Origin of the sequence: Pseudonocardia sp. ICBG1142 (genome assembly GCF_020496255.1) — a bacterium.
GTDB lineage: Bacteria > Actinomycetota > Actinomycetes > Mycobacteriales > Pseudonocardiaceae > Pseudonocardia.
The window spans coordinates 1-224,362 of sequence record NZ_JAHLJC010000030.1 but is presented as its reverse complement, the minus strand read 5'-3'; the positions used below and the strand labels follow the sequence as shown (position 1 = coordinate 224,362).

The 224,362-nt window shown below is 72.8% G+C and carries 226 protein-coding genes, 2 tRNA genes and 6 pseudogenes; 118 read left to right on the top strand and 116 right to left on the bottom strand.

Going from position 1 to position 224,362, the window contains the following annotated elements:
* Positions 1 to 203: 203 nt before the first annotated feature.
* Entirely contained in the window at positions 204 to 407 is a 204-nt protein-coding gene (locus tag KPL59_RS15120) for a cold-shock protein (RefSeq protein ID WP_020627638.1), read from the top strand.
* A gap of 77 nt (positions 408 to 484) precedes the next feature.
* Here the strand turns inward: KPL59_RS15120 and KPL59_RS15115 are convergent, their stop codons facing one another.
* The gene (locus KPL59_RS15115) at positions 485 to 979 is read right to left on the bottom strand and encodes a hypothetical protein (protein WP_226361180.1); all 495 of its coding nucleotides are present in this window, start codon (positions 977 to 979) and stop codon (positions 485 to 487) included.
* A gap of 6 nt (positions 980 to 985) precedes the next feature.
* Positions 986 to 1,285 carry a hypothetical protein gene (locus KPL59_RS15110; RefSeq protein WP_226361179.1) on the bottom strand — a complete coding sequence of 100 codons (300 nt, stop codon included), beginning with the start codon at positions 1,283 to 1,285 and terminating at the stop codon, positions 986 to 988.
* Positions 1,286 to 1,601: 316 nt separating this feature from the next.
* Between KPL59_RS15110 and KPL59_RS15105 the strand changes: the two genes are divergently transcribed.
* The 6 genes from KPL59_RS15105 to lon all read left to right on the top strand — a co-directional run bounded on the left by KPL59_RS15105 (position 1,602) and on the right by lon (position 8,028).
* Entirely contained in the window at positions 1,602 to 2,129 is a 528-nt protein-coding gene (locus tag KPL59_RS15105) for a bifunctional DNA primase/polymerase (RefSeq protein WP_226361178.1), read from the top strand.
* Between the two features lie 279 nt (positions 2,130 to 2,408).
* The gene (locus tag KPL59_RS15100) at positions 2,409 to 3,752 is read left to right on the top strand and encodes a DUF445 domain-containing protein (protein ID WP_226361177.1); all 1,344 of its coding nucleotides are present in this window, start codon (positions 2,409 to 2,411) and stop codon (positions 3,750 to 3,752) included.
* Positions 3,753 to 3,900: 148 nt separating this feature from the next.
* Complete coding sequence (locus KPL59_RS15095) at positions 3,901 to 4,365, top strand: helix-turn-helix domain-containing protein (protein WP_060713481.1); 465 nt, start codon at positions 3,901 to 3,903, stop codon at positions 4,363 to 4,365.
* 11 nt (positions 4,366 to 4,376) lie between these two features.
* Entirely contained in the window at positions 4,377 to 5,102 is a 726-nt protein-coding gene (locus KPL59_RS15090) for a hypothetical protein (protein WP_226353162.1), read from the top strand.
* A gap of 154 nt (positions 5,103 to 5,256) precedes the next feature.
* Positions 5,257 to 5,568 carry a DUF2516 family protein gene (locus KPL59_RS15085; RefSeq protein ID WP_374111630.1) on the top strand — a complete coding sequence of 104 codons (312 nt, stop codon included), beginning with the start codon at positions 5,257 to 5,259 and terminating at the stop codon, positions 5,566 to 5,568.
* Between the two features lie 117 nt (positions 5,569 to 5,685).
* Positions 5,686 to 8,028, top strand: coding sequence for an endopeptidase La (gene lon / locus KPL59_RS15080; protein WP_226361176.1), 2,343 nt, complete (start codon positions 5,686 to 5,688; stop codon positions 8,026 to 8,028).
* 155 nt (positions 8,029 to 8,183) lie between these two features.
* Here lon and KPL59_RS15075 read toward each other — a convergent pair whose 3' ends face one another.
* The 3 genes from KPL59_RS15075 to KPL59_RS15065 form a co-directional block, all read right to left on the bottom strand.
* Positions 8,184 to 9,101, bottom strand: coding sequence for a DUF559 domain-containing protein (locus KPL59_RS15075; protein WP_226361175.1), 918 nt, complete (start codon positions 9,099 to 9,101; stop codon positions 8,184 to 8,186).
* A gap of 265 nt (positions 9,102 to 9,366) precedes the next feature.
* Positions 9,367 to 10,239, bottom strand: a complete 873-nt coding sequence (gene purU / locus KPL59_RS15070; protein ID WP_020625755.1) for a formyltetrahydrofolate deformylase — start codon at positions 10,237 to 10,239, stop codon at positions 9,367 to 9,369.
* On the bottom strand, positions 10,239 to 10,736 hold the full coding sequence (locus KPL59_RS15065) for a DUF2505 domain-containing protein (protein WP_020625756.1): 498 nt from the start codon (positions 10,734 to 10,736) through the stop codon (positions 10,239 to 10,241). The genes purU and KPL59_RS15065 overlap by 1 nt, the downstream gene beginning before the upstream one ends.
* A 23-nt stretch (positions 10,737 to 10,759) precedes the next feature.
* Between KPL59_RS15065 and KPL59_RS15060 the strand changes: the two genes are divergently transcribed.
* The 3 genes from KPL59_RS15060 to KPL59_RS15050 all read left to right on the top strand — a co-directional run bounded on the left by KPL59_RS15060 (position 10,760) and on the right by KPL59_RS15050 (position 13,346).
* Positions 10,760 to 11,809, top strand: a complete 1,050-nt coding sequence (locus KPL59_RS15060) for a UDP-N-acetylmuramate dehydrogenase (RefSeq protein WP_226361174.1) — start codon at positions 10,760 to 10,762, stop codon at positions 11,807 to 11,809.
* 132 nt (positions 11,810 to 11,941) lie between these two features.
* The gene (locus KPL59_RS15055) at positions 11,942 to 13,150 is read left to right on the top strand and encodes an Ig-like domain-containing protein (protein ID WP_226361173.1); all 1,209 of its coding nucleotides are present in this window, start codon (positions 11,942 to 11,944) and stop codon (positions 13,148 to 13,150) included.
* A gap of 16 nt (positions 13,151 to 13,166) precedes the next feature.
* Positions 13,167 to 13,346, top strand: a complete 180-nt coding sequence (locus KPL59_RS15050) for a hypothetical protein (RefSeq protein WP_226361172.1) — start codon at positions 13,167 to 13,169, stop codon at positions 13,344 to 13,346.
* Here the strand turns inward: KPL59_RS15050 and KPL59_RS15045 are convergent.
* Positions 13,343 to 14,080 carry an SDR family NAD(P)-dependent oxidoreductase gene (locus tag KPL59_RS15045; protein WP_226361171.1) on the bottom strand — a complete coding sequence of 246 codons (738 nt, stop codon included), beginning with the start codon at positions 14,078 to 14,080 and terminating at the stop codon, positions 13,343 to 13,345. The genes KPL59_RS15050 and KPL59_RS15045 overlap by 4 nt on opposite strands.
* 17 nt (positions 14,081 to 14,097) lie before the next feature.
* On the bottom strand, positions 14,098 to 14,406 hold the full coding sequence (locus KPL59_RS15040) for a DUF2530 domain-containing protein (RefSeq protein ID WP_226361170.1): 309 nt from the start codon (positions 14,404 to 14,406) through the stop codon (positions 14,098 to 14,100).
* A 65-nt stretch (positions 14,407 to 14,471) separates the two neighbouring features.
* On the opposite strand from KPL59_RS15040, the gene KPL59_RS15035 reads away from it, so the two are divergent.
* On the top strand, positions 14,472 to 15,905 hold the full coding sequence (locus KPL59_RS15035) for an NCS2 family permease (protein ID WP_020625824.1): 1,434 nt from the start codon (positions 14,472 to 14,474) through the stop codon (positions 15,903 to 15,905).
* 168 nt (positions 15,906 to 16,073) lie between these two features.
* Here KPL59_RS15035 and KPL59_RS15030 read toward each other — a convergent pair whose 3' ends face one another.
* From KPL59_RS15030 to KPL59_RS15000, 7 genes are all read right to left on the bottom strand, one after another.
* Positions 16,074 to 16,979: a family 16 glycosylhydrolase gene (locus KPL59_RS15030; RefSeq protein WP_226361169.1), complete on the bottom strand. Its 906-nt coding sequence runs from the start codon at positions 16,977 to 16,979 to the stop codon at positions 16,074 to 16,076.
* Between the two features lie 213 nt (positions 16,980 to 17,192).
* The gene (locus tag KPL59_RS36555) at positions 17,193 to 18,743 is read right to left on the bottom strand and encodes a glycoside hydrolase family 16 protein (protein ID WP_305080551.1); all 1,551 of its coding nucleotides are present in this window, start codon (positions 18,741 to 18,743) and stop codon (positions 17,193 to 17,195) included.
* 24 nt (positions 18,744 to 18,767) lie between these two features.
* Positions 18,768 to 19,334 (bottom strand): hypothetical protein, encoded by a 567-nt coding sequence (locus KPL59_RS15020; protein WP_226361168.1) that lies wholly within the window; start codon positions 19,332 to 19,334, stop codon positions 18,768 to 18,770.
* A gap of 4 nt (positions 19,335 to 19,338) precedes the next feature.
* A complete protein-coding gene (locus KPL59_RS15015; RefSeq protein WP_226361167.1) occupies positions 19,339 to 20,490 on the bottom strand; it encodes a hypothetical protein in 1,152 nt (383 codons plus the stop codon).
* 3 nt (positions 20,491 to 20,493) lie between these two features.
* Entirely contained in the window at positions 20,494 to 21,009 is a 516-nt protein-coding gene (locus KPL59_RS15010; RefSeq protein WP_226358876.1) for a hypothetical protein, read from the bottom strand.
* Positions 21,006 to 22,385 (bottom strand): hypothetical protein, encoded by a 1,380-nt coding sequence (locus KPL59_RS35730; RefSeq protein WP_255677113.1) that lies wholly within the window; start codon positions 22,383 to 22,385, stop codon positions 21,006 to 21,008. The genes KPL59_RS15010 and KPL59_RS35730 overlap by 4 nt, the downstream gene beginning before the upstream one ends.
* A gap of 144 nt (positions 22,386 to 22,529) precedes the next feature.
* Positions 22,530 to 24,017, bottom strand: coding sequence for a glutamate--cysteine ligase (locus KPL59_RS15000; RefSeq protein ID WP_075334137.1), 1,488 nt, complete (start codon positions 24,015 to 24,017; stop codon positions 22,530 to 22,532).
* Positions 24,018 to 24,184: 167 nt separating this feature from the next.
* On the opposite strand from KPL59_RS15000, the gene KPL59_RS14995 reads away from it, so the two are divergent.
* Positions 24,185 to 25,009, top strand: a complete 825-nt coding sequence (locus KPL59_RS14995) for an RNA methyltransferase (protein WP_226361166.1) — start codon at positions 24,185 to 24,187, stop codon at positions 25,007 to 25,009.
* Positions 25,010 to 25,867: 858 nt separating this feature from the next.
* On the opposite strand, the pseudogene sepH reads toward KPL59_RS14995, so the two are convergent.
* The 3 genes and pseudogenes from sepH to KPL59_RS14980 form a co-directional block, all read right to left on the bottom strand.
* A pseudogene (gene sepH / locus KPL59_RS37710) lies at positions 25,868 to 26,713 on the bottom strand (septation protein SepH); the annotation flags it as partial.
* Between the two features lie 317 nt (positions 26,714 to 27,030).
* Positions 27,031 to 28,164, bottom strand: coding sequence for a phosphoserine transaminase (gene serC, locus KPL59_RS14985; protein ID WP_226361165.1), 1,134 nt, complete (start codon positions 28,162 to 28,164; stop codon positions 27,031 to 27,033).
* Positions 28,165 to 28,217: 53 nt separating this feature from the next.
* Positions 28,218 to 29,177, bottom strand: coding sequence for a GlxA family transcriptional regulator (locus KPL59_RS14980; RefSeq protein ID WP_226361164.1), 960 nt, complete (start codon positions 29,175 to 29,177; stop codon positions 28,218 to 28,220).
* A 71-nt stretch (positions 29,178 to 29,248) separates the two neighbouring features.
* On the opposite strand from KPL59_RS14980, the gene KPL59_RS14975 reads away from it, so the two are divergent.
* Both KPL59_RS14975 and KPL59_RS14970 read left to right on the top strand, forming a co-directional pair.
* Entirely contained in the window at positions 29,249 to 30,535 is a 1,287-nt protein-coding gene (locus tag KPL59_RS14975; protein ID WP_226361163.1) for an MFS transporter, read from the top strand.
* Between the two features lie 86 nt (positions 30,536 to 30,621).
* A complete protein-coding gene (locus KPL59_RS14970) occupies positions 30,622 to 31,533 on the top strand; it encodes a hypothetical protein (protein ID WP_226358870.1) in 912 nt (303 codons plus the stop codon).
* 39 nt (positions 31,534 to 31,572) lie between these two features.
* Here KPL59_RS14970 and KPL59_RS14965 read toward each other — a convergent pair whose 3' ends face one another.
* A complete protein-coding gene (locus KPL59_RS14965; RefSeq protein WP_226361162.1) occupies positions 31,573 to 32,712 on the bottom strand; it encodes a citrate synthase 2 in 1,140 nt (379 codons plus the stop codon).
* A 163-nt stretch (positions 32,713 to 32,875) separates the two neighbouring features.
* Positions 32,876 to 33,373 carry a hypothetical protein gene (locus KPL59_RS14960; protein ID WP_226361161.1) on the bottom strand — a complete coding sequence of 166 codons (498 nt, stop codon included), beginning with the start codon at positions 33,371 to 33,373 and terminating at the stop codon, positions 32,876 to 32,878.
* A 209-nt stretch (positions 33,374 to 33,582) separates the two neighbouring features.
* Between KPL59_RS14960 and pdxH the strand changes: the two genes are divergently transcribed.
* From pdxH to KPL59_RS14940, 4 genes are all read left to right on the top strand, one after another.
* Entirely contained in the window at positions 33,583 to 34,236 is a 654-nt protein-coding gene (gene pdxH / locus KPL59_RS14955; protein ID WP_020626955.1) for a pyridoxamine 5'-phosphate oxidase, read from the top strand.
* Positions 34,237 to 34,285: 49 nt separating this feature from the next.
* Entirely contained in the window at positions 34,286 to 35,680 is a 1,395-nt protein-coding gene (locus tag KPL59_RS14950; RefSeq protein ID WP_226361160.1) for an MFS transporter, read from the top strand.
* Positions 35,681 to 35,769: 89 nt separating this feature from the next.
* Complete coding sequence (locus KPL59_RS14945; RefSeq protein WP_060713456.1) at positions 35,770 to 37,080, top strand: citrate synthase; 1,311 nt, start codon at positions 35,770 to 35,772, stop codon at positions 37,078 to 37,080.
* Between the two features lie 132 nt (positions 37,081 to 37,212).
* A complete protein-coding gene (locus KPL59_RS14940; protein ID WP_226361159.1) occupies positions 37,213 to 38,604 on the top strand; it encodes a deoxyribodipyrimidine photo-lyase in 1,392 nt (463 codons plus the stop codon).
* Here the strand turns inward: KPL59_RS14940 and KPL59_RS14935 are convergent.
* Together KPL59_RS14935 and KPL59_RS14930 are read right to left on the bottom strand one after the other, a co-directional pair.
* Complete coding sequence (locus KPL59_RS14935) at positions 38,585 to 39,757, bottom strand: ABC transporter permease (RefSeq protein WP_226361158.1); 1,173 nt, start codon at positions 39,755 to 39,757, stop codon at positions 38,585 to 38,587. The genes KPL59_RS14940 and KPL59_RS14935 overlap by 20 nt on opposite strands.
* Complete coding sequence (locus KPL59_RS14930) at positions 39,754 to 40,698, bottom strand: ABC transporter ATP-binding protein (RefSeq protein ID WP_226361157.1); 945 nt, start codon at positions 40,696 to 40,698, stop codon at positions 39,754 to 39,756. Before KPL59_RS14930 ends, KPL59_RS14935 begins: the two co-directional genes overlap by 4 nt.
* Before the next feature lie 204 nt (positions 40,699 to 40,902).
* Between KPL59_RS14930 and KPL59_RS14925 the strand changes: the two genes are divergently transcribed.
* Entirely contained in the window at positions 40,903 to 41,973 is a 1,071-nt protein-coding gene (locus KPL59_RS14925; RefSeq protein ID WP_226361156.1) for an MFS transporter, read from the top strand.
* Between the two features lie 56 nt (positions 41,974 to 42,029).
* Here the strand turns inward: KPL59_RS14925 and KPL59_RS14920 are convergent, their stop codons facing one another.
* From KPL59_RS14920 to KPL59_RS14910, 3 genes are all read right to left on the bottom strand, one after another.
* Positions 42,030 to 43,130, bottom strand: coding sequence for a gamma-glutamylcyclotransferase (locus KPL59_RS14920; RefSeq protein WP_226361155.1), 1,101 nt, complete (start codon positions 43,128 to 43,130; stop codon positions 42,030 to 42,032).
* A 31-nt stretch (positions 43,131 to 43,161) separates the two neighbouring features.
* The gene (locus KPL59_RS14915; protein ID WP_226361154.1) at positions 43,162 to 43,389 is read right to left on the bottom strand and encodes a hypothetical protein; all 228 of its coding nucleotides are present in this window, start codon (positions 43,387 to 43,389) and stop codon (positions 43,162 to 43,164) included.
* Positions 43,390 to 43,474: 85 nt separating this feature from the next.
* Positions 43,475 to 45,286, bottom strand: a complete 1,812-nt coding sequence (locus KPL59_RS14910; protein WP_226361153.1) for a helix-turn-helix domain-containing protein — start codon at positions 45,284 to 45,286, stop codon at positions 43,475 to 43,477.
* A gap of 461 nt (positions 45,287 to 45,747) precedes the next feature.
* On the opposite strand from KPL59_RS14910, the gene KPL59_RS14905 reads away from it, so the two are divergent.
* From KPL59_RS14905 to KPL59_RS14875, 7 genes are all read left to right on the top strand, one after another.
* A complete protein-coding gene (locus KPL59_RS14905; RefSeq protein ID WP_043276429.1) occupies positions 45,748 to 47,385 on the top strand; it encodes a methane monooxygenase in 1,638 nt (545 codons plus the stop codon).
* Positions 47,386 to 47,591: 206 nt separating this feature from the next.
* The gene (locus KPL59_RS14900) at positions 47,592 to 48,650 is read left to right on the top strand and encodes a 2Fe-2S iron-sulfur cluster binding domain-containing protein (RefSeq protein ID WP_226361152.1); all 1,059 of its coding nucleotides are present in this window, start codon (positions 47,592 to 47,594) and stop codon (positions 48,648 to 48,650) included.
* Entirely contained in the window at positions 48,647 to 49,855 is a 1,209-nt protein-coding gene (locus KPL59_RS14895) for a toluene hydroxylase (RefSeq protein WP_226361151.1), read from the top strand. Before KPL59_RS14900 ends, KPL59_RS14895 begins: the two co-directional genes overlap by 4 nt.
* Complete coding sequence (gene mimD / locus KPL59_RS14890) at positions 49,852 to 50,211, top strand: propane 2-monooxygenase effector subunit MimD (RefSeq protein ID WP_020622163.1); 360 nt, start codon at positions 49,852 to 49,854, stop codon at positions 50,209 to 50,211. The genes KPL59_RS14895 and mimD overlap by 4 nt, the downstream gene beginning before the upstream one ends.
* A gap of 177 nt (positions 50,212 to 50,388) precedes the next feature.
* On the top strand, positions 50,389 to 52,077 hold the full coding sequence (gene groL / locus KPL59_RS14885) for a chaperonin GroEL (protein WP_226361150.1): 1,689 nt from the start codon (positions 50,389 to 50,391) through the stop codon (positions 52,075 to 52,077).
* A 92-nt stretch (positions 52,078 to 52,169) separates the two neighbouring features.
* A complete protein-coding gene (locus KPL59_RS14880; protein ID WP_226361149.1) occupies positions 52,170 to 53,324 on the top strand; it encodes an amidohydrolase family protein in 1,155 nt (384 codons plus the stop codon).
* A gap of 64 nt (positions 53,325 to 53,388) precedes the next feature.
* Entirely contained in the window at positions 53,389 to 54,402 is a 1,014-nt protein-coding gene (locus KPL59_RS14875) for an ABC transporter substrate-binding protein (protein ID WP_226361148.1), read from the top strand.
* A gap of 98 nt (positions 54,403 to 54,500) precedes the next feature.
* Here the strand turns inward: KPL59_RS14875 and KPL59_RS14870 are convergent, their stop codons facing one another.
* The 4 genes from KPL59_RS14870 to KPL59_RS14855 all read right to left on the bottom strand — a co-directional run bounded on the left by KPL59_RS14870 (position 54,501) and on the right by KPL59_RS14855 (position 58,377).
* Positions 54,501 to 55,646, bottom strand: a complete 1,146-nt coding sequence (locus KPL59_RS14870; protein ID WP_226361147.1) for an MFS transporter — start codon at positions 55,644 to 55,646, stop codon at positions 54,501 to 54,503.
* A gap of 209 nt (positions 55,647 to 55,855) precedes the next feature.
* Complete coding sequence (locus KPL59_RS14865) at positions 55,856 to 56,494, bottom strand: MBL fold metallo-hydrolase (protein ID WP_226351307.1); 639 nt, start codon at positions 56,492 to 56,494, stop codon at positions 55,856 to 55,858.
* Positions 56,494 to 57,582, bottom strand: a complete 1,089-nt coding sequence (locus KPL59_RS14860; RefSeq protein ID WP_226361146.1) for an S-(hydroxymethyl)mycothiol dehydrogenase — start codon at positions 57,580 to 57,582, stop codon at positions 56,494 to 56,496. Before KPL59_RS14860 ends, KPL59_RS14865 begins: the two co-directional genes overlap by 1 nt.
* 183 nt (positions 57,583 to 57,765) lie before the next feature.
* Positions 57,766 to 58,377: a hypothetical protein gene (locus KPL59_RS14855; RefSeq protein WP_226361145.1), complete on the bottom strand. Its 612-nt coding sequence runs from the start codon at positions 58,375 to 58,377 to the stop codon at positions 57,766 to 57,768.
* Between the two features lie 139 nt (positions 58,378 to 58,516).
* On the opposite strand from KPL59_RS14855, the gene KPL59_RS14850 reads away from it, so the two are divergent.
* A complete protein-coding gene (locus tag KPL59_RS14850) occupies positions 58,517 to 59,686 on the top strand; it encodes a fumarylacetoacetate hydrolase family protein (RefSeq protein WP_226361144.1) in 1,170 nt (389 codons plus the stop codon).
* Between the two features lie 5 nt (positions 59,687 to 59,691).
* Here the strand turns inward: KPL59_RS14850 and KPL59_RS14845 are convergent, their stop codons facing one another.
* Positions 59,692 to 59,898 (bottom strand): hypothetical protein, encoded by a 207-nt coding sequence (locus KPL59_RS14845; RefSeq protein WP_226361143.1) that lies wholly within the window; start codon positions 59,896 to 59,898, stop codon positions 59,692 to 59,694.
* Positions 59,899 to 60,072: 174 nt separating this feature from the next.
* Between KPL59_RS14845 and KPL59_RS14840 the strand changes: the two genes are divergently transcribed.
* Positions 60,073 to 61,296, top strand: coding sequence for an ISAs1 family transposase (locus KPL59_RS14840; RefSeq protein ID WP_226351754.1), 1,224 nt, complete (start codon positions 60,073 to 60,075; stop codon positions 61,294 to 61,296).
* Here KPL59_RS14840 and KPL59_RS14835 read toward each other — a convergent pair.
* Positions 61,293 to 61,523, bottom strand: a complete 231-nt coding sequence (locus KPL59_RS14835; RefSeq protein ID WP_226361142.1) for a thioesterase family protein — start codon at positions 61,521 to 61,523, stop codon at positions 61,293 to 61,295. The two genes, KPL59_RS14840 and KPL59_RS14835, sit on opposite strands and share 4 nt — an antisense overlap.
* A 29-nt stretch (positions 61,524 to 61,552) precedes the next feature.
* The gene (locus KPL59_RS14830; protein ID WP_226361141.1) at positions 61,553 to 62,335 is read right to left on the bottom strand and encodes a MerR family transcriptional regulator; all 783 of its coding nucleotides are present in this window, start codon (positions 62,333 to 62,335) and stop codon (positions 61,553 to 61,555) included.
* Positions 62,336 to 62,511: 176 nt separating this feature from the next.
* On the opposite strand from KPL59_RS14830, the gene KPL59_RS14825 reads away from it, so the two are divergent.
* From KPL59_RS14825 to KPL59_RS14805, 5 genes are all read left to right on the top strand, one after another.
* Positions 62,512 to 63,732 (top strand): acetyl-CoA C-acetyltransferase, encoded by a 1,221-nt coding sequence (locus KPL59_RS14825; RefSeq protein WP_226361140.1) that lies wholly within the window; start codon positions 62,512 to 62,514, stop codon positions 63,730 to 63,732.
* Between the two features lie 32 nt (positions 63,733 to 63,764).
* On the top strand, positions 63,765 to 65,942 hold the full coding sequence (locus KPL59_RS14820; RefSeq protein WP_226361139.1) for a 3-hydroxyacyl-CoA dehydrogenase NAD-binding domain-containing protein: 2,178 nt from the start codon (positions 63,765 to 63,767) through the stop codon (positions 65,940 to 65,942).
* Between the two features lie 175 nt (positions 65,943 to 66,117).
* Positions 66,118 to 66,750: a DedA family protein gene (locus tag KPL59_RS14815; RefSeq protein WP_226361138.1), complete on the top strand. Its 633-nt coding sequence runs from the start codon at positions 66,118 to 66,120 to the stop codon at positions 66,748 to 66,750.
* A 165-nt stretch (positions 66,751 to 66,915) separates the two neighbouring features.
* On the top strand, positions 66,916 to 67,776 hold the full coding sequence (locus tag KPL59_RS14810; RefSeq protein WP_075308604.1) for an ATP-binding cassette domain-containing protein: 861 nt from the start codon (positions 66,916 to 66,918) through the stop codon (positions 67,774 to 67,776).
* The gene (locus KPL59_RS14805; RefSeq protein WP_226361137.1) at positions 67,773 to 68,489 is read left to right on the top strand and encodes a hypothetical protein; all 717 of its coding nucleotides are present in this window, start codon (positions 67,773 to 67,775) and stop codon (positions 68,487 to 68,489) included. The genes KPL59_RS14810 and KPL59_RS14805 overlap by 4 nt, the downstream gene beginning before the upstream one ends.
* 82 nt (positions 68,490 to 68,571) lie before the next feature.
* On the opposite strand, the gene KPL59_RS14800 is transcribed toward KPL59_RS14805, so the two are convergent.
* On the bottom strand, positions 68,572 to 69,255 hold the full coding sequence (locus KPL59_RS14800; RefSeq protein ID WP_043280316.1) for a TetR/AcrR family transcriptional regulator: 684 nt from the start codon (positions 69,253 to 69,255) through the stop codon (positions 68,572 to 68,574).
* Between the two features lie 93 nt (positions 69,256 to 69,348).
* Here KPL59_RS14800 and KPL59_RS14795 point away from each other — a divergent pair, with 93 nt between their 5' ends.
* Positions 69,349 to 69,969, top strand: a complete 621-nt coding sequence (locus KPL59_RS14795) for a hypothetical protein (RefSeq protein ID WP_226361136.1) — start codon at positions 69,349 to 69,351, stop codon at positions 69,967 to 69,969.
* Between the two features lie 91 nt (positions 69,970 to 70,060).
* Here KPL59_RS14795 and KPL59_RS14790 read toward each other — a convergent pair whose 3' ends face one another.
* Entirely contained in the window at positions 70,061 to 70,597 is a 537-nt protein-coding gene (locus KPL59_RS14790; RefSeq protein WP_226361135.1) for an SRPBCC family protein, read from the bottom strand.
* Positions 70,594 to 70,920 carry a helix-turn-helix transcriptional regulator gene (locus KPL59_RS14785; protein ID WP_226361134.1) on the bottom strand — a complete coding sequence of 109 codons (327 nt, stop codon included), beginning with the start codon at positions 70,918 to 70,920 and terminating at the stop codon, positions 70,594 to 70,596. Before KPL59_RS14785 ends, KPL59_RS14790 begins: the two co-directional genes overlap by 4 nt.
* A gap of 123 nt (positions 70,921 to 71,043) precedes the next feature.
* On the opposite strand from KPL59_RS14785, the gene KPL59_RS14780 reads away from it, so the two are divergent.
* The 4 genes from KPL59_RS14780 to KPL59_RS14765 are packed head-to-tail and all read left to right on the top strand — an operon-like array spanning position 71,044 to position 73,039.
* Positions 71,044 to 71,403 (top strand): GntR family transcriptional regulator, encoded by a 360-nt coding sequence (locus KPL59_RS14780; RefSeq protein ID WP_043280317.1) that lies wholly within the window; start codon positions 71,044 to 71,046, stop codon positions 71,401 to 71,403.
* On the top strand, positions 71,400 to 72,293 hold the full coding sequence (locus KPL59_RS14775; RefSeq protein ID WP_226361133.1) for an ABC transporter ATP-binding protein: 894 nt from the start codon (positions 71,400 to 71,402) through the stop codon (positions 72,291 to 72,293). The genes KPL59_RS14780 and KPL59_RS14775 overlap by 4 nt, the downstream gene beginning before the upstream one ends.
* Positions 72,290 to 72,769 carry a hypothetical protein gene (locus KPL59_RS14770; RefSeq protein WP_226361132.1) on the top strand — a complete coding sequence of 160 codons (480 nt, stop codon included), beginning with the start codon at positions 72,290 to 72,292 and terminating at the stop codon, positions 72,767 to 72,769. The genes KPL59_RS14775 and KPL59_RS14770 overlap by 4 nt, the downstream gene beginning before the upstream one ends.
* A gap of 6 nt (positions 72,770 to 72,775) precedes the next feature.
* Positions 72,776 to 73,039 (top strand): hypothetical protein, encoded by a 264-nt coding sequence (locus KPL59_RS14765; protein WP_226361131.1) that lies wholly within the window; start codon positions 72,776 to 72,778, stop codon positions 73,037 to 73,039.
* Positions 73,040 to 73,094: 55 nt separating this feature from the next.
* Here the strand turns inward: KPL59_RS14765 and KPL59_RS14760 are convergent, their stop codons facing one another.
* Together KPL59_RS14760 and KPL59_RS14755 are read right to left on the bottom strand one after the other, a co-directional pair.
* The gene (locus KPL59_RS14760) at positions 73,095 to 73,652 is read right to left on the bottom strand and encodes a hypothetical protein (RefSeq protein ID WP_226361130.1); all 558 of its coding nucleotides are present in this window, start codon (positions 73,650 to 73,652) and stop codon (positions 73,095 to 73,097) included.
* Positions 73,649 to 74,662, bottom strand: coding sequence for an NAD(P)-dependent alcohol dehydrogenase (locus KPL59_RS14755; protein ID WP_226361129.1), 1,014 nt, complete (start codon positions 74,660 to 74,662; stop codon positions 73,649 to 73,651). The genes KPL59_RS14760 and KPL59_RS14755 overlap by 4 nt, the downstream gene beginning before the upstream one ends.
* Before the next feature lie 195 nt (positions 74,663 to 74,857).
* Here KPL59_RS14755 and KPL59_RS14750 point away from each other — a divergent pair, with 195 nt between their 5' ends.
* Positions 74,858 to 75,292, top strand: coding sequence for a VOC family protein (locus tag KPL59_RS14750; RefSeq protein WP_020625876.1), 435 nt, complete (start codon positions 74,858 to 74,860; stop codon positions 75,290 to 75,292).
* Here KPL59_RS14750 and KPL59_RS14745 read toward each other — a convergent pair whose 3' ends face one another.
* Entirely contained in the window at positions 75,293 to 76,486 is a 1,194-nt protein-coding gene (locus tag KPL59_RS14745; RefSeq protein ID WP_226361128.1) for a class I SAM-dependent methyltransferase, read from the bottom strand.
* Between the two features lie 491 nt (positions 76,487 to 76,977).
* A complete protein-coding gene (locus KPL59_RS36925; RefSeq protein ID WP_226362140.1) occupies positions 76,978 to 77,343 on the bottom strand; it encodes a hypothetical protein in 366 nt (121 codons plus the stop codon).
* Positions 77,344 to 78,082: 739 nt separating this feature from the next.
* Between KPL59_RS36925 and KPL59_RS36920 the strand changes: the two genes are divergently transcribed.
* Genes KPL59_RS36920 through KPL59_RS14720 form a run of 3 tightly spaced genes read left to right on the top strand, consistent with a single transcriptional unit; the run spans position 78,083 to position 80,064 of the window.
* The gene (locus KPL59_RS36920) at positions 78,083 to 78,841 is read left to right on the top strand and encodes a glycoside hydrolase family 16 protein (protein ID WP_226362083.1); all 759 of its coding nucleotides are present in this window, start codon (positions 78,083 to 78,085) and stop codon (positions 78,839 to 78,841) included.
* A 39-nt stretch (positions 78,842 to 78,880) separates the two neighbouring features.
* Complete coding sequence (locus tag KPL59_RS14725; protein ID WP_075308592.1) at positions 78,881 to 79,210, top strand: hypothetical protein; 330 nt, start codon at positions 78,881 to 78,883, stop codon at positions 79,208 to 79,210.
* Positions 79,204 to 80,064 carry an HTTM domain-containing protein gene (locus KPL59_RS14720; RefSeq protein ID WP_226361127.1) on the top strand — a complete coding sequence of 287 codons (861 nt, stop codon included), beginning with the start codon at positions 79,204 to 79,206 and terminating at the stop codon, positions 80,062 to 80,064. The genes KPL59_RS14725 and KPL59_RS14720 overlap by 7 nt, the downstream gene beginning before the upstream one ends.
* On the opposite strand, the gene KPL59_RS14715 is transcribed toward KPL59_RS14720, so the two are convergent.
* Together KPL59_RS14715 and KPL59_RS14710 are read right to left on the bottom strand one after the other, a co-directional pair.
* Positions 80,051 to 80,407, bottom strand: a complete 357-nt coding sequence (locus KPL59_RS14715; protein WP_020624570.1) for a tetratricopeptide repeat protein — start codon at positions 80,405 to 80,407, stop codon at positions 80,051 to 80,053. The two genes, KPL59_RS14720 and KPL59_RS14715, sit on opposite strands and share 14 nt — an antisense overlap.
* A gap of 74 nt (positions 80,408 to 80,481) precedes the next feature.
* The gene (locus tag KPL59_RS14710) at positions 80,482 to 81,309 is read right to left on the bottom strand and encodes an NmrA family NAD(P)-binding protein (protein ID WP_226361126.1); all 828 of its coding nucleotides are present in this window, start codon (positions 81,307 to 81,309) and stop codon (positions 80,482 to 80,484) included.
* 95 nt (positions 81,310 to 81,404) lie between these two features.
* Between KPL59_RS14710 and KPL59_RS14705 the strand changes: the two genes are divergently transcribed.
* Both KPL59_RS14705 and KPL59_RS14700 read left to right on the top strand, forming a co-directional pair.
* Positions 81,405 to 81,782, top strand: coding sequence for a helix-turn-helix domain-containing protein (locus KPL59_RS14705; protein ID WP_226359026.1), 378 nt, complete (start codon positions 81,405 to 81,407; stop codon positions 81,780 to 81,782).
* Positions 81,783 to 81,918: 136 nt separating this feature from the next.
* Positions 81,919 to 83,313 carry a glycosyltransferase family 2 protein gene (locus KPL59_RS14700; protein WP_226361125.1) on the top strand — a complete coding sequence of 465 codons (1,395 nt, stop codon included), beginning with the start codon at positions 81,919 to 81,921 and terminating at the stop codon, positions 83,311 to 83,313.
* A gap of 3 nt (positions 83,314 to 83,316) precedes the next feature.
* Here KPL59_RS14700 and KPL59_RS14695 read toward each other — a convergent pair whose 3' ends face one another.
* Together KPL59_RS14695 and KPL59_RS14690 are read right to left on the bottom strand one after the other, a co-directional pair.
* Positions 83,317 to 84,462: an acyl-CoA dehydrogenase family protein gene (locus tag KPL59_RS14695; RefSeq protein WP_075308564.1), complete on the bottom strand. Its 1,146-nt coding sequence runs from the start codon at positions 84,460 to 84,462 to the stop codon at positions 83,317 to 83,319.
* Positions 84,462 to 85,190, bottom strand: a complete 729-nt coding sequence (locus KPL59_RS14690) for a GntR family transcriptional regulator (protein WP_170917028.1) — start codon at positions 85,188 to 85,190, stop codon at positions 84,462 to 84,464. The genes KPL59_RS14695 and KPL59_RS14690 overlap by 1 nt, the downstream gene beginning before the upstream one ends.
* A gap of 59 nt (positions 85,191 to 85,249) precedes the next feature.
* On the opposite strand from KPL59_RS14690, the gene KPL59_RS14685 reads away from it, so the two are divergent.
* Positions 85,250 to 86,788, top strand: coding sequence for a long-chain-fatty-acid--CoA ligase (locus tag KPL59_RS14685; protein ID WP_226350773.1), 1,539 nt, complete (start codon positions 85,250 to 85,252; stop codon positions 86,786 to 86,788).
* A 49-nt stretch (positions 86,789 to 86,837) separates the two neighbouring features.
* A complete protein-coding gene (locus KPL59_RS14680; protein WP_226361124.1) occupies positions 86,838 to 87,254 on the top strand; it encodes a hypothetical protein in 417 nt (138 codons plus the stop codon).
* Here KPL59_RS14680 and KPL59_RS14675 read toward each other — a convergent pair.
* Positions 87,239 to 87,526, bottom strand: a complete 288-nt coding sequence (locus KPL59_RS14675) for a DUF1540 domain-containing protein (protein ID WP_043279421.1) — start codon at positions 87,524 to 87,526, stop codon at positions 87,239 to 87,241. The genes KPL59_RS14680 and KPL59_RS14675 overlap by 16 nt on opposite strands.
* A 349-nt stretch (positions 87,527 to 87,875) precedes the next feature.
* On the opposite strand from KPL59_RS14675, the gene KPL59_RS14670 reads away from it, so the two are divergent.
* A complete protein-coding gene (locus KPL59_RS14670) occupies positions 87,876 to 88,682 on the top strand; it encodes an SGNH/GDSL hydrolase family protein (RefSeq protein ID WP_020624910.1) in 807 nt (268 codons plus the stop codon).
* A 66-nt stretch (positions 88,683 to 88,748) separates the two neighbouring features.
* Here KPL59_RS14670 and bla read toward each other — a convergent pair whose 3' ends face one another.
* The gene (gene bla / locus KPL59_RS14665) at positions 88,749 to 89,660 is read right to left on the bottom strand and encodes a class A beta-lactamase (protein ID WP_226350775.1); all 912 of its coding nucleotides are present in this window, start codon (positions 89,658 to 89,660) and stop codon (positions 88,749 to 88,751) included.
* Positions 89,661 to 89,744: 84 nt separating this feature from the next.
* Between bla and KPL59_RS14655 the strand changes: the two genes are divergently transcribed.
* Together KPL59_RS14655 and KPL59_RS14650 are read left to right on the top strand one after the other, a co-directional pair.
* On the top strand, positions 89,745 to 90,614 hold the full coding sequence (locus KPL59_RS14655; protein WP_308187889.1) for a LysR family transcriptional regulator: 870 nt from the start codon (positions 89,745 to 89,747) through the stop codon (positions 90,612 to 90,614).
* Positions 90,611 to 91,510 (top strand): serine hydrolase, encoded by a 900-nt coding sequence (locus tag KPL59_RS14650; protein WP_226350776.1) that lies wholly within the window; start codon positions 90,611 to 90,613, stop codon positions 91,508 to 91,510. The genes KPL59_RS14655 and KPL59_RS14650 overlap by 4 nt, the downstream gene beginning before the upstream one ends.
* Before the next feature lie 9 nt (positions 91,511 to 91,519).
* Here the strand turns inward: KPL59_RS14650 and KPL59_RS14645 are convergent, their stop codons facing one another.
* The gene (locus KPL59_RS14645) at positions 91,520 to 92,800 is read right to left on the bottom strand and encodes an amidohydrolase (RefSeq protein ID WP_374111629.1); all 1,281 of its coding nucleotides are present in this window, start codon (positions 92,798 to 92,800) and stop codon (positions 91,520 to 91,522) included.
* A gap of 183 nt (positions 92,801 to 92,983) precedes the next feature.
* Here KPL59_RS14645 and KPL59_RS14640 point away from each other — a divergent pair, with 183 nt between their 5' ends.
* The 8 genes from KPL59_RS14640 (at position 92,984) to KPL59_RS14605 (ending at position 102,068) form a co-directional block, all read left to right on the top strand.
* A complete protein-coding gene (locus KPL59_RS14640) occupies positions 92,984 to 94,177 on the top strand; it encodes a hypothetical protein (RefSeq protein ID WP_226361123.1) in 1,194 nt (397 codons plus the stop codon).
* A 49-nt stretch (positions 94,178 to 94,226) separates the two neighbouring features.
* A complete protein-coding gene (locus tag KPL59_RS14635) occupies positions 94,227 to 96,008 on the top strand; it encodes a lipopolysaccharide biosynthesis protein (RefSeq protein WP_226350778.1) in 1,782 nt (593 codons plus the stop codon).
* A 126-nt stretch (positions 96,009 to 96,134) separates the two neighbouring features.
* A complete protein-coding gene (locus KPL59_RS14630; protein ID WP_226361122.1) occupies positions 96,135 to 96,986 on the top strand; it encodes a 3-hydroxybutyryl-CoA dehydrogenase in 852 nt (283 codons plus the stop codon).
* A gap of 142 nt (positions 96,987 to 97,128) precedes the next feature.
* Positions 97,129 to 99,288: a molybdopterin-dependent oxidoreductase gene (locus KPL59_RS14625; protein WP_226361121.1), complete on the top strand. Its 2,160-nt coding sequence runs from the start codon at positions 97,129 to 97,131 to the stop codon at positions 99,286 to 99,288.
* An 84-nt stretch (positions 99,289 to 99,372) separates the two neighbouring features.
* Positions 99,373 to 99,687 carry a ferredoxin gene (gene fdxA, locus KPL59_RS14620; RefSeq protein ID WP_060713408.1) on the top strand — a complete coding sequence of 105 codons (315 nt, stop codon included), beginning with the start codon at positions 99,373 to 99,375 and terminating at the stop codon, positions 99,685 to 99,687.
* Complete coding sequence (locus KPL59_RS14615; protein ID WP_226361120.1) at positions 99,684 to 100,658, top strand: NAD(P)/FAD-dependent oxidoreductase; 975 nt, start codon at positions 99,684 to 99,686, stop codon at positions 100,656 to 100,658. The genes fdxA and KPL59_RS14615 overlap by 4 nt, the downstream gene beginning before the upstream one ends.
* Positions 100,655 to 101,110, top strand: coding sequence for a CBS domain-containing protein (locus KPL59_RS14610; protein ID WP_226350781.1), 456 nt, complete (start codon positions 100,655 to 100,657; stop codon positions 101,108 to 101,110). The genes KPL59_RS14615 and KPL59_RS14610 overlap by 4 nt, the downstream gene beginning before the upstream one ends.
* A gap of 22 nt (positions 101,111 to 101,132) precedes the next feature.
* Complete coding sequence (locus KPL59_RS14605; protein ID WP_075308544.1) at positions 101,133 to 102,068, top strand: helix-turn-helix domain-containing protein; 936 nt, start codon at positions 101,133 to 101,135, stop codon at positions 102,066 to 102,068.
* Positions 102,069 to 102,106: 38 nt separating this feature from the next.
* Here the strand turns inward: KPL59_RS14605 and KPL59_RS14600 are convergent, their stop codons facing one another.
* On the bottom strand, positions 102,107 to 102,916 hold the full coding sequence (locus tag KPL59_RS14600; protein ID WP_020622147.1) for an alpha/beta fold hydrolase: 810 nt from the start codon (positions 102,914 to 102,916) through the stop codon (positions 102,107 to 102,109).
* Between the two features lie 61 nt (positions 102,917 to 102,977).
* Complete coding sequence (locus tag KPL59_RS14595; RefSeq protein WP_020622148.1) at positions 102,978 to 104,450, bottom strand: NAD(P)/FAD-dependent oxidoreductase; 1,473 nt, start codon at positions 104,448 to 104,450, stop codon at positions 102,978 to 102,980.
* Between the two features lie 139 nt (positions 104,451 to 104,589).
* Between KPL59_RS14595 and KPL59_RS14590 the strand changes: the two genes are divergently transcribed.
* Positions 104,590 to 106,311 (top strand): sigma-54-dependent Fis family transcriptional regulator, encoded by a 1,722-nt coding sequence (locus KPL59_RS14590; RefSeq protein ID WP_226361119.1) that lies wholly within the window; start codon positions 104,590 to 104,592, stop codon positions 106,309 to 106,311.
* A 12-nt stretch (positions 106,312 to 106,323) separates the two neighbouring features.
* On the opposite strand, the gene KPL59_RS14585 is transcribed toward KPL59_RS14590, so the two are convergent.
* Both KPL59_RS14585 and KPL59_RS35720 read right to left on the bottom strand, forming a co-directional pair.
* Positions 106,324 to 106,929 (bottom strand): alpha/beta fold hydrolase, encoded by a 606-nt coding sequence (locus tag KPL59_RS14585; RefSeq protein ID WP_255677091.1) that lies wholly within the window; start codon positions 106,927 to 106,929, stop codon positions 106,324 to 106,326.
* A 95-nt stretch (positions 106,930 to 107,024) separates the two neighbouring features.
* Positions 107,025 to 107,213 (bottom strand): annotated as a pseudogene (locus KPL59_RS35720) (alpha/beta fold hydrolase); the annotation flags it as partial.
* A gap of 38 nt (positions 107,214 to 107,251) precedes the next feature.
* On the opposite strand from KPL59_RS35720, the gene KPL59_RS14580 reads away from it, so the two are divergent.
* A complete protein-coding gene (locus KPL59_RS14580; RefSeq protein ID WP_226361118.1) occupies positions 107,252 to 107,620 on the top strand; it encodes a hypothetical protein in 369 nt (122 codons plus the stop codon).
* A 47-nt stretch (positions 107,621 to 107,667) separates the two neighbouring features.
* Here KPL59_RS14580 and KPL59_RS14575 read toward each other — a convergent pair whose 3' ends face one another.
* The gene (locus tag KPL59_RS14575; protein WP_226361117.1) at positions 107,668 to 108,741 is read right to left on the bottom strand and encodes a tartrate dehydrogenase; all 1,074 of its coding nucleotides are present in this window, start codon (positions 108,739 to 108,741) and stop codon (positions 107,668 to 107,670) included.
* A gap of 104 nt (positions 108,742 to 108,845) precedes the next feature.
* Between KPL59_RS14575 and KPL59_RS14570 the strand changes: the two genes are divergently transcribed.
* Positions 108,846 to 109,790 (top strand): LysR family transcriptional regulator, encoded by a 945-nt coding sequence (locus KPL59_RS14570; RefSeq protein ID WP_226361116.1) that lies wholly within the window; start codon positions 108,846 to 108,848, stop codon positions 109,788 to 109,790.
* On the opposite strand, the gene KPL59_RS14565 is transcribed toward KPL59_RS14570, so the two are convergent.
* The gene (locus KPL59_RS14565; protein ID WP_226361115.1) at positions 109,741 to 110,451 is read right to left on the bottom strand and encodes a TIGR02206 family membrane protein; all 711 of its coding nucleotides are present in this window, start codon (positions 110,449 to 110,451) and stop codon (positions 109,741 to 109,743) included. The two genes, KPL59_RS14570 and KPL59_RS14565, sit on opposite strands and share 50 nt — an antisense overlap.
* A gap of 44 nt (positions 110,452 to 110,495) precedes the next feature.
* Positions 110,496 to 111,467 carry a DUF808 domain-containing protein gene (locus KPL59_RS14560; RefSeq protein ID WP_226361114.1) on the bottom strand — a complete coding sequence of 324 codons (972 nt, stop codon included), beginning with the start codon at positions 111,465 to 111,467 and terminating at the stop codon, positions 110,496 to 110,498.
* Between the two features lie 134 nt (positions 111,468 to 111,601).
* Here KPL59_RS14560 and KPL59_RS14555 point away from each other — a divergent pair, with 134 nt between their 5' ends.
* Entirely contained in the window at positions 111,602 to 112,906 is a 1,305-nt protein-coding gene (locus tag KPL59_RS14555; protein ID WP_226361113.1) for a cytochrome P450, read from the top strand.
* Here KPL59_RS14555 and KPL59_RS14550 read toward each other — a convergent pair.
* From KPL59_RS14550 to KPL59_RS14535, 4 genes are all read right to left on the bottom strand, one after another.
* Positions 112,871 to 113,689, bottom strand: coding sequence for an ABC transporter permease (locus tag KPL59_RS14550; RefSeq protein ID WP_226361112.1), 819 nt, complete (start codon positions 113,687 to 113,689; stop codon positions 112,871 to 112,873). The two genes, KPL59_RS14555 and KPL59_RS14550, sit on opposite strands and share 36 nt — an antisense overlap.
* The gene (locus KPL59_RS14545) at positions 113,686 to 114,633 is read right to left on the bottom strand and encodes an ABC transporter ATP-binding protein (protein WP_226361111.1); all 948 of its coding nucleotides are present in this window, start codon (positions 114,631 to 114,633) and stop codon (positions 113,686 to 113,688) included. Before KPL59_RS14545 ends, KPL59_RS14550 begins: the two co-directional genes overlap by 4 nt.
* A gap of 40 nt (positions 114,634 to 114,673) precedes the next feature.
* A complete protein-coding gene (locus tag KPL59_RS14540) occupies positions 114,674 to 115,513 on the bottom strand; it encodes a DUF4097 family beta strand repeat-containing protein (RefSeq protein ID WP_226361110.1) in 840 nt (279 codons plus the stop codon).
* Positions 115,514 to 115,608: 95 nt separating this feature from the next.
* Positions 115,609 to 116,115 (bottom strand): hypothetical protein, encoded by a 507-nt coding sequence (locus tag KPL59_RS14535; protein ID WP_226353581.1) that lies wholly within the window; start codon positions 116,113 to 116,115, stop codon positions 115,609 to 115,611.
* A gap of 120 nt (positions 116,116 to 116,235) precedes the next feature.
* On the opposite strand from KPL59_RS14535, the gene KPL59_RS36915 reads away from it, so the two are divergent.
* The 3 genes from KPL59_RS36915 to KPL59_RS14520 all read left to right on the top strand — a co-directional run bounded on the left by KPL59_RS36915 (position 116,236) and on the right by KPL59_RS14520 (position 119,119).
* The gene (locus tag KPL59_RS36915) at positions 116,236 to 117,519 is read left to right on the top strand and encodes a cytochrome P450 (protein WP_226361109.1); all 1,284 of its coding nucleotides are present in this window, start codon (positions 116,236 to 116,238) and stop codon (positions 117,517 to 117,519) included.
* The gene (locus KPL59_RS14525; protein WP_226361108.1) at positions 117,500 to 118,747 is read left to right on the top strand and encodes a sorbosone dehydrogenase family protein; all 1,248 of its coding nucleotides are present in this window, start codon (positions 117,500 to 117,502) and stop codon (positions 118,745 to 118,747) included. The genes KPL59_RS36915 and KPL59_RS14525 overlap by 20 nt, the downstream gene beginning before the upstream one ends.
* Positions 118,748 to 118,831: 84 nt before the next feature.
* Positions 118,832 to 119,119 carry a hypothetical protein gene (locus tag KPL59_RS14520; RefSeq protein ID WP_226353579.1) on the top strand — a complete coding sequence of 96 codons (288 nt, stop codon included), beginning with the start codon at positions 118,832 to 118,834 and terminating at the stop codon, positions 119,117 to 119,119.
* 10 nt (positions 119,120 to 119,129) lie between these two features.
* On the opposite strand, the gene KPL59_RS14515 is transcribed toward KPL59_RS14520, so the two are convergent.
* From KPL59_RS14515 to KPL59_RS35710, 3 genes are all read right to left on the bottom strand, one after another.
* Positions 119,130 to 120,218, bottom strand: a complete 1,089-nt coding sequence (locus tag KPL59_RS14515; RefSeq protein WP_226361107.1) for an alpha/beta hydrolase fold domain-containing protein — start codon at positions 120,216 to 120,218, stop codon at positions 119,130 to 119,132.
* A 42-nt stretch (positions 120,219 to 120,260) separates the two neighbouring features.
* Entirely contained in the window at positions 120,261 to 121,136 is an 876-nt protein-coding gene (locus KPL59_RS14510) for a CHASE3 domain-containing protein (RefSeq protein ID WP_226361106.1), read from the bottom strand.
* Positions 121,137 to 121,220: 84 nt separating this feature from the next.
* A complete protein-coding gene (locus tag KPL59_RS35710) occupies positions 121,221 to 121,826 on the bottom strand; it encodes a TetR/AcrR family transcriptional regulator (protein WP_226361105.1) in 606 nt (201 codons plus the stop codon).
* A gap of 91 nt (positions 121,827 to 121,917) precedes the next feature.
* On the opposite strand from KPL59_RS35710, the gene KPL59_RS14500 reads away from it, so the two are divergent.
* Complete coding sequence (locus tag KPL59_RS14500) at positions 121,918 to 123,162, top strand: FAD-dependent monooxygenase (RefSeq protein ID WP_226361104.1); 1,245 nt, start codon at positions 121,918 to 121,920, stop codon at positions 123,160 to 123,162.
* A 6-nt stretch (positions 123,163 to 123,168) separates the two neighbouring features.
* On the opposite strand, the gene KPL59_RS14495 is transcribed toward KPL59_RS14500, so the two are convergent.
* Genes KPL59_RS14495 through KPL59_RS14485 form a run of 3 tightly spaced genes read right to left on the bottom strand, consistent with a single transcriptional unit; the run spans position 123,169 to position 125,874 of the window.
* Positions 123,169 to 124,188 (bottom strand): MerR family transcriptional regulator, encoded by a 1,020-nt coding sequence (locus KPL59_RS14495; RefSeq protein ID WP_226361103.1) that lies wholly within the window; start codon positions 124,186 to 124,188, stop codon positions 123,169 to 123,171.
* Entirely contained in the window at positions 124,182 to 124,835 is a 654-nt protein-coding gene (locus KPL59_RS14490; protein ID WP_226361102.1) for a HEAT repeat domain-containing protein, read from the bottom strand. Before KPL59_RS14490 ends, KPL59_RS14495 begins: the two co-directional genes overlap by 7 nt.
* A 34-nt stretch (positions 124,836 to 124,869) precedes the next feature.
* The gene (locus KPL59_RS14485) at positions 124,870 to 125,874 is read right to left on the bottom strand and encodes a YafY family protein (protein WP_226361101.1); all 1,005 of its coding nucleotides are present in this window, start codon (positions 125,872 to 125,874) and stop codon (positions 124,870 to 124,872) included.
* An 88-nt stretch (positions 125,875 to 125,962) separates the two neighbouring features.
* On the opposite strand from KPL59_RS14485, the gene KPL59_RS14480 reads away from it, so the two are divergent.
* Positions 125,963 to 126,358, top strand: a complete 396-nt coding sequence (locus tag KPL59_RS14480) for a RidA family protein (protein ID WP_226362081.1) — start codon at positions 125,963 to 125,965, stop codon at positions 126,356 to 126,358.
* A gap of 60 nt (positions 126,359 to 126,418) precedes the next feature.
* Here the strand turns inward: KPL59_RS14480 and KPL59_RS14475 are convergent, their stop codons facing one another.
* The 4 genes from KPL59_RS14475 to KPL59_RS14460 all read right to left on the bottom strand — a co-directional run bounded on the left by KPL59_RS14475 (position 126,419) and on the right by KPL59_RS14460 (position 130,730).
* Entirely contained in the window at positions 126,419 to 127,465 is a 1,047-nt protein-coding gene (locus KPL59_RS14475) for an alcohol dehydrogenase catalytic domain-containing protein (RefSeq protein ID WP_226361100.1), read from the bottom strand.
* 149 nt (positions 127,466 to 127,614) lie between these two features.
* A complete protein-coding gene (locus tag KPL59_RS36910) occupies positions 127,615 to 129,492 on the bottom strand; it encodes a helix-turn-helix domain-containing protein (RefSeq protein ID WP_226361099.1) in 1,878 nt (625 codons plus the stop codon).
* Between the two features lie 108 nt (positions 129,493 to 129,600).
* The gene (locus tag KPL59_RS14465) at positions 129,601 to 130,440 is read right to left on the bottom strand and encodes an SDR family NAD(P)-dependent oxidoreductase (protein WP_226361098.1); all 840 of its coding nucleotides are present in this window, start codon (positions 130,438 to 130,440) and stop codon (positions 129,601 to 129,603) included.
* A complete protein-coding gene (locus tag KPL59_RS14460) occupies positions 130,437 to 130,730 on the bottom strand; it encodes a nuclear transport factor 2 family protein (protein WP_020622167.1) in 294 nt (97 codons plus the stop codon). The genes KPL59_RS14465 and KPL59_RS14460 overlap by 4 nt, the downstream gene beginning before the upstream one ends.
* Before the next feature lie 185 nt (positions 130,731 to 130,915).
* Here KPL59_RS14460 and KPL59_RS14455 point away from each other — a divergent pair, with 185 nt between their 5' ends.
* Positions 130,916 to 131,743, top strand: a complete 828-nt coding sequence (locus KPL59_RS14455) for a MerR family transcriptional regulator (RefSeq protein WP_226352913.1) — start codon at positions 130,916 to 130,918, stop codon at positions 131,741 to 131,743.
* A 53-nt stretch (positions 131,744 to 131,796) separates the two neighbouring features.
* Here the strand turns inward: KPL59_RS14455 and KPL59_RS14450 are convergent, their stop codons facing one another.
* Positions 131,797 to 132,600: an alpha/beta fold hydrolase gene (locus KPL59_RS14450; protein WP_226352912.1), complete on the bottom strand. Its 804-nt coding sequence runs from the start codon at positions 132,598 to 132,600 to the stop codon at positions 131,797 to 131,799.
* Positions 132,601 to 132,731: 131 nt separating this feature from the next.
* Here KPL59_RS14450 and KPL59_RS14445 point away from each other — a divergent pair, with 131 nt between their 5' ends.
* Both KPL59_RS14445 and KPL59_RS14440 read left to right on the top strand, forming a co-directional pair.
* Positions 132,732 to 133,694 (top strand): YafY family protein, encoded by a 963-nt coding sequence (locus KPL59_RS14445; RefSeq protein ID WP_226352911.1) that lies wholly within the window; start codon positions 132,732 to 132,734, stop codon positions 133,692 to 133,694.
* Between the two features lie 84 nt (positions 133,695 to 133,778).
* Positions 133,779 to 134,123, top strand: a complete 345-nt coding sequence (locus KPL59_RS14440; protein ID WP_226352910.1) for a hypothetical protein — start codon at positions 133,779 to 133,781, stop codon at positions 134,121 to 134,123.
* Between the two features lie 40 nt (positions 134,124 to 134,163).
* Here KPL59_RS14440 and KPL59_RS14435 read toward each other — a convergent pair whose 3' ends face one another.
* Both KPL59_RS14435 and KPL59_RS14430 read right to left on the bottom strand, forming a co-directional pair.
* The gene (locus tag KPL59_RS14435) at positions 134,164 to 134,409 is read right to left on the bottom strand and encodes a hypothetical protein (protein WP_226361097.1); all 246 of its coding nucleotides are present in this window, start codon (positions 134,407 to 134,409) and stop codon (positions 134,164 to 134,166) included.
* Positions 134,410 to 134,474: 65 nt separating this feature from the next.
* On the bottom strand, positions 134,475 to 135,317 hold the full coding sequence (locus KPL59_RS14430) for a helix-turn-helix transcriptional regulator (protein WP_226361096.1): 843 nt from the start codon (positions 135,315 to 135,317) through the stop codon (positions 134,475 to 134,477).
* A gap of 304 nt (positions 135,318 to 135,621) precedes the next feature.
* On the opposite strand from KPL59_RS14430, the gene KPL59_RS14425 reads away from it, so the two are divergent.
* Positions 135,622 to 137,316 (top strand): AMP-binding protein, encoded by a 1,695-nt coding sequence (locus tag KPL59_RS14425; RefSeq protein ID WP_226352907.1) that lies wholly within the window; start codon positions 135,622 to 135,624, stop codon positions 137,314 to 137,316.
* A gap of 58 nt (positions 137,317 to 137,374) precedes the next feature.
* Here KPL59_RS14425 and KPL59_RS14420 read toward each other — a convergent pair whose 3' ends face one another.
* Positions 137,375 to 137,869, bottom strand: a complete 495-nt coding sequence (locus tag KPL59_RS14420; RefSeq protein ID WP_226352906.1) for a GbsR/MarR family transcriptional regulator — start codon at positions 137,867 to 137,869, stop codon at positions 137,375 to 137,377.
* A 72-nt stretch (positions 137,870 to 137,941) separates the two neighbouring features.
* On the opposite strand from KPL59_RS14420, the gene KPL59_RS14415 reads away from it, so the two are divergent.
* Complete coding sequence (locus KPL59_RS14415) at positions 137,942 to 138,838, top strand: ABC transporter ATP-binding protein (RefSeq protein ID WP_226361095.1); 897 nt, start codon at positions 137,942 to 137,944, stop codon at positions 138,836 to 138,838.
* Positions 138,835 to 140,388 (top strand): ABC transporter permease, encoded by a 1,554-nt coding sequence (locus tag KPL59_RS14410; protein WP_226352904.1) that lies wholly within the window; start codon positions 138,835 to 138,837, stop codon positions 140,386 to 140,388. The genes KPL59_RS14415 and KPL59_RS14410 overlap by 4 nt, the downstream gene beginning before the upstream one ends.
* Positions 140,389 to 140,458: 70 nt before the next feature.
* On the opposite strand, the gene KPL59_RS14405 is transcribed toward KPL59_RS14410, so the two are convergent.
* The 3 genes and pseudogenes from KPL59_RS14405 to KPL59_RS14395 form a co-directional block, all read right to left on the bottom strand.
* Complete coding sequence (locus tag KPL59_RS14405; protein WP_226361094.1) at positions 140,459 to 141,358, bottom strand: PDR/VanB family oxidoreductase; 900 nt, start codon at positions 141,356 to 141,358, stop codon at positions 140,459 to 140,461.
* Positions 141,359 to 141,491: 133 nt separating this feature from the next.
* Positions 141,492 to 142,394: pseudogene (locus KPL59_RS37705) on the bottom strand (Rieske 2Fe-2S domain-containing protein); the annotation flags it as partial.
* A gap of 190 nt (positions 142,395 to 142,584) precedes the next feature.
* A complete protein-coding gene (locus KPL59_RS14395) occupies positions 142,585 to 143,166 on the bottom strand; it encodes a TetR/AcrR family transcriptional regulator (RefSeq protein ID WP_226352902.1) in 582 nt (193 codons plus the stop codon).
* Positions 143,167 to 143,344: 178 nt separating this feature from the next.
* Between KPL59_RS14395 and KPL59_RS14390 the strand changes: the two genes are divergently transcribed.
* Together KPL59_RS14390 and KPL59_RS14385 are read left to right on the top strand one after the other, a co-directional pair.
* Positions 143,345 to 144,361, top strand: coding sequence for a phosphotransferase family protein (locus KPL59_RS14390; protein ID WP_226361093.1), 1,017 nt, complete (start codon positions 143,345 to 143,347; stop codon positions 144,359 to 144,361).
* 29 nt (positions 144,362 to 144,390) lie between these two features.
* Positions 144,391 to 145,362 carry a hypothetical protein gene (locus KPL59_RS14385; RefSeq protein ID WP_226361092.1) on the top strand — a complete coding sequence of 324 codons (972 nt, stop codon included), beginning with the start codon at positions 144,391 to 144,393 and terminating at the stop codon, positions 145,360 to 145,362.
* Positions 145,363 to 145,429: 67 nt separating this feature from the next.
* Here KPL59_RS14385 and KPL59_RS14380 read toward each other — a convergent pair whose 3' ends face one another.
* Positions 145,430 to 146,227, bottom strand: a complete 798-nt coding sequence (locus KPL59_RS14380) for an aminotransferase class IV (RefSeq protein ID WP_226361091.1) — start codon at positions 146,225 to 146,227, stop codon at positions 145,430 to 145,432.
* Positions 146,228 to 146,291: 64 nt separating this feature from the next.
* Here KPL59_RS14380 and KPL59_RS14375 point away from each other — a divergent pair, with 64 nt between their 5' ends.
* Positions 146,292 to 146,639: a MerR family transcriptional regulator gene (locus tag KPL59_RS14375; RefSeq protein WP_226361090.1), complete on the top strand. Its 348-nt coding sequence runs from the start codon at positions 146,292 to 146,294 to the stop codon at positions 146,637 to 146,639.
* A 1-nt stretch (position 146,640) separates the two neighbouring features.
* Here KPL59_RS14375 and KPL59_RS14370 read toward each other — a convergent pair whose 3' ends face one another.
* Positions 146,641 to 147,243, bottom strand: a complete 603-nt coding sequence (locus KPL59_RS14370; RefSeq protein ID WP_226361089.1) for a TetR/AcrR family transcriptional regulator — start codon at positions 147,241 to 147,243, stop codon at positions 146,641 to 146,643.
* Positions 147,244 to 147,421: 178 nt separating this feature from the next.
* On the opposite strand from KPL59_RS14370, the gene KPL59_RS14365 reads away from it, so the two are divergent.
* Positions 147,422 to 148,432 (top strand): CPBP family intramembrane glutamic endopeptidase, encoded by a 1,011-nt coding sequence (locus tag KPL59_RS14365; protein ID WP_226361088.1) that lies wholly within the window; start codon positions 147,422 to 147,424, stop codon positions 148,430 to 148,432.
* Positions 148,429 to 149,082: a hypothetical protein gene (locus KPL59_RS14360; protein WP_226352895.1), complete on the top strand. Its 654-nt coding sequence runs from the start codon at positions 148,429 to 148,431 to the stop codon at positions 149,080 to 149,082. Before KPL59_RS14365 ends, KPL59_RS14360 begins: the two co-directional genes overlap by 4 nt.
* A 122-nt stretch (positions 149,083 to 149,204) precedes the next feature.
* On the opposite strand, the gene KPL59_RS14355 is transcribed toward KPL59_RS14360, so the two are convergent.
* Complete coding sequence (locus tag KPL59_RS14355) at positions 149,205 to 149,561, bottom strand: hypothetical protein (RefSeq protein WP_226361087.1); 357 nt, start codon at positions 149,559 to 149,561, stop codon at positions 149,205 to 149,207.
* Positions 149,562 to 149,797: 236 nt separating this feature from the next.
* On the opposite strand from KPL59_RS14355, the gene KPL59_RS14350 reads away from it, so the two are divergent.
* Entirely contained in the window at positions 149,798 to 150,562 is a 765-nt protein-coding gene (locus KPL59_RS14350) for a transposase (protein ID WP_226359944.1), read from the top strand.
* 184 nt (positions 150,563 to 150,746) lie between these two features.
* Here the strand turns inward: KPL59_RS14350 and KPL59_RS14345 are convergent, their stop codons facing one another.
* The 3 genes from KPL59_RS14345 to KPL59_RS14335 all read right to left on the bottom strand — a co-directional run bounded on the left by KPL59_RS14345 (position 150,747) and on the right by KPL59_RS14335 (position 153,693).
* Positions 150,747 to 151,511: a transposase gene (locus tag KPL59_RS14345; RefSeq protein WP_226361086.1), complete on the bottom strand. Its 765-nt coding sequence runs from the start codon at positions 151,509 to 151,511 to the stop codon at positions 150,747 to 150,749.
* A 190-nt stretch (positions 151,512 to 151,701) separates the two neighbouring features.
* The gene (locus KPL59_RS14340) at positions 151,702 to 152,514 is read right to left on the bottom strand and encodes a serine/threonine-protein kinase (RefSeq protein WP_226361085.1); all 813 of its coding nucleotides are present in this window, start codon (positions 152,512 to 152,514) and stop codon (positions 151,702 to 151,704) included.
* A gap of 282 nt (positions 152,515 to 152,796) precedes the next feature.
* On the bottom strand, positions 152,797 to 153,693 hold the full coding sequence (locus tag KPL59_RS14335; protein ID WP_226361084.1) for a MurR/RpiR family transcriptional regulator: 897 nt from the start codon (positions 153,691 to 153,693) through the stop codon (positions 152,797 to 152,799).
* 127 nt (positions 153,694 to 153,820) lie between these two features.
* Between KPL59_RS14335 and KPL59_RS14330 the strand changes: the two genes are divergently transcribed.
* From KPL59_RS14330 to KPL59_RS36545, 3 genes are read left to right on the top strand one after another with little or no spacing between them, the layout of a single operon-like run.
* Positions 153,821 to 155,005 (top strand): cobalamin-independent methionine synthase II family protein, encoded by a 1,185-nt coding sequence (locus KPL59_RS14330; RefSeq protein WP_226361083.1) that lies wholly within the window; start codon positions 153,821 to 153,823, stop codon positions 155,003 to 155,005.
* Entirely contained in the window at positions 155,002 to 155,847 is an 846-nt protein-coding gene (locus tag KPL59_RS14325) for a YmdB family metallophosphoesterase (RefSeq protein WP_226361082.1), read from the top strand. The genes KPL59_RS14330 and KPL59_RS14325 overlap by 4 nt, the downstream gene beginning before the upstream one ends.
* A gap of 55 nt (positions 155,848 to 155,902) precedes the next feature.
* Positions 155,903 to 157,228, top strand: a complete 1,326-nt coding sequence (locus KPL59_RS36545) for an MFS transporter (protein WP_305080549.1) — start codon at positions 155,903 to 155,905, stop codon at positions 157,226 to 157,228.
* Positions 157,229 to 157,248: 20 nt separating this feature from the next.
* On the opposite strand, the gene KPL59_RS14315 is transcribed toward KPL59_RS36545, so the two are convergent.
* The 3 genes from KPL59_RS14315 to KPL59_RS14305 all read right to left on the bottom strand — a co-directional run bounded on the left by KPL59_RS14315 (position 157,249) and on the right by KPL59_RS14305 (position 159,634).
* Positions 157,249 to 158,064 (bottom strand): class I SAM-dependent methyltransferase, encoded by an 816-nt coding sequence (locus tag KPL59_RS14315; protein ID WP_226352890.1) that lies wholly within the window; start codon positions 158,062 to 158,064, stop codon positions 157,249 to 157,251.
* A 90-nt stretch (positions 158,065 to 158,154) separates the two neighbouring features.
* Entirely contained in the window at positions 158,155 to 158,919 is a 765-nt protein-coding gene (locus KPL59_RS14310; RefSeq protein WP_226359944.1) for a transposase, read from the bottom strand.
* A gap of 97 nt (positions 158,920 to 159,016) precedes the next feature.
* Positions 159,017 to 159,634: a trans-aconitate 2-methyltransferase gene (locus KPL59_RS14305; protein ID WP_226361081.1), complete on the bottom strand. Its 618-nt coding sequence runs from the start codon at positions 159,632 to 159,634 to the stop codon at positions 159,017 to 159,019.
* A gap of 344 nt (positions 159,635 to 159,978) precedes the next feature.
* Here KPL59_RS14305 and KPL59_RS14300 point away from each other — a divergent pair, with 344 nt between their 5' ends.
* The gene (locus KPL59_RS14300) at positions 159,979 to 160,743 is read left to right on the top strand and encodes a transposase (protein WP_226361080.1); all 765 of its coding nucleotides are present in this window, start codon (positions 159,979 to 159,981) and stop codon (positions 160,741 to 160,743) included.
* Positions 160,744 to 160,826: 83 nt separating this feature from the next.
* Here the strand turns inward: KPL59_RS14300 and KPL59_RS14295 are convergent, their stop codons facing one another.
* The 3 genes from KPL59_RS14295 to KPL59_RS14285 all read right to left on the bottom strand — a co-directional run bounded on the left by KPL59_RS14295 (position 160,827) and on the right by KPL59_RS14285 (position 164,021).
* Positions 160,827 to 161,438, bottom strand: a complete 612-nt coding sequence (locus KPL59_RS14295; RefSeq protein ID WP_226352888.1) for a stage II sporulation protein M — start codon at positions 161,436 to 161,438, stop codon at positions 160,827 to 160,829.
* 86 nt (positions 161,439 to 161,524) lie between these two features.
* A complete protein-coding gene (locus KPL59_RS14290; RefSeq protein WP_226352887.1) occupies positions 161,525 to 162,361 on the bottom strand; it encodes a mycofactocin-coupled SDR family oxidoreductase in 837 nt (278 codons plus the stop codon).
* A gap of 100 nt (positions 162,362 to 162,461) precedes the next feature.
* The gene (locus KPL59_RS14285) at positions 162,462 to 164,021 is read right to left on the bottom strand and encodes an alpha/beta hydrolase (RefSeq protein WP_226361079.1); all 1,560 of its coding nucleotides are present in this window, start codon (positions 164,019 to 164,021) and stop codon (positions 162,462 to 162,464) included.
* 136 nt (positions 164,022 to 164,157) lie between these two features.
* Here KPL59_RS14285 and KPL59_RS14280 point away from each other — a divergent pair, with 136 nt between their 5' ends.
* Genes KPL59_RS14280 through KPL59_RS14270 form a run of 3 tightly spaced genes read left to right on the top strand, consistent with a single transcriptional unit; the run spans position 164,158 to position 166,279 of the window.
* The gene (locus KPL59_RS14280) at positions 164,158 to 164,403 is read left to right on the top strand and encodes a hypothetical protein (protein WP_226361078.1); all 246 of its coding nucleotides are present in this window, start codon (positions 164,158 to 164,160) and stop codon (positions 164,401 to 164,403) included.
* Positions 164,404 to 164,426: 23 nt separating this feature from the next.
* Positions 164,427 to 165,665 (top strand): sensor histidine kinase, encoded by a 1,239-nt coding sequence (locus KPL59_RS14275; RefSeq protein ID WP_226361077.1) that lies wholly within the window; start codon positions 164,427 to 164,429, stop codon positions 165,663 to 165,665.
* Positions 165,666 to 165,676: 11 nt separating this feature from the next.
* On the top strand, positions 165,677 to 166,279 hold the full coding sequence (locus tag KPL59_RS14270) for a response regulator transcription factor (RefSeq protein ID WP_086002317.1): 603 nt from the start codon (positions 165,677 to 165,679) through the stop codon (positions 166,277 to 166,279).
* Between the two features lie 96 nt (positions 166,280 to 166,375).
* Here KPL59_RS14270 and KPL59_RS14265 read toward each other — a convergent pair.
* The 3 genes and pseudogenes from KPL59_RS14265 to KPL59_RS14255 form a co-directional block, all read right to left on the bottom strand.
* Positions 166,376 to 166,843: pseudogene (locus KPL59_RS14265) on the bottom strand (long-chain fatty acid--CoA ligase); the annotation flags it as partial.
* A gap of 14 nt (positions 166,844 to 166,857) precedes the next feature.
* Positions 166,858 to 168,099, bottom strand: coding sequence for a zinc ribbon domain-containing protein (locus tag KPL59_RS14260; RefSeq protein WP_226361076.1), 1,242 nt, complete (start codon positions 168,097 to 168,099; stop codon positions 166,858 to 166,860).
* 164 nt (positions 168,100 to 168,263) lie between these two features.
* Positions 168,264 to 168,881: an IS607 family transposase gene (locus tag KPL59_RS14255; protein ID WP_226362080.1), complete on the bottom strand. Its 618-nt coding sequence runs from the start codon at positions 168,879 to 168,881 to the stop codon at positions 168,264 to 168,266.
* Positions 168,882 to 169,134: 253 nt separating this feature from the next.
* Between KPL59_RS14255 and KPL59_RS14250 the strand changes: the two genes are divergently transcribed.
* Positions 169,135 to 169,899: a transposase gene (locus KPL59_RS14250; protein ID WP_226361075.1), complete on the top strand. Its 765-nt coding sequence runs from the start codon at positions 169,135 to 169,137 to the stop codon at positions 169,897 to 169,899.
* Here the strand turns inward: KPL59_RS14250 and KPL59_RS14245 are convergent.
* Both KPL59_RS14245 and KPL59_RS14240 read right to left on the bottom strand, forming a co-directional pair.
* Positions 169,884 to 171,005, bottom strand: a complete 1,122-nt coding sequence (locus KPL59_RS14245; protein WP_226361074.1) for an AMP-binding protein — start codon at positions 171,003 to 171,005, stop codon at positions 169,884 to 169,886. The two genes, KPL59_RS14250 and KPL59_RS14245, sit on opposite strands and share 16 nt — an antisense overlap.
* Positions 171,006 to 171,154: 149 nt before the next feature.
* Entirely contained in the window at positions 171,155 to 172,378 is a 1,224-nt protein-coding gene (locus KPL59_RS14240; protein WP_226352414.1) for a cytochrome P450, read from the bottom strand.
* A gap of 165 nt (positions 172,379 to 172,543) precedes the next feature.
* On the opposite strand from KPL59_RS14240, the gene KPL59_RS14235 reads away from it, so the two are divergent.
* Positions 172,544 to 174,187, top strand: a complete 1,644-nt coding sequence (locus KPL59_RS14235) for a fatty acid--CoA ligase (RefSeq protein ID WP_226352415.1) — start codon at positions 172,544 to 172,546, stop codon at positions 174,185 to 174,187.
* A gap of 48 nt (positions 174,188 to 174,235) precedes the next feature.
* Here the strand turns inward: KPL59_RS14235 and KPL59_RS36905 are convergent, their stop codons facing one another.
* From KPL59_RS36905 to KPL59_RS14215, 5 genes and pseudogenes are all read right to left on the bottom strand, one after another.
* Entirely contained in the window at positions 174,236 to 174,475 is a 240-nt protein-coding gene (locus KPL59_RS36905) for an aldehyde dehydrogenase family protein (protein WP_308187886.1), read from the bottom strand.
* A gap of 72 nt (positions 174,476 to 174,547) precedes the next feature.
* A pseudogene (locus KPL59_RS36900) lies at positions 174,548 to 174,977 on the bottom strand (aldehyde dehydrogenase family protein); the annotation flags it as partial.
* A gap of 4 nt (positions 174,978 to 174,981) precedes the next feature.
* Positions 174,982 to 176,079 carry an NAD(P)-dependent alcohol dehydrogenase gene (locus KPL59_RS14225; RefSeq protein WP_226361073.1) on the bottom strand — a complete coding sequence of 366 codons (1,098 nt, stop codon included), beginning with the start codon at positions 176,077 to 176,079 and terminating at the stop codon, positions 174,982 to 174,984.
* Positions 176,080 to 176,220: 141 nt separating this feature from the next.
* Positions 176,221 to 176,907, bottom strand: a complete 687-nt coding sequence (locus KPL59_RS14220; protein WP_226361072.1) for a TetR/AcrR family transcriptional regulator — start codon at positions 176,905 to 176,907, stop codon at positions 176,221 to 176,223.
* Between the two features lie 179 nt (positions 176,908 to 177,086).
* Positions 177,087 to 177,386, bottom strand: a complete 300-nt coding sequence (locus tag KPL59_RS14215) for a winged helix-turn-helix domain-containing protein (RefSeq protein WP_043278660.1) — start codon at positions 177,384 to 177,386, stop codon at positions 177,087 to 177,089.
* Between the two features lie 230 nt (positions 177,387 to 177,616).
* On the opposite strand from KPL59_RS14215, the gene KPL59_RS14210 reads away from it, so the two are divergent.
* From KPL59_RS14210 to KPL59_RS14200, 3 genes are all read left to right on the top strand, one after another.
* Positions 177,617 to 179,194, top strand: a complete 1,578-nt coding sequence (locus KPL59_RS14210; RefSeq protein ID WP_226361071.1) for a proton-conducting transporter membrane subunit — start codon at positions 177,617 to 177,619, stop codon at positions 179,192 to 179,194.
* 103 nt (positions 179,195 to 179,297) lie between these two features.
* Positions 179,298 to 181,916 carry a DUF2309 domain-containing protein gene (locus tag KPL59_RS14205; RefSeq protein ID WP_226361070.1) on the top strand — a complete coding sequence of 873 codons (2,619 nt, stop codon included), beginning with the start codon at positions 179,298 to 179,300 and terminating at the stop codon, positions 181,914 to 181,916.
* A gap of 466 nt (positions 181,917 to 182,382) precedes the next feature.
* Entirely contained in the window at positions 182,383 to 182,541 is a 159-nt protein-coding gene (locus tag KPL59_RS14200; protein WP_226361069.1) for a hypothetical protein, read from the top strand.
* A 60-nt stretch (positions 182,542 to 182,601) separates the two neighbouring features.
* On the opposite strand, the gene KPL59_RS14195 is transcribed toward KPL59_RS14200, so the two are convergent.
* The 3 genes from KPL59_RS14195 to KPL59_RS14185 form a co-directional block, all read right to left on the bottom strand.
* Entirely contained in the window at positions 182,602 to 183,060 is a 459-nt protein-coding gene (locus tag KPL59_RS14195) for an SRPBCC family protein (protein WP_226352422.1), read from the bottom strand.
* An 88-nt stretch (positions 183,061 to 183,148) separates the two neighbouring features.
* On the bottom strand, positions 183,149 to 184,126 hold the full coding sequence (locus tag KPL59_RS14190; RefSeq protein WP_226352423.1) for a zinc-binding dehydrogenase: 978 nt from the start codon (positions 184,124 to 184,126) through the stop codon (positions 183,149 to 183,151).
* Positions 184,127 to 184,195: 69 nt separating this feature from the next.
* Positions 184,196 to 185,023, bottom strand: coding sequence for an SDR family NAD(P)-dependent oxidoreductase (locus KPL59_RS14185; protein WP_226361068.1), 828 nt, complete (start codon positions 185,021 to 185,023; stop codon positions 184,196 to 184,198).
* A gap of 293 nt (positions 185,024 to 185,316) precedes the next feature.
* Between KPL59_RS14185 and KPL59_RS14180 the strand changes: the two genes are divergently transcribed.
* The gene (locus KPL59_RS14180; protein ID WP_226361067.1) at positions 185,317 to 186,003 is read left to right on the top strand and encodes a TetR/AcrR family transcriptional regulator; all 687 of its coding nucleotides are present in this window, start codon (positions 185,317 to 185,319) and stop codon (positions 186,001 to 186,003) included.
* A gap of 247 nt (positions 186,004 to 186,250) precedes the next feature.
* Here KPL59_RS14180 and KPL59_RS14175 read toward each other — a convergent pair whose 3' ends face one another.
* Entirely contained in the window at positions 186,251 to 187,267 is a 1,017-nt protein-coding gene (locus KPL59_RS14175) for an alpha/beta hydrolase (RefSeq protein WP_226352426.1), read from the bottom strand.
* Positions 187,268 to 187,285: 18 nt separating this feature from the next.
* Positions 187,286 to 188,257, bottom strand: coding sequence for a LysR family transcriptional regulator (locus tag KPL59_RS14170; RefSeq protein WP_226361066.1), 972 nt, complete (start codon positions 188,255 to 188,257; stop codon positions 187,286 to 187,288).
* 139 nt (positions 188,258 to 188,396) lie between these two features.
* Between KPL59_RS14170 and KPL59_RS14165 the strand changes: the two genes are divergently transcribed.
* From KPL59_RS14165 to KPL59_RS14135, 7 genes are all read left to right on the top strand, one after another.
* The gene (locus KPL59_RS14165; RefSeq protein ID WP_226361065.1) at positions 188,397 to 188,705 is read left to right on the top strand and encodes a hypothetical protein; all 309 of its coding nucleotides are present in this window, start codon (positions 188,397 to 188,399) and stop codon (positions 188,703 to 188,705) included.
* 92 nt (positions 188,706 to 188,797) lie between these two features.
* The gene (locus tag KPL59_RS14160) at positions 188,798 to 189,562 is read left to right on the top strand and encodes a transposase (protein ID WP_226361064.1); all 765 of its coding nucleotides are present in this window, start codon (positions 188,798 to 188,800) and stop codon (positions 189,560 to 189,562) included.
* A gap of 141 nt (positions 189,563 to 189,703) precedes the next feature.
* Positions 189,704 to 189,844: a hypothetical protein gene (locus KPL59_RS14155; RefSeq protein ID WP_226361063.1), complete on the top strand. Its 141-nt coding sequence runs from the start codon at positions 189,704 to 189,706 to the stop codon at positions 189,842 to 189,844.
* Between the two features lie 6 nt (positions 189,845 to 189,850).
* Complete coding sequence (locus KPL59_RS14150; RefSeq protein WP_226361062.1) at positions 189,851 to 190,561, top strand: transposase; 711 nt, start codon at positions 189,851 to 189,853, stop codon at positions 190,559 to 190,561.
* 136 nt (positions 190,562 to 190,697) lie between these two features.
* Entirely contained in the window at positions 190,698 to 191,501 is an 804-nt protein-coding gene (locus KPL59_RS14145; RefSeq protein ID WP_226361061.1) for an APC family permease, read from the top strand.
* Between the two features lie 185 nt (positions 191,502 to 191,686).
* Complete coding sequence (locus tag KPL59_RS14140; protein WP_226361060.1) at positions 191,687 to 192,484, top strand: ABC transporter ATP-binding protein; 798 nt, start codon at positions 191,687 to 191,689, stop codon at positions 192,482 to 192,484.
* Between the two features lie 4 nt (positions 192,485 to 192,488).
* Positions 192,489 to 193,895: an FtsX-like permease family protein gene (locus KPL59_RS14135; RefSeq protein WP_226361059.1), complete on the top strand. Its 1,407-nt coding sequence runs from the start codon at positions 192,489 to 192,491 to the stop codon at positions 193,893 to 193,895.
* A 53-nt stretch (positions 193,896 to 193,948) separates the two neighbouring features.
* On the opposite strand, the gene KPL59_RS14130 is transcribed toward KPL59_RS14135, so the two are convergent.
* Positions 193,949 to 194,021, bottom strand: a tRNA-Arg gene (locus KPL59_RS14130).
* A 382-nt stretch (positions 194,022 to 194,403) separates the two neighbouring features.
* Here KPL59_RS14130 and KPL59_RS14125 point away from each other — a divergent pair.
* Positions 194,404 to 195,732: an MFS transporter gene (locus tag KPL59_RS14125; protein WP_226361058.1), complete on the top strand. Its 1,329-nt coding sequence runs from the start codon at positions 194,404 to 194,406 to the stop codon at positions 195,730 to 195,732.
* Positions 195,733 to 195,736: 4 nt separating this feature from the next.
* Here the strand turns inward: KPL59_RS14125 and KPL59_RS14120 are convergent, their stop codons facing one another.
* Positions 195,737 to 196,303: a TetR/AcrR family transcriptional regulator gene (locus KPL59_RS14120; RefSeq protein WP_226358575.1), complete on the bottom strand. Its 567-nt coding sequence runs from the start codon at positions 196,301 to 196,303 to the stop codon at positions 195,737 to 195,739.
* Between the two features lie 115 nt (positions 196,304 to 196,418).
* Between KPL59_RS14120 and KPL59_RS14115 the strand changes: the two genes are divergently transcribed.
* Positions 196,419 to 197,573 carry a YbfB/YjiJ family MFS transporter gene (locus tag KPL59_RS14115; RefSeq protein WP_226361057.1) on the top strand — a complete coding sequence of 385 codons (1,155 nt, stop codon included), beginning with the start codon at positions 196,419 to 196,421 and terminating at the stop codon, positions 197,571 to 197,573.
* A gap of 58 nt (positions 197,574 to 197,631) precedes the next feature.
* Here KPL59_RS14115 and KPL59_RS14110 read toward each other — a convergent pair whose 3' ends face one another.
* The 5 genes from KPL59_RS14110 to KPL59_RS14090 form a co-directional block, all read right to left on the bottom strand.
* A complete protein-coding gene (locus tag KPL59_RS14110) occupies positions 197,632 to 197,778 on the bottom strand; it encodes a hypothetical protein (protein WP_020623819.1) in 147 nt (48 codons plus the stop codon).
* A 109-nt stretch (positions 197,779 to 197,887) separates the two neighbouring features.
* Entirely contained in the window at positions 197,888 to 198,436 is a 549-nt protein-coding gene (locus KPL59_RS14105; RefSeq protein WP_226361056.1) for a TetR/AcrR family transcriptional regulator, read from the bottom strand.
* 25 nt (positions 198,437 to 198,461) lie between these two features.
* Positions 198,462 to 199,556: an SDR family oxidoreductase gene (locus KPL59_RS14100; RefSeq protein ID WP_226361055.1), complete on the bottom strand. Its 1,095-nt coding sequence runs from the start codon at positions 199,554 to 199,556 to the stop codon at positions 198,462 to 198,464.
* A gap of 139 nt (positions 199,557 to 199,695) precedes the next feature.
* Positions 199,696 to 200,502, bottom strand: coding sequence for a polyphosphate kinase 2 (gene ppk2 / locus KPL59_RS14095; protein ID WP_226358579.1), 807 nt, complete (start codon positions 200,500 to 200,502; stop codon positions 199,696 to 199,698).
* A gap of 32 nt (positions 200,503 to 200,534) precedes the next feature.
* Positions 200,535 to 201,221 carry an SGNH/GDSL hydrolase family protein gene (locus KPL59_RS14090; RefSeq protein WP_075308440.1) on the bottom strand — a complete coding sequence of 229 codons (687 nt, stop codon included), beginning with the start codon at positions 201,219 to 201,221 and terminating at the stop codon, positions 200,535 to 200,537.
* Between the two features lie 73 nt (positions 201,222 to 201,294).
* On the opposite strand from KPL59_RS14090, the gene KPL59_RS14085 reads away from it, so the two are divergent.
* The 6 genes and pseudogenes from KPL59_RS14085 to KPL59_RS14060 all read left to right on the top strand — a co-directional run bounded on the left by KPL59_RS14085 (position 201,295) and on the right by KPL59_RS14060 (position 206,942).
* Entirely contained in the window at positions 201,295 to 202,152 is an 858-nt protein-coding gene (locus KPL59_RS14085) for an NAD(P)-dependent oxidoreductase (RefSeq protein WP_226361054.1), read from the top strand.
* Positions 202,153 to 202,229: 77 nt separating this feature from the next.
* Positions 202,230 to 202,925: a response regulator transcription factor gene (locus tag KPL59_RS14080; RefSeq protein WP_060713345.1), complete on the top strand. Its 696-nt coding sequence runs from the start codon at positions 202,230 to 202,232 to the stop codon at positions 202,923 to 202,925.
* Positions 202,922 to 204,379 carry a cell wall metabolism sensor histidine kinase WalK gene (locus KPL59_RS14075; protein WP_020623812.1) on the top strand — a complete coding sequence of 486 codons (1,458 nt, stop codon included), beginning with the start codon at positions 202,922 to 202,924 and terminating at the stop codon, positions 204,377 to 204,379. The genes KPL59_RS14080 and KPL59_RS14075 overlap by 4 nt, the downstream gene beginning before the upstream one ends.
* Positions 204,380 to 204,438: 59 nt before the next feature.
* Positions 204,439 to 205,761 carry a trypsin-like peptidase domain-containing protein gene (locus tag KPL59_RS36540; protein ID WP_305080548.1) on the top strand — a complete coding sequence of 441 codons (1,323 nt, stop codon included), beginning with the start codon at positions 204,439 to 204,441 and terminating at the stop codon, positions 205,759 to 205,761.
* Positions 205,755 to 206,225: a PDZ domain-containing protein gene (locus tag KPL59_RS35685; protein WP_308187885.1), complete on the top strand. Its 471-nt coding sequence runs from the start codon at positions 205,755 to 205,757 to the stop codon at positions 206,223 to 206,225. The genes KPL59_RS36540 and KPL59_RS35685 overlap by 7 nt, the downstream gene beginning before the upstream one ends.
* Before the next feature lie 223 nt (positions 206,226 to 206,448).
* Positions 206,449 to 206,942 (top strand): annotated as a pseudogene (locus tag KPL59_RS14060) (molybdenum cofactor biosynthesis protein B).
* Between the two features lie 72 nt (positions 206,943 to 207,014).
* On the opposite strand, the gene KPL59_RS14055 reads toward KPL59_RS14060, so the two are convergent.
* On the bottom strand, positions 207,015 to 207,434 hold the full coding sequence (locus tag KPL59_RS14055; protein WP_075332959.1) for an antitoxin: 420 nt from the start codon (positions 207,432 to 207,434) through the stop codon (positions 207,015 to 207,017).
* Positions 207,435 to 207,602: 168 nt separating this feature from the next.
* On the opposite strand from KPL59_RS14055, the gene KPL59_RS14050 reads away from it, so the two are divergent.
* Complete coding sequence (locus KPL59_RS14050) at positions 207,603 to 207,770, top strand: hypothetical protein (RefSeq protein ID WP_020625817.1); 168 nt, start codon at positions 207,603 to 207,605, stop codon at positions 207,768 to 207,770.
* Positions 207,771 to 207,788: 18 nt separating this feature from the next.
* On the opposite strand, the gene KPL59_RS14045 is transcribed toward KPL59_RS14050, so the two are convergent.
* Genes KPL59_RS14045 through KPL59_RS14035 form a run of 3 tightly spaced genes read right to left on the bottom strand, consistent with a single transcriptional unit; the run spans position 207,789 to position 210,950 of the window.
* The gene (locus KPL59_RS14045) at positions 207,789 to 209,153 is read right to left on the bottom strand and encodes a DNA-binding protein (RefSeq protein ID WP_226361053.1); all 1,365 of its coding nucleotides are present in this window, start codon (positions 209,151 to 209,153) and stop codon (positions 207,789 to 207,791) included.
* A complete protein-coding gene (locus KPL59_RS14040; protein WP_060713340.1) occupies positions 209,153 to 210,457 on the bottom strand; it encodes an acyl-CoA dehydrogenase family protein in 1,305 nt (434 codons plus the stop codon). Before KPL59_RS14040 ends, KPL59_RS14045 begins: the two co-directional genes overlap by 1 nt.
* A gap of 22 nt (positions 210,458 to 210,479) precedes the next feature.
* Complete coding sequence (locus KPL59_RS14035; protein WP_060713339.1) at positions 210,480 to 210,950, bottom strand: Rrf2 family transcriptional regulator; 471 nt, start codon at positions 210,948 to 210,950, stop codon at positions 210,480 to 210,482.
* A gap of 313 nt (positions 210,951 to 211,263) precedes the next feature.
* Between KPL59_RS14035 and KPL59_RS14030 the strand changes: the two genes are divergently transcribed.
* A complete protein-coding gene (locus KPL59_RS14030) occupies positions 211,264 to 212,574 on the top strand; it encodes an acyl-CoA dehydrogenase family protein (protein WP_226358586.1) in 1,311 nt (436 codons plus the stop codon).
* A gap of 62 nt (positions 212,575 to 212,636) precedes the next feature.
* Here KPL59_RS14030 and KPL59_RS14025 read toward each other — a convergent pair whose 3' ends face one another.
* The 3 genes from KPL59_RS14025 to KPL59_RS14015 all read right to left on the bottom strand — a co-directional run bounded on the left by KPL59_RS14025 (position 212,637) and on the right by KPL59_RS14015 (position 214,496).
* Complete coding sequence (locus tag KPL59_RS14025) at positions 212,637 to 213,287, bottom strand: SAF domain-containing protein (RefSeq protein ID WP_226358587.1); 651 nt, start codon at positions 213,285 to 213,287, stop codon at positions 212,637 to 212,639.
* Positions 213,288 to 213,387: 100 nt separating this feature from the next.
* Complete coding sequence (locus KPL59_RS14020; protein WP_226358588.1) at positions 213,388 to 213,741, bottom strand: FmdB family zinc ribbon protein; 354 nt, start codon at positions 213,739 to 213,741, stop codon at positions 213,388 to 213,390.
* 107 nt (positions 213,742 to 213,848) lie between these two features.
* Entirely contained in the window at positions 213,849 to 214,496 is a 648-nt protein-coding gene (locus KPL59_RS14015; protein ID WP_226358589.1) for a 5-formyltetrahydrofolate cyclo-ligase, read from the bottom strand.
* Positions 214,497 to 214,532: 36 nt separating this feature from the next.
* Here KPL59_RS14015 and KPL59_RS14010 point away from each other — a divergent pair, with 36 nt between their 5' ends.
* From KPL59_RS14010 to KPL59_RS13990, 5 genes are all read left to right on the top strand, one after another.
* Complete coding sequence (locus tag KPL59_RS14010; RefSeq protein WP_020627027.1) at positions 214,533 to 215,435, top strand: UTP--glucose-1-phosphate uridylyltransferase; 903 nt, start codon at positions 214,533 to 214,535, stop codon at positions 215,433 to 215,435.
* Positions 215,436 to 215,437: 2 nt separating this feature from the next.
* Positions 215,438 to 216,658 (top strand): gephyrin-like molybdotransferase Glp, encoded by a 1,221-nt coding sequence (gene glp, locus KPL59_RS14005; RefSeq protein WP_082375558.1) that lies wholly within the window; start codon positions 215,438 to 215,440, stop codon positions 216,656 to 216,658.
* Between the two features lie 5 nt (positions 216,659 to 216,663).
* Positions 216,664 to 217,329, top strand: a complete 666-nt coding sequence (locus KPL59_RS14000; RefSeq protein ID WP_075308419.1) for a GNAT family N-acetyltransferase — start codon at positions 216,664 to 216,666, stop codon at positions 217,327 to 217,329.
* Positions 217,330 to 217,531: 202 nt separating this feature from the next.
* Positions 217,532 to 218,785, top strand: coding sequence for a gephyrin-like molybdotransferase receptor GlpR (gene glpR / locus KPL59_RS36895; RefSeq protein ID WP_308187884.1), 1,254 nt, complete (start codon positions 217,532 to 217,534; stop codon positions 218,783 to 218,785).
* Positions 218,786 to 218,837: 52 nt separating this feature from the next.
* Positions 218,838 to 218,913, top strand: a tRNA-Ala gene (locus tag KPL59_RS13990).
* Between the two features lie 263 nt (positions 218,914 to 219,176).
* Here KPL59_RS13990 and KPL59_RS13985 read toward each other — a convergent pair.
* Positions 219,177 to 220,742 (bottom strand): MFS transporter, encoded by a 1,566-nt coding sequence (locus tag KPL59_RS13985; protein WP_226361052.1) that lies wholly within the window; start codon positions 220,740 to 220,742, stop codon positions 219,177 to 219,179.
* 140 nt (positions 220,743 to 220,882) lie between these two features.
* Here KPL59_RS13985 and KPL59_RS13980 point away from each other — a divergent pair, with 140 nt between their 5' ends.
* Positions 220,883 to 221,554 carry a TetR/AcrR family transcriptional regulator C-terminal domain-containing protein gene (locus tag KPL59_RS13980; RefSeq protein WP_226358591.1) on the top strand — a complete coding sequence of 224 codons (672 nt, stop codon included), beginning with the start codon at positions 220,883 to 220,885 and terminating at the stop codon, positions 221,552 to 221,554.
* A 226-nt stretch (positions 221,555 to 221,780) separates the two neighbouring features.
* Here the strand turns inward: KPL59_RS13980 and KPL59_RS13975 are convergent, their stop codons facing one another.
* A complete protein-coding gene (locus KPL59_RS13975) occupies positions 221,781 to 222,194 on the bottom strand; it encodes a helix-turn-helix domain-containing protein (protein WP_308187883.1) in 414 nt (137 codons plus the stop codon).
* A 105-nt stretch (positions 222,195 to 222,299) separates the two neighbouring features.
* On the opposite strand from KPL59_RS13975, the gene KPL59_RS13970 reads away from it, so the two are divergent.
* The 4 genes from KPL59_RS13970 to KPL59_RS13960 form a co-directional block, all read left to right on the top strand.
* A complete protein-coding gene (locus tag KPL59_RS13970) occupies positions 222,300 to 223,016 on the top strand; it encodes a DsbA family protein (RefSeq protein ID WP_226361051.1) in 717 nt (238 codons plus the stop codon).
* 50 nt (positions 223,017 to 223,066) lie between these two features.
* A complete protein-coding gene (locus tag KPL59_RS35680) occupies positions 223,067 to 223,402 on the top strand; it encodes an NAD(P)-binding oxidoreductase (protein ID WP_255677074.1) in 336 nt (111 codons plus the stop codon).
* Positions 223,369 to 223,731 (top strand): NAD(P)-binding oxidoreductase, encoded by a 363-nt coding sequence (locus KPL59_RS35675; protein WP_255677073.1) that lies wholly within the window; start codon positions 223,369 to 223,371, stop codon positions 223,729 to 223,731. Before KPL59_RS35680 ends, KPL59_RS35675 begins: the two co-directional genes overlap by 34 nt.
* Positions 223,732 to 223,869: 138 nt before the next feature.
* Positions 223,870 to 224,362: SDR family NAD(P)-dependent oxidoreductase (locus KPL59_RS13960; protein WP_226361050.1), on the top strand; the 493-nt coding region annotated here is incomplete at its 3' end.

Here is a 224,362-nt window from a genome sequence, read left to right as displayed (position 1 = left end):
GAGTGAGGACGGTCGACGTGTCACGGAGCCGTGGTAGCGTCCGCGGCGGTTGCAGTCGTTCTTCTCCGATCGCCGTCGAGCGTCCGTTGAAGTTGTGACGGTGGGCGTCGTCGATCGGTGCTGAGGTGCCGCGGCGGTGTCCACGCGACCTCCGGCTCTTGCTGTGAGGGCCGGAACCGCTCCATCTGAGAAGGACACACGCTATGCCGCAGGGCACCGTCAAGTGGTTCAACGCCGAGAAGGGCTTCGGCTTCATCGCCACCGACGACGAGGGACCGGACGTCTTCGTCCACTACTCCGCCATCGAGTCGAACGGATTCCGCACGCTGGAGGAGAACCAGCGCGTTGACTTCCAGGCCAGCCAGGGCAAGAAGGGCCCGCAGGCCGACTCGGTCCGCGTGATCTGACTTCTGCGCGGGCACGACCCGCGCAACGCGACGGCGCCGGCTCCCCTCGGGGACCGGCGCCGTCGTCGTTCCCGGGGTCAGCCGAAGGCCGGTCGCAGCCCCTCCCGTGCTCGCAGCGCCGCCGCGACGACCACCGCGGTCACGCCGAGCACCGCGACCACGGTCACCGGCACCGTCCCGGTCGCGGCGGACTCCACGGCGACCCAGACCAGCGCCCAGGCGGCTGTCGCCGCGTACGGCAGTGCCGCCGTCGTCCGCCGGGTCGCGACGCCCGCGCCCAGCACGCCGACCAGGAGCAGCGCCGCGGCCGTCACCGGGCCGAGTGGCACGCCCCAGTAGGTCAGCGTCACCGAGAACCCGGCCACGGTCGCCAGCGACACCCAGCCCGCGTAGAACGCGAGCGGCCCGTGCAGCAGTGCCCGGTCCGCCGTCCCCTCGGCCGGGAATGCGGCGAGCCGGCGCAGCACCACCGCGAGGGTCACGAGCAGCGCCACGATCAGCAGCTGTGCGGTCCCCAGGAACTCCTGGGAGAACACGACGATCCAGCCCGCGTTGAACACCGCCGTCGCCACGAACAGTCAACCGGTCGCCCGGTGCACCGTGCGCGACCGCTGCCCGGGCAGTGACTGGTACACCGCGTACACGAGCAGGACCAGGTAGATGAGGCCCCACACGGAGAACGCCACCGTCGCGGGGGTGATGAGTGAGGGGTAGCGGTCGCTGAGCACCCGCTGCGACTCCCCGAACGTCCCGCTGCCGCCGAGCGAGCCCGCCACCGCCTGCAGTACTGCCGCGGCGAGCACCGCCCAGGTCCGTGCCGTGTCCATCCCGGTGGCCGGGCCGGCCGTGCGGCCGGCCCTCGCCGTCGTCGACGCCATGTCGGTCCTCTCGATCTCGCAAATATCTCTATCGTAAAGATAATCGATGCACGAGGCATGTCGAGCGGTGCGACGACCGGCACCGCACCGGACGGCGTGGAGGTTGCCGCCGGTCGTCGGTCCGCTGCGCCCGGTCACCTGCCGTTCACCGGTGGTCGTGGCGTTGTGCGGTCGGCGTTCCCCGCTCGTCTCGCCGCTGCGCACCCTCGTCGCGTACCCCTCGCGAAGTCGTGCCCGGAGCCCGCATCCTGGTGTTGTACTTCACAGGTGAGCGGCACCGCAGGGGTTGTCGCACAAGCGGAAGGAAGTGACCTCCATGTCCTGGTGGGACAGCTACCGAGCCGTCTACGGCGCGGAGCTGCGAGCGGCCGCTCGCGAGTACGCCGACCACGGTTGGCCGCTCGTGCCGGGGCCGGGCGCGGAGGTCATGCTGGCGACGGGCGACGTGCTCGACGTGGTCGAGGTTCCCGCGGTCATCGGTCGCCAGGCCTGCCGGACGCTGCGTGAGGCCGGCGAGGTCGTGCCGGTCGCCGCGACGCCCGAGGACACCTGGTGGTTCCCGATGAGCCCGCGGCACGCGCTGCCCGCCGAGCTGAGCCTGCACGCCGACGTGGTGCTGCACACCGACGGCATCGGTGTCGTCGCCCCGCCGACCGAGCGTCCCGAGGGCTGGGTGCAGTGGCGCGTCGCTCCGGCGCGGGTCGGCTACCGGGTGCCGGAGGCCGCGGTCGTCGTCGAGGCGATCTGCGACGCGGTGCGCCGTCGTTCCGGCGAGCAGGTCCTCCCCGACGAGCACGAGGTCCGGGCCGAGCGGTCCGGCATGCCGGGCGCCCTGCGCCGCTGATCCACCCGCGCGGCCCGGACGGAACCGAGGATCCGGCCCGCGCGACCGCGTACCGCCCGCCCGGGCGTCTCGTCGCCGTCCCCGCTCGTCTGGAGTGCGGACGCCGACACCGGCCGGGTGGTGCGCAGCGGAGGCGGCGCCCGAGGGGGCACTTCTCCCTCGCCGAGCAGCCGCTCCACCGGCCACGGCCGGGTCCGGCGGGACATCGCCGGACCCGGCCGGGCCCCGCTCCGGGCGCCCCCGCCGCCCGATGTCGGTGTCCCCGGGCACTATGGGTGTGTGCAGACCTCCCGCGCGCCGGAGCGCCCGACCCCCGTCCCGCAGCGGGACCGCACCATCGGGACCGTTCCCGCCGTCCCCCTCGGTGGCTTCGGGCCCGGTGACGAGCAGAAGCGACGCGACCTGCGGCGGATGAAGGCCGTCGCCACCGGGTTCCTCCTCGGTGCGACGGTCGTGTTCTTCGTCGCGAAGTACTTCGAGGTCGTCCGCGGTGTCCCCGGGGCGGACTACGTCCGGGCCGCCGCCGAGGCCGGCATGGTCGGTGCGTTGGCCGACTGGTTCGCCGTGACGGCACTGTTCCGGCACCCGCTGCGGATCCCGATCCCGCACACCGCGATCATCCCGCGCAAGAAGGACACGATCGGCGACGCCCTCGGCGACTTCGTCGGGGAGAACTTCCTGTCCGAGTCCGTCGTCCGCGACAAGCTCGACCGGATCGGGGTCAGCGAGTCGGTCGGGCGCTGGATCGCCGAGCAGGGCAACGCCGACCGCGTCACCACCGAGCTGGCCACCGCCGCGCGGGCGGTCGTGACCGTGCTGCGCGACGAGGACGTGCAGAACGTCATCGAGACCGTCGCGGTGCGCAAGCTGATGGAGATCCCGGTCGGGCCGCCGATGGGCAAGGCGCTGGAGGGCGTCCTGGTCGACGGTGCCCACCGGAGGCTGGTCGACCTCGTCTGCGACCGCGCCTACGACTGGGTCGCCGACAACCAGGAGATGGTCCTGCGGGTCGTGCACGACCGTGCGCCTTCCTGGACCCCGCGCTTCGTCGACGACCTCGTCGCGGACAAGCTGTTCGCCGAGGTCCGCGGCTATGCCTGGGCCGTCAAGACCGACCCCGAGCACCCGCTGCGGCACGCCGTGGACCGGTATCTCGCCGAGTTCGCCCGCGACCTGCAGCACGACGAGACGACCATGGAGCGCGCCGAGCAGGTCAAGCGCCAGGTCGTCGAGCACCCCGAGGTGCAGCACTTCATCGGCCGCGCCTGGACGGTCGTGAAGGCCATGGTCCTCGACGCCGCGGACGACCCGTCGAACGAGCTGCGCCTGCGCGTGCGCGACGGCCTCATGGCCTTCGGGCGGAGGCTGGGTCGCGACGCCGAGCTGCGCGCGAAGCTCGACGGCTGGCTGGCCGACGCCGCGTCGTACGTCGTGCGGCACTACCGGCACCAGATCACCACGCTCATCACCGACACGGTCGCCCGCTGGGACGCGGAGGAGACCTCGCGCAAGATCGAGCTCCAGGTGGGCCGTGACCTGCAGTGGATCCGGATCAACGGCACCGTCGTCGGGGCGCTCGCCGGCCTGGTCATCCACGCCGTGGGGGAGCTCGTCATCGGGTGATCGGGCAGGTGTCCCCGCAGGACATCGCGCCGTCATGGACGTGGCGCACACCACGTGACCAGCGCTAGCACCCTGCTTGCAAGAGCTAGCAGGGCCGCGTACGGTCGATTCCGTCAGTGAAGAACGGATCGAGGCGGAGGTGAGACGGATGGCCACCGAGCGCAAGCCCGGAGACCGTGAGTCCGTCGAGCCCGCCGAGCGCGTCGCGCAGGCCGTCGAGAGCGTCGGTCAGACCGTGGGGCACGCGGTGGAGGACATCGGGTCCTACATCCGCGCCCAGCGCGAGGCCGCCCAGGTCTCGATGCGGCAGCTGGCCCGCACCGCGGGCGTCAGCAACCCGTACCTGAGCCAGGTCGAGCGGGGACTGCGCAAGCCGTCCGCCGAGATACTGCAGCAGATCGCCAAGGGGCTGCGCATCTCGGCCGAGGCGCTGTACGTCCGCGCCGGCATCCTCGAGGAGCGGCCCGCCGGTCAGGTGACCGACGCGGTGCTCACCGATCCGACCCTCAGCGAGCGGCAGAAACGCGTGCTGCTCGACGTCTACGAGTCGTTCCGCAGGGAGAACGGTCTCACCGCCGATCCCGACGACACGTCCACCGAATCCAGGAAGTGATCATCATGGCCGTGAACCTCCCCACCAGCGCCGACGTCCAGAAGCTGCGTGAGCAGACCGCCGAGCAGGCCGAGGTCGTCCGCACCCCGCTGCTCGCCGTCCTCGGTGCCGGCGACTACGCCTACAGCACCGTGACCAAGGCCGTCACCGACGCCCGCGAGACCGCCACCAAGCGCGCCGAGGAGGTCCAGACCCGCGTCCAGGAGCTCCCCGAGGAGCTCAAGGAGCTGCGCGGCAAGCTGTCCTCGGACAACATCCGCAAGCAGATCGAGGAGTTCCGCTCCGAGGTCGAGGGTGTCTACGTCGGCTTCGCCCAGCGCGGTGAGAAGGCCTGGGGTCGCATCCGCAAGCAGCCGCAGGTCAAGCAGGCCATCGCGACGGTCGAGGACCTGACCGAGAAGTTCGACACCCGCGTCGACGAGTTCGTGGACGAGACCCACGAGGTCGCCGTCAAGACCCTCGGCGCCGTCACCACGCAGACCCGCTCGGTCGGTGAGAAGGTCGCCCGCCGCGCCCAGACCGCCGCGGGCGAGGTCGCCGAGGCCGTCACCGAGGTCTCGAAGGAGGCCGCCGAGGCGATCGAGGAGGCCGGCGACGAGGTCGCGTCCACCACGCGTTCGACCGCGCGCCGCACCGCCGCCAAGACCGACCCGAAGACCGCCACCGGCGCGAAGGTCCCGGCCCGCAAGCCGACCACCCGCCGTGGCACCTCGAGCGCGTCCGCCGCGAAGAAGTGACACCCGCCGGGCCCCGCGCCCGGTGAGCACGCACCGCGCCCCCGGCCGATCCTCGATCGGCCGGGGGCGTCGTCGTGTGCGGGGCCGTGGATCGGGCCGCCCGGGATGCGGCGCCGGACGTGACCAGCGCCCGGGTTGTCCGTACTGTGGCCGCGTGCTGTCGCTGCCAAGTGCCCCCGATGAAGTGATCATCTTCGTGATCAAGTGGATCATGGTGGTGGTCGGCGGGTTCTCGTTCGGGCACGCGCTGAGGCAGCGCGCCGACGCCTTCACCGCGGCGGGCAAGCTCACCAAGAACGCCTGGCTGGGCATCACCGGCGTCGCGCTGCTGCTCCTGCTCGTCACGGGCGGCCCGATGTACGGCGGGGCCATGTTCTGGCTGGCCGCCACCGTCGCGACGCTGGTCTACCTGGTCGACGTCAAGCCCGCGGTGATGGAGGTCCAGGGCGGCGGACCGCGCTGGTGACCCACCCGGTCCTCGGGGTGCTCACGGCCGTCCCGGCCGGCCGAGGTCCGCGTTCGCCCTGAGCGGACACGACTCAACTCCGGGAAGCGGAGGGCCCTCCGCGTGGTTGTGCCGGGCATGAGTGACGTGCTGACGCTCCCGGTCCTGCCCCTCGACGACGCCGTGGTCCTGCCCGGCATGGTCGTCCCCGTCCGTCTCGACGACTCCGACACCCGTGCCGCGGTGGACGCGGCCACCGCCGCGGCCCAGGACCGCGACGACGGGAGACGGGTGCTCGTCGTCCCCCGCATCGACGGCCGCTACGGCGCCATCGGCGTCGTCGCCGTGCTCGAGCAGATCGGCAGGCTCCCCAACGGGGACCGGGCCGCCGTCGTGCGCGGTGAGCGGCGCGCCCGCATCGGGTCGGGGGTCTCCGGTCCGGGCGCGGCGCTCTGGGTCGAGGCCGAGCCGATCGAGGCCGGTGCGCCCACCGGCCGCACCCAGGAGCTCGCCCGCGAGTACAAGGCCCTGGTCGTCGGCATCCTGCAGCAGCGGGGCGCCTGGCAGGTGATCGACTCGGTCCAGCAGACCGACGACCCGGGCGCGCTCGCCGACCTCGCCGGGTGGGCCTCGTGGCTCGACGTCGCGCACAAGGCCGAGCTGCTCGCCGAGACCGACCTCGACGCCCGGCTGGAGAAGCTCCTGGAATGGACCAAGGAGCACGTCGCCGAGCAGGAGGTCAGCGAGAAGATCTCGAACGACGTCCGCGAGGGCATGGAGAAGCAGCAGCGCGAGTTCCTGCTGCGCCAGCAGCTCGCGGCGATCCGCAAGGAGCTCGGTGAGGACGACCCGGAGGGCTCCGACGACTACCGCGCCCGCGTGGAGGCCGCCGACCTGCCCGACGACGTCCGCAAGGCCGCGCTGACCGAGGTCGGCAAGCTGGAGCGCGCCTCGGACCAGAGCCCGGAGTCCGGCTGGATCCGGACCTGGCTCGACACCGTCCTCGACATCCCGTGGAGCACCACGACCGAGGACTCGTCGGACCTGGTGGAGGCGCGTCGCATCCTCGACGCCGACCACGCCGGCCTCGACGACGTGAAGGAACGCCTCGTCGAGTTCCTCGCCGTGCGCGCCCGTCGCGGACGCAAGGGGCTCGACACCATCGGCGGCCGCGGCTCGGGCGCGGTGCTCTCGCTGGTCGGCCCGCCCGGCGTCGGCAAGACGTCGCTGGGGGAGTCGGTCGCCCGCGCGCTCGGACGCAACTTCGTCCGCGTGGCGCTCGGCGGCGTGCGTGACGAGGCGGAGATCCGTGGCCACCGGCGCACCTACGTCGGCGCGCTGCCCGGCCGCATCGTCCGCGCGATCCGCGAGGCGGGCTCGATGAACCCGGTCGTGCTGCTCGACGAGATCGACAAGGTCGGCAGCGACTTCCGCGGTGACCCGACCGCGGCGCTGCTGGAGGTGCTCGACCCGGCACAGAACCACACCTTCCGCGACCACTACCTGGAGGTCGACCTCGACCTGTCGAACGTCCTGTTCCTGGCGACGGCGAACGACGCCTCCGCGATCCCCGGCCCGCTGGCCGACCGGATGGAGATCGTGACGCTCGACGGCTACACCGAGCCGGAGAAGGTCGCGATCGCCCGCGACCACCTACTGCCGCGTCAGATCGCGAAGGCCGGTCTGGACGACGGCGACGTGGAGTTCACCGACGTCGCGCTGTCGATGATCGCCGCCGAGTACACCCGGGAGGCCGGGGTCCGGCAGCTGGAGCGGGGCCTGGCGAAGGTGCTGCGCAAGGTGGCGGTGCAGCTGGACGCGTCGGACACGGCGCGCCCGGTGCACGTCGACGCCGATGCGCTCGTCACCTACCTCGGACGGCCGCGGTTCACCCCGGAGTCCGCCGAGCGGACCTCGGTGCCGGGCGTCGCGACCGGACTGGCGGTGACCGGCGCCGGTGGGGACGTGCTGTTCATCGAGGCCACCGCAATGGAGGGCGAACCGGGCCTGCAGATCACCGGGCAGCTGGGCGAGGTGATGACCGAGTCGGTCTCGATCGCCCTGTCCTACCTGCGCTCGCGCGGGCTGGCCGGTGACCTCGCGTCGCGCAAGCTGCACGTGCACGTCCCGGCCGGTGCGGTCCCGAAGGACGGCCCGTCCGCCGGCGTCACGATGACGACGGCGCTGGCCTCGCTCGCCTCCGGCAGGCCGGTCCGGTCGAGCGTGGGCATGACCGGCGAGGTGACGTTGCAGGGCAAGGTCCTGCCCATCGGCGGGGTGAAGCAGAAGCTGCTCGCCGCGCACCGGGCCGGGCTGACCGACGTGATCATCCCGAAGCGCAACGAGCCCGACCTGGACGACGTCCCGGAGTCGGTGCGCGCCGAGCTGCGGGTGCACCCGGTCGCCGACGTCGCCGAGGTGCTCCGGATCGCTCTGGAGCCGGCCCACGAGGCGGCGGAGGCCGAGCAGCCCGCGGCCTGACCCCCGTCCGACCGGCGGCGTGAGTCGCACGAACCGGCGCCCGTCCCGCACACGTGGGGCGGGCGCCGTCGTGTGCGCGCCCGCCCCGCGCCGCGCCGCGCCGCCCCGACCCGCTCCGCGCCCCAGCCGATCCGGGAACTGCGCCGAGATGCAGCTCAGCGGGAACTGTCGATCTCCACGGCCCGCTGAGCTGCATCTCGACGACTGTGGTCGAGCACCTGGCGCACCTCGGCGACGATCTCGTCGGGCCGTCGGTGCATGTCCAGGGCCGTGTAGCGCAGCACCCGCCACCCCGCCGCGACGAGACGGGTGTGCCGCCCGGCGTCGGCGCGGGCCGCCTCGGGCGTCGCGAAGTGACCGCCGCCGTCGTACTCGATGCCGAGCCGGTGGTCGGGGTAGGCCAGATCCAGCCACAGCGCCGTGCGCCGGGCGTCGTCGAGCACCGGGTGCTGGGGTACCGGCCGCGGCAGGCCACCCCGGACGAGGACCAGCCGGAGGCGGGTCTCCGGCGGGGAGCCTGCGCGGGGGTCGGCCCACACCAGCGCGTCGACCACGCGCCGGACACCACGGGCATGGGTGTGCCGGGCCGCGAGGTTCATCAGAACGTCCGGCGCGAACGACCCGCGGGACAACGCGTCGACGGCGACGACACCCTCGGTCGGGCCCGACCACCGGGCCAGGTCGAAGGCGGTACGCAGGCGGGTCGTGACGCGGACACCGCGGACGTCGGTGACCTCGTCGGGGTGCGGGACGTCGCGCCGGACCACGACGCCGTCGCGGGATCGGGGCCCGGCGCGCACCGCGGTCACCGCGACCTCGGCGGGCGCGGCCCGCGGCGCACAGGACGCGCCCAGGAGCTCGGCGGCGGAGTACCCGCAGAGCACCGCGTCCGGTCCGGCCCACAGGTACGCCGCCAGCGACCGCAGCCGCAGGTCGGCGTGGGCGTCGGCAGGGGCGTAGGTGTCCGGGAGCAGCCGGCGGAAGCGGGGCCCGCGCAGGAGGTCGGGCGTGACGAGACCCGCCGCCAGGGCCGCGGTCCCGCGGAACACCTCGGGCCATCCGGGGATCGTCATGCACCGATCGTGCTCCGGGCGCAGCGCCCGCCGGACCGGATCGGCCGGACTCCGTCGCCATCGCGAACCGAGGACGTACGCCGAGATGCAGCTCAGCGGGAATAGTGGATCTCCGCGGCCCGCTGAGCTGCATCTCGGCGCCGGTCCGCCACGCTCCGGCGGGCTGGGGCCCGGTCTGCCCCGCGCGGCCCGTGCAGCGCCTCGCGCCCTGCGCGGGACGAACCCGCGCACCGCGGTGGGCCGGGCGCGGCTCGGGCCTGCGACCTCAGCGGAAGACGACGGTCCGGTTGCCCTGGATCAGGACGCGGTCCTCCAGGTGCCACCGCAGCCCACGGGCCAGCACCAGGCGCTCGATGTCGCGGCCCCGGCGCACCATGTCGGCCGCGGTGTCCCCGTGGTCGACGCGGGCGACGTCCTGCTCGATGATCGGGCCTGCGTCGAGGTCGGCGGTCGCGTAGTGACAGGTCGCGCCGATCAGCTTCACCCCGCGCCGGTGGGCCTGGTGGTAGGGCCGCGCCCCGGCGAAGGACGGCAGGAAGCTGTGGTGGATGTTGATCGCCCGCCCGGCCCAGGCCTCGCACAGGTGCGCGGGCAGGACCTGCATGAAGCGGGCGAGCACGATCGCGTCGGGGTCGTCGGCGTCGACGAGCTTGCGGATCTCCTCGAACGCGGTGACCTTGCCCTGCTCGCGGGCCGGGTCGCCGGGGGCCGGGAACGGCACGTGGTGGAACGGCACCCCGTGCGCGGCGACGACCGGCTCCAGCGACGTGTGGTTGCCGATCACCCGGGTGATCTCCACCGGCAGCTCGTCGGCCCACACCCGGCCGAGGATGTCGTGCAGGCAGTGCTGGTCGCGGGTCACCAGGAGCACGGCGCGCTTGCGGACGCCGGTGTCGGAGATGCGGTGCTCGCCGCCCAGCTCGGCGGCGACCGGGGCGAACCGGGCGCGGAGCTCGTCGACGTCGAAGGGGACCGACGCGGCGTCGACGACCTGGCGGGTGCAGAACACCCCGGCCTCGACGTCGGCGTGGTAGGCGGCCTCGGTGATGGAGGCGCCCAGCTCGGCGAGGAAGGTCGAGATGCGCGCGACGATGCCGGTGCGGTCCGGGCAGGACAGGGTGATCACGTAGTGGGACATCAGGAGATCCGGGAGAGGGTGAACTGGGTCTCGGCGGCGAGCAGCTGTTCGATCTGCCCGGCGACCGCCTGCTCGATCCTCCCACCCACCAGCGGGACCTTCACCGTGACCTCGGCCCGGATCCGGACCTCGCTGCCCCCGTCGACGTCGGCGATCCGCATCACCGACCTGGCGGTGGCGGGGGTGCCGATGACCTGAACGGACCCGGTGCCGTCGTAGACGCCGGAGTCGCCGGCCCGCCACTGCTCGGTGCGGTCGATCTGCAGGTCCCCGCCGGGCACGAAGGAGGACACGATCGACGGCAGGTGCTCGCCGGGGATCCCGTGCCGCAGCGTGTAGCGGACGCCGTCGGGGGTGGTCTCGTACGCGGTCACCCCGGCCCCGGGACCGCCGATGTGGCGCAGCTGCTCCTCCAGCAGATCGCGGTCGACCATCGCCGCGTAGACCGTCGAGGACGGGTGCGCGGACGTTGCGCGGTAGTCGATCGTGCGCGGCATGGGCGAAGGCTACCGTTGCGGTCGTGAGTTCCTCCGCTGCGACGACGGTCGACCCGATGCTCAGCGCGCACACCACACTGCGCCTCGGCGGACCGGCCTCCCGCATCGTGCGCACCGAGGGCGCGGCCGAGGTGGTCGAGGCCGTGGCCGGCGCCGACCGGGCGGGGGAGCGGGTGCTGCTGGTGGGCGGCGGGTCGAACCTCGTCGTCGCCGACGCCGGGTTCGACGGCACCGCCGTGCTGGTCGCCGGGCAGGGGGTCCGCCACGAGCGCGACGGCGACCGGGTGCTGCTGACCGTCGAGGCGGGCGTCGACTGGGACGAGCTGGTGGCCGGCACCGTCGCCGACGGGCTCGGCGGGCTGGAGTGCCTGTCCGGGATTCCCGGGCGGACCGGCGCGACCCCGGTCCAGAACGTGGGCGCCTACGGCGTCGAGGTCGCCGACCTGCTCGTCGACGTCGACCTCTACGACCGGCGCACCGGGACCGTCCGCGAGCACGTGCCCGCCTCGGACCTGGGGCTCGCCTACCGCACCAGCATCCTCAAGGGCAGCGACGACGCGATCGTCCTGCGGGTGCGCTTCGCCCTGCAGGCCGACGGCCGCTCCGCCCCGATCCGCTACGGCGAGCTCGCCCGCACCCTCGGCGTCGATCCGGAGACGCGGACCGACCCGGCCGCCGTCCGCGAGGCGGTGCTCGCGCTGCGCCGCGGGAAGGGCATGGTCCTCGACGCCGACGACCACGACACCTGGTCGGCCGGCTCGTTCTTCACCAACCCGATCCTGCCCGTCGACCGCGCGCCGCAGGTCGACGGCCTGGCCGCCTGGCCCGCGGGGGAGGGCCGGGTCAAGCTCAGCGCCGCCGGGCTGATCCAGAACGCGGGATTCGGCCGCGGGCACGCCGGCCCCGGCGGCCGGGTGTCGCTGTCCACCCGGCACGTCCTGGCCCTGACCCACCGCGGCGGCGGGACGACGGCCGACCTGCTGGCCCTGGCCCGGGAGGTCCAGAGCGGCGTCGCCGAGCGGTTCGGCGTGACCCTGCACCCCGAACCGGTGCTGGTGAACTGCGCCGTCTGACACCCTCTGTGGTGCGGCGTCCGGTTCGTCTTACGCCGCACGGGGGAGTGCCGTCCTCCTGCCGGTCGGAGGCGCCGGATCCGGGCGTACGGTCGGTGTCCAACGCAGGAGATCGAGTACGCGGGGGAACGGTTGCGACGGGTACTGATCGTCGTGGTGGCGCTGATCGGCGCGCTGGGCATCGTCGGGGCGGTGGCCCTGGCGGCCTCGCCGCAGGACCCGGCGGCGCCGCAGGCCGCACCGCCCCCGGCCGGGCCGCAGGTGAGCTACCAGCCACCCGTGCGCAGCGCAGGCGGAGCGGGCACCGACACCTTCTCGGCGGCGGCGACGGCGAACCCGGCGCAGCCGGTGTCGGTCCGCACGGCGGGCGGCACGCTGGACGGGGTGTCGCTCACCGACCCGGACGGCGACGCCGTCGACGGCGCGCTGTCCCCGGACCGCACGACCTGGACCAGCAGCGGTGACCTGGACTTCGCCACCACCTACACCTGGCACGGTCGCGCCGTCGCCCCGGACGGCACGGCGACCCCGGTGCAGGGCACCGTCGCGACGCTGAAGCCCGTCCACACCGTGCGCGGCACCCTGAACATCGGCGACGACCGCACCGTCGGCATCGCCGCGCCGATCGAGATCCAGTTCGACCGGCACGTCGAGGACCGCGCCGCGATCGAGAAGGTCCTGAAGGTCACGACCTCGAAGCAGGTCGAGGGCGCGTGGGGCTGGCTGCCCGACGAGAACGGCGGCTCGCGCGTGCACTGGCGGCCGAAGGAGTACTGGCCGTCGGGCACGAAGGTCACCGTGGACGCGCCGCTCAAGGGCGTCGACTACGGCGGCGGCAGCTACGGCGCCGAGGACCTGAGCACATCGTTCACCATCGGCCGCGCCCAGATCGTCAAGGCCGACGCCCGCTCGTTCCGGATGATCGTGATCCGCGACGGCAAGCAGGTCGCGGACTACCCGGCGTCCTACGGCCTGGCCGACGACCCGAACCGCAACACCCGCTCGGGCATTCACGTCGTCACCGAGAAGTTCACCGACAAGCGGATGGTGTCCGCGCAGTACGGCTACGACGTCGTCGAGAAGTGGGCCGTCCGGATGAGCAACAACGGCGAGTTCATCCACGCCAACCCGGTGTCGGCCGCCGCGCAGGGCACCGCGAACGTCACCCACGGCTGCGTGAACCTGTCGATCGAGAACGCCAAGGCGTACTACGACACCGTCCTCTACGGCGACCCGGTCGAGGTCACCGGCACGCCGGTGCAGCTCTCCGCCCGCGACGGCGACCTCTGGGACTGGACGCTGTCCTGGGAGAAGTGGAAGGGGTTGTCGGCGCTGTCCTAGCGGGTACCCGCCGGGCATGAGCGTTCCCGACGACCGCGCCGCCAGCCGATCCACCCCGCTGCCGGAGGAGGAGGGCACCGAGCCCGACGCCGCGCAGATCCTGGGCGAGTCCGAGGAGCGGATCGCCGGCGCCGTCCGGGGCGAGAGCCCCGGCGACGACGCCGACGAGAACCGCCGGTCGGAGGAGACCCTCTAGCGACGGTGCCGCCGGGTGCCCGACGCCTGGTCGCGCGGCTTGAGCACGATCTGGTCCAGGTTGACGTGCGACGGCCGGGTCGCGGCGAAGACGATCGTGTCGGCGGCGTCGTCGGCGGTCAGCGGGGTCAGTCCCTCGTAGACCTTCGCCGCCTTCTCGGCGTCGCCGAGACGCACCTGCGAGAACTCCGTCTCCACCATGCCGGGGCAGATCTCGGTGATCCGGATCGGCTCGCCGAGCAGCTCCCCGCGCAGGGTGCGGTGCAGCATCGCCTGGGCGTGCTTGGCGCCGGTGTAGCCGGCGCCGTTGTCGTAGAAGTCCAGCGCGGCGATCGAGGTCACGGTGACGATGTGCCCGTCGCCCGAGGCCCGCAGCTTCGGCAGGAACGCCTGGGTGAGGCGCAGCGTGCCGGCGACGTTGGTCTCCCACATCCAGCGCCAGTCCTCCTCGTCGGCGTCCGCGACGGGCTCCAGGCCCTTGGCGCCGCCGGCGTTGTTGACCAGCAGCTTCGCCTCGGGCACCGCATCGGCGAACGCGCGGACGGACTCCCGGTCGGTGACGTCGAGGGGCAGCGCGGTGCCGTCGATCTCCTTCGCGATCTCCTCGCAGCGCTCCACCCGGCGGGCTCCCAGCACCACGTGGAAGCCCGTGGCCCCGAGTGTGCGGGCGGTGGCGGCGCCGATCCCGGAGGAGGCGCCGGTGACGACGGCGGTCGGACGGTCGTTCGCGGTCATGCCGTCGAGCCTATGACCTACCTCGGCTCGACGCCGCGCTGTGCCGACCTGTCCCCGCGCCGGGCCGCGGCCCGTTGCGCGGAGAACACCGCGGCCCCGAACAGGCCCACCCCGGTCCCGGCGACGCAGGTCCAGAACCAGGCGCCGGCACCGTTCGCGGGGTCGAACCCGGAGCCGGTGACCACCGCGACCACGGCGGCGACGCCCGCGCCGATCGCCCACAGCAGCATCCCGCCGAGGATCACCGGCGGGGACTCGTAGAAGCGCGCCGGCAAGGGCGGCGGGGGCGGTGGATCGCTCGCGCGCTCGCTCTCGTGGGCCGTCACGGGGCCGTAGCCTAAACGGTGTACGGACGGAACCCGCAGCGTTGCGCCGCGTCTAGGGTGTCGCCGTGATCGAGCGCCTGTTCCGCGTGTCCGAACGCGGCTCCACCGTCTCCCGCGAACTGCGCGGGGGACTCGTCACGTTCATGGCGATGGCCTACATCATCGTCCTGAACCCGCTGATCCTCGGCAGCGTCACGCCGGGAGACCCGTCGGCCAAGGCCGACGCGCTGGGCGGGATCCTCCCGGTCGCCCAGGTCGCCGCGGTGACCGCCCTGGTCGCAGGCGTGATGACGATCCTCTTCGGCGTGATCGCGAACTACCCGTTCGCGATCGCGACCGGCCTGGGGATCAACACCCTGCTGGCCGTGACCATCGCGCCGATGATGACCTGGCCCGAGGCGATGGGCCTGGTCGTCATCAACGGCATCATCATCGTGATCCTCGCCCTGACCGGCTTCCGGACGGCGGTGTTCAACGCCGTTCCCACCGAGCTCAAGACGGCGATCGCGGTCGGCATCGGCGCGTTCATCGCGCTGATCGGCCTGGTCGACTCCGGCTTCGTCCGCCGCCTGCCCGACGCGGCCAACACCACGGTCCCGGTCGGCCTGGGCACCGGCGGCTCCATCGCCTCGTGGCCGACGTTCGTGTTCGTCGTCGGGCTGATCATCGTCGGCGTGCTGGTCGCCCGCGGCGTGCGTGCGGGCATCCTGATCGGCGTCGTGGTCAACACCATCATCGCGATCGTCGTCGAGGCGATCGTCCGGGTCGGTCCCGGTGGCCCGACCAACCCCGGCGGCTGGTCGCTCGCCGTGCCCGCGATCCCGGACCGGATCGTCGGGCTGCCGGACCTGTCGCTCGTCGGCCAGGTCTCGCTCGGCGCCTTCACCCGGCTCGACATCATCACCGTCGTCCTGCTGATCTTCACCCTGGTGCTGGCGAACTTCTTCGACGCCATGGGCACGCTCACCGGCCTCGGTCGCCAGGCGGGCCTGACCGACTCCGACGACAAGCTCCCGAACGTCGGGAAGGCGCTGGTCGTCGAGGGTGCGGGCGCGGTCGCCGGTGGTGTGGGGTCCGCGTCGTCGAACACGATCTTCGTCGAGTCCGCGGCCGGTATCGCCGAGGGCGCGCGGACGGGACTGGCGAACGTCCTGACCGGTCTGTTGTTCCTGCTGGCGATGTTCTTCACGCCGCTGTACTCGATCGTCCCGGTCGAGGCCGCCGCCCCGGCGCTGGTCGTCGTCGGCGCGCTGATGTTCCGCCAGATCACCTCGGTCTCGCTCGACGACCTGCGCACCGCGATCCCGGTGTTCCTGACGATCACCGTCATGCCGTTCACCTACTCCATCGCCAACGGCATCGGCGCCGGGTTCGTCAGCTATGTCGCGCTCGCGGCGGCCACCGGGCGCGCGAAGCAGGTCCACCCCCTGATGTGGGTGGTGGCGGTGCTGTTCGTGGGGTACTTCGGCGTGGGACCGTTGCGGGAGCTGCTCGGCTAGAACTTTCCGCCCACCACTCTTGCTTACTTAGGCAAGGCTGCGCTAACTTACAGAAGTCGCTTCGTGGTGGGAGCGGCGCGTCAGTTCGGGACAGGAGAAGGCCCCGGACCCCACAGGGTCCGGGGCCTCCTTCTTTCCCCAGTCACACCCGTCCCGCCGCCGAGCGGGTCAGGGCGCGTAGATGCGGACCCAGTCGACCTGGAAGTCCAGCGTCTCCGGTGAGGTCGCGTCCGGCGCCGGGATCCAGTCGTCGCCGTAGGGGCCGATGTCCTGCTGCATCGCCAGGTGCATCGATCGCGGCGGGATCTGCTCCGGATCGGTGGTGCGGAAGACCTCGGCGCCGTCGATGTAGAACACGACCCGGTCGGGCAGCCACTCGACGGCGTAGGTGTGCCACTGCGTGAAGTCGCCGCGGATCGTCTTGCCGACCTGGCTGTTGTCCTCGCCGTAGTGGACGATCGTGTGCGTCTCGTTCCGCTCGGGCTTCGGGATCTCCATGAAGTTGAGCTCGCCGCCCTCGGGCCAGTCCTCGGCGTCCGGCCAGAGCAGCGCGACGTCGCCGTAGCCGACGCCGGGGTTCGTCTTCGCCCGGATCTCCCAGCGGCCGTACTGCTGGCCACCCCGCCAGGCCAGCCCGGCGGAGGTGCTCCCGCGGCTGGTGAGGACGAGCTCGCCTTCGCGGACCGCGATGTTCTCGGCCCGGTGCCGGCCGTTGCCCCCGGTGGTCTCGCCCGTGTACGGGCTCCAGCGCGTGCGGTCGAGCGCGGTGCCGTCGAACTCGTCGTGGTCGGTGAGGCGCCAGCCGTTGCGCACGGCCGCCTCGGTGTCCGAGCGCGACGCGGGGTCGAGCTCGCCGACCTCGGTGGGCCGCTCCTGGTCGTGCATCCCGCCCGGCGACGGCGGTGCCGCCGGTGCGGGGGTCGGGGAGGACGAGCCGGTGAGCAGGGACGGTTCCACGGCGACCGTGACGATCCCGGCCAGTACGGCCAGACCCGCCACGAGGCCGACGACCGCGGGCCAGCGGCGACGCGCCGGGGCCTCGGGGTCGTGCTCCTGCTCCGTCTGCTCCTGCACGACCCACTCCTTGATCGTCGACGGCGGGTCGGCGGCAGCCTAGGAGCGGTCGGCTGTGGGGGAGCTGAGAGGCCCGGGCCACCTCGCACCGTGCACCGGGCCGGGGCGCCCTGGCGTGGTGGCTGCATGATCGACCGTTGTGGAGCGGAGAGGTCGTCCTGTGCACCTCCGCACTCCCCAACCGGTGATCATGCTCGGGTGGAGGCCGCCCGGTCAGCCGGCCGAGCCCGGTGCCGTCCCGCCGTCGGTCGTCCCGCCGGGCGAACCCCCGTCGAGGGTGTACTGGCGCACCCAGTCGACCTGCATCTGCGTCTCCTTCCCCGAGCCGCCCTTGGGGAACCAGTCGAGCTGGATGCACAGGTGCATCGGCCCCGGCGGCTGCACCTTCTCCTCGGTGGTCTCGAACCACTTCTCGCCGTCGACGTAGGCAGTGATCCGGTCCGGCGTCCACTCCAGGGCCCAGTTGTGCCACTGCGTCGCGTCGACCTCGACGGAGCCCTCGACCTGGGAGTTGTCCGCGCCGTAGTGGAAGAACGCGTTGGTCTTCTGCCGCTGCGGGTCCATCATCTCCATGAAGTCGAGCTCGCCGCCCTCGGGCCAGTTCTCCGCGGTGGGCCAGAGCAGCAGCAGGGCGTTGTACGACGGGTCCCCGACCGGCGCGCGCACCCGGCCCTCCCAGCGTCCGTACTGCTGGGAGCCCTCCTTCCACGCCATGCCCGCGGTGTTGCCCTGGCTGTCCCCGGTGATCGTCAGGACGCCGTCCGCCACGCTCGCCGCGTCCGGGGTGCGGCGGCCGTTGCCCGCGTGCCCGGCGCCGTCGTAGATGCTCCAGCCCTCGGTACCGTTGTCGAACTCGTCGGCCCGGACGGGCTGCCCCCAGCCCAGCTTCGCCGCCGCCGTGGTGCCCTCTGCGCTCCCGGTGGCGGGTGCTGGGTCGGTGCCGCCGGTGCCGCCGGTGCCGCCGGTGCCGCCGGTGCCGCTGGGGCGGCAGGGCGGCGGTGTCCGGGAGCCGGCGGTACCGGATCCGCCGGTGAGGAGCCCGGCGGCCGCGTCGTCGCTCGTGCCGTAGGCGGTGGCGCCGGACTCGTCGGGGGCGGCGGTGGTGCCGCTGCCGGAATCGCGGCCCGTCCCGCTGTCGGAACCGGAGGAGGAGGCGGTACCGCCACCGCGCTCGGAGTCGTTGCCGCCGGAGCCGGAGCCGGAGCCGGAGCCGGAGCCGGAGCCGGAGCCGGAGCCGGTCGCATCGCCCGACCCGCCGGAACGGCCGCTGTCGTCGGAGCCGCCCGCTCCGCCGTCGCCCCCGCCGCCGCGACGGTCCGTCGAGCTGCCGTCGGAGCTGCCGTCGGAGTCGCCGGCGGAGTCGTCGGCGCTGCCGGACCCGTCGGATCCGCTGTCACGCTCGCCGCCACCGGAGCTGTCGGAACCGGAGCTGTCGGAACCGGAGCTGTCGGAACCGGAGCCGTCGGAACCCGAGCCGTCGGAACCCGAGCTGGAGTCCGAGCCGCCGGAACCCGAGCCGCTGGACCCGGACCCGCCGGAGCCCGACCCGGACCCCGTGCCGACGCACACCTCGCCACCGGCCCCCAGCTCCAGGTCCGGCCGCGGCGCACCGGCGGCGTCCTGCCCGGAGCTCGTCGACGGCGTCGCGGAGCCCCCGGGTTCCACCCCCACCAGCTCCCCGGCGGGCCCGAGCGCCAGCAGGACGACCGTGACCCCCTTGGCCAGCAGGGACTTGAGCAGCTGCTCCAGCTCGTCGGCGGTCATCGCCCACTCCAAGGTTCGGTCACGTCAGTCGTCCACATCGGGGGTGTCGGTGGTGATGGGGGTGTCGGCGGTGACCAGCCAGTGGCCCGCCGCGTCGAGTGCCAGGACCACTCGGGTGCGCCAGCGGCGGACCTCCGGTGCCGTGCCGGGCCCGGACGTCGTCGTGCGGACGGTCGCGACGAGCGCCGTGCGTCCGCGGGCCCAGTCGGTGGCGCCCTCGTCGAGGTCCTCGACCTCGGCGGTCCGGACCGAACCGAGTGGCGGCGGGTCGAGGACGGGCGCTCCGGCGGCGGCCGGGCTGCCGGGCAGCGCGTACGGGGTGCCGTCGAGGGTGGTGCCCCCGGCCGCGCCGGTACCGGAGCCGTGCGCGGCGACGAGGTAGGCGCGCGCCACCGCCCCGGGCGACGACGGCCGCGTCGCCGGCACGGCCGGCTCCGGTCCGCGGACGGGGCCGGGATCGCCGAGGGCGTCCCGGTCGGCCGAGGTCAGCACCGCCTGCGACGGCGGTCCGGGCAGCAACGCGGGCACCAGCAGGGCCAGGGGCACCGCGAGGACCGCGGCGAGCACGAGCAGCGGCAGGGAACGTCGCACGGGGTCACTCCGCGAAGCTGATGTGGATGTGGTCGTAGTGGCCGCCGGTCGCGTCGGCGGTGTCGTAGACCCCGCCGCCGGTGTAGCGACGGCCCCAGCCGGAGCCGTCGGCGCGCACCGAGGGGTCCCAGTAGCGGCCCTGCCAGATCAGGTACTTGACCTTCAGCGGGGCCGCGTTGCGTTCCAGCCAGTGCGCGATCGCCCAGCCCTCGTCGAGGTCGGCGCCCTTCGCGAACGCCCCGGCCTTCCCGGTGAACACGTCGCAGGCCTTGCCCTTCGGATGGTCCGACCGCGGGTTCTGCAGGTGCTCGTCCCAGCAGCCGACCGTCTCGATCGTCGGGCCGAACACCGCTTCGACGGCATCGAGGCCGTGCTTCGACGCGCCGGTGAGACAGCCGTCGGAGCGCACCGGGTCGGGTTCGTGGCACCCCGTCGCACCGCCGGTCCAGGCGGGCGCCGGCGCCGATGCGGCGTCCTTCGCCGGTGTCTTCGCCGCGGGTGCCTTCGCCGGGGCGGCCTTCTGCGGCGGTGGCGGGGACGACTCGCGGTCGTCGACGGCCGTCGTGCCGGAGTAGTCGGCGACGAAGCCGTGCACCGCGTCGAGGTAGCGCCGGATCGCCGACGCGCACGCCTGCGAGCAGTTTGCCTCCCCGGCCGCCGGCACCCCCGACCTCGACCCGGTGACCCGGCTGCAGCCCGCGATGTGGCAGACCAGCATCGCGTCGAGCACCGGGACGTCCTTCGGGGTCGTCGCGAGATACCCGGCGGCGGCTCGCAGCGTCGAGCAGAGCCACGGCACGACGACGCGCAGGTGCCCCTCCGGCTCGGTGAGCGCCGCGTCCGGCCAGGGTGCGCCGCCGGCCGCGACCCAGGTCCGTTCCGAGACCTGCAGCAGCCCGGCAGCGGTGCCGGTGCGCAGCTCCGGGTCCCAGCCCGACTCCGCCTGCACCTGGGCGACCACCCAGGCCGGCGGCAGCTCCGGGCAGCCCTGCGAGGTCAGCTCCGTGACCAGGTCGAGGTAGGGCCGCGCCGCCTCCGGCACCCGTGCCGCGTCGATGCCCGAGGTGACCGGCTCCGCGGCGGGGGCGGCCAGGACCTGACCCGCCGTCCCCAGCAGGAGTGCGACGACGACCGGCACGATCAGCAGCGCGCGCACGGCTCACCGGCCCGGCCCGGTCGGGAGGGCCAGTACCCCACGCATCGGTCGCAGCCCACCGACGCCGGCCGGGGTGAGCGGCCGGTCGAGCCGTCCGGACGTGGTCAGCGCGGTGACGACCCGGCCGATCGCGTCGGCGTAGCGGCGGACGGCGGCCGAGGGCCCGGGCCGGGTGAGGACCCCGGCCGCGTCCGACCACGGGTCCGCGGAGCGGGCCCAGCCCGGCACCGCGGGCAGCGCGACGACGGCTGCCCAGCCGGGCCCCGCGGCGTCGGCGTCGATGCCGTCGGGGTCGGCGGTGCCGGGGTGCAGGACGAGGACCGGTGAGTCCGGCCCGGGCGCCGGGGCGACGCGGGCTGCGGCAGCCAGCCCGGCCGCGGTGTCCCGGGTGACGACGACGTCGGGCAGCAGGTCCGGCCCGCACACGCGCCCCAGGTCACGGCCGTGCAGGGCCCGGGCGACGGTCGTCGTCCCGACCCCGCCGGCCAGGCCCCCGACGACGGGGACACGCCCGGTCACCGCACACCGCCGCGTGCGAGGTCGGCCGGCGACGGCCGTCGGGCCGGCTCGGCCGCGGGCCCCGCGTCGACGACGAGCCCGTCGTCGGTGAGCGCGACGGCCACCTCCAGCCGGACCCACCGCGCGGCCAGCCCGCGCCAGCCGCGCGCGGCCGGGGCGGGGGCCCCGGCGGGCGCCCCGATCGGGTCGTCGGGCTCGGGCTCCGGCGCGGCCGTCCCACGGGCGTCGACACGGCGGTAGGGCACGACCCGCACCCGGACGTCGACGACGGCCCGGTCGGCATCGGCGCGGACCCGGCCCGGCAGCACGAGGTCGGCCCGCTGACGCCCGGTCCCGGTCCAGCCGAGCAATCCGTCGGCCGCGGTGGCGGGCAGGTAGGCGGCGAGGACACGGGCGCGGCGGTCGACGTCGTCCTCGTCCCAGGACAGCAGGTCCGCGGCGAAGGCCCCGGCCAGCGCGGACGCCTCGGCGGGGTCGACGAGGGACTGCGGGGCGGCCCCGACGGGGGAGCCGGTGGCGGGCCGCACCCCGGCGTCGCGGGGATCCGGTCCGGCTGGGACCTGCGACGGGTCAGCGCGGCCGGGCGACGGGGCGGCGACACCGGGCGACGGGTCGGCAGGGCTGGGTGACGGGGCAGCGGGGCCGGGCGACTGCTCGGCAAGACCGGGCGACCGGTCGGCGGAGCTGAGTGACGGGTCGGGGGAACCGGCCGAGGGGGCGGCGGGGGCGGATGACGGGGCAGCAGCGGTGCCGGGCGCGGTCCCTGTCGTTGCGACCGAGGCTCCGGCGGGGCGGGCAGCCGGACCGTGCTCGGGGCCCGAGGGCGCCGGACCCGGCGCCGCGGTCGTCGTGGTGGGCGGCGTGCTGGGTGGCGTGGCGGTCGTCGTGGCGGGTGCCGGCGACGCGGCTCCGGACGCTGCACGATCCGCCCCGCCCTCGGCCGGGGACACCGCGGCGGGCGCCCAGGCTGCCCAGGCGGCAGCGACCTCGTCGGAGGCGGAGGCGGAGACAGGGGCGGGGGCCGAGGTAGCGGCGGCAGGGGGCGGCACCGGCGGGAAGCCGAAGGGATCGGTGACCGGCTCCGGCTCGGCGATCGGCTCCTGCGGCGGCCGCCGCGGCGTCCAGAGCGCCGGTCGCGCCGCCGCGGTCGCGGGACCCTCGGCGGGCAGCGCCGTCGCACCCGTCGTCGGCGCCGGGGGCATCCCGCTCGTCGACGGCGCCGGGAAGGCCTCCCGGGCCCGGGGCGGGACGGGCCGCGGCGCCGGTGCGGGAGCCGGGTCGTCGAGCCAGGGGTCGGGACCGTCGTCGAGGAGGTGCTCGTCGCGGGAGGTGCGGCCGAACAGCCGGAACGGGGACATCGTCGTCGCCCGGGTCATCGACGCCGGTCGGGCTGGTGCTGGATGGACATGTCCCTCCGTCCCGTACGCGCACCCGGGGCGGGTGTGCGGAGGGGGACGGTAGGAACGGGAGGGTGGTGAGCGGGCCCGGTCGCGGAGAATGCTTCGCGATGGCGAAGCCGATCAGTCGGGGATCTCCCAGGTGTGGACGGGTTGGTTGGCCGTCGAGTGCGCCAGGTAGCGCTCGAGCATGCCGCGCAGGGCGGTCATCCGGTCCGCGCCCCGCGCCTCCAGCGCGGCGACGGTGTCGATCTGCCACGACGACCCGGTCTGACGCGTGACGCAGCGCCGCTCCAGCACCGTCAGGTACCGGTCGCAGACCGCGCCGGAGACACCCCAGCGGGCGAGCCCCTCGTGCGCCAGGGGGAGCAGCTTGCGCAGGGCGAGCTCGTCGGGGAGCACCCAGCCGGTGCCGGGCCAGTACAGGGGAGCGTGCATGCCGTGCTTGGCCGCGGTCTGGAAGTTCTCCCGTGCCGCCTCGAACGACACCGCCCGCCACAGCTGCTGGTCGGCCTCGACCAGGGTGCGGAGCAGGCCGTAGAAGAACAGCGCGTTGGCGACCATGTCGACGGTCGTCGGCCCCGCGGGGAGCACCCGGTTCTCCAGCCGGACGTGCGGGGTGTCGCCCGTACTGTCGTAGATCGGCCGGTTCCAGCGCCAGATCGTGCCGTTGTGCAGGGTCAGCTCCGGCAGGTCCGGGAACCCCTTGTCGCGCATCTGCGTCGCCGGGTCCACGTCCGAGGTCAACGGCATCAGGGCCGGGAAGTAGCGGGCGTTCTCGGAGAACAGGTCCAGCACCGAGTCGATCCAGCGCTCGCCGAACCAGACCCGTGGCCGTACCCCCTGGTTGTGGAACTCGGGGGTCCGGACGTCGCAGGACTGCTCGAACAGCGGGATCCGGGTCTCCGACCACAGCTGAGACCCGAGCAGGAACGGCGAGTTCGACCCGAGCCCCAGCTGGACGCCGGCCAGACACTGCGCGGCGTTCCAGTAGCGCCCGAAGTTCGCGGGGGAGACCTGCAGGTGCAGCTGCATCGACGTGCAGGCCGCCTCGGGGATGATCGTGTCGAAGTCGGCGTTGACCCGCTCCTCCGGCGAGCAGCCGGCGATGTCGATCCGGATCGGCTCGCCGCGCGCGGTGAGCATCTGGTCGTTGAGCGCCTCGTAGCGGTCCTCGGGGGAGATCGCCTCGGCGGTCATGTGCCCCGGGTCCAGCGTCGGCAGGATCCCGATCATGACGAGCTGGGTGCGCAGGTCCCCGGCCTTCGCCCCGGCGCCCGCGAGCAGGTCGAGCAGCTCGTGCTCCAGCTGGCGCCACTGGTCGCCGGGCAGCGGGCGCGGCGGGAGGTTCAGCTCGAGGTTCCAGCGGCCGAGCTCGGTCTGCCACTCGCCGGAGTTGATCGTGTCCAGGACGTCGGTCCCGTTGAGCGACGGCGCCAGCTCCGGACCGACCAGGTTGAACTCGATCTCCACGCCGGTCATCGGCTCCGTGTCGGAGAACGGGTAGCTGCTGAGTAGGTCACCGAGAGTGTCCAGACAGCGCTGCACCTTGATCCGGTACCGCTGGCGGTCGCGCCGGCTGAACGTCGTCCGGTCGACCACCTGACCCATGCGCGAACCGACCTCCATCGAACGGGGAGCGCCTCCTCACCCGCACGGCGGAGGGCCGTGCCGAGGGAGGCGGCACTACACCGTGTCATATCGCCGGACCGGGCGGTACCGGCTGACCGGGCGACCAGACGCGGCGAACGGTCAGTGACGTGGGACGATCGGGCGTCGTGGCCATACTCACCACGGTCGAGCACCCCGACGACCCCCGTATCGACGATTACCGCGACCTCACGACCGCCGATCGGCGCCCAGATCGGCCCGGTGGGCGCGGGCTGGTGATAGCGGAGGGTGTCGTCGTCGTGCGTCGTCTGCTCGACTCTCCGTATCCGGTGCGGTCCCTGCTGGGGGTCCCGCGCCGCCTCGACGAGCTCTCCGACGAGCTCGCCGGCGTCGACGTGCCGGCCTACGCGACCGACGCCGACACGATGGCCCGCGCGGTCGGGTTCCATCTGAACCGGGGGGTGCTCGCCGTCGCCGACCGTGCTCCCGCGCCGTCCCTCGACGACGTGCTGGCCCGCGCCCGCACGCTGGCGGTCTGCGAGGGGGTGGGGGACCACGAGAACCTGGGGTCGCTGTTCCGCAACGCCGCCGCCCTCGGCGTCGACGCGATCCTGCTCGGCCCCGGCTGCTCGGACCCGCTCTACCGGCGCAGCGTCCGTGTCTCGATGGGGCACGTGCTGCGGGTCCCGTTCACGACCCTCGACGGCGCGTGGCCCGCCTCGCTGGACCGGCTGCGGGAGGCGGGGTTCACCGTCGCGGCACTCACCCCCGCCTCCGACGCCGAGCCCCTCGCCACGGCGGGCCTGGGCGGCCGGAAGGTCGCCCTGCTGCTGGGCGCGGAGGGACCCGGCCTCACTGACGAGGCCCTCGCCGCCGCCGACCGCCGTGTCCGGATCCCGATGGCGAGCGGCGTGGACTCGCTCAACGTCGCGACGGCCGCCGCCGTCGCCTTCCACGCCGTCGCCTTCCACGCCGTCACCGGCGGGGGTTGACCCCGGCCGCGTTCCCACACCGGATCCGGGCTCCCACACGGGACCGGATCCGGTGTGGGAGGCCGAAACCCGTGCGGGAAGGTGTCAGCGCTGGCCGCGGACGCCGAGCAGGACCTCGTCCCACGACGGCATGACGGGCTTGCCCTTCTTTGTCCGCCGCGATCCTGCGGTGGACGTGCGGCGCGGGGCCGCGCTCTCGGTGTCCTGTGCCGGAGCGGGGTCCGTCTCCTGCTCCGACGTGGCCGGGGTCTCGGTGGTGGCCGCGGCGGGGGCCTCGTTGCGCTCGTCGGCAGACCCGTCGTCCGTGGCGACCCCGCGGTCGTCGGTCCCGGGGCTCGCCGCCGTGGAGCTGGTGCCGGTGCCCGCGGGCTTCCCCGCGGACTGTGCCTCGGTGGACGGTACAGCGGTGGACGGCGCCGCAGCGGACGACCCTGCGGTGCTCGCCGCCGCCTCCGCGGTCGTGTCCTCGGGAGTGGCCGGCGCGGTGGCGGCCGGTGACGTGCCTGCCGGAGCCGGGGTGCCCGCGGCGCCGGCGTCCGACGCCGAGGCGGCCGCTCCCGTCGTCGTCGCCGAGGCGGTCGCGTCCGTCGAGTCGTGCGCGGGCCCGGTGGCCGACGAGCCCGTACCGATTGCGTCCGTGGCGGTGGCCGCCGGGGCCGGGACGACCGGGTCCACGCCGTCCGAGCCGGTCGGGCTCGCGTCGCCGGAGGTCGTGCCGCCCGGGGTCGTGCCGTCCGCGGACACACCGTCCGAGGCGGGTCCGCTCGACGCGGTGTCGGTCGCGCCGGCCGACCCGGTCCCGTCGGTGGTGTCGGTGCTGTTGGCGGCGTCGGTGCCCTCGACCTGTTCGACGCGCTTCGGAACCACGGGCGCCGCGGCGGCCGGGGCCCGGGTGTCGTCCGGGCGGGTGCCCACGGTGCGACCGGGTGTCTCGCCGCGGGTCCGGGGCGGCGGCGGGCTGGCCCGCCGCTGCTCGGGCGCGATCCCGCGCCCGGCCCAGGCCTCGGGCTGCTGCCCACCGGCCGCCGCGACGGCGCGCGCGGGAGCGGCGGTCGTCGGCGCCTCGGGGGCGTGGTCCTCGTCGCGGGCCATGTCGACCACAGACCCGAGCGGGCGCAGTGGACGTGCGGGCAGACCCTCGACGAGGTCGGAGGCGTGCTCGTCCAGCGCGACGACGGTGCCGCCGTGCGCACCGGGCTGGAACGCCCAGTGCGCCGCGTTGTCCGAGCGGCCGGTCTGCCAGGTCAGGACGACGACCCACTTGCCGTCCTCGCCCTTCCAGGAGTCCCAGCCGGCCCCGGCGTAATCCTGTCCGCGCAGGCCGAAGGTGTGCGCGACGGTCTCACCGAGCGTCCGTGAGTCGGGGCCGTCGGCGCGCTGAGGATGCGCACTCTGGGCCAGCTCGGCGGTCCGCGACCGCTCGAGCAGGACCGGATAGGCGAAGCGTTCGATCTTCTGGGTCGGGACGCCGGCCGCGGCTGCGACCTCGTCGACCGACGCGCCACCCCGGATGCGGGCCTGGATCTCCCGTGGGCGCAACTGGCTCTCCAACTCGATCGCGATCTGGCCGAGCCGGGTCACGTCACCCCGTGCCGCGGCCCGCAGCTGCTCGTCGGCCGGCACCGTGTAGCGCTCGCGGCGGCCCGGGTCTTCGAGGACGACCGAGCCGTCCCCGGTCACCCCCACGACCCGCAACGCGCGCATCGACCTGACCTCCTGCTGTCGTCCCCGTCCGGGTGACGGTAGATGGCGAGGGGTCCGTGCCGGGTGAGGCGCGCCGGGCGAGTTCTGCCTGGTCGACAACACCTACTCGCCCGGGGGACCACCGGACCTTTCTCACTGACCGTGCTCAGCGTCGCACAGTTCGTGACGCACGAGGGAATTGGGGCGAGTGTTGCGCGTGTGACTACAACGAGTTGCTATCGATCACGCAACGACGCTGCGTGGCGGCGCAGCCCCCACACACGACGACGGCCGCCCCCAGGTGGGGACGGCCGTCGCGGTTCGTCGACGAGCAGGTGTCAGGAACCCAGCCGCTCCACGACCCAGTCGATGCACGCGGTCAGCGCCGAGACGTCCGACGGCTCGACCGCCGGGAACATCCCGATCCGCAACTGGTTGCGGCCCAGCTTGCGGTACGGCTCGGTGTCCACGATCCCGTTCGCGCGCAGCGCCGTCGCCACCGCGGCGGCGTCGACGGCGTCGTCGAAGTCGATCGTGCCGACCACCAGGCTCCGGTGTGCCGGGTCGGTGACGAACGGCGTCGCGAAGCTGCTCTTGTCGGCCCAGGTGTAGAGCCGGTCGGAGGAGTCGCGGGTGCGCGCGACGCAGCCGTCGAGCCCGCCTCGGGCGTTCATCCAGCGGATCTGGTCCTCGAGCAGGAACAGCGTCGCCAGCGACGGCGTGTTGTAGGTCTGGTCCTTGCCGGAGTTGTCGACGGCGGTGGCCAGCGACAGGAACGGCGGGATCCAGCGGTCCGACGCGGCCAGCTCGGCGACCCGCTCCAGGGCCTTCGGGCTCATGATCGCGAGGAACAGGCCGCCGTCGGAGGCGAAACCCTTCTGCGGGGCGAAGTAGTAGACGTCGGACTGGGTGATGTCGACCGGCAGTCCGCCGGCGCCGGAGGTCGCGTCGATCAGCACGAGCTGATCGTCGGTGGTGCCCGTGGGCCGGTTGACCGGCACGGCGACGCCGGTCGAGGTCTCGTTGTGGGCCCAGGCGATGACGTCGACCGACGGGTCGCTGACCGGCTCCGGCGCGCTGCCCGGGGCGGCCTCGACGATCACCGGGTCGGCCAGGAAGGGCGCGCCGGTGGTGGTGTCGGCGAACTTCTGCGAGAACTCGCCGTAGGTCAGGTGCAGCGACCGCTCGCGGACCAGGCCGAACGCCGCCGCGTCCCAGAACGCGGTCGAGCCGCCGTTGCCGAGGACGACCTCGTAGCCGTCGGGCAGCGAGAACAGCTCGGCCAGGCCCGAGCGCACCCGTCCGACGAGCTCCTTCACCGGCTTCTGCCGGTGCGAGGTGCCCAACAGGGAGTCGCCGGTCGCGCCGAGGGCGGACAGCTGCTCGGGGCGCACCTTGGACGGACCGCATCCGAAGCGGCCGTCCTGCGGAAGGAGATCGCCGGGGATCTTCAGATCGGCAGGAGAGGTCACGGTCCCAGTGTCGCAGCAGTGCCCGTGGTGACGTGCGCCCAGTGCCGCGCGGATCACGCGCCGGCGGGTGCCCGGTGGGCGCGCCGGTACGCCAGCGGCGCCATCCCGATCTCGGCGTGCAACCGCTGCCGCAGCGCCGCGGTGGTGCCGAACCCGGCGCGCGCGGCGACCTGCTCGACGGGCAGGTCGGTGGTCTCCAGCAGGCGGCGCACCAGCTCCAGACGACGCGCGGCCAGCCAGCGGGCGGGGCTGGTGCCGGTCTCGGCGCGGAAGCGCCGGGTGAAGGTCCGCACGCTCATCGACGCCTGCGCCGCCAGCTCCTCGACCGGGAGCGGCCGGTCGAGGCGGTGCAGCGCCCACTCCCGGACGGCGTCGGTGGCCGGGCCGCCGGGGTCCGGTACGTGCGAGGCGACGAACTGGGCCTGCCCGCCCTCCCGCCACGGCGCGACGACGTTGCGCCGCGCGGTCGCGGTGGCCACCGCGGCGCCGTGGTCGCGCCGGACCAGGTGCAGGCACAGGTCGATGCCCGCGGCCACGCCCGCCGAGGTGAGGATGTCGCCGTCGTCGACGAACAGCACGTCGGGGTCCAGCTCCACCTGCGGGTACAGCGCGCGGAAGGCGTCCACGTGTGCCCAGTGGGTGGTGGCGCTGCGGCCGTCGAGCACGCCGGTGGCGGCCAGGGTGAACGCGCCGGTGCAGATCGCCACGACCCGTGCGCCGCGGTGCACGGCCCGGCGCACCAGATCGAGGACGGCCTCGCCCGGGTCGTCGGTGTTCGGGCCGCGCACGGCCGGCACCACCAGGGTGTCCGCGCGCTCCAGCACGTCGATCCCGTGTTCGGGCAGCACCCGGTACCCGGCGCTGGTGCGGACCGGGCCGCCGTCGACGGTGGCGACCCGCACGTCGTAGAGCGGGATGCCGTCCGCCGTGGTCGTGGTGCCGAGGATCCGTTCGGGGATGCCGAGCTCGAAGGCGATCACCCCGTCGACGGCGAGCACTCCGACCCGGTGCATGGCCGAATTCTTGCACATGTCGTCCGTCCGGCCACTGTTGTGCGCCGCACCGCCCCCGCACGATGACCCCCATGACGACGGCGCCCACGACGGCGGACACACGAGCACGCCGGGTGCACCCGGCCTGGTGGGCGGCGGGGGCGACGTTCCTCGCCCTGCTCGGCGCGGCCGGGTTCCGGTCGACCCCCGGGGTGCTGGTCGAGCCGCTGCACGCCGAGTTCGGCTGGGGCATCGGGTCCATCTCCTTCGCGCTCGCGGTGAACCTCGCCCTGTTCGGGGTGACCGCGCCGTTCGCGGCGGCGCTGATGGAGCGCTTCGGGGTGCGCCGCGTGGTCGCGACCGCGCTGGTCATGGTCGCGATCGGCGCCGGCGCGACCGTGTTCATGACGGCGGTCTGGCAGCTGGTGCTGCTGTGGGGCGTCGTCGTCGGGCTGGGCACCGGCTCGATGGCGATGGCGCTGGTCGCGACCGTGGTGAACCGTTGGTTCGTCGCCCGCCGCGGCCTCGTCTCCGGGGTCCTCACCGCCGCCACCGCCACCGGGCAGCTGGTGTTCCTGCCCCTGGTCGCGGCCGTCGTCGAGTCGGGCGGGTGGCGGCCCGCGGCGTTGATCACCGCCGGCGCGGCACTGGCCGTGGTGCCGGTGGTGTGGCTGTTCCTGAAGGACCGGCCCGCCGACGTCGGGGTCCTGCCCTACGGCGGCACCGAGGCCGACGTCGTCGCGCCGCAGCGCACGGGCGCCGCGCGGCTGGCGGTGCGGGCGCTGGCCGACGCCGCGCGCACCGGCACGTTCTGGCTGCTCGTCGGCGGGTTCTTCATCTGCGGCGCGACGACGGCGGGGCTGGTCCAGTCCCACTTCGTCCCGGCCGCGCACGACCACGGCATGCCCGCGACGACGGCGGCCTCCCTGCTCGCCCTGGTCGGCATCTTCGACCTGCTCGGGACGATCTTCTCCGGCTGGCTGACCGACCGGATCGACCCGCGGCTGCTGCTGGGCGCCTACTACGCGCTGCGCGGGCTGTCGCTGTTCCTGCTCCCGCCGCTGTTCGGGACCGACCTGAACGCCAGCATGCTCGCGTTCGTCGTGTTCTACGGCCTGGACTGGGTCGCGACCGTCCCGCCGACGATGGCGCTGGCCCGCGAGGCGTTCGGCGCCCGCTCGGCGGTGGTGTTCGGCTGGATCTTCGCCTCGCACCAGATCGGGGCGGCGTTCGCCGCGCTCGTCGCGGGTCTGGTCCGCGACGCCCTGGGCAGCTACGACATGGCCTGGTACGGCGGCGCCGTCCTCTGCGTCGTCGCGGCCGGGCTGTCGCTGGCGATCCGGCGCCACCGGGCCCCCGTGCCGTCGCCCGCGGGCTGATCACCATCTGCTCACGATCGTCCCGATCCGCCGCCGACGTGCCCTGTGTCCGGTACGACACGGGGAGTCGACGAGAGGGGCGAGTCGTGACCGAGAACCATCCCGGCCCGGGGGAGCCCGTGCCGCCGCAGCCGGGGATCGTGCCGCTGCGACCGTTGGACGCGGGGGAGATCGTGGGCGGGGTGTGGCGGTTCCTGCGCCGGACCCCGTGGACGGTCCTGCCCGGCCTGCTCTACGCCGTCGTCGTGCTCGGGACGCTGTGGCTGCTGCAGCCGGTCGGTGCACTGCAGCCGGCGAACCCGTTCGACCTGGTCGGGACCTTCCTGGAGGCGACGCTGTCCGGCCTGCCCTTCGGGCTCGTCGCGGCCGCCGTGGCGCCGCTCGTGCTCGCTGCGGTCCTCCCGGCGGTGGCCTCGGCGGTGTACGGCTCGCGGACCGGGATCGCCGCGGCCTGGGCACGGGGCCGCCCCCGGCTGCCCGCCCTCTACGGCGTCCAGCTGGCGCAGCTGGTGATCGGGCTCGTCCCGATCGCGGTCGGCGCCTTCGTCGCGCTGCCGCTGTGGCGTGCGGGCGGGGTGGCCGCGGCGGCCGGGCTGCTCCTCGTCGTCGTGGTCTACGCCGCGCAGACCTGGATCGCGATCCTGCTGTCCCTGGCGTCGCCCGCGGTCGTCGCCGAGGGCCTCGGTGCGCGGGACGCACTGTGGCGGTCGGTCGAGCTGGTCCGCGGTGCCTGGTGGCGCTGCTTCGGCGTGCTGATGCTGGTCGGGCTGACCGTGGCGGCGGCCGCGATCGTGGTGATGATCCCGGTGTTCGCGGTGACCTTCGCCCTGATGTTCACGGTGAGCCCGACGCTCGGGCTGGCCGTCACCGGGGTGGCCTACGTCCTGCTGCTGGGCCTGGTGCTCCCGGTCTCGGTCGCCGCGCCGGCGCTGCTGCACCACGACCAGCGGGGCCGCCGCTCCGGGGTGGTCGGCCCCCCACCGGGGGAACAGCCGTAGCGCGCTCGGCCACGGGAGTTCCCCCGGGGAAGGGGGGGATCAGCGGGCGGAGACCGAGTCCCAGCCCTCGACGTCCTGCGGCCTGCGCGGGCCCGGGCCGATGTACTGCGCGCTCGGGCGCACGAGCTTGCCCTCGCGCTTCTGCTCCATGACGTGCGCCGACCAGCCGGCGGTGCGGGCCGAGGTGAACATCGCGGGCATCATGTGCGGCGGGACCTCGGCGAAGTCGAGGATCACCGCCGCCCAGAACTCGACGTTGGTCTCGATCGGGCGGTCCGGGCGTCGCTCGCGCAGGATCGCCAGCGCGGTGCGCTCCAGCTCGGCGGCCACCTCGTAGCGCGGGGCGTTCAGCTCCTGGCAGGTGCGGCGCAGCACGCGGGCCCGCGGGTCCTCGGCCCGGTAGACCCGGTGCCCGAAGCCCATGAGCTTCTCCTTGCGGTCCAGCAGGCCCGTGACCAGCGCCCGGGCGTCGCCGGTGCGCTCGACCTCGTCGATCATCGGGAGCACCCGGGCCGGGGCGCCGCCGTGCAGCGGGCCGGACATGGCGCCGATCGCGCCGGACAGCGACGCGGCGGCGTCGGCACCGGTGGAGGCGATCACCCGGGCGGTGAAGGTCGAGGCGTTCATGCCGTGCTCGGCGGCGGACACCCAGTAGGCGTCGACGGCGGCGACGTGGCGCGGGTCGGGCTCGCCGCGCCAGCGGGTCATGAAGCGCTCGGTGATCGTGGAGCACTCGTCGATGCGCGACTGCGGCACCGCGGGCACGCCGATGCCGCGGGCGGACTGGGCGACGTAGGACAGCGCCATCACCGAGGCGCGGGCCAGGTTGTCGCGGGCCTCGGCGTCGTCGATGTCGAGCAGCGGACGGTAGCCCCAGTACGGGGCGAGCATCGCCAGTGCGGCCTGCACGTCGACCCGCACGTCACCGGTGTGCACCGGGATCGGGAACGGCTCCGCCGGCGGCAGGCTCTGCCCGAAGCGGCCGTCGACCAGCAGCGCCCAGACGTCGCCGAAGGTCACCGTGCCGGCGAGGTCCTCCAGGTCGACGCCGCGGTAGCGCAGCGAGCCGCCGTCCTTGTCGGGCTCGGCGATCTCGGTGCGGAACGCGACGTGGCCCTCCAGCCCGGACCTGAATCCGGGGGGCGGCGGGGGCACCTCGTGCGCGAGCGTCTCGGTCACCGGGTCTCCTTCGGCTCGGATGGTCGCCGCCACCCTGCTCCGAACGGCCGGGGCGGGGCAACGCGACCGGCCGGTGGTGTCGATCACGAACCGGACACCCGTTCGTGAACGGTGGCCGTGTGCGGGGCGGCGGGACGCCCCGCACACGGTCCGCGCGCCGGGGTCAGTCGGTGAAGTAGACGGGGACCCCGGTGACGATGTTCTGGCTCAGCGCCTTGACCGCGGTGGTGGCGATGATCTGGGTCCCCGCCTTGCCCCAGTGCACCGTCCCGTGACCGCTCTTGCCGCAGCCGAGTGACACCCAGTACTCCTTGCCGTCGCTCCACCGGAACCCGCGGGCCTTGACGCAGGCCTGGCCGGAGGAGAAGTTCGGGACCTCCCAGGACACCGTGATGTACGGCTTGCTCTGCCGGGCGATGTGTCCGCAGCTGCCGTTGTAGGTGCGGCTCCATTTTCCGCCGATCGGCGCGTAGGCGGCCCGGTCGATCTTGCCGCACGACACCGTGCGCACCGGCGCGGTCACCTCCCGCTCCGGCGCCGCCGCCGCGGCAGCCACCGTCCCCGTCCCCGTATCCGACGGAGCCGCCACCGGCGCGAGCGCCACGGCCCCGGTGAGCAGTACGGCCAGCGCCGTCGCGACCGGCGCGAACATCCTCGTCACACGCATCGTCTTCCCTCTCGTCATCCGAGCGGGGGTCGTCGTACGTACCCACCATCCCCCCGATCGGGTGGGTACGGATCGACTATTGATTGCGGGATGCAACGACGTCAACGGGTGATCCGGGCGGTCGGGGACCGAACGGCGGGTGCGCGGGAGGCGGGCGCGTGCCTACGGTCGTCGGCGGCACCGACCGTGAGTGAGGGGAACCGATGACGGACGCACCCGCGCTGGAGAGGATGCGGATCGACTACGCGAGCCGACCGCTCGACGTCGACGACCTGGCTCCGACCTGGTACGAACAGCTCACCGCGTGGCTGGAGCAGGCCCGTGAGGCCGGGCTGACCGAGCCGAACGCGATGGTGCTGGCGACTTCGGACCCGGACGGGCTGCCGTCGTCGCGCACCGTCCTGTGCAAGGGCCTCGACGCCGGCGGCATCGTCTTCTACACGAACTACACCTCCGCCAAGAGCCACGACCTCAACCGCACGCGCGTCGCCTCGGTCACCTTCCCCTGGTACGACCTCCAGCGTCAGGTGCAGCTCTCCGGCCGCGTCGAGCGCTGCTCCGAGGCCCAGTCCGACGCCTACTGGGCGCTGCGCCCGCGCGGGTCACAGCTGGGGGCGTGGGCGTCGGCGCAGTCGACGATCGTCGCCGGGCGCACGGTCCTCGACCAGGCGCTCGCCGGGGTCACCCGCCGCTTCGAGGGCGTCGAGGAGATCCCGCGACCGCCGCACTGGGGTGGCTGGCGGATCGTGCCGTGGCAGGTCGAGTTCTGGCAGGGCCGCGCCGACCGGATGCACGACCGGCTGCGGTTCGAGGTCGGCCGCGACGACTCCTGGTCGGTGCGCCGGCTCGCCCCCTAGGGGCAACCCGGAGGCATGATGTCGGGGCGTCCGTGTACACCTTGACATCGTGAGCACGCGCAACGATCCCGGTGAGGGGCCGACGCAGCCGGTGCCGGGCGCCGAACGGGACACCCCGACCCGCCCCGTCCCCTCGCCCGCGGACGAAGGGCCGACGGTCCGCACCCGCGCGTCGCGGCTGACCGGGCTGCTGCGGTCGACCTTCGCCGACACCACCCCGCTGCGCACGCCCGCCTACCGGCGGCTGTGGGCGGCCGGGATCGTGACGGTGATCGGCGCCCAGCTGTCGGTCGTCGCCGTGCCGATCCAGATCTTCCAGCTGACCGGGTCGTCGGCCTACGTCGGGCTGACCGGTCTGTTCGGCCTGGTCCCGCTCGTGATGTTCGGGCTGTGGGGTGGCGCGATCGCCGACGCCGTCGACCGGCGGGTCATGCTGCTGTTCACCGGGTCCGGCATCGCGCTGAGCTCGCTGGCGCTGTGGGTGGTCTCGGCCAGCGGGGCCGGGAACGTGTGGGTCGTGCTGGTGCTGTTCGCGTTCCAGTCGGCGATGCTCGCGATGAACCAACCCACCCGCAGCGCGGTCATCCCGCGGCTGCTGCCCGCCGAGCAGCTGCCCGCCGCGAACGCGCTGAACATGGCCGTCGTGCAGGTCGGCGCGGTGCTCGGGCCGCTCCTGGCCGGGGTGCTGATCCCGTTCATCGGGCTGTCGACCCTCTACCTGGTCGACGCGATCTTCCTGCTGGCGACGCTGTGGGCGACCTGGCGGCTGCCCGCGCTGCCGAGCTCCGCGCAGCGGGTGGACGGTGAGCGTCCGAAGGTGGGGCTGCGCGCGGTGGTCGACGGCTTCCGCTACGTCGGTACCCAGCGCATCCTGCTCGTCTCGTTCCTGGTCGACGTGATCGCGATGGGGCTGGGCATGCCCCGGGTGCTGTTCCCGCAGATGGCGGTGGACACCTTCGGCGGTACGGCCGACGGAGGTGTCCAGCAGGGCCTGCTGTACGCGGCGATCCCGATCGGGATGGTCGCCGGCGGCGTGCTGTCGGGCTGGTTGCAGAAGGTGCAGCGCCAAGGCGTCGCGGTCGTGGTCGCGGTGTGCGTCTGGGGCGGTGGGGTCCTGGTGTTCGGCCTGACCGGGTCGTTGTTCCTCGCGGTGCTCGCGCTGGCCGTCGCCGGCGCCGGCGACCTGGTCAGCTCGGTCTACCGGTCCTCGATGCTGCAGACCGTCGCGACCGACGAGATGCGCGGCCGGATGCAGGGCGTGTTCATCGTCGTCGTCGCGGGCGGGCCACGGCTGGCCGACATGTGGCACGGCTCGGCGGCGTCGTTGATCGGGCCCGGTGTCACCGCGACGCTCGGCGGCGCCGCGGTGATCGTGGGCGTGCTGCTGTGCGTCTGGCGCTTCCCGGAGTTCCTCCGCTACCGCGCGCCCCGCGACGGAGGGTGAGAATCGTCGCCGCGTTCTGCGGATTCGCCCCGGCGGGCTAGCGTGTGCCCGAGACCCGATTGATCCCCGCTGTGAGAGGGAACCTCCACATGTCCGACGAGACCGCCGCCAAGTCCGACACCGCCGTACTCCGGTATTCGGGCGGCGAGTTCGAGACCGCGGTGCACACCCCGACGGAGGGGTCACAGGCCGTCGACGTCAGCAAGCTGCTCGGCAAGACCGGCCTGGTCACCTTCGACCCGGGCTTCACCAGCACCGCGGCCTGCTCCTCGGCGATCACCTACATCGACGGTGACGCCGGCATCCTGCGCTACCGCGGCTACCCGATCGACCAGCTGGCAGGGAACTCCACGTTCCTCGAGGTCAGCTACCTGCTGATCTACGGCGAGCTGCCGAGCCAGCAGCAGCTCGACGCCTTCACCACCCGGATCAGCCGGCACACCCTGCTGCACGAGGACCTGAAGCGCTTCTTCGAGGGCTTCCCGCGGGACGCGCACCCGATGCCGGTGCTGTCGTCCGCGGTCAGCGCGCTGTCGACCTTCTACCAGGACTCGCTGGACCCGCACGACGAGGAGGCCGTCGAGCTCTCCACCGTCCGGCTCATGGCGAAGGTCTTCACGATCGCCGCCTACGCCTACAAGAAGTCCGTCGGGCAGCCGTTCCTGTACCCGGACAACTCACTCGGCCTCGTCGAGAACTTCCTGCGGATGACCTTCGGGTTCCCCGCCGAGCCCTACGAGCTGGACCCCGACATGGTCCGCGCGCTCGACACGCTGCTGATCCTGCACGCCGACCACGAGCAGAACTGCTCGACCTCGACGGTGCGTCTCGTCGGTTCCAGCCAGGCCAACCTGTTCGCCTCCATCTCCGCCGGCGTGAACGCGCTGTTCGGCCCGCTGCACGGCGGCGCCAACCAGGCGGTGCTGGAGATGCTGACCCGCATCAAGGACGTCGAGGGCGGCAACGTCGACGACTTCGTCAGCCGGGTCAAGAACAAGGAGCAGGGCGCGAAGCTGATGGGCTTCGGGCACCGGGTCTACAAGAACTACGACCCGCGCGCGAAGATCGTCAAGGAGCAGGCCGAGACGATCCTCAAGAAGCTCGGCGTCAACGACCCGCTGCTCGACATCGCGATGACGCTCGAGGAGAAGGCGCTGGCCGACGACTACTTCGTCGAGCGCAAGCTCTACCCGAACGTCGACTTCTACACCGGCGTCATCTACCGGGCGATGGGCTTCCCGGTGAAGATGTTCACCGTGCTGTTCGCGCTCGGCCGGCTCCCGGGCTGGATCGCGCACTGGCGCGAGATGATGAACGACCCGCAGAACAAGATCGGGCGTCCGCGCCAGCTCTACACCGGCTCCGCGGAGCGCCTCTACGTCCCGGTCGGCCAGCGCTGACCAGGTAGCAGCACCGCACCGGCCTCTCTGCACGAGCGGCCCGCTCGTGCGTTCCGGGGGCGGGAGTGCGACCGGGGGAGGGGGCGCGGTTCGGCGGGCGGGTGGGACGCGGCGGCGCTAGCGTCGACCGGCATGGCGCCCAGCACTGCCGTCGTCTGGTTCCGACGAGACCTCCGGGTCGCCGACCAGCCCACCTTCCTCGCGGCGGCCGACGCCGCCGACCGCGCGCTCGCGCTGTTCGTGCTGGACCCGGCACTGCTGAAACCCTCCGGAGCCGCGCGGGCGAACTTCCTCTACGGCTGCCTGCGCGAGCTCGACGAGGCCCTGGGCGGGAAGCTGCTCGTGGTGAAGGGGGACCCGGCGGACGTCGTCCCGCGGATCGCGACGGCCGTCGGCGCGCAGACCGTGCACGTCGCCGCGGACTACGGCCCCTACGGCCGCGAGCGCGACGAGCAGGTCGAGAAGGCACTCGCCGAGGACGGCGTCGAGCTCGTCCGGACCGGCTCGCCCTACGCCGTCGCGCCCGGCCGGGTGGAGAAGGGCACCGGCGGGCCGTTCAAGGTGTTCACCCCGTTCAGCCGGGCGTGGGTCGACCACGGCTGGCGCGCCCCGGCCGGGACCGACGCGTCGACGTGCACGTGGATGGACCCCGCCGACAAGAGCGGCGGACCCCGCGCGGTGCGGATCCCGGACGACGAGCCGGTCGAGGCCGAGCTGCCCGAGGCGGGGGAGGCCGCGGCGCTGGCCCGCTGGGCGGACTTCCTCGACGAGGGCGTGGCGGACTACGGGTCCGCCCGCGACCTGCCCGCCGAGCGCGGCACCTCGGGCATGTCGCCGTACCTCAAGTACGGCTGCGTCCACCCGCGCACGCTGCTCGCGGACCTGGCGAAGCAGAAGGGGGACTCGGTGAAGACCTACCGCACCGAGATCGCCTGGCGGGAGTTCTACGCCGACGTGCTGTACCGGCGCCCGGACTCCGCGCGCGAGAACTACGACAAGGCCTTCGACCACCTGCCGCTGCGCACCGGGAAGGCCGCCGACGCCGACTTCGAGCGCTGGTGCGAGGGCCGGACGGGCTTCCCGATCGTCGACGCCGGGATGCGCCAGCTGCGGGGCGAGGCGTGGATGCACAACCGGGTGCGGATGATCGTCGCGTCGTTCCTGGTCAAAGACCTGCACCTTCCGTGGTGGCGCGGCGCGCGGCACTTCATGTCGCTGCTCGTCGACGGCGACCTGGCCTCCAACCAGCACGGCTGGCAGTGGACGGCCGGGTCGGGGACGGACGCGTCGCCGTACTTCCGGATCTTCAACCCCATCACCCAGGGCGAGCGGTTCGACCCCGACGGGGACTACGTGCGCCGCTGGGTGCCCGAGCTCGCCGAGGTCGGGGGCAAGGCCGTGCACCAGCCGTGGAAGCTGCCCGGCGGCATCCCGGAGGGCTATCCGGAGCCGATGGTCGACCACAAGGCCGAGCGCCAGGACGCGCTTGCCCGCTACGACCAGGTCAAGGCCGCCCGGCCCTGAGCGCGTCCCGCCAGCGGACCCGGGCCCCGGTGCGCAGCACCGAGTTGCGGTACACCCGTGCCGACAGCAGCACCATCCCGGCGAGGGCGGCCAGCGCCAGCAGATAGGCGAGCACCGGCTCCCACCACGCGGTGACGCCGAGCGCGGTGCGCGCGGGCATGAGCGTCTGCGACAGGTACGGCACGAACGACAGCACCGTGGTGACGGGGTTGCGCGGGTCCACGGGCAGCACGGCGACGGCGAGCAGGAACGGCACGAGCAGCACGATGGCGATCGGCGCGGTCACCGACTGGAGCTCCTCCTGTCGGGACACCAGCGCGCCCGCCGCCGCGTAGAGCGTCGCGAACAGGAAGAACCCGACCAGGTACCAGGCCAGCGCGGACACCAGCGTCGGCAGCAGCAGCGCCGGGACCGCGAGCACGCCGGTGCCCACCGCGACGGCCGCGCCCACCCCGCCGAGGATCAGCAGCTGCAGCAGCCCGACCAGGCCGAGCCCGAGCACCTTCCCCGCGAGCAGCTGCCGCGCCGGGACGGTCGCGAGCAGCAGCTCGACCACGCGCCCGGCCTTCTCCTCGACCACCCCCTGTGCGACGGCCGCGCCGTAGGCGGTCACCGAGAAGAACAGCAGGAACGTCACCACGAACGCGGTGCCGATCCGCTGCCCGAGCTCGGTGTCGACCGGTTCGAGGGTGCGCACCCCGACCCCGGACAGCGTGCTCACCCGGTCCGGGTCGGCCCCCGCGGCGAGCAGTGACTCGCGCACGGCCTGCTGCTCCACCACGTCGGCGACCAGCGACCGCAGCCCGGGAGCGACGTCGTCGAGGCCCACGAGCTGGTAGGTCCCCGGTGCCCCGGTGAGCATCGCGTCGGCCTCGCCGGTGCGGACCATCGACTCCGCGGTGTCCCGGTTCCCGGCCTCGGTCACGCGCAGCGTGGTGCCCAGCCGGTCCGCGGTGCCCTGCAGCTCGCTGCGCAGCTCGCGGGCCGGCCCGTCCAGCACCAGCGACGACGACGAGCCCTGCGTCCCGGCGAACACGATCACCGCGCCGTAGCCGCCGAACACCAGCAGCATCAGCAGGATCCCGACGACGAACGTCCGCGACCGCAGCTGGGTGGTGATCTCGCGCCGCGCGACGAGCAGCACAGTCTTCATCGGGCGCGGTCCGTCGGGAGGGCGCCGTCCGTGGGAAGGGCGGGGTCCGCCGGGACGGCGCGGTCGCGCACGGCGTCGCGGTACAGCTCGGTCAGCGGCGGCCGGTACGGACCGAACGCGTGCACCGGCCCGGCGGCCAGCGCCGCGGCCAGCAGCGCCTGGTCGTCGGTGCCCGGCGCCAGCTCGACGCGGGTGCGGGCACCGTCGACGTCGAGGACCCGCACCCCGGGGAGGTCGTCGGCCCAGCCCGGTGGCGGGCCGGTGACGTCGTAGCGGTCGGCGGCACCGGCGCGTAGCCCGTCGACCGTGCCGATCGCCACCATCCGGCCCGCCGAGATGATGCCCACCCGGTCGCAGAGCCGCTCCACCAGCTCCAGCTGGTGGGAGGAGAACACCACCGGCACCCCGGCCGCGGCGCGCTCGCGCAGCACCGCCCCCAGGGTGTCGACGGCCGCCGGGTCCAGCCCGGAGAACGGCTCGTCGAGCACCAGCAGATCGGGGTCGTGCACCAGCGCGGCGCACAGCTGCACCCGTTGCTGGTTGCCCAGCGACAGCTTCTGCACCTCGTCGCCGCGGCGCCCGGCCAGCCCGACCCGCTCGGTCCAGGTCTCGGTGGCCGCCTGGGCCTCCGACCGTGACATCCCGTGCAGCCGGGCCAGGTAGACGAGCTGCTCGGCGACCCGCATCCGCGGGTAGAGACCGCGCTCCTCGGGCAGGTACCCGATCCGACGGCGTTCCGCGGGACCGAGCGGCGCGCCCTTCCAGGTGACCGCACCGGCGTCGGCGTCGAGGACGCCGAGCACGATCCGCATCGTCGTCGTCTTGCCCGCCCCGTTGCCGCCGACGAAGCCGAACACCTCGCCCGCACCGACCGTGAAGCTCACCTCGTCGAGGGCGGTGGCAGGGCCGAACCGCTTGGCGAGGCCGTCGATCGCCAGCACGTCGGCGACGCTACACGGAGCGGAGGTCGCGCACCGGTCTCGATCAGCGGGCGTGGGTGGCAGGTCCCCTTTCCGCTCTGTAGGCTCCGCACACCGCAATGGTGCTGGGATGAGGCTTATTCAGGGTGATCATGAAGTGCGGTGTTTCTCCAGGTCGGGACCGCAGCGAGGTAGCCCGCCAGGCGGCCCTGAATAAGCCTCCTGATGGGCGTCGCGACGTTCCTGATCGGCGTCATCCCGTCCTACGCGACGATCGGCTGGGCCGCCCCGGCGCTGCTGTTCCTGCTGCGGATCGTCCAGGGCTTCTCCACCGGCGGTGAGTACGGCGGCGCCGCCACCTTCATGGCGGAGTACGCGCCGGACCGCAAGCGCGGGTTCTGGGGCAGCTTCCTGGAGTTCGGCACCCTGGCCGGCTTCACGCTCGCGGTGCTGGTCGTCTTCGGCCTGGAGACCGCGATCGGCGAGCAGGCCATGCTCGACTACGGCTGGCGCATCCCGTTCATGATCGCCCTGCCGCTGGCGATGATCGGCCTCTACATCCGGACCAAGCTCGAGGACACCCCGGTGTTCCGTGACCTGGAGGCCGCCGGCGAGTCCGAGTCCGCCGCGACCGGCGCTCTCAAGGACCTCCTCGTCCGCTACTGGCAGCCGATCCTCGCGCTGTTCGGCCTGGTCATCGCGCTGAACGTCATCAACTACACGCTGCTGACCTACATGCCGACCTACCTGCAGACGACGCTGTCGATGGACTCGGCGAGCGCCGACACGGTCGCCGTGGTCGGCCAGGTCGTGATGATGCTGCTGATCCCCTTCGCGGGGGCGTTGTCGGACCGGATCGGCCGCAAACCGTGCTGGTGGATCTCGCTGGTCGGCATCTTCGTGCTGGCGATCCCGATGTACATGCTGATGGCGGTGAGCGTGCCGCTGGCGATCCTCGGGTTCACCGTGCTCGGGCTGATCTACCTGCTCCAGCTCGGGACGATCTCCGCGACGTTCCCGGCGATGTTCCCGACCCACGTCCGCTTCGCCGGCATGGCGATCTCCTACAACGTGGCGACGGCAGCGTTCGGCGGCACCGCGCCGCTGATCAACGAGTCGGCGATCGAGGGAACCGGCGACGTCCTGTTCCCGGCCTACTACATGATGGGCGCCTGCGTGATCGGCATGATCGCGCTCTACTTCGTCATCGAGACGAAGGGCGTATCGATCTCCGGCCGGGAGATCCCCGGGCTCGCCGAGCACCGCGCACGGCAGGCCGCGAAGACCGCTTCCTGAGCCGTAGCACCGGTCCACACCGGGCCCGTCCCCGTCGGGGACGGGCCCGGTCGGCGTCAGGGCAGGGACCAGCCGTGTGGCAGCGGCACGTGGCCGTCCCGCGCCGCGGTCCACACCCAGGCCCAGCACACGGTGCCGTCGTCGAGAACCACCCGGGATCGCGCGTACTCCGGGCCCTCGTAGGCGTCGAGCGCGGCCAGCGCGGTCTCCGGGTCGGCCAGCTCGACGACCCAGCCGGGCACCCCGTCGCCGGTGTCGAGGGTCAGCGCGGGGTACCCGCGGCCGGTGTCGGCGACCGCGCCGGTCGGCAGCACCACCGGCTGGGGCAGCACGTCAGAGGCGTGCCCGCGCAGCATCCCGAAGGCCCGGCGGCCGGGCATGAGGGTGCCGTAGACGAACACCCGAGACGGCCACTGCTCCGGCACGGGTACGCCGTCGACGGTCGTGGCGTCGAGACCGTCCGGGCCGGGTGCCCCGGACAGCGCGACGGCCCCGGCCTGGGCGAGGTCGGCGCAGCGGACGGGTGCCCCGTCGACGTGCAGCGGACGGCGGTCGGTGCGGGCGTCGCCGGTGGGGACCTCCGGGGCGAGGTAGGCCCACGGCCGGTCCAGCACCCCGGCGGCGTCGACGAGCGTGACCCGCCCGGTCGCGACCCGGGCCAGCCGGTAGCGCGGCGGGTCGGCGTCGCGGCCCTCGACGGCGTCGAGCGCGGCGAACTGCTCCGGCGCGACCAGCCACACGGTGTGCTCCTCGACCGCCCCGCCGACGGCGGCGAGGGTGGCCGGGCGCTGGTCGTCGACGACCCGGCGGCCGGCCGACCAGACCGCCGCCAGGCCCTCGGTGCGCACCCGCAGCACGACGGCCGGTCCGGTCAGCCCGTGGGCCTCGCGCATCCAGGAGATCTTCGACGGGCAGGCGTTCGAGCCGTAGGCCAGCAGCGGTACCCGCCCGGCCATCGGCGGCGCGTTCGCTCCGGCGAGCACGTCGTCGAGACAACGACCGTCGACCCGCCATCCCGAGGGCGTCGACGGGTCGGTCGTCAGGGGGTGGGTGCGGCCGTCGACGTGCAGGAACGAGCACGGCGGCCGAGCACCCGGATAGGGGTCCGCGGGGAACGCGGAGTCCGGCCAGGGTGCGGTGGTGTCCGTTCCCGTCATGGGCACGGACCGTAGATCAACAGCCCCGGGGTCAGCGGGAGGCGTCCGGGTACCGCCGTCGCAGCAGCGCCGTGGCCACGGCGGACAGCACCAGGACCGACAGCGCGGCCGCCACGACGATCACCACGGTCGAGGTGCCCGCGGGCAGCAGTGCGAACGGCCAGAGTACGGAGACCAGCACGATCAGGCCACCGCCCGCGCCGCGCAGCAGGGCCGGGGTGCCGTCGGGGAACACGAACAACCGTCGGAGTAGTGCCATGGACCGACGGTAGGGGCCGAACGGGGGTTGCCGCACCCCCGGACGGACCTCACCGCGCGCCCACGTCTGCCCTGCGCGACGGCCGCTACCGGGCCATCCCCGCACCCTCCGGCGTCGCGATGCCGTAGCCTCGGATCTTGCGGTAGATCGTCGCCCGGCTCATCCCGAGCCGGCGCGCCGCCTCGGCCTTGTTGCCGTCGGCGTCGAGCAGGGCGTCGACGATGGCGTCGCACTCGATCGACTCGAGCGGGGTCAGTACCCGCCGGGCCAGCACCCGTGTCTCCGGTGGCAGGTCCTCCAGCCGGATCACCCCGGTTCGGCGACGGCTCACGACCTTGCGCAGCACCTGGTAGAGCTGCTCGACGTTGCCCGGCCACCGGTGGCGCATGAGCACCCGCAGGGCCTCCGGCGCACAGGTCAGGTCGGCGCCCCGGGTCAGCCGGGCGAGCAGATAGGGAACCAGCTCGGCGACGTCCTCCACGTGGTGGCGCAGCGGCGGGACCTCGATGGTGCGCGGGAAGCAGTCCAGCAGCGACGCCAGCTCGGGCGAGTCGGTGGTCCGGGAGCTGCCGCGGGTCGCGACGACCCAGGCCCGCTCCGGGTCGGTCGACTCGCGGTGCGGCTCCAGCACGTCGGCGAGCGCCGCCGCGGCGGCCGGGGGCAGCCGGTCGACCTCGCGCAGCACCAGCGTCCCGCCGCCCCCGCCGAGCTCGTCGGTCACCTCGGAGAACCAGCGCGGGCCCACGTCGCCGGCGTCGAGCACGCGGACGTGCCCGGCGGGGGAGTGGAGGTGGTGGGTGGCGCGGGCCAGCGTGGTCCGGCCGGAGCCGGGCTCGCCCTGCAGCACCAGCCACTCGTTGGTGCGGAAGTGCCGGTCCACGGCCTGGGCGCACTTGGTCCACAGCGCCCCCGAGCCGACGGCGGTCGGTAGCGCGGTGGTGATCGTCGGCGTCGCGGCGCCGCGGCCGACGGTCTCGCGGTGGGTCAGGCTCACCTGCAGGATGCCGCCCGCCGAGCCCGCCTCGTTCCAGCTGGGCCGGCACTGCACGCGCGCGGTCGCCCCGCTCGGCAGGTCGACGACGAGCTGGCGGTTGCGCCCGGCCCGCAGCGCGTCGGTCGCCCCGGCCAGCAGCGGGGCCTGGTCCCCGGGGGCGATGAGCTCGCGGGCGCGGTCGTTCATCATCACGAGGTCGTCGCCGACGGCGAGCACCGCGGAGTCGCCCCCGCGTTGGACCGCGGTCAGGTAGTCGTGCAGCAGCGTCAGCTCGTGCCGCCCGGACGCGGCGAGCAACGCCTCCTCGATGCGGCGGGCCGTCGTCGCGGCGGTGGCGACCATCAGCGCGTTCGCCTCGGTCCGCCAGCAGGTCAGATCGATGACGCCCAGGATCTTGCCGGTGACCGGGTGCCGGATCGGAGCGCCGGCGCAGGCCAGGTCCTCCAGGTGCTCGACGAAGTGCTCGTGCCCGAACACCTCGGTCGGCCGCCTGCCCTCCAGCGCGGTGCCGATGCCGTTGGTGCCGACGTGCTGCTCGGCGTAGGAGAAACCGGGGACGAGCCACACCCGGTCCAGGTGCTGACGCAGCGCGGAGTCACCGGTCCGGCGGTCGAGGACGACACCGTCGGAGTCGCAGAGGATGAGGCTGACCGGCTCGGTGGCGAACTGGTCGCACAGCTCGGAGACGATCGGGGTGGCCGCCCGTACCAGCGGGCTGTCGGTCTCGCGGCCGACCTCGGGCAGGTCGATGGAGTCCGGCGCCACGTCGCTGTCCCGCGACCGGATCCAGGACGCCAGGATCGGTGGGCGGACCGCGTCCTCACGCATCTGCTCGTGGTGCAGGAACGCCTCGCGGGCCGCCGCGATCCGTTTGGCCGCGGTGCTGGTAGCGGTCCTGGACACGGATGTGGGCGCCGAGCCGGTGGCGGAGACGTCAGATCCGTCCCCGGGGTGTCGCGGGCGCGGCGTCGGCCGGCCCGCCCGGGTGGCGCCCTGCGCGCCGTCGGGCAGGGGTCTCACACACGGCCTCCTTGCCAGTGTCGAGCTCGGGACACGACCACCGGGGACCCGCGTGCGACAGCGGTGACCTGCCCGGATCCCGTGGCCACGGCGACGGTACGCGCCGTGAGAGCAAGATCACCACAGGTGGCGGGGCGGAAGAGTCTCATATTGAGACCTCGAATGCCTGCCGGACCATGTGTGATTCGCAGCACGGAGGACAGACGGCACCGGCGCCGCGGCATCCACCCACGTCACCGGGTCGTCCGGACTCCGCGTTCGACCACGACATCGGGCTACCCGCGCTCGCCCGCTGATCCGACCACAACCCACCACCGTGAGGAGACGACGTGAGTCGGCAGAGTTTGGCGAAGGCTCACCAGAAGATCCAGGAGCTTTCCTGGGAGCCGCAGTACCACGAGCCGTACATGAAGTACGGAACCGACTACACCTTCAAGAAGGCGGCGAAGAAGGACCCGCTCAAGCAGGTCCTGCGCTCGTACTTCCCGATGGAGGAGGAGAAGGACCACCGCGTCTACGGCGCCCAGGACGGTGCCATCCGCGGCAACATGTTCCGGCAGGTGCAGGAGCGCTGGCTGGAGTGGCAGAAGCTCTTCCTGTCGATCATCCCGTTGCCGGAGATCTCGGCGGCGCGCTCGATGCCGATGCTGTTCCACGTGGTTCCGAACCCGGAGCTGCACAACGGCCAGGCGATCCAGATGATCGACGAGGTTCGGCACAGCACGATCCAGCAGAACCTCAAGCGCCTGTACATGAACAACTACATCGACCCGGCGGGCTTCAACAACTCGCTGCGGAACTTCCAGTCGGACTACTGCGGCACGATCGGCCGCCAGTTCGCCGAGGGGTTCATCACCGGTGACGCCATCACCGCCGCGTCGATCTACCTGACCATCGTCGCGGAGACCGCGTTCACGAACACCCTGTTCGTGGCGATGCCGGCCGAGGCGGCCGCCAACGGCGACTACCTGCTGCCGACGGTGTTCCACTCGGTGCAGTCCGACGAGTCGCGGCACATCTCCAACGGCTACGCCACGCTCCTGATGGCGCTGTCGGACGAGGACAACCGTCAGCTGCTCGAGCGCGACCTGCGCTACGCGTGGTGGAACAACCACCGCGTCGTCGACGCCGCCATCGGCACCTTCATCGAGTACGGCACGAAGGACCGCCGCAAGGACCGCGAGTCCTACGCGGAGATGTGGCGCCGCTGGATCTACGACGACTACTACCGCAGCTACCTGCTGCCGCTCGAGAAGTACGGCCTGGTGATCCCGCACGACCTGGTCGAGGAGTCCTGGAACCAGATCTGGAACAAGGGCTACGTCCACGAGGTCGCGCAGTTCTTCGCCACCGGCTGGTGCGCCAACTACTGGCGCATCGACGGCATGACCGACACCGACTTCGAGTGGTTCGAGTACAAGTACCCGGGCTGGTACGACCGGTACGGCAAGTGGTGGGAGAACTACAACCGCCTCGCCAAGCCGAACGGTCACCACGCCATCGTGGCCGAGGACGTCGACTACGTGTACCCGCACCGCTGCTGGACCTGCATGGTCCCGTGTCTGGTGCGCGAGGACATGGTCGTCGACAAGGTGGACGGCCAGTGGCGCACGTACTGCCACGAGGTCTGCCGCTGGACCGACGCCGAGGCCTTCCGGCCCGTGTACCAGGGTCGCGAGACCCCGAACATGGGCAAGCTCGTGGGTCACCGCGAGTGGGAGACGCTCTACCACGGCTGGAACTGGGCCGACGTCATCCAGGACATGGGCTTCGTCCGTGACGACGGCAAGACGCTGACTGCTCAGCCGCACCTCGATCTCGACCCGAAGAAGATGTGGACGCTGGACCACATGCGGCGCATGCCGCACCTGGCCAGCCCCAACGTCATCCTCAACGAGATGAGCGACGCCGAGCGCGAGGCGTTCGTGGCGGACTACAACCGCCAGGGGCCGGGAGGCCGGCCCGCGCCCACCGACGCCTGAGCGCGGGTCAGGCGAGGGGAGAGGGTTCCCGTCACTCCATGACGGGGCTCTCTTCCCGCGGCCCGGCCGGGGGGTCGTCTTCCCCGGCCGGGTCACCCCGGGACCCCTGTCCGTCGGGCGGGGCCCGGGGCGACGCCTGCCCACGTCTGTCCGATTGGTCTTTTTTCTCACGCCCTTCGTCACGCCAAGAGAGGTGGTCTGCGCTCGTGGGAGACAAACACGTCGTGCGGTTCGAGCCCGTCGGCATCGAGATCGAGGTCGACGAGGACCAGAACATCCTCCGTGCCGCGGCCGAGCAGGGCGTCCAGCTCATGCACGGTTGCAAGGAGGGCCAGTGCTCGGCCTGCAAGTCCTTCGTCCTGGAGGGCGAGGACATCGAGTACGACAGCTACTCGACGTTCGCGCTGCCGGACTACGAGAAGGACGAGGGGCACACCCTGCTGTGCCGGGCACACGCCTACGAGGACCTGGTCATCGAGCTGACCAACTACGACGAGGAGATCATCCGCTCCGGCCTGCCCCTCACCAAGGGCGTGGTCGAGGTGGTGTCGGTCGAGGCCGTCACCCACGACATGCGGCACCTGACCGTCAAGCTGGTCGAGCCGTCGGAGATCAAGTTCTTCCCCGGGCAGTACATGGACCTCGTCTGCCCCGGGACCGAGGAGAGCCGCTCGTTCTCCATGGCCAACACCCCGAACCGGGACGGCACCTACGAGTTCGTCATCAAGGTCTACCCGGGCGGGCTGTTCGGGACCTGGCTCGACGAGAAGGCCGCCCCCGGTGACCGGCTCGACGTCGAGGCGCCCTTCGGCACCTTCACCCTCCGGCAGAACCGCAGCTCGCCGATCGTCTTCGTCGGCGGTGGCGCCGGGATGGCGCCGGTGCTGGGCCTGCTCCGGGCGATGGCCGAGGGCGGGGTCGAACGACGGGCCACCTTCTACTACGGCGCGCGCACCGCGGCCGATCTCTGCTTCGAGAAGGAGATCGCCGAACTGGCGCCCCAGCTCAACGGCTTCCGGTACGTCCCCGCCCTGTCCGACGTGGACGGCGGCGCGGACTGGGCCGGCGAGACCGGCCTGATCACGGAGGTGGTCAGGCGCAACGAATCCGATCTGAAGGGAGCGGATGCCTACGTCTGCGGTCCCCCGCCGATGGTCGACGCGGCGATCGCGACGCTGACCCAGCTGGGTGTGAGTGAGACCAACATCTTCTACGACAAGTTCACCACGACCGGTGAGCAAGAAGGCGAGGACGGACAGCAATGACTCAGTCCCCCACCACGCAGGACACGTCGTCCGGTTCGCAGCGCAGCGTTCCCAAGCCCGTCTTCACCGACGCGGAGGCCGGGGCGCGGGAGTTCCCCGACTCGAGCTCGAACGCGCGCCGCTACAACTACTACGCGCCCGCCAAGCGCAAGCAGACGCTGTACGAGGACACCACCGTCGAGGTCCAGCCGGACCCGCGGCACTACCTCGCCCAGGGCTGGATCTACGGCTTCGCCAACGGCGAGGGCGGCTACCCGCTGCACTGGACCAAGCTCAAGGCCTGGGGCGTCGACGAGCCGGAGCCGCAGCGCGGCGTCGGCACCGGCGGCCTGCACGTGAAGAACTGGCCGGCCCACGGCTGGCACGAGTTCCGCGACCCGAACGAGGAGTGGGAGCAGAGCCTCTTCCGGTACAACGCGAACGTCGTCCGCCAGCTCACCCAGAACATCGAGAACGCCCGGAACGCGAAGGCGTTCGAGCTGTGGAACCCGAACTGGGTGCGCTTCGTCGAGCGCAACGTCGGCGCCTGGATGCACATCGAGCGCATCCTCGGCCTCTACGTCTTCGCGTCCAACGAGCGGTCCGCGCCGACGAACATGCACAACACCGCGCTCGCCGCGAACTCCACCCGCAAGATCCGGTTCGCCCAGGACCTCGCGCTCTACAACCTGACGCTGTCCGAGGAGATCGACGGTTTCGACGGCACCGCCCACCTCGACGCGTGGGACAACGCGCCGGAGTGGCAGGGCGCCCGCAGGATGACCGAGGCCCTCACCGCGGTCCAGGACGACTGGGGCGAGGCGATCTTCGCGGCGAACTGCGTGTTCGAGCCCCTGGTCGGCGAGCTGTTCCGGTCGAACCTGGTCATGCAGTCCGCCGCCACCAACGGTGACTACGTGACCCCGACGGTCATGGGTGCCGGCGAGTTCGACTACGCCCAGCGCGACCTGCGCTGGTCGATCGCCTGCTTCGCGCCGCTCACCCAGGACCGCGAGTTCGCCGACCACAACCGGGAGCTCATGGGCGGCTGGCTCCGGACCTACGTGCCGCAGGCGCTGGAGGCCGCCCGGACCATGCAGCCGATGTGGTCCCAGTCGGACTCCAAGCCGCCGACGTTCGAGGACTCCCTCGACCGCGCCAAGAACCGGTTCGCCGGGATCTGCAGCGATCTCGGTCTCGACGTCCCCGAGGAGCTGAAGCAGTGACCAGCACGGACAGCCCGTTCAAGCAGGACAGCACCGCGTCGAACATGTGCGGATTCACGCTGATGAACAACCAGATCGGCGCGGTCATCGCGACGGTCCTGGACCGTCAGGACAACGTGACCGTGCAGCACCTGCCCTCGATGATCCGCGTCGACGGCACCGGCAAGTTCGAGCTCGACTACGAGGCGATGGACGAGGAGGCCGGCCAGGAGGAGGGCTGGTTCGACGCCGCCCAGTTCGAGGAGAACATGTCCACCCACTACGGGCGGATGGTCCACCTGGACGACAAGACGATCATGTTCGCCAATCCCGAGGACGCCGCCGAGTACATCGACTTCGACCTGAAGCCGGTGTAGGACCCGCTCCTCACCCGGATCGCACCGCCCGGGACGACGACCCGTCCCCGGCCCACCACGGTCGGCGACGGCCCGGGCGGTGCGTTCCACCCGCGCAGCGCGCCCCGACGGCGCCTCGGCTGCGCACGTTGATCCACACCCGCGCACCTGGACCGACTCTCTCCGGGAGGACCCACCATGGCCAAGGAACTCCGCTTCGGCGCCGAGGGCCGTCATCTGCTGCAGGCCGGCGTCGACCAGCTGGCCGAAGCCGTCAAGAGCACGCTGGGCCCCAAGGGCCGCAACGTCATCCTGGAGAAGATCACGGGCTCGCCCGAGGTCACGAACGACGGCGTCACCATCGCCCGCGAGATCCACCTGCGCGACCCCTTCGAGAACATGGGAGCCCAGCTGGTCAAGGAAGCGGCGGTCAAGACCAACGACACGGTCGGCGACGGCACCACGACCGCGACCGTCATCGCCCAGGCGATCGTCAAGCAAGGCATGAGCGCCATCGAGGGCGGTGGCAACCCGGTGCTGGTCAAGCGGGGCATCGACATCGCGGTCAACGCGCTCGTCGACCGCCTGCAGACGGTGTCGCACCCGGTCAGCACCGAGGAGGACTACGCCCGCGTCGCCTCCATCTCGGCCAACGACGACTACACGATCGGCGGGGTCGTCGCGAAGGCGCTGCACACCGTCGGCGACGACGGCGTCGTCACCGTCGACGACACCCCGCTGCCGGGCGTCTCGGTGGACTTCGTCGAGGACTTCGAGTTCGACAACGGCTACGTCTCGCCGTACATGGTGACCAACCCCGGCACGCTCGAGGCGATCGTCGACGACCCCTACATCCTCTTCACCGCGCACAAGATCAAGGACGTCCAGCAGATCATGCCGGTGCTGGACCGGATCATGCGCAACGACCGGCGCCCGCTCGTCATCGTCGCGGAGACGGTCGAGGGCACCGCCCTGCAGATGCTGGTCCACAACCACGTCAACGGGCACTTCCAGGCCGTCGCGATCAAGGCGCCCGGCTTCGGCGAGAAGCGCATCCACCTGCTGGAGGACATGGCCGCGCTCTGCGGCGGACAGGTGCACTCCAAGAGCTCCTCGTTCTCGCTCGAGCAGATCGACGTCGAGCACCTGGGGCGCGCCGTGCAGGTGCGGGTCACGAGCGAGGGCACCACGATCATCGGCGGTGGCGGGGACAAGCAGAAGCTGGAGTACCGGCTGTCGCAGCTGCGCGCCGAGCTGGCCCGCGCGACCATCGGCACCGACGAGGACTTCTTCTCCGACCGCATCGCCCGGCTGTCCGGGAAGGCCGCGATCATCTCGGTCGGGGCACCGACCAACGCCGAGGCCCGCGAGATCCGGCACCGCGTGGACGACTCGCTGCAGGCGACCCGGGCCGCGGTGGCCGAGGGCATCGTCGCCGGTGGCGGCGCGGCGCTGCTGCACGCCGAGCCCGCCCTCGACGAGCTGGACGTGACCGGGGACTACCGGATCGGCGCCGAGATCGTCCGGCAGGCGCTCACCGAGCCCGTGCACCTCATCGCCTCCAACGCGGGCTACGACGGCGACGAGGTGGTCAAGCAGGTCACCACCATGGGCGTCGACGAGGGCTTCGACGCCCTGGAGGGCCGCTACGGGGACATGGTCGAGATGGGCATCATCGACCCGCTGCGGGTCGTGCGCTCCGCCCTGCAGAACGGCGCCTCGGTCGCCGGGCTGATCCTCACCACCAACTCCCTGGTGGCCGAGGAGGTCACGCCCTGGAACAAGGCCCTCATGACCGAGTTCGGCCAGCTCGACGAGGGCATCCCGCAGCCCAGCCCGGACTCGAGCACGCCCCAGTCGATGGGGCTCGGCCCGTCGGTCGGGTAGGTACCGGCCAGCCCGGTCACAGGGAACCCAGGGGAGCGGCCCGGCACGCGCTGCGCGTGCCGGGCCGCTCCGCGACAGTGGAGGTGGTCGTCGTGGACCGGTGCTGCCCAGCGCCCCCGGGGCGTGGTGGTCTCCCGGCGGTCGTCGACGCCCAGGTGCACGGCTGGGACGGCAGGCCGCACAACCAGTCGGGCCCGGCGGGGGAGCAGTTCGTCGCCGACCTGCTGCACCGCCACCGGATGGTCGACCCCTCGCCGCGGCCGCTGTCGGCGGACGCGTTCGAGCTGGTCACGCCGCAGGCACTGGCTGCGCACGTGCTGTCCGCGGTGGACCGCGCGGTGCTGGTCCCTGCCGGGTTCGAGGACCTGTTCGTTCTCGGGTTCGCCGCGCCTGCCTGGCACGCCGAGCTTGCCGCCGAGCACCCCGGTCGGCTCGCGCTGGCCGGCGAGCTCGATCCCGCCGACCGGGCCCGTGCCCGTGGCATCGGCGCCCGGGTCGGTCGCGACGGTCTGCGCGCGCTGACCGTGCTGCCGGCCCGTCGTCCGGAGACCGCGCTGTCCCTGCGGGCACCGTGGCTGCGACGGACCCTGATCCGGGCGGAGCAGGCCGGCGCCGGGGTGGTCCACATCGGGGTCGCACCGACCGCGCGACCGTCGCGCGCGGCACCGGACTGGGCGCACGCGGGCGTCGTCGCCGAGGGGGAGGCGGCTCCGCGGCCCCGGTGGCCGGAGTGGGCCGAGCCGGTCCGCGCCGGGTCCGCCCTGCCGGTCCGGGTGCGCAGCGCGGGGCCGCTGCCGGCCGGGGCCGTCGACGTCACCGAGGTCGCCGCGCTGGCCACGGCCCTGCCCAAGATCCGGTTCGTGGTGGGCGCCGCCTGCGCCCCGACCGCGTCGCTGATCCGGCTGGCCCGCGTGCCCAACGTCTACGTGCTGCTCACCGACCTGCTGATCGCGTTGCGGCGACACCGGGTGTCTGCCGCGGAGGCGCTCGGCGAGCTGCTGGCCGCCTACGGCCCGGACCGGCTGATGTTCGGCAGCGGCTACCCGCTGGTGCGTCCGGCGCGGCTGATCCGCGACCTCATGACCTTCCGCTATCCCGACGAGCTGCGCGGACGGTTTCCCGAGCTCGACGACGACGTGCGCGCCGCCCTGCTCGGCGGTACCGCAGCGCGGGTGCACGGGTTCGACCTCGGCTGCGCCACGCCCCGCACCGGCCCGCGCCGCAGGGGCGCGCTGAGCCCCACCTGAATGCAGCACAGGCAAGCCTAAGTTCGTGGCCTAGCATTCCGCCGGACGAGCGGAAGGAACGGACATGGGACTGACCCGGCGACAGATGCTCCTGGGGACGCTGGCTGCGGCCAGTGGCGCCGCCCTGGCCGGGTGTGGCGGGGGCGGCAGGTCGGAGACCGGCACTGGTGCCGCGACGGGGAGCGCCGGATTCCCGGTGACGATCGAGGGCAAGCTCGGCGCGGCGACGATCCCACAGGCCCCGCAGCGTGTGGTGTCCGTGGGCTACACCGACCACGACGCGATCCTCGCGCTCGGGGTGGCGCCGGTGGCGGCCCGCTACTGGTACGGCGACGAGAAGGTCGTCGTGCAGCCGTGGGCCCAGGCGGCCGCGCAGGCGGTGGGCGCGGCACCGGCGGTCCTGAACATGTCCTCCATCGAGCCCGAGAAGATCGCAGCACAGCGCCCCGACCTGGTGATCGGCCTCTACTCCGACCTCGATGCCCAGAGCTATCCGGTGGTGAGCGCCGTCGCACCGACCGTCGGGCCACCGCGGGGGTTCGACGACTACGGCGCACCGTGGCAGGAGTACACCCGCGAGACCGGGCGGGCGCTGGGCAAGGAGGCCGAGGCCGAGAAGCTGGTCGCCGACCTGGAGGGCAGGTTCGTCGCCGCCCGCGACGCCGATCCACAGTGGAAGGGGCGCTCGGTCGTCGTCGCGAGCCGCAGCGCGGACAAGATCAGCGTGTTCTCCTCGCAGGACCCCCGCTCACGGTTCTTCACCGAGCTGGGGTTCACCGTGCCGCCGCGGATCGACCAGCTGGCCGCAGGCAAGTTCTACACCGAGTTCAGCTTCGAGCAGGCGAGCGAGCTCGACCACGACCTCATCGTCTGGGACCAGCTGTCGTTCACCCCCGGCGGCAAGGCGACGGTCGTCGGGGATCCGTTGCTGTCGCGGCTGCCCGCGATGCGCGACGGGCGCGCCGTGTTCCTGGAGGGGGCCACCGAGCTGGCCTTCGCCTGGCAGACCGTGCTCAGCCTCCCGTCCGTGCTCGACGCGGTCGTCCCCGAGCTGCAGCGGGCGATTCCGAAGGCCTGACCCGCTCCCGTCGGGGTGGGGCGTGCCCCGACCCCGGGGCCCGCCCTGCCGCGCGAGACTCCTGCCGGTGGCGTCGCTGCGGGGTCTCGTGGCGGTGGTCAGGCGCGACGACGGTGGACCGCCGGGGTGAGCACGAACAGCACCGCGGCCGTCGTGCCGAAGGCGGCGGCGAAGCCGAAGGGCTCGGCGATCGCGCCGAGCCCGGTCGCTCCCAGGCCGGTCCCGGCGTCGTAGGCGATGTTCCAGACGGCGCTGGCCGGGCCGTAGTGCAACGGCCCGGCGGCGGCGAACAGGGCGACCATGGCGTCGTTCTGCACGAGCCCGAACCCGGCGCCGACGGCGGCCGCCCCCGCCACCAGCAGGACCGACGCGAACGGAGCGGCGAGCACCCCGAGCAGCCCGACCGTGGCGCACGCGGTCCCGACCGGCAACAGGGCCCCGGGACGTCCGCTGCGGTCGGTGAGGGTGCCCGCGACGCCGCGGCCGAGCAGCGCCCCGAGCGCAGTGGCGAACAGCGCGGCGGGCACCGCGACCGTCGCCCCTGGCGCGACGAGCGGGGCGAAGGTGATCACGCCGCCCTGCGCGGTGGAGCAGCCCAGCATTGCGAGCACCGGCGCGGCGGGGAGTCGCCTGCGGGGCTCGCGGGGGTGCGGGACGGCGTCGTCGCGGCGGGGTGCGGGGGCCCGCCGGGGCCCGCGCACGAACGCCACCACCAGCGCCCCGGCGACCGGGGTGATCCCGGCGAGCAGGAACACCCCGGTGAACCCCAGCGCGTCGACGACCGCGACGCCCGCCGGCAGGAACAGCAGCTGGGGCAGGCCGACCGCGTAGCCGTAGCGCGCCGCCGCGCGACCGTGCGCGGACGGCTCGACCAGCTCCGCGACGAGCGCGCTCCCGGCGACCGTGGCCATCCCGAACCCGAGCCCACGGACGGCGGAGATCGCCAGCACCGGACCGAGGTCGGCGGTCAGCGCGAGCAACGGCGTCGGGAGGCCGAGCAGCAGCGACCCCACGACCAGCACCGGACGGTGCCCGACCCGGCGCAGCATCGCGTGCACCAGCAGCTGGGTGCCGACGGTGGCCGCCATCAGTACGCCCGTGCTCAGCCCCGCTCCGAACTCGCCGGAACCGCCCCGGGACACCCACAGCGGGACGACCGGCAGCAGCAGGGCGTACCCGCCGAACGCGAGCGCGGTCGAGGCGAGGAGCAGGCGGAACGGGAGCGACGACAGCGAGCGGGGCACGCCCCACCGTGTCAGACGCACGCGTCGCGGCGCGTCCCGCGCCCTGGCTCCGCGCTGTCCTCGGTCCGCGCTGTCCGCTCGACCGGTTGCCGAGATGCAGCTCAGCGGGGTCCGTGGCTCGTCCGAGCCCGCTGAGCTGCATCTCGGTGTAGGAACCGCTGCGGCCCGGCCCCGGGTGTGAGGGGCCGGGCCGCGGTGGGGGTGTCGGGTCAGGATCGGTTGCGGATCCATTCGTCGAGGTGGGGTGCTTCGTCTCCGATGGTGGTGGGGTCGCCGTGTCCGGTGCGGACGCGGGTGTCGGCGGGGAGGGTGAGCAGGGTGGTGCGGATGGATTCGATGATGGTGTCGAACGATGAGTAGGAGCGTCCGGTGGCGCCGGGTCCGCCGTGGAACAGGGTGTCGCCGGTGAACACGATGCCGAGTTCGGGTGCGTAGAGGCAGGACGAGCCGGGTGAGTGGCCGGGGGTCTGCAGGACGCGTAGGTCGATCCCGCCCGCGGTCAGGGTCTGCCCGTCGGACAGTTCCTGGTCGGGTGTGCGGTCGGGCCAGGTCATGTCCCACAGGACGTGTTCGGCGGGGTTGAGCAGGATCGGTGCGTCGAAGCGGTCGGCGAGGGTGGGTGCTTGGTTGATGTGGTCGTCGTGGGCGTGGGTGCACACGATCGCCTTCACGGTGCGGTCGCCGACGGCGTGGGTGATGGCGTCGGCGTCGTGGGCGGCGTCGATGACGAACACTTCGCGGTCGTCGCCGATGATCCAGACGTTGTTGTCGACGTCGAAGGATCCGCCGTCGAGGTTGAACGTGCCGGAGGTCACGACGTGGTCGATCGGGGTCTCGGTCGGGGCCATCAGAGGATCACGACCGAGCGCAGGACCTCGCCGGCGTGCATTTTGTCGAAGGCGGTTTCGATGTCGTCGATGCCGATGGTTTCGGTGACGAACTTGTCGAGGGGGAAGCGGCCTTGGAGGTAGAGGTCGATGTAGGTGGGGAAGTCGCGTGAGGGGAGGCAGTCGCCGTACCAGGAGGATTTGAGGGCGCCGCCGCGGCCGAAGTAGTCGATGAGCGGGATCTGGGGGGCGTGCAGGTCGGGGGTGGGGACGCCGACGAGGACGACGGTGCCGGCGAGGTCGCGGGCGTAGAAGGCCTGCTTGTAGGTTTCGGGTCGTCCGACGGCGTCGATGACGACGTCGGCGCCGTTGCCGTCGGTCACGGACTGGATGAACTCGACCGGATCCTGTTCGGTGGCGTTGACGGTGTGGGTGGCGCCGAACTCTTCGGCCCACTTGAGTTTCCGCGGGTCGGTGTCGACGGCGATGATCGTGGTGGCGCCGGCGAGCTTGGCGCCGGCGATGGCGGCGTCGCCGACGCCGCCGCAGCCGATGACGGCGATGGAGTCACCGCGCCCGACGCCGCCGGTGTTGATGGCGGCGCCGAGGCCGGCCATGACGCCGCAGCCGAGGAGGCCGGCGGCTTTCGGGTCGGCGTCGGGGTTGACCTTGGTGCATTGTCCGGAGTGGACGAGGGTCTTCTCGATGAAGGCGCCGATGCCGAGGGCGGGGGACAGTTCGGTGCCGTCGTCGAGGGTCATCTTCTGGGTGGCGTTGTGGGTGTCGAAGCAGTACTGGGGCTTGCCCTTGTTGCAGGCGCGGCACTGTCCGCAGACGGCGCGCCAGTTGAGGACGACGTAGTCGCCGGGGGCGATGTCGGTGACGCCGTCGCCGACGGTTTCGACGATGCCGGCGGCTTCGTGGCCGAGGAGGAAGGGGAACTCGTCGTTGATGCCGCCGAGTTTGTAGTGCAGGTCGGTGTGGCAGACCCCGCAGGCCTGGATCTTCACCACGGCCTCACCGGGGCCGGGATCCGGGACGATGATCGTCTCGACGGTGACCGGCTCACCCTTGGCCCGGGCCACGACGCCGCGTACCTGCTGTGCCATAACTCGTACTCCCACTCGTCCTCGATGCCGTCCGCTCGGGACGGATGCTCGGATGGCGACTCTGGCATGGGTGACCGGACGGTGCCAGGTCGGCTCCGGCTCTGCAACAGGTGTTTCGGCATGTGGGGGAACAGAACGGCCCCGGCCCACGGATCGCGTGGGCCGGGGCCGTCCCGGGTGGGCTCAGAAGTCGAAGTCGCCGCCCATGTCGAACCCGCCGCCGTCGTCGAAACCGGGGTCCTCGGCGGGCGGCTCCTCGGCCGGGGACTCCTCGGCCGCGGCCACGTCCTCACCGGCACCGGCGTCGTCGAACATCGCTCCCGCGATCGCCGTGCCGATGAAGGCACCGGCGACACCGGCCAGCAGCGATCCGGCGATCATGCCGCCCATGCCGGGCCCACGGCCGCCGCCCAGCGACCGCTCCATGGTGCCGGGGTTGCGCATCTCCGCGCGGGTCGCCATCCGCGCCAGCTCCTGCGGATCGGTCGAGCGGGCCCGCTCGGCCTCGGGCACCTGCCCGCCGACGTCCTCGAGCACCTTCTGCCGCTGCTCGGGCGTCAGCTTCGCGAACGCCTCCGCGTGCGCCTGCTCCACCTGCTCGGGCGGTGCGGTGCGGAGCATGTAGCGGTAACGCTCGATCGCCTGCTGGTCGGGGTCCTGCTGCTGCGGTGCCGCGCCGAAGCCCTGCTGCGGCGTCGGGCCGGGCCCCTGCGGCCCCGCACCCCCGGAGCCCTGCTGCGGCTGTGCCTGCGCGCCTCCGGTGAGGCGCTCCTTGAGCTTGTCGAGCAGACCCATCTGCGGGTGTCCTCCTGCGTTCCGGTTCGAGTCCGGTTCCCGCCCGATCCGGACGGACCGGGCACACCGGTCGTAACGTGCGACCGTCACGGTGAGTTCCCCGCCCGCGCCGTCGCCGCATCGCCTACGGTCGGGGACCGTGACGACCGCGCCGCCGCCCGTTCCCGCCCTCGCACTCGGCGCCGTCGCCGGGAAGGGACGCCCCGGCGGCTCCCGCATCGCCTGCCCGCTGCCCGACGGCGGTCTGCTCGACGTCGGCTCGCTCGCCACCGCGCAGCGCGGCCCGTACCCGGACCTGCTGACCGCGCCCGACCTGACCCGGCTGCTCGACGCCGGCGCCCCGGCCTGGCGCGAGATCGTCGAGTGGCTGCGCGAGTGGCGTGCGGACCACGAGCGGGCCGCCGCGCACCGCCTGCCCGACGAGGGACTGGTCCCGGTGCTGCCCTTCGCCGTCGCCGACTACGTCGACTTCTACGCCTGCGAGCAGCACGCGCGGAACGCCGGACTGATCTTCCGCCCGGACGCCTCGGACCCGCTCACCCCGAACTGGCGACGGATGCCGGTCGGCTACCACGGCCGCTCCGGCACGGTCCGGGTCACCGGGACCCCGGTCACGCGTCCGTCGGGACAGCGTGGGCCCGAGGACTTCGGCCCCTGCGCCACGCTCGACTTCGAGGCGGAGCTCGGCTTCGTCCTCGGCGGACCGGTGCCGGGACCGGTCGGGATCGACGACGCCGCCGACCACGTCTTCGGCGTCGTGCTGCTCAACGACTGGTCCGCCCGCGACATCCAGTTCTTCGAGTCCCGCCCGCTCGGCCCGCACCTGGGCAAGTCGTTCGCGACGTCGATCTCGGCCTGGGTGACCCCGCTCGACGAGCTGTCCGCGGCCCGGGTCCCGCTGCCCGTGCACGACCCCGCGTCGCTGCCCTACCTCACCCCGACCGGCACCGCGCTCGGCCTGGACCTCGACCTCGCCGTGCACCTCAACGGCGAGCTGATCGCGTCCCCGCCGGCTAGGGACCTGTACTGGTCCCCTGAACAGATGGTGGCCCACCTGACCTCGGGCGGGGCCGGGCTGCGCGCCGGTGACCTGCTCGGCTCGGGGACGATCTCCGGTGCGGAGCGCGGGGAGTTCGGCTCGATGCTGGAGCTGTCCTGGAACGGCCGTGACCCGGTCGCGCTCCCCGGTGGTGCCTCACGCGCCTGGCTGGAGGACGGCGACGAGGTCGTGATGACCGCGACCGCGCCCGCCCGCGACGGTGGCCGGATCGCCCTCGGCGAGGTCCGCGGCCGGATCCGCGGCACCTGACCGGATCAGGGCCGCAGCGGCATCAGCGGCTCGGGATCGCCGAGCGCGTTGTGGATCAGCGCCGGGATCTCCTGCTTGCCGCTGCCGTCGACGGCGATCACCACGTAGACGGTGCGGCAGTCGCAGGTGACGGTGCGCTCGCCCGTGTCGTCGAGGGCGCGGACCTGGAAGTCGAGTGCGAAGCTGGTCCGGCCGATCCGCGCCGTCGACACCGCGACGACGACGTCCTCGCCCCACCCGACCCCCAGGGCCCCGGCAAAGTCGTGATGGGTGGGTCCTGAGCTGCGGTGATGTGGGGGGTGGGGGTGGGTGCGGACACAGGCTTGGCGTGATCATGAGGGTGTCGAATCCTTGCTCACGTCAGGAAGCCTGTGTCCGCAGTGTCAGTGTCTCCGATCGTTGCTGCTCTGGAAGGCCTGGAGGTCGGTCCTGACGCGGGGAGAGCCGCGCCGGTCGGTGAGGCGGCGGGGTTGTCGCTGGTGGAGGCCCTGTCGCGAGTGCCGGACCCGCGGAAACCACGCGGTGTCCGCCACGGTGTCCTCGCGGTGTTGCTACTGGGGGCGTGCGCGGTGTTGGCGGGGGCCCGGTCGTTCACCGCGATCGCCGAGTACGCCCATGACGTCGGCCGCGCCGTGCTGGACGTGCTCGGGGTGGGCGCGGTCGCTCCGCACGAGTCGACCATCCGCCGGGTCCTGCAACGGGTCGACGCCTCGGCGCTGGAGGCGGCGTTGCAGTCCTGGGTGTTGCCCCAGCTCAGCGCCCAGCCGGCGGCGGAGGGCACACCCCGGCGAGAACAGCGTCGCGTGCTGGCCTTGGACGGCAAGACCCTGCGCGGCGCCCGCGTCCGTGCCGCCGACGGCAGGGTCTGGCTCCCGCATCTGGTGTCGGTGCTCGACCAGACCAGCGGTGGCGTGCTCGGCCAGGTTCAGGTCGCAGAGAAGGGCAGCGAGATCACCGCGTTCACCGCGCTGCTCGACCCCCTCGACCTCGACGATGTACTGGTCACCGCGGACGCTCTGCACACCCAGCGAGCCCACGCCGACTACCTACACCGCCGCGGCGGGCACTACCTGATGACGATCAAAGCGAACCAGCCCACGCTGCTGGCACGGGTACGGGCGCTGCCCTGGACCCAGATCGGCGTCGCTGATCGTCAACGCGGGCGTGGGCACGGCCGCGTCGAGACCCGCACGATCAGCGTGGTCAGCCTGCACCCCTGTCCCGACCTGGGCGCAGAGTTCTTCCCCCACGCATCCCAGGCGATCAAGCTGGTGCGCCGGCGTCGCCCACTGCGGCCTGGCGGGAAGTGGAGAACCGAGACCGCCTACGCGATCACCAGCCTGACCAGCACCGACGCCGATCCAGGACTGCTCGCCCGCTGGATCCGTGGGCACTGGTCGATCGAGAATCGCCTGCACTGGGTCCGTGATGTCTGCTTCGACGAAGACCGCGCCACCGCCCACACCGGTCACGCCCCGCAGGTCATGTCGGCGTTGCGGAACCTCGCGATCACCGCGCTACGCCTGCACGGCGTCAGCAACATCGCCGCAGCACTCCGCCACCACGCCCGCGACCCCCATCGACCACTGACCACCTACAAGATCATCTAGCGACTTTGCCGGGGCCCTGACCCGACCCCGGCCCGCCAGTCGAGTTCGGTGTGGACGAGCTGGATGTCGTAGCCGGCGTCGAGCATCGCCCGGTAGGTGAGGCCGCGGTGCTCGAGGAACTCGGTCATCGCCTCGTCGAACCAGGCCAGGTACCAGGCGTTGAACACCACGCCCTGGGCGTCGACCTCGTGGTAGCGCACCCGGACCGGGAACTCGAAGTTCGCCATGGACCGATGCTACGACCGGCTCGTCGCGGTCACCCCTCCTGACGGTCGGCCGCGGCGCGGCCGGAGTCGACGCGTTCGCGGATGGCCCGGTTGACCGCCCGCCCGAACGCGGCGACGACGCCCTGCACGGTGATCGGCTTGAGCCGGGAGAACGCGGCGGCCAGCCGTCGTCGCTCCTCGGCGGGGCGGCCGCGGTCCCGGTAGGGCTGCAGGACCTCCTCCTGGAACAGCGTCATCAGGTCCTCTGCGAGCGCGGAGGTGTGCCGCTCGATGAGGTCGTGCGAGCGCTTCCACAGCTCCGGCGGCAGGCCCGCGTCCAGCGCCTGCAGGGCCGAACCGAGCGCGACCATCCCGTGCAGCCGCACGGAGTCCGGTCCCGCGTCCGGCAGCCGGGTCAGGGCGCCGAGCTGCTCCAGGGTGGTGACCTCGTCGTCGGACAGGCGACGCCCGGCGCGGCGGTCGAGGCCGGCGCGGTCGAGCTCCTCGTCGACCTCGGGCAGCCAGGGGGTGAGCAGTGCCCGCTGCAGGGCCAGCTCCTCCGGCGCGGTCTCCAGCGGCACCTGTTCCAGCTGCCGCTCGATGGCGGCCAGTGTGAACCCGAGCCCGGTGAGCTCGCCGATCAGCTCCAGCCGGGCGCGGTGCGCCGCGTCGTAGAGGCCGGTGCGGCCCCGCAACCGGGGCGCCGGGATGAGCCCCTTGCCCGCGTAGAAGCGGATGGTGCGCACCGAGATGCCGGTCCGCTCGGCGAGCTGGTCGACGGTGAGCAGCTCGGGGGAGCCGTCGTCGCTCGAGGCATCGGTGGCGGCGGACATGACCGCAGGTTACGGGCCGGCCGTCCTATGCGACAGTGGTGGTGTGACATGGTCGCTGTCACGTTCTTCGACGGCCGTCTTGACCCATGTGACAGTGCTGCTGTAACAAAAGCTACCAGTAAGTAGGGGCAGTGCCGCCCGGCCGCCCCGGCGCCGACCACCCACGAGAGGTTCGGATGAGCGAGATCCCCGAGGCCTACATCTACGACGCGATCCGCACACCCCGCGGCCGGGGCAAGGCCTCCGGTTCGCTGCACGAGGTCAAGCCGATCTCGCTGGTGACCGGCCTGATCGACGCGGTCCGCGAGCGGAACCCGCAGCTCGACACGAACACCATCGACGACCTGGTACTCGGTGTCGTCTCGCCGATCGGCGACCAGGGCGGTGACATCGCCAAGACCGCCGCGATCGCGGCCGGGCTGCCCGACACCGTCGCCGGTGTGCAGCTCAACCGGTTCTGCGCGTCCGGCCTGGAGGCCGTGAACACCGCGGCCCAGAAGGTCCGCTCCGGCATGGAGGAGCTCGTCCTCGCCGGTGGCGTCGAGGCCATGAGCCGCGTGCCGATGGGCTCCGACGGCGGCGCCTGGGCGATGGACCCCGACACCAACTACCGCACCGGTTTCGTGCCGCAGGGCATCGGCGCCGACCTCATCGCCACCCTCGAGGGCTGGTCCCGCGAGGACGTCGACACCTTCGCCGTGGAGTCGCAGACCCGTGCGGCCAAGGCGTGGGCCGACGGCCGCTTCGCGAACTCGATCGTCCCGGTGAAGGACCGCAACGGGGTGACCGTCCTCGACCGCGACGAGCACATCCGGGCCGGCGCCACCGTCGAGACGCTCGGTGGGCTCAAGCCCTCGTTCGAGATGATGGGCCGCGACGGCGGTTTCGACGCGGTGGCGCTGCAGAAGTACCACTGGATCGAGAAGATCGACCACGTCCACCACGCGGGCAACTCCTCCGGCATCGTCGACGGCGCCGCGCTGACCCTGATCGGCACCGAGGCGGCCGGGAAGGCCAACGGCCTGACCCCGCGGGCCCGGATCGTCGCCACCGCGCTGTCCGGCGCGGACCCGACCATCATGCTGACCGGCCCGGCGCCCGCCGCGCGCAAGGCGCTGGCCAAGGCCGGGCTGTCGGTCGGCGACATCGACCTCTTCGAGATCAACGAGGCCTTCGCGGCCGTCGCCCTGCGGTTCATGCGCGACATGGACATCTCGCACGACATCACCAACGTCAACGGCGGCGCCATCGCCATGGGCCACCCGCTGGGTGCCACCGGCGCGATGATCCTCGGCACCCTCGTCGACGAGCTGGAGCGCCGTGACCTGCGCCGCGGCCTGGCCACGCTCTGCGTGGGCGGCGGCATGGGCATCGCCACCATCGTCGAGCGCGTCTGAATCTCCCGGAATCTCGGAAGGACTGAACAGCAGTGAGTGAGCAGAAGGCCGTCCGCTGGGAGAAGGACGCCGACGGCATCGCCGTCGTCACCCTCGACGATCCCGCCAGCAGCGCCAACACCATGAACGACGCCTACCGCGATGCCATGCGGGAGGTCGTCGACGACCTGGTGAAGCACAAGGACGACATCGTCGGTGTCGTCATCACCTCGGCCAAGAAGACCTTCTTCGCCGGCGGCAACCTGGACCAGCTCATCGCGGCCGGCCCCGACGACGCCGAGCAGATCCTCACGATGGTCGCCGAGGTCAAGGGCCAGCTGCGCACGCTGGAGACCTTCGGCCGTCCGGTCGCGTCCGCCCTGGTGGGCGCGGCGCTCGGCGGGGGCCTGGAGATCGCGCTGGCCACCCACCACCGGGTCGGCGTCGACGCGAAGGGCGTGGTCTACGGCCTGCCCGAGGTCAGCCTCGGCCTGCTGCCCGGCGGTGGCGGCGTCACCCGCGTCACCCGCATGCTGGGCATCGCGAACGGTTTCATGAACGTCCTCGCGCAGGGCCAGCGGCACAAGCCGGCCAAGGCACTGGAGCTGGGCCTGATCGACGAGCTCGCGGCCACCCGCGAGGAGGCGTTCGACAAGGCCCGCGCCTGGGTGCTCGCCAACCCCGAGCGCACCACCCAGCCCTGGGACCGGCCGAAGTACAAGATCCCCGGCGGCACGCCGTCGAACCCGTCGCTCGCGTCGATCCTGCCCGCGTTCCCGGCGAACCTGCGCAAGCAGCTCAAGGGCGCGCCGATGCCGGCGCCGCGCAACATCCTCTCCGCGGCCGTCGAGGGCAGCCAGGTCGACTTCGACACCGCGCTCAAGATCGAGGGCCGCTACTTCGCGGAGCTCGTCACCGGCCCGGTCGCGAAGAACATGATCAAGGCGTTCTTCTTCGACCTGAACGCGATCAACGGCGGCAAGTCCCGTCCGAGCGCGCCGGAGAAGTGGCAGCCCACCAAGGTCGCGGTGCTCGGCGCCGGGATGATGGGTGCTGGCATCGCCTACGTCTGCTCCCTCGCCGGCTGGGAGGTCGTCCTCAAGGACGTCTCGAAGGAGGCCGCCGAGAAGGGCAAGGCCTACTCCCAGGGCCTGGTCGAGAAGGGCGTCGCGCGCGGCAAGACCACGCAGGAGAAGGGCGACGCGCTGCTCGGCCGGATCCTGCCGACCGACGACTACGCCGACCTCGCCGGCTGCGACGTCGTCATCGAGGCCGTGTTCGAGTCCGTGGAGCTGAAGCAGGAGGTGTTCCGCGAGGCCGCGAAGTACATCAACGCCGCCGCGCTGCTGTGCTCGAACACCTCGACGCTGCCGATCACCGAGCTGGCAAAGGGGGTCGACCGTCCGGACGACTTCATCGGTCTGCACTTCTTCTCGCCGGTCGACAAGATGCCGCTGGTCGAGATCATCAAGGGTGAGCGGACCGGCGACGAGGCACTGGCCAAGGCGTTCGACCTGACCCTGGGGATCAAGAAGACCCCGATCGTCGTCAACGACTCCCGTGGGTTCTTCACCAGCCGGGTCATCGGCACCTTCATCAACGAGGGCGTCGCGATGATCGCCGAGGGCATCGACCCGCAGACGATCGAGCAGGCGTCGTCGCAGGCCGGCTACCCGGCCCCGGTGCTGCAGCTGATGGACGAGCTGACCCTCACGCTGCCGCGCAAGATCCGCGAGGAGACGAGGAAGGGCGTCGAGGCCGCCGGCGGCACCTGGACCCCGCACCCGTCCGACCCGGTGATCGACCGGCTCGTCGACGAGTTCGATCGCAAGGGCAAGAGCTCCGGCGCCGGGTTCTACGAGTACGAGAACGGCAAGCGCACCCGCCTGTGGCCGGGCCTGCGCGAGCAGTTCGGTGCGACGAACCACGACGTCGACCTGCACGAGCTGTCCGAGCGCATGCTGTTCATCGAGTCGATCGAGACCGTGAAGTGCGTCGACGAGGGCGTGCTGACCACCGTCGCCGACGCCAACATCGGCTCGATCTTCGGCATCGGCTTCCCGGCCTGGACCGGTGGCGTGCTGCAGTACATCGAGGGCTACCCCGGCGGCCCGGCCGGCTTCGTGGCCCGCGCCGACGAGCTCAAGGCCAAGTACGGCGAGCGCTTCGAGGTCCCGCAGTCCCTGCGTGACCGCGCGGCGAAGGGGGAGTCGGCCACCGCGGCCGCCTGATCCCGTCCGACACCGACCCCCGCCGGCCCCTCGCCGGCGGGGGTCGGTGCGTTCCGGATCCGCCGCGCGCCGTTCCCGCCGCGCTGCTCGTCGGTCGAGCGGATCCGCCCCCGCCCGTCGTGACCGGTCGAACCGGACCAACCGGGCGATCTGATCTTCAGGCACCATGGGGTGCGTGACGCAGTGGGTGTTCGACATCGTGGACCGGCTCGGCGCCGCGGGCATCGGGTTGTTGATCTTTCTGGAGAACGTGATCCCCCCGATCCCGTCGGAGGTGATCCTCCCGCTGGGCGGCTTCCGCGCCTCGACCGGCGCGATGAGCCCCGTCGGCGTCTGGGCGGCGGCCACGATGGGTGCTGTCGCCGGCGCGCTCGTGCTCTACGCACTGGGGCACTGGCTCGGCTACGAACGGGTGCACCGGCTGTGCGGCCGCCGCTGGTTCGTCGTCTCCAGCCAGAAGGACCTGGAGAAGGGGCTGGCCCTGTTCGAGCGCTGGGGGAACTGGTTCGTCCTCGGCGGGCGCTGCATCCCGATCGTGCGCAGCCTCATCTCGATCCCGGCCGGGATCGCCCGGATGCCGCTGCTGCGGTTCACCGCGTTGTCCGCGATCGGCAGCGGTGTCTGGAACGCGCTGTTCGTCTACCTCGGCTTCGTGCTCGGTGAGCGCTGGGAGGTCATCGAGGTCTACATGTCGCCGATCAGCAAGGTCGTCGCCGTGCTCGGCGCGGCGGTGATCGTGTGGCTGGTCGTGCGGAAGCTCCGGCAGCGCCGCAACCGCGACGCCGCGGTGTCGACCGGGACCGGCTGAACGCGCCGAGCCGACGCGCGGCTGCGCCGAACGGGTGATCTCGACAGCCCTGCGTACCGCCCCCGCCACGGGCCGTACCGCCGTGCCACCGCCGGCCCGGACGGCCGCGCCGCTGTGCGAACCTGATCGTCACGCACGCGGGAGACGAGCGGTGGAGGTGGTCGGGTGCGCCTGGTCGGGATCCACCACACCCACCCGTCGGGGGCGGTCGCGCTGCGCGGCGCCGACCTCGACGTCGACCCGGCCGTGCCGACCGTCGTGCGGGGCGGCAACGGGGCTGGCAAGTCCACGCTGCTGCGGATCGCCGCCGGCGCGCTCGCCCCGACCGCGGGTGAGGTCGAGGACGTCCCCGAGGTCGTCGGCTACCTGCCCGACCGCTTCCCGGCCGCCCGCAAGCTGACCCCGCGACGCTGGCTCGACCACATCGCCCGGGTGCGCGGCGTGGACGTCGACGACGCCGCCGACCGCGCCGATGAGCTCCTGACCGAGCTCGGGTACGACGGCGACGACGACGAGCCGATGGCCGACCTGTCCACCGGCAACGCCCGCAAGGTCGGGCTGGTGCAGGCGCTGGCCTGCGAGCCGGGGCTGCTCGTGCTCGACGAGCCCTGGAACGGCCTCGACGACGACGCCGCGGACGCCCTGACCAGGCTGCTCGCCGCGCGCGCCGCCCCGACCCTGCTGACCGACCACACCGGCACCGCGGCGGGCCTGCCCGGCGCCCGCCTGCACCGGCTGCGCGAGGGCCGGATCGCGACCGCCTCCGACCCGGACTCCGTGCCGCTGCCGACCGCGCCGCCGCCCGGGGCGATGATGCGCCTGGACATGGCCTGCGCGGGCGACCCCCGCCCGCTGCTGGAACGGGTGCTGCCGCCCGCCCGCGTCGAGGGCGCGGCGCCGGGCCGGTTCACCGTGCGGGTCCCCGCCCCCGAGAGCGACGCCTGGCTGGCGGCCGCGCTCGCCGCGGGCTGCGCGGTCCGCTCGGTGCGGCCGGTCCGTCCGGCTCCCCCGAGAGGCCGCCGGTGACGCGGCGGATGCGCTCGGCCTTCGCCGTCGCGATGCTGCTGGGCGAGGACGTCGGCCGCACCGAACGCTTCGTCGCCCCGCTGGTGCTCTACGCCGGCGCCCTCGCCGTGCTGTTCGGCGGGGCGCCCGGCCCGCTGCCCGCGCCGTGGGCGGCCAGCGCGCTGCTGCTCTACCCGGTCGGGGCCTGGCTGGCACACGCGCTGGCCGAGTCCGAGGACGACGACTCCCGCGCCGTCACCCTGTCCGCCGCCGGGGGCCCGTGGCCGGTCGCGGCCGGTGTGCTGATCGCCGCGACGGCCGGCGTGGCGCTGCTGGGGCTGCTCGCGGTGGTGTGGGGCGTGATCGCCGCCTGGGGCACGGCGACGACCGGGAGCCTGTTCGACGGCCTGCTCGCCCACCTGGCCTGCGGGATCACCGGCGCCGCGGTGGGGTCGGTGTTCTCGCGGCCGGTGATCCGCAACGAGGGTGTCGCGCTGATCGGTGCGCTGGTCGTGCTCGTGGTGACCGGGACGCAGCCGTGGCTGCCGCCGGTCGGGACCGCGGCCGCGGCGCTGGGGAGCGGGCGCCTCGGGGTGGGGCCGTTCGGCGACCTGATCGTCGCGCTGCTGGTGGCGGTCGCGGCGACGGCGCTCGTCGTCCGGGTCGAGCAGGGCGGTGTGCCGGGCGACCTGGGCGCACGCCTCCGCCGGCTCGCCGGGCGGCTGCGCCGCTGACCTGCGCCGCTGACCTGCGCTGCTCACCCGGAGCCGGTTCGACCGGCACCGGGCGGCGCCGCTCCTCGGTCCGGGGGAGCGCTCAGAGCAGGCCCGCGACCCTGCCCAGGCGTTCGACGGTTCCCGCGAACAGCGCGTCGCGGGCGTCGACGGCGTTCTCGAACTGGCCGAACAGCTCGAAGGACAGGTGCCCGAACAGCCCGGTCCATGCGGTGAGGGCGGCGAACACGGCCCCGTCGGACAGGTCCGGGAGGCCCAGTGCGGCGCGGACGCGGTCGGCGTCGGCGGCGAGCGCGGGGTCCGACTCGGGCGCGTCGACGAGCGTCCCCGCGGCATGCGCGGTGGCCAGAGCGCGGGCGAGCGGCTCCAGGACCCGGGCCGCGACGGGGACGGTGCCGGTCGGCGCGTGGTAGCCCGGCACGGGGGAGCCGTAGATCAACGCGTACTCGTGGGGGTGGGCCAGCGCCCAGCCGCGCAGGGCCTGCGCGATCGCCCGCCAGTGCTCCGCCGGGCTTGAGCCGGGGTCGGCCGCGGCGAGGGTGTCGGCCAGCGCGTCGTAGCTCTGCACGATCAGCGCGGTGAGCAGGTCGTCGCGGGTGGGGAAGTAGCGGTGCAGTGCCGAGGACACCATCCCGATCTCGCGGGACACGGCACGCATGGACAGCGCGGCCGCGCCGGTCTCGGCCAGCTGGCGGCGTGCCGCCGCGGTGATCTCGGAGACGAGCTCGGCGCGGGCCCGCTCGCGGGCGGTGCGGGAGGCGTTCACCGGGTCACCGTAGAGCACTGCATGAACGATGGTCGACGACGAGAGCAATGCTCTTGCTTTGGTCGAGCGAAAGCGAGAGCATTGCTCTCATCGATGGAGGGGTTCGTCATGTGGTGGTGGATCGGGGCCGGTGTGGCGTTCGCTGCGTACCCGGCGCTGCGGCCGTGGGGTGCCGAGCCTGCGGCGTGGGTCGACCCGTGGTGGGTTCCGGCGCACCTGCTCGGCGCGGCGGGGTTCGTGCTGCTGGCCGTGGCGGCCCGCGCCGAGCGGCCGGAGCGGAGTCCTGCCCGTCGGGACACCGCGGTGGCCGCCGTGCTCGGGGCGGTGTTGGTGCTGCCCTACTTCGGGGCGGAGGCGTTCGGTCTTGCTGCCCTCGGCGGGGCCGTGCGTGGGGCCGGGGGGTCGGGCATCGACCAGGCGACCGCGGTCGCGGTGTCGGAGGCGTTCCGGCTCGGCCCGTGGGCGGCGGCGACCTTCGTCGCCGGGCTGCTCGCGGTCGCGGTGGCGGGTGTCGCGCTGCTGCTCGCCGCGCGCCGGTCCGGGGGAGGGACCGTGGCCGGCGGGGTGCTCACCGGCATCGCTCTGCTCGCCTACCTGCCGCAGTTCTTCGCGCCGCCGGAGGTACGGGTCGCCCACGGCGTCGTGCTGGGGATCGGGTGCGTGCTGATCGGGTTCACGGCGACGCATGCCTCGGCGGCGCGGCCCGCGGCCTGAGCCCGACCACCGGCCGTCGGGGGCGAGGGGATCTGCGCCGGACGGGGACCCGGACGCCGGATCGCCACGAGCGTCGACATCCCGCGGGACATCACACGCGGTAGTGCTCGACGGTCGCCGCGAGCGTCGCCTCCCAGTCCGGCATCGGCGCTCCTGCCAGGACCGCGGCGAGCCGGTCGAGATACCAGTGCCAGCCGGGCCCGGCGTCGGCCGGGGAGAACCCTTCGGGCAGCACCTGCTCGAAGACCAGCAGAGTGCCGTCACCGTCCGGGGTGAGGGTCGCCGACAGTTCCCACGGCTCGCCGTCGCCCTCGCGGACCTCGACGACCAGTCGGTGCGGCGGCTCGCAGTCGCGCACGAGCATGTCCGACGGGGGCCCGCCACCGTCCTCGGCGCTGGTCAGGACGAGCGCGACGGTTCCGCCGGGCCGGCCGTCTCCGCTCCACCGGCCGAACCATCGTGCGCAGCGGTCGGGATCGGTGATCGCCGACCAGACGTCGGTGACGGGCTCGGTGTGCCGACGGTGGAATCGCAGCACGGCACGCCCGTCGGCGTCGCGGACCACCTGCCCGGCACGGGCCAGGGTCTCGTCGTTCGCGGTGTCGTCGTTCGCGGTGTGGTCGTTCATGGGGTCTCCTTCGATCCGCGGGCCAGTTCGGTTCCGAGTGCGTCGAGACGCTGCGTCCAGAACCCGCGCAGTCCGGCCAGCCACCGCTCGGCCGCGGCCGGCCCGGACGGGTCGACCGCATAGAGCCGTCGGGTGCCCTCGGCGCGGACGGTGGCGAACCCGTTCTCCCGCAGCACTCGCAGCTGCCGCGAGACCGCCGGTTGCGAGATGCCGAACTCGGCGCGCACGACCTCGGTCACCCCGCCTGCGGTCCGCTCGCCGCCGGCCAGGAGCTCGAGGATGCGCCGCCGTACGGGATCCCCCAGGACGTCGAACGCTTCCACAACATGAAGCTTATATAAGCGCAGGCGTAAATAGCAACGGCCCTGGACGCGGTGGTCCTCAGGCTCTACGGTTCGTTACATTAGTAATGAACCACCGAGCTACGACACCGTGAGGCCGCCGTGATCGACGACGGCCGCCCGTTGTTCGCGCAGATCGCGGAGGACATCGCGTCCGCCGTGGTGGACGGGACCTACCCGGAGGAGACCCAGGTTCCGTCCAGCAACGAGCTCGCCGCGTTCCACCGGATCAACCCGGCCACCGCGGCGAAGGGTCTCAACCAGCTGGTCGCACAGGGTGTGCTCTACAAGAGACGGGGGATCGGCATGTTCGTCGCGCAGGGGGCGCGGACCCGGCTGTTGGAGAGCCGTCGCGAGGACTTCGCCCGGCAGTACATCGCTCCGCTGGTCACCGAGGCCCGCAAGCTCGGGATCGACCCCGAGCAGCTCAAGAAGATGATCGACGTCTGGGGGGACGACCGATGAGTACGAACGTGATCGCCATGCACGGCGTCACGAAGCGCTACGGCAGCGACGTGACCGCGCTCGACGACGTGACGTTCGCGCTGGAGGAGAACCGCATCCACGGGCTGCTCGGCCGCAACGGCGCCGGCAAGACCACCGCGATGCAGATCCTCACCGCGCAGAACTTCGCGTCCTCCGGGCGCGTCGAGATCTTCGGCGAGCAGCCCTACGAGAACGCACCGGTGCTCGCCCGCACCTGCTTCATCCGCGAGTCGCTGAAGTACCCGGACTCCTACACCGTCGGGCACGCACTGCGCGCCGCCGCGACCGTGTACCCGCACTGGGACCAGGCGTTCGCCGACCAGCTGGTCGAGGAGTTCGCGCTCCCGCGCACCCGGCGGGCCAAGAAGCTCTCCCGCGGCCAGGTCTCCGCCGTCGGCGTGATCATCGGACTCGCGTCGCGGGCCCCGCTGACCTTCTTCGACGAGCCCTACCTCGGTCTCGACGCCGTCGCCCGCCAGCTGTTCTACGACCGCCTGCTCGCCGACTACGCCGAGCACCCGCGCACCGTGGTGCTGTCCACGCACCTCATCGACGAGGTGTCCGACCTGATCGAGCACGTCGTCCTGATCGACGGCGGCCGGGTCCTGATCGACTCCGACGCCGAGGACCTGCGGGGGAGCGCCGTCACCGTGACCGGGCCGGTCGAGGCCGTCGAGCGGTTCGCCGGCGGGCACGTCGAGCTGCACCGCGAGCAGATGGGTGGCTTCCTGCGCGTGACGCTGTCCGGCGCCGTGTCCGAGCCCACGCTGCCGGCGCTGCAGTTCGAGCCGGTCTCGCTGCAGCAGCTCGTCGTACGCACCACCCAGCAGAACTCCGCCGCCCGCTCCGACCGGAAGGTCCTGTCATGACCACCGCCGCCGCCGTCGCCGAGGTCGACCGCCCCGTGACCACCGGGAGCAGGCTGGCCGCGGTCCTCCGGATGAACCTCGTCGACGCCCGCAACCGGGTCGGCATCCCCTGGGCCATCCTGGCGCTCATCTTCGCGATCAACCTGGCCATCTTCTGGGCAGTGCAGGCGGGTGTCGGCTCCACCGACGGCGGGATCACCGGTGCGCTCACCGCGATGTTCTTCATCGTGGGGTCGCAGTACCTGATCACGATGACGCAGGTGATGCCGTTCGCGCTGAGCCTGGGCATCACCCGGCGGCACTTCTACACCGGGGTGCTGTCCCTGCTCGCCGTCGAGACCCTGCTGCACTCGGTGCTGCTGACCGTGCTGTTGGAGATCGAGGGGGCGACCGGCGGCTGGGGTGTCGGGATGCAGTTCTTCGCGGTGGGGTTCCTGTCGGGGCAGAGCGTGCTGCTGACGGTGCTCTGCTACTGAGTCCCGATGTTCGTGATCGGCGCGGTGTTCCTGCTGTTCGGGGCGGTCTTCCGGCGCTGGGGGCAGCTCGGGGTGTGGGCGCTGGGCGCCGGCGCGGGCCTGGTCGTCGGGGTGGCCGTGGTGCTGGTGACGCTGCAGCAGGCATGGTCGGCGGTGGGCCGGTTCCTCGCCGGGGCGCCGGTGCCGCTGCTGCTCGCCGGCTACCCGCTGCTGGTGGGTGTGCTCGCCGCCGTCGGCGGCTACCTCGTCGTCCGGCGCGCCCGGGTCTGACGGCGCGGCAGGGCCCGGCACCCTCGTGGGGGGTGGTGCCGGGCCCCGTCCGCGTTCACCCGTGCAGGACGACGTCGGCCCGCTCCGGAGCACCCCCGGTGCGGGCCAGCTCCTGCTCGGCGCGGCGCCAGCCGTCGCGGAACGGGGCGTAGCCGGGCCAGTCCGCCCGATCCCGCAGTCGCCGCTCCCGCTCGTCGGCGGGCGCGTCCACCCAGATCGCGAGCGCGGTCACCGGCGCGAGCTCGGCCGCGCCGCTCCCGCACCCCTCCAGTACGACGACGGGTGCCGGTGCGAGCGTGCGCTCCGGGCCCGGCCGGTCGTGCACCCAGTCCCACGACGTCCAGCGCAGCGTCGTCCCGGCGGCCAGCGGGTCCCCGATCCCGCGCCGGGCCAGCGCCGGGACCCGGGCCAGGCCGTCCCAGCCGGGGCACAGGTCCTCGATCTCGAGCAACGGGGCGGCGAGCCGGTCGGCCAGCTCCCGGGCCCGGGTCGACTTCCCGGCGCCGGAGAAGCCGTCGACGGTGACCAGCCGGTTCCCGGCCGGGCCGGCGGGCGCGGTGGCCACGAGCCCGGCGACGACGTCGGTCCACCCGGGACCGGCGGCGAGCCTCACGGACGTACGACCACCTTGACCTGCGACGGGTCGGGGGACAGCGCGTCGCCGACGTGGTCGAGGTCGACGTGCCCGGTCACCAACCGGTCCAGCTCCACCGCGCCGGTGGCGGCCAGGCGCACCGCGGTGGGCCAGGTGTTGGCGTAGCGGAAGGTGCCGGTCAGGGTGATCTCGCGGGACTGCAGCGCCGACACCGGCAGCGTCATCTCGTCGGCGCCCATCCCGACCAGCACCGCGGTGCCGCCGGGGCGGACCGCGGGCAGCCCGCCCAGCACCGCCGCCGGCACCCCGGAGCAGTCGACGAAGGCGTCCACCCCGGACACGTCGGTACCCGGGGCGACGACGTCGGTCGCCCCGAAGTCGCGGGCCAGCGCGGCACGCCCCGGGTCCGGGTCACTGACGACGACCTCCGCGGCCCCGAGCACCGCGGCCACCTGCGCGACGAGCAGACCGATCGGCCCGGCACCGGCGACGAGCACCCGCGACCCGGCCCCGGTGCGCGCCTTGTGGTGCGCCCACAGCGCGACCGAGAGCGGTTCGAGGAGCGCGGCGGCGTCGTCGGAGACGTGCTCGGGGACGGGGTGGGCGAAGTCGTCGGCGACCGTCACGTACTCGGCGAACGCGCCGTCGACCGGCGGGGTCGCGAAGAAGACCATGTCCGGGCACAGGTTGTAGGCGCCGGTGTGGCAGTAGCGGCAGCGCCGGCACGGCACGCCCGGCTCCAGCGAGACCCGCTCGCCGATCCGGCCGGTGTCGACGCCCTCGCCGACGCCGACGATCCGCCCGGACGGCTCGTGCCCGAGCACCATCGGCTCACGCAGCACGAACTCCCCGATCCGGCCGTGCCGGAAGTAGTGCACGTCCGAGCCGCAGGTGCCGACCGAGGCGACCCGCACCAGCACCTCGCGCGGGCCGGGGCGGGGGACCGGGCGCTGCTGGACCTGCAGCTCTCCGGCGGCACGCAGCACGCTGCACCGCATGGACTCGGGGACCTCGGCGATCGTCGTCACGCGGCCGACGGTTCCACGCCCGGCCGGGGGCGGGCAACGCGACACACACCGACCGGGCGGGACGTGCCGGTACCCGTGCGGCCGATCATGGGACGGCGGCCGTCCGCACCCCGGGCGGGCGCCGGTGGTGTACTGCACCGCGACGAGGAGCAGGCCCGGTCATCCCGCGGGTGGCCGGCGAGGAGAAGGACACGCATGGGTTCGGCCATCGAACGACCGGCGGTCACCGGCTTCCACCACGTGTCGGCCGTCGTGACCGACGTGGAGTCCAGTGCGCTGTGGTACCAGCGCGTCCTCGGGCTGCAACGGCTGCCGATGACCTTCCCGCACCACGGTGCGGGCGGTGGCGACCCGGAGAAGGCGGCCCTGCTGCTCGACGCGGTCACCGGGGTGATGATCGAGCTGCACGCCGACGGCGACGGCAGTCCGGTCCGCGGGGCCCTGGACCACCTGGCGTTCGGCGTCGCGGACCGGGCCACCCTCGACGACTGGGCCGCCTGGCTGGACGCGCTCACGGTGCCGCACGGCGGCGTCGTCGACCGGACCGACCCGACCGACTACGCCACCCTGGAGTTCCGCGACCCGGACGGCATCACGCTGGAGTTCATCCACTTCCCCGGGCGCGGCTGATCAGGCGCTGCCCGGCTCCACGCAGACCAGGCCCCACGGCCGGTCCTCGACCCGGGTCATCACCACGGTTGCGTGCCGCGACCCGCGGCCGCGCAGCCTGCGGGCGAGCGCCTCGACGTCACCGGCCAGGCCGCGGCGGCGCACGTCGACCGCCCCGACGTCCAGGTCGCGGAGCAGACGCGGCAGCCGCTTCTGGTCCCACGGGCGGGAGTCGAGCACCCGCAGCGGGCGGGCGAACGGGGTGGGCGGGGGCTCGTCGTCGCCGGTCAGGAACGCGATCCGCGGGTCGATCCGCGACGTCGAGGTGGCCCGCGCGAGCGCCGACACCAGCCCGGCGCGGGTGACGGCCGGGTTCGGGTCCAGCAGCCACCCGCCCGGCTCGCCGACCGCGATCCCGGTGTCCCCGTCCGGCGGGTCGGGCTCGCCGGAGAGCTGGTGCACCCTGTCGTCGTGAACGACGGTGGCGCGCGTGCGGGCCCCGGCCAGCGCCGGCGACCAGGCGCATGCCTCCTTCAGCTCGCGCCCGACCGCGAGGAACTCGATCTCCCAGCCGGCCGGGACGGTGTCGTGGTCGATGCCCGGGGCCGCCTTGACCCCCACCGCACCGACCCGGCCGGTCAGCCCGACGCACCACTCCAGCGGCGGCTCGGACTCCCCGGTGCGCATCCGGCCGCCGCCGGTGCGCCGGGCGGGGTCGACGAAGACACCGTCGGCGCCGGACAGGTCGACATCGCGGACGTCGGAGCGCACCGTGCGGGCCCGCCCGCCGTGTACGGCGGCGTTGCGGGCCGCCATCCACAGGTGCACCGGGTCGAGGTCGACGCCGGTGACGTCGTGCCCCGCGGCGACGAGCGACACCAGGTCCCCGCCGATCCCGCAACACAGGTCGAGCACCGTGCGGCCGGCGAACCGCGCGGCGCGGTGCCGTGCGATCACCTCCGACGACGCCTGCTCGAGCCCGTCACGGGTGAACCACATCTGCCGTGCCCGTGCGAACTTGCGGGCCGCCCGGTCGCGCAGGTCGGCCTGGGCCATCGCGTCGGCGACCAGCTCGGCGTCGTGCTCGCGGCGCAACGCGGTACCCAGTCGCAGCGCGGCGTCGCCGCCCCGGTCGGCGACGGCGAGCCGGTCCAGCAGCGCGGTGCCCTCCGGCCCGGCGAGCCGCTCCAGCCGGGCGATCGGATCGTCGATCACGGCCCCAGTGTCCACTGGTACCGGAGGCACCGCTCCGGCCGGCGGCCACCGCTGGTGGCCGGAGCACCTGCGGCGGGCTGGAGCGACGGGCCGGCGTCCGCCGTGACCGGGGCGCCGTCGCCGGTCGCGGTGCTGGTCCGGGGGCGCGCACCGGAGACGTCGCCCGCCCGGCCCTGACCAGCGGCGATCCGTGGCGACCGCCCGAACGGAGCAGCGGGCTCATCCCCGTCGTCCCACTGATCCCGATTATTCCCGCGTTCCTTTGTGTCACAGCGCAATCGGAGCACCGGATGGATTCGGGTGACCGCCGTGAGGGTGAGTTCGTCCCTCATAAGAGTGGCGGGTGTGGCTGTTGTGCACTGTGTGCTTCTAGTTTCCTCGATATCGGACAAGGCGGACACCGATGGGACGGGAACGGGGCCAATGAGGCGTGGACTGGCGCGACGCACAGTGATGAGTGCTGCGGCGGTGGTGACGGTGAGTGCCGTCTTCTACACCGGAGGGGTGCTCCTGATCACCGACGGCGCGCCTCTGCCCGCGGCGAGCGCACCCGTCGTGTCCGGCGTCGCCCCGCAACCGGCGCTGCCCGCGGCGCCCGGCGTGCTCGCCGAACCGATGTCCAGCCCGTCGGGGAGCTCGGGGAGTCCGGTCGACTCCGCTCTGCGATCGTCGTCCTGGGCCGCAGGCGCCGGGACGACGGCGAGCGAGACCCTCGTGCGGGGCGCCGAGGACACGACGAGCTCGGCCGCACCCGCGGGCTCGGCCGTCGGTTCCGCGCCTGCCGCCTCCGTGCCGCCCACGCGGGCCACCCTGGGCGCTCCGTCCGCGCCCTCCGGGAAGGCCGCGGACGGAGCCACCGCTCCGGCTCCTCCCGCCAAGGCTCCGACCGTGCCGGGGACCGCGTCCGCTCCACGGGATCCGGCCGCCGCAGCGGTGGCCCCCGTGGCGAAGCCCGTCCCGGCAGCCGGGACCGCCCCCACCGCTCCCGCGGCGCCGGCCGGGAAGCCCGTCGCTCCGGCCGCGGCTCCGGCTCCGGCGGCCAAGCCCGCTCCGGCTGCGGCTCCGGCCCCGCGGCCCGCTGCTCCGCCGGCTGCTGCTCCGCCGGCCAAGCCTGCTCCGGCGGAGAAGCCCGCTCCGGCTGGGGCGCCGGCTCCGGCCCCCCGGCCTGCGGGTCCGCCGGCCGCTGCTCCGGCGGAGAAGCCGGCCCCGGCGGAGAAGCCGGCCCCGGCGGAGAAGCCTGCACCGGCGGAGAAGCCTGCACCAGCGGAGAAGCCGGCCCCGATCGACACACCTGCACCTGCGGAGAAGCCCACTCCGGCCGACACACCTGCACCGGCGGAGAAGCCCGCTCCGGCCGACACACCTGCTCCGGCGGAGAAGCCGGCGACCCCGCCGGCTCCGACCCCGCCGGCTCCGACCCCGCCCGCCCCGGCCCCGGGTGACACCCCCACGGCCCCGGCCGAGCAGCCCGCCCCCGACCCGGCCGAGCAGCCCGCCCCCGACCCGGCGGAGACTCCGTCCACGGAGCCGGCCACCCCGCCGGTCGACAAGCCCGCTTCGCCGGGAGACCCGGCTGCCCCCACGGAGGAACCCGCCGTGACCGACCCTTCGGCCCGACCGGCCGACCAGAGCAGGCCCCGCCCCGGCGCCACCAGTGCGGCCGAGCGCTACGGCTGGGGCGCGCCGCTGCCGGCGTCGGACGAGTTCGACTACACCGGACCGCCCGACCCGGCGAAGTGGAACCAGGCCGGCGAGTGCTGGCCCGGTCACGCCGGTAACGGCGGCCGCTGCGCCAGCCGGTCCACCGTGAAGGACGGCAAGCTCGTCCAGACCGGGCTCCGCAACGGCGACTCGGCCTGGATCTCGTCGAAGTTCAACCAGCAGTACGGCCGCTGGGAGGCACGCGTCCGCTCCGAGGGCACCGGCCCGGACAACGGCAGGCAGTACCACCCGCTGCTGATCATCTGGCCGCAGTCGGACCGCTGGCCCCAGGACGGCGAGTACGACTTCCTGGAGAACGGTGCCCCCGGCGAGCGGTGCGCCGAGGCGTTCATCCACTACCCGCACGGCCGCGGCGCGGTCCAGCAGGAGCACGCCAAGGAGAGGAACTGCGGCGCACCGCTGAGTGAGTGGCACAACGTCGCGATCGAATGGACGCCCGACCACGTGAAGGGCTTCATCGACGGCAAGGAGTGGTTCTCCTTCTCCGACGGCGCCCGGTCCGGCCGCAGGAACATCCAGGCCATGCCGAGCGGGCACCTGACGATCCAGCTCGACAACTTCTTCGGCGGCAACATGCAGCCGGCGACCTACGAGGTGGACTGGGTCCGGATCTACTCCCTCGACCCGAAGTGACCGGCTAACGCCAGGACGCCGTTGCGCGATGGGACGGATGTGTCGCTACTCACGCGCAGGACCGCGGGATGGCTGCTCGCGGGCGTCGTGGTCGTGGAGGCCGTGATCCCCGCGGTCGGTCTGCTCACCACCGACCCGCCGCGCCGCTACTCGTGGAGCATGTTCGTCGCCTCCTCGACGGAGTACGCCTACTCCGGACGGACCGCCGACGGCGCCCTCCGGAGTCTCGACACGGCGGCGCTGCCGTGGCCGCAGCGGACCGTCCACTACGGATCCACGGTCCCGGACCTGCTGTGCGCGGCGAACCCCGACCTCACCGCGGTGTCCCGGACCTGGGACGGCCGTCCGGAGCGGGAGCAGTCGTGCTGAGGATCCCCGACACGCTTCCGGCACGGCCGCTGGCCGGGTACCGCATCCTGGTCGGGCTCGTCGCCGGGGCGAAGGCGCTGGAGCTCGGCGTGAGCCCGCTGCTCGGGACCCGGGCCGGGCCGCTCTTCGGGGTCGGCCCGGTGCTGCCCGCACCGGTCTGGCTCGCACTCGGCGCGGTGATGGGGCTGGCGGCGCTGGCCCTCGTCGTCGGGTGGAACGCGCGGGTGGCGGCCCTGGTGGTCGCGTCGTGCACCGCGGGCTTCGTCTGGGGCGCGGGCTACTACTCCAACCACACCTACCTGCTGTTCACCGTGGCTGTGCTGCTGTCGTTCACCGACTCCGACGCGGCCTGGTCGGTCCGCTCGTGGCGTGACCAGGGGACCGGCCGGGTGTGGGCGGCGCCGGTGCTGGTGCTGCGGGCGCAGATCACGATCGTCTACGTCTACGCCGCGCTCTCGAAGATCCGCCCGGACTTCCTGTCCGGCAACGGGCTGGCGTCCTGGGCGTGGGACTCGGTGCTGGTCCCGGCGGCGATCCTGACCCCGCTGTTCCTGGTGCCGATGGCCTTCGGTGCGGTGCTCACCGAGCTGTTCGTGGCGTTCGGCCTGTGGTCGTCGAGGCTGCGGCCGGTCGCCGTCGTCGCCGGGCTCGGGCTGCACCTCGGCATGATCGTGATGCTGTCCGACGGGGTGCACGCCGCGGTCGAGCTCGGGCTGTTCGCCACCCTCACCTGCGGCGGCTACCTGCTGTTCGTCGACCGTGCCCCGGTCGTCGACGGGCTCACCGGCCCGGTCGTGGTGCCCCGGCAGCGCCGGTCGGAACCGGCGCTGCCGAGCACGGTCACCCGGCGCTGACGCCCATCGCCTCGGCCAGCCGCAGGTGCGGAGCGGCCTCGTCGTGACGCGAACGGCGCTGCAGGGTGCGCCCCAGGAGCAGGTGGGCGTAACCGTCGGCGGGCTCGCGCTCCACCAGCTCGCGGAGCTCGGTCTCGGCCCGACCGAGCTGCGCGGAGTGGTAGTACGCGCGGGCCAGCAGCAGCCGGACCGCGGTGGCCTCGGGCTGCTCGGCGACGAGCTCGGCGAGCACCGTCGCGGCCCCCGCGGGGTCGCCGGAGTCGAACAGGTACCCGGCGTGCTCCCACCGGTCGGCAGGCCCTGCTTCCGTCCCGGTCATCCAGGACAGCGCGTCGATCCTCATCGGTGCGGCCTCCTTCCGGCCCGTTCGGTTGATACGTCAACCACAACCGCGGCGCCGGTCGTTCTGTTCCCGGCTCAGGCCAGGGCGGCTCGGACCAGCTCGGGCATCCCGGTCGCCGGACGGCCGAGCAGCGCCGCCAGGTCGTCCGACGGCTCGGCGAACAGCCCCGACGAGATGAGTCCGCCCAGGAACGCCAGGTCACCTGCCTCGTCGAGCGGGATCCGGCGGTGGGTCACCGGCCGCCCGGACTCCGCGGCGATGGTCGCGGCCAGCTCGTCGTAGGTCCACAGCGGACCGCGCAGTTCGTAGGCGCGCCCGGCGTGCTCGCCCGGCCCACCCGCCACGACGACGGCGGCCGCCCGCGCCAGGTCCGCGATCGTGGCCGTGTTCAGCGCCCGGCCGCCGTCCGCGGCGATCGTCTCCCCGGCCTCGACCGCTGCCCGGACCACGGCCGGGTTGACGAAGGAGTCGGAGTAGAAGGTGTTGCGCAGCGGCGTCACCGGAAGTCCGGAGTCGCGCAGCAGGCCCTCGGTCACGGTGTGGTCGGCGAGGAAGCCGGGCGCGTCGGGCCGGTCGGCCCCGACGGCGCTGGTGTAGACGACGTGCCCGACGCCGGCCTCGGCCGCGGCCCGGACCACGTTGCCGTGCTGGCGCTCGCGCACCCCGGGGGTCACGTCGGAGCCGGACACGAAGAGCAGACCGTCGGCACCGGCGAACGCCGCCTTCAGCGAGGCCGGGTCCTCGTAGTCGCCGACATGCACCCGGACCCCGGCCGCCGCCAGGTCGGCGACCTTCTCCGCGGACCGGGCGAGCACGCCCACCTGCTCCGCCGGCACGGTCTCCAGCAGCGCCCGCACGGCCGCGCCGCCCAGCTTCCCGCTCGCTCCGGTCACGATGATCATTGCTGTCTCCCCATCTCGTCGTGGACGGTGGCCACACTGCCCGATAAGCTTTCGATCGGTAAGTACGTACCTAGGGGTAAGTAGGTGGGTGCACGGTGAGCACGCAGGTGGAACGGCGCACGGGTCTGTTCTCGGGTGACGCGTTCGACAGCAGCTGCCCGTCGCGGTCCGTCCTCGACCACGTGACGTCGAAGTGGGCGGTGCTCGTCCTCGTCGTCCTGTCCCGCGAGGACCACCGGTTCTCCGCGCTCCGCCGCGCCGTCGGTGGGATCAGCGAGAAGATGCTGGCGCAGACCCTGCGCACCCTGGAGAACGACGGGTTCGTGCACCGCGAGGTCGCGCCGACCACCCCGCCGCAGGTCAGCTACGGCCTGACCGAGCTCGGCCGCGGCGTGACCGGACACCTCGCGGGGCTCGTCGGCTGGATCGAGGACCGGATCCCCGAGGTGCTGGCGGCGCGCGAGCGCGCCTAGGCCCCGCCGCCCCGGCGCTCGTGGCGGGTCTGAGGCACCGGGCGGGCCCTGTCCGGGGGGTGGTGCGTCCCACACTCCGTGGTCCCCACAGGTCGGTCTCAGCGTCGTCACAGCGACGGTGAGCAGGATAGGGCTCATGGCGACGACTCCCGACGTACCGACCTGGGTGGGTGAGCTCGACCGGCTCGCCCCGGCCCGCGACCTCGAGGTCGATCCGCGGTTCGCCGCGGCACGGCTGCTGGTCACCGTCGGTGGCACCCCGCAGGGCCAGGTCACGGTGCCGCTGAGCGGCGGCCGGGCGACGGCCGCGGAGCTCGCGCTCGCCGTGGGCGGGCTGCCCGCGGCCGACACCGTCGCCCCCGCGCCGTCCGCGACCGACCCGGTCACCGTGGTCGTCGCGACGCGCAACCGTCCCGAGTCGCTGGCCCGCTGCCTGCGCGCGGTCCTCGCCTCCGATCACCCGGCGCTGTCGGTCGTCGTCGTCGACAACGACCCGGACGACGAGCGGACCGAGCTGGTCGTGCGTGCCGCTGGCTCCGACCGGGTCCGCTACGTCCGCGAACCGCGTCGCGGCGCGTCCATCGGGCGCAACCGGGGTCTGGCCGAGGCGCGCACCGAGATCGTCGCCTTCACCGACGACGACACCGAGGTCGACCCCGCCTGGGCCTCCCGCATCGCCGGCGCCTTCGCCGCCGATCCCGAACTCGCCTGCGTCTCCGGCCCCGTCCTGGCCGCCCGCCTCGCCAGCCCCGAGGAACGCGCCGCCGACGTCGCCCTGGCCTGGAACAAGGGCTTCACCCCGCGCCGGTTCACCCTCGCCGAACCCCCCGCGGACTCCCCGATCTTCCCCTTCGCCCCCGGCCTGTTCGGCATCGGCGCCAACCTCGCCGTCCGCGCCAGCGCCGCCCGCGCCGTCGGCGGCTTCGACGAGGCCATGGGCCCCGGCACCCCCACCCACGGCGGCGAGGACTGCGAGTTCCTCGTCCGCATGATCCTCGCCGGCCACGTCCTGGGCTACGCACCCGGCGCCTACCTGTGGCACCACCACCGCCCCGACCAGGCGGCGCTGACCGCCCAGCTCGAGGGCTACGCGATCGGGCTGGGCAGTTTCCTGGCCAAGGTGGCGCTGTCCCCGCAGGGCCGGTCGGTCGCGCTGCGCCGGCTCCCGGCCGCGGTCGCCCGGCTGCGCCACATCTCCGACCGCGAGGCCGGCGCCGGCGACGCCATGCCCGACAGCGGGTTGGTCGAGCGGGGTAGCCGGCTCGCCCGTGGCGGCTGGGCCTACCTGCAGCGGTCCCGTGAGGTGCGCCGCAACGGTGGCGCGGTGCCGCCGATGCGGCTGCCCGAGCGGTCCGCGCTCGTCCCGGCGCACATCCGCCGTGCCGCCGAGGCCGCGCGGGTCCGCGCCGAGGCGGCCGCCCACGCCGCCCACGTCGACCCGACGGCCGTCCCCGCCCCGCGCCCCGACCAGCAGGCCGAGGCGGACGACGACCGCGGGGCCGCAGAGCTCGCCCGGAACTCCGCGGCCTGAGGCCTACAGCCCGTAGGACTTGCCGATGATGTCGCGTTGGATCTCGCTGGTCCCGCCGTACACCGTCGAGACCACGCTCTGGCGCAGCAGCCGCTCCATGCCGTACTCGGTGGCGTAGCCGTAGCCGCCGAGCATCTGCATCCCCTCCAGGGACAGGTGCTTGGCGAGTTCGGTGGCCTTGAGCTTGGCCATCGACGCCTCGCGCGGGAACAGCGCTCCGGCCGGGGCCTCGTCGATCACCCGCGCGGTGTCGTGCACCAGGAGCCGGGTCGCCTCCAGCTCGGTGGCGTTGTCGGCGATGCGGTGGCGCAGGGCCTGGAAGGTGCCGACCGGACGGCCGAACTGCTTGCGCTCCTTGACGTAGGCGACGGTGTCGTCGAAGGCGCGGCGGGCGAGCCCGAGCATCAGCCCGGCGAGCATCATCCGCTCCAGGTTCAGGCCGGCCATGAGCTGGCGCCAGCCCTGCCCCTCGGTGCCGACGACGGCGTCGGCGGGCAGCTCACAGGCGTCGAAGTAGAGGTCGTTGACCTCCTTGCCGCCCATCGTCTCGATACCGCGCACGGTCAGCCCCGCGGCGTCGGCGGGAACGACGAACATGGTGAGGCCGTCGTGCTTGCCGCCCTCGGTGGAGGTGCGGGCGACCAGCAGGATGTGCGACGCGATGTGCGCGTTGGAGCACCAGGTCTTCTGCCCGTCGATCCGCCAGCCGGTCTCGGTCTTGGTCGCCTTGCACTTCAGGCCGCCGACGTCGGAGCCGGCCTCGGGCTCGGACATCGAGATCGCCAGGACGTTGCCCCGGCACATCCCGCCGAGCAGCTCCTGCTTCTGGTCCTCGGTGCCGAACTTCTCGATCGCGGCCGCGGTGATGGCGGTCGTGCCGAAGCCGGCGATGGGGGCCTGGCCGTAGGCGGTCTCCTCCAGGAACACGAGCAGCTCGCGCATGCCCTGGCCCGCGCCGCCGTAGGCCTCCGGGGCCGCGATGCCGACCCAGCCCAGCTCGGCCATCTTCCGGTACAGCTCGTCGGAGTGGGCGTGCCGGCCGCCGTCGGTCAGCTCGTCGCGGCGCTCCTTGGAGCCGACCTCGCGGCGGCAGAACTCGCCGATCGCGGTGGCCAGGGCGGCCTGCTCCTCGGTCAGGGTGACGGGCATCAGATGACTCCTTCGTCGTGGTGGGTCCACATTCCGGTGCGGTCCAGGTGTGCGAGCAACAGGTCGCGGCCGTCGAGGACGTGGCGGCGCATCGCAGCCCGTGCCGCGTCCGGGTCGGCGGCGCCCAGTGCGTCCAGCAGGACGACGTGCGCGTCGACCGCGCCGGTCCGCCAGGCGGGCGAACCGGTGTAGAAGTGCGCCGGCAGGTAGTGCGACGAGCGCCCCACCAGCCAGGCGAGCTTGCGCGACCCCGCCGACCGGTTGATCTCGGCGTGCAGCCGGTGCTCGGCGGACACGAGCGGGTCCAGCTCGGCCGGGTCGTGGGTCTCGGGGGTGTGTTCGCACAGCCGGGCGATCCGGTCGGCGAGCTCGCGCAGCGGTGCGAGATCGGCGGGGGACAGCCGCTGCGCGGCACGCGCGGCCAGCGTCCCGGTCAGGTCGGCCTGCACCTCGAACAAATCCGCGACGTCGTCGCGGGTCAGCTCGGCGACGACGAACCCGCGCCGCGGCACCGCGTGGACCATGTCCTCGGCGCGCAGCGACTGGAGCGCCTCGCGGACCGGGGTGTGGCTGACGCCGAGGTCGGCGGCGATCCGGTCCATCCGCAGGAAGGTGCCCGGCCGGAGCTCGCCGGACAGGATGCGGTCCCGCAGGACGAGCGCGATCCGGTCGGGCAGCTGGGGGGTGCGACCCGGTGAGAGGTCGAGCACGGAGTCGGCCGTCGACACGCCAACTATCATATACGATTCTGTCGAACCTGCGTCACCGACGACCGAGGGAGAACGACGTGCCAGGTCAGAGCTCTGCCGAGGACTTCCGGCTCACCGACATCCTGGCCGATCCGGCCCGCGCGGACCTCGTCGCGCTGTCGGTCGACGGCGTCGCCACGACCTACGGCGAGCTGGAGCAGCGGGCCGGGCGGACCGCGGCGGCACTGCGCGACCTCGGTCTCGGTGCGGGGGACCGCGTCGTGTGGATCGGGAAGAACCGGCCGGAGTTCCTGGAGCTGCTCTTCGCCGCCCCGCGGATCGGCGCCGTGTCGGTCCCGCTCAACACCCGGCTCACCGAGGCCGACCTGCTGGCACTGGTCGACGACGCCCGCGCCGGGCTGGTGGTGCTCGGCCCGGACTTCGCCGGGCTGCGCGCGGCGTTCGGAGAGCGGCCGGTCGTCGTCGTGGGGGAGGACCACGCGGCCTGGCGCGATGCCGCGACCACCGTCCTGCCGTCGTCGCCGCCTGCCGGATCCGGCCCGGACGACACGGTGCTGCAGCTCTACACGTCCGGCACCACCGGCCTGCCCAAGGGGGTGCTGCTCGCGCACCGGCAGTTCAGCGCGCTGCTACTCGCCGCCGGGCACTGGTCGATCGACCACACGTCGTCGGCGCTGGTCGCGATGCCGCTGTTCCACATCGGCGGGGTCGGCTACGCGCTGGTGTGCCTGGCGGCCGGCGCGCGTTGTGTGCTGGTCGCCGACATCGTCCCCGGCCCGCTGCTCGACACGATGACCGACGAGCGTGTCACGAACGCCTTCCTCGTCCCCGCCGTGCTGCAGATGCTGTCCGCGGTGCCCGGTGCCGCCGACCGGGACTGGTCGGCGCTGCGGTCGATCGCCTACGGCGCCTCGCCGATCACGGTCGGCGCGTTGCGTGCGGTCGTCGAGACCTTCCGGGCGCCGCTGTTCCAGGTCTACGGTGCGACCGAGACCACCGGTGCGATCACCCAGCTCGATCCGGCCGACCACGACCCGGACGGCCCGCGGGCACACCTCATGCGCTCGGCCGGGCGGCCCTACCCGTGGGTCGAGCTGACGATCGTCGACCCGGCGACCGGTCGCGTACTGGGCCCGGGCGAGGTGGGGGAGGTGCGGATCCGCTCCGACCAGGTCACTGCCGGCTACTGGAACCGGCCCGAGGACACCGCGGCCGCACTCGGCGACGACGCCACGCTGCGCACCGGCGACGGTGGCTACCTCGACGCCGAGGGGTACCTGTTCCTCACCGACCGGATCAAGGACATGATCGTCACCGGCGCGGAGAACGTGTACCCGATCGAGGTGGAGAACGTGCTGTCCGAGCATCCCGACGTCGCCGACGTCGCGGTGATCGGGGTGCCCGACGAGCGCTGGGGCGAGGCGGTGAAGGCCGTCGTCGTGCCGCGGCCGGGGACGACGGTCGATCCGCAGGCGCTCATCGAGTGGTTGCGCCCACGGATCGCGGGCTTCAAGCGGCCCCGCTCGGTCGACGTCGTGGAGGCGTTGCCGCGCAACCCCAGCGGCAAGATCCTCAAGCGCGAGCTGCGCGAGACCTACCGCAAGGCCTTCACCTGACCGAGATCATCGGTTAGCCTCGCCTCAGTGCCGGTGAGGGAGGGCTTCCATGTCTCTGCGTCTGCCGACCGGCAGCATCACGGTGCTGCTCGGACCGTCGGTGCAGCGTCGCCGCACGATGAACCGGCTCGACGACGCGAGTGGTCGGTGCGCGGACGGGCACGATGCCGTGGTGTGCAGGCTCGGCGCGCGGGCGACCGAGTCGGCGGCCGACCGGCTGGCGTCGGTGGAGGCGGTCCGGCGGGGTCCGACCGCGATGGTCCTCGCCGACCGCCTGACCGACGGCCTCGACGCGCACGACCGCAGCACGGTGCTCTTCGCACTGCGGGCGGTCGCCGCGGACGGGGTCGCCGTCCTCGTCGACGACATCGACCCCGTCGCGGCCCTCGCCGTCGCCGACGGCGCGTTGCGCGTCGACGAGCGCGGCGAGGTCCGGATGGAGGAGCTGGCCTACTTGGCCTCGTAGGTGAGGCAGTCGGCGGCGTCGGCGCCCGCGCCGATGTTCACCGACGACGCGGTGCACTCGAGCTTCTCGTTGAACCGACAGTCCGAGCGGTGACAGGCACCGACGAGACCGTTGCCGCTGCCGCCGCGGAACGAGATCTCGACGAAGGTGCCGCAGTGGGCGTGCTCACCGGAGATCGTGATCGCCCCCGCACCGCAGCTGGAGTCGGAGTTGTAGGAGCAGCTGGTGGCGGCGCACTGCTGAACCTGGGGCATGTCCTGAGCCGTGGTCATGGCGCTCAGGTTGTCGGGGTCGCGTGACGCGCGCCAGGCAACAGAGGCTCGCCTGACCGGCGGTGCGGGCCGCCTCACTTGCACCCCCGACCTGGGCGTCTGTTGCGGCACACCTCTCAGATGAGTGGTGTGAATCACATTGCGCGCCCGTCGGATGGGTGATCCGCAGTGGGCGCGGAGGTGGCGGGCCGGTGACGGCACCTCTCGGTCACCCGTCGCGTCCGCCGTCCGCCGTCCGTCGCACGGGCCCCCGCGCCGGCGGTCCCGGAGCCGTGCGCGGCGGACCGGTGGGGGTGGGCGATGATCCTGTCTCCGGACCCGGTGGAGCGGGCCCGGAGAGGGAGGCGACGTGGACGAGGACCTGATGGGCCGGCTGATCCGGTTCGCCGACCTGACCGCCTGGCCGGCGTTCGCGGCGCTCGGGGTGCAGGAGGAGTCGATCGACCGGCTGCTCGCGACGACCGCGGGCCTGGACCCGTCGGCCGTCGCCGGGGTTCGTGCCGGGCTCGCCGCACGGGTCCGGTCCGCGGCGCGGGCACTGCGGAACGAGCCGCCGGTCGCCGACGGGCTGCACCGGATGGGGCTGCGTCCGGGAGAGCGGGTCGTGGTCGTCGGCGACTCGCTGTCCGCCGACCGGCTGAGCTGGGCACGGCTGCTCGCCGAGCTGGTCCCGATGGTCGAACCGGAGACGACGGTCGAGGTGCTCGCGCTGTCCGGCCGGACCAGCTCCGAGGCGCTCGCGCTCGGCCCGGTCCTGGTCTCCCGGGTGCCGACCCGGGTGCTGGTCATGCTGGGCACGAACGACATCCGCCGGGAGGGCACGACCACCGGGATCCGGATGGTGTCGATCAGCGAGACGGCACGGAACCTGCGGGCGCTGCGCCTGCTGCTGGAGACCGAGAGCGGCGCCCGGGTGCGGTTCGTCGTCCCGCCGCCGGTCGACCCCCGTCGGGTGGCCGCCACCCGCGAGCTCACCGGCGAGTGGTGGGACCCGGCCGACGTCCCCGAGCTCGTCGCGACGGTCCTGGAGGTCGACCCGGATGCGGTCGACCTGTCCGGGATGCCGGTGCGGCCCGACTTCTGGGAGGACGACGGCCTGCACCCCAGCCCGATCGGCCAGGTCGCGATCCTGCGGGCGGTGCTCGCCCGGATCTGACCGGCGCCCCCGCTCCCGCCCCCCGGCCGGACCTCGGTGTCCGGTCGGGTCGGGTGCGCCGTCGGATCAGCCGCGCAGCGCGGCGACGGCGGCGCGGGCCGCGGCGGCGACGGCGGCCTCCCCGCGCTGCTCGTCGGCCGGGTCGGCCGGGACGGTGAACACCGTCAGGACCAGCGGTGCGCCGTCCGGCGGGTAGAGCACCCCGGAGTCGTTGCGCTCCCCGCGCGGTCCGGAGCCGGTCTTGTCGCCCACGCCCCAGCCCGCCGGGACCGCCGCGCGGATCTGCCGGTCGCCGGTGGTGTTCGCGCGCAGCCAGCCGGCCAGTCGGTCGCGCTGTGGGGCCGGGAGCGCGTCGCCGAGGACGAGGGTGCGCAGCGTGGACGCCAGCGCGGCCGGGGTCGAGGTGTCGCGCTCGCCGTCGCGGTCGTTCAGCGCGGTCTCCGCGCGGTCGGAGCGGGTGACCGTGTCGCCGGTGGTGCGGAGCCAGGCGGTCAGCTCGGCGGGGGAGCCGACCTCGCGCAGCAGCAGGTTGTGGGCGGTGTTGTCCGAGACGGTGATGGCGGCCTCGCACAGCTGGGCCACCGTCATCCCGGTCGCGAGGTTCCGGGTGGTGACGGGCGCGTACTCCAGCAGGTCCGCGCGTCCGTAGCGGACCGGGCGGTCGAGCAGGCCGGGGTCGGACAGCGAGCGGTGCAGCGTGAATCCGGCCATGAGCGCCTTGGTCACCGAGCACATCAGGAAGCGGTCGCCGCCGCGGTGCCCGGCGCTTCGGCCGGTGCCGGTGTCGAGCACGTGCACCCCGATCGTGCGGGCGTAGGTGCGCTCGACGTCGGCAATCGCGGGGATCGGCGCGGTCCCGGTGTCCGGGGCCGGCGGAGCGGCTGCGGGAGGAGCGGGTGCGGGCGGTGCACAACCGGTCAGCGCGGTGCCGCCGAGTGCTGCGCCGGCGAGGAGCAGGGAGCGACGGGAGATCGTCATGGGCGCACCGTGGTCGATCCGCGGCGATAGCGCGAATACGATCGAGCTGCGCGTGTGATACCCGTTCGATATGAGGCGAGGCCGGTGGACCTGCTACGGCACCTGAGCTTCTTCGTCGCCGTCGCCGAGGAACGGCACTTCGGCCGCGCGGCCGCCCGGCTCGGCATGGCGCAGCCGCCGCTGTCGCAGGGACTGCGCCGGCTCGAGACCCGACTCGGGGTGGTGCTGTTCGACCGCGGACCCGGTGGCGTCGCGCCGACGGCGGCCGGGCGCGACCTGCTGCCCCGCGCCCGTGCGCTGCTGGAGGACGCCGATGCGCTCGTCCTGGCCGCCGTCCGACACGCCGAGGCCGCCCGGGTGCTGCGGCTCGGGGCCGTCGCCGACCTCGGCCCGGCCGCGACCGCACGGCTGGCTGCCCGCGCGGCGGCGGTGACCGGGCTGCGGGTCGCGCCCACCGTCGCCACCACGGTGGCCCTGGTCGACGCGGTGTCGGACGGGACGCTCGACGTCGCCGTCGTCGCGCACCCGGCGGTGCTGGAGTCCGCGCGCGCCGGTCCGGTCGTGGCGTTGCCGACCACGTTGTTGCTGCCCGCCGGACACCCGGCCGCGGCGGGGCCCGGGCCGGTCGTGCTGCGGACGCTGCGCGGCCTGGAGCTCGCGACCACGCCGCGGGCGCACGCCCCGGCCGCCCACGACCTGCTGCTCGACACCCTCGACATCCGTGGCTGCCCGGTCACCGCGGCCGGGTCCGCGTCGCCGTCGGAGGCACTCGCGCTGGTCGCGACGGGTGCCGCGTTCGCGCTCACCCCCGATCCCGGCCTGGGCGCCGAGGGCGTCGCCCGCCGATCGGCGGCGGGGGAGCCGGTGCCGTTCCGGGTCCGGGTGGTGCACCGCACCGGGACACCGGAGGGCGTCGTCGACGCGCTCGTCGCGGCACTGCGGGAGCCCGGGTGAGCCCCGCCGACGAGGTCCGCGCGGTGTTCCGCGACGCCGGGGTGCGCGGCTGGCTGCACGCCCGCCCGGTCTCCGGGGACGGCCCGCACCACTCCGACCGCGACGTCGACGCCGGCGCCCACGCCCCTGTCGTGATGGCGTCGGTCTACAAGCTGTTCGTGCTGGTCGCCTACTGCCGGGAGGTCGACGCGGGCACGGTCGACCCGCGGGAGCCTGTCGTCGTCCCGGTGCCGCGCACGCCAGGGCTCACCGGCATCTCCGCGCTCGTCGACCCGGTGACGATGAGCTGGCGGGACCTGGTCACGTCGATGGTGACGGCCTCGGACAACGCCGCGGCCGACGTCGTGCACAGCCGGGTCGGCCGGGACCGGGTCGCCGCGCTGCCCGCCGAGCTGGGCCTGTCCGGGACCCGCATTCGCGGCGGCACCGACGACGTGTTCGCCGACCTGCTCGCCGACACCGGTACCGACGACGTCGCCGCGGCCTTCGGGGTGCTCGCCGACAACGACGTCCCGGTCGAGGTCCGCGCGCTCAGCCCGGTCTACGGGTCGGCGACCACCGCCGCGGACGTCACCGCGCTGCTCGCGCTGCTGTGGCGGGGCGAGCTCGCGTCGGAGGCGTCGACGGCGTTCGCCCGCCGGCTGCTCGGGGCCCAGATCTGGCCGCACCGGCTGCGTGCCGGATTCCCCGCACCGACGCAGGTGGCGGGCAAGACGGGCACGGTCGGCGCGGTGCGCAACGACGTCGGGGTCGTGACCTACCCGGGCGAGCACCCGGTCGCCGTCGCCGTGTTCACCCACTCCGCCCGCAGCGACACCACCGTGCCGCGCGCGGACGCCGCGATCGGCGCCGCCGCCCGGGTCGCGGTGCACGCGCTGCGGGCCCCCGCGCTCTGAGCCGCCGCCTCAGCCCGCCGGCAGCCACTCCCGCGCCGCCGCGACCAGCGCCGCGACCCCGACCGACAACGTCGGCTCGATCACCGGCGCGTAGCGGGGGGAGTGGTTCGACGGCAGCGACGCGCTCCGTTCCCGGATCTCCGCGACGCCGGCCGCACCCTCGAACGCGCCCGGGTCGGCCCCGCCGAGCAGCCAGAACACGCACGGGACCCCGGCGGCGACGGCGAACCGCCCGACGTCCTCGCTCCCGGTCACCGGCCCCGGGTCGACGACCGGGAGCGGGGTGACCGTGGCCAGCGCGGCCCGGGTGCGTTCCGCCGCGTCGGCGTCGTTGACCACCGGCGGGAACGACTCCAGCAGCCGGACCTCGGGGTCCCTCGGTGCCCCGGAGGCCGCGGCCTCGCCGCGCACGGTCCGCTCGATCCCGGCGAGCACCCGCCCGCGCACCGACGGGGTGTACGAGCGCACGGTCAGCCCCAGCTCGGCGGAGTCGGGGATGACGTTCTCCTTGGTGCCCGCCCGCAGCATCCCGACGCTGAGCACCGCGGTCTCGGTCGCGGCGATCTCGCGCGGCACGACGGTGTGCAGCCGCAGCGTCGTCGCGGCGGCGAGCAGCACCGGGTCGACGGTGGTCTCCGGGCGAGCCCCGTGCCCGCCCACGCCGTGCAGGGTGATCCGCAGGCTGTCGCTGCCCGCGAAGGCCGGCCCGGCGGCGACGGCGAGGAGCCCGGCGGGCAGCGGCGCGACGTGCTGGCCGAGCACGACGTCGGGGGTGCCGAACCGGTCGTAGAGGCCGTCGTCGAGCATCGCGTCGGCCCCGGCGCCGAACTCCTCGGCGGGTTGGAACACCACGAGCAGCGTGCCCCGCCAGGTGTCGCGGGCCGCGGCGAGCTCGGCGGCGGCACCGACCAGGCAGGTCACGTGCATGTCGTGCCCGCAGGCGTGCGCGACGGCGGTCTCCTCGCCGTCGCGGCCGACGGCCCGGACGGTGCTGGCGTAGTCGAGGCCGGTGTCCTCGGCGACGGGCAGTGCGTCCATGTCGGCGCGCAGCAGCGCGGTGGGGCCGTCGCCGTTGCGCAGCACGCCGACGACGCCGGTCCGCCCCACGCCCTCGGTCACCTCGTAGCCGTACCGGCGCAGCCGTTCCGCGGCGATCCCCGCGGTGCGGGTCTCGGCGAAGGAGAGCTCGGGATGGCGGTGGAGGTCGCGGTACAGGTCGGCGAGGTCGTCGAGGTTGGCGAGGTCGTCGTCGAGGTCGTCGAGGCCGGCGCCGGGGTGACTGTCGCTCACACCCGGCGAACGTAGTCCGGAACCCGTTCGAGCGACACGGGCGGCGCAGTGGAGTGATGGCGACACCCTCACCCGATGTGGTGAAACCGCCATCCCGGGGACAACCGGATGACCGGTCGGGTTAACGGTTTGTTCAAGTTCGCCCTAGGATTAGCCCATGACGCAACCGGCTGGAGCGCCTCGATGACCCTGGAACAGGTCCGTCCGACCGGTCCGGACACCGGTGACCGGTGGCGCGGCCTGGCCGTGTTCGTGGTCCGCTCCGCGGCCGCTCCGCTGCTCGACGAGGCCGTCGCGGGCGTGGCCCGTGGGCTGGAGATCCTCGACGTCGTCGTCCTCGACGACCAGCAGGTCACCCGGGTCCGGGGCCAGGTGCCCGCACCGCCCGCCCGGCCGGTCCCGGCCGGCGCGCCGTACGCGCTCGTGGTCGCCTGCGACGTGGTCGCCCCGGTCGGCACCTCCGGGGTGCGGGCCACCCAGGACCGGGTCGCCGCCGTCCTCGACTACACCGAGAAGCGGGTGCTGCGCCGCGTCCCGCCGCGCGAGCACTACCTGCCGGTGCAGGCATCGTCGTCGCCGGAGCACGCCCTCGCCCTGCTCGACGCGCTCGGGGACCCGGGGATCCTGCACCGCATCGCCGGCCCGGTCGCCGATCTCGGCCGCCGGTGCGCGATGCCCTTCCCGGTCGTGCGGATGCTCGGCGGCACCTCGCCCGGGTTCCGCGCCCGCGTCGCTCTGGTCCGCCACCCGGTGCACGGGCCGTCGGTGTGCAAGGTGTTCCGGCCCGGGGCGCACGAGGCGTTCGAGCGCGAGCTGCGTGCCCGCCTCGAGCTCGGTGACCTCCCGGAGGTCCCGGAGCTGCTCGAGCGCGGGGAGAACTGGCTGCTCACCCCGTTCTACGGCGACACCGGCCGGCACGTCGTGCGCCGGCTGCCGGGTGAGCTCGCCCAGCTGCGCCCGGAGGTCGTGCGGACGCTGCTGCGGTTCTGCCGCGACCTGCACGAGCGTGGCCGTTTCGTGCTCGACCTGTCCCCGCACAACCTGGTGTGGGACGAGCGCGCCGGGCTGAAGGTCCTCGACCTGGAGTTCGTCCTCGACTACCCGGGCGAGCCGCCGTCGTGGTCGGACTGCTGGAGCCTGCGCGGCGTGCCCGCGGAGTACCGCGCGTCGGTGGAGGGACTGCCCGACCTGGTGCTGACCCGCGGCGTCGGGAACTCGGTGTTCCATCCGGCGATCTCCGGGATGAACCGCGCCCGGCTGCTCGCCGAGCCCCGTCGCGGCGACGCCGCGCACAGCGGGGCCACCCAGCTCGCCTGGTACAGCGCGCTCGGTACCGTCGGCCGGTTGCATCCCGCACTCCGCGGGAAGCGGCACTGACGGCGCGCCCTCCGACGCGCCGACCCGCCCCGACGACCGGAGGACCCGCGTGACCGGACCCGGCGGCGACCTGCCCGACGACCCGACCCGGCCCCTGCGGCCCGTCCCGGCCGACCCACCGCCGCCGGACGGCCCGCCGTCGTCGCCGGACCGGGCGACGGGCGGACCCTCGCTCACGACACGGACCGCGCGCGGCTTCGCCTGGGCGTTCACCGGCACCGTCGGCCAGGCGGTCCTGCAGATCGGCGCCACCGTCGCGCTCGCCCGGCTGCTGACCCCGGACGAGTTCGGTGCCGCCGCGGCCGCGCTGCTCGTCGTCGGGCTGACCCAGCTGGTGACCCAGCTCGGCGTCGCCGCGTCGCTGGTGCACCGCGAACGTCTCGACGACCGCGACGTGACGGCCGCGTTCTGGTTCTCGGTGCTGGTCGCCGCGGTGTTCGCGGCCGTGCTCGCGGCCGGCTCTCCGGTGCTCAGCCCGCTCGTCGGGCTGCCCGCCGACTCCGGGCTGCTGCCGCTGCTGTCGGTGGCGCTGTTGTTCGCAGGTGCCGCCGCGACGCCGCTCGGACTGCTGCAACGCGACCTGCGGTTCCGCTCGATGGCCACCGTCGACCTCGTCGCGGCCGGGCCGGCGCTGATCGGGGTGAGCGTGGCGTTGGCCGCGGCCGGGTTCGGTGCCACCGCGCTCGCCTACGGCGAGATCGCCGCCGCCGTCGCCAAGTGCGTCGGCTACCTCGTGCTGACCCGTCCCCGGTTCCGGCCCGAGGGCCCTGCCGCGAGCTGGGCCCGGCTGCGTCCGCTGCTCGGCTACGGCACCGGTTTCTCCCTGGCCCAGCTCGGCAACTGGTTCGCGCTCAACGCCGACAAGCTCGTCGTCGCCAACGCCCTGGGCACCGGCCCGCTCGGTGTCTACGGCCGTGCCTACAACCTGCTCTCCGAGCCGGCCAACATCATCGGCGGTGCCGCGGACAAGGCGCTGTTCCCGGCTATGGCCCGGGTCCGCGACGACGGCCCCCGGCTGCGCGCCGCCTACGTCCGCAGCGCCAGCCTCGTCGCGCTGGTCACCGTCCCGGCCGCGGTCCTGCTGTGCGTGCTCGCGCCCGAAGTCGTGCACGTGCTGCTCGGCGACCAGTGGGACGCCGTCGTGCCGCTCGTGCAGCTGTTCGCGCTGGTGCTGCTGCCGCGCACCTCCTACAAGATCAGCACCTCGCTGACCCGGGCCACCGGCGCGGTCTACCGGGCGGCCTGGCGGCAGTGGCTCTACGCCGGCTACGTCGTCGTGCTGACCGTGACGGGTGGGCTGCTGTGGGGCCTGGTCGGCGTCGCGGCGGGGGCCTCGCTCGCCATCGTGATCCACTTCCTGGTGATGCTGCAGTTCTCCGCACGGGTCTCACCCGGCCTGATGGGCGCGGTCCTGCGGATGTACCTCAAGCACGTCCCGGCGCTGGTGCTGACCGTCGCGGCGACCTGGGGCGTCGCGACGCTGGTCCGCCCGCTCGGGATCGACCTGGTCACCCTCGCCGTCGCCGCCCTGGCCGGCGGGATCGCCACGCTCGGGACGCTGGTCGTACTGCGCGGACGGTTCGCTGCCGAGCTCGGCGTGGTGCGGAGCCTGCGCGGGGGCGGGGCTCCCCGCGGGCCGCGCCCGGCCGGCTCCGGACCCGGCCCTGTAGATCCCGCGGACCCCGCAGCCCCCGCGGCGTCTGCCGGACCCGCGCTCCCGACCGGGCCCGCCGCTCCCGCGGCCCCGGTGGACGACGCCACCGTGCAGCTGCCCGCCGTCGGCCGCGGTGACGTGCCGCGGACGGTCGGGACGCCCGCCGACCGCCGCTGAGCCGACGCCCCGCGTGCGCCCGGACACGCCCTGCGGGCAGGGTTGTGCACGGTCCGACGACGACGGAGGTCGTCGACCGTCGGTGTCCCGGAGATCCCGGGACGCGTGCGAGGGAACGAGGTGCTCATGGAGCGCGTAGGCGTCGTCGGCTGCGGCCAGATGGGATCCGGGATCGCGGAGGTCGCGGCACGGGCCGGGTACGGCGTGCGGGTCGTGGAGACCTCCGCCGCCGCCGCCGCCGTGGAGGCCGGCCGAGCGCGGCTGGAGTCGTCGCTGGCCCGGGCGGAGAAGCGCGGCCGGATCGACTCGGCGGAGGAGGTCCTGGCCCGCATCGAGGTGATCGAGGGCCTGGACGCGCTGGCCGACCGGGAGCTCGTCGTCGAGGCGATCGCCGAGGACGAGGCCCTCAAGACCGGCGTCTTCCGGGAGCTGGACCGGCTCGTCACCGACACCGGCGCGGTGCTGGCGTCGAACACGTCGTCCATCCCGATCATGAAGCTGGCGGTGGCGACGAAGCGGCCGGAGAAGGTCGTCGGCATCCACTTCTTCAACCCGGTGCCGGTGTTGTCGCTGGTCGAGCTCGTCCCGAGCCTGATGACCGCCGACGACACGCTCGCCGCCGCCCGCACCTTCGTCGAGGAGGGGCTCGGCAAGAAGGCGATCGACTGCCAGGACCGCGCCGGGTTCGTCGTCAACGCGCTGCTGGTGCCGTTCCTGCTGTCGGCGATCCGGATGATGGAGTCCGGCTTCGCCACCGCCGAGGACATCGACGAGGGACTGGTCCGCGGCTGCGCACACCCGCAGGGCCCGCTCGCGCTGTCCGACCTGATCGGCCTGGACACCGTGCAGGCCGTCGCCGAGTCGATGTACGCGGAGTTCAAGGAGCCGCTGTACGCGCCGCCGCCGCTGCTGGCCCGCATGGTCGACGCCGGGCTGCTCGGCAAGAAGGCCGGGCGCGGCTTCTACACCTACTCCTGAGCCACCTGCTCCGCAGCCCCGTACCCGGGGAGCGCGGTTGTGCTCCCCGGGACAACGGGTGTGCTCCCCGGGCCAAGACCGCAGGTCGTCGGGCGGCCAGTCTCGTGGGCGACGCCATCCCACCACGAGGCGAGGAGCATCCATGACCGCGACGCACGAGGCCCCGGCGACCACCGTGACGGAGAAGGTGGTCAAGGCCGCCTGTCCGCAGGACTGCCCGGACACCTGCGCGATGCTGGTGACCGTCGACGGCGAGGGGAAGGCCACCTCGGTCGTCGGCGACCCGGACCACCCGTACACCAACGGCGGTCTGTGCGTGAAGGTCAACAACTACCTGGACCGGGTCTACGACCCGGGCCGCGTGCTGTTCCCGATGCGCCGGACCGGACCGAAGGGCAGCGGCCGCTTCGAGCGGATCAGCTGGGACGACGCCGTCACCGAGATCGCGACCCGGTTCCGGGCGATCGCCGACGAGCACGGCCCCGAGGCCATCATGCCGGTGAGCTACCTGGGCACCCAGGGCATCCTCAACGGCCTGAACGTCGGCGACCCGTTCTTCGCCAAGCTGGGCGCCACCGTCGCCGAGCGCACCTACTGCGACTCCGGCTCCTGCACCGCCTACGCCATGACCATCGGCGACACCGCCGGCGTGGACCCGGAGAGCCTCGTGCACTCCAAGTTCATCCTGGTGTGGGCGTGCAACATCATGAGCACCAACCTGCACCTGTGGCCCTACATCGCGAAGGCGAAGAAGAACGGGGCGAAGGTCGTCGTCGTCGACCCGGTCCGCACCCGCACCGCGGCCGCCGCCGACCAGCACATCGCGATCCGCCCCGGCACCGACGGCGCTCTCGCCCTGGCCATGGCGAACGTGATCATCGCCGAGGGACTGACCGACGACGACTACATCGCGAACCACACCGTCGGCTACGACGAGTTCGCCGAGCGCGTGTCCCGCTACACCCCCGAGTGGGCCGAGTCCGAGACCGGCGTGCCCGCCGAGACCATCCGCACGCTGGCCCGCGAGTACGCCGGCGCCCAGCCGTCGGTGATCCGGATCGGCGTCGCCGTCGAGCGGCACGCGGGCGGCGGCCAGACCGTGCGCGCGCTGTCCTGCCTGCCCGGCCTCGTCGGCGCCTGGCGCAAGCCCGGCGGTGGGATCCTGCAGCTGCCGCTGTGGGCGTTCCCGGTCAACTGGGGCGCCTTCATGCACCCGGAGATGCTGACCCCGGGCACCCGCGTCATCAACCAGTACCGGCTCGGTGCCGCGCTGTCCGGTGACCTGCCGGCCGGGCCGCCGATCAAGGGCCTGTTCGTCTACAACTCCAACCCGGTCGTCACCACCCCCGACCAGGACCGGTTGATCGCGGGTCTGCAGCGCGAGGACCTGTTCACGGTCGTGTCGGAGCAGTTCATGACCGACACCGCGGAGTACGCCGACATCGTCCTGCCGGCCACGACGCAGCTCGAGCAGGACGACATCATGTTCTCCTGGGGCCACCTCTACGTGACCTACAACCACCAGTCGATCGAGCCGCTCGGCGAGGCCGTCCCGAACACCGAGATGTTCCGCCGGATCGCGGCCGCGATGGGCTTCGACGACCCGGTCTTCCGCCGCACCGACGCCGAGATGATCGCCGAGGCGTTCGACTGGTCCCACCCGCACATGGAGGGGATCACCGTCGAGTCGCTGAAGGAGCAGGGCTGGCAGCGGCTCAACGTCCCCGCCCCGGACGCCTACGCCCCGCACGCGGAGGGCGGTTTCCCGACGCCGTCGGGCAAGGTCGAGTTCGTCTCCTCCGCCGCGGCGGGCGGGAACTTCGTCGTCCCGCTGTTCCGGCAGGGCTCCAACGACCACCAGCCCGGCGAGCCGGTCGACCCGCTGCCGCACTACATCCCGCCGCGCGAGTCCGCCGCGGCGGACCCGGAGCTGGCGGCGCGCTACCCGCTGAACCTGCTCACGCCCAAGTCGCACGCGTTCGTGAACTCCAGCTTCGGCAGCCACGAGTTCCACCGCCGCGTCGCGAACGAGCACACCCTGATCGTGCACCCGGACGACGCCGCCGCCCGCGGCATCACCGACGGGTCCCCGGTGCGGGTGTTCAACGACCGCGGTGAGTTCACCGTCCTCGCCTCGCTGCAGGACACCGTGTCCCCCGGCGTGGTCGTCAGCCCGATGGGCGGCTGGCGGAAGAACTCCAAGGCGGGTTCCACCCTGGCCGCCGTCAACCCGACGGTGTTCGGCGACCTGGGCAACGCGCCCACGTTCTCCGACACCCTCGTCGAGGTCGAGACCGCCTGAGCCACGCGGCCCGGCCGGAGCCCCCCTCTCCGGCCGGGCCGCCCACCCACCTGCCACCACCGTCCACATCGGAGGAAAGACCCCGTGGCCTACGTCGTCACCGAAGCCTGCATCGACGTGCAGGACCGTGCCTGCATGGAGGAGTGCCCGGTCGACTGCATCTACCCGGGGGAGCGGATGATGTACATCCATCCCGACGAGTGCGTCGACTGCGGCAAGTGCATGCCCGCCTGCCCCAGCGAGGCCATCCACTGGGAGCACAAGATGCCCGCCGAACAGCTCGACTTCGTCGAGGCGAACGCGCTGTTCGTGCGCGAGCAGGGCTTCTCCGGCGGAGGCGAGGACGCCGACCCCGCCGACGGCGACCACCCGATCGTCGCTGCGCGGAAGCCCCGGTGAGCGGCGAGCTCAGCGCGGACCTGGTCGTCGTCGGTGCCGGACCGACCGGGCTCTACGCCACCTACTACGCCGGCTTCCGCGGGCTGTCGGTGGTCGTGGTCGACGCCCTGGACCAGCTCGGCGGGCAGATGTCGGTGCTCTACCCGGAGAAGCCGGTGTTCGACGTCGCCGGCTTTCCCCGGGTCCGCGCCCAGGACCTGGTCGACTCCCTGATCGAGCAGGCGGCCCTGGCCGAACCGACCTACCTGCTCGGGCACGACGCCGTCGGGCTGGAGCAGTTCGACGACGGCGTCGCGGTCACCACCGACCGCGGCGTGCGGATCCGGGCGGGCGCGTTGCTGGTCACCGGCGGGATGGGCCGGTTCACCCCGCGCCCGCTGCCCGCGGGCGGCGACTACGTCGGACGCGGGCTGCGCTACGCCGTGCCGCGCCCGGCCGAGCTGACCGGCAGGGACGTGCTGATCGTCGGTGGCGGGGACTCCGCGGTGGACTGGGCGCTGTGCCTGGAGCCGCTGGCCGCGTCGGTCACCCTGGTGCACCGGCGCGACGCCTTCCGCGCGCACGAGCGCAGTGTCACCGAGCTGCGTGCCTCCTCGGTGCGGATCCTGACCCCCTACGAGGTCGCCGACGTCCGCGGCGACGACCGGGTGGCCGAGGTCGACGTCGCCGGCCCGGACGGCGTCGAGACGCTGGAGGTCGACGAGCTCGTGGCCGCGCTCGGCTTCAAGGCCGACCTGGCCGCGCTGTCGAGCTGGGGGATCGGGATGAGCCGGCGCCACGTCGCCGTCGACCGGTCCATGCGCACGACGCTGCCGCGGGTGTTCGCGGCCGGGGACATCACCGACTTCGAGGGCAAGGTCCGGCTCATCTCGGTCGGGTTCGGCGAGGCCGCGCTGGCGGTCAACAACCTCGTCCCGCTGGTGCGACCGGACCTGCCGGTCGTGCCCGGCCACTCGAGCGACGCGGCATGAGCGCCCCGGCCGCGGGGCCCGGCGGCGGGTGGTCGCCGGGCACGGTCGGGCGGGCGATGATCGGCTGCCCGAAGACCTGCGGGCGCACCACCACGGTGCACCAGGCACGCGAGGCCCTGCGCGACGGACACGTGCACGCGCTGCTCGTCGTCGACCGGGGGGTGCTGCTCACCGTCGTCGAGCGGGCCGACCTGGAGGGGCGCCCCGCCGCCGCGCCGGTGCGCTGGCTCGGTGGGCTCTCCGGCCGGACCGTCGCCCCGGCCGCCGACGCCGAGTCCGTACGGGGCGCGATGGCCGCGGCCGGCCGGCGGCGCCTGGCCGTCGTCGACGACCGGGGCCGGCTGCTGGGCCTGCTCTGTCTCAAGCGCTCCGGGGCCGGGTTCTGCACGGAGGAAGGGGTCCGGGCACGCGCCGCGGAACGCGTTCCTCACATCGGAGCTACACGATCGTGACGTGCGCGTGCGATGCTCGGGTATGGCTTTGGTCACGCTCGACACCACCACCGTGGCCGAGACCGACCGGTTGGACTTCTGGCGCTCGACGGTCTGCGACCAGTTCGTGCCCCTCGACGTCAGGCCCTCCACCGGCGGCCTGGTCTCCGGACGAGTGACGGCGGCGTCCGTCGCGGGTACTCACCTGCGGCGGATAGCCTCGGTTCCGCACCGCTTCGACAGGACTGTACGGCAAGTTCGTTCCGCAGACGAGGACTTCCTCCAGATCGCGCTCGCCCGCCGTGGACGCACCCTGGTCGTCCAGGACGGGCGGGAGGCGGTGATCGGCCCCGGCGAGTTCGTGATCTACGACAGCAGCCGGCCGTTCACCTTCGTCACCTCGGACTGCTTCGAGTACCAGGTCTGCCTGCACCCGAAGGGCGCCCTGCCGCTGTCGGCCGCCGAGACCGCCGCCGTCACCGCGATCACCTTCGACGGCCGTCGCGGCATCGGCGCGATGCTCCCGCCGCTGCTGTCGTCGCTGAACCGCGCGATCGGCGACGACGTGCCCGAGGCCGCCCAGGAGGCCGTCGCCCGCACCATCGGGGACGTGTTCGTCGCGCTGGTGCGCAGCACCGTACCGGCGGCCGCCCCGGAGAACCTGCACGTCACCCGGGCCCGCGGGTTCATCCGCGAGCACATCGCCGACCGGGACCTCGACCCCGCCGGGGTGGCGGCCGCCTGTGCGATCTCGGTCAGCTACCTGCACAAGCTGTTCGCCGAGGAGGGGACCACGGTGGCCGGGGCGATCCGGGAGGAACGGCTCCAGGGCGCCTGGGCCGACCTGCGCCGCCCCGAGCTCGCGCACGTCGGGGTCGGCGCGATCGGCGCCCGATGGGGCATGCCGGACCCGGCGGCGTTCAGCCGGGCCTTCCGGACCCGGTTCGGGCGGTCCCCGAAGGCGCACCGCGAGTCCTGAGGGCCGGCCGGGCGGGGAGGCCCGCCCGGCCGCTCCGCTCAGATCCGCTGTTCGCCGAGGAACCCGGTGACCAGCTTCGTCAGGTCCTCGGGCCGCTCCAGGTGCATGCAGTGGCTGGACCCCGGCCCGGTCACCAGCTCGAAGCGGGCGCCCGGGATGCGCTCGGCCACCGCACGGGACTGCCATGGCGGGGTCAGCAGGTCCTGCTCGCCCACCGCGACCAGCGTCGGTGCCGTGATCGCGTCCAGCCGGTCGAGGGTGTCGTGGCCGAGGTCGGCGTCCCACTGCTCGACGGTCACCTGCATCTGTGCCTCGTCCTGCGGGAACGCCGGCAGCAGCGCCTCCAGCAGCGCGCCCACGTTCGGGTCGTCGAGTGCCTGCGGGGAGAACGCGAGCCCCGACGCGGTCAGCGCGGACTCCATGTCGCGGTGCACGTAGGGCAGGCGCAGCGCGCTCAGCACCGCGCGCTGGAAGCCGTCGGTGCGGCCCCAGGTGCCGTAGAGGACCTGCGAGGCGACCTGCCCGGGGCGGGCCAGCGCGATCTCCTGCGCGACGGCCGAGCCCAGCGACCAGCCGAGCAGGTGCGCGCGCGGGATCTCCAGGGCGTCGAGCAGCGCGGAGGTGTCGGCGGCCATCGACCCGACCGTGATCGGCCCGGACCCGCGGTCGCTGCCGCCCAGCCCCCGGTTGTCGAAGGTGATGACCCGGTGGGTCTGGGCCAGCCGGTGCGCGAGCTCGCCCCAGAGCGGGATCGCGCCGGACGTCCCCATGATCATGAGCAGCGGGTCGCCGTCGCCTGCGGTCTCGTAGTGCAGCTCGACGCCGGTGGACACGGTGATGCGGGGCACGGTGGGTCTCCTCGGGGGTGTGCGGTCGGGGTCGGCGGTGCTCGGCGGTGCTCGGCGGTGCTCAGCGGTACTGGAGGCCGTCGTCGAGGTCGGCCTTCGGCAGCTCGACCCGGTCGACGTCGTGCTCGTGCATGTGGGTCCACGGTTCGCGGTCGCCCTGGCCGAACATCCGGTGCGCGGACCGCCCGATGTAGCCGGGGTTGAAGTTCTCCTCCGAGACCCACGGCAGGCGCGGCATGTCGGCGTCCTGCGGTGCGACGGTGGGGACGACGACCTGGTGGCCGCGCTCGTCCATGCGCGCGAGGATGCGGCCGATCAGGTCGTTGACCAGGTCGATCCGCAGCGTCCAGCTGTGCCGGAAGTAGCCGAAGGCGTAGGCCATGTTCGGGATGCCCTCGATCATCAGCCCGCGCCAGGTGACGTGGCGGGTGAAGTCGACCGGCTCGCCGTCGACGGTGAAGGGGATGTCGCCGAACACGGCCAGGTCGAACCCGGTCGCGGTGACGACGACGTCGGCCTCGATGACCTCCCCGGAGTCCAGCTCGACGCCCTTCTCGGTGAACCGGGCGATGGTGTCGGTGACGACCGACGCCTTCCCCTCGCGCATCGCGGCGAAGAAGTCGCCGTCGGGTACGAACGCGATGCGCTGCTGCCAGGGGCGGTAGCGGGGGACGAAGTGCTTCTCGATGTCGGTGCCCTCGGGGAGCAGTGGCCGGATCGACTCGATCAGGAACTCGTGCAGCGCGTCCGGGTCGTCGCGGCCGGTGGTGGCCAGCCAGTCGAGCTGCTGGACGTAGGTGCGGCGCAGGATCTCGTGGGTCCACTCGGCGGGCAGGTCGAGGGGCTCCAGCATCGTCGCGAGGTCGTGCACGGTCGGCGCGGGGAACCAGTACGACGGCGAGCGCTGCAGCATCGTCACGTGCTCGGCGGTCGCCGCCGTCGCCGGGACGACCGTCGCCGCGGTGGCGCCGGACCCGATGACCAGCACCTTCTTGCCCGTGACGTCGAGGTCCGACGGCCAGGACTGCGGGTGCACGACGGTCCCCGCGTACTGCTCGAGGCCGGGCCACTGCGGGGTGTAGGGCTCGTCGTGGTTGTAGTAGCCCTGGCACATCCACAGGAACGACGCGGTCATCGACAGGGTCTCGCCGGTGTCGGTGCGCGTCACCTCCGCGGTCCACCGGTTCTCCGCCGACGACCAGCTCAGCGCGGTGACGCGGTGGTGGTACCGGATGTGCCCGGCCAGGTCGTCCTCATCGATGACCTCGTCGAGGTAGGCCAGGATCTCTGCGCCCGCGGCGATCGACGGCCCCGTCCACGGCTTGTGCCGGTAGCCGTAGGTGAACAGGTCGCTGTCGGAGCGGGCCCCGGGGAAGCGGTGGGTCCACCAGGTCCCACCGGGGGCGTCCTGGGCCTCCAGCAGCACGAAGCTCCGGTCCGGGAACTCCTCGCGGAGCCGGTGGGCGGCGCCGATGCCGGACACCCCGGCCCCGACGATCAGGACGTCGACGTGCTCGCTGGTCGTGGCGGCCATGGGTCCTCCGGGTGCAGGTGTGACGGCGGTCTCTCGACGCTAGGGCGGCCGGCCCGGTCCCCGGGTGTCCGAACTTCGGACACCGGGGGGTGTTGACCGGTGCCGCATCATGTGATGACGAGCACAGAGAGGTGCGTCGATGGGGGATCTGCTCGCACGCCGTCGCGAGCTCGTGTCCGCTCGGGCCGAGCTGCTCGACCGGCCCGACGCCGCACCGCCCGGCGTGCCCGGTCACGTCGTCGCGTCCTGGCGGCGCAGCATCGCGGGTGGGGTGGACCCCGCGACGATCGCGAACCGCTTCCACCCCGACCTCGACACCGGTTCCCGGCTGGTCCGGTGCGCGCGCCCGGTCATGGAGCAGCTGGCCGAGCAGGTCGCCGGGATCGGGGTGTGCGTCGCGCTCACCGACGACCGTGCCCGGCTGCTGGTGCGCCTCGACACCGACGCGGTGATCGCGCGGTCCGCGGACGTCAACGCGTTCGCCGCGGGCTTCGGCTACGCCGAGGGCGCGGTCGGGACCAACGGGGTCGGGACCGTGCTGGAGTCCGGCCGGCCGGTGCACATCGTCGGCGCCGAGCACTTCGTCGAGCAGCTGCACGACTACGCGTGCGCCGGCGCCCCCGTGCGCGACCCGTCGACCGGGCGGGTCGAGGCGGTGCTGGACCTGTCCTGCCGCGCGGAGCACTCCTCGCCGCTGCTGCTGTCGCTGGTGCGCTCCGCGGCCGCCCGCATCTCCGACGCCCTGCTGCACGACCGCGACCCCGCCCAGCAGGCCCTGTTCGACGCCTACGCCCGCACCGAGTCCCGCACCCGGCGGGCGGTGCTCGCCGTCGGGCGCCGCACGGTGCTGGCGAACACCGCGATGCAGACGTTGCTCGACGCGGACGACCACGCCGCGCTCACCGACCACGCCCGGTTCCTGCTGCTGCGCGGCCCCGGCGTCGACGACCGGGTGGAGCTGCCGTCGGGGACGCGGGCGCGGCTGCGCGGCGCGGTCGTACCGGCGGGCGGGTCGGTCGCCGGCCTGGTGGCGGTGGTGACGCTGCTGCGCGAGCCCGACGGCGGCGACCCCACCGGACCGGTCCCGGTGACCCCCCGGTCCGCCGCCGACGGGCTGAGCCCGGCCTGGCGGACGGCGCAGGCCGCCGTCGTCGCGGCGCTGGGGGCGGGGGCACCGCTGCTGGTCACCGGCGAGCCCGGCGCCGGGCGGGCGCGGCTGGTCACCGACTCCTGGCCCGGCCCGGTCGTCGAGGTCGGGCCGGACGACGACGGCGCCGACCTCGACGACCGCGTCGGGCGGGCCGGGGAGCGGGTGCTGGTGCTGCTGCGCGACCTCGACCGGCGCGACGCCGGTGTGCCGCCCGCCGTCGCGCGCGGGGACCTGCCGATCGCCGGTACCCGCGCGGACGCCGCCGTCCCCGACTCCGTCCGCGACGCCGTACTGGCCCGGTTCCGGGTGTCGGTGCCGGTCCCGCCGCTGCGCGGCCGCCCCGGAGACCTCCCCGGTCTGGTCGCCGCGCTGCTCGCCGAGCTCGCGCCCGGCCGCGACGTGCGGCTGTCCGCCGGGGCGCTGCGGACGGTGAGCAGGCACCCGTGGCCGGGGAACGTGACCGAGCTGCGCGACGCGCTGACCGCGGCCCTGGGGCGGCGTCCGGTCGGTGTGATCGAGGCGACCGACCTGCCCGAGTCCTGCCAGAGCGCGCCGTCCGCGACGCTGCGGGCGGTGGACCGGGCCGAGCGGGACGCGATCGTCGCCGCGCTGCGGGACACCGACGGGAACCGGGCCGCGGCGGCCGCGGTGCTGGGCGTGGCCCGGTCGACGCTCTACCGGAAGATCGCGCAGTACCGGATCACGGACTGACCCCCGCACCGGTCACCGGGTCAGGAACGCCGCCAGCTCGCGCGCCACCTCCTCCGGCCGCTCCTCGGGGAGGTAGTGGTCGGCGTCCAGGGCCGTCCCACGCCCGTCCGTGGCGTAGCCGGCCCACACCGCGGGCACGTCGTAGGACCGCCCGACGAAGGAGTGCGCGCCCCACAGGGCCAACAGCGGTGCGGTGACCCGGCGGCCCGCGTCGGCCTCGTCGTCGACGCGGTCGATCCCGGCGGCGGCCCGGTAGTCGGCGCACGACGCGGCGATCGCGGCCGGGTCGGCGAAGCAGCGGACGTACTCGGCGACGGCACGCTCGTCGAACGGGGTGCCGCCGTGGTGGCGCGACCGCATCCGGGCGGTGACCCAGAACTCCGGGTCGCCCGCGATGAGGCGCTCCGGGATCCCGGCCGGGGCGGTCAGGAAGAACCAGTGCCAGTAGCCGAGCCCGAAGGTGGCGTCGGCGGTGTCGAACGCGTGCCGGGTCGGGACGATGTCGAGCACCGCCAGCGCCGACACCGCGTCCGGCGCGTCCAGGGCCAGCCGGTGCGCGACCCGTCCGCCGCGGTCGTGCCCGGCGACGGCGAACCGGTCGAACCCGAGCACCCGCATGACGGCGAGCTGGTCGGCGGCATGGCGCGCTTGGCGTAGGCGGCGTCGTCAGGGCCCGGGGCGGGTTTGGCGCTGTCGCCGTAGCCGCGCAGATCGGTCGCGACGACGGTGAACCGGTCGGCGAGCAGCGGGGCGACCCGGTGCCAGATCGCGTGGGTCTGCGGGTAGCCGTGCAGGAGCAGCAGCGGAGGTCCGGCACCGCCGACGACGGTGTGCACCGCGGTCCCCGCGGCGTCGACCGTGCGGGCGGTGAACGGGGCGGGCAGCAGGGTTCGTGGGCTCATCGCGCCGGACCCCCGCGGACTGGGGTAGGACGGATCCCGTGCCGACCGACCCCGTGCGACCCGACGCCGCGCTGCCGGACACCGTCCTGCTCTGGGACGCCGACGAGGTCGCCGACCCGCCCCAGGAGCCCTGCTGCCTGGCCGGGACCGCGCCGGGCGACCGGGCCGTGGTCTACCGGACCGGGCCGGGCGGCGGCGTGACGGCGCTGTTCGCGTTCACCGGTCCCGCCGAGCCGCACCCCGGCGGACGGCACGCGGCGGGCGTCGTCGTGCCGGTCGGACGGCCGGTACCGCGGGCCGAGCTGCTGGCCGACCCGGTGCTCGCGCCGGTGTTCCGGCACCTGCGCGGCCGTCGCAGGCTGCCGCCCGACGCGGCCCGTCGCCTGGTCGCACTCCTCGCAGGCTGAGCCGCGCCGCCCGGTCGCCGGGGCGCGCAGGCCGGGGCCGGACGGGCTCATCCCCGCACGACCGCGGCGATCGCCGCGCCCAGCTCGGCGGTCGTCGCGGTGCCGCCCAGGTCCGGGGTGACGGTCGCGCCGCCCCGCCCGACGACGTCCTCGACCGCGGCCAGCACGGCCGCCGCGGCCTCGTGCTCGCCGAGGTGCTCCAGCATCATCGACCCGCACCAGATTTGGCCGACAGGGTTCGCGACGCCCTTCCCGGCGATGTCCGGTGCCGACCCGTGCACGGGTTCGAACAGGCTCGGGAACTCCCGCTCCGGGTTGATGTTCGCGCTCGGCGCGATGCCGATCGTGCCGGTGCAGGCCGGGCCGAGGTCGGACAGGATGTCGCCGAACAGGTTGCTGGCCACGACGACGTCGAAGCGTTCCGGGCTCATCACGAACCGCGCCGCGAGGATGTCGATGTGGGCGGAGTCGACATCGACGTCGGGGTACTGCGCCGCCATCGCGGCCACCCGCTCGTCCCAGTACGGCATGGTGATCGCGATGCCGTTGGACTTGGTCGCCGAGGTGAGGTGCCGGTTCGGGTGGCGGCGCGCGAGCTCGAAGGCGTAGCGCAGGATCCGGTCGACCCCGATACGGGTCATCACGGTCTCCTGGATCACCACCTCCCGGTCGGTGCCGGAGAACATCCGCCCGCCCACCGAGGAGTACTCGCCCTCGGTGTTCTCCCGGACGATCAGCATGTCGATGTCGCCGGGTGCGCGGCCGGCCAGCGGCGCGGCGACGCCCGGCAGCAGCCGGGCCGGGCGCAGGTTGACGTACTGGTCGAAGCGGCGCCGGAACTGCAGCAGGCTGCCCCACAGCGACACGTGGTCGGGCACCACCTCCGGCCACCCGACGGCACCGAAGAACAGCGCGTCGAAACCGGACAGCTGCTCGAACCAGTCCTCGGGCAGCATCGTGCCGTGCTCGAGCCAGTGGTCGGCGCTCGCGAAGCCGAACTCGGTGAACTCCAGCCCGATCCCGAACCGCTCCGCGGCCGCGGTCAGCACCCGGACGCCCTCCGGGACGACCTCCTTGCCGATCCCGTCCCCGGGGATGACGGCGATGCGGTGCGCGGTCATGTCATGTCCTCCTCGACTCGGTTGCTTCTATCCTGATCGGCGAACCGGATGCGGTGAACCGTCGTCCTGGCCGGACAGTCTTTCCGCAGGGGAAAGGAGCAGGTGTGGAGCTGCCCGAGTTCGACGACCTGAGCTTCTTCGCCGGGGTCGCCGCCGCAGGCACACTGACGGAGGTGGCGCGCCAGTGGGGTGTGTCGGTGTCGGCGGTCAGCAAGCGGCTCGCCCGCCTGGAACGACGTCTGGGCGTCCGCCTGGTCAACCGGTCCACCCGCCGTCTCACCCTGACCGACGAGGGCCGCCGCTATGCCGAGGGCGCCCGCGACGTGCTGGGCCGGATCGACGACCTGGAGGACGAGATCGGCCGTCGTCGCTCGGGACTGCACGGACGGATCGCGGTGCACTCGTCGATGGGGTTCGGCCGGGCGCACGTCGCGCCGCTGCTCGGCACCTTCGAGGCGGCCAACCCGGACCTGCGCATCGATCTGGAGCTGTCGCACCTGCCGGTCGCGGTCGGCGGCTCCGGCTACGACTTCGCGGTGCGCGTCGGACCGCTGCCCGACTCGCGGCTGCACGCCCGGGTGTTGCACCGCAACCGGCGCGTGGTGTGCGCGGCGCCGTCGTACCTGGGCCGCCGCGGCGTCCCGCGCACCCCCGCCGACCTGGGCGGACACGACTGCATCGTGATCCGGGAGAACGACACCGTCTATGCCCATTGGCGCTTCGGGACCGACGCCGACGCCGTCGGGGTCCGCGTGACGGGCGCGATGACCTGCAACGACGGCGAGGTCGCGACGGCGTGGTGCCGGGCCGGGCGTGGGCTGGTGATGCGCTCGCTGTGGCAGGTCGCGCCGCTTCTCGTGTCGGGGGAGCTGGTGCAGGTGCTGGCGGACATCCCGACGCCGTCGGCGGACCTGCTGGCCGTGCACGGGGCGGACCCGCCCCGGCGGGTCCGCGCAGTGCTCGACCACCTCGTCGACGGGCTGGCGCGGCGGCTGCCGGTCAGGCCGGCTCCCGCTCCCGCTCCTGCCTCCGCGTCCACGGCCACGTGATCACCGCCCACCCCACCGCCACCAGCACGAACTCGACCACCAGGTAGACCGGCCACGGCCCCAGCAGGTCCAGCGCGGAGGCGTTGGTCGGCTTGTGGGCGAGGAAGCCGTAGTTGGTTCCCGCGGCCAGGTTGAACGGCAGCACCACCGCCGCCCAGGCGATCGTCGCCGCCAGCGTCACGCCCATCCCGCGCCAGCTCGGCCGCACCCCGGCACCCCAGGTCAGGTACACCGCCGCCCAGGTCACCAGCAGGTGCAGCGCCCAGAAGTGCAGGAACGCCACGTGCGGGAAGTCGGGGGAGTCGGTGGCCGGGGTGAGCAGCGCCTGCGGGGTCAGCGTGAGACCCCAGTAGTACAGCGGGGCGCACGCCCACCAGCGACGCGTCCACAGGGCGACGGCGGCGGTGACCCAGGACAGGTCCGACAGCTGCAGCGGCAGCGAGATGTGGACGTCGAAGGTCTGCGGGGTCAGCAGCCGCAGCTGCAGCGGGACCAGCAGCACGACGACCACCACGGCGAACGCCCGGGAGACGCGCAGCTCGGCCGGGGTGCCGCGCAGTCGGCGTCCGAGCACCACCAGCGCGACGCCGCCGAGGACGCCGACGGTCAGCGCGGCCCAGTGGGTCGCGCTGTAGGGCACGAAGACGCCGGTATCTCCCATCGCCCGATGATGACCGACTCCGCCCGATCGTGGCGGACCGGGGATCAGGCGTCGGCGGTCCCGGCGGCGTCGTCCTTTTTCCTCCGCTTCGGGATCAGGTGCGCCACGGCGACGATCACCGCGCCGACCACGACCCCGAGGATCGCCGAGCCGACGGTGTTGGTGAGCCAGCCCAGGAACCCGCCCAGCACGCCGGTCGCGTCGGCGACGGCCACCTCCAGGTGGTGCACCAGGTCGTAGATCGGGGAGAAGCCCAGCTCGTCCGTCCCGACGAGCAGGATGTGCCCACCGACCCACAGCATCGCCGCGACGCCGACGACCGAGAGCGTCGTCAGCACGATCGGCATGGCCTTCACCAGCCCGCGCCCGAACGACGCGACGGGGCCGGACCCGCGTTCGGCCAGTGCCAGGCCCACGTCGTCCATCTTCACGATGAGCGCGACGGCGCCGTAGACGAGCGCGGTGATCGCGACGGCGACCACGGCCAGGATGATCGCCCGGGCCACGATGCCCTCGGACGCCACCTCGTTCAGCGCGATGACCATGATCTCGGCCGAGAGGATGAAGTCGGTGCGCACGGCGCCGGAGACGACCCGGCGCTCGTTCTCCGCCGGGTCCGCGGCGACCTTCTCGTCGCGCTCCTCGGGGTGCTCGGAGTGCCCGGAGAAGTACTCCCAGAGCTTCTCCGCGCCCTCGTAGGCCAGGTAGCAGCCGCCGACCATCAGGATCGGGGTCAGCAGCCACGGCGCGAACTGGGAGAGGATCAGCGCGACCGGCAGGATGAAGACGATCTTGTTGCGCAGCGAGCCCTTGGCGATCCGCCAGATGATCGACAGCTCGCGCTCGGGCTTGAGGCCCTGGACGTAGCGGGGGGGGGTGACGGCGGCGTCGTCGACGACCACGCCGGCGGCCTTGGCCCCGGCCCGCCCGGCCGCGCCCGCGATGTCGTCCAGCGACGCCGTCGTGAGGCGGGCCAGGGCCGCGATGTCGTCGAGCAGGGCGAAGAGTCCGCTCATCGGGTCACCGTCCGTTGCAGGGCCGAATCCGTGCGCACGCGCGGAGCCTACGGCCCGGAGCGGACGAACGGGACCGAACCCGCACCGATGTCGGGCTTGACCGTGCCGCGGCGGCACGGTGTCCACTCGGGCGCATGGACAAGGACGCGATCGCCCCCACCACCGACCCGGCCGTCGACCCGGCCGACCCGGTCGCCGCCTTCTCCGGGCTGCGCGAGGTGGCCGCGGTCGTCGAGATCCCGCTGGAGGTGCCCGGACGGCCCACCCAGCAGGGGCTGCTCGTGACCCGGGACGCCGAGGTCCGGGCGCTGCTGACCGACGACCGCTTCCGGCTCGACGCGGCCGCGGTGCCGCAGGCCGAGAACTTCCTGCGCAACGCCCAGACCGGGATCATCGGGCTGCCCGAGGACCTGGAGCTGCTGCGTCGCCCGATGCTGTCCCGGGACGGCGAGGACCACGCGCGGCTGCGCCGGCTCGTCTCCCGGGCGTTCACCGTGCGCCGGGTCGCCGGGCTGCGTCCGCGGGTCGAGGCGATCGTGTCCGGTCTGCTCGACGACATCGCCGCCGCCGGCGCCGACGGCAGCCCGGTCGACCTGGTGGAGGCGCTGGCCTACCCGGTGCCGATCACCGTGATCTGCGAGCTCGTCGGGGTGCCCGAGGACGACCGCGACCGCTGGCGGGAGTTCGCCCGGCTGCTGATCCAGCCCGACCCCGGACGGATGCCGGACGTCACGCGGGGGATGGTCGCCCACGTCCGCGCGCTGATCGAGGCCCGTCGCCGTGAGCCCGCCGACGACCTGCTGTCCGCGCTCGTGACCGTGCACGACGACGACGGCGACCGGCTCTCGGAGCAGGAGCTGCTCGACATGACGGTGAACCTCACCGTCGCCGGGTTCGAGACGACCGCGCACGTCCTGGCCAAGGGCACGCTCGCGCTGCTCAGCCGGCCGGACCGGCTCGACGCCCTGCGCGCCGACCCGCAGCTGTGGCCGACGGCGGTGCACGAGCTGGTCCGCACCTGCGGACCGGTCCCGGCCGGCGCGCCCCGGTACGCGGTCGAGGACACCGAGATCGCCGGTACCCCGGTCCCGGCGGGGACGGCGGTGCTGCCCGGTCTGCTCTCCGCCAACTTCGATCCCCGCGTCGTCGACCGGCCCGACGAGCTCGACGTCCGCCGCCGCCCCGCCCGCGGGGAGGGGCACCTCGGGTTCGGGCACGGCGCGCACTACTGCCTGGGCGCCGCGCTGGCCCGGCAGGAGGTCGAGGTCGTGCTGTCGGCGCTGGTCACGCGCTTCCCGGGCCTGCGGCTCGCCGAGCCGGCGGACGGCCCGTCGCGGCTGGGCTTCGAGCGGCTGCCCGCTCTGCCCGTCCACGTGGACCGCCCGCCGGCGGAGCGGAGCCCCTCAGCGCGCGGCGCGGGTCTCGTAGAGCCGGCGTGACCACAGCAGGCTCCCGACGGTGATCACCAGGCACCAGCCGACGGCGAGTGCGGCGTCGGTGCCGAGCCCGGCGCCGCTGCCCGGGCCGGCGCCGAGCAGCCCGCGCAGGGTGTCGATGACCGGGGTGAACGGCTGGTACGCCGCGAACCACCGGAGCGCGGTCGGCATCGACTCCACCGGCACGAACCCGCTGCCCAGGAACGGCAGCAGCATCAGGAACATCGGGGTGTTGCTCGCCGTCTCCACGCTGTCCGCGGCCAACCCGAGCGCGACGGTCAGCCAGGTCAGCGCGACGGTGAGCAGCGCCAGCATCCCGGCGACGCCGAGCCAGGCCAGCGGTCCGGCGTCGCTGCGGAACCCCAGCGCCAACGCCACGCCGAGCACGACGACCAGGCCCAGCACGGTCTGCACGAACGCCCCGGCGACGTGCCCGGTGAGCACGCTGGAGCGGGCGATCGCCATCGTCCGGAAGCGGGCGACGACGCCCTCGGCCATATCGGTGGCGACCCCGATGGCGGTGCCCATCGCGACGCTCGCGACGGTCAGCAGCAGCACGGCCGGGGTGACGTAGGCCAGGTAGTCGTCACGGTCCCCGCCCAGCCCGGCGCCCATCGTGCCGCCCAGGACGTAGACGAACAGCAGCAGGAACACCAGCGGCTGGGCGATCAGCATGATCGTCAGCGAGGGGTAGCGGCGCAGGTGCCGGATGCGGCGGCGCAGCATCGTCGTCGAGTCGGCGAACAGCCGGGGGCGGTCGGCCGGGGCGAGGGTCGCGGTGCTCATGCCGCCACCTCCGCAGTGCCCGGGTGCCCGGTGAGGGCGAGGAAGACGTCGTCGAGGTCGGGGGTGTGGGTGGTCAGCCCCTCGGGGTCGACGCCGGCGTGGTCGAGCCGGTCGAGCAGCGCCCGCAGGTCGCGCGGACCGGTGGCGGGCAGCTGCAGCGTCAGCACCGCCGGGTCGGCGACGGCGTCGGGCAGCGCGGCGTGCGCGGCGGCCAGGGCGTCCTCGTCGGCGAGGTGCAGCAGCACGTGCCCGCCGGGCACCCGGGCCTTGAGCTGCGCGGGCGTGCCGCGGGCGACCAGGCGCCCGCCGTCGAGGACGGCGACGGAGTCGGCGAGCTGGTCGGCCTCCTCCAGGTACTGGGTGGTCAGCAGCACGGTGACGCCGCGGCCGACGAGCTCGCGCACCGCGGCCCACAGGTCGCGGCGGCTGCGGGGGTCCAGCCCGGTGGTCGGCTCGTCGAGGAACAGCACGTCCGGGTCCGCGACCAGGGTCATGGCCAGGTCGAGGCGGCGCCGCATCCCGCCGGAGTAGGTGCCGGCGCGGCGGTCGGCGGCGTCGGCGAGGTCGAAGCGCTCCAGCAGCTCCCGGGCGCGGGCGCGGACGGTGGCGCGGGGCAGGTGGTGCAGGTCGGCCATCAGGCGCAGGTTCTCCGCGCCGGTGAGCAGGCCGTCGACGGCGGAGAACTGGCCGGTCACCCCGATCGCGGCCCGGACGCCGTCGGGATCGGACGCCGGGTCCCTCCCGGCGATCCGGATCCGACCGGAGTCCGGCCGCAGCAGGGTGGACAGGATGCGGACCAGCGTCGTCTTGCCGGCGCCGTTCGGGCCGAGCAGGGCGAGCACGGTCCCGGCGGGGACGTCGAGGTCGATGCCGCGGAGCACGGCGTGGTCGCCGTAGGACTTGTGCAGGGCGGCGACGGCGATCGCGGGCGGGGGTGTGGGCACGGGTGGTTCCTCTCGTGGACGGGATCGCGGACGGTGGGTGTCAGGCGCGGCGGACGACGATGTCGCCCTCGCGGGAGCGGGCGTGGACGGTGACGGTGTCGCCGCCGTCCGGGGCCTCGCGCGGGTCCAGGTCGTTGCCGATCCGGCCGGTGGTGTCGAGGTCGAGCCAGGCGGCGCTGCCCTCGGCGACACCGACCTCCAGGCGGCCGTGCGTGCTGGTCAGCGACAGCTCACCGCGGTGCACCCGGCCGAGGCGGACGTCGCCGTAGGCGGTCCGGACGCGGGCGCCCGCGCCGAGCTCGTCGACGTCGATCGGGCCGTGGGTGCTGGTCACCTCGACGTCGCCGGTCAGCTCGTCGGCGCGGACGACGCCGTGCTTGCTGCTCAGCGTCGCGCTGCCGCCGACGCGGTGGATCTGCATGCCGCCGTGGTCGGAGCGGACCGTCGCGTCACCGGTGACGGTGCCACCGATCCGGACGTGGCCGTAGGCGGTGCTCAGGTCGGCGGAGGCCGCGTCGTCGATGCGGACGTCGCCGTAGCGGGTCGTCGCGGTGCACTCGCCGAGGGCGCCTTCGGCGACGACCGAGCCGTAGCCGGTGCTCGCGGTCAGGGCGGAGCCTGCCGGGAGTGCGATCTCGACCTCGACGGTGCGGCCGGGGGTGCCCGGGGTGAACCGCTGCAGCAGCCCGAGCCGCGGGCCGGTGACACGCAGCTCGCGGCCGGTCAGCTCGACCCGGACCTGGTCCGCGTGGGCGCGGTCGGCCGCGGAGCTGTGGACCTCGACGACGGTGTCGGCGCGGTCCGAGGCGGTCACGCGCAGGTCACCGATCGCGAGGTCGACGATCGCGGTGACGGGCTCGGGGGTGTCGTAGCTGGGCATGGGGCATCGCCTCCTCGGCGTCGCGGTGACGCCGTGGGTCAGGTGTGGGTCAGGTGTGGGTCGGTCGGGTGTGGGAGAAGGGGATCGGTCGCGGCTCAGCCGAACCAGCCGACGCGGCCACGGCGGGCGGCGTCGGGACGGTCGGACGTCGCGGCCGGGCGGTCCAGCGCGGCGGCGGCCACGCGGGTCAGCCAGGTGTTCACACTGAGGCCGTCCCGCCCGGCCGCCTCCTCGATCCGGGTCTTGAGCGTCTCCGGCGGCCGGAAGTTGATCCGGGCGACCGGCCCGGACTCGCCGTCGGTGACCGCCGGCGCCGATGGCGCCACGGGTGGCGCCTCCGTCGCTGCCGGGGGCGTGGCAGGTGCCCCGGTGACGACGAACTCGGGATCGCTGCCGCGCAGCCGCACGTGCACCGACGCCGGAGCGAGCTCGAGGGTGATCTCGTCGGCCGCCTCGGCCAGCGCCTCCAGCAGGATCAGGCGGGTCGTCGAGTGCAGGGGGGCGAGCAGTCGCTCCGCGACCGCCCGGGTCTCCTCGCCCGCTGCCTCGCCCAGGGCGGAGAACTCGGTGCGCAGGCGGTCGACATATCCGTCCAACTCCATGGCGCAACTATGGCGCATGATGGCGCCATCGTCAACCGTGTGGCGCCGGTTCTTGACCGTGCCGCGGCGGCAGGGTGTCCGCTGGGTCCGGCGAGCCACCCGTCACGAGAGGAGAACGACGTGGACCGGACCACCGAACGCCGCACGACCGGGGAGGGCTGCCCCGTCGCGCGACTGGGGCGGCTGCGGGAGCAGGGACCCGTGGTGCCGTTCGACGACACCCCGATGGGGCCCGCGGTGCTGGTCACCCGGCACGACGACGTCCACGCCGTGCTGCTCGACCCGCGCCTGCGCAGCGATCCGGCCGCGGTACCCGGCGCCGGGCGGGGCATCGCGGGGGTGTTCGCGACGCTCGGGTTCCCCGACGCGCTCGCCCACCTCGGGCGGGGTCTGCTCGTCCGTGACGGCGAGGACCACGCTCGGCTGCGTCGGCTGGTCTCGCGCGCGTTCACCGTGCGCCGGGTCCGCGAGCTGCGTCCGCGGATCGAGGCGCTCACCGACGGTCTGCTCGACGACATCGCCGCCGCCGGTGCCGACGGCACCTCGGTCGACCTCGTCGCCGCGCTGTGCCACCCGCTGCCGATCGCGGTGATCTGCGAGCTGGTCGGCGTGCCGGAGCAGAGCCGGGAGGTCTGGCGGGCCCTGGCCCGGCTGCTCGTGGCCCCCGACCCCGCACGGATGCCCGCGGCGGCCCACGCCGTGCACGACCAGGTGCACGAGCTGATCGCGGCCCGGCGCGCGGACCCGGCCGACGACCTGGTCAGCGCCCTGGTCGCGGTGCACGACGACGGCGACCGGCTCGACGCCGACGAGCTCGCGGTGCTGCTGTTCGACCTGGTGCTGGCCGGGTTCGAGACGACCGCGCACGTCCTGTCCCGGGCCGCGCTGGTCCTGCTCACCCGCCCCGAGCAGCTCGCCGTGCTGCGGGACGAGCCGGAGCGCTGGCCGGTCGCGGTGCACGAGATCGTGCGGACCTGCGGAGCGGTGCCGATGTCCTCGCCGCGCTTCGCCGCCGTCGACCTCGACGTCGGTGGCACGACGGTCCCGGCGGGCAGCACGGTCGTCGCCGGGCTGGTGACGGCCAACTTCGACCCGCGCCGTCACGACCGGCCCGAGGAGTTCGACGTGACCCGCGACCCGGGCCGCGGCGAGGGGTACCTCGGCTTCGGGCAGGGCGCGCACTACTGCCTGGGCGCGGCCCTCGCCCGCACCGAGCTCGAGATCGGGCTGCGGGCACTGGTCACCCGGTTCCCCGCCCTGCGCCTCGCCGAGGTCGTCGAAGGTCCCGCCGACCTGGGGTTCGTGCGGGCGGACGCGGTGGAGGTGCGGGTGGACGCGCTCCCCGCCCACCACCACTCTGCCGGAATGGGCGGTGTGGGCCAGGATGTCCGGTGTGACCCGTGATCGCATCGCCTCCCGTGTCCGCCGCGCCGGGACGGCGGTGGCGGCGGTCGTCCTGATGGGCGTGGCGGGCTGCGGCGCCGCGGCGCCCGCGGCACCGGCCCCCGCACCGCCCGCGCCGTCCCCGGCCCGGACCGGGGACGGCGGTCTGCGGGTCACCCCCGTCGCGGGCGGGTTCTCCCACGTCTGGAGCGTCGGTGTGCTGCCCGACGGGCGCGCGCTGGTCACCGAGCGGTCCGGGCGCCTGTCGCTGCTCGCCTCGCTCGACCCGGGTACCGCGGTCACCCCGGTCGCCGCCGACCTCGGCGACGTGTTCGCCCGCGGCGAGGGCGGGCTGATGGGGCTGGCCGTGCACGCCGACTTCGCGACGTCGAACCGGTTCACCACCTGCCAGACCCACGCCGAGAACGGGAACCCGGTCGACGTCCGGCTGGTCACCTGGACGCTGTCCCCGGACGGCGCCACCGCGACCCGGGTCGCGGACCCGCTGGTCGGCGGGCTGCCGATCGCCTCGGGCGGGCGGCACTCGGGCTGCCGGGTCGCCGTCGACGACACCGGGGCGCTCGTCGTCGGGACCGGAGACGCGGCGATGCCCGCCACCCCGCAGGACCTCACCTCGCTCGGCGGCAAGACGCTGCGGGTCGACCCGGCCACCGGTGGGCCCGCGGCGGGCAACCCCTTCGCCGACGCCGCCGACCCGGCCCAGCGGCTCGTCCACACCTCCGGACACCGCAACGTTCAGGGCGTCGCGGTCGAGCCGGGCACCGGGCGGATCTTCACCGCCGAGCACGGCCCCACCCGCGATGACGAGGTGAACCTGCTGCGCCCGGGCGCCAACTACGGCTGGGACCCCTCGCAGGGCGGCACGGTGACCAGCTACGACGAGTCGGTCCCGATGACCGACCGGGACCGCTTCCCCGACGCCGTCCCCGCCGCGTGGTCCTCCGGTAGTCCGCCCGAGGCCCCGGCCGGCGCCGCGTTCCTCGACGGCGACGCATGGGGTCCGCGGAACGGGATGCTCGCCGTCGCCGCGTTGCGCGGGCAGAAGCTGCTGCTGATGCGCGTCGGCCCGGCGGGCACCGACGGCGCGGTCTCCGACGTCGAGATCCCGACGGAGCTCGACGGGGAGTTCGGGCGGCTGCGCGAGGTCTACTCCGCGCCGGACGGGGCCCTGCTGGTCACGACGTCCAACGGCGACGACGACCGGGTGCTCCGGGTCGACCCGAGCTGACCCGCGCGGGGGCCGGCCCGGGCCGGGGTGACGACGCGACCGGGTCCGAGGTCTGAACCGTCCGGGACCGGGTACGCGGCGCGGATGGTCGTGTTCGAGGAACCCGTCCCGGTGTCGCTCCCGGTGTCGCTCCCGGTGGCGGCGGCGCTGTCCGGGCTGTCCGCCTACGACGTCTGGGTCCGCTACGCCGGACTCGGCGGCACCGGCACCGAGCACGACGTCGCCGCCATGCTGGTCGACCCGGCCGTGACCGCCCCGGTCGACCGGGTCCTGCTCGCCCGGGTGCTCGACGCGCACCTGGTGGTGCTCGGGTGCCGTCGCCGGGTCCGTCCGGACACCGGCGACGACGCGGCCCCGCCCGCGGTGCCCTGAACCGGCCGGGTCAGCCGCGCACCGACCGGGCGAAACCGACGACGTCGCGCACGGCGTGGGCGTAGACGTCGGGCATGGCGTCGCGGAACAGGATCATGCCGACGTGGCAGAGCCCGGGGTACACCAGCCCGACCGAGGGGACCCCGGCGGCGAGCAGTCGCCGGTGGTGGGCAAGACCCTCGTCGCGCAGCGGGTCCAGCTCCGCGCAGGCGATCACGTGCGGCGGGAGCCCGTGCAGGTCCTCGGCCCGGGCGGCCGCGGCCCAGCAGGTCGGGTCCTCGGCGTGCGTGGAACCCGGGTCGTAGACCTCGGCGAGCAGCGGGAACAGCTCCCGGTTGAGCCAGTAGCGGTCGTTCTCCCACGGCGACGCCAGGTCCGCGGGCGCCCGGTCCCAGGACCCCAGTACGTACGGGCACTGGGCGTACACCCCGGCGATCCGCCCGGCCCAGCCGTCGCGGCGGGCCCGGACCGCCAGCCCGAGCGCGAGGTTCGCGCCGCCGGAGTCCCCGGTGACCACGACGTGCGTCCCGCCCAGCTCCGTGAGGTGCTCGTGCACCCAGTGCAGGCCGGTGACGCAGTCGTCGAGACCCGCCGGGAACGGGTGCGACCCGAGCCGCCCGCCGCCGTTGCGGTACTCGACCCCCACGACGACGGCGCCCTCCGCGGCCAGCTCGTCGCGCCACCGCACGTACAGCGGACCCTCGGCGGCCAGCATGACCATCCCGCCGCCGTGCACCTGGTAGATCACCGGCAGCGGCCCGTCCACGCCGGTCGGGCGGTGGACGTACAGGGTGATCTCGTGGCCGTCGGCCCCGGGCACGGTCCGGGTCGTGCGGTCGATGCCCGACATCGGCGCCCAGCCCGTGGACAGCGCGGCGAAGAACCCCTCGAAGCCCTCCTCGGCGGCGTCGACGAAGCCGAGCAGCGCCGGGCGGCCCGCGGTGCGGTCCAGCGGGGCGTCGTCGGCGTGCCCGGTCAGTCCGAAGCCCTCCAGCACCGCGACCATCCGCGGGTCGGCCCGCGGGTCGTCGCCGATCGTCATCGACGGGTTCCCGAGCCGGCCGGGTGCGCGGGTGGGGACGACGGCGTCGGTGCTCACGTGGGCTCCTCGGGCGGTGGGTGACACCGATCGTGTCCTGAGTCACACCCGTCCGTCAACCGAGTCGTCGCGGCGCGCCGGGACCGCCGGTTCGAGCAGGTGGACCTCGCGTTCGAGGTCGCCCATCCGGTCCCGCTTGACCGGCGGCGGCTCGGGCACGGGGCCGCCCTCGCGCAGGACCCGCACGGTGTCGGCGAGCCGGTCCACCCGGCGCAGGATGCCGTTGCGGTGCAGGAACCAGGCCAGGAACCGGGTCAGCACGGCGACCGCGAGCGCGATGCCGACCGACAGGTAGTCGCGGACGCGGATCTGGTTGATCTCGGCGATGCGGTCGTCGAGCAGCTGCCGCTCGCCGGTCCGCATCTGGTCGACGCGGCTGCGGATGCCGTCCATGAGGTTCTTGCCGTAGGCCAGGTCCCCGCGGATCTCGCCGCCGGTGTTCCCGCCCGCGGCGACGACGTCGCGCTGGCGGGCCAGGTCGGTCATCTGCTTCGACGTCAGGTCCCGCAGTTCGGCGATCCGGGCCAGCTTGTCCGTGCGCGGCTTCTCGCCGGGCTCCGCCGCGGCCAGCGACCCCAGATGCCCCAGGACCGTCGGGAGCTCCGCCGACGCGTCGGTGAAGGGCTCCAGGTACTCGGTGCGCCCGGTGAGCTGGTAGCCGCGGACGCCGGTCTCGGCGTCGACCATGAGCGTGGTGAGGTCACCGAGCGTGCCGGTCATCTCGAACTTGCGCTGGATGTCGGTCTCGATGTCGACGCGCTGCAGGTTCCCGGTCAGGGCCAGCCCGGCCGAGACCAGCACGGCCAGCAGCGGCAGCCCGATGGTGATGCGGCTCTGCACCCGCATGGGCAGGCCGTCCCAGTACCGCAGGACGGGTCGCGCCGGAGCGCTCAGGGTGTCGCGAAGGCTCCTGGCCACCGACGGAGTGTACGGAGGTGCCACCCCGGCCTGCCCGTCCGAGCGATCGTGGCCGGACCGGTCGTCCCGGGACGGGCAGTCGGGCTACGGCCCGGGGGTGCGGTCGGCGGCATCGGGGGCGGGTGTGGCGCGGACGACCGCCAGGACGGCGTCGACCAGCCGCGCGGTGTCGTGCTCGGGGTCCAGCGGCGCGCCGAGCTGGGCCCACAGGTACGCAGGGGCGATCACGAGCTCGACGAGCTGCATCCCGCTCACGCCCGTGACGCCGGCCGCCTCCAGCATCGCCCGGAAGTCGTCGACCCGCGGCTGCACGATCGCCATGACGTCGTGCGGGTCCGTCGACGCGCGGGTGGCGGCGAGCAGCGCCCGGAGCATCCCGAGCGCGTGCGGGCCGCTCAGGCTCGTCAGGAGCCGGCCGACGTACTCGGTGAGGTCGGCACGCAGATCACCGCTGGCCGGCACCGGCGACGAGGTCCGCACGTCGCCGACCACGACCTCCAGCAGCAGCGACTCGATGGTCCGCCACCGTCGATAGACGGTGGTGGGGTGCACCCCGGCGCGCTGGGCGACCGCGGGGATGGTGAGTTCCGCGTCCGGTTCGCCGAGCGTCTCCCGGACGGCGGCGAGCACGGCATCCCGGGTCCGCGCGGTGCGTCCACCCGGGCGTATCGATCCTGCGGTCTCGGGCACCCGCACATCTTAACGCATCGAAAGTTGCGTTTGCCGACGCCGTCGGCCTACGGTTAACGCAATTCGAGTTGCATGAGTGAGGAGCACGCTGATGGCACACGCACTCGTCGTCGGGGCCGGGATCGCCGGCGAAGCACTGGCGGTCGCCCTGGCCAGGGACGGATGGCGGGTCACCGTGGTCGAAGTCGCGCCGGAGATCCGTACCGGCGGTCAGACGGTCGACCTGCGCGGTGACTCCCGTCAGGTCCTGGTCGATCTGGGGCTGATCGACGAGGTGCTGGCGCATCTCGTGCCGCAGCGGGGGATCGCGTGGATCAGGGCCGACGGCAGCCGGATGGCCGAGATGCCGGTCGAGGCCTTCGGCGGCCGGGGGCTGATCTCGTCCGAGGAGCTGCTCCGGTCCGATCTCGCCCGGGTGCTCCACGGGGCGGCGGGTGCCGCGGGTGTCGAGTACCGGTTCGCCGACACCGTCGAGCAGCTGACCGACACGACGGAGGGCGTGGAGGTCCGATTCCGCTCGGGGCCGGTGGAGGTGTTCGACATCGTCGTCGGGGCGGACGGGTCGCACTCCCGCACCCGCTCCCTGCGGTTCGGCCCGGAGTCCGCCTACCGGAAGCCGCTGGGCCTGGCCCACGCCTGGTTCACCCTGCAGGAGGGTCCCGGGACACCGCCGCTGGACGGGTGGGCGCTGTCGTACAACGAGCCGGGGCGACGCGGACTGACCGCGCGCCCCGGGCACCCGGGACAGCAGGAGATCGGGATGACGTTCGCCTCCTCGACCGTCCCCCGTGCGCACGACGCGCGCCTCGCCGTGCTCGACGGCGCCTTCCACGGAGCCGGGTGGCGTGCCGCGGAGTTCCTCGCCGCCGCACGCACCGCCCCTGACCTCGCACTCGACACCTACGACCAGATCCACATCGACCGAGGGTGGTCCGACGGGCGGGTCGTGCTCGTGGGCGACGCCGCCTGGTGCGCGAGCCCGCTGAGCGGACTCGGTACCGCGCTGGGGCTGCGGGGGGCCGCGGAGCTCGCGGAGGCGTTGCGACGGCACGGGGTGTCGGCGGAGCCGACCGCGGAGCGGATCCGGGCGGCCTTCTCGAGCTTCGAGCAGGTGATGCGCCCCCGCGCGGCCGCGGCGCAGAAGCTCCTTCCCGGACGGGTCCGCATGGTGGCGCCGAAGACCCGGTGGGGCATCCGGGCCAATGCCATGGTGATGCGCGTCGTGCAGGCGCCCGCCTTCCTGCGCGTCGTGCGGTTCCTCGCCGGTGGTCGTGGCCACGGCGACGGCGCCGGTCCCGAGCCGTCCCACGCCGAGCGGTCCCGCCAGGCGGGGTGAGGGGTCTCAGACCCGGCGGTCCGCGAACGCCCCCGCGACGAGTGCGACGGCCCGGTCGGGGTCGGCGGCGAGCCGGCGCAGCGCCTCCCGCGGGCCCGGTCCGGGCAGCTCGACCAGTGCCTGCGCGACCCGGATGCGGGTCGCGGGGTCGGTCCCGTCCAGGTCGCCGGTGAGAGCGCCGAGGATCCGCCCTGCGCTCGCCGGGTCCGTGCGCGACAGCTCCGCGAGGACCTCCGCGGCCTCGACGTCGTCGTCCCCCGCCCGCACCATCGCGACCAGCTCCGGGACGGCGGCCACGGCCCCGGCCCGTCCTGCGGCCACCGCGGCGCGGCGGCGGACCCGGGGGTCCGGGTCGGCCAGCGCGTCGAGCAGCGCCGCGGTCGCCGACGGGACCGGTGCGGCGTCGGCGAGCGCGTCGACCGCGCGTCGCCGGACGGCCGGGTCGTCCGAGCCCAGACCGGCCGCGAGCGCGGCCGCGGCCGCGGCGTCCGGGTCGCCCGCCCGATCCAGCGCCGAGCGCAGCGCCCACCGCAGCGCCCCCGCGACGTGCGGGTCGGACTCGGCGAGGAACGAGCGGGCCAGCAGCTCCGCGGGCAGCGCCGGGCCGTCGGCCGTGGCCAGCGCGGCCTGCTGTCGGCGCCCCGCGGCCGGCGACCCGAGTGCCCGCAGCAGTCCGACGACGTCGACGACCTCGGTCCAGGTCCCCGCCCCGGCGGCGTCGACGGCGCGCAGCCGCGCGAGCAGCTCCCGTTCCCGTTCCAGGCGTTGTTCGGTGGCCCGGACCAGGTCCGCGACCAGCCCGGACGGGTCGAACCCCGGGTCGCGCAGGGCGTCGGCGACCTGGGCCAGGGACAGCCCGAGCGTCCGCAGGCCCTCCACGTGGAAGAGCCTGCGGACGTCGTCGGGGGAGTACTCGCGGTAGCCGCCGACGGTCCGCCCGGTCGGCCGGAGCAGACCGACGGCGTCGTAGTGGCGCAGCATCCGCACGCTCACCCCGCTGCGGCGCGCGACCTCACCGATCAGCACGCGGCCGCCTCGTGCCCCGGGTCGAGCGCGACCACCCGGCGCGCCTGTGCCACGGCGTCGTCGAACCCGGTGGTCGGGTCCTCGCGCAGCACCATCGTCGCCCGGGCGTGCGTGGCGACGTCCGGGGCGGGCCCTGCCGCAGCCCGGTCGAGGACGGTGTCGGCCGCCGCGCCGAGGTCGGCCAGCGCCCGGGACAGGCTCAGCCGCACCGCCCGGTCGCCGCGGCCCAGCTGCCGGCCGAGCTCCTCGGCGAGCCCGGCGCGACCGGCCTCGGGAACGAGCACGACGGCGGTGCGCCACGCGGTGCGGGCCACCTCGTCGTCGGGGTCGTGCAGCAGGGCGGGCGTGACCCGGTCCGCGGTCGCCGGGTCGGCGATCTTGGACAGGGTGTGCAGCGCCTGGGCCCTGGCCTGCGACGACGACGAGCCGAGCTCGGCATCGAGCCGGGGCAGCACGTCCGCGGCCGGGAGCCGGGTCAGCGCCCAGGACAGCATGTCCCGGACGAAGAAGTCCGGCTCCTCCCCGCAGCGGCGCACCAGGGTGTCGAGCAGGGCGGGGTCGGGGGCCGACCCGGCGGCGAGCGCGGCCCGCAGCCGGACCGACGGGTCGGCGGCGGACAGGGACGCGGTGATCTCCGGTGGTGTCATGACCACCACCCCAGTGCCTGTCACGGTGTCAGGGTCAAGTCCGTCGCTCCCCGGGCGCAAGCGGTGGCGACGACGGAGGATCGGCGTAGCACTCGGCCACCGCGCGCGCCCTGTCGTGCAGTGCGGCCCGCAGCCAGGGCGGACCCAGGGCCTCTCCCGCCGCGCCGAGCCGCCACAGCGCCCATTCGGCGTGCCTGCGGTCCTGGAACGCGAGGTCGAGGCGCAGGAACCCGTCGTCGTCGACGGTCTCGGCGTGCACCGCGACCGCGGTGCCGGTCAGCATCTCGCGGTGCGACGGGTCCACCCGGACCGTGACGCGCACCTGGTCCGGCCCGGCTCGGAACCGGGCGGCGTGGTCGCGCCAGGCGCGGTCCAGGTCGACCCGGTCCGGCCGGTTCGCCGGCTCGAGGAGCACGTCGGCCGCGGTGATCCGGGACAACCGGTAGGTGCGCTGCTCTCCCGTACGGATCGCCAGCAGGTAGCCCGTCCCACGGACGGTCACCAGCCCGACCGGGTCGACCGTGCGCCACCGCTCCGGCGTCCCCCGGGCGGCGTACTGGATGCGCAGCCGGCGCCCTTCCAGGACGGCTCTCCGCACCGGTCCGACGACGGCGCCCGGCACGTCCTCCTCGGGGCGTCGGCGGGCGAGCAGGTCGGTGTCGGGTTCGACGAGTAGTCGCTCCGCGACATCGGCGGCCGGGTGCCCCGGGGGCAGCGCGTCGACGACCTTGAGTACCGCCGACGCGAGCGCCGAGCCGAGGCCGAACGCCTGCACCCCGTGCTGTGACCCGGCCGCGAGCAGGGCGACCGCCTCGTCGTGGGTGAGCCCGGTGAGCTCGGTGCGGAACCCGGGCAGCAGCTCGAAGCCGCCCTGCGGCCCGCGCTGCGCGTGCACCGGCACTCCGGCCGAGGACAGCGCGTCGATGTCGCGCAGCACGGTGCGGGTCGACACCTCCAGCTCGGCGGCCAGGGCCGAGGCGGACATCCGGCCACGCCGGCGCAGGAGCAGCACCAGTGAGACCAACCGGTCGGCGCGCACCGGGAGAACCTAGACGTACACGACAGGGGATGTCGTGTACGGGCGCGACGCTGGATTCCACACAGGAGGAAAGGAAGCACCGATGACGGTGGAACGGATCTCGGTCAACCCCGTGACCTGGTCACAGCCGATGGGGTTCGACCAGGCGGTCGTCGTGTCCGGCGCGGGCCGGACCGTGTACTGCTCGGGGCAGACCGCCATGAGTGCGGACGGCGCGCCGCTGCACGACGGTGACCTGCCCGCCCAGCTCGCGACGAGTCTGGACAACCTGGAGGGGGTCCTCGTTGCCGCGGGCACCGGCCTCGCCGGTCTGGTACGGCTGACCGTGTACGCGACCGACGTCGACGCCCTGCTGGAGCACTACGGCGTGCTCGCCGCCCGGCTGGGCGCGGCCGGTGTCGCTCCGGCCACGACGGTGCTCGGGGTGACCCGGCTCGCGGTCCCCGGTCAGCTGGTCGAGCTGGAGGGGACCGCGGCGATGTGACCGGTCGGACCCGCCGCCACCGCTCGGGGCCCCGGCGCGGGCGGGGCCCCGGGAGCGACGTCAGGCCGGGGTGATGACCACCTTGAGCGCCTGGTTGGCCGCGGCGTTCTTGAACACGTCGTAGGCCTCGTCCATCTGGTCGAAGGTGAACGAGTGGGTGCCCATCTTCTCCGTCGGGATCCGCCCGCCCGCGACCATCTTGAGCAGCGTCGGGATGGACACGGTGTCGACCAGGCCCATGGTCAGCGTGACGTTGGAGATCCACATGTCCTGCATCGGCAGCTCCACCGGGGTGCCGTGGACACCCACGTTGGCGATCGTGCCGCCCGGGCGCACCAGCGACGCCGCGGTCAGCAGCGTCTCCGGGTAGCCGACGGCCTCGATCGCGACGTCCACGCCGAGTCCGTCGGTCAGCGCGGTCACGTCCGCGACGGTGCCCGGCCCCACCTCGACGCTGTCGGTGGCGCCGAACTCGATGGCCTTCTCCAACCGGAACTTGTTGGAGTCGATCGCGATGACCTTCGACGCGCCCCACAGGCCGGTCGTGAGGATCGCCGAGAGCCCGACCGCACCCGCGCCGACGACCGCGACGGTGTCGCCCGGCCGCACGTTCCCGGCGAGCACACCGACCTCGTAGCCGGTCGGCAGCGAGTCGGCGAGGAAGATCGCCTGCTCGTCGGTGACCGACTCCGGCACCGCGTAGAGCGAGGTGTCGGCGTAGGGGACCCGTACGTACTCGGCCTGGGTGCCGTCGATGAGGTGGCCGAAGATCCAGCCGATCCCGCCGACGGTCTGGCAGTGCGACGGCATGCCGCGCTGGCAGTAGTCGCAGCGGCCGCACTTGGTGATCGCCGGGACGAGGACGCGGTCGCCGACGGCGAAGCCGGACACGGCGTCACCGACGGCGGTGATCGTGCCGACGGCCTCGTGGCCGAGGATGCGGCCGTCGGTGACGGCCGGGACGTCGCCCTGCAGGATGTGCAGGTCGGTGCCGCAGATCGTGGTGGTGCCGACCTTGACGATCACGTCGGTGGGGTCCTGGATCGTCGGGTCCGGGACCTCCTCCCAGGACTTGGCGTCCGGTCCGTGGTAGACGAGTGCCTTCATCTGCTCACTCCGTTGGTCGCAGGGGGTGCCGAGGGCGTCGGCGGACCCGACGCTAATGCGGGAGTGCGCATGTGACTGTCCCGTTCTGGGACGACTCCGCGGGCGGCACGAGCCCCGGCGACGGCCGTGTGTCCCGGCCCCGGGACACCTCAGCCGATGTAGCTGATCCCGAACGCGTCGATCTTGCGGTAGAGCGAGGACCGGGCGATCCCCAGCAGCTCGGCGGCCTGGTAGCGGTTGCCGCGCGCCTCGTAGAGGGCCTGGATGATCACGTCGCACTGCGCCGCCTCCAGCATCGACATCCGCGGTGCGCCGCCGGTGAAGCACGACGACGGCAGGTCCGGTGCCTGCACGACGCCGACCGGCTTGCGGGCGATGACGTAGCGCAGGACGTCCTCCAGCTCGCGCAGGTTCCCCGGCCAGGCGTAGCCCTCCAGGACCCGCACCACCTGCATGCTCAGGCTCAGCGACCGGCCGCCGGACAGTGAGTGCAGCACCGACCGCGCGAGCTCCCCGAGCTCGTCGGCCCGGTACCGCAGTGCGGGCACCCGGACCGTGTCGTGGAAGTGCCGCAGCAGCAGCCCGTAGGGCCGGGTGGCGTCGACCGATGGCGTGTCGATGCAGCCGACGACGGTCGGTGCCGCCGGGGTGGACACCAGGAGCCGCAGCGACTCGTCGAGGCGCCGCGCGGCGACCGACCCGAGCATCGCGAGCCGGCGCAGGACGAGCAGCCGTGGCCGGTCCTCGTCGGTGCCGCGGACCGTCGGCAGGAGGGGGCCACCGGACTCCGCGATCCGCGCGCAGTCGAGCACCTGCACCGTCCCGGTCGGGTGGCTGCGGCGGAACTGTTCGACGGCGAGGGTCTGCTTCCCGACGCCCGGCTCGCCGACGAGGAGCAGGTGCCTGGTCCGGGCGGTGACGGCGGTCGCGACATCGCGGCGGGCGCGCAGGTAGGGGCTGAGGAGCTCCCGGTTCGCGCGTCGCCGCACCTCGGCGGCGGCGCCGTCGGCGTGCGCGTCCCGGAAGTCGGCCGCGAAGTCCCGGCGCGCGGTCGGCGCGACGTGCGACCCCTGGCGACGCATCGCGTCCGTCGTCCGGGACCCGGCCGGTACGCCCACGCTGCGCCGCCCGGCGCTGACGTGGCCCACGACGGCGCCGCCGTCCCGGACGACGGAGGTGGCGACGTCGTCGCGGCGGCCCGACGGCAGGTCGGCGGTGGACCCGGCGGGCGGCGGCTCGGCGAGGGCGGCGTCGGCGAGCGCCCGGTCGAGGAGGTGGTCCCGGTCCTCGCGGGGCAGGGCCCGGAACCCGGGACTGCACAGGGTCGCCCGGCCGTCGGTCGCGACGACCCACTCCGCCCCGGACCGTTCGCAGACGTCGTCGAAGCGGGCGTGCAGCAGCCGCCCGGCCCGGTGCGCGCGGTCCCGGACGTGCTCGCCGATCTGGCGGGCCAGCTCCGCGGCGACGGCCGCGCGCAGTGCCGAGCCGCCGCCCGGCGCCGACAGGTGCGCCACGACCACCACCGTCTGCGGGTCCGCGTCGGTGTCCGACGGCACCGGTGCGGCGGCCTCGGCCAGGCAGGCGAGGTCGGGGTGCAGGTGCTCGGGACCGTCCACCCGGGCGGCGCGACCGGTGGCCCGCACCAGCGCGGACGCCGTCGTCGCCACGTCCTGCTCGGCGATCCGGAAGCCCGGCGCGACCAGGACGGCGTCGAGCAGCGTGGCGAGGTCCGGGCAGGCGTCGCGGCGGACGCGGACCACCCCGTCGCCGTCGACGAGCAGTACCGAGCAGCCCAGGTCGTCGGCGCCGGCGAGGAAGCGGTCGAAGACCTCGCCGGCCTCGGCGACGGCGGCGTGCCCCGGCTCGTGCCCGACGTAGGTCGCGGACCGGGCCAGGTCGACGCCCAGGTCGAGCGCCCGCTGCCAGGACTCCGCGACGACCGGGCGGACGTGGGCGCCCGCGGCACCGACGTGCCGGGTGTGCCGCGCCCGCCGGGCGGCGGCCTCGACCCCGGCGCCGGTATCCACGGATCGAGCGTAGCCAGCCGGCGCCACGCGCCGCGAGGACCGTCGGCAGCCGGCGTCCGTCGGCCGCGCTCCCCGATCCCGGCAGTACGGTCTCGTGGGGCAGCCCGGCTACGCAGGGAAATCGGCGCTGCGCGACAGGTCTTCGTTCCTCCGGATCTCGGCCAGATCCTTCTCCAGAGTCTCGACCACGGCGTCGTATCCGCTGTTGCCCAGGACCAGCCGGCGGGGCGGCGGATCCTGCGACATCGCCGTGATCACCGCACGGGCGCCGCGGTGCGGGTCGCCGGGCTGCACGCCGTCCATCCCGACGAAGACGGCCCGGACCTGCTCCAACATCTCGTGGTAGACCGGGATCGCCTCCTCGACGGCTTCGTCGGCGAACCCGGTGTAGGCGTTGGTGCGGAACGCTCCCGGTTCGACGGTCAGTACGGAGATGCCCTGGGCGGCGACCTCGTCGCGCAGCGCGTCGGTGACGGCTTCGACGGCGAACTTCGTCGCGCTGTAGTAGCCGAATCCGGGCGCCGAGACGAGTCCGGCCACCGAGGACACGTTGACGATCCACCCGTCGCCGCGGGCACGCATCCCCGGCAGCACGGCACGCGTCACGGAGAGCACGGCGAAGAAGTTCAGCTCGAACATCGCCCGCATCGCGGACTCGTCCATCGCCTCGATGGATCCGTACCAGCCGCGGCCGGCGTTGTTGACCAGCACGTCGATACCGCCGAAGTGCTCCTCGGCCGTGCGAACGGCGCGCTGCACCTGTGCCGCGTCGGTGAGCTCCAGCGGCACGACGAGAACGCGGTCGCCGTACCGCTCCGCCCAGGTCGCCAACTCCGTGGGGCGGCGGGAGGTCAGCACCACGCGGTCTCCGGTGTCGAGCGCGGCCTCGGCGAAGGCAATCCCGAAGTTGCCGGGTGTGCCACCGGTGATGAACCATCGCCGGGTCACGGCTCGATCACCAGCCGACGGATCGCCGCACCATCGAGGGTGAAGCGGTAGTTCAGGTCGACGACCCCGCCCGGGAAGTCGCCCTCCAGGTGCTGTCCGACGTCGACGCCCGTGGCGGTCGTGGACGCACCGGTGAACTCGGCGGTGTAGGTGTACTCGGTGACCGCGGTCGCCAGCCAGGCCCTGATCTCGTCGGTGCCCGCGTGGTCGTGGCCGTCATCGGTCACCACGGCGTCGGGGGTGAAGGTGGCGAGCGCCCGATCGAACTCCCGGGAGTCGAGTGCGCCCATGAACGTTCTCACGGTTTCCGGGAGTGTTTCCCATTCTGCTGTGGACATGGCGCCACGATGGAGCTTCACGTGAGGGGAAGGTCAACCCGTGATCGCGGGAATGCCGCGACGTTGACCTTGCCCCAGGGGGAGGGTCCAGGGTTTGTCCCGCTCGACGCAGGTGACGCCACGCAGAGGAGGACGCGATGGGAGCCCAGGTCTCGATCGGTGACTTCGCGCTGATGAGCGGCCTGAGCCGCAAGGCGCTACGCCACTACCACGACATCGGGATCCTCGAACCGGCCCACATCGACCCCGACACCGGCTACCGCTTCTACGACACCGGCCAGGTCGACCATGCGCACATTATCCGCCGGTTCCGCTCGCTGGGCATGTCCATTCCGGACATCAAGGCGCTCCTGAGCACCGACGATGCCGGGGCACGCACCGAGATCATCACCACCCATCTCGAACAGATGGAGGCTGCGCTCGCCCAGACCCGTGACACCGTGGGGGCCCTGCGTGAACTGCTCACCCCGACGAGACCTCCCACCGACGTCACGTTGCGCCACGAGCCGGCGCTCCCCGTGTGGTCCATCAGCGCCGTCATCGACGTTTCCGAGATCGACGACTGGTTCACAGCGTCACTGTGGACACTGCACCAGGCCGTCGCCCCGGCCCCGGGCCCGCCTGACGCGATGGTGCCGGGCGGCCTCTACGAGAGAGCACTGTTCCTCGAACAGCAGGGCCGCGCCACCATGTTCGTCCCCGCGCCACCGTCCATCGATCCGCCCGAGGGGGTCCAGGCCGAGGTCCTCCCCAGGACCGAGTTCGCGGTGCTCACCCATCCCGGCGGCCACGACGGCATCGACCGCAGCTACGCGGCCCTGGGGATCTATGTCAACGAGCATCTGATCAGCAGGCAGGGACCCATCCGCGAACACTATGTCGGCGGCACTCCCACGGATCCGGCCCGGTTCACCGCCACCGAGATCTGCTGGCCGATCTTCGGCACCACCGCATCATCGGAATGAGCGGAGACCGCTGAGCGTCGTCCACTCGTACCCGCCGCCGTGAATCACCGGGGTCAGCCGGTGCTCGGCAGGTCCCGCACGAAGGTCAGGACGGCCTGCGCGAGCCGCTCCGGCTGGTCGAACGGGAGACCGTGCCCGGCGTCGTCGACCTGGTGGACCCGCAGGAGCGGGTTGAGCTCGCACAGCTCGGTGGCCACGCCGAGGGTGACCACGGGCTTGTCGCCGATGACGAGCAGCGTCGGCACGTCGAGCGCGCTGACCAGCTCACGGTACGGCGGGTTGGGCGGCGTCAGGACGTCGAACGCGGCCGGGCTCGTGCTCAGTCGCGCGTCCACCTGCAGCTCGACGAGCTCCGGTGAGCGATGTGCGTGCCGCGCGAGCGCGTCGTCCAGGAGCGCCGACCTCCCCTGGTGCAGGGCGTGGCGGTGCTGCTCGGCGACGTCACTCTCGTACACCTGCTGTTGCCACTCGCTGCTCAGGAAGGTGGGATCCACGAGGACGAGCCCGCGCACCAGGTGACCGATCCGGGTCGCGGCCAGCGCTGCCGTCATGCCGCCCATCGAGTGACCGATCAGCACCGGGCGACGAAGGCCCAGCTCCTGGATCAAGCCGCCCACGTCAGCGGCGAGATCCGGGTAGCGGTAGCCGGAGTCCGGAGCACTTGAGCGCCCGTGCCCGCGCGCGTCGGGCATGATCACGTCCAGCTCCGCCTCGAGCACGCGAGCCACCGGCGTCCAGCCTGCTCCACTGCCCATCAGGCCGTGGAGCAGTAGGGCGGGAGGCTTGTCCTGACCGGTCCGGAGGTAGGAGATCGTCACGCCGTTCACCTCGGCGTCGAAGGTGGGCCAGGACGGCATGACGGGGATGCTACGCAGCGAGTGACCGGCCCACGGGGTCGCGCACCACGGTGCGCAGGTGGTCCTGCGGCGTGCTGGCGGTGAACGGTTGTGGACCGTTCCTGTCCGAAACCCCCGCCTATCCTGCGACGGTGCTCAGCGCCTCGCACCGGCTCCTCCAGCTCCTCACGGTCCTGTCGACCCGCCCGGAGTGGTCGGGCGCCGAGCTGGCGGACCGGCTGGGCGTCCACGAGCGGACCGTCCGCCGCGACGTCGTCAAGCTCCGCGAGCTCGGGTACGGCGTCGAGACCTCGACCGGACCGTTCGGTGGGTACCGGCTCGTCGCCGGGGCACGGATGCCCCCACTGAGCCTCGACGACGACGAGGCGCTGGCCACCGCGATCGCGCTCCGCCGGCTCGCGTGGAGCCACCCCGACGGCGAGGGACGCGCGGCGCCGGCGGCCCTGTCGAAGCTGCGCCGCTCGTTGCCGCCCCGGGCGGCCGAGGCCCTCGGCCGGTTCGACCGCGCGATCGCCGAGGCGGGGGAGCGGCCGGACACCCACGGCGAGGTGGATCCGGACATCCTGACCGCACTCGCCGGCGCCTCCCGGACCCGTGACCGCGTCCGGTTCCGCTACCGCGACCGCCGCGGGACGGGGAGCACCCGCGCGGTGGAGCCCGAGCAGGTCGTCCGCACCGCGCACCGGTGGTACCTCGTCGCCTGGGACCTCGACCGCCGGGACTGGCGGGTGTTCCGGGTCGACCGCGTCGACGGCGTCGTCGTCACCGGGCCGGCGGACCCGCGCCGCCGGGAGGTCGACGCGACGGCCCTGGTCGAGCAGGCGATCACCACCACGCCCTACGCGACCTACGCCGAGGTCGAGATCCACCGCTCCCTCGACGAGACCCGCGCCCTGCTCCCGGCCACCATCGCGCGGCATCGCGCCGACGGCCCGGACCGGACCCTGAGCACGATCGGCGGGCTCGACGCGCGGTGGATCGCGGAGTTCCTGCTCCGGCTCGGGGTCACGTTCCGGGTGCTCGGGCCCGACGACGTCCGGGAGCACGTCGTGGCCCGGTTGGAGGAGCTGCTGGCGTTGCAGCGCGCCCCGTGACGCGGGCCACCACTGCTGGTTCCAGACAGGTCCGGTCCGGAACCGGACCTAGCGTCATCGTCACACGAGACGAAGGGCCTGACCATGACCGACGGACTGTCCGACGCGCGCAGCCGCGCCCGCGAGGTGCGGGCGCTCTACGAGCAGCTCGAGGACCGGCTGCTGGGACGCACCTGGACCCTCCCGGAGCTGGCGCTCGGGTTCACCCACGACGCCGCCTACGTCGGGCGGCTGGTGCTCGCGGCCGAACGCACCTGGGACATCGACGGCGACACCGACGCCGAGCTGCGGCACAAGCTCGCCGAGTGCCTGTGGTGGCTCTTCGTGCTCGCCGACCGGCTCGACGTCGTCCTCCCCGAGGCCTACGGCGCCACGATGCAGCGCATCGGGGACGGGCTGCGGCGCGCGGTCGCCGACGGGGCCGGATGACGTCGCGCCCGCGACTGCAGGCGAGGTGCGCGACGGGCCCTCAGCCCCCGGGGCGGCCGAGCCGGTGGTGCCGGATGCGCGCCTTCATCTCGGCGACGCCGTCGGCGAACCGCTGTGCATAGATCACTTCGACGGCGGCGGCACCGGCCGCCGTGACCGCACCGTCGGCGTCGATCAGCCCGCGGTCGTGCAGCTGCCGGGCCACCGGGGCCCGCAGCTGGTCGACCCGGGCGTCCCGGCCGTCGAGCAGCTCCAGCGCCCGTGCCTGCTCGGTGGACAGGTACATCGGCTCACCCCCTGCCCTGGGTTCGTACCGGGGCCGGGGCAGGTTCACGCCGAAGCGCCGGACGGTCAGATCAGCCCTGCCGCGCGGGCCGCGATGACCGCCCGCGCCCGGTTCTGGGCGTCGAGCTTGCGCATGGCGCTGTGCAGGTAGGCCTTGACCGTCCCCACGGTGATCCCCAGCTGCGCCGCGATCTCGGCGTTGGTCGCGCCCACCGCGACGTGCTGCAGCGCCTCGATCTCCCGCGGTGAGAGGGCGGGAGCCTCTCCGTCCGTCCGGCCCGGCGCCGGGCGCGCCCCGGCGAGGCCGTCGTGGATCCGGCTCAGCCGTGTGCGCAGCTCCGGGTCGTCGGTGCTCTCGATCAGCGCGGCGAGCTCCAGCAGCGCACCGGCCCGGCTCTCGGCGTCCGCGACGACCGGGACGGTGGGCGGAGAGTGCTGGTCGAGCAGGGCCGTGGCGTCCCGGGCGATGGTGGCGGCCACGATGCCCGCGTTGCGGACCGCGACGTCGCCGATCGGCCGGTGCTCGCGCATCGCCCCGTACACCACGCCACGGACCGAGCCGTGGACGATGATCGGATAGGCCAGGATCGATGCGAGCCGCTCGTTCTCGACGACGACGTGGTCGTAGTCGTGGGTGATCCCCGGGGTCGAGGCGTAGTCGCTCACCCGGCACGGGATGCGGCGGGCCATCGCGGCGCCGCCGAGGCCGCGCCCGGACAGGACGCTGAGCAGCCGCAGCGAGTCGCCGAAGGTGCCGATCAGCTGGTTGATCGTGAGCTGCAGGCCGTCGCGCACCGTCCGGGTCGTCCCGCCGAAGACGACCGGCAGACCGGTCGTCGAGCTGAGCTCGTGGAGCCGGCGGGGCATGACCCGCTCCAGCGCACGGGCGACCGCGTCGTCGTCCAGCACGAGTGCTCCTCCCTGTCCCGTCGGCGTCCTCGCCGGCCCGGGCGGCCTCGTCGTGCGCAACGAGTCACGACTGGTGGGGTTCTCCCAGAGATCGCCGGGTCCGTCAACCGGATCCGAACACTGACTTCGGTTGGTAGCGGGCGGTGGGCCGGCGCGGCGAGTCTCGGTCCGTCCGCCAGGCCGCGCTCGACGAGGAGCCCGCATGACCCCTCCTCCACGACGTTCGCGGTGGCGTTCTCCGCCCGCCCGGTGACCGCCCCGACGACGGTCCGACCGCCCCACCGACCCCGAGGACGTCCGCCCCATGGGCAACCACGACATCTACCGCGACGCCCGCGACCGGCTCGTCGCGCTGCACGGCGAGCACGAGAAGGCCGTCGCCGACTTCACCTGGCCGCAGTTCGACGGCGCCTTCCAGTGGGCGCACGACTGGTTCGACGTCATCGCCGACGGCGAGACGCGGACCGCGCTGCGCATCGTGGAGGAGGACGGCGCGGAGGGCGCCTGGACCTTCGACGAGCTGCGCCGCCGCTCCAACCAGGTGGCCCGCTGGCTGGCATCGCACGGGGTCGGGCGCGGGGACAGCGTGCTGGTCATGCTGGGCAACCGCGTCGAGCTGTGGGAGTCGATGCTCGCGGTGATGAAGCTCGGCGCGGTGATCATGCCGACGACCACCGCGCTCGGCGCCGTCGACCTGCCGGACCGGCTGGAGCGCGGCCGCGCCCGGTTCGTGATCGCCGACGCGTCCTGCACGGGCAAGTTCGAGGGACTCCTCGACGGGCGCATCGCGATCTCGGTCGGCGGCTCCGCCGAGGGCTGGCTGGACCTCGCCGATTCCCGCGACGTGGACGACGCACCCGTCGAGCACCCGGGCACCACCGCCGACGACCGGCTGCTGCTGTACTTCACCTCCGGCACCACCAGCCGGCCGAAGCTGGTCGAGCACACCCAGGCGTCGTACCCGGTCGGACATCTGTCCACGATGTACTGGCTGGGCATCACCCCGGGCGACGTGCACCTCAACATCAGCTCGCCGGGCTGGGCCAAGCACGCGTGGAGCTGCTTCTTCGCGCCGTGGATCGCCGGGGCGACGATCTTCCTCTACAACTACAGCCGCTTCGACGCGGCGTCGCTGCTCGACCAGATCCGGGACAAGGGCGTCACTACGTTCTGCGCGCCGCCGACGGTGTGGCGGATGCTGATCAAGGCCGACCTGTCCGGCGGGCCCGGCTCGCTGCGCGAGGTCATCGCGGCCGGCGAGCCGCTCAACCCGGAGATCATCGAGCAGGTCCGGGCGCAGTGGGGACTGACCCTGCGCGACGGGTTCGGCCAGACCGAGACGACGGCGTTGGTGGGCAACACGCCCGGCTCCGTCGTGAAGCCGGGGTCGATGGGCCGCCCGTTGCCCGGCGTCCCGGTGGTGCTGGTCGACGAGCTCACCGGCGAGGTCTCCGACACCGAGGGCGAGATCTGCATCGACCTCGCCCGGCGCCCCACCAGCCTGATGGTCGGGTACCTGGACATGCCGGAGAAGACCGCCGACGCCATGGCAGGCGGCTTCTACCACACCGGCGACACCGCGACCCGCGACTCCGACGGCTACCTGTTCTACGTCGGCCGCACCGACGACGTGTTCAAGGCCAGCGACTACAAGATCTCGCCGTTCGAGCTGGAGAGCGTGCTCGTCGAGCACCCGGCGGTGCTGGAGGCGGCCGTGGTGCCGCAGCCCGACCCGGTGCGGCTCGCCGTGCCGAAGGCCTACATCGCGCTCGCCTCCGGCCACGAGCCGACCCGGGAGACCGCGGTCGCGATCTTCGCCCACGCCCGGGACCACCTCGCGCCCTACCTGCGGGTGCGGCGCATCGAGTTCTTCGAGCTGCCGAAGACGATCTCCGGCAAGATCCGCCGTGTGGAGCTGCGGGCCCGCGAGCGCGACGAGGCGGGAGCGGCTGCGGGCGGGGAGTGGCGCTACGAGGACCTCCCGGAGCTGAAGGCCTGACCGGTCGCCGGCCCGGGCGCCCTGCCCGGGCCGGCACCGTGGCAGACCGGGAGGCCGGTCAGGCCCGCCGGTCGTCGTCGTGGTCGTGGTGCCCGGGAGGCGGGGCCTGCCGACCGGCACGCCACCGCCGCACCATCCGCGGGAGCTCGGCGCGCAGGAACGCGAAGAAGTCGGCGGTCTCCCGCAGCCGTGCCCCGGCGGCGGCGTCGGTGGAGGCGTCGGCGCCGTCGGTGAGGATGTCCTCCAGGGTCTGCAGCCGGTGGTCCTGGTGGGCGACGGCCGCCATCCACGCGTCGGGTCGCACCACGTAGGTGATCCGGCGTTCCTCCCGGCGTGCGACGTCGACGAGGCCGAGGCCACGCAGCATCTTCGCGCCGTTGGAGATCGCCGACGCCCCCACGCCGAGTCGCGTGGACAGGTCCGCGGCGGTGAGCGCCCCCTCGGGCGTCGCCATCAGCGTGGCGAAGATCCGCGCGGACATCCGCGGCCAGCCGGAGTTCGTGAGCGCCTCGGTGAACCGTGCGACGAACTCGGGGTCCGTGCTCTCGGCCATGCGGCGTTCCTCCGGTCTCGACGACTGCCAGCTACTTCATGAATTTCATGAATCAGGTGTAGCTTACCGCGCATGGCGGATGTCCTGGAGATGCGGCAGGTCGTGAAGTCCTTCGGTCGGACCCGGGCGCTGGACGGCCTCGACCTGACGGTGCGGCCCGGAGAGGTCCTCGGACTCCTCGGCCCCAACGGAGCGGGCAAGTCGACGACGATCCGGATCCTGCTCGGCATGCTCCGGGCCGACGCCGGCGAGGTGCGGGTCCTGGGTGCGGACCCGTGGACGGGTGCGCCCGCGGTCCGTCGACGTCTCGCGTACGTGCCCGGAGACGTCAGCTTCTGGCCGAACCTCACGGGCGGCGAGGTGATCGACCTCCTCACGCGGATGCACGGCGGCCGGGACCGGCGTCGCCGGGACGAGCTCGTCGAGCGGTTCGCGCTCGATCCGAGCAGGCGGTGCCGCAGCTACTCGAAGGGCAACCGGCAGAAGGTCGGGCTCGTCGCGGCGCTCAGCGTGTCCGCGGACCTGCTGGTCCTCGACGAGCCCACGTCAGGTCTGGACCCGCTGATGGAGGAGGTGTTCACGCGGTGTGTCGTCGAGGCCCGCGCCGAGGGGCAGGCGGTCCTGCTGTCCTCGCACATCCTCTCCGAGGTCGAGCGCCTCTGCGACCGGGTGAGCATCGTGCGGTCCGGCAGGGTCGTCGAGACCGGCACTCTCGCGCAGCTGCGCGGACACGGCGCCACCGTGGTGGTCGCGACGCTGACCAGGCCACCGGTCGGACTGACCGGGCTCCCCGGGGTCCAGGCCGTCGACGTCGACGGGCACCGGGTCGAGCTGACGACGACCCGCCTCGACGAGGTCATGTCGCACCTGGCGGATCTGGGGATCGAGACCCTGAGCGTCACGCCGCCCACACTCGAGGACCTGTTCCTGCACTACTACGCACGCGACCTCGCCGGAGCGACGGCGTGAGCGCGCTGACCGGGACGTCGACGATGGTGGGTCTGGTCGCGAGGCGCGAGCGCCTGCGGGGCACCGCCTGGTTCGTGACATCGGGGCTGCTGCTCGTGCTGGTCGCGGCGGGGGTCGTCGCGACCTACCCGACGGATGTCGCCCGGGCCGCTCTCGCGGCCTCGGTCGACGCCGCCGCCGGGGAGGTGTTCCTCATCGGCCCGGTCGTCGGCAGCAGCGTCGGGGCGGTCGCGTCGTGGCGCACGTCCGGCGTCGCCACGCTGGTGGTCAGCCTGGCGGCGGTCCTGCTCGTGGTGCGCTCCACGCGGGCCACCGAGGAGGACGGCACCGGGGAGCTGCTGGGGGCGGTGCCCGTGGGGCGGGCCGCCTCGGCGGCGGCCGCGCTCGTCGTCGCCGCCGTCGGGGCGCTGCTGGCCGGCACGGTGGCCGCCATCGGCTTCGTCGCCGTCGGCGCGGCGACCGGTGGATCGGCCCTGGTCGGGGCTCAGGTCGTGACCGTCGGGGTGCTCGCCGCGGCCACGGCGGTCCTGGCCGGCCAGGTGATGCGGACCGCGCGGGGAGCGAACGCCGTCGCGCTGGGCTGCGTCGGCGTGTTCTTCCTGCTCCGCGGAGCGGGTGACGTGGCCGGCGGGGCCGCTCGATCGGCCACGCCGTTCGGCTGGATCGCGGCGGTCCGTCCCTTCGTCTCCGACGACGCCGCCGCGCTCGTCCCGGCGCTCGCGCTGGCGGCGGTGCTGGCCGGGACCGGACTGTGGATCGCGGCCGGTCGTGACCTCGGTTCCGGCCTGCTCCCGGACCTGCCGGGACCGGCCCGCGCCGGAGCCGCGCTGCGCGGGCCCCTCACGCTGGCGCTGCGCAACGCCCGCGGCTCCGTCGTGGGGTGGAGCGCGACCGCACTGCTGGTCGGCGTGCTGATCGGCGGGGTGTCCTCGACGGTGGACGGCCAGGCGTCCCTCGGCCTGGGTGGATCGGCGGGGAGTGGCCCGGGGCTGGTGGCGGTCGCCCTGTACCTCTCCCCGCTGTTCGCCGCGATCCTCGGGATCCGCACCACCCTGCGGCTGAGATCGGACGTGACCTCCGGTCGGGCCGAGCTGCTCCTGTCCCGGCCGGTCGCGCGTGCCCGGTGGCTCCTCGCGCACACCGTGGCCGGGACCGTCGCCGCGACCGGGGTGCTCCTGGCGTTCGGGGTCGGCCTCGCCGTGACCCGCGTCGGGAGCGACCCGTGGTCGTCCGCGCTCCTGGCCGTGTCCGGCGTGCTGCGGTCTCCGGCGGCCTGGGTGTTCACGGCACTCGCCACGGTGGCGCTGACCGTGGTTCCGCGGGCCGCCGGCCCCCTGGTCCTCGTCGTCCTCGGGGCCTTCCAAGTGCTGGAGCTCGCCGTCGAGTTCCGCCTCGTGCCGCCTGACGTGCTCGTCGTGTCACCCTTCGCGCTCGTCCCACAGCTCCCCGACGGTCCGGTCCACCTGGCGTCGGGCCTGCTGCTCGTCCTGGTGGCGGCCGCTCTCGTCGCGGCGGGGGTGGCGAACGCCGGTCGTCGCGACGTGGTCTGAGGTGGTGGGCCGACCGGGTGTCGGCGTGGATCACGGCCGGGCCGGCGGGCGTCCCGGCCCGGCCGTGCCGTCACAGGTCCAGCTGCACCTCGGCCCCAGCGGCCCGGGAGACGCACACGCAGAGCCGGTCCCCGGCGGCCCGCTCGTCGTCGGTCAGGTAGCTGTCCCGGTGCTCGACCGCGCCGCCGAGCACCGGGGTCACACACGTCCCGCAGATGCCCTGCTCGCAGGAGGAGGGCACGTCGACCCCCGCGGCCCGGAGGGACTCCAGCAGCGTGTCGGTCTCCGCGACCTCGACGGTCCGCCCGCTGCGCCCGAGCACGGCCTTGAACCGCCGGGCGCCCGCCGGGGCGGTCCCGGTGGCGACGAAGCGCTCGTCGTGCACCGTGCCCGCCGGCCAGCCGTGCACCCGGGCCCGGTCGTGGACCGCGTCGATCAGACCGGCCGGGCCGCAGACGTAGACGTGGTCCCCGGCTCCTGGTGAGGCCAGCACCCGGTCGAGGACGGCGCCGGTGCCGGCCGGGTCCAGCCCCAGGTGGTGGGTGGTGGCGGGGTCGGCGGACAGCTCGTCGAGGAACGGCAGGTGTGCCTCGGAGCGGGCGAAGTGGTGCAGCTCGATGGACTCGCCCGCGGCGCGCAGCGCCCGCAGCATGGCGATCAGCGGGGTGATCCCGATGCCACCCGCGACGAGCACGTGCCGGGTCGCCCCGGCGGCGAGCGGGAAGGTGTTGCGGGGTGCGGAGACGGCGACCGGGTCGCCGGGCCGCAGTGCGTGTACCGCGGCCGAACCGCCGCGGGACGGCTCCTCGCGCTGGACGGCCAGCGTGTAGCGGCCGTCGTGGGAGTCGTCGCACAGCGAGTACTGGCGGACGAGGCCGCCGGCGAGCCGCAGGTCGACGTGGCCGCCCGGCTCGCCCGGGGGCAGCGGGCTCCCGTCGGCGGCGGCGAGGTGCAGCACCCGGATGCCCACCGCGGCCTCGGTGATCCCGGCGACGACGGCCGGGGTCCACCGGGGCCGGGGCGCCGGGCCCCGGTCCTCGGTCCTCGGCGATCAGCCGGTCCATGATCCGCCGCCAGCGGACGACGCCGGAGTCGGTCTCCAGCAGCACCGGCTCCGGCGCGGTGTCCTCGCAGCGGGCGAACGCGGCGATCGTCGCGTGCTGCGCGCGGATCATCGGCTCGTCCTGCTCCTCGAACGCGAACCGGCGCAGGTCGGAGATCTTCAGCCGCATCTGCGGGGTCTCGGTGCCCGGCCGCACGCCCCAGCGCGACGCCGTCGTGAAGTAGTGCGTGGTGCTCGCCGTCTCCGGGGTGAGGATGTGGGTGCCGAGGTAGCCGACGCCCTCGGAACGAGGCCGTCCCGGCGTCGTGACGCCGCCGTCGAGCAGCAGGTGCGACGGCGCGTTCCACCGGAAGTCGGTCCAGGTGTCGACCGGGGCGCCGTCGTCGTGGAACAGCATGTCGAACATGCCGGGGGGAGGCACCGACGCGGACTCCCGCACGACGTTGACCGTGTCGCCGTCCTGCCGCACGGTCGTCGCGGTGTCCAGCATGGCGCTGTTCCCGAGGATCCCGTCGTGCAGGAAGCTGGTGTGGCTGCAGTCGAGCAGGTTATCGACGATCAGGTCGTACGGCACGTCCATGACCAGGTGGTCGCGCCGGGTCGTGGTGTCCTCGGCGTCGAGGGTGCCGAAGTCGGGCAGCAGACCGTGATCGGGCTCCCGGTCACCGGCCCACCACCAGACCGCACCGTGCCGCTCCACCACGGTGTGCGCGGTGACCGCGGCGGCCCGCGGGACCACCCCGGCGCCGTGCGGGTTGCGCACGCACGCACCCGAGGTGTCGAACTCCAGGCCGTGGTAGCCGCAGGTGATCGTCCGGCCGTCGAAACGGCCGCGCGACAACGGCGCGAACCGGTGCGGGCAGCGGTCGTCGAGGGCGACCGGTCGGCCGTCGGCGTCGCGGGTGATCAGCAGCGGCCGTTCGAGCACCGTCCGCGACAGCATCGTGTCCGGGGTCAGCTCGCCCGACCAGGCCACCAGGTACCAGGTGTTGCGCAGGAACTCCACGACGCGTCCGCCCTCTCCGTCGACGACGTTTCTGAACTCACTCGTTCATGAATGTGCGGCGACGGGTGTGCCGGGTCAAGGGGCGCGGCGATCCGGAGGCGATGTGTCCCGGTCCGGATGCGGCGCGTCAGGAGCGGGGGAGGAAACCCGGCAGGACGGCGTCGACGACGTCGGCCGCCCAGGTGTCGTCGAGGTCGCGGCCGGCGAGGTGGTCCGCGTAGAGGTTCCCGACCAGGGTGCTGACCAGCCGTTCGACGTCGACAGTGGGGTCGAGGTCGCCGCGTTCGACCCCGGCCCGGACCACGGCGGCGATGCCCGCCCGGCGGGGCAGCAGCGTGCTCCGCCGGATCGTCGCGAGCAGCTCGCCGGAGACGGGCTCGTCGGCCAGGCAGTTGCCGACGACGGCCATCCCGCCGACGTCGTCGTACTGGCGCCGCATGGCGTCGAGGTGGGCCACGAGATCCTCGCGCAGCACACCGGTCGACGGCGGCACGTGGTCGACCTGCAGATGCTGCAGTGCTGCGGCGAGCAGCTCGGAGCGGCTGCGCCACCGGGTGTAGACGGTCACCTTCGACACCCCGGCCTCGGCGGCCACCCGGTCCATGGTCATCCGGGCCAGGCCCTCGGCGGCCAGCAGCCGGACCGTCGCCTCCAGCACCGCGACGTCCTTGGAGCGGTCCCGTGGGCGTCCCCGCGGTCGGTCGGTCACCGATCCAGAGTAGATCCGACCGGGCCGGCGGACCGGAGCCCGGGTTGCTTATTTCTAATTCGGATTCTAATCTGCGAACGTCCGGCCGTTCCCCGGCCCACGCAACGTCGCGGTGAGGAGTCCCGGTGATGCCCCGTCCCGACGGATCACGGCCGGACAGTCCTCGCCAGGGTGCGGCGTGACGGCGCCCCCGGCCCCGCCGGCGTTCACGGGCTGGCTCGGCGACCGCGTCCCCGGGCTCACCCCGCCGTTGCGGCTCGCCCGCGTCGGCGCGGGTCAGTCCAACATCACCTCGCTGGTCACCGACGCCGACGGGCGGGAGTGGGTCCTGCGCCACCCGCCCGCCGGCGCCCCGGCCGGATCGCACGACGTGCACCGTGAGGCCCGTGTCCTGCGCGCCCTCGTCGGGTCGGGCGTGCCGGTGCCGACGGTGGTCGCCGAGGGAACCGACGCCGGGGGGATCGACGGCCCGTTCTACGTCATGGACCGGGCGCCGGGCGCCCCACTGGTCGACGAGTCCGACGCCTCGGCCTGCACCCCGCGCCGGCGACGGCAGCTGTCGGTCGAGACGGTCGAGGTGCTCGCCCGCCTGCACGCGCTCGACCCGGCCGCCGTCGGTCTGGAGGGACTCGGCCGTCCGACGGGCTTCCTGGAACGCCAGACCGCCCGGACCGTCCGGAACTGGGCGGCGTGGGGGGAGGGCTCCGCGGCGACGCCCGCGTGGGAGGAGTGCCGCCGTCGCATCACCGCCACGGTGCCTCGCCAGCAGCGCACGGTGATCACCCACGGCGACTACCGGCTGTCCAACCTGCTCGTGCGGGACGGCCGGATCACCGCCGTGCTCGACTGGGAGCTCTGCACCCTCGGCGACCCCCTGGCCGACCTGGCGTGGCTGCTCGACGACTGGCGCTCCCCGCAGGAGCCCGCGATCGTCATCCCCCGTCCCACCCGTGCGGGCGGGTTCGCCACCCGCACCGAGATCGTCGACGCCTACGCGGCCCGTACCGGCCTGGACGTCGGCGACCTCGACCACTACTGCGCCTTCACCCACTGGAAGGCCGCGACCCTGCTGCAGGGGGTCCTCGTCCGCCGACGCTCCGGGAGCATGGGCGAGCACGGGGCCCTCGACCTGCGTTCGCTGCAGGACTCCGTCGAGCACCTGCTCGACGGGGCACTGCGCCTGCTGGGCCGCTGAACCGACACCCGAGAAACGGAGAGGACACCGTGCGCCCCGAGGACGACTACACCCACCCGGTTGGGCCCGAGCCCCACTTCAACGAGTCCATGTACGTGCACTTCAACGACCCGGTGGCGCGCCTCGGCGGCTTCCTGCGGATCGCGAACCGGCCCAACGAGGGCCGGGGCGAGGTCACCGTCTGCCTGTTCCTCCCCGACGGCCGCCTCGGCTTCTCCTACGCCCGCCCCGAGGTGACGTCGAACGAGGCGTTCGACAGCGCCGGGATGGCCTTCCGTGTCCGCGAGCCCTTGCGTCACCTGGACGTCTCCTACGCCGGGCCGCTCACGCTCGTCGCCGATCCGGCGGCGATGGACGACCCGCGCACGGCGCTGGGCGGCAGCCCGACGGTCGAGGCCGTCGTCGAGCTGGCGGTGCACGGCATCGCCCCCGTGTTCGACCACAGCTTCGACACCGACGGGGGCTCCTTCGCCCCCAACCACTACGAGCAGCCGCTGTCGGCGCAGGGCCGGATCGTGGTCGACGGGGTCGAGACCGCGGTCGGCGGCCACGGCCTGCGCGACCACTCGTGGGGCCCGCGGTCCTGGCAGGCGCCGTGGTTCTACCGCTGGCTGCACGGCACCACCGACGGGTTCGCGTTCATGGGGGCGTGGTTCGGCAGCCCGAACGGTTCGTCGGTGCACGGCGGCTTCGTCTGGGACGGCGGGACGGTGCACGAGGTCGACGGAATGGAGATCGTCACCGACCGTGACGGCCGGGACGAGCAGACCGGTATCGGCCTGGTCCTGCGCTCCGGCGGGCGGGAGTGGCGCCTGCGCGGCCGCGCGGAGGCGACCGTGCCCCTGCGGAACCGGCGCACCACCGAGGGCGGCGACCCGGCGGTGACCCGGCTCGTGGAGAGCCTGATGACCTGGACCGGTGAGGACGGCCGCACCCTGGGGGGCATGTCGGAGTACCTGGACCAGATGGTCGGGGGCAGGCCGGTCGGTCTGGCGGTCTGACCGGCCACCTGCCGCGGTGCGGCGCCGGACGTGCGGTGCGCAGTGGTCAGGGTCACAGCAGTCGTGGTCACAGCGGCTCTGCGGCATCGGCGTCGAAGGCGTTCCGCAGCCGGCGTACGAACCGTGGGTCAGGGGCGAGCTCCCGGTGCCCGATCCCGGTGATCGGCACGGCGGGCGTCCAGGAGTTCATGAAGACGGCGGACAGACCGCCGAGCTCCGACGGGCGGACCTCCCGCTCGTCCTGCGGGACGTCGGCGAGGTGGAGCTGTCGGCGCACGATCTGCATCGTGGTCCCGACGAGCAGGTCGGCCCGGGGCCAGATCACGGTGTCGCCGTCGGAGAACGCCAGGTTCCAGATGGTGCCCTCGCTGATCCGGCCGGCCCGGTCGAGGAACACGGCGTCGTCGAACCCACGCTGCCGTGCCCGGCGCAGGTGGTGGGTCTTCGCGCCCTCCCCGACGTGCTTGATGTGCGGCAGGAACCGTTCGTGCTCGACGGCGTCGAGCCGGAACGGCCCGTGCGGTCCGTTCGAGGGGGCATCGGTCCGCACGGTCACGTCCAGCGGACGGTCGTCGTCGGCGGGTACGAACTCGCCCTCGGCCGGTCGGATCGTCACCACCATCGACAGGGAACGGGGACCGGCGGCGGCCGCCTGACGCATCCGGTCACGGAGAAGCCCGTCGTCGACCGCGCGGCCGAACAGGTCGTGCGAGGCACGCTGCAGGCGGGCCAGGTGCAGGTCGAGCCCGCGCACTGCGCCGTCGCGGACCTGCATCGCGGTGAAGTGCGCGAACCCCGCGAACGCCAGGTCCGTCGCGTCGTCGGAGGTGGAAGGCCGGCCGTTCCGCCAGAGTCTCGCTGCCATGGACCCGACCGTAGAATCTGACATCCTTGTCAGGTTCAACCCGCGCGACGGAGAGGTGCATCACGTGCGGATCGGGGAGCTGTCCCGTGCGACCGGAGCCAGTCCCCGGTCGCTGCGGTACTACGAGGAGCAGGGACTGCTGCGCCCTCGTCGCGACGACTCCGGGTACGGGCACCGCCGGTACGACGTCGACGCGGTCGACACCGTCCATGCGATCAGAGCCCTTCTCGCCGCGGGAGTGCCGACCGGACTGATCTACGACCTGCTGCCCTGTGCGCAGGGGCCGGGACCGCAGCTGGAGCGGTGCGCCGAGCCGATGGTGCGGGAGCAGCTCGCCCGGGTCGACGCTCAGGTCGCGGCGCTGACCGAGGCCCGCGACCGGCTGCGCGCGGTCCTCGACATGGTCGGATAGCTCATCCCCGGAACCCGCCCGTCGGCCGCAGTACCGCCGCGGCGGCGGTCGCGAGCGTGCCGGCCTCGAACGGGAGGCGCGTCCGGTCGCCCGGCAGAGCGCGTTCGGTCAGCAGGCCGGAGAGCACGGTCAGGAGGAAGCGGGCATGGTGTTCGAGCCCGCCCGGGGCGAGCTGGCCCTCCTCCTGCAGGACGGCCAGCCACTTCTCCATGCGGTGCACGGCGAGCCGCTCGAGGGCCAGGTAGGTGTGGGTGGCGTCCTCGGACGGCGGGGTCGCGATGTAGGCCTCGTGCTGGGCGCGCCAGTGGGCTCGCGCCTGTTCGCCCGTCCCGACCTGCGACACCATCAGTTGCAGGCAGGCCACCAGACGTTCGGCGGGCGTCCGGGTGGTGTCCTGCATCGGGTCCTCGGGCAGGTCGATGTCGTGGATCCCGGCGACCACGGTGTCGATCAGCTCGCGCTGGGTCGGGAAGAAGTGCCGCAGCGACCCGGTGCTGACCCCGGCCCGGTCGGCGACCGCCCGCACGCTCAACCTGGCCGTCGGGTCCTCGCCGAGCATGGTCGCCGCTGCGATGAGGATCTTGTCCCGCGTGCTCCGGGCCATCGGCCTCCTCGCTCCGTCCGGTGGTCGTCGACGCCTGTCTATCACACTGTGCTAGCTGCGATCGCGACTAGTACAGCGTGATAGTCGCGAACGACGGCGATGCAGGAGCTCCCAGCGGGAGCTCCTGGCCCCTCGGCCGGATGTGTCGATCGCGTACCGGACGACGAGGAGTAGACGGATGACCACCCCCGACCGACCCTGGCTGCTCCAGGACGACCGGCCCGCACCGACTCCCGGTGTGCCGGCCGGGGTCGAGTACCACCGCGTCCACGCGGGCGAGAGACGACGCGTCCTGCGCGGGCTCGTCGCGATCGGGCTGCTCGTGGCCGGGTTCGTCGGGTTCGCGGTCCTGTTCCGGAGCCTGTCGGAGATCGTCGACGCGGCGCTGTTCGACCGCTCCGGACCGTCCACCCCGCTGCGCCAGGCCGCCGGTGCACTGGCGCTGGCGTTGTTGGTCCCGTACAGCATGCTGATCGAGCGCGTCCTCTACGGCGTCCCGGCCCGGTCGCTGCACTCGGTGGCGGGGCGGTTCCGGTTCGGGGTCCTCGGTCGCGCACTGCTGGTGTTCGGTCCGCCGCTGCTGCTCGTGATCGCGCTCGGGATGCCGGCCTCGGTGGACTCCGCGCCGTGGACGACCGCCGATCTGGTCTGGTACTTCGTCATCGGGATGCTGCTGACCCCGCTCGGTGCGGCGGGGGAGGAGTACGGGTTCCGCGGGCTGATGTTCCGGGTGCTCGGGGGCTGGACCGGCGGGGCCCGCTCCGGTGCGGCCCTCGGCATCGTCGTGACCACCGTCCTGTTCTCGCTCGCGCACGGAACGCTCGACCCGTTCTTGTTCGGCTCCTACCTCGTGCTGTTCTCCACGATGGCGATCGTGACCTGGCGGACGGGTGGGCTCGAGGTCGCCGTCGTGCTGCACGGGGTCTACAACGTGACCTTCCTCGTCCTCGGCACGACCTTGCCCCTCGACGTCGGGGCGGAGCTCGCGAGCCGGGCGGAGGCGGTCGGCTCATGGGCGAACCTGGTCCCCAGCGCCATGCTGGCCGTCATCACGGCGGTCGTCTGGTGGACGACCCGCAGGGACGGACCCGCGCGGACGCCGGTGACCGGGTGGCCGGCGCGTGGTTCCCGCGCGGTCGAACCGCCCGGAACCCCGTCGGCGGCCACGACCGGGACGGAGCAGCGGTGAGCCCGAGTTGGAACGAACGCCGGCTGACCAGGCGGGCGAAGCCGGGCGACGGCAGACCGCTGAAGCCGTTCCGCTGGTGGCAGATGGTGCGACGCTCGGTGCTGTCGACCACCCTGCCCGCCGACGGCCGGCCGGTCGTGCACACCGTCGAGGTCAAGCACGGCGGGGACGCCCACGACGGTGTGGTCCGTGCGCGGCTCTACCTCGACGGCCGTCTCCGGCTGGAGTCCGCGCTCCCGGCGCGCTTTCCCGTCGCGGGCGGTCACATCGAGGTCCGACGGAGCGAGGCGGGGATGCGTCGCTGCCACTTCGTCGGCGACGACGGCACCGTGCAGCGCCTCGTACCCGACCCCCGATCCGCCGAGGGGCGCCGCATGCGCTTCGCGCGGGAACGCCCCGCCGCGAGCGCGCTCATCGGAGCCGTGTCCGTCCTGATGCTGCTCATCGGCGTCGGTCTGAACCTGCTGCAGATCGCGGAGCCGATCTCCCGGATCCCACCGATCGCCGCGACCGTCGGCACCTTCGTGTCCCCGGTGCAGCTGCCGCTGTGGCTCAACCTCACCCTCGGCCTCGGCGCGGCCGTCGGCGCCGTCGAACGCGCGATGCGCATGCGTTACCACTGGCTCCTCGACAGCGGCGCCGGCACCTGAGGGCTCACGTGGACGGGGCCGTGGCCCGCACCGCCGGAACAACGACACGACGGCCCTCGGGAACAGGAGGAGTCCCGAGGGCCGTCGCCACTGCCGCGGCCTGGTGGCCGCTGCGTCGTGGCTCAGTCGACGCTGTCGCCGGCGCCGCCGGCCTGCGCGCAGGTGTCGGACTGGTCGGTGACCGAGTCGCCGGACTTGGCCTTGGCCTCGCCCAGGATGCCCAGGGCGCCGGTGAGGCCGTTGGCCGCGCCGAGGTCCTCGACCGGGACCTGCACGCCCAGCACGTTGACCGGGATGTTGTTGTTGCAGACCTGGATCGGGACGTCGGCGTTGTTGCCGTTCAGGCCCGCGATCAGGCCCTTGGCGTCCTTGTCGATGCCGTCGCCGTGGTGGTGGCCCTCGGCAGCGAACGCCATCGGGGAGATGGCCATCAGGCCCGCCGCGGACGCGGCGACGATGAGCCCAGCCTTCTTCAGCACGTGTTCTCCTGGTGGGTTCGGGCCGCGCCGCCTGTCGTGAGGTCGACGCAACCTGTCCGTGCCGGCACTCGGAAGGGTGGGAGCCCGTACCGGCTACCAGTGAGAATGCGGCACCACGAGGCTTATTCAGGCCCCGTGAAATAACGATCTAGCCCGGCGTGTCGGGTTGGGCGACAGCCCGTCCATCGCGAATATTGGTTTGCCGAATCAATCCGAGATGAACGGGCTGCCGCAGTATGTACTATACCACTGGTTTCCGGCGTGATGAAATTCAGGATCTTGTCGCTATAGTGTATGAGCAGGATCAGCGGGACGCGACGGAGGCACGTTTGTCTTGGCCGCCGGTTCTGGGGTTGTTCTGGTCGGTGGTGATCACGTTGGCGTATCTGCGCGGGAATCGTGTGCAGTGGGAGTTGGCGGAAACCTATGGGGTGTCGCAGTCGACGGTTAGTCGAGCGATCACGGGGGTGACACCGTTGCTGGCACAGGCGCTGCGGAGTGTCGTTCCGACGGCAGAGGAGCTTCGTGCCGATCGGCAGTACATCATCGATGGAACCTTGCTGCCCTGCTGGTCATGGGCCGCGGTGCCGGGTCTGTGGTCGGGCAAGCATCGCACCACCGGCGTCGTCGTCCAGGTCGCAGCCACCCTGGAAGGGCAGCTGTCGTGGATCTCCGACCCGACCCCAGGCTCCCGACACGACCTATATTGCCTCGACCAATCCGGCGCCCTCGACCACCTCGCCACATACCCCCCGATCGGCGATAAAGGATACATCGGGCGCGGCATGCTCACCCCGTTCAAAAAACCACCCGGCCGGGAACTTCTCGACTGGCAAAAAACATTCAACAAGAGCCTCAACCACACACGCGCCACCATCGAACGAGTCATCGCCCATATCAAAACGTGGAAAGTTCTCCACACAGACTACCGGCGGCCCTACGCCACATTTAAAACGACAATCTCGGCAGTCATCGGACTCATCTTCTACACACTTACCTGACGGAGCCTGAATAAGCCTCCACGGAAGGTCATCTCAATTCCTGTCACACCATTGTGTGCCGGAACTACGGGGCGTGTGGATACTCGCCAAAACGGCGGAAGAACCGCGATTCGAAACCGGCGACGATGCGCGGCGGCGGTGACGCTGTGCGGCCGCGGACACTCGGAGGCTTATTCAGGCTCCGTCAGGTAAGTGTGTAGAAGATGAGTCCGATGACTGCCGAGATTGTCGTTTTAAATGTGGCGTAGGGCCGCCGGTAGTCTGTGTGGAGAACTTTCCACGTTTTGATATGGGCGATGACTCGTTCGATGGTGGCGCGTGTGCGGTTGAGGCTCTTGTTGAATGTTTTTTGCCAGTCGAGAAGTTCCCGGCCGGGTGGTTTTTTGAACGGGGTGAGCATGCCGCGCCCGATGTATCCTTTATCGCCGATCGGGGGGTATGTGGCGAGGTGGTCGAGGGCGCCGGATTGGTCGAGGCAATATAGGTCGTGTCGGGAGCCTGGGGTCGGGTCGGAGATCCACGACAGCTGCCCTTCCAGGGTGGCTGCGACCTGGACGACGACGCCGGTGGTGCGATGCTTGCCCGACCACAGACCCGGCACCGCGGCCCATGACCAGCAGGGCAGCAAGGTTCCATCGATGATGTACTGCCGATCGGCACGAAGCTCCTCCGCCGTCGGAACGACACTCCGCAGCGCCTGTGCCAGCAACGGTGTCACCCCCGCGATCGCTCGACTAACCGTCGACTGCGACACCCCATAGGTTTCCGCCAACTCCCACTGCACACGATTCCCGCGCAGATACGCCAACGTGATCACCACCGACCAGAACAACCCCAGAACCGGCGGCCAAGACAAACGTGCCTCCGTCGCGTCCCGCTGATCCTGCTCATACACTATAGCGACAAGATCCTGAATTTCATCACGCCGGAAACCAGTGGTATAGTACATACTGCGGCAGCCCGTTCATCTCGGATTGATTCGGCAAACCAATATTCGCGATGGACGGGCTGTCGCCCAACCCGACACGCCGGGCTAGATCGTTATTTCACGGGGCCTGAATAAGCCTCTCGGCTGGGACGCTGATTGCAGACGCAATGGTGCCTGCGTGCTCGGTGGCGTGAAATCTCGCCGAGAACTGCTACTGACGGTGTTGTAGCCGTATTGCCATATCGGCGGCTATCAGGCGCTCCTCGGCCCGCTGGTAGGTCGCGTCGAACAGGGCCTGTCGCAGGTGGCCGGGCAGGGTATCGGGAATGCGTGGTGGCCGGTGGAGCCGGTCCATGGCGGATTCCATGGTGTCGCCGGGGTACTCGCGACGCCCGGTGTGGGCTTCGAGCAGGACCAGGGCCAGGGCGTAGACGTCGACGGCGGGTGTGACGGCCTCGCCGGTGCCCTGTTCGGGCGCGAGGTAGCTCGCGGCGCCGAGGAGCGTGTTGAGCTGGGTCAGTGCGGTGTAGCCCATGACGCGGGCGCTGCCGAAGTCTGCCAGGCGTGCCCGCCCGGTGCGGGAGCAGAGGAAGATGTTGGCGGGCTTGATGTTGCGGTGTACGACGCCGCGGGCGTGCAGGTGCGCCAGCCCCGACGCGATGTCGACCCCGACCTGTGCCGTCTCCTGCACGGTGAGGGGGCCCTGGGCGAGTCGCGCGGCCAGGGTCCGGCCCTCGACGAGCTCGGAGACCAGGTAGGGGCGGCCGGTGTCGACGCCTCCGTCCAGCAGCCGCACGAGGCTCGGATGGGACAGGTGCTGCATGGCGCGCAGCTCGCGGCGTTGCCGGTTCAACCCGGTGACGTCGCACCTGTCGAGGAGCAGTTTGACCGCGACGGCCCGATTCCCCGGTGGGTCCCAGGCTCGATAGACCGTCGCGGTGGACCCGCTACCGATGTGGGTCGCGAGGATGTAGCGCCCGGCGACCACATCGGTCGCCGGGACCGGTGACTCCGTCACTGCCATGGCACACTGTGCAGGCGACGTGCCCCGCAGTGTCCAGACCCTCGGCAGAAGTTCACGCTAGCGAGCGGAGAACTGCGCCCCGGATTCCAGCGCCGCGGTGCCGGTCTCGGTCACGGTGATCACATGAGTGGTGTCGCATTCGCTGCAGCTCGGTGGTTCGAGAGCGGGGCGGTCCTTTTCCCCGGCTCGGCGGAATGGATCGGGACGTCGACATGGCGAACGACGGCGGGTTCGGCCGCAGGCGGGCTCGACGGGCCAACGCTCCGGCCGGACCGGCTCGGGTCAGACGCGGTGGGCGGTGATGGCGTCGGTGTAGAGCTGCTGGGCGGTCGAGGCCGCGGTGGGGTCGTCGTCGGCGAGGAGCGCGACGAGGATGTCGACGACGGCGAGGTGGACGAGGCGGCTGGCCGTCGCTTCCAGGCCGTGTCGTTCGGGGGCACCGGCGACGACCGCGTGGCGGCAGAGCTCCGTGAACGGGGAACGCAGGTAGCTGGTGACCCCGATGGTGACGGCCCCGCTCTCGGTGGCAGCGCGCAGCGCGGTGAGGGTCTCCTGGGTCTGACCGGTGTGGCTGATCGCGAGACAGCATCCCCGGGGGCCCAGTGTGCGGGCGGCGAGGTGCTGCTGGTGCGGGTCGGTCAGTACTTCCGTGCGCACGCCGAGCATGCGTAGCCGGTATCCGGCATCGGCCGCGATCGGCGCGGACGTGCCCACCCCGGCGACGAGGACCCGCTCGGCCCGGCGCAGCAGGCGGACGATCTCGGCCAGCACGGCGTAGTCGAGGGAGCCGGGCAGCTGCTCGAGCCCTGCGGTCGCCGCGGCGAGGACGGCGCGCACCGTGTCGGTCGGGGTGCCGGGGGCCCGCACGCCTGCGTCGGCACTCGATGCGGTCTCGGCCGCCAGGCGGAGCTTCAGGTCGTGGAAGCCCTTCAGGCCGAGGTTGTCCTGGCAGAACCGCACGACACTCCCGACGGAGGTGTCGGTGCGGTCGGCCAGCTCGCTCACGGTCAGCCCCACGATCTCGGCCGGAGCGGCGAGCACGGCGTCACCGATCCGGGCTCCGGTCGGCGACAGGCTCGGCCGCAGCGCGCGGATGCGGGCCGTGACCGTGCCCACCAGGGCGAGTGCCGGACGCGCGTCGGTGTCCGGGGCGACGGGGGGAGGAACCGGTCGGGCCATGACTCGACCCTATGCGGACCGTCGCCCGACTTCCGCGGGTTCCACTGAAACCGGTGGGAAGTTCCATCCATCGTTCACCTCCGCTGAGGACGGAGTTTCATCGCGGTCCCTAGCTTCGGAGGGCGTGATGACGAGCCGCACGGACCGTGTTCTGACCACCCACACGGGCAGCCTGCCGCGTCCGCCCGAACTGGCCGAGCTGATGGTGGCGCGCGAGACCGGCGTCGCGGACGAGGAGGCGCTGACCCGGCTCCCGCAGATGGTGCGCGAGGCGACCCGACTGGTGCTCCAGCGCCAGGGGGAGACCGGGATCGACGTCGGCAGCGACGGTGAGCAGGGCAAGATCGGCTACGCGACGTACGTGAAGGAGCGGATGTCGGGCTTCGACGGCGAGGCCGGCGCGCTGTCGCTGGCCGACCTCGAGGACTACCCGGAGATCACCGCCCAGGCTCTCGACGGGCTGGTGACCGCGACGCCGTCGTGCACGGGGCCGGTGCGCTACACGGGGGTCGAGGACCTTGCGCAGGAGATGAAGGAGCTGCGTGCCGCGGTCGACGCCGCCGGGGACGCGGCGCCGGCCGAGGTCGTGGTGACCGCGGCGTCTCCGGGGGTCATCGCGATCTATCTGGCCGACCAGTACTACGGCTCGCACGAGGCCTACCTCGGTGCCCTGGCCGACGCGATGCGCACCGAGTACGAGGCGATCGTCGCCGCCGGGTTCGTGCTGCAGATCGACTGCCCGGACCTGGCGATGGGACGCCACGCCCAGTACGCCGACGCCACGATCGCGGAGTTCCGCCGCGCCATCGCCGGGCATGTCGAGGCTCTCAACGCCGCCACCGCGGGCATCGACCCGGACCGGATGCGGATGCACCTGTGCTGGGGCAACTACGAGTCCCCGCACCACCGCGACGTCGATCTCGCTGACATCGTCGACGTCGTGATGACCGGCCGGCCCCGTGGGGTGCTGATGGAGGCGGCGAACCCCCGTCACGCCCACGAGTGGCGGGTGTTCGAGGACTTCACGCTGCCCGAGGACAAGATCCTGGTGCCGGGCGTGATCGACACGTGCACCAACTACGTCGAGCACCCGGAGCTGGTCGCCGAGCGCATCGTGCGCTATGCCGACACCGTCGGGGTCGAGCGGGTCATCGCCGGCACCGACTGCGGCTTCTCCACCTTCGCCTCGTTCCTGCCCGTCCACCCGAGGATCGCCTGGGCCAAGCTCGCCTCCCTGACCGAGGGAGCCCGTCTGGCGACCGACGCCCTCCGGTCGCGCGGCCGAGTCCGCGCTGCGGGGGTGGGCGCATGAGCGCCACCGACGGGCACCGCCGGCCCGCACGCGCGCAGCGTGTCCTCTGCGTCGGTGACGTCGTGGGGGAGGAGGCGGCCCGCTGGCTGGCCGGGCGGGTACCGCAGCTGCGCGCGGACCACGGGCTGGACTGGGTCGTGGTGAACGCCGAGAACTGCGCGGTCACCGGGCCGAACCCGATGGACGGGTTCGGCATGACCGTCGAGGTCGTCGACGAGCTCCTCGACGCCGGCGTGGACGCGATCACCGGCGGGAACCACTCCTGGGACGGGCCGGACGTGGACAAGATCCTCGCCTACCCCCAGGTCGTGCGGCCCCTCAACCTCGAGGAGGACCGCGGCCAGGGCCTGCTCACCCTCACCGGTCGCGACACGACGCTGACGGTGATCAACCTGCTGTCGCCGACGGCGGAGCTGCCCGGCATGGCCGCCCCGATGCCGCGTCCGCTGTGGCCGTCCTGGCAGGACATCGTGGCCTCCCACGACCTGCCCGGCGCGGTGGTGATCGACCTGCACGGCGAGTCCCCGTGGGAGAAGGCGTCGTTCGCCGCCGCCATCGACGGCCAGGTCGCCGGCGTGCTCGGCACCCACACCCACGATCCGACCCTGCGCGGCCACATCCTGCCCGCCGGCACCGGCTACGTCACCGAACTCGGCATGACCGGACGTCTGGGACACACCGGCGGTGGATTCGACCCGATGCACTTCGTCGCGAAGCTGCGCGGTGAGGACCACACGGCACTGCCCGCGTACACCCTCGCCGAGGGGCCCCTGGCCCTGGGAGCGGTCGTGCTCGACATCGACCCCACCGGCGCGACCACGGCGATCACCCGCATCAGCTGAGCCCGCAGGCCGGAGCCGGAGCGCCTCGGGGCGGGACCACGATCTGGAGGAGAGCATGACCGGTACCCCCGCCCCGTCCCTTCCGGACCCGTCCAGGACGCGGCGGCGGGTGCTGGTCTCCTCGACCGTCGGATCGACGATCGAGTGGTACGACTTCTACCTCTACTCCACCGCGGCCGCCCTGGTCCTGGGCCCGCTGTTCCTGCCGGCCGGGTCCGCCGCGGTCTCGACGATGGCGGCGTTCGGTACCTACGCCGCCGGGTTCGTCGCCCGCCCGGTCGGTGGGCTCGTCGCCGGGCACTTCGGTGACCGGGTCGGGCGCACCCGGCTGCTCGTGGCCTCGGTGATCGTCATGGGGGCTGCCACGGTCGGGATCGGCCTGCTCCCCACCTACGACCAGATCGGGATCTGGGCACCGGTACTGCTGGTCACGCTGAGGATCCTGCAGGGCCTTGCCGTGGGTGGGGAGTGGGGTGGGGCGGTCCTGCTCGCGGTGGAACACGCCCCGCCCGGGCGCCGGGCGTTCTTCGGCAGCTGGCCGCAGCTGGGGTTCCCGGCGGGTCTGTTCCTGGGCACCGTGGCGTTCAGCGCCGCCGCCACCCTGCCCGACGAGCAGTTCTACGCCTGGGGATGGCGGATCCCGTTCCTGGTCTCGGTGCTGTTGGTCGGGGTCGGGCTGTTCATCCGGCTCCGGCTCGACGACGGACCCGACTTCACCCGCGCACGCTCGGCCCGCCGACTCCTCGACCGGCCGCTGCTGGCGGCCGTGCGCGACCATCCGGGTCGGATAGCCGCGGGCATCGCCGCGGCACTGGGCCACGGCACGATCGTCACCCTGTTCACCGTCTGGCTGCTCAGCGTCGCCTCCGGACCGACGGGGGAGCACCGCAGCACCGCCCTGCTCGCCCTGATGATCGCCGCGGCGGGCCAGTGCGCCGTGACCCCGGTCTTCGGAGCACTGTGTGACCGGATCGGCTACCGCCCGGTCATCCTCGGCGGACTCGCCGCCGGCGCGCTCGCACTGCTGCCCGGACTGGCCTGGGCGCCGGGCGGAACCCTGCCCGCCACGCTCGCGACCTTCGTCCCGGCCATGACCCTCGGCCACGGCGCCGTCTACGCCGGGATCGCCGGACTCCTGGCCACCAGCTTCCCCGCCGAGGTCCGCTTCTCCGCAGTCTCGATCACCTACCAGCTCGGCAGCACCATCTCCAGCTTCGCCCCACTGGTCGCGGCCGCCGTGATCGCGACCGGACTCGGCCACGGCGTCGTCGCGCTCCTCGCCCTCCTCGTCGCGGCCACTGCGGCCACCGCGGTCGTCGCTCTCACCCGAGCACCGCAGACCGGGGAACAGGTGAGAGCGACTCCTGGGGCCGGTCGGTGAGCGGCCCCGGCCGCGGCCGCTCAGCCGGCCGGCACCACCCCGCGGCAGTAGATGACACCGAGCTCGACGTGATCGATGCCCTGCTCGGCGATCCAGGCCAGGTTCTGCTCACGGACCCGCTCCGCCGCCGACGGCTCCAGCTCCATGATCAGCCGACGGATCCCGGTCCCGGTCGCGATGCGCCACCAGTCCTGCGGCGTCCGCAGAGGCAGCGAGCTGACCTCGTGGACCACCTCGACCTGGTCGAGGCCCGCAGCCTGCAGATGCGCGCGCATCACCTCGGGGTCCTCGGTCCGGTGCCACGGCACGTCGACGTCGAGCCCGGGATGCTCGCCCAGCGCGGCCTCGATGAATCTCCCGTAGAGCGGGGAGAAGAACTTCGGGCCCAACGAGGTGACCGCGACCTGCCCTCCGGGCCGGACCGCACGGGCCATCCCGGCGATGCTCTCCCGCACGTCACGCGCGAAGAAGATCCCGAACACGCACGTCGCCGCGTCGAACCGATCCACGCCGACATCGAGATCGTCCATGCTCCCCACGACGAACTCGGCCTGCGCCACCTGCGCCTCGGCGGCGTGCCCGCGAGCCAGGGCGATCATCTCCTCGGTGATGTCGACCCCGAGGACCGATCCCCGAGGCTCCACCGCCTCCGCCGCGGCCAACGCCGCCGGCCCCGGCCCGCACGCCACGTCGAGCACCGACGCTCCCGGGGGGAGGTTCAGCCGCTGCACCGTCTCGACCGCGGCGTAGCGCCAGAAGTCCACCGAGGTCGTGTCGTAGTCGACCGCGGCGGTGTTGTAGGTCATCCGCGGGTTGTAGATCTCAAGACTGGTCATCGCTGCTCCTGAAGACGTCCCACACCACGAACCCGAGACCGTCCCCCACGCCAATCTTCGTCCCGGTCCCGGAGGCTTATTCAGGCTCCGTCAGGTAAGTGTGTAGAAGATGAGTCCGATGACTGCCGAGATTGTCGTTTTAAATGTGGCGTAGGGCCGCCGGTAGTCTGTGTGGAGAACTTTCCACGTTTTGATATGGGCGATGACTCGTTCGATGGTGGCGCGTGTGTGGTTGAGGCTCTTGTTGAATGTTTTTTGCCAGTCGAGAAGTTCCCGGCCGGGTGGTTTTTTGAACGGGGTGAGCATGCCGCGCCCGATGTATCCTTTATCGCCGATCGGGGGGTATGTGGCGAGGTGGTCGAGGGCGCCGGATTGGTCGAGGCAATATAGGTCGTGTCGGGAGCCTGGGGTCGGGTCGGAGATCCACGACAGCTGCCCTTCCAGGGTGGCTGCGACCTGGACGACGACGCCGGTGGTGCGATGCTTGCCCGACCACAGACCCGGCACCGCGGCCCATGACCAGCAGGGAAGCAAGGTTCCATCGATGATGTACTGCCGATCGGCACGAAGCTCCTCTGCCGTCGGAACGACACTCCGCAGCGCCTGTGCCAGCAACGGTGTCACCCCCGTGATCGCTCGACTAACCGTCGACTGCGACACCCCATAGGTTTCCGCCAACTCCCACTGCACACGATTCCCGCGCAGATACGCCAACGTGATCACCACCGACCAGAACAACCCCAGAACCGGCGGCCAAGACAAACGTGCCTCCGTCGCGTCCCGCTGATCCTGCTCATACACTATAGCGACAAGATCCTGAATTTCATCACGCCGGAAACCAGTGGTATAGTACATACTGCGGCAGCCCGTTCATCTCGGATTGATTCGGCAAACCAATATTCGCGATGGACGGGCTGTCGCCCAACCCGACACGCCGGGCTAGATCGTTATTTCACGGGGCCTGAATAAGCCTCCCGGTGAACCCGAGCGGCGTGATCCGTTCGATCAGCTCGTCGGGTTCCCAGTACTTCTTCACCACGTCGTACTGACGCCCGTCGCGGAGCCGCCGCCGCGTCAACGGAACAGAATCGCATTCGTGAATGTGTTCCTCGATCCGCTGCTCCTCGGGGGCCACATCGACGATCACCACATGCCCGCCCGGCGCCAGCGCCGCATCCACGGTGCCCCAGAATCCGTCGAACCGATCGTCGGGGACGTGCGCCAACCAATGCGCGAAGAACACCGCATCCCACTCCGTCGGCGGATTCCAGGCGAACAGGTCGGCATGGACGACGCTCACGTTCGGCAGGCCTGCCCTGCTGACCTGTTCGAGCATCGCCTCCGAGCCGTCCAGTGCCGTCACCGACGCAGCGCGGCCGGCGAGCTGCTCGGTCCAATAACCTGTCCCGCATGCCATGTCGAGGACGTGGCCGTCCAGGGGCAGCTCGGCGAGCAGCTTCGCGACCTCCTCCTCCACCGGCCGCATGTAGCGAGTGATCCATCTCTGCCAGTCCGCCGCCCGCCCGTCGTAGTACTCCTGCTGGCGCCGTAGCAAATCGGTCGTGTCCAAGCTTCCTCCTTCGTCACGATGATCGAATCCGTGCTGTGTGGATCGAATCGACAGAGGTTGTGGAGCAATGTGGGAGTTGAAAACGGTCCACCCACGGGCAACCTTGCGTCAAGGTGGTCGCCCGGTTAACGCAACGTGTGGGCAGGAGCGACGGTGAAGGCCCGGAAGAATGTGTGCCGAATGGCTTATGCGGCCGATCGCCGATAAGGCGGTCGGCTACACAGGGAGGCTTATTCAGGCCCCGTGAAATAACGATCTAGCCCGGCGTGTCGGGTTGGGCGACAGCCCGTCCATCGCGAAGATTGGTTTGCCGAATCAATCCGAGATGAACGGGCTGCCGCAGTATGTACTATACCACTGGTTTCCGGCGTGATGAAATTCAGGATCTTGTCGCTATAGTGTATGAGCAGGATCAGCGGGACGCGACGGAGGCACGTTTGTCTTGGCCGCCGGTTCTGGGGTTGTTCTGGTCGGTGGTGATCACGTTGGCGTATCTGCGCGGGAATCGTGTGCAGTGGGAGTTGGCGGAAACCTATGGGGTGTCGCAGTCGACGGTTAGTCGAGCGATCACGGGGGTGACACCGTTGCTGGCACAGGCGCTGCGGAGTGTCGTTCCGACGGCAGAGGAGCTTCGTGCCGATCGGCAGTACATCATCGATGGAACCTTGCTGCCCTGCTGGTCATGGGCCGCGGTGCCGGGTCTGTGGTCGGGCAAGCATCGCACCACCGGCGTCGTCGTCCAGGTCGCAGCCACCCTGGAAGGGCAGCTGTCGTGGATCTCCGACCCGACCCCAGGCTCCCGACACGACCTATATTGCCTCGACCAATCCGGCGCCCTCGACCACCTCGCCACATACCCCCCGATCGGCGATAAAGGATACATCGGGCGCGGCATGCTCACCCCGTTCAAAAAACCACCCGGCCGGGAACTTCTCAACTGGCAAAAAACATTCAACAAGAGCCTCGACCACACACGCGCCACCATCGAACGAGTCATCGCCCATATCAAAACGTGGAAAGTTCTCCACACAGACTACCGGCGGCCCTACGCCACATTTAAAACGACAATCTCGGCAGTCATCGGACTCATCTTCTACACACTTACCTGACGGAGCCTGAATAAGCCTCAGGGTGGTCGCTCCGAAGTGCGTCGATTCGTGTCGATCCCGCACGGATCCGCCCCGAGGGCCGGTCAGTCCACCAGGAGCCTGGGGAGCAGGTACACCACCGAGAACGCCTCGTAGTAGGCCCCGATCACGAGAACGACGATCGTCGGAAGCGCCAGCCAGGCGAGGCGCTGGAGGCCGATCACGTACGCGCGACGACGTGTGTCCACTCCGAGATAGCTCGGACGGATCCACCCGCGACCGAGCTGGTACGCCCCGAACATGACGACGGCGTACCCGAGGAGCTCGATGAGGAGGGTCAGCGAGTGCGGGATGAGCACGGTCGCGGTCGTCGCATCGGTCGGTGCGATCGAGACGCCGACGTTGAACATGTACAGCGTGATGACGGGGATGCCGAGGAACGGCACGATCAGCGAGGGGATCACGATGCCGCCGACGGCGGCCACGAAGAGGTTGATCAGAAGGATCGTGGTCCCGAAGAGCCAGGGGTTCGTGATCATCGTGTTGACGAGCTCGTCGGACACCCCGCCGGCGACCAGCGTGGGCAGCTCGAGGCCGGGGAACAGGATTCCGGTTCCCATGCCGAGCAGCAGTGCTCCGAAGATCAGCACGACGAGCAGCGTCAGTCCGCGCGGGTCCGAGCGCAGGATCTCGATCGGTCTGCGGATCAGGTTCATGACGTCCTCTCACGGTGGTGGGTGGTGCGATCGCAGCCCTGGCGCGTCTCGGTGCGGTGCCCGGTCCGGCGGAGGCCGATGAGGGGCTAGAACCGGCGCACCGCGCTGCCCTGGTCCACCGGGAGCACGGCGCCGCTGATCCAGCGCGAGGCCGGGCTCGCAAGGTAGAGGACGGCGTCGGCGACATCGGCGGGTTCGACCCAGGGTTCACCCATGGGCATGAGGGCGCGGAAGACGTCCGTGCAGTCGTCGAGGGACGGGGCGGCCAGGTCGGGTCGGAACACCCGGAGCTGTCCGGTGTTCTCGGTGACCATCGGGGTGTTCACGATCGACGGGGCGATCACGTTGACCCGGATGCGGTCGGACGCGACCTCGTTGGCCACGGACGCGGCGAACGCGACGACGGCGCCCTTCGTCGCGACGTAGTCGGAGAGGCCGGGAGCGTTCTTCGACGCGGCCGCGGAGCTGGTGATGATCACCGATCCACCGCGTCCTCCGGCCTTCAGGTGGGGGAGGGCGGCGGCGACCGTGTGGAAGACCCCGGTGAGGTTGATCCCGATCACGTCCGCCCACCGGTCGTGGGAGATGGACGAGACGTCGCCCGCCGGTGGGGAGACGCCGGCGTTCGCGACCACGATGTCGAGACGCCCCCACTCCGAGACCGCGCGGGCCAGCAGGGATTCCACGCCTGCGCGATCGCGGACGTCGATCGCGGACACCATGACTCGCCGTCCGAGTGCCTCGATCTCGCGACGCACGTCGTCGAGGTCCGCCGTCCCGCTCATCGGGTAGTCCATCGTCTCGACCGGCGCCGCGCGGTCGAGGCCGACGATGTCGGCCCCGTGCGCGGCGAGGGCGAGGGCGTGTGCGCGGCCCTGTCCACGCGCGATCCCGGTCACGAATGCCACGGATCCTGTGAGCATGTCTGTCGTCTCCGTTCATGGGGAGGTCTGGGGGTGTGTGCGGGTGTCCCCGGGCCCGCTCCGCGGGCGATCGCGGACGACGGTGGCCCGGCCACCGTGCTCAGCTGCCGCAGTGCGTGTCCTGCGGCGGGGTCGCGAGGTCGACGAGGTGGCCGGTGACGGCCGCATCGACGCAGGCGTTGCCGCCGAAGAGGGCGATGCCGTGCTGCGCCGCATCGACGGTCAGCAGGCTGCTGCCCAGCCGGCGGGCCAGAGCGACGCCGCCCTGGTAGGGGGTGCCCGGGTCATCGGTCAGCGAGACGACCAGCGTGGGCGGCACCCCGGCCGGATCGGTGAGCCACGGAGTGGGTCGGCTCGGCGGCTCGGGCCACCCCTCGCACTCGTAGTGGGTCGGTCCGCCGGGGCGGCCGGGGTCGAGGAACGGGGCGGCTCGTCGGGCCTGGTCCCGCAGCTCGGTCTGCTCGGCGGGGCTGCGGGGGTTGTCCATGCAGCGGGTGGCGAGGTTGGCGTCGATGTGGGTGGACCCGCCGTAGTGGCCGTCGGGGCCGCGCCCGAGTGAGGAGTCCCGCAGGGCGAGCAGCGTGTCGCCGCGGCCCGCGGCCAGTTCACGGAGCCCCTGGAGGATCTGCGGTCGTTGGGCGGGGGAGAACAGCGAGCTGTACACGGCCTGGGTCATGTCGGCGTAGGTGAGACCGCGGCCGGCGGCGGTGGGGGCGGGGCGGTCGAGCAGGGGACGGGTGAGGTCCTGGAAGACCTCGGTCGCGCGGGCCGGGTCGGTGCCCAGCGGGCAGTCCGGCTCGGTGGCGCAGGCGGCGGCGATGTCGTCGAAGGCCTTCTGCCAGGCCTCGAACTGGGTCAGCCGGAACTGCGGTTCGGACTTCTCGGGGTCGACGGCCCCGTCGATGACCATCGCGCGCAGGTTCTGCGGGAACGCCTGGGCGTACATCGCACCGAGCTCGCTGCCGTAGCTGTAGCCGAGGTAGGTGAGCTTCTCGTCGCCCAGCGCGGCGCGCAGGACGTCCATGTCCCGGACGACGTTGCTGCTCCCGACACTGGTCAGCTTCTCTACCCCGCCGGTGGCCTCGGTGCACCGGGCAGCGATGTCCCGGGCCCTCTCGGCGTCGGGGACGTCGAAGAGGTAGGCCGCGGGCGGAACGCCGCGGTCGGTCTCGGCGTCGGTGAAGCAGTCCACCCGCGGTGTCGACGCGCCGACCCCGCGCGGGTCGAATCCGACGACGTCGAAGCGCTCCCCGACCGGTGTGTTGTCCCAGACCGGGCCCAGGGAGGCGACGAAGCTGGCCCCGGACCCGCCCGGCCCGCCCGGGTTGACCAGCAGTGATCCGATCTTCTCGCCGCGTGCCTTCGCCCGGAGCAGGGCGACCTGTCCGCGCGGGCCGTCGGGGTCGGCGTAGTCCAGCGGGACCTCGACGCGCGCGCAGTCGAAGCGGTCGTTCGCGTAGACGGCCCGGTCGGCCGCCGAGGTCGCGAAGGAGTCGCAGGGCTGCCAGGTGATCTGCTGGTCGTGGAAGGCGGCCAGCTCCGGCGCCGGTGCGGTCGCGGCCGTGGTGGCTGCTCCCGGTGGGGCGGGGGCGCCGCAGGCGGCGAGCGCCGTCAGCGACACGACCCCCAGGGCGAGCCGGAGCAGGTGCGAGCGGAACATGCCGTCTCCTCGGGTCGAGAATGTCGGGTTCCATCGCACCTGTCCACGCGCCGGTGGCACAGTGGCGCGAGGTCACCGCAGCACATGACGCCGTGTCACTACCGTTGCCGAGGAGCGTGCCGGACCGTTGACGACCATGAAGCTGCTGGACCTGATCCTCACCGGCCTGACCATCGTCTCCGTGACCGTCGTCGTCGCCTACTTCGGACTGGCCTACGACACCGGGCTGTTCACCGTGCTGCCGGAGTCGATCACCGGGTTCTTCCTGCGCAACGACGCCCTCCAGTGGGTGGCGGTGGTCGTGCTCGTCGCGGGGCTGGTGGGCAAGCTCCTGGTCGGGCGCATCCTGAAGCGCCGCCGCCTGGAGCCGACGCGGGCGTGACGGACATCAGCACGGGGAGCCCCATGACCGACACCGAGCCCGCCGAGTCCGAGACCGGGACCGGGACCGGCCCGACCGGTGTCGACCCGGCCGCGACCGTCCGGGGGGCCGGCGCCGGTACGGACGCGGGTACCGCGGCCGCCCGGGTGCGGCGGGCCGCGATGTTCACCGCGCTCGCCGCGATCGCTCCGCTGTGCGTCGTCGGTGTCGCGCTCACGGCCAGCACCCGGTTGGAAGGTCTCATCGTCGCCGTCGGGCTGGTCCTGGCCCTCGGCGTGCTCCGGGAGTGGAGCCTCGACGGCTACACACGCACCGCCGTGTTCACCCTGGCCTTCACGGGTGTGAACTGGCTCGTCGCCGCCCTGACCGCCGCCAGCCCGATCACCTTCGTACCCTTCGCCCTCATCGGGTCACTGCTGGCGTCCGGCCGCCGGCGACACCGGAAGCTGTGGGTCGGGGCGCTCGCCGTGGTCGTCGCGGCATCGGGTGCTACGGCGCTCCTTCCCCGGCCGCCCACGGTGCTCCTCGTCGGCCAGTACGTGCTCCTGCCCCTGCTCGGCACGCTGTTCGTCGCCGGTGTCATCGTGGTCTGCGAGTACGGGTGGACCGTCGTACGACGTCTGGAGCGGGCCCGGGAGACCGAGCGCGAGCTGGCGATCGCCCACGAGCGGATGCGCTTCGCAGGCGACCTGCACGACATCCACGGGCACTCGCTGCACGTCATCAAGCTCAAGGCCGCGTACGCGCAGACCCTCGTCCGCAGCGGTGACACCGCGGCGGCCGAGGCCGAGCTCGCCGAGATCCGCGGACTCGCCGCCGACGCCATCACGAGCACCCGCGAGCTCGCCCACGCACGCCACCAGCTCAACCTGCCCGCCGAGCTGGAGAACACCCGCCGCCTCGGCGAGGCCGCCGGCATCGCGGTCGAGATCCGGTACGACCCCGACGCCGACCGGGCCCACCCGCTGCTGGCGCAGGTGCTGCGCGAGGCCACGACCAACCTGCTCCGCCACGCCCACCCGCGCACCGTCGGCATCACCGCATCCAGCGCCCGGATCGAGATCACCAACGACGGCCTCACCGCGGACGCGGACCCCGAGCCCGAGCTGAGCGGGCTCGCCCGTCTGCGGGACCGCCTCGTCGCCGCCGGCGGCGACCTGCACGTGAGCACCACGCGGACGACGTTCACCGTCGCCGCCCACCTCGACCGGTCCGCCGTCGGTGACCACCGCGACACGGGCCCGGGGACGGAGTCCCGATGACCGACCCGGCGATCGCCCGCATCGTTCTGGCCGACGACGAGAAGCTGCTGCGCAGCGCGATGGCGGCGCTGCTGCCCCTGGACGGGACGATCACGGTCGTCGCGCAGGCGGAGGACGGCGAGCAGGCGGTGCGCGAGACACTGGACCACCGTCCCGACGTTCTCGTCATCGATCTCGAGATGCCCGGTACCAACGGCCTCGACGCCGTCGCCCGCATCCGGGAGCACCACCCCGACCAACCCGTCCTGATGCTCACCCGCCACGCCCGCCCGGGAGTCCTGCGCCGCGCGCTCAAGCTCGGGGTGCAGGGGTTCATGAGCAAGAGCGCCGACCCCGAGGACATCGTCCGGGTGATCCACGAGCTCCGCGCCGGACGGCGCTGGATCGCCCACGAGGTCCTCGAGGCCTCCGTCATCGACGACTGCCCCCTCACCGACCGCGAGATCGAGGCACTGACCGAGACACGCGAGGGCTACTCCGTCGCGCACATCGCCCGCCGCCTCCACCTCGCCCAGGGCACCGTGCGCAACTATCTGTCCAGCGCGATGCAGAAGACCGGCACCCACACCCGCCACGACGCCGCCCGCCACGCCCATGAACACGGCTGGCTGTGACGGCCGAGGCCCTCGGCCCCGCTGTCGGGGCCGCGCCGGGCAGACAGACGGTCTGCCGCTGACGGCTCGGTCAGCGAGTGCTCCTACGACCGTCGATCACGCCCCTCGCGGCTCGCGGAGCTCACGCTTGAGGATCTTGCCGGTGGGGTTGCGGGGGAGTGCGTCGATCAGCTCGACGATGGTGGGGCACTTGTAGTGCGCCAGCCTGTCGCGGCAGTAGGCGATGAGCTCGGCGGGATCCGGGGTGCTCCCCGGCTGCGCCACCACCACGGCCTTCACCGTCTCACCCCACTTCTCGTGCGGTGCGCCGATCACGGCGACCTCGGCCACCTGCGGGTGTGTGGCCAGCACCCGCTCGACCTCGGCGGGGTACACGTTCTCCCCGCCGGAGATGATCATGTCCTTGACGCGGTCCTCCAGGAACAGGTACCCGCTCTCGTCGACCCGCCCGGCATCGCCGGTCCGCAGCCAGCCGTCGACGAAGGTGTCCGCGGTGGCGTCGGGCTTGTTCCAGTAGCCGGCCATCGCCTGGTCCGACCGGACCCAGAACTCTCCGACCTGTGCTTCCTGTTCATTGATCATTGTTGATCAGAACGGATGTTTCGCTCTCCGCACCTGCAGTAGCCAGCGGTGCTGGAGTCCTGGTCCGGCAGTCTGGACCGGTGACGATCGCGTTCCTGGATGATCTGTTTCACCTGCGTGTGCGGGGTCCACAGGGAGATGTCGGGGTCTCCGTCTCGATCCAGGATGTTGATCGCGGCAGCATGATCAGCATCCCACACGACCCCGCCCTTATGAGGGCAGTGAAGCCAGTCTCCGGAGCGACGACCGAGGGTCGACGTTCCGGGGATGACTTGCGACGTGTAGGCAGCGTTGACCAGCCGTAACGACGAACCTCGCCGTTCCGACACGTCATGGAGTGCTTGCGCGGTGATACCTTTGGTCCAGGCGGCCAGCCGACGGTTGGTACCAGGGCCTCGATCCCGGTTGTTGATCCGTCGGGTGAGGTCCTCGGCCACGATCACGTTCGCATTGTCAGCGACAGCATTCACTGCGCGATATGTGATATCCCGGACGCGGGTTTTCCAGGCTCGTTCTTGCCGGATTTTCTTGATCGTCCCGAGGTTATGACGGCGAACCCGTAGCGCTTTCGCATGATCACCGCGTAGGTCGGCGGCGTTCGCGATCGAGCGTAGTTTCGCCCGCCGGGCGTTACGCATCTTGAGCTGGTCGGAACGGGCACTCAGTAACGGGCCGAGCCCTTGACCATGGCGGCGGCCATCGGAATCGGTGAGTACTTCAGTGTATCCTTTGTCCACGCCGATGGCGCGATCACCGACGGGCCGGTGACTCGACCGCAATGATTGGTCGTCGATCTGGTAATGGACTTCGACCCGGCCACCGCGCAGGATTAGCCGGAGAGTTTTCTCTGGCGCGATTGTAGTGTTCAGCGGTACCGTGATCGGCGCACAGCCGGAGCCCCCAGGAACCTTGAGCCAAACATTTCCGCCCTCGGCGCGTGTGAACGTGCGAACCTGATCCGAACGGATGATGATTTGGTTTGCAGTATGGTTATGCCCGCGGCGCCAGCACTGCCGCATCCATCGGGACAGCAGCGGATCATCGACCCATTGATCCCGTTTCAATGCTGCGTACAGTCGCTTCCTCTCCTGGGGGGAAGCGGTACGCCGGTGGATCTTCTTCCGTACCTCGACCTTCGCGGCATCACGGTGCGCGCGGATGTCCGCGACCGCGTCCCGTACGGTCTCTTTCCAGGCGTTAGCTGGCACGTCGAATTCCTCAGCAGTGCCATCAGCCATCCATCGATCTCGAATAAACCTATCCGAGAGCCCTACCCCAGCGATCGAACCGAACTGGTTCCATACCATTGACCGCACACGCCCTAGACGCTGTGCCTGTTCAAGCAAGGCAGTGTACTTGCCTGCATTAATCCCTGCGGAGTAAGCAATTCTGGTGACCTTCATCAGGCCCCGCCCTCTATGAGGTCACGGTCTGCTTTAATCTGTTTCTCGTAACGCCGAAGCCCGTACAGACGGCATGAGAACGTATGAACGATCGCCAATAGGTCCTCCACGAGTTCCTGCTGCGGCGACAGAGACTCGGTGTTGGCGACAGTAATCTGACATCCGTTGCGGTCCGCAACATGGGCGATCAAGTCAAACCCGAAACGCGTCAATCGATCCTTATGTGCCACGACAAGACGCTCGACGCCGCCATCAGCGATCCGGTCGATCAGCCGCGTGAACTTCTTGCGTTTGAAGTTCATTCCACCGCCGATCTCAGTGACCCACTCCGTGACTGCAATTCCAGCATTTAAGCAAAACATTTCCATTGCCGCGACTTGCGACGCTAAATCATCTTTCTGTCCCGGTGACGACACTCGGCAATACACGACCGTCACCCGTTCCGCATCTGGTGCCCCCAACTGCAACACCGCCCGCACATCCGACTCGTCGAAGTAGCGCTGCCCGCTCGCCGTCCGCTTGGCCGTGATCCGGCCCTCGTACTCCCACCGACGCACCGTCGACGCGGACCTCCCCACTCGGGAAGCGAACTCGCCGATCCTGTACGTGGTCATAATAGACAAGTATAGAGAGCTCTAGAGAGGAACTCAATCACTAGGAGGCTTATTCAGGCCCCGTGAAATAACGATCTAGCCCGGCGTGTCGGGTTGGGCGACAGCCCGTCCATCGCGAATATTGGTTTGCCGAATCAATCCAAGATGAACGGGTTGTCGCAGTATGAGGCTTATTCAGGGTGATCATGAAGTGCGGTGTTTCTCCAGGTCGGGACCGCAGCGAGGTAGCCCGCCAGGCGGCCCTGAATAAGCCTCTATGTACTATGCCACTGGTTTCCGGCGTGATGAGATTCAGGATCTTGTCGCTATAGTGTATGAGCAGGATCAGCGGGACGCGACGGAGGCACGTTTGTCTTGGCCGCCGGTTCTGGGGTTGTTCTGGTCGGTGGTGATCACGTTGGCGTATCTGCGCGGGAATCGTGTGCAGTGGGAGTTGGCGGAAACCTATGGGGTGTCGCAGTCGACGGTTAGTCGAGCGATCACGGGGGTGACACCGTTGCTGGCACAGGCGCTGCGGAGTGTCGTTCCGACGGCGGAGGAGCTTCGTGCCGATCGGCAGTACATCATCGATGGAACCTTGCTGCCCTGCTGGTCATGGGCCGCGGTGCCGGGTCTGTGGTCGGGCAAGCATCGCACCACCGGCGTCGTCGTCCAGGTCGCAGCCACCCTGGAAGGGCAGCTGTCGTGGATCTCCGACCCGACCCCAGGCTCCCGACACGACCTATATTGCCTCGACCAATCCGGCGCCCTCGACCACCTCGCCACATACCCCCCGATCGGCGATAAAGGATACATCGGGCGCGGCATGCTCACCCCGTTCAAAAAACCACCCGGCCGGGAACTTCTCGACTGGCAAAAAACATTCAACAAGAGCCTCAACCGCACACGCGCCACCATCGAACGAGTCATCGCCCATATCAAAACGTGGAAAGTTCTCCACACAGACTACCGGCGGCCCTACGCCACATTTAAAACGACAATCTCGGCAGTCATCGGACTCATCTTCTACACACTTACCTGACGGAGCCTGAATAAGCCTCTAGTCACAGCTCCGTCGTCGAGGTCCTCGCCCGTCGCCGGGTCGACCACCCGGACGACGCTGCCCGGCAGCGGCCTGCCGGCGGAGGCGAGCAGGTGGGTGCGCTCGGGGTCGCGGTGCTCATCCGGCCCGAGCACGCAGAACACCCCGGACAGCTCGGTCATCCCGTAGACCGAGTACAGGGGAGTGTCGAGCGTGGCGAGGGTCTTCTGCATGAGGGACGCCGGCATCGGCGACCCGCCGTAACCGAGGACCCTCAGCGAGGCCAGGGCGGTCCGTGCCCGGTCCGGTTCGGCGAGGAGCATCCCGACCACCGCCGGGACGAAGAAGGCGTGGGTCGCGCGGCGCCGTTCGACGAGGTCGAGGATGGCGTCGGGGATCATCTCGCGTACGACGATCGTGCGGCTGCCCGTGTACATGCTGCCGAGCGCCCAGCTGGTGCCGCCGACGTGGAACAGCGGCATGGCGACGATGTTCACCGTGGACTCGTCCATGTCGTAGGCACGACCGACGGCCACGGTGTGGGCGGTCATGCTGCGCTGGGTGAGCAGGGCGCCCTTCGGCCAGCCGGTCGTCCCCGAGGTGTAGAGCTGCAGGAAGCAGTCGTCGTCGGTCGCGGGATGGCGGTCGGCGTCGGCGAGTGGTGTGGCCGCGGCGAGCCACTGCTCGTACTCGTCGGACTCGCCGCCGAGCACCACGACCGTGCCCAGCCTCGGCAGCGTGTCGCGCAGGGCGGCCACCGTGTCGGCGAACTCGGCGCCGACGACGGCGAGCACCGCACGCGAGTCGTCCACCACGTAGGCCAGCTCCTCGGGTGCGAGCCGGAAGTTGACGACCGCGTTCGCGGCACCGATCAGGGACGCCGCCAGGGTCAGCTCGAGGCAGGCCGGGTGGTTCTTGTCGACCACGGCGATCCGGTCTCCGGGGGCGACCCCGGCCGAGCGCAGCGCGCCCGCCGCCCGGCGGACACGCTCGTCGAGCTCCGACCACGTCCAGGAGCGGTCACCGAAGGCGAGTGCCTCCGTGTCCGGGGCCTTGGCGAGCCAGCGCTCGACGATGCCGTAGATGTGCGGCAGCTCCGCGGTCATGGGGCCTCCTCGGTGAGGTCAATCGGACGGACCGTACGTTCGGTCGATCTAGCGGTGGGGCAGTGCCACACGACGCCGGGAGCCGGGTCGGCGGCGGAAGGCGGGCACCGGCACGCTCGTCGCCTGCCCGGATCGGGGCTCGCCGCCGGTCAGGCGGCCGGCCCGAGCGTCACGGGCAGCTCGCGGTAGCCGTTGATGAAGTGGGAGCGGAACCGGGCGGGCTCACCGGCCACGCGCAGCTCCGGGAAGCGGGCGAACAGACGCCCGAGCAGCACCCGCGCCTCCATCCGCGCGAGGCTGCTGCCCAGGCAGAAGTGGGCGCCCACCCCGAAGGCCAGGTGCTGGGTGGGGTTGCGGTCGATGTCGAAGCGCTCGGGGTTCGGGAAGACGGCCTCGTCCCGGTTGGCGGAGGCGTAGAAGATCACGACCTTGTCCCCGGCCGTGATCTCCTGCCCACCGAGCCGAGCATCGGCCACCGCCGTGCGCCGGAACTGGATCACCGGCGGGTGGAAGCGCAGGATCTCCTCGATCGCCGGCTTGAGCAGGTCGGGCTCCGCGCGTAGCCGGGCCCCCTGGTCGGGGTGCGCGTCGAGGGTGAGGACGGCCCCGGTGAGCAGGTTCCGGGTGGTCTCGTTGCCGGCGATCATCAGGAGCTGGAAGAAGCGCTGCAGCTCGTCGAGGGTGAGCCGCTCGCCGTCGACCTCGGCGTTGACGATCAGGCTCCACACGTCGTCGCCCGGGTGCGCTCGCCGGATCTCCGTCTGCCTCTCGGCGTAGGCGAACATCTCCATGAACGCGGCGAGGAAGGCCGGCCGCCCGCCGTAGGTCGGGTCGTCCAGGCCGACCATCCGGTTGGTCCAGCTGTGGAGCAGGTGACGATCCTCGGCCGGCACGCCCAGCAGCTCGGCCAGGACGAACAGCGGCAACTCCGACGACACCTGCTCGACGAGGTCGATCTCGGTGTCGGGCTCCAGTCCGTCGACGATCTGCGCGGCGTAGCGGTCCACGGACTCGAACATCCCGTTGACCATTCTCGGGGTGAAGACCTTGCTGACGATCTTGCGCAGCTTCGAGTGGTTCGGCGGATCGATGTTGAGCATCATCTGCTGCAGTGCAGCGAGATCGCGCGGCCGCTGATCGCGCAGGAACGTGGCGCCGGCGTGCGAGGAGTAGATCTCCGGGTGCCGGGAGACCTCGACGACGTCGGCATGTCGGGTCACCGCCCAGAAGCCGGGACCGCCGTCGAAGCCCTCGTAGGCGGGCTCCTCGACCCACGCGACCGGGGCCTCGCGCCGGAGCCGGGCGAACTCCGGGTAGGGCAGCCCGGCGGCGTAGGTGTCGGGATGGCCGAGGTCGACATCCGCGGTCGGCACCGCTGTCTTCGTTGACGTCACGAGGCACTCCCCAGAACTTGACCGTCCGTACGGTCACAACATCGTGCGGCATCGGCGATCGGAAGGCAAGCTGTAGCTGACCGGATGTACGGTCAGATTCTGAGATCGGGCGCCGAGGCTCGCGCCCACGAAGGAGTGGAGCGCATGGACAGCACGATGCAGGAGACCGAGCTGCTGGTGGCGGACCTGCTGCGTCACGGTGCTCGGGTCCACGGTCAGGCGCAGGTGGTGCACTACCGGGGCGGCCCCAGCACGAGTACGTCCTTCGCCGAGGTCGCCGAGCGTGCGGCCCGGCTGGCGGGGGCCTTGGCCGGGCTGGGAGTGCGACGCGACGACGTGGTCGGGACCCTGTGCTGGAACACCCCGGCACACCTCGCGGCGTACTTCGCGGTGCCGGCGATGGGCGCGGTGCTCCACACCCTGAACCTGCGCCTGTCGGACGAGCAGCTGATCTACATCGTCGGTCACGCCGGTGACCGGGTGGTGGTGGTCGATGCCGATCTGACCCCGCAGCTCGCCCGCATCCTGCCGTCCTGCCCGAGCGTGTCCGACGTGATCGTCGTGGGCGAGCCCGAGGCCGAGCTGCCCGGCGTCACGGTGCACGACCTCGACGCGCTGCTGGCCGAGGCGGAACCGGTGTCCGACTGGCCGCAGCTGCCCGAGCGCAGCGCGGCCGTGCTCTGCTACACCACCGGTACCACCGGGGACCCGAAGGGCGTGGCCTACAGCCACCGCTCCATCCACCTGCACACCCTCGGGATCTCCACCGGCAGCGCGTTCGGGTTCTCCGACGCCGACCGCGTGCTGCCCATCGTCCCGATGTTCCACGCCAACGCCTGGGGCTGGCCCTACGCCGCGTGGATCGCGGGTGCCGACCTGATCATGACCGACCGCCACCTGCAGGCCGAGCACCTCGCCCGGATCATCGTCGAGCACCGGCCCACAGCGGCCGCGGCGGTGCCGACGCTGTGGAGCGCGCTGGACGCCTTCGGGGTCGAGCACGGCACGGACTTCTCCAGCCTGCGTCTGGGCGTGGTGGGCGGCTCGCCCCTCTCGGCGGCCCTGGTGGAGAGCTTCGCCGGCCACCATGAGCTGCGGCTCACCCAGGGCTGGGGGATGACCGAGACCAGCCCGCTGCTCACCTTCTCGCGCCCGCCCGCCGGGACGCCGGAGGGTGCGGACGTGGCCTACCGGGCCCGCACCGGGCGGCTGGTCCCCGGCGTGCAGGCGCGCGTCGTCGACGAGCAGGGCCAGGAGCTGTCCTGGGACGGAGTGAGCGCGGGAGAGATCGAGCTGCGCGGGGCCACCATCGCCGGCGGCTACTTCCGCGCCGCCCCCGCCGCCGTGGCCGACTCGTTCCGCGACGGCTGGCTGCGGACGGGCGACCTCGGCGTGATCCACCCGTCGGGCTGGGTCGAGCTGAAGGACCGCCTCAAGGACGGGATCAAGAGCGGCGGTGAGTGGATCTCCAGCGTCGAGCTGGAGAACCTGCTGTCGGCACATCCCGCCGTGGCCGAGGTCGTCGTGATCGGGGTGCCGGATCCGCGCTGGGAGGAGCGCCCGCTCGTCTGCGTGCGGCTGCGCGAGGGCGCCACGGCCGATCCGGCCGCACTGCGGGAGTTCCTGGTCGGCAAGGTGGCGCGCTGGTGGCTGCCCGAGCGCTGGGCCTTCGTCGACGAGATCCCGAGGACCAGCGTGGGCAAACTGGACAAGAAGACCGTGCGGGCCGAGCACGGTGCCGGGCGGTTCGAGGTCGTCGATCTGGGTGCGGCGACGAGCCGCTCCTGAGGCCGGCCCGTGCGGCCCGGGCCCCGGAGCGGGACCCGGGCCGCACCGTCAGCGGCCTCGTGTGTAGATCGACTTGTAGGACACGTAGGCGGCGAGACCCTCCGGGCCGAGCTCGCGCCCCAGCCCGCTGGCCTTCACCCCGCCGAACGGGGACCCGATGTCGAGGTCGAAGACGTTCACACCCACCGAGCCGGTCTCGACGCGGCGTGCCACGTCGAGGCCACGCTCCTCGTCGGTGGTCCAGACCGTGCCGCCGAGCCCGTAGTCGGAGTCGTTGGCCAGCCGCACCGCGTCGTCGCTTGAACATGGTCAGGGACTGCGGGAAGTTCCACGGGACGATCGCCGCGACGACCCCGATCGGCTCCCGGCGCACCACGGTGACCCTGCGCCCGCTCACCGCCGTGCGCCGCTCCTCCACCGGGGTGGTGCGGCACAGCTCGGCGTAGTAGCGCAGGGTGGCCGCGGGCCCCCGGCCTTCTGCCGCTCGGGCCAGGGTGATCGGCATGCCGTTCTCGCCGGTGACCACGCTCGCCGTCGCGTCGCCCCGCTCGGCGAGGGCGTCCGCGAAGCGCAGCATCAGCGCGGCCCGGTCGGCAGGCGTCGCGCCCGCCCAGGCGGGCGCCACGAGGGCGGACCGGGCGGCGGCGACGGCGGCGTCCACGTCCGGTCTGCCGCCCGCCGCGGCCCGGCCGAAGTCCTCCTCGGTGGCCGGGTCGACCACGGTGATGGCGGGCCCCGAGCCGGGGCGCCACTCGCCGTCGATGTACAGGTGCTCGCGCAGGTGTGTCATGTCCTCAGCCCTTCCCCGGCACGAGCACCGGCTTGATCGCGGCCCCGGTGGCCGCGTCGTGCTCGGCGCGCTCGATCTCGGACAGCGGATAGGTGGTGACGAGCCGGTCGAACGGGAAGCGGCCCTGCTGCCACAGCTCGATGAGCCGGGGTAGGAAGACCTGGGGCACGGCGTCGCCCTCGAGGATGCCCATCACGTTCTTGCCCGCCGAGAGCGCCGACGGCGCCAGCACGATCTCCCGCGCGCCGGCCCCGACCAGCCCGATCGTGCCCGTCGGGCGTAGCGCGTCGATGCCGGCGGCGATCACCTGCGGCACGGCGGTGGTGTCCAGGGCGTAGTGCGCCCCGCCGCGGGTGATGCTGACGAGTTCCTTCACCAACCTGTCCGAGTCCCCGCGCACGACGTGGGTGGCGCCGAGTTCGAGTGCGGTCTCCAGCCGGCCGTCGTGCAGGTCGACGGCGGCGATCGTGGTGGCTCCGGCGATCGTGGCCGCCATGATCGCGGCCAGCCCGACCGCGCCGACCCCGTACACCACGACCGTGGAGCCCGCCTGCACGCCGAGGGCGAGCAGGATGGACCCCGCGCCGGTCTGGATCCCGCATCCCAGCGGGCCGAGCAGCTCCAGTGGCAGGTCCGCGGCGACCGGGACGACGTTGCGCGGGCCGGCGAGTGCGTGGGTGGCGAACGAGGACTGCCCGAACCAGCGGGCGGAGATCGCCGTGCCGTCACCGCCCCGCGCCGTCGGCGCGCCCGTGGCGCCGCGGCCGGTGAGGTTCAACCGGAAGAACTGAGCGCAGTAGGCCGGGTGTCCCGACAGGCACTGCTCGCAGTGCCCGCACGAGTCGAACGAGAGCACGACCGGGGTCCCGACGGCGACCGGGGCTCCCGGCCCGGCCGCCGTCACCACGCCTGCACCCTCGTGACCACCGATCAGCGGTGGCGGGGCCATGAAGCCCGGGACGCGGGGCAGGACGTCGGTGTGGCAGAACCCGGTTCCGGCGATGGCGACCAGCACCTGGCCGGGGCCGGGGTCGGGCAGATCCACCTGTTCGACCGCATAGGGGCGGTCGGGGCTGCGCAGCACTGCGGCCTCGATCTGCATCACGCGCTCCTTTGTTGACCGTGCGTACGGTCAACTCTAGCCTCGGTGATGTCCCGGTCGGGGTCGAGCCGGTCAGGGCGACGGGCGCAGCATCGAGTTCGACCTGTTCGCCGAGCCGGGCCGGGGAGCTGTGGGCGGGCCTCAGGAGGCCTGTGCGGAATCCTCCGGCGCGCCCGCGTCCCGGACCGCCTCGCGCATGGATCGCGCGGCCGTTCCCTCGGCGGAGGCCAGGTCGGACAGGGCGCTGCGGTCGACGAGCAGGCCCCCGAGCACCAGGTCCACCAGGGCCGTCCCGATCTCCTCCACCGACTTGCTGCCCTCCGGGGTGAACCAGGTCCAGGCCCACTGTGCGGACCCGAACATCAGTAGGGCGTCGACTCCGGCGTCCACCGGGCGGAACACCTGGGAGTCGACGCCCGCCTGGATCACCCCGCGCACCCGGGCGAGGTAGCGCTCTCGCAGCTCCCGGCCCTTCGCCATCGCCGGCTCGTCCGCGAGACGGGCGATCTCCCGCTGGAATGCGACCGTCGCTGTCCGGTCCTCCACCTGGTAGTAGACGAAGGCGTGCAGGATCGCCGCGAGTTGGGTCTCCGGCTGGTTCAGGCGCTTCAGGATGAGCTCGAGCTCGGCGGTCCTGCGCTCCATGTAGGACTCGTGCAGGGCGGCGAGAATGCGTTCCTTGGTGCGGAAGTGGTGCACGATCGTGCCCTTCGACACCCCGATCTCGGCGGCCACGGTGCCGAAGTTCGTGCCGTCGTACCCGACCTCCGCGATGTGCCGCGTGAAGGCGTCGAGGATCTCCGCGTAGCGGCCTGCGCCTCGAGGCATGTGTCGCGTCTCCCGCCGTCGTGTGTCGCCGCGCGCAGGGCGCGCTCGGGTCTCTCGAGCTTAACCGTACGAGCGGTCGGGTCGGGTTCGCCGACGTGTCCCGACGTCGCGGGCTCGCTGCTCGTCGTGCCGCGTGGTCGGTGCGCTCCGTGCGCCCGTGCAGGGGCGCACGGCGGGCGTCACGCGACGTCGCCGGACCGGGCGTCGATGCCGGTGAGCAGGGTGACGAGTTGCCCGATGGCGGTGTCGCGGTCCATCGGGTGCCGCAGCGGCACGTCCGGGTGCAGTCGGTACCGGTTGCCCCGTCCCTGGCGCGTGCGCTCCAGGTAACCCGCCTCGACCAGGTCGGCCACGATGCGCTGCGCCGCCCGCTCGGTGATGCCCACCATGTCGGCCACGTCGCGCAGTCGCGCCTCCGGATCCCGCACCACGCACAGCAGTACGTGGGCGTGGTTTGTCAGAAACGTCCACCCCTGCATGCCGTCCACTGTACCGACCCCGAGGTAACGCTTGTCACGCTTCCCAATACGCGTCATTTGTGTCGTACTAACCATATCGCGTATTAGAACACGTGTAAACGACAGCGTGCTTGGGAGGTGGGTGTCATGGGCGACGACGAGATGGCGCACCTGTGCGGGACCGTGCCGGGGGCGTCCGGTCGGGTGGCTGACGCCGAGACGGCGCGCACGGATCGGGAAGGTGCGCGGGGATGACGGGGATGATGCTGCTCGCCGTCGTGGCCGTACCCGCCGTCGCGGCCGTGGCCGGGTCGTTCCGGTGGCTGCGGGGTCGGGCACCCGTGCTGGGCGCCGCAGCGGCGCTGGTGGCCACCGCATTGGCGGGAGTGCTGGCCGTGACGGTGATGGTCGGCGGGCCGGTCGACATGGTGCTGGCCGACCCCGAGGGGCAGGCACGGGCCGGGCTGGTCGTCGACCACGTCGGCGCGGTCGTGCTGTTGCTGGTGTGCACGGTCAGCGCCGTGGTCCAGGCCTTCGCCCGCCGCTACCTGCACGGTGACCCGGCTGCGGCCCGCTTCGCCGTCGCGGCTGGGGCGCTGACCGCCGCGACCGCGGCGATGGTGACCGCGGCGACCCTGGTCACCCTCGCGGTGGCGTGGACGCTGAGCGGGGTGATCCTGTGCCGGCTGGTGGGCATGTACCGCCCGGCGCCCTCGGCCGTCGAGGCCACCCGCCGCACCGCACGCGCGTTCCTCGTGGGGGACGTCGTGCTGTGGGCCGGGGTCGGTCTCGCGGTCGCGTCGTGGGGGGATCTCGACCTGCGCCACCAGGACGATGCCGCCGTCGGCGGCGTGGTGGGCACGGTGGTGGCCTGTTCGCTGGTGATCGCCGCGGCCGTGCGGTGCGCGCAGATGCCCTGGCACCGCTGGCTGCCCGCGACCCTGGCGGCGCCGACCCCGGTGTCGGCGATGCTGCACGCCGGTGTGGTCAACGCCGGCGGGGTGCTGCTGGTGAAGCTGTCGCCGATCGTCGGCGCGTCGCCGGTCGCGACGCACCTGGCGTTCGCCTTCGGAGCCGTCAGCGTCGTGGCCGCCACCACGATCATGCTCGCCCGCCCCGACATCAAGGGTGCGCTGGTGCACTCCACGATCGGCCAGATGGGGTTCATGCTCGTCACCTGCGGGCTCGGCCTCTACGCCGCGACGGTGGTGCATCTGGTGGCCCACGGGCTGTTCAAGGCGGCACTGTTCCTCGGCTCGGGGACCGCGGTGCAGCGCCATGTGACCCACACCCTGGCTCCACCCGCGCCTCGGCTGACTCGTGCGCGGACGGTGCAGGTCGCAGTGGTCGCCGGGGCCGTCGCCGTCGCGGCGGTGGGGGTCGCGGCCTGGTTGCTCCCGCTGCATGCCGGCAGCGCGGCGTTGCTGGTCTTCGCCGCGGTCACCGCCGCGCGGCTGGCGTGGGGCTGGCTGCGTCGTCACCCGACCCCCGGTGCTCTGGTCACGGCCATGATCGTGGTGCCGGGTGCTGCCGTGGCATACCTGGCCGTGGTGGACGTGGTCACCGTGATCCTCGCGCCGAGCCTGCCCGCGATGGAGCCCGCCGCGGTGTCGGCCTGGGCCCTGGTGGCCGTGCTCGCCGTGCTGGTGACGGCGGCGCTGCTGTTCCACCTGGCGCCCGCGATCGGTCTCGGCGCCTGGCGCGACCGCCTGTACGTGGCGGCACTGTCCGCGGGCCAGCAGCGCACGCCGACCACCGCCCCGACGCACCTGCCGCGGCCGGTACCGGTCCCACGACCGGCGCCTCGACCGGAAGGGGCGCGGGCATGACCCGCCGTTCACCGGCCGCCGGGCGCAGACGGCGCCTCCGGTTCCCCACGCCCGCACAGATCGCCGACGGTCCCGTCGTGCTCGCTCAGAAGGGTTCGCAGCCATGACCACCAGCCCCGCCACCGACCTGGACCTCGATGCGGTGCCCGACGTCGTCACGCGGGCGGAAGCAGTGCGTGCCGAGATCGCCGACGCGGCCGCGTTCCTGGCCTCGACCTGGCCATTGGCCGACTTCATCGCCGTCAACCCGTTGTTCGGCCTGCTGGACCGTCCGTTCAGCGAGGCGGCCGCCCACGCCGGGGATCTGCTGGGCGCGCGAGCCACCCCGGACGAGACCTGGCTGCGGGCCGCGTGGCAGCGCGGCCGGATCACCGACGACGACCTGCGCGCTGCGCTGACCCGCCGCCACCCCGCGGTGCTGCGGCGGAGCCCGCTCACCCTCGGAGACCGTGTCCACGACCCGGTCGACCTGCTGCTGGCCGACCTGCAGCGGGGCATCGCCTGCCCCGCGCCGCACCGTCGGGCACGCACCGCCGCAGAGGCACTGGCCCCCGACCTCGCCGGTCTGCTCGACACCCACACGATCCAGTGGTGCTCGGCCTTCCTGGACGAGGGCCAGGCCACCTGGCGGATGCCGGGCCGGGACCTCGGCTTCTACCCCGCGTGGCGAGCACTGGCCGCCCACGACACGACCCTGCCCCGGCCGGTGCGGGAGCGGCTGCGGCACCTGCCCGAGCGCGCCGAGGACGCGATCCTGGAGGCACTGGCCGCGCTCGGTGTCCCGGACGACCGCAGGACCCACTACCTGCAGGCCCACCTGACCCGTCTCCCCGGCTTCGCCGCCCACGTCCGGTGGCGCGGCGAGCAGGCGGACGAGAGCATCGACCTCGTCGACTACCTCGCGCTGCGGTTGAGCGCCGAAGCCGCGGTGCTCGCCGGCACCCATTCCCACGGCACCGCCTGGGCCCTGGCCCGCACCGACCGGTCCGAGGTCGGGCAGGCCACCGTCGATCCGCTCGGCCGGGCCCAGCACCTGCTGTCGGCGCTGGAGATCACGAACACCGACGCCGCCCAGCGCACCGCGCTGGCGGAGCTCCTCGACGAGCTGCCGGTGCACCAGCGGGCACTCGTCTGGCTGGACGCCTACGAGGAGCACTACCGCAGCCGGCTGCTGCGCCTCCTCGACCGCCCCCTGCCCGAGCAGCCCGACGCCCGGCCGCAGGCGCAGGTGGTGTGCTGCATCGACCCTCGTTCCGAAGGGCTGCGCCGGCACCTGGAGACCCTCGGGAACTACCGGACCCTGGGCTTCGCCGGGTTCTTCGCCGTCGCCATGCGGTACCGCGACCTCGCCGGGGGCACCGCGCGGGCCCAGTGCCCCGGCCCGATCGCTCCCCGGCACACCGTCACCGAGCTTCCCTCTCCCGGCCGGCAGCGGGCGGCCGAGCGGTCGCTGGCCGGGCGGCGGGTCCTCGCCGCGGCCGAGAACTCCCTGCACGCCGCCAAGGACGACCTGGTGGCACCGTTCGTGCTCGCCGAAGCAGCCGGGTGGCTGGCCGGGCCACTGGCCGCGGCCAAGACCTTCGCCCCCGGTGCCGCCGGTGCCGCCCGCTCGTGGTGGGCCCGCCGCATCGCTCCCGCCCCGCAGACCGAGATCTCGGTCGCCGACGACCTCACCGTCGCCGAACGGGCCGCGACCGCCGAGACGATGCTGACGTTGATGGGCCTGACCGGCGGCTTCGCGCGGCTGGTGGTGCTCTGTGGGCACGGTGCGCACACCGACAACAACCCGTACCAGGCGGCACTGGACTGCGGCGCCTGCGGCGGCCACCCCGGAGGCCCCAACGCCCGCACCGCCGCGGCCCTGCTGAACGATCCGCAGGTCCGCCTGCACCTGGCCGACCACGGCATCTCCGTCCCCGGTGACACCTGGTTCGTCGCGGCCGAGCACGACACCACCACCGACACCGTCCGCCTGCTCGACACCCACCTCCTGCCCGACACCCACCGCCCCGACGTCGACGCGCTCACCGCCGACCTCCGCACGGCCGGTGCCCGGCTGGCCGCGGAACGGTGTGCCGTCCTGCCGGGAGCCCCGGTGCGCGCCCAGCCCCGGCGCGCGGCACGCCACACCCGTGCCAGGGCCCGGGACTGGGCCCAGGTCTTCCCGGAGTGGGGGCTCGCCGACAACGCCGCCTTCCTGATCGCGCCCCGGGCCCGCACCCGCGGCGTCGATCTGCGGAGCCGGGTGTTCCTCCACGACTACGACGCCGACCTCGACCCGACCGGCACCGTCCTGGAGACCATCCTCACCGCGCCGCTGGTCGTCGCGCACTGGATCAACAGCCAGTACTACTTCGCCGCCGTCGACCAGGACGCCTTCGGCGCGGGCAGCAAGGCCCTGCACAACGTCGTCGGCGGTGGCCTGGGGGTGATGTCCGGTCCCACCAGCGACCTCCGCGCCGGCTTGCCCTGGCAGTCCCTCACCGACGGACACCACGTCCGGCACGAACCACAACGTCTGCTCGCCCTCGTGCAGGCGCCGTTGTCCAGGCTGGACACCCTCATCGCCCGCCACACGGTGCTGCGCCACATGTTCGGCAACGACTGGGTCGCCCTCGCGGCACAGGAGCGTCCCGACGGGCCGTGGCACCGCTACACCCCCACCGGGTGGCAGCCCTGGCATCCCGGTACCGACGCCCCGGCCGCGACGCCCCACCCGTAGCCGCCGCGCCGGGCTCCCTCGGGCCGCGCCGTCCGCGATGCCCGGCGCGGCCCGGCCCCGGGGCTCGCGTGGCAGAACGACATGAAGGAAGAGAGGGTCCGATGACCGCGCTTCTCCTGATCCCGAGCGTGGACCATGCGGAGACCGCCGTCGAGCAGGCGAGTGAGTACTGGGTCCACCAGCGGCGCTACCGTGGTGACCCGGCCCGCAACGACGCCCTGCTCGGCATCTGGGTCCGCCGCGAGCTCGACGCCGACCTGCCGGCGCTGTGCCCCGGCGACCACTGCGGGACCGACACCGTCGAGGGCTCCTCGGCAGGGGATCCGTCCGTGGTGCCGGTGGGAATCCGCACGTCCTCCGCGGTGTCGGGGCTGTGGTCGATGTGCTGGCTGGACGGCCCCGCCCTGCGCGATGCGCACGACCCCCATCAGCGACGGTGCCGGATCCTCGATCTCCTGGTGCAGCCGTGCGCAGCACGCCGGGAGAGTTCTTCCCGGTCTTCGCGCGGACCGACTCCCCGGAGTCCATCGACGCCCATCTCACCGAACTCGGCAGCCGCTATCCGTACCTGATCGCGTCGCACTGGTACGTCGACGACCCGGAGCAGGGCATCAGTGCCCGATGATCCAGTGTGATGCGCTGCCACGACGAGCAGTCATCGGGCCGGCGGCCGGCCAGGAGGTGGTCAGGAGGGGTCTCGCCGATCGGCGAACGCCGTTTCGATCGTCTTCTTCATGAGTGCCACGGTGGTACGCATGGTGCTGGTGGCGTAGTCGACGACCGACGCGGGCGCGAACTCGGTCGTCCAGACGAGATGGACTCCCTCCTCGTCCTCCCGCACGGTCTGCGACCCCAGGTGGTGTGTCAGCGGCCCGCCCTCGGTAGCTCGGTAGGTGAGCCTTCGTGCGCCATCGTCGACCTCGACGATGCGCTCGGTGATCTTCATGTCATCGGCGAACGTCACCGTCCTGCTGTCCGGTTCCCTTTCCACGTGCAGAGCGAATCCCGGGAGGAGCCGGGTGTCCACTGCATAGACATCGCGCACGGCATCCCACGCGAACTCCGCGCTGGCATCGATGACGACATCGACCGTCACCGAGCTCACGCCGGCTTCTTCGTAACGAACCTCCATGAGCAAGGTCATGGTGTTCCTCCTTCTCTCGTCTGGTCGTCTGCTGCGGTGCGGGCCGTCACCGGCCCGGGTCGGTGTGGCTGGTGCTCCCCGGGGAACGTCAGGGCACCATCACGACCCGGCCGATCCGGCCGCGCTGCTCGGCGTAGCGGTGCGCGGCCGCAGCATCGGTCAAGGGGAAGACGCGGTCGATCACGGCTTCCAGCTCGCCGTTCGCGATGCGGCGGACGAGGTCCGCCATGTACGCGTGGACCCGGGGCTCATGGAGAAGGGAGGCGAGCCCTACTCCGTGGAGCGTCGTGTTGCTGCGGATCAGGTTCACGACGTCGACCGTGCTCTCTTCGCGGGAAGCCGTGCCCAGCGGGACGATGTGCCCGCCGTGACGGGTGGCCTCGATCAGCTGCTGGAGCAGCGATCCCCCCACACAGTCGACGGCCAGGTCGACACCGCGACCGCCGGTCAGGGCCAGAACACGGTCACGGACGTTCTCGCCTCGGTAGTCGATTCCCTCGTCGAGGCCGTAACGACGCAGCTCCTCGAACCGCGCCGGGGTCGACGCGCTCCCGATCACGCGGGCCCCCGCCGTCTTGGCGAGCTGCATCGCTGCCAGCCCGACCCCGCTGGCCGCCCCCTGCACCAGCACGGTGTCGCCGCTCGTGAGACGGCCGCGCTCGAACAGCGCTTCGTAGGCGGTCGAGAAGGTGACCGGCACCACGGCCGCCGCCTTCGGATCGACACCGTCCGGCAGCACCCAGCAGTGCTCGGGGCGTACGACGCGCAGTTCGGCATGGGAACCGGCCGGCAGTCCATGGGCCTGCCCGAAAGCGCAGACCTTCTGGCCGACCTCCAAGCCCGTGACCGCGGAGCCCACCGCCACGACCTCGCCGGCACTGCTGTAACCGAGGACGAACCCGCCCGTCGGAGGGGGGACGAGGAGACGACACATCAGGTCGCCGCCCTCGATGCTGATGGCCTCCGTCCTGACCAGAACCTCGTCGGTGCCGGGGACGGGGTCCGGCACGTCCTCGCAACTGAGCACTTCGGGGCCGCCGTTGCGGCGGTAGACAGCTGCCTTCACTCTTCAGGGCCTCTCTGGGGGTTGGGACGGCCGGCGGCAACGCCCTGCGGCGAATGCCGTGTCGGTCGACTACGGGTGGCCGTGGGCGCGCTCGGAGACGGGGGCCCATGCGTCCCAGGTGGACAGGCGCGCGGCGTAGTGGCTGCGGACCTTGGGCAGGGCCGACTTGCCCAGAATCAGCCGGAGCGGGGGCTCGGCGGCGTCGACCGCTGCCAGTACGGCCGGCGGCGTGGCGGCGGGGTCGCCGACGGCCGCGGGGTCGAAGTCCGCGTACAGGGCCTGGCGGGCCTCGTCGTAGGCGGGGTTCTCGGGTGACGCCTTGAGGGAGGTGGGGGACGAGAACTCGGTGGCATAGGGCCCGGGTTCGATGATGGTGACCTTGATGCCGAGGTGGGCGACTTCCTTCGACAGGGCCTCCATCATCCCTTCCAGCGCCCACTTGGAGGCGTTGTACAGACCGAGGGTCGCCTCACCCATCAGCCCGCCCTGGCTGGACACCGCCAGGACGTGGCCGCCTCCCTGCGCGCGCAGGAAGGGAAGCGCCGCCTGCGTCACCCAGAGCGTCCCGAGCAGGTTGGTGTCGAGCAGCTCCCGGACATCGGCCTCCTGGACCTCCTCGAGGGCACCGCGGAGGCCCTGACCGGCGTTGTTGACGATCACGTCGAGCCGTCCGAAGTGGTCGTGGGCGGCGGCCACGGCGTCGAACACGGCGCCGCGCCGGGTGACGTCCAGCGGCAGGACTAGCAAGGAGCTGGGGTACGCCGCGGCCAGCGCCTCGAGCCTGCTCTCGTCGCGCGCGGTCGCGGCGACCTTGTCGCCCCGCTGCAGCGCGGCCTCTGCCCACAGCCGGCCGAAGCCGCGTGAGCAGCCGGTGATGAACCAGACCTTCTCGGTCATGTGTGTCTCCTGTTCTTGTAGCGGGGTCCCGTCGGTGCCGGCCGCGTCGAACCCCTCCGGACCGGTGTTTGGCACTCATGCCGCCGCTCCTCCCAGGACGGACGGGGGGTTCGAGAGGGGCGAGGGCGTGGCCGTTCCTCTCCACCGTCGACTAACAGTGTTAGTCGTTCTGCTCGTTAGACTAACACTGTTAACCGAAAGATGTGGAGGGACATCCTCCCGGCGCTGCGGCGCCGGGCTGTACGGCAGGAGCCCGGGCGGGCACATACGGTGCACACGGCGAGGAGGTGGCCATGGAGCAACAGGTCAGACGGGTGCCCAATGTGCGGGGCGAGGGGGAACGGCTACGGCAGGAGATCCTCGACGCGGCGACCCGCATCCTGGAGGAGACGGGACGCGAGGACGCGCTCTCCCTGCGAGGAGTGGCCCGTGAGGTCGGCATCTCCGCGCCCAGCGTCTATCTGCACTTCAAGGACAAGACCGAACTGGTCGCCACCGTGCTCGACGCCGCCTACTGGGCGCTGGCTGCAGCGATGGGCGAGGCGGGGGAAGCGGCCGCCGCGGCCGGCGCCGCCCCGTGGGAGCGGATAGGCGCCATCGCCGCCGCCTACCGCAGATTCGCCATCGACAAGCCCCGTCGGTACCGGCTGATGTTCAGCCTGGAATACGAACCCGAGCGTCAGTCCTCCGCCGACACCCCTCTCGGCACCGTGCTCCAGGCGTGGACCCACGCCGTGGACACCTATCTCGCGGCGATCGCGCCCGGCCGGCGATCGGAGGCGGAGACCATCGGCATCCATCTCTGGACCGCCTCGCACGGCCAACTGGTCCTCTGGCACACCCTGCCAGGTCACCACACCAGCAGCGAGGACATCCTGATCGAACTGGAACAGTCGTTGCTGCACCGGCTGCTGCCCATACCGGCCCCTCAGCCATCGACCCCGACGCTCGACGCCGCACACAGCCGGCAAGGCAGTTGAGAACGTCGCACCGGACTGCGATGCGGTCCTCGTCACCCAGCACTCCGGCGTCAGGTGTGATGGGGGAGGGGTACGAGCACGCCTTTCGCCAGCTGGGCGGTCCTCGCAGCGGTCGGAGGATCCCGGGGATGCCGCATCTCGGCGGCCCGGAGTCGGCTTCCGTGCGCAGCCATCAGGCTCGAACGGCAGCCCCGGGTGCTTCGGGTATGGCTACCGGCGCGCGGACGCATGCCGCATCGGAACGGGGCTACGCGTCGTTGCTCGGCTCCGGGGGGACGTGGCGGTGCAGGAACTCCACCTGGTCTGCGACGACGGTGCTGAACAGGGGTTCGACGTAGGGGTCGAAATGGCCCCCGTCGTAGATGCGAACGGTCGAGTTCGGGATCCTCGCCGCTGCGCTCTCGGCGACTCGTCGGGGGGTGATCGCGTCCTGCGCGACGATCTGGACCAGGACCGGGCACTCGATGCTCCCGGCCCAGCGCCGGGGCGAGTAGAAGCCGATCTTCAGCGCGATGCGGGCTGCGACGGTGGCCGGGTAGTCGTCCTCGGTCAGCCCCGACTCGCGCAGGAGCGTGAGCATGCCGGGGCGGGCGTCGGGGGATGTCATCATCGCCGCGTGGCCAGGAGGGCCGACACTGTCGACGAGGACGGGGTTACGACCCAGTCGAGCGGCAACCGCGTCACGGACGCCCGCCGCCGCTGCCCGGAGGGCGGCTCGGGGCTCTGCTGATCTCACCGCTGCCGGGCCGCTGACGTGCGGTACCTGGGCGATCACGGCAGCGAGCGGTTCTCCCTGGCCGGCGATGGTGATGACGTGGCCACCGGCGAACGAGGTCCCCCATGCCACGACGCGGTCGCGGTCGACTCCGTCGAGAGAGCGGGCGAAGCGGAGAGCGGCGCGCCAGTCCTCGTGCTGCATGCCGATGTCGAGGAGCTGGCGTGGCTCGCCCCCGCTCTCGCCGAAGCCCCGGTAGTCGAAGACCACGACGACGTATCCGGCGGCGGCGAAGCGTTCGGCGTAGGCGTAGAGGCGCAGCGCGCGTGGTGAACCGAATCCGTGCGCCATGACGACGACGGGCGGTTCGTGGTCGGCGGCGGTCGGCCGGTAGACGCGGGCCGCGCACCGTGTGCCACCGGAGTCGAACCACTCGTCCGACGTTGCGAACGTGGCGCCGAACGGCTCAGTCACGGTGTTCCCCTCGACCGGTCGACAGCCTCCCTGGCCAGTGATCAAGAACGTAGCCAGCTCGGGAACGCCGTGCAAGATCAGACGAGGACGTGGTCAGCCCGGGGCGGCGGACAACGCCGTGAGTGCGGCGTGAACGGCTGGGCGCTGATCGCCGCCCGTCCGCCAGACGGCCTGGACGTGTCGCTCGACCGCCGGCCGGAACGGCAGGAACCGCACCGATGCAGGAACCTCACCGCGGCCGAGTCGGGGTACGACGCCGACCCCCAGGCCGGCTGCGACGAGGGCGAGCTGAGTGGGGTGCTCGGCGGCCTCGTGGGCGATGAGGGGGTCGATCCCGTGACTGCGCAGGACTCCGAGCAGCCAGTGGTGGCAGCTCGATCCTTGCGGCCAGCTGATCCAACGCTCGTCGTGGAGGTCGTCCACGGTGACGGAGCCCCGACCTGCGAGGCGATGGTCGGAGGGCACCGCCAGGTCGACGGTGTCGACCAGGACGGTCCTTCCGGAGAGTCCGTCCGGGAGGACGAAGGGTTTCGAGGGCCAGTACTGGTTGACGACGAGATCGACCGCGCCCCGCAGGAGCTCGGGCAGTGCTCGATCGGGGTCGTACTCGACGACTCGGACGTTCAGGGCGGGATACCGGGCGCTGAGCTGGGCCACCGCGTCCGGGATCAGCCCACGTACCGCAGTGGCGAACGCAGCGATCGTGAGAGCCCCGTGCACCGTTCCACGGTGCCGCTCGACCTCCGCGCGTGCGCGTTCGACCGACGCCAGGATCTCCTCTGCGTGGCGTGCGAGCAGCCGGCCGGCGTCGGTCAGCCGCACCCCGCGTCCGTCGCGTTCGAGCAGGCGGTCGCCCATCTCGCGTTCCAGTTTGGACAGTTGCTGGGAGGCGGCGGAGGACGTGATGCACAACGCCTGCGCCGCGGTGGAGATCGAGCCGTGGGTCGCCACGGCGTGCAGCGCACGGAGCCGCTCCAGGTTCACGTAAGAAACCCTAACGCCCAGGGGCTGGAAGGTTTTGATTTTCTTCGTGATTGCGTGCCGGTACAGATGGATGCATGGCACACCCGCTCCGTCACCAGATGACCGAGAACGGCTGATGGAAGGGGCGGATGCACGGTCCCCCGAGGTGGTCGACGAGGTCGCCGATGAGGCGTCCCCGCTCAGGCGTCACCTGACACTGGGTCCCGCCCTGGCGCTCGCGGTGACCACCGTGATCGGCGGTGGTGCGCTGGCACTGCCAGGGGTGGCGCTCGACGGAGCAGGCAACGACGCGTTGCTCGGCTGGGCCCTGGCCGGAGTGATCACCATCCCGCTGCTGGTCGTGTTCTCCCGTCTCGGAGCCCGCCATCCGACGGCCGGTGGCATCGCCGGGTTCGTTCGGCCCCGATTCGGGCGCCGAGCGGCGGCCGGGATCGAGATGGTCCTGCTCGGCACCGTCAGCCTGGGCATGCCGGCCATCGCGTTGAGCGGCGGTGGCTACCTGGAGGCTTATTCAGGCCCCGTGAAATAACGATCTAGCCCGGCGTGTCGGGTTGGGCGACAGCCCGTCCATCGCGAATATTGGTTTGCCGAATCAATCCGAGATGAACGGGCTGCCGCAGTATGTACTATACCACTGGTTTCCGGCGTGATGAAATTCAGGATCTTGTCGCTATAGTGTATGAGCAGGATCAGCGGGACGCGACGGAGGCACGTTTGTCTTGGCCGCCGGTTCTGGGGTTGTTCTGGTCGGTGGTGATCACGTTGGCGTATCTGCGCGGGAATCGTGTGCAGTGGGAGTTGGCGGAAACCTATGGGGTGTCGCAGTCGACGGTTAGTCGAGCGATCACGGGGGTGACACCGTTGCTGGCACAGGCGCTGCGGAGTGTCGTTCCGACGGCAGAGGAGCTTCGTGCCGATCGGCAGTACATCATCGATGGAACCTTGCTGCCCTGCTGGTCATGGGCCGCGGTGCCGGGTCTGTGGTCGGGCAAGCATCGCACCACCGGCGTCGTCGTCCAGGTCGCAGCCACCCTGGAAGGGCAGCTGTCGTGGATCTCCGACCCGACCCCAGGCTCCCGACACGACCTATATTGCCTCGACCAATCCGGCGCCCTCGACCACCTCGCCACATACCCCCCGATCGGCGATAAAGGATACATCGGGCGCGGCATGCTCACCCCGTTCAAAAAACCACCCGGCCGGGAACTTCTCGACTGGCAAAAAACATTCAACAAGAGCCTCAACCACACACGCGCCACCATCGAACGAGTCATCGCCCATATCAAAACGTGGAAAGTTCTCCACACAGACTACCGGCGGCCCTACGCCACATTTAAAACGACAATCTCGGCAGTCGTCGGACTCATCTTCTACACACTTACCTGACGGAGCCTGAATAAGCCTCCTGGAGGCTTATTCAGACCCCGTGAAATAACGATCTAGCCCGGCGTGTCGGGTTGGGCGACAGCCCGTCCATCGCGAATATTGGTTTGCCGAATCAATCCGAGATGAACGGGCTGCCGCAGTATGTACTATACCACTGGTTTCCGGCGTGATGAAATTCAGGATCTTGTCGCTATAGTGAGGCTTATTCAGGGTGATCATGAAGTGCGGTGTTTCTCCAGGTCGGGACCGCAGCGAGGTAGCCCGCCAGGCGGCCCTGAATAAGCCTCAGTGTATGAGCAGGATCAGCGGGACGCGACGGAGGCATGTTTGTCTTGGCCGCCGGTTCTGGGGTTGTTCTGGTCGGTGGTGATCACGTTGGCGTATCTGCGCGGGAATCGTGTGCAGTGGGAGTTGGCGGAAACCTATGGGGTGTCGCAGTCGACGGTTAGTCGAGCGATCACGGGGGTGACACCGTTGCTGGCACAGGCGCTGCGGAGTGTCGTTCCGACGGCAGAGGAGCTTCGTGCCGATCGGCAGTACATCATCGATGGAACCTTGCTGCCCTGCTGGTCATGGGCCGCGGTGCCGGGTCTGTGGTCGGGCAAGCATCGCACCACCGGCGTCGTCGTCCAGGTCGCAGCCACCCTGGAAGGGCAGCTGTCGTGGATCTCCGACCCGACCCCAGGCTCCCGACACGACCTATATTGCCTCGACCAATCCGGCGCCCTCGACCACCTCGCCACATACCCCCCGATCGGCGATAAAGGATACATCGGGCGCGGCATGCTCACCCCGTTCAAAAAACCACCCGGCCGGGAACTTCTCGACTGGCAAAAAACATTCAACAAGAGCCTCAACCACACACGCGCCACCATCGAACGAGTCATCGCCCATATCAAAACGTGGAAAGTTCTCCACACAGACTACCGGCGGCCCTACGCCACATTTAAAACGACAATCTCGGCAGTCATCGGACTCATCTTCTACACACTTACCTGACGGAGCCTGAATAAGCCTCCTGGCCGCGGCCGTCGGTGCCCCTGCGAACACCGCGTGGATAGGCGCGGTCCTGCTGTTGCTGCTGGTGACCGGAACGCTCTGTGTCGGTGCGGCCCTCTCGGCTCGCCTGTAGACCGTGTTGGCCATCGTCCTCACGATTGCTCTCGTTGCTGTCGGCCTCGTCGGTCTTCTGTCACCGGCGGCGGAGTTCACTCCACCGTCGTTCACGGTGGCAGGGTGGGAGAACGCCCTCGGGGTGGTGGGAGTGCTGTTCTTCGGGTTGACCGGCTGGGAGATCGTCGCGTTCACGCTCGGGGAGTACAAGAATCCGAAGCGGGACTTTCCTCGTGTGGTCGCCCTGAGCTTCGTCATCGTCATCGGTGTCTACCTGGTACTGGCCGCGGGTATTCAGGCGATCCTTCGCCCGGGGGATGCGACGAACGAGACTGCACCCGTCGCCGAGCTGGTCAGCCGGGCGGTCTCCCCGGAGGCGGCCGTGTTCGTCTCTGTCCTCGGGGTCGTCATCCTCGCGGCGAACCTGGTCGGGGCCATGTGGGGCGCGTCCCGGCTGGTCCACTCCAGCTCGGGCGAAGGGTTGCTTCCGCGAGGTCTGTTCCATGTCGCAGGCGCCAGCCGGACTCCTCGTCGGGCCGTTCTGGTGGTCGGAGGCGTCTTCGCCCTCCTGGTCGGTGCCTCGGCGCTGGGCCTGATCAGCGTCACGACCATGTTCGAGGTCGCCGGCCAGAACTTCTTCCTGCTCTACGTGGTGACCGCCGTCGTCTACGGACTCGAAGCGCGCAGCCGGGTCGGGCGATGCTTCGGATTCCTGCTGGCCGCCGCTCTCGCAGTGGTTGCTCTGCTGGGGTTCGACCCCCTCGCCCTGTGCTACCCCGCCGCCCTGTTCATGATCGGTTATCTGATCTTTCGGTCGCGAGCCTGAGCCGGAGCGCTCGTCACTCTTTCCACTCTGACCGCCGGTGAACACCCTCCACTCGGCAGTGGAAGTAGGTGATCACATTCACGATCTCATCCTCTCGAACACGCTCCTGGCTGGAGCGTTCCACTATGAAAGATCTAACCTCGAAAAGTGGCGGTCTTGGCTTTATTCAGAACCTTTGAGGCTAATTGCGCATCGGCTTCGATCACGTGGGGGCCCCTCTAGGACGCCACAAGCACGACACCCGACGAAAGAGCTCTCCTGTGACGACAACCCTCCGCGCTCGTGACATCCGCCTCGCAGTGCCCCGCAGCCGCAGCAGCGCGGAGGTACTGCGAGGGTGCCATATCGATCTGCGGGGTGGCGGGCTCACTGCGGTGGTGGGCCCGTCGGGATCCGGGAAGTCGTCACTGCTGGCGTGTCTGAGCGGACTCGACCGGCCGACCGGCGGCATCGTCGAGATCAACGGGCGCGACGTCTACCGGCAGTCCACGGCCGAGCGCGCGGCCATGCTTCGCTCGGAGGTCGGGTTCGTCTTCCAGCAGTACAACCTCGTGCCGTTCCTCACCGTCGACGAGAACATCGCGCTCCCGTTCCGGCTCGATCACGCGAGAGTCCCGCGCGGCGTCGTCGACGATCTGATCGCCTCTTTCGGGCTGGGCGAGCGACGCCATGCTCCGGCTCGCACGCTGTCCGGCGGAGAGCAGCAGCGCACAGCCCTGTGCCGGGCGCTCGCCCGGCGCCCGGCGATCGTGTTCGCCGACGAGCCGACAGGTGCGTTGGACTCGCGCAGCACACAGCTCGTGCTGGGGACCCTGCGACGGATGGCCGACGACGGGCAGATGATCGTGATGGTCACCCACGATCTGGACGCCGCGGCCCTGGCCGACTCCGTCGTGGTGATGCACGATGGCCGCACCGTGCGCACCACCGGCCGCACCACCAGCCGCGCGTTGCTGGACCTCATGACCGAGCCGGAGACGTGACCGCGTGTCGCGCTACGCGCTCAGAATGGTCGCCGACGAGTGGCGGCAGTGGTCACCCGCCATCGCCCTGATAGCGGTGATCACGACCATGGTGGGCCTGTGCGTCCACCAGTTCGCCTGGACCGCCGACCCGGCGTTCCGTGCCGCCGTGGCCACCGCCGGTGTCCCCTTGGCGGAGTTCCAGATCGTCTCGATCACCGTCTACACCGTGGTCGCCCTCGTCGGCTGGGTCGGTCTGACCGTGGTCGGACGGGCGAGCGTCCAGGCGACGCGCCGGACCCACGCGCTCTGGTTGCTGCTCGGGGCCGCCCCCGCCACCGTGTTCGGCGCGACGCTGCTCGTGCTGGCTGTCGTAAGCCTGTGCGGGGCGGTCCTCGGTGCACTCGCTTCGACGATTCTGGCGGCAGGGGCCGTCCCGGCGTTCAACGCCGCAGTCTCGTCCGCGGTCGAACAGCCGGAGTTCACGATCTCGCCGTGGGCGCCGGCGGTCACCGTCGTGCTCGGCACGGCGACAGCTCTGGTGGGCGGTCTCCTGCCGGCGCGCCACGCCTGCCGGACATCACCGAGCGCCGCCCTCCGAAATCCGGACGAGCCGGCACCCCGCTCCGCGAGGACCGTCCTGCGCATCGCCGGCGGCCTGATATTCCTGCTGATCGCGGGGGCACTCGTCGCAGCCGCCGGCTTCGCCGACCAGCTGGGAGCAACGGGTCCCGCCCCGATGGTCAACCTCGCCCTCGACGCAGGCGGCAGCGCGCTCGTCGGCGTCTATCTCCTCTGTCCGCAGATCGTCGGCGTCGTCCTGCGAGCGCTCCACAGGACCTTCCGAGCGCCGGGTCTGATCGTGCCTGCCGTGGGCGCCCGCGCCGCCGCGGCCCGCGTTCAGATCAGCGCGACCACCGTCGCACCCCTGGCAGCCGGTCTGGGAGGCATCGGGGTCCTGCTGTGCGCCGTCAACTCTGCCGTCGCCCTGACTGAGGCGCTCCAGCCGGGCCTCCCGACGGACCTGGCCGACGTGTGGACGATCATCGCCGTCGTCGCGGTGTCGATGCTCGCCACCAGCGCCGCCGTGGTCGCGCTGTCGGCCCGCGGGCGGGAACGCGAGATCGCCCTCCTGCTGGCGGCCGGTATGCGGCCGCGCCAGGTGACGGCGTTAGTTGCATCGGAGAGCTTCGCGATGGCCCTCGCCGCATCGATCACGGCCGCCGTCCCGGTCGTCGTCACCGGGCTCGTCTGCGGCCTCGTCGCCCGAGCGGTGCTGGGGGACCGGGCCACGGTGGCGTGGCCGGTCGGGACCATGCTGCTGGGGCTAGCCGGTTCCTGGCTCGTGCTCCTGGCCATCCTCCTCGTGCCCGCGAGCGCGCAGCTGCGTTCCCAGCCTGGTGCGCGGCTACGCGAACAACACGGAGCATGACGAGAAGGTCGCGGAGGCGCGGAGACCGCTGCGGCCGGTTCCCGTCCTTGAAGTGCCCCCGGCAGGATTCGAACCTGCGGCACCCGCTTTAGGAGAGCGGTGCTCTATCCCCTGAGCTACGAGGGCGCGAGTGCAGGTTACCCGGAAGCCCCGGGCTCCACCTCGCCGCCGTCATCGCCCGGGCCGGCGCCGGCGTGAGAACGCCGAACCGGAGAGGGGGTCCCGTTTCCTCCGGAGGGTGCGGAATCGCGGCGGCGTCCATTCGTGATATCAGCCACTATGACATCGGAAGGCTCCTGCGAGCGAGCGGCGACAGCGATTCTCTCGCAGCTCGTGCGCCCGTTCATGGGGCGCTGACCAGCGGATTCGTGCGCCGTCGACGCGCCGGGCCGCTGTCGCCGGAAAGTCGCAGATCGCGTTGTCCGGCTGATGCTCAGGATCGGCAACTGCTCCGTGGGGGCGATGGGTAAATCGTTCTAGGGTGCCCGCAGTCGACGGGGGAGGGTCAGTGCGATCGCTGTTCCGGAACACGCGGTTCCGTCGGTTGTTCACGGCCCAGGTCGTCGCGCTGGTCGGGACCGGGCTCACGACGGTCGCGCTCGGGCTCCTCGCCTACGACCTCGCCGGCGAGCGGGCCGCTCTCGTCCTGGGCTCGGCGCTGACGATCAAGATGGCGGCCTACGTCGTCGTGGGGCCGGTGGTCGGCGCGGTCGCCGACCGGGCCCCGCGGCGGATGCTGATGGTCGCTGCGGACGTCGTCCGCGCTGCGGTCGTGCTCGTCCTGCCCTGGGTGAGCGAGATCTGGCAGGTGTTCGCCCTGGTCGGGGTGCTGCAGGTCGCCTCGGCGACGTTCACGCCGGTGTTCCAGTCGGTCATCCCCGACGTCGTCCCCGACGAGCAGGACTATGCCGGAGCACTGTCGGCCGCACAGCTCGCGAGCAGCGCGGAGACGGTGCTGAGTCCGTTGCTGGCCGCGGCGGCGGTCGCGGTGACGAGCTACTCGACGCTGTTCGTCGGCACCTGCGCCGGGTTCGTCCTCTCCGCGGTCCTCGTGGCGTCGACGGTCGTCCCGCCGGTCGCGGGTCGTGCCCAGGGTGACTTCGCGACCCGGCTGCTGCTCGGGGTCCGGCTGTTCCGGGCGATCCCGCAGCTGCGGGGGCTGCTGGCGCTGAACGTCGTCGTCGCCGCGGTGGGGGTGGTGTCGCTCGTGACGACGGTGAACGTCGTCCGCGACCTGCTCGGGGGCACCGAGGTCGACGTCGGGCTGCTGCTCGCGGTGTCCGGCGCGGGGACGGCCGCGGCGGCGCTGACCTCCCCGTGGCTCGCCCGACGGCTGCCGGCCCGGACGGTGATGCTGGCCGGCGCGACGATCTCCTGCCTGGCGGCCGGGGCGACCCTGCTGCTGGCGGCGGCGCCGTCGTGGACGACCGCGGCGCTCGCGTGGGCGCTGATCGGCTTCGGCCCGGGGTGGATCATGGTCAACACCGGTCGTCTGCTGCGCACCTCGGCGGGGCCCGGTCAGCGGCCCGCCCTGTTCAGCGCGCAGTTCTCGCTCTCGCACGCCTGCTGGCTGGTCACCTACCCGCTCACCGGCTGGCTGGCGGTCTCGGCCGGCTGGACGGTGACCTGGTCGGTTCTCGCCGCGCTCGCCGTCGTCGCGCTCGGGGTGGCGGTGAGGGTCTGGCCGACGGCCGGCGCCGACCTCGTCCGGCACCGTCACGACCACGACGCCGATCACGCCCATGTCGTCACCGCGCGCCGGTCGGTGCACGGCTGGACGCACGCGCACCGGCTCGTCGTCGACGACCAGCACCCGCACGGACCCGTCCCGGTGTGACCGTTCAGGCCGCCGGGAGCAGACCGTCGGCCACCTCCCGGGCCGCGCGGATCGGCCCCGGCCCGCGCTCGACCACCGCCGTCGCGACCGCGCCCTCCAGGAGGATCATCAGGGTCCCGGCGAGCGCGGCCGGATCGGCCGTGCCCAGCCGCTCGACCTGGGCCTGCAGGTAGCTGCGCAGCGCGGTCTTGTGGTGCCGGACGACCTCGCGGGCCGGGTGGTCGAGCCGCGGCAGCTCCGAGGCCGCGTTGAGGAAGGCGCAGCCGCGGAAGTCCTCCCGGGACTGCCAGGTCTCGTAGGCGTCGAAGACGGCGAGGATCCGGTCCCGCGGCGACGCGTGGTCGGCGGTGATCCGGTCGATGTCGGACTGCCATCGGCGGTCGCGGTCCCGCAGGTAGGCGACGACGAGCCGGTCCTTCGAGCCGAAGTTCGTGTACAGCGCCGTCTTGGTGACGCCCGCCTCCGCGGCGACGGTGTCGACCCCGACCGCGTTGATGCCGTCCCGGTAGAAGAGCCGGGACGCGGCGTCGAGCACCTTGGCCCCGGCGTCGCCACGCCGTGTGCGTGCCATCCGGCCCTCCTCGGACAACCGAACGGTCTGTTCTTTTCACGGACCCTACCAGCGGCGACTGCTGCATCGGGCAGTTCGAGTTGCAAACAAACAGACAGGTCTGTTCACTAGCGGCATGACGGCGACCTGCGAACGCTCCGCGCCCACGACCGACCGGCCCTGGTGGACGTCCGCGCTGCTCGGCGCGGGGGTGATCGCGCTCTGCTACGGCGTCGCCCGCTACGCCTACGGGCTGTTCGTGCCTCGCTTCACCGAGACGTTCGGCCTGACCCCGGCCGCGGTCGGCGTGCTCTCCACGGCCGGCTACGTCCTCGGGTTGCTCGCCGCTCCGGCGCTGTCGGCGCGGTCGGCGCGCGGTGCCACGATCGCGGCCGCCGTCTCCGCGACGGTGGGGCTGCTGCTCATGGCCCTCGCCCCGGGAGTGGTGGTGTTCGGTGTCGCGATCGTGGTGGCGGGAGCCGGGGCCGGCATCGCCACCCCGGGGGTGGCGCAGCTCGTCGTCGAGGCGGTCGGTGTCGCCGCGCGCACCCGGGCGCAGTCCTGGGCGAACACCGGCACCGGGGCGGGGCTCGCGCTGACCGCGTTCACGCCGCTGCTGCCGGGGGACTGGCGGGCCGTCTGGCTCGGGTTCGGCCTGGTCGCGGTCGTCGCCACCGTTGCCGCCGCATGGCTGCTGCCGCGGGGCGTTCCCGAGGCGGCGCCCACGGAGCGGGGGCGCGGCCGGGTGCTCCCGCTGCTGGTCGTCGCCGGGTTGCTGGGGGTGGTCAGCGCGCCGTACTGGACCTTCTCGACCGCGCGGCTCGACGAGGTCAGGGCCGGGCCGGTCCTCGGCACCGTCGCGTGGTGTGCGATCGGTGTGGTCGGCGTGCTCGGCGGCGCGGTGGGACGGGCGGCGCAGCGGCACGGGCTGCGGGCGGTCGGGCTCGTCGTCTGGACCCTGTTCTCGGCCGGGATCGCCCTGCTCGCCCTGCCGGAGCCGGGCCTTCTCGGCGCGATCGTCTCGGCGGGCCTGTTCGGCGCGGGCTACATCGGGCTGACCGGGCTGTGCATCCTGTGGGCCGCCCACATCGTCCCGGGTGCTCCCGCGCGTGCGGTGACCTGGGCGTGCCTCGCCCTGGGTGTCGGTCAGACGGTGGGCTCGCCGCTGGCCGGGGCCCTGGCCGGCCGGATCGGGACGGCGGGGACGCTCGCCGTCGCCGCCGCGCTGGGCCTGCTTGCCTGGGCGCAGCTGCACCCGCGGCTGGCGCCGCCGGACGCGTACCGGGCCTGAACGACGACGTGTCCCCCGGTGCGGACGTGCCGCACCGGGGGACGGGATCAGGCCGGGATCAGCGACGGCTCGGGGTTCGGCCGTGTGTGACGGCGTTCCAGGTGTCGATGCCCACCCAGATCTCGCGGAGCACGTTCCCGGTGCGCTGGGCGGCGTCCCGCAGGGTCTCGGGCCAGGACGGCGTCGGGGTCTCGTGGGTGGTCATCGGCTACCTCCTCGTAGTGGTCGACTCGGAAGCTGGTCTGTCCGATTCGCACCACGAGAGTAGCCAGTGAGACTCCGATGTCTCAAGGGTGACGATCGTGTGTCACGCCTCATTCGCTCGGAGCAGCGGTCTCCACGACCCCGGCCAGCAGGGTCCGCTCGGTGACCCCGACGATCTCCTGCCGGGCGAGCCTTCCGTCGTGGGCGGCGAGCACCGACCGGGTCAGCAGGGCGTAGAGCGCCTCGGTCATCCACGTCGCGGACAGGGTCACGCAGAAGACCCCGCTCCGCTGGCCGCGCTGGAACAGCTCGACGAGCAGGGTGTCCATCTCGGCGTAGCGGGCCAGGACCTCGTCGCTGGACTGGATGCGCTCGGCGAGCACCCACAGGTCCACCGAGGGCAACAGGCCGACGATGACCCGGCGCACCGCCTCGATCGGGTCGCTCTCGTCGGTCCGGGCCTCCCGGATCGCGGCGATCCCGCGCTCCACGCCCATCTCGCTGAGCTCCTCGAGGAGCGCCTCCCGACCGTCGACGAGCCGGTGCAGGGTCGCCCGGCTGATGCCGGCGCCGGTCGCGATCTCCGACATCGACGCGGCCGGGTTCTGCACGAGCACGGTCGCGGCCGCGAGGAGCACGTCGTTCCGCTCGATGGCCACGCCGGAGACGGTAGACCTCCGTGCGTCAGACCATCGCAGCCGTTCCGACCTGCGGATTCTCCCGGAAGAAGCGGACCATCGCGTCGACGTGCTCCTCGAAGGGCGGGCAGTGCACGCCCAGCGGGCCCAGCATCGCGGTGGTCGCGTCGGTGTCGTAGTGCGACGGGTGGGTCAGGTACTCCAGCGTGCTGGAGGGGACCTTGAACAGCCGTCCGACGCCGGGCACGTGGTCGATGGAGAACGCGGCGAGCCCGACCGGCATCGGCACCACGGGCAGGCGCTTGCCGAGCCGGTCGGCGAACACCTCGCACATCTCGGTCACCGTCGGCGGGGCCGGCTGGGCCAGCGCGAACGTCCGGTTCACCGCCGGACCGTGCCCGGCCAGCGCGGCGATCCCGTCGACGACGTAGTCCGAGGGCACCAGGTTGAACCGGGTCCGCGCCGCCGCCCGGGGGAGCGGCACGAACGCCGTCCGGCCCTGCCGGGCCATCAGCTGCAACAGGTAGTACGGGCCGTCGAACTTCTGCGGCGCCCCGGTGACCGAGTCCCCGACGACGACCGACGGCCGGTAGATCGACACCGGCAGGCCGGCGTCGCGGGCCTTGACCACGACGCGCTCGGCCTCGTGCTTGGTGTGGTCGTAGTGGTTGGCGAAGGGCTGGCCGAGCTCCAGGTCGGTCTCGGAGAAGATGCCGTCGTAACGGCCCGAGACGTAGCAGGTCGACACGTACTGCAGCCGGACCAGCTCCGACGCGGCCTCGGCGAACCGCACGACGTGCCGGGTGCCCTCGACGTTCACCGACCACGCGATGTCCGCCGGCACCGAGAGGTCGTAGACCGCGGCCAGGTGGAAGACCTCCAGCGGCCCACCGAGCAGTCGCTCCCGTTCGGTCTGCTCCAGTCCCAGCCCGTCGACGGTGATGTCCCCGACGACGAGGTCGGTGCGCCCGGCGATCTCCGGCGCCTCGCGCTCGATCCGCGCCAGGGTCGTGCGGGCCTGGTCCAGGAACTTGGCCTGCACCAGGGCGACCGCGCGCGAGTCCGGCGCGCGGCGCAGTGTCCGCGGCAGCAGAGCCGACCCGAGGAAACCGGGGAACCCGGTGAACAGCACGACACTCATCCCGGCACCGCCCTTCCGCACGGCGTCCGTGCCGCGCCGTCGCTCCGCGGGACGGTATCCGGTACCGCCCGTACCAACCGGGTGACTGTGACCGACATCAGCCGACCGGGATATGCCCGCCGGGATCGGCCGTCCGGGATCAGTCGGCCCGGATCAGCGACGCGGCGTGGTCGGGCACGTCGCGCTGCACCTCGCGCGGCGGACGCTCGTAGCCCGTCGACGGCACCCGGTCCGGCAGGGTCAGGACCCGTCGCTCCACCGGCTCCCAGGGGATCGAGCCCAGCAGGTGGTGGATCATGTTGATCCGCGCGTTGCGCTTCTCCTCGGCCTCGACGATCCACCACGGCGCGTGGTCGGTGTCGGTGTGGATCAGCATGTCGTCACGGGCGCGGGAGTAGTCGTCCCACCGGGTCATCGACTCGAGGTCCATCGGCGAGAGCTTCCACTGCTTGAGCGGGTTCTCCAGTCGCTCGGCGAACCGCCGCGCCTGCTCATCGGCGCTGACCGAGAACCAGTACTTGCGCAGGTGGATGCCGTCCTCGACGAGCATGTTCTCGAACACCGGCGCCTGGCGCAGGAAGCGGCGGTACTCGGCCTCGGTGCAGAAGCCCATCACCCGCTCGACGCCGGCGCGGTTGTACCAGGACCGGTCCATCAGCACGATCTCGCCGGCCGCGGGCAGCTGCTCGACGTAGCGCTGGAAGTACCACTGCCCCTTCTGCCGCTCGGTCGGAGCGGGCAGCGCGACGATCCGCGCGAACCGCGGGTTGAGGTACTGGGTGACGCGCTGGATCGCACCGCCCTTGCCGGCGGCGTCGCGCCCCTCGAAGACCACGACGACCCGTGCGCCCGAGGCCCGGACCCACTCCTGCATCTGCAGCAGCTCGCCCTGCAGGCGGAGGAGCTCGGCGTCGTAGATCTTGCGCGGCAGTTTCCTGGTCGCCATCGGGACACCCAACCAGATCGGTGCACCCGTCCCTAGCGACCCGCCCGGCGCAGTGCCTCGGAGAACACCTCGGCGATGGCGGCGTAGCCGCGGTCGTTGGGATGGAACCGGTCGGAGGCCAGCTTGCCGCGCCAGTGCCGCGTCCGCGGGTCCCGCAGCTCGGCCAGTACGAGTCCGCGGTGCCGCACGGCGTCGTCGATCAGGCCGTTGACCTGCAGTGCCGCCGCGAACGTTCCCGGTTGGTTCCCGATGACGGTGCCCGGAGGAAGCCGGTCGACCAGCGCCGCGTACCGGTGCCCGACGCCGTCCTGGTGCCGTGGCTGCATCAGGTCGTTGGACCCGACCAGGCACAGCAGCAGCTCGGGGTGCAGTCCCTCGGCGACGGGGAGCTGGGCGTCGAGGACGTCGTCGACGCGGGCGCCGTACTGGGACAGGTTCACCAGCCGCCACCCGGGCAGCCGACCGATCAGCTGCCCGGCCCACCCGCGCTCGGGGTGCGAGGCGCCGATGCCCTGGGCCATCGAGTCGCCGAGGACGACGCAGAGCGGGCCGGTCCGGGACAGCTCGGTGCGGTTGCGTTCCTCCCAGTGCGCCGCGTACGGCTCGATCTGCTGCTGCACGCGGCGGATCCCGGGCACGAACCGGGAGACCGCGGTGATGATCCGGCCCGGCGGGCGCCCGGTCCGGTTGGAGAAGACGGGCTCACCCGTGTCGGCCACGGCCCCAGTGAAGCAGGTTCCGCGGCGCCGGTGACCCCGGCGGGACCACCGTCGCGGATCTACCGTGGACGCCATGACGACCGTCGCACTGCTGGGGACCGGGATCATGGGCGCCGGGATGGGGCACAACATCCTCGCTGCCGGGCTGGACCTGCGGGTCTGGAACCGGACCGCGGCCAAGGCGCAGCCGCTCGCCGACGCGGGCGCGGCCCTGCACACCGACCCGGCCGACGCCGTCCGCGGCGCCGACGTCGTCGTGACGATGCTGGGGAACGCCGACGACGTGACCGCCGTCCTGGAGCAGGCCGCCGACGGTCTCGCGCCGGGCCAGGTGTGGCTGCAGACCACCACCGTCGGCGTCGAGCCGTTCGACGGGCTCCGCGCGATCGCCGAGCGCCACAGCCTGACCCTGCTCGACGCGCCGGTGCTCGGCACCCGCGCGCCCGCCGAGGCCGGGCAGCTGACCGTGTTCGTCGCCGGCGACCCCGCGGCGCGCCCGGTCGTCGACCCGGTGCTCGACGCCGTCGGCCGGCAGACCGTGTGGGTGGCCGAGGACTGCGGGTCCGCGCAGGCGAGCCGGCTCAAGCTCGTCGCCAACAGCTGGGTGCTGGCGATCACCGCCGCGACCGGGGAGTCCGTCGCGCTCGCCCAGGGGCTCGGGGTGGACCCGCAGGCCTTCCTCGACGCCGTCGCCGGCGGCCCGCTGGACCTGCCCTACCTGCAGAACAAGGCGAGGGCGATCCTCGACGACGACTTCACCCCCAGCTTCACGGTGGACAACGCGGCCAAGGACGCGGGACTGATCGTCGCCGCGGCCCAGGCCTCGGGCACCCGGCTCGACGTCGCGCCCGCGGTGCGGAACCGGCTGCTGCGGGCGTCGGAGCGCGGCCACGGCGGCGAGGACATGGCCGCCGCCTACAAGGCGTCCTGACCGCCGGGCCCTGATCACCATCTGCCGATCAGGGCCTGCTCAGGTTCCTCTCAGAGCCGTCGGCGAGACTGGCGCCCATGCGCATTCTGGTCGTCGACGACGACAAGGCGGTCCGGGACTCGCTGCGTCGTTCGCTGGCCTTCAACGGCTACCAGGTCGACCTCGCCGAGGACGGCCAGGTCGCGCTGGACAAGATGCTCACCGACCGGCCGGACGCGCTCGTCCTGGACGTGATGATGCCGCGCGTCGACGGTCTGGAGGTGTGCCGGCGGCTGCGCAGCGCCGGTGACGCGCTCCCGATCCTCGTGCTGACCGCACGCGACGCGGTGTCCGACCGGGTCGCCGGGCTCGACGCCGGCGCCGACGACTACCTGCCCAAGCCGTTCGCGCTGGAGGAGCTGCTGGCCCGGCTGCGTGCGCTGCTGCGCCGCCGCACCCCCGACACCGACGACGACGCCGGCACCAGCCCCGCGCTGACCTTCGGCGACCTGTCGCTGGACCCCGACACCCGTGAGGTGACCCGCGGCGGACGGCCGATCAGCCTCACCCGCACCGAGTTCTCCCTGCTGGAGCTGCTGCTCGCGCACCCGCGCCGGGTGCTGACCCGCGCCCAGATCCTCGAGCAGGTGTGGGGTTACGACTTCCCGACCAGCGGCAACGCCCTGGAGGTCTACGTCGGCTACCTGCGCCGCAAGACCGAGGCCGAGGGCGAGCCGCGGCTGATCCACACGGTGCGCGGCGTCGGCTACGTCCTGCGGGACACCCCGCCGTGACCCAGCCGCTCCCGCTCGACGAGGAGCGGGCCGAGCGCTGGTGGCGCCGCGGGCCCGCGGCCGAGCCGGACCGCGAGCGGTTCACGCTGCGCGCCCGGATCGGGGTGCTGGCCGCACTCGTCGCCGCCGCGATGGTGCTGCTCGTGTCCGCCGCCGCGTTCCTCGTGGTGCGCCAGAACCTCACCAGCTCGCTGGACGAGACGCTGCGCCAGCGTGCCTACGCCGCCGCGCAGAGCGACCTGATCGACCCGCGGCTGCTCGCCGCGCTCCCGCCCGACGTGCTCGGCGCCGCCGACCTGCACATCGCGCTCGTCTACTCCTCCGGCATCGCGACCTCGGCCGACGAGTCGTCGCGGCCGCCGCTGGGGGAGCCGGAGGTCGCCGTCGCCCAGGGCGGGCCGACCCAGCCGGGACGCACCGCCGATCTCGACGGCGTGCCGTACCGGATCGTCGCCGTCCGGGCCGGGGACGGCCGTGCGCTGGTGCTGGCCCAGCGGCTCGACACGATGACCCGGGTGGTGACCCGGATGGGCACCGCGCTGCCGATCGTCGGGCTCGGCGGTGTCGTGCTGGCCGCGCTCGCCGGGGTCGCGGTCGCCCGGACCGGGCTGCGGCCGGTGCTGCGGCTCACCGCGGCGACCGAACGCGTCGCCAAGACCGGTGACCTGCGTCCGATCCCGGTCTCCGGGTCCGACGAGCTGGCCCGGCTCACCCAGTCGTTCAACACGATGCTCGGCGCGCTGGCCGCGTCGCGGGAACAGCAGCGCCGGCTCGTCGCCGACGCCGGGCACGAGCTGCGCACCCCGCTGACCTCGCTGCGCACCAACCTGGAGCTGCTCGCCTCCGCCGACCGGCCGGACACCCCCGACCTGCCGGCCCAGGACCGCACCGAGCTGCTCGACGACGTCCGCGCCCAGGTCGAGGAGCTGTCCCACCTCGTCGGGGACCTCGTCGAGCTCGCCCGCGACGACGCCCCGACCATGACGAGCGAGGCACTGGAGCTCACCGAGATCGTCGACCGCGCCCTGGACCGGGTGAAGCGACGGGCGGGGGAGGTCGAGTTCGAGGTCCACCGGACCCCGTGGATCCTCGACGGCGACGCCAGCGCGCTCGAACGTGCCGTCCTCAACCTGCTCGACAACGCCGTGAAGTGGAGCCCGCCCGGCGGCACCGTGCGGCTGTCGATGGTGCCGATCTCGCCGGAGTGGCTGGTCATCGAGGTCGCCGACGAGGGCGACGGGATCGCCGCCGAGGACCTGCCGCACGTGTTCGACCGCTTCTACCGGGCCGACACCTCGCGCACCATGCCCGGCTCCGGGCTGGGGCTGTCCATCGTCGCGCAGGCGGCGGCGCGGCACGGGGGAGAGGTGCGGGCCGGGCGGGCCCCGGAGGGCGGTGCGCTGCTCTCGATGGCCCTGCCGGGCCGGTACGTGGCGGAGCCGGACAGCCCATAACCTGGTGCGACACCCCCGTGACGGGGTGGTGCTCCTGTGAGACGACGGACGGTGGACGCATGACCCAGGACAACCCGCCCGACGAGCCGACCCGCACCGCAGCGGGGACGTCCGGCGGGGACTCCGGGGGCGGTTCCGGCCGCGACGGCGCGACCTCCGCCCCCGCGGGACCGGCGGGGCCCTCCGGCGACACCGACACCGAGCAGGACGGACCACGGTCCTCCTCGTCCGGGGTCCCCGGTGACGGATCTGCGTCGGACGGGTCCGCCGACGGCCCGGCCACCGGCTCACCGGGCGCTGCCGGGGACGGTGTCGACGCGGGCCCGGCCGACGGCACCGCCGCGGCCGGTCCGGGTGGGGAGTCCGCGCCGGCACCTGCGGCCTCCGACGGCGGCGCGTCCACCGGATCCGGCGTGACCGCCGCGTCGACGGCCGGCGCGACCGGCATGTCCGGCACGGCTCCCGAGTCCACCGGCACCCCGGCCGACGAGGCCGCTGCCCCGTACCCCGACCACGGCCCCGACACCGAGGCCGTCTCCACCCAGGACCCGCCCACCGACCGCTGGGCCGTGCCCGCCAACCCGTGGGCCCGCCCCGGCTCCACCGCCGCCGACGCGCCCGCCACGGGCTCCGGCGGCGCCGCGCCCAATGCGGACACCCGGGACAGCCCGACGGACACGACGCCGGTGCCGGCGGACGGCACCCGGGAGCTCCCGGCGCACCCGGACGCGGCCGGCGCACCGGCCCCCGGTGGGCCCACCCCGCCCCCGTGGGCCGTCGGCGCCCCACCCGCCCCGCCGCGTCCGCCCGGCCGCGGACGCCGAGGAGTCGTCCTGGTCGCGGCCGGGCTGCTCATCGCGCTGGTCGCGGGTGCCCTCGGCGGGCTGGTCGGCACGCGCCTCGCGGGCGGGTCCGGGGGTACGGCACCGGCCGGATCGATCGAGGCCGTCGCCGAGAAGGTGCTGCCCGCCGTCGTCCAGATCAGGGTCGACGGCGGTGCGGGCAACGTCGGTGACCGCGGCGAGGGCTCCGGCATGATCGTCGGCAACGACGGCCTGATCCTGACCAACAACCACGTCGTCGCCCCGGCGGCGCAGGGCGGGACGCTGCGCGTGGTCCTGCAGGACGGCCGCTCCGCCATCGGGTCGATCGTCGGGCAGGACCCGCAGTCCGACATCGCGCTCGTGCGCACCGACCTGCCCGGCCTGAACACGGTCGAGCTCGGCGACTCCGACCGCGTCCGGGTCGGCCAGCAGGTCACCGCGTTCGGGTCGCCGCTCGGGCTCGGCGGTTCGGTCACCACCGGCATCGTCTCGGCCGTCGACCGGGCCGTCGGCATCCCCGCCGAGTCCGGTGCGCCGGGGCCAGCGACACGGTGCTGAACGCCATCCAGACCGACGCCGCCATCAACCCCGGCAACTCCGGGGGCCCGCTGGTGGACGCCGACGGCCGGGTCGTCGGCATCAACTCCGCGATCGCGACGGCCGGGCCGGGCGGCGGCTCGATCGGCGTCGGCTTCTCGATCCCGATCAACCAGGCCCGCCGCATCGCCGACCAGCTGCGTTCCGGAGGCAAGGCCACGCACGCCGTGCTCGGCGTGACCGTCGGCAACGACCCGCAGCTGCGCGGCGCGGTGATCCAGGAGGTCACCCCGGACGGCGCGGCCGCGAAGGCCGGGCTGCGTCTGCAGGAGATCGTCGCCCGGCTGGGTGACCAGCGGGTCACCACCGGCACGGACCTGCAGGCCGCGGTGCGGTCGCAGCCGCCGGGCAGCGTCGTCCAGCTGGAGGTCCTCGACGCGGGCGGGGCGACCCGGACCGTCGAGGTGACGCTGGGCGAGCAGTGACGGCCCGCCCGGGTGGACGTCGTCCGACCGGACGGGGCCGTGCGGGTGGTGCGAACGGCAGGTCGTTGACGGGTGAAGAACCGTCGTGATGGGGTGGTTCGGCATTCGGTGGTGCCCCATCGAATGCGCCCGGAGTGTCGTGCCGGTGCCGGTCCCCCCTCCCGGCACCGGCACGGCCTCCCCCGGGGTGGCCCCGGGCCGGCGCTAGGGTGACGGCATGGAGATGTCGGGTCCGCAGATCGGCCGTGCTCTCGTGGTGATCGTCGACGACCGGGTCAGCGCGGGTGAGCGGTCCGACGGCACCGGTCCGCTGGTCACCGAGCTGCTGGAGGAGGCCAACTTCCTCGTCGACGGCGTGGTCTCGGCCCCCGGCGACGTGGTGGCCATCCGCAGCGCGCTGAACACCGCCGTGATCGGCGGCGTCGACCTGGTCGTGACCGTCGGCGGAACGGGCGTGTCCCCCCCCGCGACGTCACCCCGGATGCCACCACCGGTGTCCTCGACCGGCCGGTGCCGGGCATCGCCGAGGCCATCCGCGCCTCCGGTCTCGCCGCCGGAGCGGTCGACGCCGGAGTGTCCCGGGGCGTCGTCGGCGTCTCTGGCAGCACGCTGGTGGTCAACCTGGCCGCGTCCCGCGCGGCCGTCCGCGACGGCATGGCGACGCTGACCCCGCTCGTCCCGCACGTCATCTCGGAGCTGTCCGGCCTCGACGACTGACCCGGTCACACGGCGGCCGGTCCCACGACCGGAACGGGCCCCGGCGGATGCCGGGGCCCGTTCGTCGTGTGGTCAGCTCGCCGGGGGCACCGGCGGGACGCCGCCGTCGTCCTTGCGCTCCGGCGGGACCGGCGGCACGGCCGGCGGCTGCTGCGACGCGGCCGGGTTGCCCTGCGGCTTCAACGCGTCACCGCCGGGCGGGGCGGGCGGCACCGGCGGGACGGCGTCGCCGTGCGTGCCGGCGCCGGGAGCGGCCGGGTCGTGGTGCCCGAGCGCGCCCTCGACCTTGCCCTTCACCCCGTCGATCTGCTCCGAGTACTTGCCGCCCGTGGCCTGGTCGACCTTCTCCGCGGCCTTCCCGACGAGCGGGCCCGCCTTCTCCTTGGCCTTCTCCAGGTGCGGGCCCGCCTGCTCCAATGCCTTGTCCAGGTGCGGCTTCGCCTTCTCGATCGCGTTCTCGGCAGCCTCGCGTGCCTTGTCCAGGAACCCCATGAGCGGTCCGCCTCTCCTGTCGCCGCCCGGGGAACCCCGGGCGGATGCGTACGGCTGCCTCCATGGTGGCACCCGGACGGGTCGTCGTGGGGCCCCGCGAGCCCGGCACGGCACGGTGACGCGGGATCGGTGTCCACCCGCGCCGCCCGCGCACGGCACCATGGAGCCATGAGCGAGCCCGCGGACCGGATGCGCCGACGGATCGAGGAGATCTTCGGCGACGACCCCTCGACCACCGCCGACGAGCGGGCCGACTACGGCGCCGCCGACGAGCGCGACTCCGCGGACCCCGACCGCTGGTTCACCGAGAACCGCCCCCCGCACCACGGCGGCTGACCCGCCGGGCCCGGCGGCTCAGAGACCGAGCGCGGCCCGCACCGCCGGGACGGCGCGGCGCGACACCGGGATCCGTTCGGCACCGGCCCGGTCGGTGGCCACCGTCATGCCGTCCGGTCCGCGGTGCACGCTCCGGATCCGCGCGGCGTTCACCAGGTGTCCACGGTGCACCCGGAGGAACCCGGCGGGCTCCAGCTCGCGGGCCAACCGGTCGATCCCGCGGTGCGCCGCCCGCAGCACACCGACGTCGGTGACCAGCCAGACGTCGTGGCCGTCGGCGAGGGCGTGCCGGACGTCGTCGCAGGCCAGCAGGTGCAGCCGTCCGCCCCGTCCGACCGCGGCGACCCGGTCCGGCGCGTCCCCGGCGGGGGTGGGAGCCGGGACCGGCAGCACGTCGTCGGTGCCCGCCCCGGCGCCGTCGGCGACGGCGAGGAAGCCGACCGGACCCGCGTCACCGGGCACCGGGCGCAGCCGGAACACCAGCGGGTCCGCGCCGCCGGCGCCACCGGTGCCACCGGCGCCGCCGGTGTCACCCGCGGCGCCGACGAGGACCGTCCCCGACCAGGTGTCGCCCCCGCTGGCCCGTATCAGCGCCGGTGCGACGGCCCGGCCGAGCGCCCGGCCGCCGTCGGAGCGGGGGAGCAGGCTCCGCCGGCGGGCCGCCGAGTTCGCCGCGACGACCCGGCCGCCGCCGTCGAGCGCGAGCAGCGGTCGCCGTTCGCGCCGGTCCAGGTCGACGAAGGCACCCGCCAGCACGGCGCTGGAGCGGGCCGCGGCGTCGCACAGCACGCGGAGCGCTGGGCCGGTGGCGAGGAGCAGGTCGTCGGGGCGGACCGGCAGGCAGTGACCCCGGGTGGAGACGGTCAGCGCCGCCACCGCCGTGCCGAGCACCGGGTCGCACACCGCCGTCGACACACAGCTGTGGTCGTGCAGTGCCGAGCTCCAGTGCTCCGGCCCCCGCACACAGACCGCCCGCGGGTGGGCGAGCGCCGTCCCGGCACCATTGGTCCCGGCCCGCGCCTCGGCCCAGACGCTGCCCGGGGCCGGGGCGCACTCGCCCGAGCCGCGTGCCGCCCACGAGGCCAGCACCCGGCCGTCGCCGTCGGTGACCGCGGCGACGCACCCGTCGTGCCTGCCGGCGATCCCCGCCGCGACGGCACCGAGCATCGTGAACACCGAGGCGTGCTCCCGGCGGTAGACCACGTCGTCCCGCACGGGGGCCTGCACCGGCGCCAGCGGGTCGAGCCGGTGGTGGTCCCGGCAGCGCAACCAGGACAGCGCGATCGACAACGGCACGTCCGCGGGCACCTCGTCGCCCGCCGCGAAGCGCTCCCACGCGTCCCGGGTGCGGGTGAAGGCCGATGAGCCGTCCCGGTCGGGCATCAGCGCACCCCCGGAACGGTGCCGATGCCCTCCATGGATCGGGTGAAGGGGAGCGGGTCGCCGTCGGCGAAGACGTCGGGGTCGTAGCCGGGGTCGGTCATGACGCCCCAGGTGCGACGGCGCTGCATGGCCAGGTTGCCGGCGTCGTAGAGGGGGAAGACGGCGGCCTCGCGGTAGAAGCGCTCCATCGGGAACCGGCGGTCCAGGGCGTTCACCCCGACCACCCGCATGCAGTCGTTCACCACCTGGCTGACGAGCTCGGTGCAGAACGTCTTCGACATCCCGGCGAGCGCCTGACCCTGCCCGTCGTGCCGGTCCAGGTAGTGCGCGGCCTTCCAGCACAGGTAGCGGGCCGCCTCGATCCGCGCCGCGACGTCGGCGAGCAGGTTCCCGACCGCCTGGTGCTCGATCACCGGCGCCGAGCCGCCGCCGGTGAAGGTCCGCGCCCACTTGAGCGTGAACTCGAATGCGGCCCGCGCGACGCCGACCGCGGCGATCCCGGCGATCGGGCCCGACCAGGTGAAGGCCCGGTTGATGAGCAGGTCCCCGTCGCCGTGGGCGAAGACGTTCTCCTCGGGGACACGGACGCCGCGGAAGGTCATCGTCACGTTCTGGCAGGTGCGGTGGGCCATCTTGTCGATCACCTCGAACGACAGCCCCGGCGTGCCCCGCTCGACGACGACGGCGCTCAGTGCCGAGGTCCCGCCCGCGGTGCGGTCGGTCCGCACGATGCAGACGCTCAGGTCGGCGCCCCGCAGGTCCCAGCCGCCCGCGTTGCACGGCCAGTGCTTCTCCCCGTGCAGGACGTACTCGCCGCGGGCGCGGTCGTGGGTGGCGACGAGCTGGATGCCGGCCCGCCGGTCGGGGTGGTCGAAGTTCGCGGTCCCGCCCCGCTCGCTCACCGCCCACCCGGCCAGGAAGCGACCGGTGGGGTCACCGGTGGCGCGCCGGATCCACCGGTCGCGCAGCTCCTCGGGGGCGGCCCAGAGCAGCGGCTTCAGGGCGAGGCCGTTGACCAGCAGGGTCGTCGCGAAGCCGGGATCGACCGCGCACAGCTCCTCGACCGCGATCAGGAAGTCCACCTGGGACAGCCCGCCGCCGCCGAGCTCGCGGGGCAGGAACAGCGTGGTCAGCCCCGCGGCGTAGGCGGCCTCGTAGGCGGGTCGGGTCGCCCGGAACGCCTCCTGCGGGTCGGGCAGCGACTCGGCCCGCTCGACGACCGGGCGCAGCACCTCCCGGGCGAACTCACGAGCCCGGCGCTTCAGGTCGCGTTGGGAACGGGAGAGCGTGAAGTCGACGGCCATCGGTCACCTCCTGCGGCTCCGGTCACCGGGGGGAGTCGGGCCCGTGGCCGCGGAAGCCGGTCCCGGTGAGCTCGAGGGCTCCGCGCAGCCCGATGTCGTTGTCCGCGATGTCGTCGAGGGTCGCGGCGTCGAGCACCGCGAAGTAGGCGTCCAGCGCATCGGAGAACACGTTCCGGGCCCCGCACACCCCCGCGATCCGGCAGTAGCGCGCCGGCCCCAGGCACTCGACGACGGCGAAGTCGCTCTCCATCGCCCGCATCACCGCCCCGACCGTGATCGACGACGGCCGCGCGGCCAGCCGCACACCGCCGCCCCGCCCGCGGGAGGTCGCGACGAGCCCGGCGGCGGCGAGCCGCTGGACGACCTTCTCCAGGTGGTGGCGGGAGACGCGGTGGGCGTCGGCCATCTCGCCGACCGAGCCCCGCCCGCCCGGGGCGACCCGGAGGTACATGAGGACACGGAGGGCGTAGTCGGCGTGGCTGGTGTGTTTCACGGGCGCGTGTGCTCCTCGTCGCCGGGGATGAAAGCAGTATTCGATCTACCGGTTACCGCTGTGTTTCCCCAGGTGAAGCTCGTGTGGCGGCCCTCGGACCGGTGCCGTCGACGCCGCCGTGGCACTCCCGGGCGTTGCACGAGGGTGTCGCGACACCGCACGTGACCGGGGTGGCGCCGCTCGTGACACGGACCTTCCGTCGACGGCGCCGCGGGCCCGATGGTCGGCGGCCACCGAGCCAGTTCCGAACCGGTACGCCGGGTACCGGTTCCGGCCCGGTGCCGTCCCCGATCCCGATGCGAAGGGAAGCGCCATGCCTGTCGACTTCACCTTGTCCGACGAGCAGCGCAAGCTGCAGCACGACGTCCGTGCGTTCTCCGAGAACGTCCTCCAGCCGGTCGTCGCGGCGGCGGACGCCGAGCCCGACCCGCTCGAGGGCTTCCGGATGACCAAGGGCGCCTACGTCGAGGCGTACAAGGCGGGCATCGCCATGTGCATGCTGCCCGCCGAGTACGGCGGCGGAGGGGTCTCCTGCGTCGACCTGGTCATCGCCGCCGAGGAGATCTGCGCTGTCGACCCCGGCTTCGCCTGCACCGTGCTCTGCAACGGCCTCGGCCTCATGCCCATCGCCTGGTACGGCAGCGACGAGCAGAAGGAACGCATCCTGCGGGCCGCCACCTCCGACCCGACCGGCACCTACCTGGGCGGGTGGACCGCGAGCGAGCCGCCCGGCAACCCGGCCGGCACCGCGAACTTCGACATCCCGCTGCCGCGCCCGGCCGGCGTCGGACTCACCGCCGTCCGCGACGGCGACCACTTCGTCGTCAACGGGCGCAAGTACTGGCCGTCCTCGGCGGGGTGGGACGAGAACGGCGTGAACGCCGGGACGCTCATCGTCCGGACCGACTCCGAGGTGGGCGGCACCGAGGGACTGTCCGCGCTGATCCTGGAGGGCGGCACGCCGGGCGTCACCTTCCGCCACCTCGACAAGATCGGTCACCGGCTCGCGTCGAACGCCGAGATCGTGTTCACCGACGCCCGGATCCCGGTGGAGAACCTCCTCCCCGGCGCCGAGGGCAACGGCGACCTCGTGATCAACCGGAACTTCGCCTGGTCCGGACCGGTGGCGGCGATCGCGGCGGTGGGCATGGCCCGCACCGCCTACGAGACGGCCCTGGACTTCGCCCGCAACAACACCGCGGGTGCCCTGAAGCCGATCATCGAGTTCCAGAACGTCGGCTACGTGCTCGGCGACGTCGCGTCGAAGATCGAGATGGCGCGCTACTTCTGCTGGCGGGCCGCCGACTACCTGGACAAGCACGACCAGCACGCCGAGCTGGTCGGCGCGATGAACAAGATCCAGGTGACCGAGATGATGATCGACTGCGTGTACAAGTGCATGCAGATCGTCGGCGTCAACAGCCTGGAGACCGCCAACGGCTTCGGCAAGCTGCTGCGCGAGGTCGCGGTGCTCCCGATCTACGACGGCGGCAACATGGGCATGCAGCGCCGCCGCGTGCACGGCATCCTCGCCGACCCGCTGTTCAACCCCCGGGCGATCATGGACGACGACATGGTCGTCTTCGGCAAGCAGCACGAGTCGATCGGCACGATCGCCGGCTGACCGACCGGGTGCCCGGCCGCGTGCCGGGCACCCGACGCCTGCGGCCCGTGGTGCCGCCGCGGTCATCGCAGGGTCACCGTGACCTCGCCGGCCAGCGTCGCCGCCGCCACCGCGGTCGCCTCCGCCTCGGGCAGCGCGACCAGCACCAGCGGCCCCGGGTCCGCCCGCGCTCCGGCGGCCCCCGTGGCGGGCGGCAGCACCGCCACCACCCCGGCCCGGGCGGCCAGCACACGCGCGCCGTCCGGGCCGCCCGCCACGACGTCCACCCGGGAGCCGGGGGACAGCAGTGCGGCCACCGCCGGGTCGGCCGGGCGCAGCGGCACCGCCGAGGCGCCCGGCCCGCCGGTGACGACGGCGAGCGCGGACCCGACCAGCCGCAGCTCACCGATCGGCTCGCCCGCGGCCACCGGTCCGGCGAGCAGCCGCCCCGCCACGGCGGCGGGCGCGGTCAGCGCACCGGCGGGGGCGAGGGCGGGCGGCCAGGCGGCCACGACCACGTCGGCCGGGCCCAGCGCCGTGCCGGGGGCGAGGTCGCGCGCCGCGACCAGCACCGGGACCCGCTCGTCACCCGCGGCGGGGAGCAGCGCCACCACCACGGCCGCGACCGCGAGAGCAGCGGCCAGCACGCGGCGGGCCAGCAACGCCCGTGACCAGGAGGGCCGCCGCAGCAACCGCTCCCACGGGCGGTCCGCCCGCTGTGTCTCCTCCGCCATGACCGTCCCTCCGCCGTCGTGGTTCCGACGCTAGGGCGGGACGCGGCTCAGAACGGGCCGATCCACCGGCCTGTGGACAACTCGGCCGGTTGTGGACGGATCAGGAGGCGGCGGCCTTCGAGGACGAGGCGGTGGACGACGTCGAGGACGACGAGCTGCCCGAGTCCGAGGAGGAGGACGAGGAGCCCGACGAACCCGACGAGGAGTCCGACGACGAGCTCGACGAGGAGCTGTCGGACTTCGCCGACTCGGAGGAGGACCCGCTGCTCACCGAACCCGAGCGGGAGTCGGTGCGGTAGAAGCCGCTGCCCTTGAAGACGATGCCCACCGAGGAGAAGACCTTGCGCAGCTTCCCGCCGCAGTTCGGGCAGGTGCTGAGGGCATCGTCGGAGAACGACTGCACCGCCTCGAAGCGGTGGTCACACGCGGTGCATGCGTACTGGTAGGTCGGCACAACATCCTCCGGACGAACTGGGGCGGTGCCCGCCCATGGGCTGGCACTCGACGAGAGCGAGTGCCAGCATACTCCGCGGCGACGGGCGGGCCGACCCGTCCACACGGTCAGGGCGAGAGATGCACCACCCCGTCACCGGGCAGGACGACCGCCCCCACCGCCACGTCGTGGTCCTCGGCCGGGACCTCGTCGCGCAGCTCGCCGTCGTACAGCGGGACGACCAGCAGGGCGCCGGGCGCGGCGAGCGCGAGCGTCCGGTCGTAGAAGCCGCCGCCGCGGCCCAGCCGTCGTCCGCGCCGGTCGACGGCCAGCGCGGGCACCACGACCAGGCCCGCCGTCGCGAGCGCGGCGGGTCCGAGCCGGGGACCGGTCGGTTCGACGACCCCGAGCGGCCCGGGCGCCAGGTCGTCCGGCCCCCGGTAGACGGTCCAGTCCAGCGGCCCCGGCTCGTCCGGCACCACCGGGGCGAGGAGCTCGTGGCCCACGGCGACCAGGGCGTCGGGCAGTGACGGCACCCCCGATCCCGCCCCGCCGGGTTCGGTGCCGATCGGCAGGTAGCAGGCCACCGGGCCGGGCGTCGCGGCGGCGAGCGCGCACAGGTGCACCGACAGCGCGGCGGTCGCCGCGGCCCGGTCGGTGACCGGGCGCCCGCGACGCTCCGCCAGCAGCAGCCGCCGCAGTGCCCGCTTGGCCTCACCGGGTCGTCCACCCTGATCAGGCGACGATCCACCCCCGTCCCCCGCGCGAGCCGTCACGGCTCCAGGCTAGAGCTGTGGCTAGGCTCGCCGACCATGAGCGTGCAGACGTCCAGCGGCACCGGGGCCTTCCGCACCGCCGTCGTCCCGGCGGCGGGTCTGGGCACCCGGTTCCTGCCGACGACCAAGGCCGTGCCGAAGGAGCTGCTCCCCGTCGTCGACACGCCCGGGATCGAGCTCGTCGCCGCGGAGGCCGCCGAGGCCGGCGCACAGCGGCTGCTGGTCGTGACCTCTCCGGGCAAGGACTCGGTCGCGGCCTACTTCCGCACCGACGACGAGCTGGTCAAGACCCTGGAGGGCCGGGGCAAGGGCGAGCTGGCCGACAAGGTCCGCCGCGCCCCCGGCCTGCTCGAGGTCGAGTCGGTGTACCAGTACGAGCCGAAGGGCCTCGGCCACGCCGTCGCCCAGGCCGGCCCGGCGCTGGCCGACGACGAGCAGGCCGTCGCCGTCCTCCTGCCCGACGACCTGGTCCTCCCGACCGGGGTCCTCGCCCGGATGGCGCAGGTCCGCGAGGAGCACGGCGGCAGCGTGCTCTGCGCCTTCGACGTGCCGCGCGAGCAGATCTCGGCCTACGGCGTCTTCGAGGTCTCCGACACCGGCGCCGACGACGTGAAGCAGGTCCACGGGATGGTCGAGAAGCCCGCCCCGGACGAGGCGCCGTCGACCCTGGCCGCGGCCGGTCGCTACCTGCTCGACCGCGCGATCTTCGACGCGCTGGACCGGATCACCCCGGGCGCGGGCGGTGAGCTGCAGCTGACCGACGCCGTCGCGCTGCTGATCTCCGAGGGGCACCCGGTGCACGTGGTCGTGCACCGCGGCGGGCGCCACGACCTGGGCAACCCCGCCGGGTACGCGCGGGCCTACGTCGACTTCATGCTGCAGCACCCGGAGTACGGCGAGGATCTGCGGACCTGGCTGAACGAGCGACTGAAGGACTGAGAGTGCGCACGGTCACCGATCACCTGTCCCGGATCCTGGACGTGGCGGTGCGCCCGGCCCCGGTGCGCGTCGCGATCACCGACGCGCAGGGGCTGCGCAGCGCCGAGGAGGTCGTCGCGGCGCGTCCGCTGCCGGTCTTCGACCAGGCGGCGATCGACGGCTACGCGGTGCGCAGCGTCGACGTCGCCGGGGCCAGCGACGCCTCCCCGGTCACCGTGCCGGTGGTGGGCGAGATCGCCGCCGGGTCGCGGCAGCCGCTGCGGCTGCAGCCCGGCCAGGCCGTCCGTGTCGCGGCGGGGGCGCCGCTGCCGACCCTCGCCGACGCCGTCGCCCCGCTGGGGTGGACCGACGGCGGCGCCGCGCGCCTCACGATCCGCCGCGGCGTGCCGTCGGCGGGCTTCGTGCGCCGGGTGGGGGAGGACGTCCAGTCCGGCGACGTCGCCGTCCGCGAGGGTGACGTCGTCGGCTCGGCCCAGGTCGCGATGCTCGCCGCCGCGGGCCGGGACAAGCTGCTCGTGCACCCGCGGCCGCGGGTCTCGGTCGTCTCGGTCGGCGACGAGCTGGTGGAGGTGAGCCGCTCGGCGGCGTCCGGGCAGGTCGCCGACGTCTGCTCGCACGCGGTGGTCGCCGCCGCCCGTGAGGCGGGCGCGGAGACCAACCGGCCCCGCACCGTCGGCGGCAGCGCCGCGGAGATCCGCGGTGCGGTCGAGGACCTGCTGCCGGCGTCGGAGATCGTCGTGGTCTGCGGGGCGGGCGGCGGGACGACCGCGGCCGAGGCCAAGAGCGGGCTGGCCGACCTCGGCGGCATCGACGACACCCGCGTCGCGATGCACCCCGGTTCCGCGCAGGGCTACGGCCGGCTCGGCCCGGACGCCGTGCCGGTGTTCCTGTTCCCGTCGCACCCGGCGACGGCGCTGGTGCTGTTCGAGGTGTTCGTCCGGCCGCTGATCCGGCTGGCGCTGGGCCAGGAGCCGCTGCGGCGCACCTGGACCGCGCGGCTGACCTCGCCGATCGTCTCGCCGGCCGGGCGGCGGTCCTACATCCCGGCACGGCTGCTGCGGTCCGACGACGACGGCGAGCTGCTCGCCCAGCCGCTCGGCGCGTCGGGTACCCACCTGCTGGCCGTGCTGTCCGAGGTCAACGCCCTGGCGGTCATCGACGAGGACGTCACCGAGATGACCGTCGGTGAGCACGTCGAGCTCGTCCCCCGCGGGCGGAACTGAGCCGAGTGCCGCCGCCCGTCGTCCCCGAACCGCCTGGCGGCCACCCCGGCTGGCCCGCCGTGCTCGGGCCGCTGCGGGTGCGCGGGCACGAGGTGGGGCTGCGCCCGGTCCGGCTGCGCGACGGCGGTGACTGGGCCCGGATCCGGGTGCGGGACGAGCACTTCCTGCGCCCCTGGGAGCCGACGACCTACGGCGGATGGGCCCGCCGCAACTCCGGTGTGGAGTGGCCCGGCCGGTGGTGGCTGCTGCGCGGGGCCGCCCGGCGCGGGCTGTCGCTGCCGTTCGCGATCACCGTCGACGGGGCGATGGCCGGGCACGTCATGGTCGGCAACGTCGTGCGGGAACCGCTGTTGTCGGGCTACGTCGGCTACTGGCTGGACTCGACGCTGGGCGGGCGCGGGATCACCACCGCGGCGGTCGCGCTCGTCCTGGACCACTGCTTCGGCCCGGTCCGGCTGCACCGCGTCGAGGCCACGGTCCGCCCGGAGAACGCGGCCAGCATCGCCGTGCTCGCCCGGCTCGGGCTGCGCCGCGAGGGACTGCTCCAGCGCTACCTCGACGTCGACGGCGCCTGGCGCGACCACTACGCCTACGCCGTGACCGCCGAGGAGGTCCCGCCGGGTGGTTTCGCGGCCCGGCTGGTGCGCCACGGCCGCGCGTCGCGGTCCTGACCCTGCGCAGCCCCCGCACCTCGTTCGATCACTCACCGGAGTCACACGTGTACCGCACGTCTCTGGTTTCGCACCGTCCGTCCGAGGGACCACGGCGCGTCGCGGCCCGGGTACGGGCACACGCCCGATTACGGTGATCGGTGGTGGCGCGGGTCGGGGCCGTTCCACCGGGTGGACTGCACCGGTCGGGGAGGAGGCAGCCGTGCCCAGCTCTGTGATCTTCGTGGGTCTGGTCGTGCTCTGGCTGCTGATCCTCGTTCCGACCGTCGCCCGGCGCCAGCAGGAAGTGGCCCGGCTCAGCCCGGCGCTGCTGTCCGGGCGGGTGCTGGAACGTCCCGCGCGGCATCGACACCCGGAGGTTCTTGTGACACAGCGATCCGGTCCGACCACGGTCGGCGAGCTGGCGGAGGCGCGGGACGACGTCCCCGCTCCCCGTGGGCGCTCCGACGAGGCCGACCAGTACGCCTACGACGACGCCGAGGACGTCTACGACGACGCCGAGATCGACGACGACGGCCGGGTCCGCGGGCCCGGGGGCGCCGATCTCGACGACCGCGACGATCGCGATGACGATCTCGACCGCGCCGATCTCGAACGCGACGACGACCGCGCCGATCTCGACCACGACCTCGTGGACCACGACGAGGCCGGCCTCGACGAGCGGGTCCGGTCGGACCGGGAGCGCGACCCCCGGTTCGACGAGGACCACGCACCCGCCGACCTCGTCGACGCCGACGACGAGCACGGGATCGACGCCGACGGGATCGGCGAGGTCGACGAGGACGGCTGGTCCCGCCCGCCGGCCCGCTACCGGCCCGGCCGCGGGGGCTTCGACCCGGAGGCCGCCGCCGCGGCCGCGCACGCCAAGTACGCGTTCCGCCAGCGCGTCGTCCTCGGTCTGCTCGTGCTGCTGCTCGCCGCCGGCGCGGCCGCGCTGCTGGTCTCGACGGTGTTCTGGTGGGTCACCGGCGCCGTCGGCGTCGGCCTGGTCGGCTACCTGACCTACCTGCGTCGCCAGGTCCGGATCGAGGAGGGCATCCGAGCCCGCCGTGCCGCACGCCTGGCCGGCACCCGGCAGTCCCCGGCCGCCGACGACCCCGAGCTCGACGAGTGGGCCCACCGCGGCCGCGAGGCCTCCACCGGGCGGGCCGACGACGAGATCCGCGCGACCGCCGCCCCCGACACCGCGGTCACCGACGAGGACGACGACTGGACCGCCGACGACGGCGAGCCCACCCGCGTCCGCGGCACCGGCGAGCCGCTGGGCGTGCTCCCGGCCCGCGGACGCACCGTCGAGGGGCCCGTCGGGACCGAGCACGAGTCGTCGCTCCCGCGCCTCGCCGCGGCCCCGCCGCCGCCCGTCCCGGCCGGGACGTCGCTGGTCGACGTGGACGCCGAGGAGGAGCCCGACGAGTTCGACGCGGGTACCCCCCACCGGCGTGCGGTGGGGGAGTAGGGGTCTGTTAGGGTTCTTCAGGTCAGCCCGCGAGGGCGGGCCTGATACACCTGGGGCTGTAGCGCAGTTGGTAGCGCGTCTCGTTCGCATCGAGAAGGTCAGGGGTTCGATTCCCCTCAGCTCCACCACAAGGTCGTTGTTCACACCGGCGACATCACCGCTGTGAGTTCCACCTTCCCGCCGCCTGTCCTGTCCGGCGGATGACGAGGGTCTGGACCTCCTGTTCGGATGCGAGCGGTCGAGGGGCACGGTTCCCGCGTAGCGAGCCTGCACCAGCCTGGCGCGTTCATCGCGCAGCGCGTCACGTTCGATTTCGTACCCCTGGCTCTCTTGTTCGGCGATCGCGCCGGCTCGGAGTGGACCGTTTCGGCGAGCGGGCCATGAGGGGGTGTCATCGAGTCCGGGACGTCGTCGCCTCAGCTCCGGCGGACTGACTCGCGCGCGGGGTCTTGATGAACAGCGACAGCGCGGCGGCGGCGAGCACCGTGACGATGGCGACGGTGAAGACCGTGTCGAGGGCGTTCAGGAACGTCAGGTGCGCCGCGTGGATGACCTCGCCGGCGAGGGGACCGCCGAGTTGCTCGCGGAGCTGTTCCTGGGTTCCGGCGGGAAACCCGAGCGCGACGCTCTCGTGCAGGCCGGCGTCGGCACCGAGGTCACCGACGAGTTCGGCGGGTGCGCTGGTCGCCCGGACGGCTTGGGCGAAGGTCTGGGCGACGATGCTGGAGATGATGCTCCCGAACACGGCGATGCCCAGGGTGCCGCCGAGCTGTTGGGTGGCTTGTTGGATCCCGGAGGCGACACCGGACTGCGCCTCGGGGGCGCTGCCGACGACGAGGTTGATGGCCGGGACCAGCAGGAACCCGGCGCCGGCGCCGGCCAGCAGCAGTGCGGGTGCCAGCGACAGCACCGAGGAGTCGGTGTCGAGGCCGAGCAGGATGAGCAGTGATGCGGTGATGGCGCCGGCTCCGATGAGGACCGTGCCGCGGCTGCCGAGGCGTTCGGTGGTCCATCCGGCCAGGGGCGAGGCGATGGTGAAGATCGCGGTCAGCGGCAGCATCGCCAGGCCGGTCGCGATGGCCGTCCTACCTTGGAGGCCCTGGAAGAAGAACGTCAGGTAGAACATGATCGCGAAGAACACGAACATGGTCACCACACTGAGCACGCACCCGATGGCGAAGGTCCGGTCGCGGAACAGCGCCAGGGGCACCATCGGGCGGCGCACCCGGGCCTCGATGAGGATGAAGCCCGCCAGCAGGACGAGCCCGGCGACCAGGAAGCCGATGGTGCCCGCCGTCCAGCCGTTCTCCTGGATGGCGGTAATGCCCCAGATGACAGCGACCATCGAGGCCACCAGGGTGACGGCTCCGGCGAGGTCGAGCCGCTCGCGGGACTGCGGCGGTGAGTGCTGCAGCACCCGAGCGCCCACCAGCACGGCCAACAGCCCGAAGGGCAGGTTGACCAAGAACACCAGGTGCCAGCTACCCAGCGCCATCAGCGCCCCACCCAGGAGCGGACCCGACGCAAGGGCGGCAGCGGTGACCGCGCCGAAGACGCCGAGTGCACGAGACAGCGCGCCGGCGGGGAACGCGGTGCGGATCAGCGCGAGTCCGGCCGGGCCGATCGCGGCGGCGAAGACCGCTTGTAGGACGCGCCCGGCGATCAGCATCTCCACGCTCACCGACACCCCGCACAACAGTGAGGCAAGGGTGAAGCCGCCGACGCCGATGAGGAAGACCCGCTTGTGCCCGAGCCGGTCGGCCACCGTGCCCGCGGGGATCAGCAGACCGGCGAAGACCAGCAGGTAGCCGGTGGTGACCCACTGGATCTGAGTCGGGCTGGCTTCCAGATCCGCGGCGATCGCGGGGTTGGCGACGGAGACGATCGTGCCGTCGAGCTGGATCACCATGATCCCTAGCGCGACCGCCAGCAGTGTCAGCCACGAACGCCTGCTCACTGCGGCGGGAGCGGTCGATGGGCTGTCGTGGTCGGGCGAAGCCGTCATCGCGGTTCCTTCCTTGTGCACTGCGCAAGTTTGACTTGCGCACCGTACAAGAGACTTGCGCAGTGCACAAGAAGGTTCGTAGGGTAGGGCTCGTGGCCACCGAACGACTCGACCGGCAGCGCGTCATTGCCGCCGCCGTCGCCCTTCTGGACGCCGAAGGTCTCGACGCGCTGAGTACTCGGCGACTCGGCACGGTCCTGAACGCCTCGGCGAACGCGATGTATTGGCACGTCGGCAACATGGACAACCTCGTCGGTCTCGCCGTCGACACGGTCTTCGCCGAGCTCGAACTGACCAGCGGCGACGAGTCGTGGCGGGGTCGGCTTGCCGCCACCGCCCGCGAACTGCGCGGACTGTTCACCGGCCACCCCTGGCTGACCGCAGCATTCAGTGCCAATCCCCGCATCCACGGACCAGGCATCGTGCGGTTCCAGGACCACCTGCTCCAGGTCTGCCACCAGGCCGGCTTCGCCGGATTCGACCTCGACTGGGCCGGTGCGACCGTGTTCTCCTACGTCGTCGGTGACGCCTGGGGGCGGACCCCGCCGCCCGGCAGCGAGTCAGCGGATGCGGCCGAGCTGGTCGAGCAGGTCAAGGCCGACCTCGCCGACCACCCACTGCTCCTGGAGCGCTACATCGCCCTCGCCGGCGCTGACCCGGCCGACGTCAACGACGCCAGCTTCGAGTTCGGACTCCGCACCCTGCTCGACGGGCTCCAAGCCCGCCTCGAACACCACGGTCAGGGTGTGCCGCCGGCGAGCTGACCGGCGTCTGGCGTTCATCTGCATGGCCGGCCGTGCCGCCCACGGCCCGCATCGGATCAGCGAGGCAGCCCACCGCAGCGCGACGGCGAGAAGCGCCGGCACCGTACTGACGATGGCCGTGCCCAGCGCACCGATGGCCTCCATGGCGAGGCCGCCGGTAACGCCGACAGCTTCACCGGGCTGCTGGCTTCGCGGATCGTCGCGACGCCGGCGAACGCAGGCTTCTTCATCGTCCGGCCGCCGCGGCGCGTTCGCGGTTGGCACGGATCTCGTCGTGGTGGTCGGCAGCCCAACCGATCAGGGAGGTGACGATCTCGTGGAGGCCGTGCCCCAGCGGGGCGAGGGCGTACTCGACGCGCGGGGGGACCTCGGCGTAGGCGGTGCGGGTGATCAGGCCGTCCTGGTGGAGCTGGCGCAGGGTGAGGGTGAGCATGCGCTGGGAGATGCCGGGGACCTGTCGTTGCAGGTCGGTGTAGCGCAGTGGTCCTGACTGCAGGACCGCGATGATCAGCAGGCTCCACTTGTCGCCGACGCGGTCGAGGGTCTGGCGGATGAAGTCCATGTGTTCGGCAGGAATGGCCGCACACGGCCCGATCGCCGCCGCTCCTGCTGCCGTCTCTCGTTCCGCGGTCGTCTCCATGACGCACATTCCTCTCCGGCACGCACACCGATGTGCCTTTTGTATCGCCTCCCATGCTGGTCCATCATGGCGTTACGCACAAGTCGTAAGTAATGGAGGCGCGTGATGAAGGTGGAGATCTGGTCCGAGGTGACCTGCCCGTGGTGCGGGCTGGGGAACCACCGGGTGGCCAGGGCCGTCGAGCGGTTCGAGCACTCGGACGAGGTGGACCTGGTCCACCACTCGTTCCCGCTCAGCGGCAGCTTCCCGGAGGGGCGCACCTTCTCCGTCCGTGAGGCCCTGCTCCGCCAGCACGGTATCGGCGGCGACCGGGCCGAGGCCTCGACCCGGCGGATCGAGAAGCTCGCCGAGAGCGAGGGCCTGACCCCCTACCGGGTGCTGGACAACGAGGTCGGCAACACCGATCTGGCGCACGAGTTCCTCGCCCACGCCAGCGCCCAGGGCCGCAACCGCGAGGCCTGGGACCTGATCTTCGGGACCTACTTCGGCAGGGCCGAGCCGGTCTTCTCCCCGGAGGACCTGCTGGGTCTGTCCGACGAGCTCGGCCTGGACCGCGAGCAGACCCGCCAGGCCCTGACCGACCGCCGCTACCGCCGGCAGGTCCGCGACGACGCGGCCCGCGCCCAGCGCCTGGGGGCGGCCGGTGCGCCGTTCATCGTCGTCGACGGCCGCTACGGCGTGCCCGGCGCCCAGGACAGCGACAGCCTCCTCGAGCTGCTGCGCACGGCCTGGGACGACAGCCACCCCCTGACCCTCGCCACCGCCGGCGGCGATGCCCCGGTCTGCGGACCGAACGGCTGCGCCGTCCCCGAGCGCGCCTGATCCACCCCCTGAACTCACCCCTGCACTCCTCGAAAGGCACTGCGATCACCATGAGCACCCTGCTGGTCCTCGGCGGCAGCGGCCGCACCGGCGCCCACGTGCTGGAGCATGCGGCCCGGCGCGGCCACCTCGTCCGCGCGCTGGTCCGCAACCCCGACGCGGTGCGGGCGCCGGCCGGCGTCGAGCTGGTCCAGGGCACCCCCGCGAACATCGACGACATCCGCCGGGCCGCGAAAGGCACCGAGGCGGTGATCAGCGTGCTGAACAACGCCCGCGCGTCCGACAACCCGTGGGCCAAGCCGGTCAGCCCGCCGACGTTCATGGCCGACGCCGCCCGCGACACCCCACCGTCATGGGCGAGCAGGGCATCCGCCGCATCGTGTTGACCTCCACCCAGGGCGCGGGCGACGACTGGGCTCGGCTCAACCCGCTGGTCAAGGCGTTCATCACGCTGTCGAACGTCAAGGTGGGCTTCGACGACCACACCGGCGTCGACCAGGTCGTGCGCGCCTCGTCCGACGTCGACTGGACCCTGGCTCGCGCCGTCGCCCTGACCGACAAGCCCGCCTCCGGTCCCGTGCGAGCGGCCGAGGCCGGCACCGAGAAGCCCGGCACGACGATCAACCGCGCCGACCTCGCCCGGTTCCTCGTCCAGACCGTCGAGGACGACGCCTGGATCCGCCAGGCGCCCCTGGTCTGGAACGCACGCCGCTGACCCACTCCGTGATCCGCATCCGCCTCATGCGCAACAGCGCTCCGAGCTCGGATGCGCCGTCCGTCGATCGCGACGCCGGACCGGAGTGACCTGACAGCAACCGGCACCCCACCTCCCGAGGAGCGCGAGGACACCAGCATGACCAGCACACTCAGCGGCAAGACCGCCCTCGTCACCGGATCCAGCCGCAGCATCGGCCGGGCCATCGCGCTCGGCCTCGCCCGCGAGGGGGCCCTGGCCGCCGTGCACTACGGACGCGACGAGCAGGCCGCCGAGCAGACCGTCGACCTCATCGAGAAGGAGGGCGGCCGGGCCTTCGCCGTCGGCGCGGAGCTGGGCACGCCCGGCGCCGTCGACCAGCTCCTCCACCAGCTGGAGGCAGGACAGCGCGACCACACCGGGGAGGCCGTCCTGGACATCCTGGTGAACAACGCCGCCGCGACGACGCCCGCCGGCAGCGCCCCGGAACAGGTGCCCGCCGAGCAGATCGACGAGATCTTCGCGGTCAACGCCAAGGCCCCTTCTTCCCTCGCCACCGACCGGGCGCGCTGGATCACCGGAGCACGCCCTCGACGCCACCGGCGGCAGGCCTCCTCGAAGGGTCGCAGGCCGCTCCGCCCCGTCCCGGCTC

Coding starts and splice junctions, on each gene's coding strand:
- KPL59_RS15120 (WP_020627638.1), top strand. CDS start 204: ATGCCGCAGGGCACCGTCAAGTGGTTCAACGCCGAGAAGGGCTTCGGC.
- KPL59_RS15110 (WP_226361179.1), bottom strand. CDS start 1,285: ATGGCGTCGACGACGGCGAGGGCCGGCCGCACGGCCGGCCCGGCCACC.
- KPL59_RS15105 (WP_226361178.1), top strand. CDS start 1,602: ATGTCCTGGTGGGACAGCTACCGAGCCGTCTACGGCGCGGAGCTGCGA.
- KPL59_RS15095 (WP_060713481.1), top strand. CDS start 3,901: ATGGCCACCGAGCGCAAGCCCGGAGACCGTGAGTCCGTCGAGCCCGCC.
- lon (WP_226361176.1), top strand. CDS start 5,686: ATGAGTGACGTGCTGACGCTCCCGGTCCTGCCCCTCGACGACGCCGTG.
- KPL59_RS15075 (WP_226361175.1), bottom strand. CDS start 9,101: ATGACGATCCCCGGATGGCCCGAGGTGTTCCGCGGGACCGCGGCCCTG.
- purU (WP_020625755.1), bottom strand. CDS start 10,239: ATGTCCCACTACGTGATCACCCTGTCCTGCCCGGACCGCACCGGCATC.
- KPL59_RS15065 (WP_020625756.1), bottom strand. CDS start 10,736: ATGCCGCGCACGATCGACTACCGCGCAACGTCCGCGCACCCGTCCTCG.
- KPL59_RS15050 (WP_226361172.1), top strand. CDS start 13,167: ATGAGCGTTCCCGACGACCGCGCCGCCAGCCGATCCACCCCGCTGCCG.
- KPL59_RS15045 (WP_226361171.1), bottom strand. CDS start 14,080: ATGACCGCGAACGACCGTCCGACCGCCGTCGTCACCGGCGCCTCCTCC.
- KPL59_RS36555 (WP_305080551.1), bottom strand. CDS start 18,743: ATGACCGCCGACGAGCTGGAGCAGCTGCTCAAGTCCCTGCTGGCCAAG.
- KPL59_RS35730 (WP_255677113.1), bottom strand. CDS start 22,385: ATGACCCGGGCGACGACGATGTCCCCGTTCCGGCTGTTCGGCCGCACC.
- KPL59_RS15000 (WP_075334137.1), bottom strand. CDS start 24,017: ATGGGTCAGGTGGTCGACCGGACGACGTTCAGCCGGCGCGACCGCCAG.
- KPL59_RS14980 (WP_226361164.1), bottom strand. CDS start 29,177: ATGCACCGGGTCGGAGTGCTCGCCGTCGACGGGGTGATCGCCTTCGAG.
- KPL59_RS14975 (WP_226361163.1), top strand. CDS start 29,249: ATGACGACGGCGCCCACGACGGCGGACACACGAGCACGCCGGGTGCAC.
- pdxH (WP_020626955.1), top strand. CDS start 33,583: ATGACGGACGCACCCGCGCTGGAGAGGATGCGGATCGACTACGCGAGC.
- KPL59_RS14945 (WP_060713456.1), top strand. CDS start 35,770: ATGTCCGACGAGACCGCCGCCAAGTCCGACACCGCCGTACTCCGGTAT.
- KPL59_RS14940 (WP_226361159.1), top strand. CDS start 37,213: ATGGCGCCCAGCACTGCCGTCGTCTGGTTCCGACGAGACCTCCGGGTC.
- KPL59_RS14935 (WP_226361158.1), bottom strand. CDS start 39,757: ATGAAGACTGTGCTGCTCGTCGCGCGGCGCGAGATCACCACCCAGCTG.
- KPL59_RS14925 (WP_226361156.1), top strand. CDS start 40,903: ATGGGCGTCGCGACGTTCCTGATCGGCGTCATCCCGTCCTACGCGACG.
- KPL59_RS14920 (WP_226361155.1), bottom strand. CDS start 43,130: ATGACGGGAACGGACACCACCGCACCCTGGCCGGACTCCGCGTTCCCC.
- KPL59_RS14915 (WP_226361154.1), bottom strand. CDS start 43,389: ATGGCACTACTCCGACGGTTGTTCGTGTTCCCCGACGGCACCCCGGCC.
- KPL59_RS14895 (WP_226361151.1), top strand. CDS start 48,647: ATGACTCAGTCCCCCACCACGCAGGACACGTCGTCCGGTTCGCAGCGC.
- groL (WP_226361150.1), top strand. CDS start 50,389: ATGGCCAAGGAACTCCGCTTCGGCGCCGAGGGCCGTCATCTGCTGCAG.
- KPL59_RS14875 (WP_226361148.1), top strand. CDS start 53,389: ATGGGACTGACCCGGCGACAGATGCTCCTGGGGACGCTGGCTGCGGCC.
- KPL59_RS14865 (WP_226351307.1), bottom strand. CDS start 56,494: ATGGCCCCGACCGAGACCCCGATCGACCACGTCGTGACCTCCGGCACG.
- KPL59_RS14860 (WP_226361146.1), bottom strand. CDS start 57,582: ATGGCACAGCAGGTACGCGGCGTCGTGGCCCGGGCCAAGGGTGAGCCG.
- KPL59_RS14855 (WP_226361145.1), bottom strand. CDS start 58,377: ATGGGTCTGCTCGACAAGCTCAAGGAGCGCCTCACCGGAGGCGCGCAG.
- KPL59_RS14835 (WP_226361142.1), bottom strand. CDS start 61,523: ATGGCGAACTTCGAGTTCCCGGTCCGGGTGCGCTACCACGAGGTCGAC.
- KPL59_RS14830 (WP_226361141.1), bottom strand. CDS start 62,335: ATGTCCGCCGCCACCGATGCCTCGAGCGACGACGGCTCCCCCGAGCTG.
- KPL59_RS14825 (WP_226361140.1), top strand. CDS start 62,512: ATGAGCGAGATCCCCGAGGCCTACATCTACGACGCGATCCGCACACCC.
- KPL59_RS14795 (WP_226361136.1), top strand. CDS start 69,349: ATGGAGGGGTTCGTCATGTGGTGGTGGATCGGGGCCGGTGTGGCGTTC.
- KPL59_RS14790 (WP_226361135.1), bottom strand. CDS start 70,597: ATGAACGACCACACCGCGAACGACGACACCGCGAACGACGAGACCCTG.
- KPL59_RS14775 (WP_226361133.1), top strand. CDS start 71,400: ATGAGTACGAACGTGATCGCCATGCACGGCGTCACGAAGCGCTACGGC.
- KPL59_RS14770 (WP_226361132.1), top strand. CDS start 72,290: ATGACCACCGCCGCCGCCGTCGCCGAGGTCGACCGCCCCGTGACCACC.
- KPL59_RS14765 (WP_226361131.1), top strand. CDS start 72,776: ATGTTCGTGATCGGCGCGGTGTTCCTGCTGTTCGGGGCGGTCTTCCGG.
- KPL59_RS14750 (WP_020625876.1), top strand. CDS start 74,858: ATGGGTTCGGCCATCGAACGACCGGCGGTCACCGGCTTCCACCACGTG.
- KPL59_RS14715 (WP_020624570.1), bottom strand. CDS start 80,407: ATGAGGATCGACGCGCTGTCCTGGATGACCGGGACGGAAGCAGGGCCT.
- KPL59_RS14710 (WP_226361126.1), bottom strand. CDS start 81,309: ATGATCATCGTGACCGGAGCGAGCGGGAAGCTGGGCGGCGCGGCCGTG.
- KPL59_RS14700 (WP_226361125.1), top strand. CDS start 81,919: ATGGCGACGACTCCCGACGTACCGACCTGGGTGGGTGAGCTCGACCGG.
- KPL59_RS14695 (WP_075308564.1), bottom strand. CDS start 84,462: ATGCCCGTCACCCTGACCGAGGAGCAGGCCGCCCTGGCCACCGCGATC.
- KPL59_RS14680 (WP_226361124.1), top strand. CDS start 86,838: ATGTCTCTGCGTCTGCCGACCGGCAGCATCACGGTGCTGCTCGGACCG.
- KPL59_RS14675 (WP_043279421.1), bottom strand. CDS start 87,526: ATGACCACGGCTCAGGACATGCCCCAGGTTCAGCAGTGCGCCGCCACC.
- bla (WP_226350775.1), bottom strand. CDS start 89,660: ATGACGATCTCCCGTCGCTCCCTGCTCCTCGCCGGCGCAGCACTCGGC.
- KPL59_RS14640 (WP_226361123.1), top strand. CDS start 92,984: ATGACCCTGGAACAGGTCCGTCCGACCGGTCCGGACACCGGTGACCGG.
- KPL59_RS14630 (WP_226361122.1), top strand. CDS start 96,135: ATGGAGCGCGTAGGCGTCGTCGGCTGCGGCCAGATGGGATCCGGGATC.
- KPL59_RS14625 (WP_226361121.1), top strand. CDS start 97,129: ATGACCGCGACGCACGAGGCCCCGGCGACCACCGTGACGGAGAAGGTG.
- KPL59_RS14610 (WP_226350781.1), top strand. CDS start 100,655: ATGAGCGCCCCGGCCGCGGGGCCCGGCGGCGGGTGGTCGCCGGGCACG.
- KPL59_RS14605 (WP_075308544.1), top strand. CDS start 101,133: ATGGCTTTGGTCACGCTCGACACCACCACCGTGGCCGAGACCGACCGG.
- KPL59_RS14595 (WP_020622148.1), bottom strand. CDS start 104,450: ATGGCCGCCACGACCAGCGAGCACGTCGACGTCCTGATCGTCGGGGCC.
- KPL59_RS14590 (WP_226361119.1), top strand. CDS start 104,590: ATGGGGGATCTGCTCGCACGCCGTCGCGAGCTCGTGTCCGCTCGGGCC.
- KPL59_RS14585 (WP_255677091.1), bottom strand. CDS start 106,929: ATGCGGGTGCTCGGGTTCGACCGGTTCGCCGTCGCCGGGCACGACCGC.
- KPL59_RS14575 (WP_226361117.1), bottom strand. CDS start 108,741: ATGACCGCGCACCGCATCGCCGTCATCCCCGGGGACGGGATCGGCAAG.
- KPL59_RS14565 (WP_226361115.1), bottom strand. CDS start 110,451: ATGGGAGATACCGGCGTCTTCGTGCCCTACAGCGCGACCCACTGGGCC.
- KPL59_RS14560 (WP_226361114.1), bottom strand. CDS start 111,467: ATGAGCGGACTCTTCGCCCTGCTCGACGACATCGCGGCCCTGGCCCGC.
- KPL59_RS14555 (WP_226361113.1), top strand. CDS start 111,602: ATGGACAAGGACGCGATCGCCCCCACCACCGACCCGGCCGTCGACCCG.
- KPL59_RS14550 (WP_226361112.1), bottom strand. CDS start 113,689: ATGAGCACCGCGACCCTCGCCCCGGCCGACCGCCCCCGGCTGTTCGCC.
- KPL59_RS14540 (WP_226361110.1), bottom strand. CDS start 115,513: ATGCCCAGCTACGACACCCCCGAGCCCGTCACCGCGATCGTCGACCTC.
- KPL59_RS14535 (WP_226353581.1), bottom strand. CDS start 116,115: ATGGAGTTGGACGGATATGTCGACCGCCTGCGCACCGAGTTCTCCGCC.
- KPL59_RS14525 (WP_226361108.1), top strand. CDS start 117,500: ATGTCCGGTGTGACCCGTGATCGCATCGCCTCCCGTGTCCGCCGCGCC.
- KPL59_RS14520 (WP_226353579.1), top strand. CDS start 118,832: ATGGTCGTGTTCGAGGAACCCGTCCCGGTGTCGCTCCCGGTGTCGCTC.
- KPL59_RS14500 (WP_226361104.1), top strand. CDS start 121,918: ATGGCACACGCACTCGTCGTCGGGGCCGGGATCGCCGGCGAAGCACTG.
- KPL59_RS14490 (WP_226361102.1), bottom strand. CDS start 124,835: ATGACACCACCGGAGATCACCGCGTCCCTGTCCGCCGCCGACCCGTCG.
- KPL59_RS14475 (WP_226361100.1), bottom strand. CDS start 127,465: ATGAAGGCACTCGTCTACCACGGACCGGACGCCAAGTCCTGGGAGGAG.
- KPL59_RS14460 (WP_020622167.1), bottom strand. CDS start 130,730: ATGGGCGCACTCGACTCCCGGGAGTTCGATCGGGCGCTCGCCACCTTC.
- KPL59_RS14455 (WP_226352913.1), top strand. CDS start 130,916: ATGGGAGCCCAGGTCTCGATCGGTGACTTCGCGCTGATGAGCGGCCTG.
- KPL59_RS14450 (WP_226352912.1), bottom strand. CDS start 132,600: ATGCCGTCCTGGCCCACCTTCGACGCCGAGGTGAACGGCGTGACGATC.
- KPL59_RS14440 (WP_226352910.1), top strand. CDS start 133,779: ATGACCGACGGACTGTCCGACGCGCGCAGCCGCGCCCGCGAGGTGCGG.
- KPL59_RS14435 (WP_226361097.1), bottom strand. CDS start 134,409: ATGTACCTGTCCACCGAGCAGGCACGGGCGCTGGAGCTGCTCGACGGC.
- KPL59_RS14425 (WP_226352907.1), top strand. CDS start 135,622: ATGGGCAACCACGACATCTACCGCGACGCCCGCGACCGGCTCGTCGCG.
- KPL59_RS14420 (WP_226352906.1), bottom strand. CDS start 137,869: ATGGCCGAGAGCACGGACCCCGAGTTCGTCGCACGGTTCACCGAGGCG.
- KPL59_RS14415 (WP_226361095.1), top strand. CDS start 137,942: ATGGCGGATGTCCTGGAGATGCGGCAGGTCGTGAAGTCCTTCGGTCGG.
- KPL59_RS14380 (WP_226361091.1), bottom strand. CDS start 146,227: ATGGCAGCGAGACTCTGGCGGAACGGCCGGCCTTCCACCTCCGACGAC.
- KPL59_RS14370 (WP_226361089.1), bottom strand. CDS start 147,243: ATGGCCCGGAGCACGCGGGACAAGATCCTCATCGCAGCGGCGACCATG.
- KPL59_RS14365 (WP_226361088.1), top strand. CDS start 147,422: ATGACCACCCCCGACCGACCCTGGCTGCTCCAGGACGACCGGCCCGCA.
- KPL59_RS14350 (WP_226359944.1), top strand. CDS start 149,798: ATGTACTATACCACTGGTTTCCGGCGTGATGAAATTCAGGATCTTGTC.
- KPL59_RS14345 (WP_226361086.1), bottom strand. CDS start 151,511: ATGTACTATACCACTGGTTTCCGGCGTGATGAAATTCAGGATCTTGTC.
- KPL59_RS14340 (WP_226361085.1), bottom strand. CDS start 152,514: ATGGCAGTGACGGAGTCACCGGTCCCGGCGACCGATGTGGTCGCCGGG.
- KPL59_RS14335 (WP_226361084.1), bottom strand. CDS start 153,693: ATGGCCCGACCGGTTCCTCCCCCCGTCGCCCCGGACACCGACGCGCGT.
- KPL59_RS14330 (WP_226361083.1), top strand. CDS start 153,821: ATGACGAGCCGCACGGACCGTGTTCTGACCACCCACACGGGCAGCCTG.
- KPL59_RS14325 (WP_226361082.1), top strand. CDS start 155,002: ATGAGCGCCACCGACGGGCACCGCCGGCCCGCACGCGCGCAGCGTGTC.
- KPL59_RS36545 (WP_305080549.1), top strand. CDS start 155,903: ATGACCGGTACCCCCGCCCCGTCCCTTCCGGACCCGTCCAGGACGCGG.
- KPL59_RS14315 (WP_226352890.1), bottom strand. CDS start 158,064: ATGACCAGTCTTGAGATCTACAACCCGCGGATGACCTACAACACCGCC.
- KPL59_RS14310 (WP_226359944.1), bottom strand. CDS start 158,919: ATGTACTATACCACTGGTTTCCGGCGTGATGAAATTCAGGATCTTGTC.
- KPL59_RS14300 (WP_226361080.1), top strand. CDS start 159,979: ATGTACTATACCACTGGTTTCCGGCGTGATGAAATTCAGGATCTTGTC.
- KPL59_RS14295 (WP_226352888.1), bottom strand. CDS start 161,438: ATGAACCTGATCCGCAGACCGATCGAGATCCTGCGCTCGGACCCGCGC.
- KPL59_RS14290 (WP_226352887.1), bottom strand. CDS start 162,361: ATGCTCACAGGATCCGTGGCATTCGTGACCGGGATCGCGCGTGGACAG.
- KPL59_RS14285 (WP_226361079.1), bottom strand. CDS start 164,021: ATGTTCCGCTCGCACCTGCTCCGGCTCGCCCTGGGGGTCGTGTCGCTG.
- KPL59_RS14280 (WP_226361078.1), top strand. CDS start 164,158: ATGAAGCTGCTGGACCTGATCCTCACCGGCCTGACCATCGTCTCCGTG.
- KPL59_RS14275 (WP_226361077.1), top strand. CDS start 164,427: ATGACCGACACCGAGCCCGCCGAGTCCGAGACCGGGACCGGGACCGGC.
- KPL59_RS14260 (WP_226361076.1), bottom strand. CDS start 168,099: ATGGCTGATGGCACTGCTGAGGAATTCGACGTGCCAGCTAACGCCTGG.
- KPL59_RS14250 (WP_226361075.1), top strand. CDS start 169,135: ATGTACTATGCCACTGGTTTCCGGCGTGATGAGATTCAGGATCTTGTC.
- KPL59_RS14245 (WP_226361074.1), bottom strand. CDS start 171,005: ATGACCGCGGAGCTGCCGCACATCTACGGCATCGTCGAGCGCTGGCTC.
- KPL59_RS14235 (WP_226352415.1), top strand. CDS start 172,544: ATGGACAGCACGATGCAGGAGACCGAGCTGCTGGTGGCGGACCTGCTG.
- KPL59_RS14225 (WP_226361073.1), bottom strand. CDS start 176,079: ATGCAGATCGAGGCCGCAGTGCTGCGCAGCCCCGACCGCCCCTATGCG.
- KPL59_RS14220 (WP_226361072.1), bottom strand. CDS start 176,907: ATGCCTCGAGGCGCAGGCCGCTACGCGGAGATCCTCGACGCCTTCACG.
- KPL59_RS14215 (WP_043278660.1), bottom strand. CDS start 177,386: ATGCAGGGGTGGACGTTTCTGACAAACCACGCCCACGTACTGCTGTGC.
- KPL59_RS14210 (WP_226361071.1), top strand. CDS start 177,617: ATGACGGGGATGATGCTGCTCGCCGTCGTGGCCGTACCCGCCGTCGCG.
- KPL59_RS14205 (WP_226361070.1), top strand. CDS start 179,298: ATGACCACCAGCCCCGCCACCGACCTGGACCTCGATGCGGTGCCCGAC.
- KPL59_RS14195 (WP_226352422.1), bottom strand. CDS start 183,060: ATGACCTTGCTCATGGAGGTTCGTTACGAAGAAGCCGGCGTGAGCTCG.
- KPL59_RS14185 (WP_226361068.1), bottom strand. CDS start 185,023: ATGACCGAGAAGGTCTGGTTCATCACCGGCTGCTCACGCGGCTTCGGC.
- KPL59_RS14180 (WP_226361067.1), top strand. CDS start 185,317: ATGGAGCAACAGGTCAGACGGGTGCCCAATGTGCGGGGCGAGGGGGAA.
- KPL59_RS14160 (WP_226361064.1), top strand. CDS start 188,798: ATGTACTATACCACTGGTTTCCGGCGTGATGAAATTCAGGATCTTGTC.
- KPL59_RS14155 (WP_226361063.1), top strand. CDS start 189,704: ATGTACTATACCACTGGTTTCCGGCGTGATGAAATTCAGGATCTTGTC.
- KPL59_RS14120 (WP_226358575.1), bottom strand. CDS start 196,303: ATGGCACGCACACGGCGTGGCGACGCCGGGGCCAAGGTGCTCGACGCC.
- KPL59_RS14115 (WP_226361057.1), top strand. CDS start 196,419: ATGACGGCGACCTGCGAACGCTCCGCGCCCACGACCGACCGGCCCTGG.
- KPL59_RS14110 (WP_020623819.1), bottom strand. CDS start 197,778: ATGACCACCCACGAGACCCCGACGCCGTCCTGGCCCGAGACCCTGCGG.
- KPL59_RS14100 (WP_226361055.1), bottom strand. CDS start 199,556: ATGAGTGTCGTGCTGTTCACCGGGTTCCCCGGTTTCCTCGGGTCGGCT.
- ppk2 (WP_226358579.1), bottom strand. CDS start 200,502: ATGGCGACCAGGAAACTGCCGCGCAAGATCTACGACGCCGAGCTCCTC.
- KPL59_RS14085 (WP_226361054.1), top strand. CDS start 201,295: ATGACGACCGTCGCACTGCTGGGGACCGGGATCATGGGCGCCGGGATG.
- KPL59_RS14080 (WP_060713345.1), top strand. CDS start 202,230: ATGCGCATTCTGGTCGTCGACGACGACAAGGCGGTCCGGGACTCGCTG.
- KPL59_RS36540 (WP_305080548.1), top strand. CDS start 204,439: ATGACCCAGGACAACCCGCCCGACGAGCCGACCCGCACCGCAGCGGGG.
- KPL59_RS14055 (WP_075332959.1), bottom strand. CDS start 207,434: ATGGGGTTCCTGGACAAGGCACGCGAGGCTGCCGAGAACGCGATCGAG.
- KPL59_RS14050 (WP_020625817.1), top strand. CDS start 207,603: ATGAGCGAGCCCGCGGACCGGATGCGCCGACGGATCGAGGAGATCTTC.
- KPL59_RS14045 (WP_226361053.1), bottom strand. CDS start 209,153: ATGCCCGACCGGGACGGCTCATCGGCCTTCACCCGCACCCGGGACGCG.
- KPL59_RS14040 (WP_060713340.1), bottom strand. CDS start 210,457: ATGGCCGTCGACTTCACGCTCTCCCGTTCCCAACGCGACCTGAAGCGC.
- KPL59_RS14030 (WP_226358586.1), top strand. CDS start 211,264: ATGCCTGTCGACTTCACCTTGTCCGACGAGCAGCGCAAGCTGCAGCAC.
- KPL59_RS14025 (WP_226358587.1), bottom strand. CDS start 213,287: ATGGCGGAGGAGACACAGCGGGCGGACCGCCCGTGGGAGCGGTTGCTG.
- KPL59_RS14010 (WP_020627027.1), top strand. CDS start 214,533: ATGAGCGTGCAGACGTCCAGCGGCACCGGGGCCTTCCGCACCGCCGTC.
- KPL59_RS13975 (WP_308187883.1), bottom strand. CDS start 222,194: ATGGAGACGACCGCGGAACGAGAGACGGCAGCAGGAGCGGCGGCGATC.
- KPL59_RS13970 (WP_226361051.1), top strand. CDS start 222,300: ATGAAGGTGGAGATCTGGTCCGAGGTGACCTGCCCGTGGTGCGGGCTG.
- KPL59_RS35680 (WP_255677074.1), top strand. CDS start 223,067: ATGAGCACCCTGCTGGTCCTCGGCGGCAGCGGCCGCACCGGCGCCCAC.
- KPL59_RS35675 (WP_255677073.1), top strand. CDS start 223,369: ATGGGCGAGCAGGGCATCCGCCGCATCGTGTTGACCTCCACCCAGGGC.